237 protein-coding genes, 1 tRNA gene, 5 pseudogenes, 1 riboswitch and 1 other annotated feature (2 of these 245 running past the window's edge) are annotated in these 230,686 nt (G+C 45.4%); of the genes and pseudogenes, 203 read left to right on the forward strand and 40 right to left on the reverse strand.

The window, feature by feature from the left end; all coding sequences use genetic code 11:
- The 8 genes and pseudogenes from M1E06_RS07645 to M1E06_RS07680 form a co-directional block, all read left to right on the forward strand.
- Nucleotides 1-597 (forward strand): annotated as a pseudogene (locus M1E06_RS07645) (Cof-type HAD-IIB family hydrolase) (it extends 218 nt beyond the left edge of the window).
- A 125-nt stretch (nt 598-722) separates the two neighbouring features.
- Nucleotides 723-941 (forward strand): annotated as a pseudogene (locus M1E06_RS07650) (MFS transporter); the annotation flags it as partial.
- Between the two features lie 139 nt (nt 942-1,080).
- Nucleotides 1,081-1,395 (forward strand): PTS sugar transporter subunit IIB, encoded by a 315-nt coding sequence (locus M1E06_RS07655; protein WP_020452295.1) that lies wholly within the window; start codon nt 1,081-1,083, stop codon nt 1,393-1,395.
- Between the two features lies 1 nt (nt 1,396).
- Entirely contained in the window at nt 1,397-2,638 is a 1,242-nt protein-coding gene (locus M1E06_RS07660) for a PTS sugar transporter subunit IIC (RefSeq protein ID WP_020452294.1), read from the forward strand.
- Nucleotides 2,639-2,687: 49 nt separating this feature from the next.
- Nucleotides 2,688-3,041, forward strand: a complete 354-nt coding sequence (locus M1E06_RS07665; protein WP_020452293.1) for a PTS lactose/cellobiose transporter subunit IIA — start codon at nt 2,688-2,690, stop codon at nt 3,039-3,041.
- 114 nt (nt 3,042-3,155) lie between these two features.
- A complete protein-coding gene (locus tag M1E06_RS07670; protein WP_020452292.1) occupies nt 3,156-4,595 on the forward strand; it encodes a glycoside hydrolase family 1 protein in 1,440 nt (479 codons plus the stop codon).
- Between the two features lie 77 nt (nt 4,596-4,672).
- Nucleotides 4,673-4,936 carry a phosphocarrier protein HPr gene (locus M1E06_RS07675; protein ID WP_020452291.1) on the forward strand — a complete coding sequence of 88 codons (264 nt, stop codon included), beginning with the start codon at nt 4,673-4,675 and terminating at the stop codon, nt 4,934-4,936.
- 312 nt (nt 4,937-5,248) lie between these two features.
- Nucleotides 5,249-7,150, forward strand: coding sequence for a BglG family transcription antiterminator (locus M1E06_RS07680; protein ID WP_050820714.1), 1,902 nt, complete (start codon nt 5,249-5,251; stop codon nt 7,148-7,150).
- A 311-nt stretch (nt 7,151-7,461) separates the two neighbouring features.
- Here the strand turns inward: M1E06_RS07680 and M1E06_RS07685 are convergent.
- Nucleotides 7,462-7,823, reverse strand: a pseudogene (locus M1E06_RS07685) (sigma factor-like helix-turn-helix DNA-binding protein); the annotation flags it as partial.
- Between the two features lie 165 nt (nt 7,824-7,988).
- Nucleotides 7,989-8,279 (reverse strand): hypothetical protein, encoded by a 291-nt coding sequence (locus M1E06_RS07690; protein WP_041817262.1) that lies wholly within the window; start codon nt 8,277-8,279, stop codon nt 7,989-7,991.
- A 123-nt stretch (nt 8,280-8,402) separates the two neighbouring features.
- On the opposite strand from M1E06_RS07690, the gene M1E06_RS07695 reads away from it, so the two are divergent.
- Nucleotides 8,403-8,927: a GNAT family N-acetyltransferase gene (locus tag M1E06_RS07695; protein WP_020452288.1), complete on the forward strand. Its 525-nt coding sequence runs from the start codon at nt 8,403-8,405 to the stop codon at nt 8,925-8,927.
- Nucleotides 8,928-9,112: 185 nt separating this feature from the next.
- Here the strand turns inward: M1E06_RS07695 and sigK are convergent, their stop codons facing one another.
- Nucleotides 9,113-9,838 (reverse strand): RNA polymerase sporulation sigma factor SigK, encoded by a 726-nt coding sequence (gene sigK, locus M1E06_RS07700; protein ID WP_003183729.1) that lies wholly within the window; start codon nt 9,836-9,838, stop codon nt 9,113-9,115.
- A gap of 291 nt (nt 9,839-10,129) precedes the next feature.
- Here sigK and M1E06_RS07705 point away from each other — a divergent pair, with 291 nt between their 5' ends.
- Nucleotides 10,130-10,309 carry a hypothetical protein gene (locus tag M1E06_RS07705; protein ID WP_154495329.1) on the forward strand — a complete coding sequence of 60 codons (180 nt, stop codon included), beginning with the start codon at nt 10,130-10,132 and terminating at the stop codon, nt 10,307-10,309.
- A gap of 73 nt (nt 10,310-10,382) precedes the next feature.
- Here the strand turns inward: M1E06_RS07705 and M1E06_RS07710 are convergent, their stop codons facing one another.
- Together M1E06_RS07710 and fdhF are read right to left on the reverse strand one after the other, a co-directional pair.
- A complete protein-coding gene (locus M1E06_RS07710; RefSeq protein WP_020452287.1) occupies nt 10,383-10,862 on the reverse strand; it encodes a DUF1641 domain-containing protein in 480 nt (159 codons plus the stop codon).
- 21 nt (nt 10,863-10,883) lie between these two features.
- Nucleotides 10,884-13,823, reverse strand: a complete 2,940-nt coding sequence (gene fdhF / locus M1E06_RS07715; RefSeq protein WP_020452286.1) for a formate dehydrogenase subunit alpha — start codon at nt 13,821-13,823, stop codon at nt 10,884-10,886.
- A 307-nt stretch (nt 13,824-14,130) separates the two neighbouring features.
- On the opposite strand from fdhF, the gene M1E06_RS07720 reads away from it, so the two are divergent.
- From M1E06_RS07720 to M1E06_RS07735, 4 genes are all read left to right on the forward strand, one after another.
- On the forward strand, nt 14,131-14,502 hold the full coding sequence (locus M1E06_RS07720) for a DUF2294 domain-containing protein (RefSeq protein ID WP_025811122.1): 372 nt from the start codon (nt 14,131-14,133) through the stop codon (nt 14,500-14,502).
- A 28-nt stretch (nt 14,503-14,530) separates the two neighbouring features.
- On the forward strand, nt 14,531-15,295 hold the full coding sequence (locus M1E06_RS07725) for a GNAT family N-acetyltransferase (protein WP_020452284.1): 765 nt from the start codon (nt 14,531-14,533) through the stop codon (nt 15,293-15,295).
- 144 nt (nt 15,296-15,439) lie between these two features.
- Entirely contained in the window at nt 15,440-16,171 is a 732-nt protein-coding gene (locus M1E06_RS07730) for an SGNH/GDSL hydrolase family protein (RefSeq protein WP_048350712.1), read from the forward strand.
- A 77-nt stretch (nt 16,172-16,248) separates the two neighbouring features.
- Nucleotides 16,249-16,404, forward strand: a complete 156-nt coding sequence (locus tag M1E06_RS07735) for a hypothetical protein (RefSeq protein ID WP_023855260.1) — start codon at nt 16,249-16,251, stop codon at nt 16,402-16,404.
- Between the two features lie 114 nt (nt 16,405-16,518).
- Here the strand turns inward: M1E06_RS07735 and sda are convergent, their stop codons facing one another.
- On the reverse strand, nt 16,519-16,659 hold the full coding sequence (gene sda / locus M1E06_RS07740) for a sporulation histidine kinase inhibitor Sda (RefSeq protein ID WP_003183713.1): 141 nt from the start codon (nt 16,657-16,659) through the stop codon (nt 16,519-16,521).
- Between the two features lie 368 nt (nt 16,660-17,027).
- On the opposite strand from sda, the gene M1E06_RS07745 reads away from it, so the two are divergent.
- Genes M1E06_RS07745 through M1E06_RS07780 form a run of 8 tightly spaced genes read left to right on the forward strand, consistent with a single transcriptional unit; the run spans nt 17,028 to nt 22,053 of the window.
- Entirely contained in the window at nt 17,028-17,546 is a 519-nt protein-coding gene (locus tag M1E06_RS07745; RefSeq protein ID WP_020452282.1) for a YqeG family HAD IIIA-type phosphatase, read from the forward strand.
- 3 nt (nt 17,547-17,549) lie between these two features.
- A complete protein-coding gene (gene yqeH / locus M1E06_RS07750) occupies nt 17,550-18,650 on the forward strand; it encodes a ribosome biogenesis GTPase YqeH (RefSeq protein ID WP_048350673.1) in 1,101 nt (366 codons plus the stop codon).
- 19 nt (nt 18,651-18,669) lie between these two features.
- Complete coding sequence (aroE, locus tag M1E06_RS07755; protein ID WP_020452280.1) at nt 18,670-19,506, forward strand: shikimate dehydrogenase; 837 nt, start codon at nt 18,670-18,672, stop codon at nt 19,504-19,506.
- Entirely contained in the window at nt 19,500-19,790 is a 291-nt protein-coding gene (gene yhbY, locus M1E06_RS07760) for a ribosome assembly RNA-binding protein YhbY (protein ID WP_003183704.1), read from the forward strand. Before aroE ends, yhbY begins: the two co-directional genes overlap by 7 nt.
- Nucleotides 19,791-19,808: 18 nt before the next feature.
- Nucleotides 19,809-20,378 (forward strand): nicotinate-nucleotide adenylyltransferase, encoded by a 570-nt coding sequence (locus M1E06_RS07765; RefSeq protein ID WP_020452279.1) that lies wholly within the window; start codon nt 19,809-19,811, stop codon nt 20,376-20,378.
- Entirely contained in the window at nt 20,368-20,931 is a 564-nt protein-coding gene (gene yqeK, locus M1E06_RS07770; RefSeq protein ID WP_020452278.1) for a bis(5'-nucleosyl)-tetraphosphatase (symmetrical) YqeK, read from the forward strand. Before M1E06_RS07765 ends, yqeK begins: the two co-directional genes overlap by 11 nt.
- A 13-nt stretch (nt 20,932-20,944) precedes the next feature.
- Nucleotides 20,945-21,301, forward strand: a complete 357-nt coding sequence (rsfS, locus tag M1E06_RS07775; RefSeq protein ID WP_020452277.1) for a ribosome silencing factor — start codon at nt 20,945-20,947, stop codon at nt 21,299-21,301.
- Complete coding sequence (locus M1E06_RS07780; RefSeq protein WP_020452276.1) at nt 21,298-22,053, forward strand: class I SAM-dependent DNA methyltransferase; 756 nt, start codon at nt 21,298-21,300, stop codon at nt 22,051-22,053. The genes rsfS and M1E06_RS07780 overlap by 4 nt, the downstream gene beginning before the upstream one ends.
- A gap of 69 nt (nt 22,054-22,122) precedes the next feature.
- Here the strand turns inward: M1E06_RS07780 and comER are convergent, their stop codons facing one another.
- Nucleotides 22,123-22,944, reverse strand: coding sequence for a late competence protein ComER (comER, locus tag M1E06_RS07785; RefSeq protein WP_020452275.1), 822 nt, complete (start codon nt 22,942-22,944; stop codon nt 22,123-22,125).
- Between the two features lie 82 nt (nt 22,945-23,026).
- On the opposite strand from comER, the gene M1E06_RS07790 reads away from it, so the two are divergent.
- From M1E06_RS07790 to M1E06_RS07800, 3 genes are all read left to right on the forward strand, one after another.
- Entirely contained in the window at nt 23,027-23,656 is a 630-nt protein-coding gene (locus M1E06_RS07790; RefSeq protein WP_020452274.1) for a helix-hairpin-helix domain-containing protein, read from the forward strand.
- Between the two features lie 68 nt (nt 23,657-23,724).
- Complete coding sequence (locus tag M1E06_RS07795; RefSeq protein WP_020452273.1) at nt 23,725-24,294, forward strand: ComE operon protein 2; 570 nt, start codon at nt 23,725-23,727, stop codon at nt 24,292-24,294.
- A gap of 4 nt (nt 24,295-24,298) precedes the next feature.
- Nucleotides 24,299-26,686: a DNA internalization-related competence protein ComEC/Rec2 gene (locus M1E06_RS07800; RefSeq protein WP_041817260.1), complete on the forward strand. Its 2,388-nt coding sequence runs from the start codon at nt 24,299-24,301 to the stop codon at nt 26,684-26,686.
- A gap of 24 nt (nt 26,687-26,710) precedes the next feature.
- Here the strand turns inward: M1E06_RS07800 and M1E06_RS07805 are convergent, their stop codons facing one another.
- Nucleotides 26,711-26,842 carry a YqzM family protein gene (locus tag M1E06_RS07805; RefSeq protein WP_003183686.1) on the reverse strand — a complete coding sequence of 44 codons (132 nt, stop codon included), beginning with the start codon at nt 26,840-26,842 and terminating at the stop codon, nt 26,711-26,713.
- A gap of 229 nt (nt 26,843-27,071) precedes the next feature.
- On the opposite strand from M1E06_RS07805, the gene holA reads away from it, so the two are divergent.
- Complete coding sequence (gene holA / locus M1E06_RS07810) at nt 27,072-28,097, forward strand: DNA polymerase III subunit delta (RefSeq protein ID WP_020452271.1); 1,026 nt, start codon at nt 27,072-27,074, stop codon at nt 28,095-28,097.
- A gap of 93 nt (nt 28,098-28,190) precedes the next feature.
- Here the strand turns inward: holA and M1E06_RS07815 are convergent, their stop codons facing one another.
- Nucleotides 28,191-28,724: an NAD(P)H-dependent oxidoreductase gene (locus tag M1E06_RS07815; protein ID WP_020452270.1), complete on the reverse strand. Its 534-nt coding sequence runs from the start codon at nt 28,722-28,724 to the stop codon at nt 28,191-28,193.
- A gap of 252 nt (nt 28,725-28,976) precedes the next feature.
- Here M1E06_RS07815 and M1E06_RS07820 point away from each other — a divergent pair, with 252 nt between their 5' ends.
- Together M1E06_RS07820 and M1E06_RS07825 are read left to right on the forward strand one after the other, a co-directional pair.
- A complete protein-coding gene (locus tag M1E06_RS07820; protein ID WP_020452269.1) occupies nt 28,977-29,333 on the forward strand; it encodes a winged helix-turn-helix transcriptional regulator in 357 nt (118 codons plus the stop codon).
- Between the two features lie 379 nt (nt 29,334-29,712).
- Complete coding sequence (locus M1E06_RS07825; RefSeq protein WP_020452268.1) at nt 29,713-29,997, forward strand: RNA polymerase alpha subunit C-terminal domain-containing protein; 285 nt, start codon at nt 29,713-29,715, stop codon at nt 29,995-29,997.
- Nucleotides 29,998-30,448: 451 nt separating this feature from the next.
- Here M1E06_RS07825 and rpsT read toward each other — a convergent pair whose 3' ends face one another.
- Nucleotides 30,449-30,715: a 30S ribosomal protein S20 gene (gene rpsT / locus M1E06_RS07830; RefSeq protein WP_020452267.1), complete on the reverse strand. Its 267-nt coding sequence runs from the start codon at nt 30,713-30,715 to the stop codon at nt 30,449-30,451.
- 204 nt (nt 30,716-30,919) lie between these two features.
- Between rpsT and gpr the strand changes: the two genes are divergently transcribed.
- From gpr to deoC, 13 genes are all read left to right on the forward strand, one after another.
- Nucleotides 30,920-32,026, forward strand: a complete 1,107-nt coding sequence (gpr, locus tag M1E06_RS07835) for a GPR endopeptidase (protein WP_025811132.1) — start codon at nt 30,920-30,922, stop codon at nt 32,024-32,026.
- A 117-nt stretch (nt 32,027-32,143) separates the two neighbouring features.
- Nucleotides 32,144-33,349, forward strand: coding sequence for a stage II sporulation protein P (gene spoIIP / locus M1E06_RS07840; protein WP_025811133.1), 1,206 nt, complete (start codon nt 32,144-32,146; stop codon nt 33,347-33,349).
- 14 nt (nt 33,350-33,363) lie between these two features.
- Complete coding sequence (locus tag M1E06_RS07845) at nt 33,364-33,687, forward strand: YqxA family protein (protein ID WP_023855247.1); 324 nt, start codon at nt 33,364-33,366, stop codon at nt 33,685-33,687.
- Nucleotides 33,688-33,832: 145 nt separating this feature from the next.
- Entirely contained in the window at nt 33,833-35,671 is a 1,839-nt protein-coding gene (lepA, locus tag M1E06_RS07850; protein ID WP_020452263.1) for a translation elongation factor 4, read from the forward strand.
- Between the two features lie 59 nt (nt 35,672-35,730).
- Nucleotides 35,731-36,870: a radical SAM family heme chaperone HemW gene (gene hemW / locus M1E06_RS07855; protein ID WP_025811134.1), complete on the forward strand. Its 1,140-nt coding sequence runs from the start codon at nt 35,731-35,733 to the stop codon at nt 36,868-36,870.
- Between the two features lie 80 nt (nt 36,871-36,950).
- Nucleotides 36,951-37,982, forward strand: a complete 1,032-nt coding sequence (hrcA, locus tag M1E06_RS07860; protein ID WP_020452261.1) for a heat-inducible transcriptional repressor HrcA — start codon at nt 36,951-36,953, stop codon at nt 37,980-37,982.
- Between the two features lie 79 nt (nt 37,983-38,061).
- A complete protein-coding gene (grpE, locus tag M1E06_RS07865) occupies nt 38,062-38,646 on the forward strand; it encodes a nucleotide exchange factor GrpE (RefSeq protein ID WP_020452260.1) in 585 nt (194 codons plus the stop codon).
- Between the two features lie 23 nt (nt 38,647-38,669).
- On the forward strand, nt 38,670-40,508 hold the full coding sequence (gene dnaK / locus M1E06_RS07870) for a molecular chaperone DnaK (RefSeq protein WP_025811135.1): 1,839 nt from the start codon (nt 38,670-38,672) through the stop codon (nt 40,506-40,508).
- Between the two features lie 182 nt (nt 40,509-40,690).
- On the forward strand, nt 40,691-41,818 hold the full coding sequence (gene dnaJ / locus M1E06_RS07875; protein WP_020452258.1) for a molecular chaperone DnaJ: 1,128 nt from the start codon (nt 40,691-40,693) through the stop codon (nt 41,816-41,818).
- Between the two features lie 23 nt (nt 41,819-41,841).
- Nucleotides 41,842-42,777, forward strand: coding sequence for a 50S ribosomal protein L11 methyltransferase (gene prmA / locus M1E06_RS07880; protein ID WP_020452257.1), 936 nt, complete (start codon nt 41,842-41,844; stop codon nt 42,775-42,777).
- Between the two features lie 23 nt (nt 42,778-42,800).
- The gene (locus M1E06_RS07885) at nt 42,801-43,568 is read left to right on the forward strand and encodes a 16S rRNA (uracil(1498)-N(3))-methyltransferase (protein ID WP_025811136.1); all 768 of its coding nucleotides are present in this window, start codon (nt 42,801-42,803) and stop codon (nt 43,566-43,568) included.
- Between the two features lie 2 nt (nt 43,569-43,570).
- A complete protein-coding gene (gene mtaB / locus M1E06_RS07890; protein WP_020452255.1) occupies nt 43,571-44,926 on the forward strand; it encodes a tRNA (N(6)-L-threonylcarbamoyladenosine(37)-C(2))-methylthiotransferase MtaB in 1,356 nt (451 codons plus the stop codon).
- Nucleotides 44,927-45,015: 89 nt separating this feature from the next.
- Complete coding sequence (gene deoC, locus M1E06_RS07895) at nt 45,016-45,687, forward strand: deoxyribose-phosphate aldolase (RefSeq protein WP_025811137.1); 672 nt, start codon at nt 45,016-45,018, stop codon at nt 45,685-45,687.
- Nucleotides 45,688-45,705: 18 nt separating this feature from the next.
- Here the strand turns inward: deoC and M1E06_RS07900 are convergent, their stop codons facing one another.
- Nucleotides 45,706-46,641: a Na/Pi symporter gene (locus M1E06_RS07900; protein ID WP_025811138.1), complete on the reverse strand. Its 936-nt coding sequence runs from the start codon at nt 46,639-46,641 to the stop codon at nt 45,706-45,708.
- Between the two features lie 185 nt (nt 46,642-46,826).
- On the opposite strand from M1E06_RS07900, the gene rpsU reads away from it, so the two are divergent.
- From rpsU to M1E06_RS08060, 32 genes are all read left to right on the forward strand, one after another.
- Entirely contained in the window at nt 46,827-47,000 is a 174-nt protein-coding gene (gene rpsU / locus M1E06_RS07905; protein ID WP_003183654.1) for a 30S ribosomal protein S21, read from the forward strand.
- Nucleotides 47,001-47,014: 14 nt separating this feature from the next.
- Nucleotides 47,015-47,461: a GatB/YqeY domain-containing protein gene (locus M1E06_RS07910; RefSeq protein WP_023855244.1), complete on the forward strand. Its 447-nt coding sequence runs from the start codon at nt 47,015-47,017 to the stop codon at nt 47,459-47,461.
- 143 nt (nt 47,462-47,604) lie between these two features.
- The gene (locus tag M1E06_RS07915) at nt 47,605-48,924 is read left to right on the forward strand and encodes an NfeD family protein (protein WP_020452250.1); all 1,320 of its coding nucleotides are present in this window, start codon (nt 47,605-47,607) and stop codon (nt 48,922-48,924) included.
- A 23-nt stretch (nt 48,925-48,947) separates the two neighbouring features.
- On the forward strand, nt 48,948-49,940 hold the full coding sequence (gene floA / locus M1E06_RS07920; RefSeq protein ID WP_020452249.1) for a flotillin-like protein FloA: 993 nt from the start codon (nt 48,948-48,950) through the stop codon (nt 49,938-49,940).
- A 29-nt stretch (nt 49,941-49,969) separates the two neighbouring features.
- Nucleotides 49,970-50,419 carry a hypothetical protein gene (locus tag M1E06_RS07925; protein WP_025811139.1) on the forward strand — a complete coding sequence of 150 codons (450 nt, stop codon included), beginning with the start codon at nt 49,970-49,972 and terminating at the stop codon, nt 50,417-50,419.
- 55 nt (nt 50,420-50,474) lie between these two features.
- Nucleotides 50,475-50,756 (forward strand): sporulation protein YqfC, encoded by a 282-nt coding sequence (gene yqfC / locus M1E06_RS07930; protein WP_020452247.1) that lies wholly within the window; start codon nt 50,475-50,477, stop codon nt 50,754-50,756.
- A 17-nt stretch (nt 50,757-50,773) separates the two neighbouring features.
- Nucleotides 50,774-51,970 carry a sporulation protein YqfD gene (gene yqfD, locus M1E06_RS07935; protein ID WP_025811140.1) on the forward strand — a complete coding sequence of 399 codons (1,197 nt, stop codon included), beginning with the start codon at nt 50,774-50,776 and terminating at the stop codon, nt 51,968-51,970.
- On the forward strand, nt 51,967-52,926 hold the full coding sequence (locus M1E06_RS07940) for a PhoH family protein (protein ID WP_017474322.1): 960 nt from the start codon (nt 51,967-51,969) through the stop codon (nt 52,924-52,926). Before yqfD ends, M1E06_RS07940 begins: the two co-directional genes overlap by 4 nt.
- A gap of 164 nt (nt 52,927-53,090) precedes the next feature.
- On the forward strand, nt 53,091-55,145 hold the full coding sequence (locus tag M1E06_RS07945; RefSeq protein ID WP_228119640.1) for an HD family phosphohydrolase: 2,055 nt from the start codon (nt 53,091-53,093) through the stop codon (nt 55,143-55,145).
- Nucleotides 55,142-55,618, forward strand: coding sequence for an rRNA maturation RNase YbeY (gene ybeY / locus M1E06_RS07950; protein WP_025811142.1), 477 nt, complete (start codon nt 55,142-55,144; stop codon nt 55,616-55,618). The genes M1E06_RS07945 and ybeY overlap by 4 nt, the downstream gene beginning before the upstream one ends.
- A complete protein-coding gene (locus tag M1E06_RS07955) occupies nt 55,596-55,976 on the forward strand; it encodes a diacylglycerol kinase family protein (RefSeq protein ID WP_020452243.1) in 381 nt (126 codons plus the stop codon). The genes ybeY and M1E06_RS07955 overlap by 23 nt, the downstream gene beginning before the upstream one ends.
- Before the next feature lie 132 nt (nt 55,977-56,108).
- On the forward strand, nt 56,109-56,519 hold the full coding sequence (locus tag M1E06_RS07960; RefSeq protein WP_020452242.1) for a cytidine deaminase: 411 nt from the start codon (nt 56,109-56,111) through the stop codon (nt 56,517-56,519).
- On the forward strand, nt 56,500-57,405 hold the full coding sequence (gene era / locus M1E06_RS07965) for a GTPase Era (protein ID WP_023855242.1): 906 nt from the start codon (nt 56,500-56,502) through the stop codon (nt 57,403-57,405). Before M1E06_RS07960 ends, era begins: the two co-directional genes overlap by 20 nt.
- A 161-nt stretch (nt 57,406-57,566) precedes the next feature.
- Nucleotides 57,567-57,710 (forward strand): YqzL family protein, encoded by a 144-nt coding sequence (locus M1E06_RS07970; protein WP_003183626.1) that lies wholly within the window; start codon nt 57,567-57,569, stop codon nt 57,708-57,710.
- A gap of 37 nt (nt 57,711-57,747) precedes the next feature.
- On the forward strand, nt 57,748-58,518 hold the full coding sequence (gene recO, locus M1E06_RS07975; protein ID WP_020452240.1) for a DNA repair protein RecO: 771 nt from the start codon (nt 57,748-57,750) through the stop codon (nt 58,516-58,518).
- A 331-nt stretch (nt 58,519-58,849) separates the two neighbouring features.
- Nucleotides 58,850-59,737 (forward strand): glycine--tRNA ligase subunit alpha, encoded by an 888-nt coding sequence (gene glyQ, locus M1E06_RS07980; protein ID WP_020452239.1) that lies wholly within the window; start codon nt 58,850-58,852, stop codon nt 59,735-59,737.
- Nucleotides 59,730-61,769 (forward strand): glycine--tRNA ligase subunit beta, encoded by a 2,040-nt coding sequence (glyS, locus tag M1E06_RS07985; RefSeq protein WP_025811143.1) that lies wholly within the window; start codon nt 59,730-59,732, stop codon nt 61,767-61,769. The genes glyQ and glyS overlap by 8 nt, the downstream gene beginning before the upstream one ends.
- A 197-nt stretch (nt 61,770-61,966) precedes the next feature.
- The gene (locus tag M1E06_RS07990; RefSeq protein ID WP_025804968.1) at nt 61,967-62,605 is read left to right on the forward strand and encodes a helix-turn-helix transcriptional regulator; all 639 of its coding nucleotides are present in this window, start codon (nt 61,967-61,969) and stop codon (nt 62,603-62,605) included.
- Nucleotides 62,606-62,630: 25 nt separating this feature from the next.
- A complete protein-coding gene (locus M1E06_RS07995) occupies nt 62,631-63,443 on the forward strand; it encodes a pyruvate, water dikinase regulatory protein (protein ID WP_023855239.1) in 813 nt (270 codons plus the stop codon).
- Between the two features lie 264 nt (nt 63,444-63,707).
- Nucleotides 63,708-64,199 carry a YaiI/YqxD family protein gene (locus tag M1E06_RS08000; protein ID WP_023855238.1) on the forward strand — a complete coding sequence of 164 codons (492 nt, stop codon included), beginning with the start codon at nt 63,708-63,710 and terminating at the stop codon, nt 64,197-64,199.
- 32 nt (nt 64,200-64,231) lie between these two features.
- Nucleotides 64,232-66,055, forward strand: coding sequence for a DNA primase (dnaG, locus tag M1E06_RS08005; RefSeq protein WP_023855237.1), 1,824 nt, complete (start codon nt 64,232-64,234; stop codon nt 66,053-66,055).
- A 206-nt stretch (nt 66,056-66,261) separates the two neighbouring features.
- Complete coding sequence (gene rpoD / locus M1E06_RS08010) at nt 66,262-67,383, forward strand: RNA polymerase sigma factor RpoD (RefSeq protein WP_020452234.1); 1,122 nt, start codon at nt 66,262-66,264, stop codon at nt 67,381-67,383.
- Nucleotides 67,384-67,738: 355 nt separating this feature from the next.
- Nucleotides 67,739-68,098 (forward strand): cytochrome c550, encoded by a 360-nt coding sequence (cccA, locus tag M1E06_RS08015; protein ID WP_020452233.1) that lies wholly within the window; start codon nt 67,739-67,741, stop codon nt 68,096-68,098.
- A gap of 353 nt (nt 68,099-68,451) precedes the next feature.
- On the forward strand, nt 68,452-68,886 hold the full coding sequence (locus M1E06_RS08020; RefSeq protein ID WP_023855236.1) for a YwqH-like family protein: 435 nt from the start codon (nt 68,452-68,454) through the stop codon (nt 68,884-68,886).
- Nucleotides 68,886-69,149: a YwqI/YxiC family protein gene (locus M1E06_RS08025; protein WP_025811144.1), complete on the forward strand. Its 264-nt coding sequence runs from the start codon at nt 68,886-68,888 to the stop codon at nt 69,147-69,149. The genes M1E06_RS08020 and M1E06_RS08025 overlap by 1 nt, the downstream gene beginning before the upstream one ends.
- Nucleotides 69,150-69,173: 24 nt before the next feature.
- Nucleotides 69,174-71,192 carry a ribonuclease YeeF family protein gene (locus M1E06_RS08030; protein ID WP_035338388.1) on the forward strand — a complete coding sequence of 673 codons (2,019 nt, stop codon included), beginning with the start codon at nt 69,174-69,176 and terminating at the stop codon, nt 71,190-71,192.
- Between the two features lie 16 nt (nt 71,193-71,208).
- The gene (locus tag M1E06_RS08035; protein ID WP_020452229.1) at nt 71,209-71,718 is read left to right on the forward strand and encodes an Imm6 family immunity protein; all 510 of its coding nucleotides are present in this window, start codon (nt 71,209-71,211) and stop codon (nt 71,716-71,718) included.
- Nucleotides 71,719-71,975: 257 nt separating this feature from the next.
- The gene (locus tag M1E06_RS08040; RefSeq protein WP_230459150.1) at nt 71,976-72,635 is read left to right on the forward strand and encodes a hypothetical protein; all 660 of its coding nucleotides are present in this window, start codon (nt 71,976-71,978) and stop codon (nt 72,633-72,635) included.
- A gap of 197 nt (nt 72,636-72,832) precedes the next feature.
- Nucleotides 72,833-73,057 (forward strand): hypothetical protein, encoded by a 225-nt coding sequence (locus M1E06_RS08045; protein ID WP_020452227.1) that lies wholly within the window; start codon nt 72,833-72,835, stop codon nt 73,055-73,057.
- A gap of 225 nt (nt 73,058-73,282) precedes the next feature.
- Complete coding sequence (locus tag M1E06_RS08050) at nt 73,283-74,008, forward strand: endonuclease V (protein ID WP_025811146.1); 726 nt, start codon at nt 73,283-73,285, stop codon at nt 74,006-74,008.
- Between the two features lie 155 nt (nt 74,009-74,163).
- Complete coding sequence (locus tag M1E06_RS08055) at nt 74,164-74,811, forward strand: tRNA (adenine(22)-N(1))-methyltransferase (protein WP_026579288.1); 648 nt, start codon at nt 74,164-74,166, stop codon at nt 74,809-74,811.
- Nucleotides 74,808-75,929 (forward strand): Nif3-like dinuclear metal center hexameric protein, encoded by a 1,122-nt coding sequence (locus M1E06_RS08060; RefSeq protein ID WP_048350290.1) that lies wholly within the window; start codon nt 74,808-74,810, stop codon nt 75,927-75,929. Before M1E06_RS08055 ends, M1E06_RS08060 begins: the two co-directional genes overlap by 4 nt.
- Before the next feature lie 26 nt (nt 75,930-75,955).
- On the opposite strand, the gene M1E06_RS08065 is transcribed toward M1E06_RS08060, so the two are convergent.
- Both M1E06_RS08065 and vrrA read right to left on the reverse strand, forming a co-directional pair.
- The gene (locus M1E06_RS08065) at nt 75,956-76,900 is read right to left on the reverse strand and encodes a 4-hydroxy-3-methylbut-2-enyl diphosphate reductase (protein ID WP_023855228.1); all 945 of its coding nucleotides are present in this window, start codon (nt 76,898-76,900) and stop codon (nt 75,956-75,958) included.
- Nucleotides 76,901-77,019: 119 nt separating this feature from the next.
- Nucleotides 77,020-77,670 carry a VrrA/YqfQ family protein gene (vrrA, locus tag M1E06_RS08070; protein ID WP_048350291.1) on the reverse strand — a complete coding sequence of 217 codons (651 nt, stop codon included), beginning with the start codon at nt 77,668-77,670 and terminating at the stop codon, nt 77,020-77,022.
- A 255-nt stretch (nt 77,671-77,925) separates the two neighbouring features.
- Here vrrA and M1E06_RS08075 point away from each other — a divergent pair, with 255 nt between their 5' ends.
- A complete protein-coding gene (locus M1E06_RS08075; protein WP_050820709.1) occupies nt 77,926-79,245 on the forward strand; it encodes a DEAD/DEAH box helicase in 1,320 nt (439 codons plus the stop codon).
- A gap of 11 nt (nt 79,246-79,256) precedes the next feature.
- Nucleotides 79,257-80,150 carry a deoxyribonuclease IV gene (locus M1E06_RS08080; RefSeq protein ID WP_020452220.1) on the forward strand — a complete coding sequence of 298 codons (894 nt, stop codon included), beginning with the start codon at nt 79,257-79,259 and terminating at the stop codon, nt 80,148-80,150.
- A gap of 29 nt (nt 80,151-80,179) precedes the next feature.
- Here the strand turns inward: M1E06_RS08080 and M1E06_RS08085 are convergent, their stop codons facing one another.
- Complete coding sequence (locus M1E06_RS08085; protein ID WP_023855226.1) at nt 80,180-80,434, reverse strand: DUF2624 domain-containing protein; 255 nt, start codon at nt 80,432-80,434, stop codon at nt 80,180-80,182.
- A gap of 126 nt (nt 80,435-80,560) precedes the next feature.
- Between M1E06_RS08085 and M1E06_RS08090 the strand changes: the two genes are divergently transcribed.
- The 4 genes from M1E06_RS08090 to M1E06_RS08105 all read left to right on the forward strand — a co-directional run bounded on the left by M1E06_RS08090 (nt 80,561) and on the right by M1E06_RS08105 (nt 83,634).
- Nucleotides 80,561-81,445, forward strand: coding sequence for a YitT family protein (locus M1E06_RS08090; RefSeq protein WP_026579292.1), 885 nt, complete (start codon nt 80,561-80,563; stop codon nt 81,443-81,445).
- A gap of 143 nt (nt 81,446-81,588) precedes the next feature.
- Nucleotides 81,589-82,365: a metal ABC transporter ATP-binding protein gene (locus tag M1E06_RS08095; RefSeq protein WP_048349955.1), complete on the forward strand. Its 777-nt coding sequence runs from the start codon at nt 81,589-81,591 to the stop codon at nt 82,363-82,365.
- Nucleotides 82,365-83,225 carry a metal ABC transporter permease gene (locus M1E06_RS08100; protein ID WP_023855222.1) on the forward strand — a complete coding sequence of 287 codons (861 nt, stop codon included), beginning with the start codon at nt 82,365-82,367 and terminating at the stop codon, nt 83,223-83,225. The genes M1E06_RS08095 and M1E06_RS08100 overlap by 1 nt, the downstream gene beginning before the upstream one ends.
- A complete protein-coding gene (locus M1E06_RS08105) occupies nt 83,203-83,634 on the forward strand; it encodes a Fur family transcriptional regulator (RefSeq protein WP_023855221.1) in 432 nt (143 codons plus the stop codon). The genes M1E06_RS08100 and M1E06_RS08105 overlap by 23 nt, the downstream gene beginning before the upstream one ends.
- Before the next feature lie 70 nt (nt 83,635-83,704).
- On the opposite strand, the gene M1E06_RS08110 is transcribed toward M1E06_RS08105, so the two are convergent.
- Nucleotides 83,705-84,289, reverse strand: a complete 585-nt coding sequence (locus M1E06_RS08110) for a 5' nucleotidase, NT5C type (RefSeq protein ID WP_026579293.1) — start codon at nt 84,287-84,289, stop codon at nt 83,705-83,707.
- Nucleotides 84,290-84,426: 137 nt separating this feature from the next.
- On the opposite strand from M1E06_RS08110, the gene M1E06_RS08115 reads away from it, so the two are divergent.
- On the forward strand, nt 84,427-84,798 hold the full coding sequence (locus tag M1E06_RS08115) for a hypothetical protein (RefSeq protein WP_023855219.1): 372 nt from the start codon (nt 84,427-84,429) through the stop codon (nt 84,796-84,798).
- Nucleotides 84,799-84,832: 34 nt separating this feature from the next.
- Here the strand turns inward: M1E06_RS08115 and ispG are convergent, their stop codons facing one another.
- The 3 genes from ispG to M1E06_RS08130 all read right to left on the reverse strand — a co-directional run bounded on the left by ispG (nt 84,833) and on the right by M1E06_RS08130 (nt 87,209).
- A complete protein-coding gene (ispG, locus tag M1E06_RS08120) occupies nt 84,833-85,954 on the reverse strand; it encodes a flavodoxin-dependent (E)-4-hydroxy-3-methylbut-2-enyl-diphosphate synthase (protein WP_095323521.1) in 1,122 nt (373 codons plus the stop codon).
- A 106-nt stretch (nt 85,955-86,060) separates the two neighbouring features.
- A complete protein-coding gene (locus M1E06_RS08125) occupies nt 86,061-86,366 on the reverse strand; it encodes a LysM peptidoglycan-binding domain-containing protein (RefSeq protein ID WP_026579294.1) in 306 nt (101 codons plus the stop codon).
- An 84-nt stretch (nt 86,367-86,450) separates the two neighbouring features.
- Nucleotides 86,451-87,209 carry a DUF1189 domain-containing protein gene (locus M1E06_RS08130; protein WP_048349957.1) on the reverse strand — a complete coding sequence of 253 codons (759 nt, stop codon included), beginning with the start codon at nt 87,207-87,209 and terminating at the stop codon, nt 86,451-86,453.
- Between the two features lie 158 nt (nt 87,210-87,367).
- Between M1E06_RS08130 and M1E06_RS08135 the strand changes: the two genes are divergently transcribed.
- The 17 genes and pseudogenes from M1E06_RS08135 to M1E06_RS08215 form a co-directional block, all read left to right on the forward strand.
- Nucleotides 87,368-87,850 carry a DUF456 domain-containing protein gene (locus tag M1E06_RS08135; RefSeq protein ID WP_026579296.1) on the forward strand — a complete coding sequence of 161 codons (483 nt, stop codon included), beginning with the start codon at nt 87,368-87,370 and terminating at the stop codon, nt 87,848-87,850.
- Nucleotides 87,851-88,032: 182 nt separating this feature from the next.
- Nucleotides 88,033-88,641: a superoxide dismutase SodA gene (gene sodA / locus M1E06_RS08140; RefSeq protein ID WP_023855215.1), complete on the forward strand. Its 609-nt coding sequence runs from the start codon at nt 88,033-88,035 to the stop codon at nt 88,639-88,641.
- 382 nt (nt 88,642-89,023) lie between these two features.
- Nucleotides 89,024-90,310, forward strand: coding sequence for an MFS transporter (locus tag M1E06_RS08145; protein ID WP_023855214.1), 1,287 nt, complete (start codon nt 89,024-89,026; stop codon nt 90,308-90,310).
- Nucleotides 90,311-90,411: 101 nt separating this feature from the next.
- Complete coding sequence (locus tag M1E06_RS08150) at nt 90,412-92,535, forward strand: peptidoglycan D,D-transpeptidase FtsI family protein (RefSeq protein ID WP_050820708.1); 2,124 nt, start codon at nt 90,412-90,414, stop codon at nt 92,533-92,535.
- Between the two features lie 219 nt (nt 92,536-92,754).
- Complete coding sequence (locus tag M1E06_RS08155) at nt 92,755-93,645, forward strand: phosphate ABC transporter substrate-binding protein (protein WP_031304750.1); 891 nt, start codon at nt 92,755-92,757, stop codon at nt 93,643-93,645.
- A 75-nt stretch (nt 93,646-93,720) separates the two neighbouring features.
- Nucleotides 93,721-94,650 carry a phosphate ABC transporter permease subunit PstC gene (gene pstC, locus M1E06_RS08160; protein WP_003183532.1) on the forward strand — a complete coding sequence of 310 codons (930 nt, stop codon included), beginning with the start codon at nt 93,721-93,723 and terminating at the stop codon, nt 94,648-94,650.
- Complete coding sequence (gene pstA, locus M1E06_RS08165; RefSeq protein ID WP_025811149.1) at nt 94,650-95,537, forward strand: phosphate ABC transporter permease PstA; 888 nt, start codon at nt 94,650-94,652, stop codon at nt 95,535-95,537. The genes pstC and pstA overlap by 1 nt, the downstream gene beginning before the upstream one ends.
- Nucleotides 95,538-95,571: 34 nt before the next feature.
- Nucleotides 95,572-96,384 carry a phosphate ABC transporter ATP-binding protein PstB gene (pstB, locus tag M1E06_RS08170; protein WP_043054596.1) on the forward strand — a complete coding sequence of 271 codons (813 nt, stop codon included), beginning with the start codon at nt 95,572-95,574 and terminating at the stop codon, nt 96,382-96,384.
- 12 nt (nt 96,385-96,396) lie between these two features.
- The gene (pstB, locus tag M1E06_RS08175) at nt 96,397-97,176 is read left to right on the forward strand and encodes a phosphate ABC transporter ATP-binding protein PstB (RefSeq protein ID WP_023855209.1); all 780 of its coding nucleotides are present in this window, start codon (nt 96,397-96,399) and stop codon (nt 97,174-97,176) included.
- A gap of 170 nt (nt 97,177-97,346) precedes the next feature.
- A pseudogene (locus M1E06_RS08180) lies at nt 97,347-97,618 on the forward strand (IS3 family transposase); the annotation flags it as partial.
- Between the two features lie 157 nt (nt 97,619-97,775).
- Entirely contained in the window at nt 97,776-98,429 is a 654-nt protein-coding gene (locus tag M1E06_RS08185) for a YIP1 family protein (protein WP_020452201.1), read from the forward strand.
- A gap of 24 nt (nt 98,430-98,453) precedes the next feature.
- Nucleotides 98,454-98,798, forward strand: coding sequence for an uberolysin/carnocyclin family circular bacteriocin (locus M1E06_RS08190; RefSeq protein WP_020452200.1), 345 nt, complete (start codon nt 98,454-98,456; stop codon nt 98,796-98,798).
- Nucleotides 98,799-98,870: 72 nt separating this feature from the next.
- Nucleotides 98,871-100,565, forward strand: a complete 1,695-nt coding sequence (locus M1E06_RS08195; protein WP_020452199.1) for a hypothetical protein — start codon at nt 98,871-98,873, stop codon at nt 100,563-100,565.
- A complete protein-coding gene (locus M1E06_RS08200) occupies nt 100,562-101,269 on the forward strand; it encodes an ABC transporter ATP-binding protein (RefSeq protein WP_020452198.1) in 708 nt (235 codons plus the stop codon). Before M1E06_RS08195 ends, M1E06_RS08200 begins: the two co-directional genes overlap by 4 nt.
- Nucleotides 101,266-101,820, forward strand: a complete 555-nt coding sequence (locus tag M1E06_RS08205; RefSeq protein WP_035338381.1) for a stage II sporulation protein M — start codon at nt 101,266-101,268, stop codon at nt 101,818-101,820. Before M1E06_RS08200 ends, M1E06_RS08205 begins: the two co-directional genes overlap by 4 nt.
- Nucleotides 101,810-102,106 (forward strand): hypothetical protein, encoded by a 297-nt coding sequence (locus tag M1E06_RS08210; RefSeq protein WP_020452196.1) that lies wholly within the window; start codon nt 101,810-101,812, stop codon nt 102,104-102,106. Before M1E06_RS08205 ends, M1E06_RS08210 begins: the two co-directional genes overlap by 11 nt.
- A gap of 537 nt (nt 102,107-102,643) precedes the next feature.
- Nucleotides 102,644-102,871: pseudogene (locus M1E06_RS08215) on the forward strand (IS3 family transposase); the annotation flags it as partial.
- A 56-nt stretch (nt 102,872-102,927) separates the two neighbouring features.
- Here M1E06_RS08215 and M1E06_RS08220 read toward each other — a convergent pair.
- The gene (locus M1E06_RS08220; RefSeq protein WP_023855204.1) at nt 102,928-103,407 is read right to left on the reverse strand and encodes an endolytic transglycosylase MltG; all 480 of its coding nucleotides are present in this window, start codon (nt 103,405-103,407) and stop codon (nt 102,928-102,930) included.
- A complete protein-coding gene (locus M1E06_RS08225; protein WP_011198121.1) occupies nt 103,404-103,754 on the reverse strand; it encodes a hypothetical protein in 351 nt (116 codons plus the stop codon). Before M1E06_RS08225 ends, M1E06_RS08220 begins: the two co-directional genes overlap by 4 nt.
- A gap of 175 nt (nt 103,755-103,929) precedes the next feature.
- On the opposite strand from M1E06_RS08225, the gene M1E06_RS08230 reads away from it, so the two are divergent.
- From M1E06_RS08230 to M1E06_RS08295, 14 genes are all read left to right on the forward strand, one after another.
- Nucleotides 103,930-104,424: a hypothetical protein gene (locus tag M1E06_RS08230; RefSeq protein WP_035338380.1), complete on the forward strand. Its 495-nt coding sequence runs from the start codon at nt 103,930-103,932 to the stop codon at nt 104,422-104,424.
- Complete coding sequence (locus tag M1E06_RS08235; RefSeq protein WP_230588657.1) at nt 104,424-105,533, forward strand: glycosyltransferase family 4 protein; 1,110 nt, start codon at nt 104,424-104,426, stop codon at nt 105,531-105,533. Before M1E06_RS08230 ends, M1E06_RS08235 begins: the two co-directional genes overlap by 1 nt.
- A gap of 104 nt (nt 105,534-105,637) precedes the next feature.
- The gene (rpmG, locus tag M1E06_RS08240; RefSeq protein WP_003183500.1) at nt 105,638-105,787 is read left to right on the forward strand and encodes a 50S ribosomal protein L33; all 150 of its coding nucleotides are present in this window, start codon (nt 105,638-105,640) and stop codon (nt 105,785-105,787) included.
- A 49-nt stretch (nt 105,788-105,836) separates the two neighbouring features.
- Nucleotides 105,837-106,409 carry a 5-formyltetrahydrofolate cyclo-ligase gene (locus M1E06_RS08245; RefSeq protein ID WP_020452192.1) on the forward strand — a complete coding sequence of 191 codons (573 nt, stop codon included), beginning with the start codon at nt 105,837-105,839 and terminating at the stop codon, nt 106,407-106,409.
- Nucleotides 106,410-106,451: 42 nt separating this feature from the next.
- On the forward strand, nt 106,452-106,625 hold the full coding sequence (locus M1E06_RS08250) for a hypothetical protein (RefSeq protein ID WP_020452191.1): 174 nt from the start codon (nt 106,452-106,454) through the stop codon (nt 106,623-106,625).
- 96 nt (nt 106,626-106,721) lie between these two features.
- Nucleotides 106,722-108,260 (forward strand): rhomboid family intramembrane serine protease, encoded by a 1,539-nt coding sequence (locus tag M1E06_RS08255; RefSeq protein WP_216904332.1) that lies wholly within the window; start codon nt 106,722-106,724, stop codon nt 108,258-108,260.
- 76 nt (nt 108,261-108,336) lie between these two features.
- Entirely contained in the window at nt 108,337-109,791 is a 1,455-nt protein-coding gene (locus M1E06_RS08260) for a spore germination protein (RefSeq protein ID WP_020452189.1), read from the forward strand.
- A 100-nt stretch (nt 109,792-109,891) separates the two neighbouring features.
- Nucleotides 109,892-110,089 carry a YqgQ family protein gene (locus M1E06_RS08265; RefSeq protein WP_020452188.1) on the forward strand — a complete coding sequence of 66 codons (198 nt, stop codon included), beginning with the start codon at nt 109,892-109,894 and terminating at the stop codon, nt 110,087-110,089.
- Nucleotides 110,090-110,113: 24 nt separating this feature from the next.
- Nucleotides 110,114-111,088, forward strand: coding sequence for an ROK family glucokinase (locus tag M1E06_RS08270; protein ID WP_035338377.1), 975 nt, complete (start codon nt 110,114-110,116; stop codon nt 111,086-111,088).
- A gap of 181 nt (nt 111,089-111,269) precedes the next feature.
- Nucleotides 111,270-113,168 carry an LTA synthase family protein gene (locus tag M1E06_RS08275; RefSeq protein WP_035338376.1) on the forward strand — a complete coding sequence of 633 codons (1,899 nt, stop codon included), beginning with the start codon at nt 111,270-111,272 and terminating at the stop codon, nt 113,166-113,168.
- Between the two features lie 174 nt (nt 113,169-113,342).
- Nucleotides 113,343-114,284, forward strand: a complete 942-nt coding sequence (locus M1E06_RS08280) for an iron-hydroxamate ABC transporter substrate-binding protein (RefSeq protein WP_033155114.1) — start codon at nt 113,343-113,345, stop codon at nt 114,282-114,284.
- Between the two features lie 132 nt (nt 114,285-114,416).
- Nucleotides 114,417-115,541, forward strand: coding sequence for a M14 family metallopeptidase (locus M1E06_RS08285; RefSeq protein WP_035338375.1), 1,125 nt, complete (start codon nt 114,417-114,419; stop codon nt 115,539-115,541).
- 54 nt (nt 115,542-115,595) lie between these two features.
- On the forward strand, nt 115,596-116,705 hold the full coding sequence (locus tag M1E06_RS08290) for a YqgU-like beta propeller domain-containing protein (protein WP_035338374.1): 1,110 nt from the start codon (nt 115,596-115,598) through the stop codon (nt 116,703-116,705).
- Nucleotides 116,706-116,720: 15 nt separating this feature from the next.
- The gene (locus tag M1E06_RS08295) at nt 116,721-117,035 is read left to right on the forward strand and encodes an MTH1187 family thiamine-binding protein (RefSeq protein WP_020452182.1); all 315 of its coding nucleotides are present in this window, start codon (nt 116,721-116,723) and stop codon (nt 117,033-117,035) included.
- Nucleotides 117,036-117,095: 60 nt separating this feature from the next.
- On the opposite strand, the gene M1E06_RS08300 is transcribed toward M1E06_RS08295, so the two are convergent.
- Nucleotides 117,096-117,269, reverse strand: coding sequence for a DUF2759 domain-containing protein (locus M1E06_RS08300; RefSeq protein ID WP_003183486.1), 174 nt, complete (start codon nt 117,267-117,269; stop codon nt 117,096-117,098).
- A 155-nt stretch (nt 117,270-117,424) separates the two neighbouring features.
- Between M1E06_RS08300 and M1E06_RS08305 the strand changes: the two genes are divergently transcribed.
- Nucleotides 117,425-118,063 (forward strand): MBL fold metallo-hydrolase, encoded by a 639-nt coding sequence (locus M1E06_RS08305; RefSeq protein WP_020452181.1) that lies wholly within the window; start codon nt 117,425-117,427, stop codon nt 118,061-118,063.
- A gap of 35 nt (nt 118,064-118,098) precedes the next feature.
- Here M1E06_RS08305 and M1E06_RS08310 read toward each other — a convergent pair whose 3' ends face one another.
- A complete protein-coding gene (locus M1E06_RS08310; protein WP_020452180.1) occupies nt 118,099-118,344 on the reverse strand; it encodes a DUF2626 domain-containing protein in 246 nt (81 codons plus the stop codon).
- A gap of 210 nt (nt 118,345-118,554) precedes the next feature.
- Between M1E06_RS08310 and M1E06_RS08315 the strand changes: the two genes are divergently transcribed.
- Complete coding sequence (locus M1E06_RS08315; protein WP_003183482.1) at nt 118,555-118,932, forward strand: Spx/MgsR family RNA polymerase-binding regulatory protein; 378 nt, start codon at nt 118,555-118,557, stop codon at nt 118,930-118,932.
- A 62-nt stretch (nt 118,933-118,994) separates the two neighbouring features.
- On the opposite strand, the gene M1E06_RS08320 is transcribed toward M1E06_RS08315, so the two are convergent.
- Nucleotides 118,995-119,066: transfer RNA gene (locus M1E06_RS08320), tRNA-Gln, on the reverse strand.
- A 107-nt stretch (nt 119,067-119,173) separates the two neighbouring features.
- On the opposite strand from M1E06_RS08320, the gene M1E06_RS08325 reads away from it, so the two are divergent.
- From M1E06_RS08325 to M1E06_RS08365, 9 genes are all read left to right on the forward strand, one after another.
- Nucleotides 119,174-120,013, forward strand: coding sequence for an STAS domain-containing protein (locus M1E06_RS08325; protein WP_035338373.1), 840 nt, complete (start codon nt 119,174-119,176; stop codon nt 120,011-120,013).
- 157 nt (nt 120,014-120,170) lie between these two features.
- Nucleotides 120,171-121,235, forward strand: a complete 1,065-nt coding sequence (gene comGA, locus M1E06_RS08330; protein ID WP_025811157.1) for a competence type IV pilus ATPase ComGA — start codon at nt 120,171-120,173, stop codon at nt 121,233-121,235.
- Nucleotides 121,225-122,259 carry a competence type IV pilus assembly protein ComGB gene (comGB, locus tag M1E06_RS08335; protein ID WP_035338372.1) on the forward strand — a complete coding sequence of 345 codons (1,035 nt, stop codon included), beginning with the start codon at nt 121,225-121,227 and terminating at the stop codon, nt 122,257-122,259. Before comGA ends, comGB begins: the two co-directional genes overlap by 11 nt.
- Nucleotides 122,260-122,272: 13 nt before the next feature.
- The gene (comGC, locus tag M1E06_RS08340) at nt 122,273-122,566 is read left to right on the forward strand and encodes a competence type IV pilus major pilin ComGC (protein ID WP_020452176.1); all 294 of its coding nucleotides are present in this window, start codon (nt 122,273-122,275) and stop codon (nt 122,564-122,566) included.
- A 5-nt stretch (nt 122,567-122,571) separates the two neighbouring features.
- Nucleotides 122,572-123,009 carry a competence type IV pilus minor pilin ComGD gene (gene comGD / locus M1E06_RS08345; protein WP_020452175.1) on the forward strand — a complete coding sequence of 146 codons (438 nt, stop codon included), beginning with the start codon at nt 122,572-122,574 and terminating at the stop codon, nt 123,007-123,009.
- Nucleotides 122,993-123,340: a competence type IV pilus minor pilin ComGE gene (gene comGE / locus M1E06_RS08350; RefSeq protein WP_025811161.1), complete on the forward strand. Its 348-nt coding sequence runs from the start codon at nt 122,993-122,995 to the stop codon at nt 123,338-123,340. The genes comGD and comGE overlap by 17 nt, the downstream gene beginning before the upstream one ends.
- Complete coding sequence (comGF, locus tag M1E06_RS08355; RefSeq protein WP_240635801.1) at nt 123,249-123,737, forward strand: competence type IV pilus minor pilin ComGF; 489 nt, start codon at nt 123,249-123,251, stop codon at nt 123,735-123,737. The genes comGE and comGF overlap by 92 nt, the downstream gene beginning before the upstream one ends.
- 11 nt (nt 123,738-123,748) lie before the next feature.
- On the forward strand, nt 123,749-124,114 hold the full coding sequence (gene comGG, locus M1E06_RS08360) for a competence type IV pilus minor pilin ComGG (protein ID WP_025811163.1): 366 nt from the start codon (nt 123,749-123,751) through the stop codon (nt 124,112-124,114).
- An 88-nt stretch (nt 124,115-124,202) separates the two neighbouring features.
- Entirely contained in the window at nt 124,203-124,385 is a 183-nt protein-coding gene (locus tag M1E06_RS08365) for a YqzE family protein (RefSeq protein ID WP_020452171.1), read from the forward strand.
- A 29-nt stretch (nt 124,386-124,414) separates the two neighbouring features.
- Here the strand turns inward: M1E06_RS08365 and M1E06_RS08370 are convergent, their stop codons facing one another.
- The gene (locus tag M1E06_RS08370; RefSeq protein WP_023855188.1) at nt 124,415-124,735 is read right to left on the reverse strand and encodes a YqzG/YhdC family protein; all 321 of its coding nucleotides are present in this window, start codon (nt 124,733-124,735) and stop codon (nt 124,415-124,417) included.
- Nucleotides 124,736-125,012: 277 nt separating this feature from the next.
- On the opposite strand from M1E06_RS08370, the gene tapA reads away from it, so the two are divergent.
- The 3 genes from tapA (at nt 125,013) to tasA (ending at nt 127,189) form a co-directional block, all read left to right on the forward strand.
- Nucleotides 125,013-125,741: an amyloid fiber anchoring/assembly protein TapA gene (tapA, locus tag M1E06_RS08375; protein ID WP_020452169.1), complete on the forward strand. Its 729-nt coding sequence runs from the start codon at nt 125,013-125,015 to the stop codon at nt 125,739-125,741.
- Entirely contained in the window at nt 125,738-126,322 is a 585-nt protein-coding gene (sipW, locus tag M1E06_RS08380) for a signal peptidase I SipW (protein WP_035338370.1), read from the forward strand. The genes tapA and sipW overlap by 4 nt, the downstream gene beginning before the upstream one ends.
- Nucleotides 126,323-126,394: 72 nt before the next feature.
- Nucleotides 126,395-127,189, forward strand: a complete 795-nt coding sequence (gene tasA, locus M1E06_RS08385; RefSeq protein ID WP_020452167.1) for a biofilm matrix protein TasA — start codon at nt 126,395-126,397, stop codon at nt 127,187-127,189.
- A 104-nt stretch (nt 127,190-127,293) separates the two neighbouring features.
- Here tasA and sinR read toward each other — a convergent pair whose 3' ends face one another.
- The 4 genes from sinR to M1E06_RS08405 form a co-directional block, all read right to left on the reverse strand.
- Complete coding sequence (gene sinR, locus M1E06_RS08390) at nt 127,294-127,629, reverse strand: transcriptional regulator SinR (RefSeq protein ID WP_023855185.1); 336 nt, start codon at nt 127,627-127,629, stop codon at nt 127,294-127,296.
- A gap of 33 nt (nt 127,630-127,662) precedes the next feature.
- Nucleotides 127,663-127,839 (reverse strand): anti-repressor SinI, encoded by a 177-nt coding sequence (sinI, locus tag M1E06_RS08395; RefSeq protein ID WP_023855184.1) that lies wholly within the window; start codon nt 127,837-127,839, stop codon nt 127,663-127,665.
- A 190-nt stretch (nt 127,840-128,029) separates the two neighbouring features.
- Entirely contained in the window at nt 128,030-128,824 is a 795-nt protein-coding gene (locus M1E06_RS08400) for a YqhG family protein (protein WP_020452164.1), read from the reverse strand.
- Between the two features lie 6 nt (nt 128,825-128,830).
- Nucleotides 128,831-130,510, reverse strand: a complete 1,680-nt coding sequence (locus tag M1E06_RS08405) for a DEAD/DEAH box helicase (protein ID WP_020452163.1) — start codon at nt 130,508-130,510, stop codon at nt 128,831-128,833.
- A 244-nt stretch (nt 130,511-130,754) separates the two neighbouring features.
- Nucleotides 130,755-130,859: riboswitch (glycine riboswitch) on the forward strand.
- A gap of 245 nt (nt 130,860-131,104) precedes the next feature.
- Between M1E06_RS08405 and gcvT the strand changes: the two genes are divergently transcribed.
- From gcvT to M1E06_RS08435, 6 genes are all read left to right on the forward strand, one after another.
- Nucleotides 131,105-132,199, forward strand: a complete 1,095-nt coding sequence (gene gcvT / locus M1E06_RS08410; protein WP_035338369.1) for a glycine cleavage system aminomethyltransferase GcvT — start codon at nt 131,105-131,107, stop codon at nt 132,197-132,199.
- Nucleotides 132,200-132,229: 30 nt separating this feature from the next.
- Nucleotides 132,230-133,576, forward strand: coding sequence for an aminomethyl-transferring glycine dehydrogenase subunit GcvPA (gene gcvPA, locus M1E06_RS08415; protein ID WP_025811166.1), 1,347 nt, complete (start codon nt 132,230-132,232; stop codon nt 133,574-133,576).
- Nucleotides 133,569-135,026: an aminomethyl-transferring glycine dehydrogenase subunit GcvPB gene (gcvPB, locus tag M1E06_RS08420; protein ID WP_035338368.1), complete on the forward strand. Its 1,458-nt coding sequence runs from the start codon at nt 133,569-133,571 to the stop codon at nt 135,024-135,026. The genes gcvPA and gcvPB overlap by 8 nt, the downstream gene beginning before the upstream one ends.
- A gap of 358 nt (nt 135,027-135,384) precedes the next feature.
- Nucleotides 135,385-136,641, forward strand: coding sequence for a glycine/proline betaine ABC transporter ATP-binding protein OpuAA (gene opuAA, locus M1E06_RS08425; protein WP_023855180.1), 1,257 nt, complete (start codon nt 135,385-135,387; stop codon nt 136,639-136,641).
- On the forward strand, nt 136,641-137,495 hold the full coding sequence (gene opuAB / locus M1E06_RS08430; RefSeq protein ID WP_035338367.1) for a glycine/proline betaine ABC transporter permease subunit OpuAB: 855 nt from the start codon (nt 136,641-136,643) through the stop codon (nt 137,493-137,495). The genes opuAA and opuAB overlap by 1 nt, the downstream gene beginning before the upstream one ends.
- Entirely contained in the window at nt 137,495-138,379 is an 885-nt protein-coding gene (locus tag M1E06_RS08435; RefSeq protein WP_023855178.1) for a glycine betaine ABC transporter substrate-binding protein, read from the forward strand. The genes opuAB and M1E06_RS08435 overlap by 1 nt, the downstream gene beginning before the upstream one ends.
- 154 nt (nt 138,380-138,533) lie before the next feature.
- On the opposite strand, the gene M1E06_RS08440 is transcribed toward M1E06_RS08435, so the two are convergent.
- Nucleotides 138,534-138,920: a rhodanese-like domain-containing protein gene (locus tag M1E06_RS08440; RefSeq protein ID WP_020452156.1), complete on the reverse strand. Its 387-nt coding sequence runs from the start codon at nt 138,918-138,920 to the stop codon at nt 138,534-138,536.
- Between the two features lie 181 nt (nt 138,921-139,101).
- On the opposite strand from M1E06_RS08440, the gene M1E06_RS08445 reads away from it, so the two are divergent.
- From M1E06_RS08445 to M1E06_RS08455, 3 genes are all read left to right on the forward strand, one after another.
- On the forward strand, nt 139,102-139,938 hold the full coding sequence (locus M1E06_RS08445; RefSeq protein ID WP_035338366.1) for a lipoate--protein ligase family protein: 837 nt from the start codon (nt 139,102-139,104) through the stop codon (nt 139,936-139,938).
- 91 nt (nt 139,939-140,029) lie between these two features.
- Nucleotides 140,030-140,458, forward strand: coding sequence for a transcriptional regulator MntR (gene mntR, locus M1E06_RS08450; RefSeq protein ID WP_020452154.1), 429 nt, complete (start codon nt 140,030-140,032; stop codon nt 140,456-140,458).
- Between the two features lie 131 nt (nt 140,459-140,589).
- Nucleotides 140,590-141,465, forward strand: coding sequence for a patatin-like phospholipase family protein (locus tag M1E06_RS08455; protein WP_035338365.1), 876 nt, complete (start codon nt 140,590-140,592; stop codon nt 141,463-141,465).
- On the opposite strand, the gene M1E06_RS08460 is transcribed toward M1E06_RS08455, so the two are convergent.
- Both M1E06_RS08460 and M1E06_RS08465 read right to left on the reverse strand, forming a co-directional pair.
- Entirely contained in the window at nt 141,462-141,848 is a 387-nt protein-coding gene (locus M1E06_RS08460; protein WP_025811167.1) for an SA1362 family protein, read from the reverse strand. The two genes, M1E06_RS08455 and M1E06_RS08460, sit on opposite strands and share 4 nt — an antisense overlap.
- A 38-nt stretch (nt 141,849-141,886) precedes the next feature.
- A complete protein-coding gene (locus M1E06_RS08465) occupies nt 141,887-142,840 on the reverse strand; it encodes a DUF1385 domain-containing protein (RefSeq protein WP_020452151.1) in 954 nt (317 codons plus the stop codon).
- A gap of 251 nt (nt 142,841-143,091) precedes the next feature.
- Here M1E06_RS08465 and M1E06_RS08470 point away from each other — a divergent pair, with 251 nt between their 5' ends.
- From M1E06_RS08470 to M1E06_RS08625, 32 genes are all read left to right on the forward strand, one after another.
- Nucleotides 143,092-143,628: a YqhR family membrane protein gene (locus M1E06_RS08470; protein ID WP_020452150.1), complete on the forward strand. Its 537-nt coding sequence runs from the start codon at nt 143,092-143,094 to the stop codon at nt 143,626-143,628.
- A 79-nt stretch (nt 143,629-143,707) separates the two neighbouring features.
- A complete protein-coding gene (aroQ, locus tag M1E06_RS08475; protein WP_020452149.1) occupies nt 143,708-144,145 on the forward strand; it encodes a type II 3-dehydroquinate dehydratase in 438 nt (145 codons plus the stop codon).
- Between the two features lie 15 nt (nt 144,146-144,160).
- The gene (locus M1E06_RS08480; RefSeq protein WP_026579316.1) at nt 144,161-145,222 is read left to right on the forward strand and encodes a M24 family metallopeptidase; all 1,062 of its coding nucleotides are present in this window, start codon (nt 144,161-144,163) and stop codon (nt 145,220-145,222) included.
- A gap of 31 nt (nt 145,223-145,253) precedes the next feature.
- Entirely contained in the window at nt 145,254-145,811 is a 558-nt protein-coding gene (gene efp, locus M1E06_RS08485; protein WP_020452147.1) for an elongation factor P, read from the forward strand.
- Between the two features lie 162 nt (nt 145,812-145,973).
- On the forward strand, nt 145,974-146,255 hold the full coding sequence (locus M1E06_RS08490) for a YqhV family protein (RefSeq protein WP_003183412.1): 282 nt from the start codon (nt 145,974-145,976) through the stop codon (nt 146,253-146,255).
- A 91-nt stretch (nt 146,256-146,346) separates the two neighbouring features.
- Complete coding sequence (gene spoIIIAA / locus M1E06_RS08495; RefSeq protein WP_020452146.1) at nt 146,347-147,270, forward strand: stage III sporulation protein AA; 924 nt, start codon at nt 146,347-146,349, stop codon at nt 147,268-147,270.
- Nucleotides 147,264-147,779 carry a stage III sporulation protein SpoIIIAB gene (gene spoIIIAB, locus M1E06_RS08500; protein ID WP_020452145.1) on the forward strand — a complete coding sequence of 172 codons (516 nt, stop codon included), beginning with the start codon at nt 147,264-147,266 and terminating at the stop codon, nt 147,777-147,779. Before spoIIIAA ends, spoIIIAB begins: the two co-directional genes overlap by 7 nt.
- 22 nt (nt 147,780-147,801) lie before the next feature.
- Entirely contained in the window at nt 147,802-148,008 is a 207-nt protein-coding gene (gene spoIIIAC / locus M1E06_RS08505) for a stage III sporulation protein AC (RefSeq protein WP_003183409.1), read from the forward strand.
- 42 nt (nt 148,009-148,050) lie between these two features.
- Nucleotides 148,051-148,416, forward strand: a complete 366-nt coding sequence (gene spoIIIAD, locus M1E06_RS08510) for a stage III sporulation protein AD (protein ID WP_020452144.1) — start codon at nt 148,051-148,053, stop codon at nt 148,414-148,416.
- A 21-nt stretch (nt 148,417-148,437) separates the two neighbouring features.
- A complete protein-coding gene (gene spoIIIAE, locus M1E06_RS08515; protein ID WP_026579320.1) occupies nt 148,438-149,643 on the forward strand; it encodes a stage III sporulation protein AE in 1,206 nt (401 codons plus the stop codon).
- 11 nt (nt 149,644-149,654) lie between these two features.
- Nucleotides 149,655-150,284 (forward strand): stage III sporulation protein AF, encoded by a 630-nt coding sequence (gene spoIIIAF / locus M1E06_RS08520; protein WP_035338364.1) that lies wholly within the window; start codon nt 149,655-149,657, stop codon nt 150,282-150,284.
- Nucleotides 150,277-150,972, forward strand: a complete 696-nt coding sequence (spoIIIAG, locus tag M1E06_RS08525) for a stage III sporulation protein AG (protein ID WP_020452141.1) — start codon at nt 150,277-150,279, stop codon at nt 150,970-150,972. Before spoIIIAF ends, spoIIIAG begins: the two co-directional genes overlap by 8 nt.
- Nucleotides 150,973-151,611, forward strand: coding sequence for a SpoIIIAH-like family protein (locus M1E06_RS08530; protein WP_035338363.1), 639 nt, complete (start codon nt 150,973-150,975; stop codon nt 151,609-151,611). It abuts the gene before it with no gap.
- Nucleotides 151,612-151,784: 173 nt separating this feature from the next.
- On the forward strand, nt 151,785-152,264 hold the full coding sequence (gene accB, locus M1E06_RS08535; protein ID WP_035338362.1) for an acetyl-CoA carboxylase biotin carboxyl carrier protein: 480 nt from the start codon (nt 151,785-151,787) through the stop codon (nt 152,262-152,264).
- An 11-nt stretch (nt 152,265-152,275) separates the two neighbouring features.
- On the forward strand, nt 152,276-153,628 hold the full coding sequence (accC, locus tag M1E06_RS08540; RefSeq protein WP_020452138.1) for an acetyl-CoA carboxylase biotin carboxylase subunit: 1,353 nt from the start codon (nt 152,276-152,278) through the stop codon (nt 153,626-153,628).
- A gap of 47 nt (nt 153,629-153,675) precedes the next feature.
- Nucleotides 153,676-154,059 (forward strand): Asp23/Gls24 family envelope stress response protein, encoded by a 384-nt coding sequence (locus M1E06_RS08545; RefSeq protein WP_031304734.1) that lies wholly within the window; start codon nt 153,676-153,678, stop codon nt 154,057-154,059.
- 291 nt (nt 154,060-154,350) lie between these two features.
- Nucleotides 154,351-154,740 carry a transcription antitermination factor NusB gene (gene nusB, locus M1E06_RS08550; protein ID WP_020452136.1) on the forward strand — a complete coding sequence of 130 codons (390 nt, stop codon included), beginning with the start codon at nt 154,351-154,353 and terminating at the stop codon, nt 154,738-154,740.
- Nucleotides 154,741-154,756: 16 nt separating this feature from the next.
- Complete coding sequence (folD, locus tag M1E06_RS08555) at nt 154,757-155,605, forward strand: bifunctional methylenetetrahydrofolate dehydrogenase/methenyltetrahydrofolate cyclohydrolase FolD (protein WP_020452135.1); 849 nt, start codon at nt 154,757-154,759, stop codon at nt 155,603-155,605.
- An 82-nt stretch (nt 155,606-155,687) separates the two neighbouring features.
- A complete protein-coding gene (gene xseA, locus M1E06_RS08560; protein WP_020452134.1) occupies nt 155,688-157,037 on the forward strand; it encodes an exodeoxyribonuclease VII large subunit in 1,350 nt (449 codons plus the stop codon).
- A complete protein-coding gene (locus tag M1E06_RS08565) occupies nt 157,030-157,290 on the forward strand; it encodes an exodeoxyribonuclease VII small subunit (RefSeq protein ID WP_023855168.1) in 261 nt (86 codons plus the stop codon). The genes xseA and M1E06_RS08565 overlap by 8 nt, the downstream gene beginning before the upstream one ends.
- A complete protein-coding gene (locus tag M1E06_RS08570) occupies nt 157,280-158,170 on the forward strand; it encodes a polyprenyl synthetase family protein (RefSeq protein ID WP_456270531.1) in 891 nt (296 codons plus the stop codon). The genes M1E06_RS08565 and M1E06_RS08570 overlap by 11 nt, the downstream gene beginning before the upstream one ends.
- A 232-nt stretch (nt 158,171-158,402) precedes the next feature.
- Nucleotides 158,403-160,304 (forward strand): 1-deoxy-D-xylulose-5-phosphate synthase, encoded by a 1,902-nt coding sequence (gene dxs, locus M1E06_RS08575; protein ID WP_023855166.1) that lies wholly within the window; start codon nt 158,403-158,405, stop codon nt 160,302-160,304.
- Nucleotides 160,301-161,146 (forward strand): TlyA family RNA methyltransferase, encoded by an 846-nt coding sequence (locus M1E06_RS08580; protein WP_020452130.1) that lies wholly within the window; start codon nt 160,301-160,303, stop codon nt 161,144-161,146. Before dxs ends, M1E06_RS08580 begins: the two co-directional genes overlap by 4 nt.
- 163 nt (nt 161,147-161,309) lie before the next feature.
- Entirely contained in the window at nt 161,310-161,759 is a 450-nt protein-coding gene (gene ahrC, locus M1E06_RS08585; protein ID WP_020452129.1) for a transcriptional regulator AhrC/ArgR, read from the forward strand.
- 31 nt (nt 161,760-161,790) lie between these two features.
- Complete coding sequence (gene recN / locus M1E06_RS08590; RefSeq protein WP_025811171.1) at nt 161,791-163,521, forward strand: DNA repair protein RecN; 1,731 nt, start codon at nt 161,791-161,793, stop codon at nt 163,519-163,521.
- A 148-nt stretch (nt 163,522-163,669) separates the two neighbouring features.
- Entirely contained in the window at nt 163,670-164,986 is a 1,317-nt protein-coding gene (gene spoIVB / locus M1E06_RS08595; RefSeq protein WP_043054395.1) for a SpoIVB peptidase, read from the forward strand.
- 289 nt (nt 164,987-165,275) lie between these two features.
- Nucleotides 165,276-166,076: a sporulation transcription factor Spo0A gene (gene spo0A, locus M1E06_RS08600; protein WP_003183361.1), complete on the forward strand. Its 801-nt coding sequence runs from the start codon at nt 165,276-165,278 to the stop codon at nt 166,074-166,076.
- A 341-nt stretch (nt 166,077-166,417) separates the two neighbouring features.
- Nucleotides 166,418-166,714: an antimicrobial peptide LCI gene (locus M1E06_RS08605; protein ID WP_020452126.1), complete on the forward strand. Its 297-nt coding sequence runs from the start codon at nt 166,418-166,420 to the stop codon at nt 166,712-166,714.
- 117 nt (nt 166,715-166,831) lie between these two features.
- Entirely contained in the window at nt 166,832-167,401 is a 570-nt protein-coding gene (locus M1E06_RS08610) for a serine O-acetyltransferase (protein ID WP_023855161.1), read from the forward strand.
- Nucleotides 167,402-167,892: 491 nt separating this feature from the next.
- On the forward strand, nt 167,893-168,198 hold the full coding sequence (locus tag M1E06_RS08615; protein ID WP_020452124.1) for a membrane lipoprotein lipid attachment site-containing protein: 306 nt from the start codon (nt 167,893-167,895) through the stop codon (nt 168,196-168,198).
- Nucleotides 168,199-168,233: 35 nt separating this feature from the next.
- Nucleotides 168,234-168,854, forward strand: coding sequence for an N-acetylmuramoyl-L-alanine amidase family protein (locus M1E06_RS08620; protein ID WP_020452123.1), 621 nt, complete (start codon nt 168,234-168,236; stop codon nt 168,852-168,854).
- A 134-nt stretch (nt 168,855-168,988) separates the two neighbouring features.
- The gene (locus M1E06_RS08625; protein WP_035338360.1) at nt 168,989-169,714 is read left to right on the forward strand and encodes a glycerophosphodiester phosphodiesterase; all 726 of its coding nucleotides are present in this window, start codon (nt 168,989-168,991) and stop codon (nt 169,712-169,714) included.
- A 110-nt stretch (nt 169,715-169,824) separates the two neighbouring features.
- Here the strand turns inward: M1E06_RS08625 and M1E06_RS08630 are convergent, their stop codons facing one another.
- Nucleotides 169,825-170,079, reverse strand: a complete 255-nt coding sequence (locus tag M1E06_RS08630; protein WP_020452121.1) for a DUF2627 domain-containing protein — start codon at nt 170,077-170,079, stop codon at nt 169,825-169,827.
- Nucleotides 170,080-170,232: 153 nt separating this feature from the next.
- On the opposite strand from M1E06_RS08630, the gene M1E06_RS08635 reads away from it, so the two are divergent.
- From M1E06_RS08635 to M1E06_RS08670, 8 genes are all read left to right on the forward strand, one after another.
- Complete coding sequence (locus M1E06_RS08635) at nt 170,233-172,299, forward strand: sigma-54 interaction domain-containing protein (RefSeq protein ID WP_023855158.1); 2,067 nt, start codon at nt 170,233-170,235, stop codon at nt 172,297-172,299.
- A gap of 125 nt (nt 172,300-172,424) precedes the next feature.
- On the forward strand, nt 172,425-173,336 hold the full coding sequence (gene yqiS / locus M1E06_RS08640; RefSeq protein ID WP_023855157.1) for a phosphate butyryltransferase: 912 nt from the start codon (nt 172,425-172,427) through the stop codon (nt 173,334-173,336).
- Between the two features lie 3 nt (nt 173,337-173,339).
- A complete protein-coding gene (bcd, locus tag M1E06_RS08645) occupies nt 173,340-174,434 on the forward strand; it encodes a branched-chain amino acid dehydrogenase (protein ID WP_026579327.1) in 1,095 nt (364 codons plus the stop codon).
- Between the two features lie 38 nt (nt 174,435-174,472).
- A complete protein-coding gene (gene buk / locus M1E06_RS08650) occupies nt 174,473-175,579 on the forward strand; it encodes a butyrate kinase (RefSeq protein ID WP_023855156.1) in 1,107 nt (368 codons plus the stop codon).
- Nucleotides 175,569-176,990 (forward strand): dihydrolipoyl dehydrogenase, encoded by a 1,422-nt coding sequence (gene lpdA, locus M1E06_RS08655; protein WP_020452116.1) that lies wholly within the window; start codon nt 175,569-175,571, stop codon nt 176,988-176,990. Before buk ends, lpdA begins: the two co-directional genes overlap by 11 nt.
- A gap of 22 nt (nt 176,991-177,012) precedes the next feature.
- Complete coding sequence (locus M1E06_RS08660; RefSeq protein ID WP_096748217.1) at nt 177,013-178,005, forward strand: thiamine pyrophosphate-dependent dehydrogenase E1 component subunit alpha; 993 nt, start codon at nt 177,013-177,015, stop codon at nt 178,003-178,005.
- Nucleotides 178,006-178,017: 12 nt separating this feature from the next.
- Complete coding sequence (locus M1E06_RS08665; RefSeq protein ID WP_020452114.1) at nt 178,018-179,001, forward strand: alpha-ketoacid dehydrogenase subunit beta; 984 nt, start codon at nt 178,018-178,020, stop codon at nt 178,999-179,001.
- Between the two features lie 23 nt (nt 179,002-179,024).
- Entirely contained in the window at nt 179,025-180,305 is a 1,281-nt protein-coding gene (locus tag M1E06_RS08670; protein ID WP_020452113.1) for a dihydrolipoamide acetyltransferase family protein, read from the forward strand.
- Between the two features lie 25 nt (nt 180,306-180,330).
- Here the strand turns inward: M1E06_RS08670 and M1E06_RS08675 are convergent, their stop codons facing one another.
- On the reverse strand, nt 180,331-181,233 hold the full coding sequence (locus M1E06_RS08675; protein WP_020452112.1) for a YegS/Rv2252/BmrU family lipid kinase: 903 nt from the start codon (nt 181,231-181,233) through the stop codon (nt 180,331-180,333).
- Between the two features lie 184 nt (nt 181,234-181,417).
- Between M1E06_RS08675 and M1E06_RS08680 the strand changes: the two genes are divergently transcribed.
- The 5 genes from M1E06_RS08680 to M1E06_RS08700 all read left to right on the forward strand — a co-directional run bounded on the left by M1E06_RS08680 (nt 181,418) and on the right by M1E06_RS08700 (nt 185,347).
- Nucleotides 181,418-181,855 (forward strand): BrxA/BrxB family bacilliredoxin, encoded by a 438-nt coding sequence (locus M1E06_RS08680; RefSeq protein ID WP_023855153.1) that lies wholly within the window; start codon nt 181,418-181,420, stop codon nt 181,853-181,855.
- Between the two features lie 228 nt (nt 181,856-182,083).
- Nucleotides 182,084-182,851, forward strand: coding sequence for a transporter substrate-binding domain-containing protein (locus M1E06_RS08685; protein WP_023855152.1), 768 nt, complete (start codon nt 182,084-182,086; stop codon nt 182,849-182,851).
- 86 nt (nt 182,852-182,937) lie between these two features.
- Nucleotides 182,938-183,600 (forward strand): amino acid ABC transporter permease, encoded by a 663-nt coding sequence (locus tag M1E06_RS08690; protein ID WP_020452110.1) that lies wholly within the window; start codon nt 182,938-182,940, stop codon nt 183,598-183,600.
- Nucleotides 183,593-184,315, forward strand: a complete 723-nt coding sequence (locus tag M1E06_RS08695; protein ID WP_023855151.1) for an amino acid ABC transporter ATP-binding protein — start codon at nt 183,593-183,595, stop codon at nt 184,313-184,315. Before M1E06_RS08690 ends, M1E06_RS08695 begins: the two co-directional genes overlap by 8 nt.
- Before the next feature lie 72 nt (nt 184,316-184,387).
- Nucleotides 184,388-185,347, forward strand: coding sequence for an aromatic acid exporter family protein (locus M1E06_RS08700; RefSeq protein WP_020452108.1), 960 nt, complete (start codon nt 184,388-184,390; stop codon nt 185,345-185,347).
- 141 nt (nt 185,348-185,488) lie between these two features.
- Here M1E06_RS08700 and prli42 read toward each other — a convergent pair whose 3' ends face one another.
- Entirely contained in the window at nt 185,489-185,581 is a 93-nt protein-coding gene (gene prli42, locus M1E06_RS08705) for a stressosome-associated protein Prli42 (protein ID WP_023855150.1), read from the reverse strand.
- Nucleotides 185,582-185,680: 99 nt separating this feature from the next.
- Here prli42 and M1E06_RS08710 point away from each other — a divergent pair, with 99 nt between their 5' ends.
- Nucleotides 185,681-187,210: an acyl-CoA carboxylase subunit beta gene (locus M1E06_RS08710; RefSeq protein ID WP_035338359.1), complete on the forward strand. Its 1,530-nt coding sequence runs from the start codon at nt 185,681-185,683 to the stop codon at nt 187,208-187,210.
- A gap of 19 nt (nt 187,211-187,229) precedes the next feature.
- Entirely contained in the window at nt 187,230-188,348 is a 1,119-nt protein-coding gene (locus M1E06_RS08715; RefSeq protein ID WP_023855148.1) for a tripeptidase T, read from the forward strand.
- 134 nt (nt 188,349-188,482) lie between these two features.
- On the opposite strand, the gene M1E06_RS08720 is transcribed toward M1E06_RS08715, so the two are convergent.
- Nucleotides 188,483-189,268, reverse strand: a complete 786-nt coding sequence (locus tag M1E06_RS08720; protein WP_229078641.1) for a membrane protein insertase YidC — start codon at nt 189,266-189,268, stop codon at nt 188,483-188,485.
- 90 nt (nt 189,269-189,358) lie between these two features.
- Complete coding sequence (locus M1E06_RS08725) at nt 189,359-189,646, reverse strand: hypothetical protein (protein ID WP_020452104.1); 288 nt, start codon at nt 189,644-189,646, stop codon at nt 189,359-189,361.
- Between the two features lie 125 nt (nt 189,647-189,771).
- On the opposite strand from M1E06_RS08725, the gene M1E06_RS08730 reads away from it, so the two are divergent.
- From M1E06_RS08730 to M1E06_RS08785, 12 genes are all read left to right on the forward strand, one after another.
- Nucleotides 189,772-190,983, forward strand: a complete 1,212-nt coding sequence (locus M1E06_RS08730; RefSeq protein WP_229029996.1) for a DNA polymerase IV — start codon at nt 189,772-189,774, stop codon at nt 190,981-190,983.
- Between the two features lie 86 nt (nt 190,984-191,069).
- Complete coding sequence (gene gndA / locus M1E06_RS08735) at nt 191,070-192,479, forward strand: NADP-dependent phosphogluconate dehydrogenase (RefSeq protein WP_020452102.1); 1,410 nt, start codon at nt 191,070-191,072, stop codon at nt 192,477-192,479.
- A 115-nt stretch (nt 192,480-192,594) separates the two neighbouring features.
- A complete protein-coding gene (locus M1E06_RS08740; protein WP_035338358.1) occupies nt 192,595-193,380 on the forward strand; it encodes an SDR family oxidoreductase in 786 nt (261 codons plus the stop codon).
- 139 nt (nt 193,381-193,519) lie between these two features.
- Entirely contained in the window at nt 193,520-195,181 is a 1,662-nt protein-coding gene (locus M1E06_RS08745; protein WP_020452100.1) for an alkaline phosphatase, read from the forward strand.
- Between the two features lie 147 nt (nt 195,182-195,328).
- Nucleotides 195,329-195,637 carry a PTS sugar transporter subunit IIB gene (locus M1E06_RS08750; RefSeq protein ID WP_020452099.1) on the forward strand — a complete coding sequence of 103 codons (309 nt, stop codon included), beginning with the start codon at nt 195,329-195,331 and terminating at the stop codon, nt 195,635-195,637.
- 5 nt (nt 195,638-195,642) lie between these two features.
- Complete coding sequence (locus M1E06_RS08755; protein WP_025811183.1) at nt 195,643-195,975, forward strand: PTS lactose/cellobiose transporter subunit IIA; 333 nt, start codon at nt 195,643-195,645, stop codon at nt 195,973-195,975.
- 39 nt (nt 195,976-196,014) lie between these two features.
- Nucleotides 196,015-197,331: a PTS cellobiose transporter subunit IIC gene (gene celB / locus M1E06_RS08760; RefSeq protein WP_035338357.1), complete on the forward strand. Its 1,317-nt coding sequence runs from the start codon at nt 196,015-196,017 to the stop codon at nt 197,329-197,331.
- Nucleotides 197,332-197,346: 15 nt separating this feature from the next.
- Nucleotides 197,347-198,762, forward strand: coding sequence for a glycoside hydrolase family 1 protein (locus M1E06_RS08765; protein WP_035338356.1), 1,416 nt, complete (start codon nt 197,347-197,349; stop codon nt 198,760-198,762).
- A gap of 119 nt (nt 198,763-198,881) precedes the next feature.
- Nucleotides 198,882-199,595: a GntR family transcriptional regulator gene (locus M1E06_RS08770; RefSeq protein ID WP_020452095.1), complete on the forward strand. Its 714-nt coding sequence runs from the start codon at nt 198,882-198,884 to the stop codon at nt 199,593-199,595.
- Nucleotides 199,596-199,840: 245 nt separating this feature from the next.
- On the forward strand, nt 199,841-200,830 hold the full coding sequence (locus M1E06_RS08775) for a TAXI family TRAP transporter solute-binding subunit (protein WP_023855143.1): 990 nt from the start codon (nt 199,841-199,843) through the stop codon (nt 200,828-200,830).
- A 101-nt stretch (nt 200,831-200,931) separates the two neighbouring features.
- A complete protein-coding gene (locus M1E06_RS08780) occupies nt 200,932-201,450 on the forward strand; it encodes a DUF1850 domain-containing protein (protein WP_035338355.1) in 519 nt (172 codons plus the stop codon).
- Nucleotides 201,443-203,407: a TRAP transporter permease gene (locus tag M1E06_RS08785; RefSeq protein ID WP_025811188.1), complete on the forward strand. Its 1,965-nt coding sequence runs from the start codon at nt 201,443-201,445 to the stop codon at nt 203,405-203,407. The genes M1E06_RS08780 and M1E06_RS08785 overlap by 8 nt, the downstream gene beginning before the upstream one ends.
- A gap of 37 nt (nt 203,408-203,444) precedes the next feature.
- On the opposite strand, the gene zwf is transcribed toward M1E06_RS08785, so the two are convergent.
- Nucleotides 203,445-204,908 (reverse strand): glucose-6-phosphate dehydrogenase, encoded by a 1,464-nt coding sequence (gene zwf / locus M1E06_RS08790; RefSeq protein WP_031304722.1) that lies wholly within the window; start codon nt 204,906-204,908, stop codon nt 203,445-203,447.
- A 232-nt stretch (nt 204,909-205,140) separates the two neighbouring features.
- On the opposite strand from zwf, the gene rnz reads away from it, so the two are divergent.
- Complete coding sequence (rnz, locus tag M1E06_RS08795) at nt 205,141-206,064, forward strand: ribonuclease Z (protein WP_025811189.1); 924 nt, start codon at nt 205,141-205,143, stop codon at nt 206,062-206,064.
- A 117-nt stretch (nt 206,065-206,181) separates the two neighbouring features.
- Nucleotides 206,182-206,331 carry a 50S ribosomal protein L33 gene (gene rpmG / locus M1E06_RS08800; RefSeq protein ID WP_003183271.1) on the forward strand — a complete coding sequence of 50 codons (150 nt, stop codon included), beginning with the start codon at nt 206,182-206,184 and terminating at the stop codon, nt 206,329-206,331.
- Nucleotides 206,332-206,366: 35 nt separating this feature from the next.
- Here the strand turns inward: rpmG (M1E06_RS08800) and M1E06_RS08805 are convergent, their stop codons facing one another.
- Together M1E06_RS08805 and namA are read right to left on the reverse strand one after the other, a co-directional pair.
- A complete protein-coding gene (locus M1E06_RS08805; protein ID WP_033155092.1) occupies nt 206,367-207,128 on the reverse strand; it encodes an alpha/beta fold hydrolase in 762 nt (253 codons plus the stop codon).
- A gap of 222 nt (nt 207,129-207,350) precedes the next feature.
- Nucleotides 207,351-208,421, reverse strand: coding sequence for an NADPH dehydrogenase NamA (namA, locus tag M1E06_RS08810; protein ID WP_095323518.1), 1,071 nt, complete (start codon nt 208,419-208,421; stop codon nt 207,351-207,353).
- Between the two features lie 136 nt (nt 208,422-208,557).
- Between namA and M1E06_RS08815 the strand changes: the two genes are divergently transcribed.
- Nucleotides 208,558-210,162, forward strand: a complete 1,605-nt coding sequence (locus tag M1E06_RS08815; RefSeq protein ID WP_095323517.1) for a M20/M25/M40 family metallo-hydrolase — start codon at nt 208,558-208,560, stop codon at nt 210,160-210,162.
- Nucleotides 210,163-210,225: 63 nt separating this feature from the next.
- On the opposite strand, the gene proC is transcribed toward M1E06_RS08815, so the two are convergent.
- On the reverse strand, nt 210,226-211,047 hold the full coding sequence (gene proC, locus M1E06_RS08820) for a pyrroline-5-carboxylate reductase (protein ID WP_023855136.1): 822 nt from the start codon (nt 211,045-211,047) through the stop codon (nt 210,226-210,228).
- Nucleotides 211,048-211,091: 44 nt separating this feature from the next.
- Nucleotides 211,092-211,293: a binding site (T-box leader), on the reverse strand.
- 145 nt (nt 211,294-211,438) lie between these two features.
- Between proC and M1E06_RS08825 the strand changes: the two genes are divergently transcribed.
- The 7 genes from M1E06_RS08825 to bacA all read left to right on the forward strand — a co-directional run.
- Entirely contained in the window at nt 211,439-212,392 is a 954-nt protein-coding gene (locus M1E06_RS08825) for an MBL fold metallo-hydrolase (RefSeq protein ID WP_035339347.1), read from the forward strand.
- A 9-nt stretch (nt 212,393-212,401) separates the two neighbouring features.
- The gene (locus tag M1E06_RS08830) at nt 212,402-213,184 is read left to right on the forward strand and encodes an SDR family NAD(P)-dependent oxidoreductase (protein ID WP_023855134.1); all 783 of its coding nucleotides are present in this window, start codon (nt 212,402-212,404) and stop codon (nt 213,182-213,184) included.
- A 427-nt stretch (nt 213,185-213,611) separates the two neighbouring features.
- On the forward strand, nt 213,612-214,334 hold the full coding sequence (locus M1E06_RS08835; protein WP_026579336.1) for a poly-gamma-glutamate hydrolase family protein: 723 nt from the start codon (nt 213,612-213,614) through the stop codon (nt 214,332-214,334).
- Nucleotides 214,335-214,387: 53 nt separating this feature from the next.
- Nucleotides 214,388-214,897 carry a DUF3189 family protein gene (locus M1E06_RS08840; RefSeq protein ID WP_023855132.1) on the forward strand — a complete coding sequence of 170 codons (510 nt, stop codon included), beginning with the start codon at nt 214,388-214,390 and terminating at the stop codon, nt 214,895-214,897.
- Between the two features lie 458 nt (nt 214,898-215,355).
- Nucleotides 215,356-216,621 carry an MFS transporter gene (locus M1E06_RS08845; RefSeq protein ID WP_035338353.1) on the forward strand — a complete coding sequence of 422 codons (1,266 nt, stop codon included), beginning with the start codon at nt 215,356-215,358 and terminating at the stop codon, nt 216,619-216,621.
- Between the two features lie 46 nt (nt 216,622-216,667).
- Nucleotides 216,668-217,372, forward strand: coding sequence for a thioesterase II family protein (locus M1E06_RS08850; RefSeq protein ID WP_075213159.1), 705 nt, complete (start codon nt 216,668-216,670; stop codon nt 217,370-217,372).
- Between the two features lie 335 nt (nt 217,373-217,707).
- Nucleotides 217,708-230,686, forward strand: partial view of a bacitracin non-ribosomal peptide synthetase BacA gene (bacA, locus tag M1E06_RS08855; RefSeq protein ID WP_456270530.1) — the 5' portion only. The gene runs 2,786 nt beyond the window's last position; only the first 12,979 of its 15,765 coding nucleotides appear in the window; its start codon is at nt 217,708-217,710; the stop codon falls past the right edge of the window.

Consider the following 230,686-nt stretch of genomic DNA (forward strand, 5'->3'; position numbering starts at 1 on the left):
AGATTCGGGAAAAGAAATATTCTCAAGCGAAATGTCTAAAGAAACGATAAAAAAGGTTATCGATGTTTTAGAAGGATACGAATACACAAATCTAATTGTTTGCGGAAAAAAAGTGCTTATATACATGAAGATGTCCGCGACGATGCATATCATCATGCTCGTAAATATTATCATAAACTGCAAAAAGTGCCTCGTTTCGAAAATCTGAATGATAAAATATTCAAGTTCTCCACAAGCTTTTCCGCGGAAGATGTTTCAGGACTTTTACGCGACTTGAAAAAGTCAATCGGTTCTCTCGTTACTCCAGTATCAAGCGGACATGGCGACATCGATTTGATTATACCCGGTCTTCATAAAGCAAGCGGGATTAAAATCCTTCAAGAGCGGTGGGGGATTCGTGATGCTGAGTCAGCTGCATTTGGAGACAGCGGAAACGACCTGGAGATGATTTCCACTGTTCAGTATGGAATCGCAATGGAGAATGCCCAGAAAATGATTAAAGATGCTTCCCGATATATGACACAATCCAATAACGAGGAAGGCGTCTTACATGCAATAGACGCCATTCTTAAAAATGAAGAACCATTTATATCATAAAAAAGCTTATGAAATGGCTTATCTGATATGCTCCCCTAAAAGTAGACAGATGAAATAAAAAAATCTGTTTACTTTGGGGGAGTTTTTTTATGGCTGGGAAATGGTATTAATCTTCCGTTGACGACGACGCTTATACGGGACTTGACAGCAAACAACTTCCAGAAGCAGGTGTCGGTATTCATAATATTGAAAACCTTGGTTCAACTGTGATCGCAACCGTTGCCGCAACTGTCATGCAAGGATTGCAACCAACGATTACGAATGGCTTAAAAGGTTATCATGCCGGTTTCTTAGTTTCTACAATAGTCATTGCGATAATCTTCATTCCTATTTCTCACACATAAAAAAGTTCAATAAACAAATGGCTGATAGGGTCTAACGATTGATTTCCTATAGATAGGAACTTTTATTATTGGTATTGAAAATCGGCAAATGACATACTGAACATGTAAGCGAAAACAATATTGTTAGGGGGAAATTGAGATGACACAAGTGTTATTAATCTGTGGTGCAGGTGCTTCCAGCGGTTTTATGGCAAACGCCATTCGTAAAGCAAGTAAGAAAAGAGGATTGGAAATGTCTGTGCAGGCTCGAAGTGAGTCCCAATTATCAGAGTACCTAAATGAAATCGATGTTTTATTAATTGGTCCTCATTTGAAATATATGGAGGATGAAATAAAAGAAAGAGTAAAAGAATATCAAATTAAAGTATCTGTTATCCCGCAAAGCATTTATGGCTTATTAGATGGCAATAAAGCGTGCGATCATATCGTTAACTTACTTAGCTCAGGTGAATAATATGATGGACAAAATCATGACATTTATGACAAACTCGTTCACTCCGCGAGTAAATAAAATCACGAAAAACCCTTGGATATCTTCGATTCAGGATTCTGTTATGACCATTCTGCCGCTCATCCTGGTAGGTTCGTTAATTACGATCGTCAGTTTATTGAATAATGTTGTTTCGTGGTTTCCTGATGTTTCACTTATTAATACTTTTACATTCGGGCTTCTCGGCATATTCGTTGCCTTTTTAATCCCATATTTCATTATGGAAAAAAAGAAACAGGATAATAAAAAATTAGTAGCAGGCGCAACGGGTCTGTCGCTCTACCTATTTTTGCTGTCACCCGTTATTTTAGAGGATGGAAAAATTCAATTTGTCCTTGATCGATTCGGGGCAACCGGTATGTTTCTCTCCCTGATTGTCGGTTTGTTTGTTGGATTTGTCCTCTTTTTATTCTCGAAATTTTCGTTTTTTTCAGAGGATTCTTCGTTACCGGACTTTATCGCTGTTTGGTTTGACACGCTTATACCGATTACGCTGATTATGCTGTCTGGATGGCTGATTGGCGTTCAAGCAAATATTGATTTCTTTGAAGTCATCCTGGCTATTTTTAAACCATTATCAAATATTGTGCAAACCTACCCTGGTTTTGTTTTATCTATTTTCATTCCAGCATTTTTGTATACATTCGGTATCAGTGGCTGGGCAATGATACCAGTCGTTTATCCAGTTTATTTATCAGCTCTGGCAGAAAATGAGCAAGTTGCAGCAGCAGGAGGAGACCCATCCAATATAGGCGTTGTGGAAACTCTCTATGCATTTACAGATATGGGCGGTATCGGAACGACTTTGCCTCTCGTGATTATGATGTTCTTTTTAGCAAAGTCGATGCGCTTGAAGGCGATTGGACGAGCAACAGTTGTCCCATCCATCTTTAATATCAATGAACCTTTAATGTTCGGGGCTCCGGTTGTCTTTAATCCGTTTTTTATGATTCCGATGTGGATTGTATCTATCGTGATTCCAAGTATTACCTACTGGGCTCTTTATTTAGGTTGGGTAAGCATCCCTTCGAAGACATTTTTGCTTTGGTATGTACCGATGCCCATTTCATCATATTTGGCTACTCAAGATTGGAGAGCTATTATTTTAGCCATTATATTATTCGCTGTTGCGTTTATTATCTTCTTCCCATTTTTCAAAGCATACGATATTCAAGAAAAGAAGAAAGAATCTGAACTAAGCGAATGAGAAGAGTGATTCATTATAGTTTATAAAAAACATTGAAGGAGATTGTATCATGGTTGATAGAGAAAAAGAACAAGAAGCACTGAATTTAGTTTCAATGCAAATGATTTTACATGCAGGTGATGCCCGCAATGATGTCATGGAAGCATTAAAATGTTGTGAAGAAGAAAACTATGACCGCGCTGAAGAACTATTAGAAAAAGCCAATAAAGATATCGTTGCATCTCATAAACTGCAAACTGAAACAGTACAAAAAGAGGCACGGGGAGAGGAGCCTATTTTCTCATTGCTGTTTGCTCATGCCCAAGATACGTTAATGACAGTAAAGAGCGAGTATGAAATTGCTAAGCGGTTAGTTCGCGTTTTTAGAAGACTTGATGAAAAAATTGATGGAATGCAGGCATAACCTTGATTCGTATGAAGTCACTTTTCCAAATAAAGCAGTGTGGCTGCGGTTATGCACAAGTTATTAAATACTATGTAATAGGCATTCATAAAGCCGATTAAGGAGGCAATTAAATTGAGAAAAAATCCAAATACATTCCCTGAAAACTTTTTATGGGGGGGCGCCATTGCGGCAAACCAAGCAGAAGGCGCCTATCTGGAAGGCGGAAAAGGACTCTGTGTAGCAGATATCAATAAGTTTAATGATAGCGTGGATATTAAGAAAAAAGGCAATTTTGAACTGACAACTGAAGACATTCAGTTTGCAATAAAAGATAAAGAAGGATATTATCCAAAACGAACCGCGATTGATTTCTATCACCGTTATAAAGAGGACTTAAAAATGCTGGCAGAAACCGGGATGACTTCGTTCCGTACATCGATCAACTGGGCCCGAATATTTCCGAAGGGAGATGAATCAGAGCCGAATGAAGAAGGATTAAAATTCTATGATGAGCTAATTGATGAGATCATTAAAAATGGAATGGAACCGCTCATTACGGTTTCCCATTATGAAATGCCGTTACATTTAGCAACTGAATACAATGGCTGGTATAACCGGAAAACGATTGACTTCTTTGTCCGTTATTGTGAAGTATTATTTAAACGTTATAAAGACAAAGTGAAATATTGGATTCTCGTCAATCAAATTAATTTAATTACGTTTGAGTCATTCAATCACCTCGGTATCCCGGCAGATCGCGTGGAAAACTTACTGGAAGCCAAATATCAGGGTGCACACAATGAGCTTGTTGCTTGTGCGAGAGCAACAAAGATAGCTAAAGAAATTAATCCAGAGATGCAAATCGGAATGATGCTCTTCGATGCAATTTCTCATCCTGCAACATGTAAGCCGGAAGATGTACTGGCAACGGTAAAACGCAACCAAATGGAATACTATTTCTCTGATATTCTCATGCGTGGCAAGTATCCAAATTACGCTTTCCGCTTCTTTGAAGAAAATAATCTTCATATTCAATTCGGAGAAAATGATGAGGAAGATTTCAAAAATACAGCAGATTTCTTTAGCTTCTCTTATTACTACACTCGAATTTCTGATGCAGAAAGCGTAAAGCAGGCTAACTCTGCAAAAATAAATCCGGAGCTTGAAGCGAGCGATTGGGGCTGGTCCATCGATCCAATCGGTTTAAGAACCGCTTTAAATCTGTATTATGATCGTTACCAAAAACCGATCATGATTACTGAAAACGGCATCGGTGCTTATGATAACGTTGATGAAAACGGCGAAATTCATGACCCGTACCGCATCGATTTCCTTAAACGCCACATTGAACAAATTAAAGAAGCAATTAAGGATGGTGTGGAAGTAATCGGCTACTATCCTTGGGGGCCAATTGATATTGTCAGTTGTTCATCATCCGAAATGTCCAAGCGCTATGGATTCATCTACGTTGATAAAGATGATTACGGCAATGGAACGCTTGAACGAAAGAAAAAAGACAGCTTCTATTGGTATCAAAAGGTCGTTGCAACAAATGGAGAGGATTTAGGATAACGAATGACAGTTTTGCAGATTGGATCTAGCGTTGCTTGATGAAAGGTTAGTTAAAAATAGAGGAGTTAAGATATGATATGATAAATCAAACATTTACAATCATTGATCAGGTTGGCATTCATGCACGTCCCTCAACAACATTAGTCCAGACCGCTAGCAAATTTAACGCTGATATTTATTTGGAATACAACGGAAAAATCGTGAATCTAAAATCGATAATGGGAGTTATGTCCCTGGGCATTCCAAAAGATGCTGTTATTAAAATAACTGCTCAAGGTGCTGACGAAGAAGATGCAATCGCCACTTTAGAAAAAGTAATGACACAAGAAGGTTTAGCCTGAAAAAAATAAAATATCAGTCAGTTCGGTGATTTTTCTGCAATGTATTGGCTATAAGGAAAGCAGAGCTGCCATACACGAATAGTGGCAGAAAAGGTGGAGGAGAATCCTCTACCGTCTTTTTTATATGTGCTTATGCCGCTTCTAAGCGGAGGGAGCGTTGAAGGAAAGTTGACGATCCTGCACATAATGGAAAGAAAGACAGGACAACTGATGAAACTGTCACCTGAATGACTGCTGTTGGATAAAACGATAATCCATCTCGATAACGTTTTTCTATAATATTATCAGAATTTTTAAACAAGGAGCCCGATGATGAGAAATGATCGTAGAGAGGCTTTTATTCAATACTTGGCAACTAAAAATGATTGGTGTACTGCCGCAAGTTTGGCAAGTTATTTTAAAGTGTCCACAAGAACCATTAGAAAATATGTCAATGAAATGAACCGGGATCAAATGGTTATTACGTCTTCTGCGCAAGGGTATCAGCTAATAAGCAGAGATAAAGTGAAAACGGACAATCATTACACTTCTCCAATAGACCGTATAAAAGTGATCTTGAAAGAATTAATTCTTCACACAGAAGGGCTAAATATATTTGATTTAGGTGATAAGCTTTTTTTAAGTGTGTCATCAATCGAAAATGATATGGTTCAGGCTAATAAAATGATTAAGCCGTACAGCTTAAAAATCCGTCATAAGAAAGACACGGTTATTTTATTAGGTGAAGAGACGGATAAGCGGCGATTAATGAGCTTTATTATTTCACAAGAAACTTCCGAAGAATTTTTAAGTTTAAAGGCTGTTCAAGATTCTTTTCCGAATTACGATGTTTTTTCACTAAAAAATGAAATCGCTTCCATTCTTGAGAGATTTAATTTGTATGTAAACGATTATATTATGAATAATCTTCTTCTCCACCTTGTGATTACATTGGATCGAATCAAAAATAACAACTCGGTCATTCAGTCATCTGACCTTAATAAATTAAAAAGTAATTTTGAAACCAAAGCAGCTAATAAAATTGCGGATTTATTGGAAGTGAAATATGGTATTGCCTTTAATGAATCGGAGCGATACAATTTTATATTGCTTTTATCAAGTAAAACGACATTGCTGAATTATCAGTCATTAACATCCAGCTCCTTAAATCGCTACGTCGCTGAACATTACGTAAACCTGTCAAAGAAACTGTTAGAGAAAGTACACGAATGCTACTTTATTGAAATTGTTGATGATGAGTTTTTTGTCAAGTTCACGCTCCATATACGCAATCTGCTTTTCCGGGCAAAGCATGGGCAAATGGTTAAGAATCCTTTAACCTATAAATTAAAGGATTCATACCCTCTAATTTATGAACTGGCTGTCTTTATCTCGAATCAAATTCAGTTGATGGAAAACATTCATATTAATGAAGATGAGATTTCTTATATTGCTTTTCATATTGGCTCTTATTTTGAACGAAGAAAAAATTTGGAAAAGAAAATTTTATGTGTGGTGATTTGTCCAAACTATTATGATATGCGACTGCAACTCATTCAAAAGCTCGAAAAGAAATTTCACAATTCTTTAGAGATTATAAAAGTTTTATCTGACTCAAGTGAGATTGTTTTACTTGAGGAAATAGATTTAATCATAAGCACATTACCACTAAAGGATGAACAAACCCCATCTGTATTCGTTCATCCTTACCTGACAGAAGAGGACTATGAATACATCCAAATTCAATTAAACAAATTAAATAAACAAAAAAAGAATCGCAAAGTTAAACAATATCTTGATTTATATTTTGATGAAGATTTGTTTATGAAAAATGTTTATCTCGACAGCAATGAATCTTATATTGAATTCATGTCAAAACTTCTGTATGAAAAAGGCTATGTCTCTATAGATTATGGAAAGTCTGTGCTTGAGAGAGAGCGCATGTCCTCAACTGCTTTTAATAACAATGTAGCTGTCCCTCATTCCATGCATATGGATGCTGCAAAAACAGGTATTTGTATCATCATCTTGGATCGCCCTGTAAATTGGGGAAAAGAGAAAGTTCAAATCATTGTTATGATTTCAATTAATAAACAGCAGCGTGAATTATTCAGCCCTTTCTTCGAAGGGGTGATTAACATTTTATCGGAATGGAGAAATGTTCATGATCTAATAAAAGCCAAAGACTATAATGATTTTATGGATAAGATGATGAGACTTTTAAATGAAAAATAATGCAGCAGAAGCATATGGACGAGCTAGTGATAACCCGCCAAGAATAAATTGGATATATAACCATTTCGTGTTATGCGATTCACTTATAATAATAGAACTTCATTCTGAATAAAAAATCCCAAATTCTCAATAAAGCCACTGAGAAATTGGGATTTTCTTTTTCGAACATTCCTTACAGTTCAAATCCATAGTTAATGAGACTGAGTTAATAAAAAGTCGAAGAGTTCCACCTTCTGTTTGTGAGATAATCAAGTCCAATTTAGGAATAAAAATCGATTCAGCGGTGGCATATGCAGAAAACACCAATATATTTATAGTCTAAATAGTTCCTGTTTGATGACAAAATAAAAAGATGCAAACTGAAGGGAATGAATGATCGTCCGCTTCTCCTTCTCCGCTCGATAAAACTCATGAAACATCTTCATCAGCGCCCGTTTTTCAATCCGGGATACATAGCTCCGCGAAACCCCGAGCTCCTTCGCGATTTCGCGTTGCGTTTTTTCTTTCTTCAAATCAAGACCGAAGCGGCCGACGATGACTTCTTTTTCTCTGCCGTCCAGGATGTCGATGTATTTTTTGACTTTTTCAAGCTCTGTGCCTGAGCTGGATGGTGTCGATGACGTCTTCGTTTTCGGATCCTGAGGACATCGATGAGGCTGATTTCATTGCCATCCATAGGTTACCTGTTTGGAATTCAGGTGAAAAGTTCAGATAAAAAGAGTTTTACAATAGCTTGTTACATACCAAAACCGATTTATTGACTTTAGGGAATTTATATTGACAAAACTATTGCGTGAATAACTCCTTTTTATAAAATAAGAGGTAATGATTTGGATATTCAAGGGGGAGAGTAGCACTTTTTTACAGGTGCTTGTTTTATGACTCCGTCAACAGGCATGACCTTATTAAACGGTGTAATATTAGAATCAAAGAAAGAATTTGAATGAGGCTTGTCAGCATACAAAGAAGTATACAAGGGAACTGTAACAAATAACGTTCCGGCAGGCACTTTGGTTGGAGCGGCAATTTCTTTGACAAGCATATGGACCAGGGTTCCTGCGAGCAGAGTAAAACAAACAGTTTTGACTCTAACTTCATTAGCTGTAGGGTAAGGCGAGGCCTTCTTCAAAACAATACCCCTAGACCTTCGAAGTAATCCAATAAAAGATATATTCAGATTTTAACCATTTAAGAGAAGCCGCCGATATTTGCGATATCCTCTTTAAGAAAAATATTAATTATAGGAGGAAAAATGTTTTTAATAAGAAAAGCCAAAGTGTCAGACGCTAATTCAATTGCCGAAGTTCATGTGGAAAGTTGGAAAACCACATATCAAGGAGTATTGCCTGATGACACGTTATCTAAGCTCTCTGTCGAAAATCAGGCAGAGCTTTGGAAAACTTCATTAAGTGATCCTCAAAATCAAGATATTGTCTATGTTGCAGAAGAAACCGACGGTAAAATTATAGGCTTTGCTTCCGGAGGTCCAAATCGCGATCATCTTAGCAAATATAAGGGTGAAGTTTCCGCGATTTATCTGTTGTTACAGTATCAAAAAAAAGGAATCGGCTCTCGACTAATGAGGGCGGTTGTAGAGGAGCTTGTAAAGAAAAACATAAAATCATTAATGGTATGGGTTTTAGCCGGTAATCCATCGATAAATTTTTATGAAAAATTAGGTGGAAGGCAGAGCACAACAAAACAAATACAATTCGGTGAAGATTATTTCAAAGCCATTGCTATCTGCTGGACGGATATAAATAGTTTTTTGTTATAAAATGATCTCCGCGTTATTATATGCTCCCCTAAAGGTAGGGCAGATGAAATAAAAAAATCTGTTTGGCTGCTTTGGGGGAGTCGGGATGCTCGTTACCAGGCCAATGATCGCACCCGTTATCCAGCCAAATTAGCTCGCATAAAAAGAGGCTGGGTTTTATATCATCCCAAGCCTCTTCATTGATCTCATTTCCCCTTCGCCTTCTTCCGCTTCTCCTTCTCAGCCCGGTAAAATTCATGAAACATCTTCATCAGCGCCCGCTTCTCAATCCGAGACACATAGCTCCGCGAGATCCCAAGCTCCTTCGCGATCTCGCGCTGCGTTTTTTCTTTCTTCAAATCAAGACCGAAGCGGCCGACGATGACTTCTTTTTCTCTGCCGTCAAGGATGTCGATGTATTTTTTGACTTTTTCAAGCTCCATGTTGAGCTGGATGGTGTCGATGACGTCTTCGTTTTCTGATTTGAGGACATCAATCAAACTGATTTCGTTGCCTTCTTTGTCCTGGCCGATCGGGTCGTGGAGTGAGACGTCTTTTTTCGTTTTTTTCAATGCCCGCAAATGCATGAGGATCTCGTTTTCTATACACCGCGCCGCATAAGTGGCGAGCTTTGTTCCTTTTCCGGCTGAATAGCTTTCGATTGCTTTGATCAGCCCGATCGTTCCGATGGAAATCAGGTCTTCTGCATCCTCGCCTGTGTTTTCGAATTTTTTGACGATGTGGGCGACCAGCCGGAGGTTATGCTCGATCAGCATGTTTCTCGCGTGTTCATCCCCCTGGGCCATCAGCTCCAAGTACTTTTTTTCGTCACTGCTTGACAGCGGTTGTGGAAAGGCATTGTTTTTCACATATGATACTAAAAAAACGAGTTCCTTGATGACATAACCGAGCGCTGCAAAAACACCTGTCATTATCGGCACCTCCACATAATGTATGTAGGCAGAAGCCTATATGTAAATGTATGTGGGAGGGGGGATGTCTGTGTCTGTACGCGGCAAAATTGCCGGACTGCCAAATATTCCGGCGTTCTGTTCTGCATGAAGCCGCTTGTTTTCGCCGGTGATGGCGACTGGTGCAACCGCTTCCATTTTTTATCCGTTTACAAAAGTTAACAAGAGCGGGATAATAAAGGCAAGGAGGTGAGGGTGCCGGACGGTTCACCATAGGGTAAACGTTATCAACCAGTCGGTCCGGTGCGGCAGATGAAAAACAAACGTCTGTTCATACTTTCGTTAATTGTACTGAGCGTGGTCATGATCGGAGTTCAGGAAACCTTCCCAAACCCGCTGACGACAGGTTTAATGACTGTCGTTATTGCGGTGGCAGTTTTTAATATTTTAAAAGAATCGCTGAATAAAAAAGATGAAACACACAGCAAATGAGGCGACAGAAAGCGTTTGCTTCTATCGCCAATAGGAAAACCGGCTCAAAGTGGTGAGCCGGTTTTCTTATTTGTTAGTCTTTCAATGCTTTTCCCATGCCTTTTAAAAATTGCAGGCCGAAGCCGACGGCCCGGTTGATGTCCGGGTCGTTCATGGCTTTCAGCAGATCGAGGACTCCGGTTTTTTTATCGCTTTTTAAAAAGTCTTCTCCTTGTTTTGTGCCGGCGACGATGCTTTCTACCAGTTTCCCCATGATTTCCGGTTCGGCTTTGGAGAGCGCGCCGCCTGTCGCAATGGCTGTATTCATCAGGTTTTTGGCCGGCTCTTTAGACAGCTGGCCGAGGACGATTTTGGCGATATCTTCCTTCGCGCCGATCATGCTGTCTGCGGCATCAAGGACCCCGAGGCCGTTCAGTTCGCCGAGAAGCTTCATCGTTTTTGAAACGGCGGCTTCCTGTTCAGCCAAAAGGGTTTTGAGTTCTTCTAATTTTTCAAGCTTCATTTGCTCCTCAGATTTGTCTTCTTTGCGGATGGCGGTGATGGGAGCTGCCATGTGTGATGACCTCCTTTTGATTTAGTCTGTTAAATGAACGTACCCCGGACGCTTCCATTTCCGCTCGACTTCAGCTCCGTTTTGCGGATGGCGTTTCTTATTGCGCGGATTTGTTTTCGGCAGCGGCGGTTCTGCGCATCCGCCGAGCACTTCCATACGCACTTTTGTCTGCTTGTAAGCAGGTGTATTGGTACGCGCATCTACTGCGGGGCCTGTCAAGAAATTGATCGCCGATTCTTTATCTGTCGAGTTCATCGGCAAATACAATTCGTTCGCTCTAACCCGGTCTGTCACAAGCGCGGTTAATTTTACGGAGCCAAACGGCGAGATCAGTCTGACCTGCGATCCGTCGCAGATGCCCCTGTCTTTGGCGAGCTCAGGCGAGACTTCAACAAAGACGTCCGGCACTTTGGCTTGGATGCCTGCTGATTTGTTCGTCATATTTCCTTCGTGAAAATGCTCCAGCATTCGGCCGTTGTTAATGTGAAGGTCGTACTCTTCAGGGAATTCGGCAGGCTCTGTCCAGTCTGCTAGGGCAAAGCGCGCTTTCCGATCAGGGAAGTTAAAGCCGTCTTCATATAAAAGAGGCGTGCTTTCTCCGGTCAGGCTGCCCCACAGGAAGCTGTTCCATCCTTCAATTGCGTCATAATCCGCCTTTGCGAACAGTGGTGACAGGCTTGCCATTTCTGAAAAAATGTCTCCCGGGTGGCTGTAATGCCAGTCAGCTCCAAGCCGGTTTGCGATCTCTTGAATGATGACCCAGTCCGGCTTTGCGTCTCCGAGGGGCGAAAGGGCCTGATACAATCGCTGGACGCGTCTTTCCGTGTTTGTAAAAGTTCCTTCTTTTTCAAGCGAAGCTGACGCAGGCAGAACAACGTCGGCGTATTGGGCTGTTTTTGAAAGAAACATATCCTGAACCACAAGGAAATCAAGGCTTGATAAAATGTCATGGACCCGGTTTGCGTTTGAATCGACTAAAGCCATATCTTCTCCGACGATATACATGGCTTTCATTTTGCCTTCTTCAACGGCGTGAAGCATTTCGATGTTGTCGAGTCCGGGCTTCTCGTCGATTGTTGTGCCGTAAGCTTTTTCGAACTTTTTCCGCGCTTTGTCATCTGTAATATGCTGATATCCCGGAAGCCAGCCGGGAAGCGTCCCCATATCGCAGGCGCCCTGGACATTGTTGTGGCCGCGGAGCGGGTACGCCCCAGCGCCCGGGCGGCGGTAATTGCCGGTAGCTAAAAGAAGGTTTGAAATCGCGGCGGACGTGTCGGAACCGCCTGTGTTTTGGGTGACTCCCATCCCCCAGAGGACGCACGTGCCGTCGGCGTCACGGATCATCTCAGCGATTTGGATCAGCGTCTGTTGATTAATGCCTGTGATTTTTTCTGCATATTCAAGGGTGTATGTCTCAAGCGATTGTTTATATTCTTCAAAGAAATTGACGTTTTCATTGATAAACGCCTGATCGTGCCAGCCTTGGTCGATCATATACTTCGTCACGGCCATCAGCCATACTTGATCAGTTCCTTGCCGCGGTCTGATAAACAGATCCGAGCGTTCGGCCATTTCGTTTTTGCGAAGGTCGGCGACGATCAGCTTTTGTCCGTGAAGCTTATGGGCGCGCTTCACACGGGTTGCCAGTACCGGGTGGCCTTCGGCCGGGTTGGCGCCGACGATGATGACGAGGCCTGCTTTCGCGATGTCTTGAATGGTGCCGGCATCACCGCCCATGCCGACTGTGCGGAATAATCCGTCCGTTGCCGGAGACTGGCAGTACCGCGAGCAGTTGTCGACATTGTTTGTGCCAAATACTTGCCGCGCCAGCTTTTGCATCAAGTAGTTTTCTTCATTCGTAATTTTTGAAGACGAAATAAACCCGACGGCGTCTTTTCCGCTCTGCTCCCGAATCGAGCCTAATCTGCGGGCGACGTAGTCAAGCGCTTCTTCCCAAGTTGATTCTACAAATTCGTCATTTTTGCGGATCAGCGGTTTGGTTAAACGTTCTTCCGCATTTACGAAATCCCATCCGAATTTCCCTTTCACACACGTCGAAATGGCGTTGACGGGAGCTTCTGACACAGGCTGAATTTTTAAGATGTCACGGCCTTTTGTCCATACTTCATATGAACAGCCGACACCGCAAAATGTACAGACGGTCTTTGTCTTTTTGATCCGCTGTGAACGCATCGCCGCCTCGACTTCTGAAACGGCAAAGATGCTGCTGTATCCCGGCTCTACATCTTTGACAAGGTCGATCATTGGCTCCATGACATCCGGTTTGATGCCTGTCATGAACCCGGCTTTTCCAAGCATCGATTTTTCCATTAACGCATTGCACGGACAAACCGTGACACACTGCCCGCAGCTGACGCATGATGACTCGTTGATTGAAACGCCTTCATCCCAGATCACCCGCGGCCGTTCACGCTCCCAATCAATTGAGAGCGTCTCATTGACCTGCAGGTTTTGGCACACTTCAACACATTGTCCGCATGCGATGCACTGATTCGGATCATAGCGGTAAAAGGGGTGCGACATATCGACTGCGCAAGACGGGTCTTCTTTTGGCGTGTAAGGGTATTTCTGCTCTTCGATTCCCATCATTTCTGCCGTATTATGTAGCGTACAGTTGCCGTTGTTGTTGTCGCATACCGTACAATAAAGCAAATGGTTTTCGAGCAGGCGGTCCATTGCTTCTTTTTGTGCTGCTTTGACCCGTTCTCCAGACAGGCTGACCGTCATTCCGTCTTCTGCCCGCAGGGAGCATGCCCGTTTTAATTTTCCGTCTGCTTCCACAATACAGGTATCACACGTTTGAATAGGATCCGTCTCCGGAACATGGCATATTTGCGGGTGTTCAAACCCGTTTTTGTTCAATATGTCTAAAACGGTTGCCCCGGCCGCTGCTTTAATTTCTTTGCCGTCTATCCGGACACTGATTGGCTTTCCGTCCATCTTTATTCCCCTCCATCATCTTTTCAAAATCAAAAAAGCCATGTACATATATACCGAATCCTGGCGCGGAAAGCGGTATAGACATACATGGCGGAATAGTTTACTAGCAAAGCTTACTAACAGACCAATCCTATATTGTCAGAATTCGATAGATTCATAACACGACGGTATTACAAATCCATCAGCCCGGCTTTTATTATAAAGTGATATTGATTATAATTCAATAGAATAGGAAAATTTTAACCAAGTGAAATGTCTAAGGGGACATCGAGACAGATGGAAGGTTTAAACGGAAGGGGTATGCATGATGTCTAAAAAAATCCACGAATTCAACGATATGATCCGCAAGCTTCGAAAAGAGCTGTTTGGCAAGGGGCCTGAACGGATTCACACGGTCTTTGTCGACAATATGGCAGTTTCGACGCTTTACGGCAATTTGACGGCGAGCGAGCAATTTATTGCAAGCACGTCGGAGGGAAGGGAAATGGTCCATGCCGCAAGGACGACCCTGATTCAGAAACACTACTCCAATCACGTGCCTGAGGGAATGGAGCAGCTCATCGGAGCGAAGCTCGAGCACCTTTTTACAGACATCAAAATTCAGGAGGATATTGCGGTGTCTGTTTTTATCTTTGACCGCAATATTGAATACGGCACCGAATCAGCCAGCGGGGCTTGACGATCGGTCTCAAGTTCGAGGGGGAGTCATGATGATTGAACTGAAATCGAGTGAAAAACGAAAAGCAAAGGTTTTGTTAACAGAAGAAAGTCCGACATTCGCGCATGCGATAGCCGAAGGACTTATCGAAGGAAACGTTTATATCGATGATTTCCTCACACCGGCCACTGTTCTTTTTCGAACAGCTACCGGGATTTATTATGTCGCTGGAGATATCCCCGACAGCGGAAGGAGCGAATGGCTTCATTATCTGAATGAACAGAGGAACGGAGCGCGCTTTACCGTGTTTTCGGCTTCTGAAGAGTGGGACGCCTTTTTAATCGGGGGGCTTGGCGAGCCTCTGCAGCAAATGGAGCGCGTGTCATTTTTCCTCGGAAAAGAGGAATATGTTCGCAGCGCCGCATTTGCCGGTGTTGAAAGATTTTCTGAAGATGACCTTCAAAAAAGCGTGAATTTTACGGAAAAATACGCGGTTGAGTATTGGGGAGGGCCAGGCCGTTTTTTGAAGAACGGTTTCGGATTTAAAGTGTCGCATGAAGGTGTGATCGCCAGTGAATGTGTCACCATTTTTTGTTCGGAACGCTTTGCCGAAGTTGATATCGTAACACACCCGGATTACAGGGGACGTGGGTTTGCAGTCCGCTGCGCCGGCGCCTTTATCGCGTATGCAATAGAGAACCGCTTGAAACCGCGCTGGGATTGCGACCGGCAAAACGACGCATCGATTCGCCTCGCTGAAAAATTAGGCTTTCGACCTGTCAAAACATATTCATTGTTTGTCGGAAAACCGTGAACCAATACGAATGTTTTTAAACAGGGGGGACAGGTTAAAGGCATAGTAAGGACTAAACGCTTGCAGGATGGCAGAGATTTCTCCCATTGAAAGTGCAGCTTCTCTCCTATATGATCGTAGTATTGGCTTTTGGAGGTGGAACGAATGAAAAAAAGCTTGGTGATGGTCCTCGTCTTTCTGCTTCTGCTTGCAGGCTGCGGAGAGGACGATCCCAGAAAAGTCGTAGCATTTGGAGACAGCAATACACGCGGCTCAAATTGGCAATTTCGCGATTATCCAAAAGCGGAAAAATGGGTCAATTTACTTCAGACTTCCCTTCAAGGGCAGTACAAAATAAATAATGCGGGAATAGGCGGAGAAACAACGGAAGACGCCAGGCTTCGGTTCAGGAAGGATGTGCTGGATGACGAGCCGGCATATCTTTTTATCATGTTCGGAACAAATGATGCAGCAATTCTTGCGAAAGGGCTGCCGCGCGTATCGAAAAAAAGGTTTAAAGAAAACCTCTATTATTTTGTTAAAGAAAGCCGCCGCCGCGGGATAGAGCCGATATTAATGACGTGCCTGCCGATCGTCGAAGGAAGCGGGGACAACATCTTTTATTATGCAAGATACCGGGCTGCTTCGTTTGAAAAATACGGAGGAGCGCGTAAATGGCACGATTCCTATAATGACGTCACAAGGGAAACGGCGCGTGAGCTTGATGTGCCGCTAATCGACAACTGGAAAAACATCGTGAAAAAAGCAGGCGGAGCTACAGATGAGAAGCTGATCCATTCGGGGTTTATCGACCCATCGGGAAATCACTTAACCCCAAAAGGCGCGCGAATTGTTTTTGAAGGAATTAATGAAAGTAAAGTCATAAAAACTTCTTGATTTAAGTAAAAGGCCTAGCCATTTCTCCTTTTTCTTCATAGGCTGTTACTATAACAGTCTAAAGGAGGAATGATGCGATGGGATATCCTTTTCCCGCTGGTCCGTGTTCGTACCCGGCTTATCCCGGATATGCAGGCGCCGCATACGGATATGCGTTCGTTGTCGTCCTTTTAGTCGTCCTGCTCGTCATCGGCGGGTTCTACTGGCTTAGTCCTCACGGATTCTTCAAATAGCACCTCTTTTAGAGAGGTGTTTTTTCATGAAAAACAGTAGTAAGCGTATTATTCAAGTGATATAATATCAACCTAAGTGAAAAAAAGCGGCAAGAGCGCCCGGGAGTGCTTGAGCTATGAAGAGACGGAAAGCAGATGACCGAGCGACCTTCTTTTGATTTCGGTTTCAATCAGCTCGATGAATTCGCGGTTTAAATTCATCTCATTTGCTTTAATGTATGATTCTATTAAAAGTTCATCAGACAGCTTTTTCATACTCGGTACCCATTTAATGGGAAAGACACCTCCTCATAAAAATTGGAATAACCTGTTTGGAATAAGCATAAAATGTTAAGTTATATGATCTTTGTTTGAAGTACCTATAATCTATCATGAATATTGGGCAAGAACAATCGTTCTGTTATCCACACCAAAAAGTGGATAACTTGTGGGTATCATGTTTATAATTTAATAAAAGGTCGATGAAATATGAGTGGATACTGTGTGTAATTTTATCCACACCTGTTGAAGAATCCTATTATATGTCGAAAACTTTTCGGACAGCCGATTTTTTAAGACACTTTTAGATTTGATTCGACACATTGAAAAAAGAAGCAGTAATTGAAAGGAAAGGGTGCGGCTTTGTGTTAAAAAAGTTCTTTTTGCCGGATGAATTTGTAAAAAATATTTTTCATATTACCCCTGAAAAACTAAAAGAGCGCAATGTAAAAGGGATTATTACGGATTTGGACAACACGCTTGTAGAATGGGACAGGCCTAGTGCGACACCGCGTCTCATCGAGTGGTTTGAAGAGATGAAAGAGCACGGCATTAAAGTGACAATTGTCTCAAATAATAATGAAAAACGCGTCAAAATATTTTCTGAACCGCTTAATATTCCGTTTATTTACAAAGCGAAAAAGCCGATGGGCAGAGCTTTCAGAAAAGCCGTCAAAAATATGGGTCTTAAAAAAGAAGACGTCGTTGTCATAGGAGATCAGCTCATGACAGATGTGCTGGGAGGGAACCGCAATGGGTTTCATACCATTCTTGTCGTGCCTGTGGCTGCTTCCGACGGCTTTTTTACGCGTTTCAACCGCCAGGTGGAACGCAGAATTCTCAGCGCTTTAAAACGGAAAGGCCATATTCAGTGGGAGGATTAAAGAATGGAAAAGGTAGTTTGTATCGGATGCGGAGTCGCCATTCAAACCGAAGATAAAAATAAACTGGGCTACGCGCCTGAAGCATCGCTGTTAAAAGATAATGTCATCTGCCAGCGCTGCTTCAGATTGAAAAATTATAACGAAATTCAGGATGTTTCACTGACGGACGATGACTTTTTGAAAATCCTGCACGGCATCGGGGAAACGGATTCGCTTATCGTGAAAATCATCGACATCTTTGATTTCAACGGAAGCTGGATCAACGGGCTAAACCGCTTTGTCGGAGGCAATCCGATCTTATTAATAGGAAACAAAGCAGACATTCTCCCTAAATCAGTCAAGCGCGAGCGCCTTGTAAACTGGATGAAGCGCGAAGCGAAAGAGCTCGGCTTAAGGCCTGTTGATGTGCTGCTCGTCAGCGCCGGGCGAGGGCAGGGGATGAAAGATGCGATCGACGCGATCGAATATTACAGGCAGGGCAAAGACGTATATGTCGTCGGGTGTACGAACGTAGGAAAATCAACGTTTATCAATCGGATTATTAAAGAGGTTTCCGGAGAGGGCGACATTATTACGACATCTCAATATCCGGGGACAACGCTTGACGCGATTGAAATTCCTCTGGATGACGGATCGGCGATGTATGATACGCCGGGAATCATCAACCATCATCAAATGGCGCACTATGTCGCGAAACGCGATCTGAAAATATTAACGCCGAAGAAGGAGCTAAAGCCCCGCACCTTTCAGCTGAACGAAGAACAGACGCTGTTTTTCGGCGGATTGTCGCGGTTTGATTATGCAAGCGGAGGCAGATCTTCGTTTGTATGCTATATGCCGAATGAACTCAACATCCACAGAACAAAGCTTGAAAACGCGGATCAGCTGTATGAAAAACACGCTGGGGAAATGCTTGCTCCCCCTGCAAAAGAAGATCTTGACTCGTTTCCGGAGCTTGTTAAACATACGTTTACGATTAAAGAGCCGAAAACGGACGTTGTGTTCTCGGGCCTCGGCTGGGTAACTGTCCAAGAGGCGAACCAAAAAATTGTCGCCCACGCGCCTAAAGGCGTTCACGTGTTTTTACGCAGATCTCTAATATAAGTGCTAAGGGGAGAGAGTTATGAAACCGATGTACGGACTGATTGGCAATCCGGTGGCTCATTCCATGTCTCCGGACATCCATAATGCGGCTTTGGAGGATCTTTCTTTAGAAGGACATTATCACGCTTTTCGCGTGGAAAACGAAGATCTTGAAGATGCTGTGAAAGGTATGCGGGCCCTTGGCATTCAAGGGTTTAATGTGACGGTCCCCCATAAAGTATCGATCATGAAGCATCTCGACCGCATTGATGAAAGCGCCGAAGCTCTCGGGGCGGTCAACACTGTCAGAAGAGAAAAAGAAGGGCTGGTCGGATATAATACAGATGGAGCAGGATTTCTTAAATCGCTGAAGCCATCCCTTGATCGTCCGCTTTCTGAGCTCTCGATACTGTTGATTGGGGCAGGCGGTGCGGCGAGGGCGATATTTACCACTCTGGCAGCTGAGATGCCGAAGCAGCTGGACGTGGCGAATCGTACACCTGAAAAGGCACTAGCATTCACTAAGCGTTTTGAAGGAGAGGCACGTGCTTTGTCGTTGCAGGAAGCAGAAGCAGACTTGTCAGCATATGATATCGTGATTCAAACGACGTCGGTCGGGATGCACCCGAACATCGAAGCTGCCCCGCTTTCATTGGCGAATGCGAAAGAAACGTGCCTTGTATGCGATATTATCTACAATCCGCTGAAAACGGCCCTGCTGCAGGAGGCTGAAGCAAAAGGCTTGAAAACATTGGACGGAGTCGGCATGTTCATCGGCCAGGCAGCCCTTGCTTTTGAGCTGTGGACCGGACATGAGCCGAATATGGAAAAAATGAAATCAATTGTGTTGCAGCAACTAGGAGGAAAATCATGCTAACAGGAAAACAAAAACGATATTTGCGCCGGGAAGCGCATCATCTGTCACCGATTTTTCAAGTCGGTAAAGGCGGAGTCAACGAAAACATGGTCAAACAAATCAGTGAAGCGCTTGAAGCCAGGGAATTGATCAAGGTGAGCGTGCTGCAAAACTGCGAGCAGCCTAAAGAGGAAGTAGCCGAAGCGCTGGCGGGCGGAGCACGCGCCGAACTGGTGCAGACGATCGGAAACATTATCGTGCTGTATAAGGAGTCGAAAGAAAATAAAAAAATTGAGCTTCCTTAACGCTTAAAGGTGGTAATCATGAGGAAAATCGGGATTTTTGGAGGGACATTTGATCCTCCGCACAACGGGCATTTATTAATGGCAAATGAAGTCCTGTATAAACTGGATCTTGATGAAATTTGGTTCATGCCCAACCAAATTCCGCCGCATAAACAAAAAAACTCGTTTTCGTTAAGTATGCACAGGGCGGAAATGCTGAAGCTCGCTATATCGGGGAAAGAGAAATTTAAATTGGAGACGATCGAACTTGAAAGGGAAGGCCCTTCTTATACATTTGATACCGTTCGCCTGCTGAAAGACCGATATCCAAACGATGAGTTTTACTTTATTATCGGCGCGGATATGGTAGAATACCTGCCGAAATGGTCAAACATTGACAAGCTTGTCAACATGATTCAATTTGTCGGAGTGAAGCGGCCCGGCTTTCAAATTGAGACGCCGTATCCGCTCGTTTTTGTCGATGTGCCTATTTTTGAAGTGTCATCATCTTTACTTAGGGACCGCATTAAAAATCAGCAGCCGACAGATTATTTAATCCCTGACGAAGTGAAGGTCTATGTGAAGGAGAATCATCTATATGAAACGTGAGGAAGCCTTAGCCTGCGTGCAAGAACAGCTGACAGAACAGCGCTACATCCATACGGTCGGCGTAATGGAGACGGCTGTAAAACTTGCCGAACGGTTTGGCGCAGATGTGAAAAAAGCCGAAATCGCCGCGATATTTCATGACTATGCCAAATTTCGCCCGAAAGAGGAAATGAAACAAATCATCCTCGACGGAGGCGGGCCGCTTGAAGTGCTCGATTTTCATCATGAACTATGGCATGCGCCGGCAGGAGCAACGCTTGTCAAAACAGAGGTTGGAATTACGGATGAAGACATCCTGTCAGCCATTCGATTCCATACATCTGGAAAGCCGAATATGACTCTTCTTGAGAAAGTGATTTATGTAGCGGATTATATCGAGCCGGGCCGCCGTTTTCCAGGGGTTGAAGAGGTTCGGACTCTAGCTGAAGAAGATTTGGATTTGGCCCTTATCCAGGCATTGAAAAATACGATTACCTTTTTAATTTCAAAAAATCAGGCCGTTTATCCGGAAACGGTCGCCACATATAATGCTTTAGTAAACGATAGACATTAGGAGGAATTACTGAATGGATCAAGCTTCAATTTTAAAAATTGCCGCAGAGGCCTGCGATGATAAACGGGCGGAAGATATTATCGCCTTGAATATGCAGGGGATTTCCCTTGTGGCTGATTATTTTCTGATTTGCCACGGGAATTCTGACAAACAGGTTCAGGCCATTGCCCGGGAAATTAAGGATCAAGCTGAAGAAAATGGAATCGACGTGAAGAAAATGGAGGGCTTTGACGAAGCCAGATGGGTTTTGATCGATTTGGGCGATGTCGTTGTCCACGTTTTCCACAAAGAGGAACGAGGCTATTACAACCTTGAAAAGCTGTGGGGAGACGCGCCGACTGAAGACCTTTCGTTCGGAGTTAATGAATGATCTATAAAGGATTTTCTGGTATTTATGACAAGCTGATGTCTCACGCTCCTTACGATGAGTGGGTCAGCTGGATTGAAAAAACGATCGGTGCACAGCAGAAAGAACGTATACGGATACTTGATCTGGCGTGCGGAACGGGTGAAATATCGGTCCGCTTGGCTGAAAAAGGCTACGATGTCACAGGAATCGATATCAGCGAAGATATGCTTGCCCAGGCTCAGTACAAAGCAGCCGTCCGGCAGCTCGATATTCAGTTCTTTCAGCAGGATATGCGCGAACTTGCCGGGCATGGGCAAGAGTTTGACGCGGTTGTGATCTGCTGTGACTCGCTGAATTATCTAAAGAGCGAAAAAGACGTTTTCAATACTTTTAAAAACGTTTTTTCTCTATTAAAAGAAGGCGGGCTTCTTCTGTTTGATGTTCATTCCATTTACAAAATGGATGTCGTTTTTCCGGGAAGTACGTATGCCGATCAGGATGAAGAAGTCAGCGTCATTTGGCAAAGCTATGCGGGGGATGAGCCTCATTCAGCTGTTCACGATTTGACCTTCTTCGTAGAAAGCGGAGGCGTATACGAAAGGTTTGATGAATCGCATGAACAGCGGACTTTCCAGACGGAAAAGTATATCAGCTTATTGCGGCAAGCCGGATTTGAGGTGCAGTGCGTGACTGCCGATTTTTCAAAATTGGAGCCTGGCGCAGAGTCGGAACGTCATTTTTATACAGCGAAAAAAACAAAAACCATCGTTTAATCGTAACGATGGTTTTTCATAATGCATTTTTCCTTTGTTGAGATCTCAGCGCATTCGTGAAACAATGAATCAAACGGAAAATTGCTTCTTGACTAGAGCGATATCTTCTTCATACTTCAAATGGGTGTTTCGGAACATCTGGCGGAACATATCCTGAACGCCGCTTTCCAGCGCCTTAATTCCCTCACCGGTTACACCGCCTTTAACGCACACCTTTTCCTGCAGGGCGGGCAATGTGTAATGCCCTGTTTCGAGCAGCCTTCCCAAACCTACCAGCATTTCTGTCGTCATTAAAATCGCGTCTTCTTTTGATACGGAGGTTTCTTCGACAGCGGCCTGAATAAACTCCTGAACCAAATAACTGACAAAGGCGGGGCCGCAGCTGACAATGTCTGAGGCGACCCTCGTAATCCCGCTTTCGATTTCAAGAGGGATTGAGATCTTGCTCACTAAAGCCGTCAATTTTTCTTTTGCCCCAGCTGTGCAGCTTTCTCCGAAAGTCAATAATGACACGCCAGACAACGCTCTGTTCGTAATGCTCGGGATCACTCTTGCCGCCTGGCAGGAGACGATGGCTTCCAGCTGTTCGACCTGCACCGGACTCGTAATGGTGACCACAATCTGATCGCGGGTGAAGACGGGTGAGAGCCGCTTTAGCAAAGGATAAATATCCAGCGGCTTTACACAGATAAACACGGCATCACTTTCCGTAATCACTTCTTCCGGCCGTTCTGCAACCTGAATGTCTGGGAATCGTTTTTTTATGTTTAACGCTTTGTCGATCGTTCGGTTAGTAATTGTTAAAGATGAGGGAATGACCGCTCTGGATTCAATCAACGCCTCAATTAAAATGGTCCCCATATTTCCTGTCCCGATAAAGCCGATATTCAATCGTTCTCCCCTCCTTTGAACCTGTATCTTTTAAACGATATGAAGGCTTCAGTCAAAATATGTATGAAAGCAGGTGAGCAGTTTGACAGATTGGCTAAAACAATATAAATGGCATGCGGCGGGAGGAGTGGCACTCGTCTTGATCATCAGCGCGGCCTTCATGCTGTTAAGCGGAAAGCGCGAAACTTCATCCGACATTTCCATTCCTGAAGAGGCTTCTGCACAGACTTTTGACAAGAAAGAGGAAGTGAAGCTGAAAAAAAACGCGGGGGAAGAGGAGGTTATCATCGATTTGAAAGGCGCTGTGAAAAATCCGGGCGTCTATCAAATGAAGGAGGGAGACAGGGTGCACGATGCATTGAAAAAAGCAGGCGGCACCGAGAAAAAAGCGGACCAAAAGCAAATTAATCTGGCGGCCGTTTTGCGGGACGGTATGGTTCTTTACATTCCATTTGAAGGGGAAGAGGCCGCTGGCTCTCTTTCGGAAGCGGACTCAAGAGCAGACGGCAGCTCAGGTGATATCGTCAATATCAATACGGCTTCCTCTGAGGAGCTTCAGACGATTCCCGGGATCGGTCCTTCAAAAGCGGAAGCGGTAATCGAATACCGTGAGGAGAACGGAATGTTTCAGACGATTGAAGACATAACAAACGTTTCGGGAATTGGAGAGAAGTCTTTTGAAAGAATAAAATCTTCAATCACGGTAAAGTAAATTGACGTTTGCGGATAAACATATGTAAACTTAGGGAAGTCGACATCGTATTTTTGGAGGGAAAACAAGTGGAACGGATTTCTTGGGATCAATATTTTATGGCGCAAAGCCATTTGCTGGCGCTTCGCAGCACGTGTACAAGGCTTGCTGTAGGGGCGACGATTGTCAGGGATAAACGAATTATCGCAGGGGGCTACAACGGATCGATCGCCGGAGGTGTTCACTGTGCGGATGAAGGCTGCTATATGGTGGACGGGCATTGCATCAGAACGATTCACGCCGAGATGAACGCGATTCTTCAGTGTGCAAAATTCGGCGTTCCGACCGAAGGCGCTGAAATATATGTCACGCATTTTCCGTGCATTCAATGCTGTAAATCGATCATTCAGGCAGGTATTAAAACGATATACTATGCGAAGGATTACAAAAACCATCCTTACGCGGTTGAACTTTTCGATCAGGCTTCTGTTAAAGTGGAACAGGTAGAGCTCGATGAGATGATTATCGACTTAAAAAACCAGGAAAAGTTATCGTTTGTGGCCGATCTGATCAAACAGCTGGCTGATAAAGGCCTTGAGGAAGAGGAAATCAGGAAAATACACGCAGAGGCCAACAAACTGTTTACAAGCTACGTGTAATTCAATGGACAGACATCGCATCTTCCCGTGCGGAGCGATTTCAGCGGCAGCCGGAATCGCCTCCGCTCACTCTTCTCTTTATCTCTTCCTCGCCGTCGGTTTTTTTCTGTTCTTTATCCTCTGTTTCTTCAACAAACAAATGCTCCTTTTCATCATATGTGCAGCGATTTGTATTTTATATTTCACTTCTTTTTACATGATCGACCATTTCAATACAACGATTTATCATGAAGGCAAATTTCACACGCTCGCTTCTGTTCGGGATATCCCCATAATGGACGGAGACCGGCTTTCATTCACAGCCGAAACAGATAAGGGGGAAGCTTTGAAAGCGGGCTATACGATCCGGTCTCCGCAAGAAAAACGGGCGCTCTCCGCTCTTCAGCCGGGAAGCATCTGTGTCATGCAAGGTGAATTAAGAGCGCCGAAAAAAGAGACGGTTTCTGGAACTTTTGATCAAAAAGAATCCTTGTATCAAAAAGGGATTCACTGGATATTTGCGGTTCAGTCCATTGAAAACTGCAAGCCGGGCGGCGGCCTTATGCCATTTCTATTGAACATCCGAAAAGCGGGCCTTGATTTTACAGAAGAAAATATGGCGAACCCGGCTGCCGGTATTGTAAGAGCGCTTACTTTCGGTGACCGGTTTCTCATTGAACAAGATGTACTGGACGGCTATCAGCGCCTTGGGATCATTCACCTTTTAGCGATTTCCGGGCTTCATGTCGGTCTGTTGTCGGCCGCTCTGTTCCACGTATTTATTCGCTTCGGTTTGACAAGAGAATGCGCCAAATGGCTGCTCGTTTTCGGGCTGCCCGTTGCGGCAGTTTTGACCGGAGGCGCCCCGTCGGTAGTGAGGGCGGTTCTCATGTCTGAAATCTATCTGCTGGCATCACTGTCTAAAAAGAACTTCAAAAGCGCCGATGTGATCAGCCTCGCCTGCCTCGGACTGCTGCTGTATCATCCTTATCTGCTATTTCAAGCCGGATTTCAGCTTTCTTTTGCCGTATCCTTCGTTTTCATTCTTTCAAAAGAAATATTGAACAAGCCGAAAAGCCGAATCTCTCAGCTGCTATTGGGGTCATTTTTGGCTCAGCTCGCTTCCCTTCCTATTCTGCTTATTCATTTTCAAGAGTTTTCATTTCTCAGCACAGTAATGAATCTGCTTTTCATACCTCTCTATATTTTTATCATCATGCCGCTGTCTTTCGGAAGCCTGTTGGCTTTCATATGTTTTCGTCCCCTGGGGGAGGCGGCAGCCTGTGTGCTGGACCGTCTGCTTGTGTGGAGCCATCAGGCTGTTAAAGCGGTGTCTGCCGCAGATGTTTTCGTTTTTTCTGCGGTTAAACCGCCGGATATTTTGTTGTTTTTCTACTTCGCAGCTATTTTTCTGTTTTTGCTGTTTCTTGAAAAAGAGATGTCGTTTCGTGCGGTTATGATTTCGTCCGGCTTCCTTGCCGCTGTGTTTGCTATTCACTTATATCTTCCTCAGTTTGCAGGAGAAGGAGAGGTCACAATGCTTGATATCGGCCAAGGTGACAGCATGTATGTCAGCGCTCCCGGTCAGAATGGCACCGTCTTCATTGATACGGGAGGAACCGTATCCTTCCGGAAAGAGCAGTGGAGAAAGCGGAAAAAGGATTTTTCCCTGGGAGAGAGCGTATTAATGCCATTTCTGGCATCCAAAGGAGTCAAGAAGCTCGATGCTTTAATTTTGACTCATGCTGATCAGGATCATATTGGTGAAGCTCAAGTGCTGATCCAAAAACATAAAGTCAAGCAATTGATCGTGCCGAAAGGCTTCGCAGCCGAACCGTCTGATGAAAAGCTGCTTCGCCTTGCCTTGAAAGAAGGCGTCAAGGTGCATGTAGCCAAAAGAGGTGACATCCTTCATATTGGCAATCTTGAATTTTATGTTCTTTCACCGAAAGAGGCGGACAAAAACAGCAAAAACAACGGTTCCCTCGTATTGTGGATGAAAGCGGGCGAATTTTCATGGCTGTTAACGGGCGATTTGGAGAAAGAAGGTGAAAATGAGATCATGAAAGTGTATCCGAATCTTAAAGCGGATATTCTGAAAGTCGGTCACCATGGAAGCAAAGGTTCTACGGGGGAAGATCTGATTAAGCAAATTGAGCCGAAAGCAGCCATCATTTCGGCGGGAGAGCACAACCGCTACGGCCATCCCCACGGGGAAGTGCTGGATATCTTAAACCGCCACCATGTGAAGGTATTCAGAACGGATCGGCACGGTTCGATTCAGTACCTATTTCGAGGCGGAAACGGAACGTTTTTGCTTCATCCCCCATATGATAAAGTACATTCCCCGCAAGAAAAAAAGACTGCTGAAAAACAGCAGCCGTCAAAAAGCCGCTTGCCTGACGGAGAGTAAAGCGGTGTCCATGACTTGGCTTGATTAAGCGGCCAGATGTATAACAGTAGCGATAATAAACATTGTAGCGAAAAAGCCAAAAGACACGATAAAACCGACACCTGAATCTACAAGATCGTTACGTTTGCTTTGCACGTCTTTTTCAAATTCATTCACAATTTACCCCTCCTATTGATATCCAGTATAATTCAATTCTTTGCAAAAATCTAGGAGCTTCATGCAACCGTTTTCTAAAATTTATGAACATCGTCTTCTATAAACTGACCCGGGGGTTTATGGAAGGCGTTTATTATAAATGAGAGAGCGGGTGACTCCGCTTCTCTCTTTACTAATTGCAAAACACGCTTTAGGATAGAAAGGAAGGATGAAAGAGGGGAAAATGCAGATGACGGTATTTGATATTTGGAAAAGCTTAAAAAAAGGCGATATTCATCCTGTTTATTGTTTATACGGGAAAGAGACGTATCTTCTGCAGGAGACGGTTCAAAGGATCAGACAAGCCGTTGTTGATGAAGAGACAAAGGATTTCAACCTTTCCGTATTTGATCTGGAAGAAGAGGCATTGGACCTTGCTGTTGAAGATGCTGAAACTTTTCCGTTTATGGGGGAGAAGCGTCTTGTTGTTGCGAAAAACCCGTCTTTTTTAACAGCTGAAAAAAAGAAAGATAAAACGGAGCATAACCTCGGGAGCCTGGAGGATTATATTGTGCAGCCGGCGCCTTATTCTGTTTTTGTGCTGCTCGCTCCTTATGAAAAGCTTGATGAGAGGAAAAAGCTGACCAAGCTCTTGAAAAAACACGCCCATATGGTTGAAGCAAAAGAACTGAACGGCCGGGAAACGGCTGATTTTATCGCAGGGCTTGCAAAATCAGAGGGGAAGCTCATAGAACGAGAAGCGGCGGAGGAGCTTGTCATCCTGTGTAATGCCAGCCTGTCGGCCATTGCCCAAGAGGTGAAAAAGCTTAGTACATATATTGGTGATCGGGATTCGATCACGCTTGAAGACGTCAAAAAGCTCGTTGCCAGAGGTCTCGAGCAGAACATTTTTGAATTGATCAACAAGGTTGTGAACCGGAAGCGTACAGAAGCGCTGCAGATTTTCTATGATCTGTTAAAGCAAAATGAAGAACCGATCAAAATGATGGCGCTGATCGCAAACCAGTTCAGGCTTTTGATGCAGACGAAATACTTTTCGCAGCAGGGGTACGGGCAAAAGCAAATCGCCTCAAACCTCAAAGTTCACCCGTTCAGGGTGAAGCTCGCGATCGACCAGGCGAGGCTGTTTTCTGAAGAAGAGCTGAAAAGCATCATCGAGCATCTCGCCGTTATGGATTATGAAATGAAGACAGGCAAAAAAGACAAGCAGCTCCTGCTTGAGCTGTTTTTGCTCAAGCTTTTGCAGTCCGATTGAAAAAACGGCTCTCTAATTTTAAGAGAGCCGTTAGGCTGTCGAGAAAATCTCGACAGCCTTTTCAGTTATCCTTATTTCTTTTTCCATTTACCTTCATAATCGGCAAGCTTCACCCTTAGGTGATAAAACATGCTTTGCATATCGCTTCGCTTCGGCTTTGAGGATATTGTCATTAGGATTGTGAGATGCAAAAGCCGGAAGAAACGTGCCATGACATCGGATAATAGTACCCTCAATCGGCCGTAAATACTCTTCTACAGTGAACATATTGCGGCCCCCAACGCGATATTCTTCTTCCGCTCCGCCTGTTGTCGTAGCAATCATGAATTCTTTGCCTTTCAAGTTTTCGCCTCCGGGGCCGTGCGCCCAGCCGTATGTCAGCACATCATCAAACCATTTTTTCAAAAGAGGCGGACAGCTGAACCAATAAAATGGGAACTGAAGAACGATCCGGTCATATTCAAGTAATAATCGCTGTTCTTTTTCAACATCGATACTCCAATTTTGATACTCCTGATACAGATCACGAATAAAGATATCAGGATGATTTTTCAATTCGTTCATTAGTGCCTTGTTCCATTTGGACTCCCTCAGATTTGGGTGTGCTGCAATTACCATTATGTTCATAAACATCTTCCTTTACTGTTTGTTGTTTTCCTTGAACCTTTGTTCGTCCCAATTATTACGAATATTTTTGGCATTGCAAAGTACGCTTTTTTTTCGTACATAGTCCTTTAAATCGTACGATTGCGGTGAAAGAACTTTTTTATGGTAGTACGGTAAACCGTACTATGTATGTAAAATAAGAGTACTACCGCGAATCAGAATGATATGGTAACGTAACTGATATCACGAATACCGAATCGGGAGTTGACAAAGATGAAGTCAAAAGTACAGGAAATGAAGACGACGGAAGGTATAATCATAACTTTGGCGGCCATAGGAGGAAAATGGAAGCCGCTGATCCTGTTCGTATTACTTCATGAAGGCACCAAACGCTTCGGAGAGCTGAGGCGGATGCTCCCTGGGGTTACACAAGGGATGCTGACCAACCAGCTTAGGGAGCTCGAACATGATGGTCTCGTCAAACGGCAAGTTTATCAGGAAATCCCTCCGAAGGTCGAATATAGTTTAACCGGGCACGGAAAAACGTTGGCGCCGGTGTTGACTGATATGTGCAGCTGGGGATATAAGCATCTCGACTTTGTGAAGCAATTGAGTGATGAAGAGGAATGAGTTTGGCCCAAAAGTCTTTACAACAATGGGGACCTTCATGATTTATGTCTATTTCGCTTCAGTCCGGGGCATTGTTTTTGGGGCGCTTCCCTTTCTTTACTCAAAACGTGTTTCACTTTGATGCCCGCTCCAGTTACTCACAGGTTATAAGTAAAACCATCCTTGCTAAACCGTTATGACGATCCGGGAACCAGTTGGAGCTTCGATTTCTGAAACCGACGATTTCGCAGCCTTTCTTTTTCCGGGAGATAGTTTAACGAGTTTCGGTGTATCCTGAATATGAACAGCAGAGGCCAAACATAGCAAAGGGGCACGATTGCAAAAAAAGAAAAGATAAAATCGGAAACATTGAAATGTGCGGAAAAGGAGAAATGTAAAAATGACAAAGAATTTAAGGACTTGCAGCAAAGGACACGAATATTATAAAAGCAGTGATTGTCCTGTTTGCCCGATTTGTGAGCAACAGCGCAAACCTGACAACGGATTTCTTTCATTGCTCTCTGCGCCAGCCAGACGAGCTTTGGAACACAATGGAATAACTTCTTTGCAGGATCTGTCAAAATACAGCGAAAAAGAGATTTTGAAATTTCACGGTATGGGACCGGCATCTTTGCCTAAATTGCGAGTTGCTTTGAAGGAAAAAGGGTTATCATTTAAAAGTTAAACACCATGAATGATTATACTTGTACATAGCAAGGGAACTTCCTTTTTTGGAAGTTCCCTTGCTATGTATAAAAATCAACAATATTTAGCACAAAAAATAGCGCCGTGCGAGTGAACATAGCTGACAGGTGGAAGGAAAGCTCTTCCCCTTGATAAGTCTTATACGCTATTTCATTTCATGTCCAGTTTACTCAATCCGCGAATATTTCGCTTCGGCACGGGTTCAGGCTTGACGCAAAAAAAGGTCGGACCCCAGAGCATTCCCTTTTCCGCAGAGCCTACCCATGGCTGGATTTTTGCAATGCAGCGCATCGCGCACATTGTCATGTTGATTTTCTTCCGCCAGCGGACCGCGCGGTTTTTACGATTTATCGGCGGTCTGACGGCTTCTCATTTAAGAGAGCCGTTTTTTTGACGGCAAGCAAAAAAGCTTGGCATGGCCAAGCTTTCTATTATGCAGAAAGTCCGTTCACTTTTTTCGCTAGGTTTGATTTGTAACGAGCTGCGGTGTTTTTGTGGACAAGACCTTTTTTAGCTGCTTTATCGATTTTCTTTGCTGCTGCAGAAAGAGCTGCTTTCGCTTTGTCTGCTTCGTTGTTGCTTACGAAAGTTTCAACTTGTTTCATAGCAGTGCGCATTGAAGATTTGATTGTTGCGTTGTGCGCGCGGCGCTCGTTGTTTGTTTTTGTGCGTTTGATCGCTGATTTAATGTTTGGCAATGTGTTTCACCTCCTAAGACATAACCTCTGTTCCTTTTCTATAGGTTAGATCTCAACAATAGAACAAATTGTATTCTATCAAACACACCCTTAGATTGCAATATAAATGTAAAGTATTTTTATTTGAAAGCTCCGCTTCGCGGGAATGTTTGCAGACCTTGTGGGCACACTAACACCAGTTATGTTTTTGGAGGGAATGCAAATATGGAGAAAAAGAAGCTTGATTTAAGTCAATATGCAGTCCGGACAGACTTAGCCGTGGAAGCGAGGGATCTGGCAGAGGAAAAGGAAGCTTCTCCAAAGAAAGAGCTGAAAGGGTTTACAGTCAAAGAATACGAAAAAGACGGGATCAAAATTCAGACAATGGACATTGATGAAGAAGGAGCGAAGCTGTCGGGGAAAAAAGCCGGCCGCTATTTAACCTTTGAAACACAAGGGATCAGACAGCAGGATTCCGTATTGCAGGAAAAAGTCGTCAATGTGTTCGCGAAGGAATTTTCCGCATTTCTCGATTATTTGAACATTCCGCGGGATGCCAGCTGCTTAATTGTAGGGCTCGGCAACTGGAATGTCACGCCTGACTCGCTCGGCCCCCTAGTGACGGAGAACCTTCTCGTGACGAGGCACCTTTTTCAGCTGCAGCCCGAAAATGTAGAGGATGGCTACCGTCCGGTGAGCGCGCTTTCCCCGGGAGTCATGGGCTTGACCGGAATTGAAACGAGCGACATTATCCAAGGGGTAATCGATCGCTCAAAGCCCGATTTTGTCATTGCCATTGATGCGCTGGCATCAAGAGGGATCGAGCGTGTGAATTCTACCATTCAAATTTCAGACAGCGGGATACACCCCGGATCTGGGGTAGGGAATAAAAGAAAAGAATTAAGCGAGGAAACGCTTGGCATTCCGGTCATCGCCATCGGTGTTCCGACGGTGGTCGATGCCGTCACGATCACGAGTGATACGATTGATTATATGCTGAAGCATTTTGGAAGAGAGATGAGAGATGACAGTCCGTCCAGGTCGCTCGTTCCCGCGGGGATGAGCTTTGGGAAAAGAAAGGTCCTCACCGAAGAAGACCTTCCCGATGAGGAGCACCGCAAATCGTTTCTCGGTATAGTCGGAGGCCTCGCAGAGGATGAAAAAAGGCAGCTGATCCATGAAGTCCTCGCTCCGCTCGGCCATAACTTAATGGTAACCCCAAAAGAGGTCGATACCTTTATCGATGATATGGCAAATGTGATTGCGAACGGTCTGAACACAGCGCTTCATGAAAATGTCTCGCAAGACAATAAAGGAATGTATAACCACTAAGATTAAGGCGGCTGACCAGGCCGCTTTTTTTCGTGCTTATAGCATTACCGGAACTTGTTCTACTTCCTCTATCTTGTACATAGTCTATTTACTAGACAAGCTCTGGAGGGATTTGCGATGAGAAAAAGAGGCAGGAATCGTCAGTTTGTGCTGGCTGTAAATGGAAGAAGTGCGATTAAGACAGTATTCTTATTTATCGTCAGCCTGCTGCTCGTTTTTATTTTATCAGGCGTGCTGACATCGCTGCGTCCTGAGTTAAGGCCGTCTTCATCGTTGTACCGGGTGACCGATGAATTGGCGGGCGAGACCTTTGGGCTCATTTTGGGAATGGAAAACCACTACTTCGCATCAGAATTGCCGGAACCGAATAAACGCTTTGAACTTTCTCCGATCGTCTTGAAACTGGCGACCAGCATTAATTTAAAAGATCCGCGAAGTTTTCTCGGTCGGGAGCTTCCGGGCTTCTCTCATTTTGACTCGGAAATCCTTATTGCAGGGCAAGGGACGGATTACACGAATATGCCGTCAGAATCTCCGCCGCCGACTGAGGTTTTAAAAGAGGAGAGAGAAGCGAATCTTGCAGAGCTTGAAGGGAAACAGAAAAAGCAAACAGGGGAGGAAAAACCTCCTGAGCAATCGACGGGTGACCGAAAAGTCGTATTTATCTACAATACGCACAATACGGAATCGTATCTCCCCTTTTTAAAAGGTGAGACGGAACCTAATCGGGCGCTTCATTCGAAAGCAAATGTTACGCTTGTCAGCGATATGCTCGGTAAAGCTCTGGATTCTCAAGGCGTAGGCGCGAAGGTGGATAAGACGGATGTCCAGGGGAACCTGAAGAAAAAAGGCTGGGATTATGCGCGATCATATGACGAATCGAGACCAGTCGTCAAAGACGCGATAGCCACAAATAAAGACTTGCAATATTTTATAGACATTCACAGGGATGCAACACGTAAAAAAGCAACTACAACAACGATAAACGGAAAAAGCTATGCGAGGCTCGCGTTTGTGATTGGGAAAAAGAGCTCTAATTTTGAAGCTAATTTTAAACTGGCAAAAGAACTGCATGAGCGGCTGGAAAAAAAATATCCCGGTTTGAGCCGCGGTGTTATATCTAAGGGAGCTGCCGGGGATAATGGCATATATAATCAAGATTTAAACGAAAGATCCGTCTTAATCGAATTTGGCGGCGTAGATAATAACCGTGAAGAGCTGGAGCGGGCTGCAGAAGCGATGGCGGATGTATTCAGCGAGATGTACTGGAATGCTGAAAAAGTTGATGCAGACACCGGTGAAGACGATAAGAAAAAACAATAGGACAGGTGATGGAAGTGGCTTCTTTTATGGGAAAATGCATATTGGCTTGCTGTGTCATGTTTTTCGGCGTCCTTCTCGGCATGCAGCAGGCGAACAACGGAATGATTGAAATGAAAGGGTATCAGGACCCTGATTTAAAAGCGGCGCTCAGCATATCTGAAGGGGATGCGAAAGAGGCGTCAGTCCTCGGCCATCAAATCGATTTGGAGGAAAAACAAAAAGAGCTGGAACAGCTGGAAGCTTTCAACCTCTTTTCCTCGGCCGGCCGCGCCCTGGCCGATTCGGTCACAAACACAGCCCGTTCATTGTATGACTGGATAAAGGAAAAAACGGAATAAGTAAAAGAAAAAACGAGTCGGATGCAGGACTCGTTTTTTCTTTTTCGGGTTTAGAAAGCATATGTGACTTAGCATTGAATCTTCACAACCCTATTGATATAATCTAAGCTAGCGCATATTGCGTTTCATAGTAGGAGTGATTAGTGTGACAGATAAAGAAAAACGATTACAAAGGCAGTCGAGAATCCGAAATTTCTCTATTATCGCCCATATCGATCACGGCAAGTCAACGCTTGCGGATCGAATCCTTGAAAAGACGGCGGCAATCACTCAAAGGGAAATGAAAGAACAGCTCCTCGACTCGATGGATTTAGAACGTGAAAGAGGAATCACCATTAAACTGAACTCCGTACAGCTGAAATATCAGGCAAAGGACGGAGAGGAATATATTTTTCATCTGATCGATACCCCGGGACACGTCGATTTTACGTATGAGGTTTCGAGAAGCCTTGCCGCATGCGAAGGCGCGATTCTCGTCGTCGACGCCGCACAGGGAATCGAGGCGCAAACGCTGGCAAACGTTTACCTTGCGCTTGACAACGACCTTGAAATCCTGCCGGTCATTAATAAAATCGACCTTCCGAGCGCAGAACCCGAACGCGTCCGCCAGGAAGTCGAGGATGTCATCGGTCTTGACGCTTCAGAAGCCGTCCTTGCTTCAGCAAAAGCAGGCATCGGAATTGAAGAAATATTGGAGCAGATCGTTGAAAAGGTTCCCGCACCAAGCGGAGATCCGGAAGCGCCGCTTCAAGCGTTGATCTTTGACTCTCTGTATGATGCATACCGCGGGGTCGTCGCCTATATCAGAGTCGTCCAAGGTACCGTAAAAGCCGGTCAAAAAATCAAGATGATGGCGACCGGAAAAGAATTTGAAGTCACTGAAGTCGGCGTTTTCACACCGAAGGCCGTCCCGGTTGACGAACTGACTGTCGGCGACGTCGGATTCCTGACGGCCGCAATCAAAAACGTCGGAGACACCCGTGTAGGGGATACGATTACAAGTGCGGAAAACCCAGCGCCCGAAGCCCTGCCAGGCTACAGAAAACTGAATCCGATGGTCTATTGCGGTCTGTATCCGATTGATACAGCGAAATACAACGACTTGCGGGAAGCGCTTGAAAAACTTGAGCTAAACGATTCAGCCCTTCAGTATGAGGCGGAAACGTCCCAGGCTCTCGGATTCGGCTTCCGCTGCGGTTTCCTAGGGATGCTCCACATGGAAATTATTCAGGAGCGGATTGAACGTGAATTCAACATCGATTTGATTACGACGGCTCCGAGTGTTATCTATGACGTGTACATGACAGACGGAGAAAAAATCGTTGTCGATAACCCGTCAAATATGCCTGATCCGCAGAAGATCGACCGGGTGGAAGAACCGTTCGTCAAAGCGACGATGATGGTGCCGAACGACTTTGTCGGAGCGGTCATGGAACTGTGCCAGGGCAAGCGCGGCCAGTTTATCGATATGCAGTACCTTGATGCGAACCGCGTCAGCATTGTCTACGAAATTCCGCTTGCGGAAATCGTCTACGAGTTTTTCGATCAGCTTAAATCAAATACGAAAGGCTATGCGTCATTTGATTACGAACTCATCGGATATAAACCGTCCAAGCTCGTGAAAATGGATATTATGCTGAACGGCGAAAAAATCGATGCCCTTTCCTTTATCGTTCACCGCGATTATGCGTATGAACGGGGAAAAGTTATTGTCGAAAAGCTGAAGGAACTCATTCCGCGCCAGCAGTTTGAAGTGCCTGTCCAGGCAGCCATCGGCACAAAAATTGTCGCCCGTTCAACCATCAAAGCCATGCGCAAAAACGTTTTGGCGAAGTGCTACGGCGGGGATATTTCCAGAAAACGCAAACTGCTCGAAAAGCAAAAGGAAGGAAAGCGAAGAATGAAACAGGTCGGCTCTGTCGAAGTTCCGCAGGAAGCCTTTATGGCAGTCCTGAAAATGGACGACAGCAGCCCGAAATCATAATCATGAGCTGCCGCAGCGTAACACACTGCGGCTTCTTCCTGTAAAAGAAGGTGAAAACAATGAAAGCAGCATATATCCATATTCCGTTTTGCGAGCACATTTGCCATTATTGCGACTTCAACAAGTTTTTTATTCAATCTCAGCCTGTTGATGAATATTTGCGTTCTTTAGAGAAGGAAATGGCCAATTCAATGGAAGCGGCCGGACATCCGGAGCTGAAAACGATCTTTATCGGGGGAGGAACGCCGACATCGCTGTCGGAAGCGCAGCTTGAGCGGCTTCTTGATTCCATTCATCGCGTTTTGAAACCGTCCGAAAGCCTTGCCGAATTTGCAGTGGAAGCCAATCCCGACGATTTATCGGCTGAAAAGCTGGAGGTTTTAAAAGCCGCCGGTGTAGACAGGCTGAGCTTTGGCGTACAGACGTTTGAAGACGAGCTGCTAAAAAAAATCGGCAGAGTCCACGAGCAAAAAGACGTACTCGTTTCCTTTGAAAGAGCGCGAAACGCGGGGTTCGATAATATCAGCCTTGACCTGATGTTCGGTCTGCCAGGACAAACCATCGGCCACTTCGCTTCATCGCTCGATACGGCGCTTGCCCTCGGGGCTGAACATTATTCGGTCTATTCGCTGATCGTCGAGCCGAAAACCGTTTTTTATAACTTGATGAAAAAGGGTCGGCTTCACCTGCCTCCGCAGGATCAGGAAGCAGAAATGTACGAACTTGTGATGCGGAAAATGGAAGAAGCGGGCATCGGCCAATACGAAATCAGCAACTACGCCAAAAAAGGATATGAGAGCAAACATAACCTCACATATTGGAACAATGAGGAGTATTTCGGTTTGGGCGCGGGCGCGCACGGCTATATCAATGGTGAAAGAACGGTAAATGCCGGCCCTGTTAAACATTATATCGACCTGATTGAGCAGTCAGGTTTTCCTTATAAAGAAAAACACAGGGTTACAAAAAATGAACAGATTGAAGAAGAAATGTTTCTCGGTCTTCGAAAAACCGCGGGAGTAGACAAAGAACACTTTTTCCAAAAATACGGAAGAACTGTTGACGATCTCTTCCCGAAAGTGCTCCGTTCGCTGGAAGAAACAGGGCTGATTGTGAACACGAGCAACAACGTATTTTTAACACATAATGGAAAACTGTTAGGGAATGAAGTGTTTCAAGCATTCCTGGGTGAGTTATAATTGACATTTTGATTTTGGTTTGGTAATTTTGATATACAATTAGCACTCAGTTGTGTCGAGTGCTAACAGGGGTGATATGGATGTTAACAAATCGTCAGCTGTTAATCTTGCAGGTTATCGTCAACGATTTCATTCGTTCAGCTCAGCCGGTAGGATCAAGAACGCTTTCCAAAAAGGAAGATATCACATTCAGCTCAGCAACGATCAGAAACGAAATGGCTGACTTGGAAGAGCTCGGTTTTATTGAAAAAACCCACTCATCTTCAGGCCGGATTCCTTCTGAAAAAGGCTATCGCTATTATGTCGATCATCTGCTTTCACCCGGAAAGCTGTCAAAAACGGACTTGAACATTATTCATTCGGTTTTCAAAGAAAAAATCTTTGAACTCGAAAAAGCGGTGCAGAAGTCGGCTCAAGTACTGTCTGATCTGACAAATTATACATCGATTGTCCTCGGTCCGAGACTGAGCGAAAATCATCTCAAACAGATCCAGATTGTGCCGATTCAGCCTAAGAAGGCCGTTGCCATTCTAGTAACGAATACCGGCCATGTCGAGAATAAAACGATCAACTTTCCGGCGGAGGTCAATCTTTCCGATCTCGAAAAGCTGGTGAATATATTAAATGAACGCCTTAGAGGCGTGCCGATCTCAGAGCTGAAAGACAGGATTTTCAAAGAGGTCGTCATCTTCTTAAAGTCGCATATCCAAAATTACGATACGATTTTACACGGGCTCGGCGCAACGCTGGATTCATCTGTTCAAACCGACCGGCTGTTTTTCGGCGGCAAGATTAATATGCTGAATCAGCCCGAATTTCACGATATTGACAGAGTGAAATCGCTATTGTCGCTCATTGAGAAAGAACAGGAGCTTCTCCGGCTCTTTCAGTCGACTGAGTCCGGAATTACCATTAAAATCGGCAAGGAAAACGACTATGAAGAAATGGAAAACTGCAGCCTGATTACCGCGACATACACGGTCGGTTCAAAACAGATCGGCTCCATCGCGGTCATCGGGCCGACGCGCATGGACTACTCCCGCGTCGTCGGTTTGCTTCAGCACGTATCATCTGACTTGTCAAAAGCGTTGACAAGTTTGTATGATGGGTAAGGCAGTACCTGAAAACAAAACAGAAGGGAGAAATCCCTTCTTTATCATGAAACTCATCCTTTAAGGGAGGTGAACACAGATGGCAGAAGAAAAACAAACTGAAGAGCTAAACGAACAAGAGGAACTGAACGAGACAGAAGCGGAGACAGCCGAAGCCGAACAAACGGCTGCTGAAGCTGATGCCCCGGCAGAAGACACGCAAACAGAAATGCTTGAAAAACAACTCAAAGAACTTCAAGAACGTCTTGAAGAAAAAGAAAATAAACTTTTACGTGTTCAGGCGGACTTTGAAAACTACAAACGACGCGCACGCCTTGACCTTGAGGCTGCTGAAAAGTACCGTTCCCAGCGCATCATCAGCGATTTGCTGCCGGCGCTTGACAACTTTGAACGCGCGCTACAGATCGATCCTGACAACGAGCAGACGAAAAGCCTGCTTCAAGGGATGGAAATGGTGCACCGTCAAATTTTGGAGGCTCTTAAAAATGAAGGAGTTGAACAGATTCCTTCAGTCGGAGAGCAATTTGACCCGAACATGCACCAGGCTGTTATGCAGGTCGAGGATGAAGCGTACGAATCAAACGCAGTCGTTGAGGAACTGCAAAAAGGCTATAAACTTAAGGACCGGGTGATCCGTCCTTCTATGGTAAAAGTCAACCAATAACTACATAGCAGGAGGTAAAAATCATGAGCAAAGTAATCGGAATCGACTTGGGAACAACGAACTCATGCGTTGCAGTGCTTGAAGGCGGAGAGCCGAAAGTCATCCCAAATCCAGAAGGGGCCCGCACGACTCCTTCGGTTGTTGCATTTAAAAACGGAGAGCGCCAGGTGGGTGAAGTGGCGAAACGCCAGTCCATCACGAATCCGAACACGATCATGTCGGTCAAGCGCCACATGGGCACGGACTATACAGTTGAAATCGAAGGCAAAAAGTACACGCCGCAAGAAGTGTCTGCCATCATCCTTCAGCATTTGAAATCATATGCTGAAAGCTATTTAGGCGAAACTGTATCTAAAGCCGTAATCACAGTTCCTGCATACTTCAATGATGCAGAACGTCAAGCGACAAAGGATGCCGGTAAAATCGCCGGACTTGAAGTTGAGCGGATCATCAACGAGCCGACTGCAGCTGCGCTTGCATACGGTCTGGATAAGACGGAAGAAGATCAGACGATCCTCGTCTACGACCTTGGCGGCGGTACATTCGACGTTTCCATCCTTGAATTGGGAGACGGCGTATTCGAAGTTCGTTCTACAGCGGGTGACAACCGCCTTGGAGGAGACGACTTTGACCAAGTGATCATCGATCATCTCGTCTCAGAATTCAAGAAAGAAAACGGCATTGATCTTTCTAAAGATAAAATGGCGCTTCAGCGCTTAAAAGATGCGGCTGAGAAAGCGAAAAAAGACCTTTCCGGCGTATCTTCTACGCAAATTTCGCTGCCGTTTATCACAGCCGGTGACGCAGGTCCGCTGCACCTTGAATTGACACTGACCCGCGCGAAGTTTGAAGAGCTGTCTTCACACTTGGTAGAGCGCACAATGGGTCCAGTCCGCCAGGCTCTTCAAGATGCGGGGCTTTCTGCAAGCGAAATCGACAAAGTAATTCTTGTCGGCGGATCAACACGTATTCCTGCCGTTCAGGAAGCGATCAAAAAAGAAACTGGAAAAGAAGCGCATAAAGGCGTCAACCCTGACGAAGTCGTAGCCCTTGGTGCAGCCATTCAAGGCGGCGTCATCACAGGCGATGTCAAAGATGTTGTCCTTCTGGACGTAACTCCGCTGTCACTTGGTATCGAAACAATGGGCGGCGTGTTCACGAAGCTGATTGACCGCAACACGACAATCCCGACAAGCAAGTCCCAAGTGTTCTCAACAGCGGCTGACAACCAAACAGCGGTTGACATCCACGTGCTCCAAGGTGAGCGCCCGATGGCTGCCGACAACAAAACGCTCGGACGCTTCCAGCTTACAGATATTCCGCCGGCTCCTCGCGGCGTACCGCAAATCGAAGTGTCATTTGACATCGATAAGAATGGTATCGTCAACGTCAGTGCGAAAGATCTGGGTACCGGCAAAGAGCAAAACATCACGATCAAATCTTCTTCAGGTCTTTCTGACGAGGAAATCGAACGCATGGTGAAAGAAGCTGAAGAAAACGCCGAAGCGGATGAGAAGAAAAAAGAAGAAATCGAGCTTCGCAACGAAGCGGATCAGCTTGTCTTCACAACTGAAAAAACGCTGAAAGATCTTGAAGGCAAAGCCGATGAAGCGCAAGTGAAAAAAGCGAATGATGCAAAAGACGCGTTAAAAGCTGCGATCGAGAAAAATGACCTTGATGAAATCAAGGCGAAAAAAGATGAGCTGCAAGCGATCGTCCAAGAGCTTTCAATGAAGCTTTACGAAGAAGCTGCAAAACAGGCTCAGGCTCAGCAAGACGGCGGCGCCGGCGCTAAAAAAGCCGACGACAATGTCGTTGACGCTGAATATGAAGAAGTAAACGACGACAAAGATCAAAAATAATTGAAATAAAATGTGCTGTGCTTACCCCGGTTTGCACAGCACATGACCTTACAGGCGATGAAAGTCAAAGTCAGGATCTCTTGACTTTGACTTTTTTCTTCCTAAAGGACAAAAGGAATTGAAAAAACATAATTTGAAATGATACAATCTAATTTATGTGAGAAAATCGGGAGTGTGAAGAGATGAGTAAGCGTGATTACTATGAGGTGCTTGGGGTAGGTAAGAGCGCTTCTAAAGATGAGATTAAAAAAGCTTACCGCAAGCTTTCTAAAAAATATCACCCGGACATCAACAAAGAAGCCGGAGCGGATGAAAAATTCAAAGAAGTCAAAGAAGCCTATGAAACACTTTCTGATGACCAAAAACGGGCCCATTACGACCAGTTTGGCCACACCGATCCAAATCAGGGATTTGGCGGCGGAGGTTTCGGCGGCGGCGACTTCGGCGGCTTTGGGTTTGACGATATTTTCTCAAGCATTTTCGGAGGCGGCGCAAGGCGGAGAGACCCGAATGCCCCGAGGCAGGGCGCCGATCTGCAGTATACGATGACACTGTCATTTGAAGAAGCGGCCTTCGGAAAAGAGACGACGATAGAAATTCCGCGTGAAGAAACATGTGAAACATGCAGCGGCTCAGGCGCGAAACCGGGAACAAAGCCGGAAACATGTTCACACTGCGGCGGCTCTGGCCAGCTGAACATGGAGCAGTCGACTCCGTTCGGAAAAGTTGTCAACAGAAGAGTATGTCATTACTGTAATGGAACGGGTAAGCAAATTAAACACAAATGTTCAACTTGCGGCGGTACAGGAAAAGTGAAAAAACGCAAGAAAATCAATGTCACCATCCCGGCGGGTGTGGATGACGGCCAGCAGCTTCGAGTATCCGGACAGGGTGAACCGGGGATCAACGGCGGTCCGTCAGGTGACTTATTCGTCGTTTTCCGCGTCCAAGAACACGAATTTTTCGAGCGCGATGGCGACGATATTTACTGCGAAATGCCGCTGACATTTGCACAGGCTGCGCTCGGGGACGAAATCGAAGTGCCTACTCTTCACGGTAAAGTAAAATTAAAAGTGCCGGCGGGCACGCAGACAGGCACCAAGTTCCGTTTAAAAGGAAAAGGCGTTGCCAACGTACGCGGGTACGGTCAAGGCGATCAGCACATCGTCGTCCGCGTCGTGACACCGACGAATTTAACAGAAAACCAGAAAAATATTCTCCGCGAATTTGCAGAAGTGAGCGGAAATATGCCGGATGAACAGGAAATGAGTTTTTTCGATAAAGTAAAGCGCGCCTTTAAAGGCGATTAATGATTGGATGAGGAGTTGGTAGTATGAAATGGTCCGAAATCTGCATTCACACGACACATGAAGCGGTTGAGCCCATCTCGAATATTTTGCATGAAGCTGGTGCGAGTGGAGTCGTAATTGAAGATCCGCTTGATTTAATTAAAGAGCGTGAGAATGTATACGGAGAAATCTACCAGCTCGACCCCAATGATTACCCTGATGAAGGAGTCATCATTAAAGCGTATCTCCCGATCAACAGCTTTTTGGGAGAGACCGTAGAAGGAATCAAGGAAACCATCAATAATCTGCTGCTGTATGATATTGACCTCGGACGGAACAAAATCACCATCAGCGAGGTTAACGAAGAAGAATGGGCGACAGCATGGAAAAAATATTATCATCCCGTAAAAATTTCCGAGAAGTTTACGATTGTTCCGACATGGGAAGAGTACACACCGGTTCATACGGATGAGCTCATCATCGAGATGGACCCGGGAATGGCGTTCGGAACAGGCACACACCCGACAACCGTACTTTGCATACAGGCGCTCGAAAGGTATGTGAAAGAAGGGGATTCGGTCGTGGATGTCGGAACGGGAACAGGCATTTTGAGCATTGCATCAGCCATGCTTCGCGCCAAACAGGTTGAAGGATATGATCTCGATCCTGTAGCCGTGGAAAGCGCCCGCTTGAACTCCAAGCTCAATAAAGTCAGCGATCATATCGAGATCAAGCAAAATAATCTGCTTGACGGCGTCGAAGGGGAAAAAGACGTCATCGTCGCCAACATCCTGGCCGAGGTCATCTTGCGCTTTACGGATCAGGCATACAGCCTGTTGAAAGACGGCGGTTATTTCATTACTTCGGGAATCATTCAGCAGAAAAAACAGGAAGTCAAAGATGCACTGGTGAAAGAAGGCTTTACGATCGTCGAGGTTCTTTCAATGGAGGACTGGGTCAGCATCATCGCTGAAAAATAATCGTTAGTAGGTGTGACAAGCGTATGCAACGATATTTTATCGAACAATCAAAACAAGAGGTCACGGCCGCACCTGTGTTCTCGATCAAAGGCGAAGACGTTCATCACATTGCGACCGTGATGAGGATGTCTCCCGGAGACGAGGTCATTTGCTGTGCAAAAGACGGCCATGAAGCGAACTGCCGGATCGAGTCCGTCACAAAAGAAGAGGTTTTATTGAGCGTAATCGAATGGACGGGGAAAACACGCGAACTGCCCGTCCAGATCCATATTGCAAACGGCCTTCCAAAAGGAGATAAGCTGGAATGGATCATTCAAAAAGGGACAGAGCTCGGTGCAAGCTCGTTTATTCCTTTTCAGGCATCACGCTCCGTTGTTAAACTTGATGAAAAAAAGGCAAAGAAAAAGCGGGAAAGGTGGGCGAAAATCGCCAAGGAAGCCGCAGAACAGTCCCACAGAAACACGATTCCCGATGTGGCGCCGGTTCACACGTTTCAACGTTTGCTTGAGAGCCTTGAGGACTTCGATAAATGTGTCGTTGCATACGAAGAGTCATCAAAGCAAGGCGAGACGAGCCGGTTTCAATCCGTGCTCAAAAGCCTGCCGGAAGGATCATCCGTGCTCATGGTGTTTGGTCCTGAAGGCGGATTTTCAGAAGATGAAATTGAGGCGCTTAAAGAAAAAGGAGCCCTCGCCTGCGGGCTCGGTCCGCGGATCTTAAGGGCGGAAACAGCTCCGCTGTACGCGTTGGCGGCAGTTTCTTATCATACAGAGTTACTAAGAGGTGAATAACAATGGCAACCGTTGCATTTCATACACTTGGCTGCAAGGTCAACCATTATGAAACAGAAGCAATTTGGCAGCTTTTCAAAGAAGCCGGCTACGAAAGAAAAGAATTCGAAAGTTCGGCGGACGTATACGTCATTAATACATGCACCGTCACAAATACAGGTGATAAAAAAAGCCGCCAGGTGATCAGACGGGCGATCCGCCAAAATCCTGACGCCGTCATTTGTGTGACAGGGTGCTACGCCCAGACTTCCCCGGCGGAAATCATGGCGATCCCGGGCGTTGATATCGTCGTCGGTACGCAGGACCGTGAAAAAATGCTCGGCTATATTAAGCAGTACCAGGAAGAAAGACAGCCGATTAACGGCGTCAGCAATATTATGAAAGCAAGAGTGTTTGAGGAGCTTGATGTTCCTGCATTTACCGACAGAACACGTGCTTCATTGAAAATTCAAGAAGGCTGCAACAATTTCTGCACATTCTGCATCATTCCGTGGGCGCGCGGCCTGCTTCGTTCCCGCGACCCTGAGGAAGTCATCCGCCAGGCGCAGCAGCTCGTTGATGCCGGCTATAAAGAAATCGTTTTAACCGGTATTCACACCGGCGGTTATGGAGAAGATATGAAAGACTACAACTTTGCACAGCTGTTGAAAGAACTGGACAGCCGTGTGAAAGGTCTGAAACGAATCCGTATCTCTTCAATCGAAGCGAGCCAAATTACAGACGAAGTGATTGAAGTGCTTGACCGCTCAGACAAGATCGTCAGACACCTTCACATTCCGCTTCAATCCGGCTCAAACAGCGTTTTAAAACGGATGAGAAGAAAGTATACGATGGAGTTTTTCGCTGACAGGCTGACGAAACTCAAAAAAGCTCTTCCGGGGCTCGCAGTCACTTCTGATGTGATCGTCGGCTTCCCGGGGGAAACGGAAGAAGAATTCATGGAGACGTACAACTTTATTAAAGAACACAAGTTTTCCGAGCTCCACGTCTTCCCGTACAGCAAACGGACCGGAACTCCAGCAGCACGCATGGATGGCCAGGTTGACGAGAACGTGAAAAACGAAAGAGTTCACAAACTGATCGCTCTTTCAGATCAGCTTGCGAAAGAATACGCATCAGATTATGAAGGCGATGTTCTGGAAATCATTCCGGAAGAGCCGTTCACGGAAACGGGCGAAGACAATCTGCTTGTCGGCTACACGGACAACTATATGAAGGTCGTTTTCGAAGGTTCCGAAGACCTGATCGGCCAGCTTGTTAAAGTGAAGATCTTAAAAGCCGGCTATCCGTACAATAAAGGCCAGTTCGTCCGCGTCGCCGAAGACGACGTCCATGAAAACATCCGCTTATCGTCATAAATGATCAATTTAGCCGGTTCACGAAAAAGGTGTTCCGGCTTTTTTTGCGAATATCATAAAAGACAACCACTTGAAAAGGAGTCGTGACGATGACAAAACAAATTGCGCGAATGATCGATCACACGCTATTGAAGCCTGATGCTGTCACATCCGAAATCGAAGCGCTTTGCAAAGAAGCACGTGTATACGATTTTGCTTCCGTTTGCGTCAACCCTTGCTGGGTAAAGCTGTGCGCCGAGCTTCTTAAAGATTCAGAAGTGAAAGTGTGCACGGTTATCGGCTTTCCTTTAGGTGCGGCGTCTCCGGAAACAAAAGCCTTTGAAACCAGGCAGGCGATTGCAGACGGGGCCGGTGAAGTTGATATGGTGATCAACATCGGTGCATTAAAAGACCGCGATACCCGAACCGTGGAGCATGACATCAGAGCGGTGACAGACGCGGCAGACGGCAAAGCTCTCGTAAAAGTCATCATAGAGACCTCACTGTTGACGGATGAAGAAAAAAGGCACGCTTGTGAACTGGCCGTAAAAGCCGGCGCCGACTTTGTCAAAACATCGAGCGGTTTTTCCGGCGGCGGTGCGACAGTTCAGGATATAAAACTGATGCGGGAAGCTGTCGGACCTGTTATCGGCGTTAAAGCATCAGGGGGCGTCCGCGATAAGGAAAGCGCCCTTGCCATGGTTGAAGCCGGAGCGACGAGAATCGGAGCAAGCGCAGGCGTGTCGATTGTCAAAGGCTTAACAGCGGATGAAGACTACTAATCAACAAAAACCAGGCGTTTACCGGGCCTGGTTTTTGTTTGGAATGAGAAACATGATCAGCGAATGAAACAGATTTGAGAGCGGCAGAAACAATAGGGATGTGACGACGTTGAAGAGCAGGCTGAAATGGGCAATCTGCTGAGCGGGGCTTTCAGACAGTCCGGAGATAAAGCCTGTTATTGATGAGAGCAGGGGGTATACAGCTGCTACACCGATGACATTAAACAGCACATGGGCATAAGCCGTTTGCCTGGCCGCAGCTCCGCCTTTGAAGGACGCCATCACGGCTGTGATGCATGTCCCGATATTGGAGCCGAGAACAACGCTCATCGCTTCGGTCAAACCGACGACACCTTGATCCATAAAGCTCATCAGGATGCCGACACACGCCGAACTGGAATGAATCATCGCGGTCAACACCGTGCCGATGATTAAGGCGTAAAGCGGTGAATTTTCAGCAAGCTGCACAATATAAGCGCCCGAGTCTAGCTGTGACAACGGCACGGCAAGCCGGTTAAAGCCGCTGATACAGAAAAAAATAACACCCAAGCCGATCATGCTTACGCCCACTTGCCGAAAAGGGGATTTTCCGGCCATGAAAAGAACCGCACCTGCGGCAAAGAGGGCAAAAATCAAAAATTCCAGCTTCACCGCCAAAAATTCCGTTGTGAAGGTGGACCCGATGTTTGTTCCCAAAATGAGCGGAATCGAACGTTTAAATGAAAGGGCGCCTACCGAGACAAAGCCAATGACGATCACCATAAATGCCGAGCTGCTTTGCAAAACCCCCGTAAATACAATGCTGACCAAAAAGGCTTTCACCGGATGATCCGTGAAAAACAGCAGCCGCTTTTCGATTTTTTCAAATGTCAGTGAAATCAAGCCTTTTCTCAGCATGCTCATGCCTTTGAGAAAAAGAACGATCAATAATATGAATAAGATCAAGATTATCATCAGTTTTTCGAACAGCCTCCTTTATAAATATATACAGACAAGCTGCCGAAATCATGACTGAACAATAAAACGATTCTCCTTGGTTGACCTTACCGGAGGCTTATATTATAATGTCAAAGTACATGTTTATATGTATGTCTTTTTTTAAAGCAGTCGATTGGTGTATTCGGAGGGAGGGAAAGAGAATGTCAAAAACGGTCGTTAGAAAAAACGAATCGCTTGAAGATGCTCTTCGTCGCTTCAAACGCAGTGTATCAAAGACAGGTACTTTGCAGGAAGCAAGAAAGCGTGAATTTTATGAAAAACCTAGCGTAAGACGCAAGAAAAAGTCTGAAGCTGCAAGAAAGCGCAAATACTAAAAGAGGGTGGATTTATGAGTCTTCTTGAGCGGCTGAATCAAGATATGAAGCTCTATATGAAAAACCGTGAGAAAGACAAACTGACTGTCATTCGCATGGTCAAAGCTTCGCTTCAAAACGAAGCAATCAAGCTTAAGAAAGACAGGCTGACCGATGATGAAGAACTGACTGTTCTTTCTCGTGAATTAAAACAGCGTAAAGACTCCCTCCATGAATTTTCAAACGCTAATCGTTCAGATTTAGTAGATAAAGTTCAAAAAGAGTTAGACATTCTGGAAGCTTATATGCCTGAACAGCTGACGGAAGAAGAGCTGCTCGGCATCGTCAATGAGACGATCGCCGAAGTCGGCGCCTCTTCAAAAGCGGATATGGGCAAAGTGATGAGCGCTATCATGCCGAAAGTCAAAGGCAAGGCGGACGGCGGTCTCGTCAATAAGCTTGTCAGCAAACAACTGTCTTAAGAAAAAGACGCCTTTAAGCAATTAAAGGCGTCTTTTTTTGTGCGTGTTCATACAATAGAAAAGTAGTAGAAAGATGAAACCTTTGCTACATTTATAACGTATGTAATGTTAATGATAATAGGGGAAGGAGGTCTCAGACATCGTTGCTGCTGAAAAAATTCAGAATTTTTGTTGCTCTGGCCAGCGGTTTTGTTTTATTCTTATTACTAGGCGTTCATTTGACCGTGAAAGCGGATGGAGATACAGTGTATGTCATTCCGATCGAAGAAACGGTTGAAAAAGGGCTTTCAAAATTTCTTGAGCGTTCTTTTCAAGAAGCGGAAGATATGAATGCCAAACATATCATACTCGATATCAATACCCCCGGCGGAGCGGTCGATGCAGTCCTTGACATGGCTGATACGATACATAACTCCGACATTCCGGTGACCGCTTATGTGAATAGAAGGGCTCTGTCCGCAGGCGCTTACCTCGCCTTGAATGCAGACGATATTTATATGGCGCCCGGCGGGAAAATGGGAGCTGCCGCGATCATTGACACGCAGGGAAATGCCGCTGATAAAAAGTCGGAATCTCTGTGGCTCGCTGAAATGGAAGACGCAGCCAAAAAAAACGGACGTGATCCGAAATACGCTCTCGCGATGGCCGATGCGGATGTCGATGCTAAAGAAGTTGGGGCGCCGAAGGGCGAGCTGCTCACATTAAGCCCTGACAAAGCGCTGGAAGTCGGCTATTCCGAAGGCACAGTTTCGAGCCTTGATGATCTTTTGAAAAAGCTGAACTTGAAGGATGCCAAAATCGAGCGTTCCGAGGTGAGCTTCGCCGAAAAGGTGGCCCGGTTCATCACGCATCCGGTCGTGATTCCGATTCTCCTTTCAATCGGAAGTCTCGGGCTGATTGTCGAGCTTTATTCGCCTGGTTTTGGGATCCCCGGCTTTATGGGACTCTCCGCGCTGCTGCTCTTTTTCTACGGTCATCTCGTCGCCGGGCTTGCCGGAATGGAAACGATCCTTCTGTTTGCAGCAGGCATTATTTTAATCATTTTAGAGATTTTTTTGCCGGGCGGAATAGCAGGGATTGCCGGCCTGATCGCGATTGTTGCGAGCCTCTTTTTAGCATCGGGAAGCTTTAAGGTCATGGCCGTATCCATTTTGATTGCAACTGCTGTTTCTATAGCGGCATCCATTCTATTAACAAGGGTGTTGGGGAAGCGTATGAAATTTTTTAAAAAATTGATCTTAACCGACTCGACAAGCACGGAAAGCGGATATGTGTCAAATGAAAGCCGGCGCGATTTAATTGGTAAAACCGGCGTCACGTTTACACCGCTCAGACCGTCCGGAACGGTCATCATCGGCGATGAACGGCTTGATGTCGTATCTGAAGGCTCGTTCACCGCGAAGGACAAGAAAGTGAAAGTAGTTAAAGTGGAAGGCTCACGCATTGTTGTGAGAGAATTATAAATTATATTATTAGGAGGAATATTATGGATCCGTCAACACTGTTTCTTTTGCTAATTATAGCAGCCGGAATCATCTTACTAGCTGTCTTCTTTACATTCGTCCCGGTCATGCTGTGGATCTCGGCTTTGGCCGCTGGTGTTAAAATCAGCATTTTCACACTGATCGGAATGAGGCTCCGCCGCGTCATTCCAAACCGCGTGGTGAACCCGCTGATCAAAGCGCATAAAGCGGGACTTGATGTTACTATCAATCAGCTTGAAAGCCACTATCTTGCAGGGGGTAATGTTGACCGGGTTGTCAACGCGCTTATCGCTGCCCAGCGTGCAAACATTGAACTCACATTCGCCAGATGTGCGGCCATCGATTTAGCGGGCCGTGACGTGCTTGAAGCCGTTCAAATGAGCGTTAATCCGAAAGTCATCGAAACGCCGTTTATTGCCGGTGTAGCAATGGATGGTATCGAGGTGAAAGCAAAAGCGAGAATCACGGTTCGCGCAAACATCGACCGCCTTGTCGGGGGAGCGGGAGAAGAAACAATCATTGCCCGTGTCGGCGAAGGGATCGTTTCGACAATCGGTTCCTCCGATAATCATAAAAAAGTGCTTGAGAACCCGGATATGATTTCACAAACCGTCTTGAGCAAAGGATTGGATTCAGGCACAGCGTTTGAAATTCTATCGATCGATATCGCTGACGTTGACATCGGCAAAAACATCGGAGCGATTCTGCAGACCGACCAGGCTGAAGCCGATAAAAACATCGCCCAGGCGAAAGCAGAAGAACGCCGCGCCATGGCGGTTGCGCAAGAACAGGAAATGCGCGCCCGCGTCGAAGAAATGCGTGCTAAAGTCGTCGAGGCAGAAGCCGAAGTGCCGCTTGCGATGTCTGAAGCTCTCCGCAGCGGAAAGATCGGAGTCATGGACTACCTCAATATGAAAAACATCGACGCCGACACAGACATGCGCGATTCTTTCGGAAAGATGACGAAAGACCAAAATGAAGAGGATCATAAATAAACAAGCCCCTGTAAAAAGGAGGGAGCTCATTGCTTGATATCCTGTTCGACAATCCGATTATCATGGCGGCCATCATCGCAGCCATCTCCTTCATATTCAACAAGCTCGGAAAAAATGATGAAAATGAAGAAACCAAGCGAAAACCGGCGCCTGAACGGCCGAAAACGCAGACGATGCCGAAGCAGACGGCACAGCGCCAGCCGGCAGAAAACAAACAACAACGGCCTGCAGCAGCGGCTGCTGCAAAAAGCGAAGATATGGCCGCAGAACTCCGCAGAATACAAGCGGATGCCGAGCGGTCCATGCCGGCCGTTGAACGGGCCATTAAAAAGCAGAGCAGCCGGGTGGTCAACCGGAAACAAGAGCTGCTCGATATGAATAAAAACACGATTGTCCAAGGCGTTGTACTCAGCGAAGTATTCGGCCCTCCGCGGTCGAGAAAGCCGCATTACACAATGAGGCGCCGGCCTAAAATTTAAGTATTAGAACCCCCATATCACTCATACATATGAGATGAAAGGGGGTTCTTTTTTTATGGCGCAAAGAAAAAACCGCATCAAAGCGTGGCTGACAAGAACATTGGAAATTCCCCCTGATGTCATGATGGATCTTCCGAGGATCACGATGATAGGAAGACTTCACATATATATTGAAAACCACAGAGGGCTTTTGCTTTTCAGCGATACGGAAGTAAGGCTGATGCTCAAACAGGGGCAGTGCATCATTCAAGGCAAAAACTTTGTCATCAAAACGATTTTGCCTGAGGAAATTCTGCTTGAAGGCACGATTGAGCTCGTACGCTATATCGATTCATAAGTCGGGGGGAAAGAATCGTGAAGAATAAATGGCTTTCTTTTTTTTCAGGAAAGATCCAGCTTGAGATAACGGGAAAGGGGATCGAGCGATTATTAAATGAATGCACCAGGCGCAGCATCCCGATGTTTAATGTTAAGAAAAAGAAAGACGCTGTCTTTCTTTATATTCCGCTTTCTGATGTACATGCCTTCCGGAGGGTCATAAGGGATTTTGACTGCAAGTGCCGCTTCGTCAGACGAAAAGGTTTCCCTTTCCTTGTGCAGAAGTCTAAACGGAATAGCGGCTTCACTATTGGAATTGCTGCTTTTTTTATCATCATGTTTTTATTGTCCAACATGCTCTGGAAAATTGACATAACAGGAGCCAATCCGGAGACAGAACATCAAATCAGACAGCACTTGAATCAAATCGGCGTCAAAAAAGGGCGCCTTCAGTTTACGATGCTGACCCCGGAAAAAATTCAGCAGGCGCTTACAAAGCGCGTCGAAAACATCACCTGGGTGGGCATTGAATTAAACGGCACGGCCCTTCACATGAAAGTGGTTGAAAAAAATGAACCTGACAAAGAAAAATATATTGGTCCGAGGCACATCGTCGCCAAAAAAGGGGCGACCATCTCGAAAATGTTCGTGGAAAAAGGCGAGCCGCTCGTCACCGTGAATCAGCACGTTGAAAAAGGGCAAATGCTTGTTTCCGGACTGATCGGGAGCGAAGAGGAAAAGCAAAAAGTCGGAGCCAAAGGGAAAATCTACGGTGAAACCTGGTACAAGTCAAAGGTAACGGTTCCTCTTGAGACATCATTTGACGTTTTTACGGGTAAAGTAAGGACAAGTCACAAGCTATCCTTCGGTTCTTTTTCTGTGCCTGTCTGGGGCTTTTCTTTTAAAAAAGAAGAGTTCTCGCGTCCGAAGACAGAAACCGAAAAACACTCGCTGCATTTTATGAATTTTACGCTTCCTGTCGCGTATGAAAAGGAACATACGAGAGAGAGCGAACAAATCAAAAGGGTGTACTCGAAAAAAGAAGCGGTCCTTGAAGGGGTCGAAATGGGAAAAAGAGACATCAGGAAAAAAATCGGGAGCGACGGGAACATTATTAGTGAAAAAGTTTTGCACGAAACGAGTGAGAATGGTAAAGTTAAATTGATCATCCTTTACCAGGTTATTGAAGACATTGTTCAAACAACACCAATTGTTCAGGAGACTAAAGAATGACAGAACACTTACTTGCGATTCATCAGCAACTGGAAAGTCCGAACGAGGCTCAAGCGCTGTTTGGGAACCAGGATTCCCATTTGAAGTTAATGGAGGAAGAGCTGAACATTTCGATTGTCACGCGCGGTGAAACCGTCTATGTGACCGGAGACGAAGAAACGTTTGAAATCGTGGACAGCCTGCTTGCATCCCTCTTGAATCTCATCCGCAAAGGAATCGAGATATCAGAACGCGATGTCTTGTATGCGATCAAGATGGCGAAAAAGCAGAAGCTTGAGTTTTTTGAAAGCATGTATGAAGAGGAAATTACGAAAAACGCCAAAGGAAAACCGATCAGAGTCAAAACCATCGGTCAAAGAGAATATATCGCCGCCATGAAAAGGCACGACTTAATCTTCGGCATCGGCCCTGCAGGAACGGGGAAAACCTATTTGGCTGTCGTAAAGGCCGTTCATGAACTGAAAAACGGACGCATCAAAAAAATCATTTTGACAAGACCAGCTGTTGAAGCAGGGGAAAGCCTCGGGTTTTTGCCGGGGGATTTAAAGGAGAAAGTCGACCCTTATTTAAGACCGCTATATGACGCGCTCCATGACGTGCTCGGAACGGACCATACGGCACGGCTGCTTGAAAGAGGAACGATCGAAATCGCGCCGCTTGCTTACATGAGGGGGCGGACGCTCGACGACGCATTTGTGATTTTGGATGAAGCGCAGAATACGACACCGGCACAAATGAAAATGTTTTTGACGAGATTGGGTTTTGGTTCTAAAATGGTCATTACAGGCGACATTACGCAAATCGATTTGCCGAAGGGCGTCACATCGGGGCTTGCCGTTGCAAAAAAGATGCTCCTTGATATCGAAGGCATTTCAATTGTTGAACTGGATCAGACGGACGTGGTCAGACATCCGCTTGTCGCCCGTATTATTGAAGCATACGAAAAGTCAAAATAATTCCGAATGGCCCGATCGCCCGTTATCGGGTCATTTTTTAGTTTCCCGCGGGAAAAGAGGTGCTTTTGTTGAAAAAGAAAAAAAGAGACGGAAAGTTTCGGCCCATCCGCTTGGAAAACGGCCGCTTCCTCCCCGTCATTCTTTATGCGGCTTTATCCGCGCTAATGTTCATCCTGCTGTTTTTCCATGTGAGGCCCGAGTCCCTCGACCTCGATTTATTTTCGATCAGCGAGAATACGATCTATGCGCCGGCAACAGTCGAAGATCAAAAGGCAACGGCTAATAAAAAGCAGGAAGCGAGAGAGGAAGTTCCCGACCAGTACACCTTGAAAAAAGAGTACTCTGACAACAGGGTTGACCTTGTCTCATCAATTTTCGACATCATTAAAGAAGTGAAAAAAGAAAGCGCAGAACAAGAGAAAAAAGACAAGCAGGCCCCATCTGAAAAAGACCAGATCAAATCTGTCGAAGAAAAGCTGACTTCAGATGTGACGGACTCGCTGTCGCAGGATTCAATCAAACACCTGCTGAAGGCCAGCGACGGAGAGCTTTCCATGACACAGGATTCGGTCATCACCGCCGTCAATGACGTGATGAGCAAAGAAATCCGCGCCGGAAAGCTTGATGAAGCGAAAGAGCATGTAACGAAAGAGCTGAAGGGTAATTCGATACCTTCAAAATTAAAAAACGCCGCCGATGAAATCGGACGCTTTGCAATCATTCCCAACTATGTATACGATCCTGACAAGACGGAGCAGAAGCGTCAGGAAGCGGCTGACAGCGTGCAGCAGGTGCAGATCAAGCAGGGGCAGATACTTGTTGAGGAAAATCAGCTGATCGACAGGGAAGTCTATCGAAAGCTTGAACTGACAGGACTTTTAAGCGGAGCCAACATTTTCAAGCCTGTCGGCGGACTGCTGCTTTTAATCGCGCTTTTCATCTCAGCTTTGGTTTACTATTTCGAAAGGCAGTACAGCAGCCGGATTCCGAAAAATAAGTCGCTCATGCTGTTTTCATTGATTACAGCGATCGTTTTAATCGTCATGGAAGTGATCAGCCTGTTTCAGCAGCTTGAAATCGGCCATATCGGCTATCTCGTGCCGATTGCGATGGGCGTGATGCTCATTAAACTGCTGATCAATGAAAGGCTGGCGATCCTGTCGAGCATGATCCTTTCCATTTGCGGAAGCATGATGTTTAACCAGGGTGTGACAGGCACGTTTAACTATGGAATCGGAACGTATTTCTTGATCAGCTCGATGGCGGGTATACTATTTTTAGGGAAGCATAATGCGAGGGCGAAAATCCTCCAGGCCGGCTTGTTTGTCTCCCTGATCAACATCGTCGTCCTGTTTACCCTGCAGCTGATTCAAAACACGGCGCAAACCGGACTTGAGATGGGTACATACCTTGTTATGGGAGCGGTGTCCGGCATCGGATCGTCAGTTCTTGTTCTCGGGCTCATGCCGTTTTTTGAAAGCGGCTTTGGGATTCTGTCCACGATGAAGCTTCTCGAGCTTTCAAACCCGAATCATCCGCTGCTCCGCAAAATTCTGACGGAAACACCCGGCACATACCATCACAGCGTTATGGTCGCGAACTTATCGGAGGCGGCATGTGAAGCTGTCGGAGCAAACGGGCTTTTGGCAAGAGTCGGAGCCTATTACCATGATATCGGCAAGACAAAGCGGCCCCAATACTTTATAGAAAACCAAATGAATATTGATAATCCGCATGACAAGCTTTCTCCGCAGCTGAGCAAAAACATCATCATTGCCCATGCAACAGACGGCGCCGATATGCTGAGGGATCATAAAATGCCGAAGGAGCTTGTCGACATCGCCGAACAGCATCACGGCACATCGCTGCTCAAGTTTTTTTACTATAAGGCGAAAGAAAAAGGCGATCAGACGACTGAAGAAGAGTTCCGCTATCCCGGCCCTAAGCCCCAGACAAAAGAGGCGGCGATCATCTCGGTGGCCGACAGTGTCGAAGCAGCCGTCCGCTCAATGCATAACCCGAATCCCGAAAGGATTGAAAAGCTGGTGCGCGGGATCATATCAGATAAGCTGCAGGACGGGCAGTTTGACGAATGCGATTTAACTTTAAAAGAGCTCAATATTATCGCGAAGACGCTCTGTGAAACGCTGAAAGGCATTTTTCATTCCCGGATCGAATATCCGGAAGCTAATCCTAAACAGAAGGTGAAACACACATGAGTTTAATTCTAGATATCACAGACGAGATCGGACGGGTCCCTGAAGACCAGCTTGCTGAAATTGAGAAAATTCTTCAATTCGCAGCGGCAGAGGAAGGCGTCGCAGACGGCGCCGAAGTTTCGGTTACGATCGTCAACAATGAAGAGATCCAAAAAATCAACAAAGAGTACAGAGGCAAAGATTATCCGACTGATGTCATTTCATTTGCCCTTGAAGAAGACGGGGAAGGAGAGATTGAAATTATCGGCGCTGACATGCCGCCCGTTCTCGGAGATATCATCATCAGCGCTGATAAAGCACGGGAACAGGCCGAAGAATACGGGCATTCACTGATGAGGGAGCTGGGTTTTCTGACGGTTCACGGCTTTTTGCACCTCCTCGGCTATGACCATATGACAGAAGAAGAGGAAAAAGAGATGTTCACTAAGCAAAAGGACATTTTGAATCGATATGGGCTCTCAAGATCCTCATAAACAAAATGAATGGCGCCGTCTGAAATGGAGTTTTTCAAACGCCTTAACAGGAATAGTCAAGACGTTCATGTCGGAGCGCAATTTTAGAATTCATTCCGGGGCCGCCATCCTTGTGATCGTCTGCGGCTTTTTCTTCAGGCTGACTCTGATCGAATGGTCCATCATCTTGATCCTGATCGGCGGAATGCTTGCCTTGGAGCTGATGAATACGGCTGTGGAGCATACGATCGATCTTTTCACAAAAGAGAACCACCCGCTTGCAAAGGCGGCAAAGGACGCGGCGGCCGGGGCGGTTTGCGTGTTTGCGGCCGTTTCGTGTATGATTGGGTTACTCATCTTTTTGTCAAAATTGTTTTGATGCCGTGCCTTTCATTGTGCGCAATTCTTACAAAAATTTTACATTTGTGATTTGGGCGTGAAAAAGAAGCCATTTTTATGTAAAATAAAAGTGTTAGCGGTACCATAACCGCTATAGGAAGGAATACACACATTGACTAAACAAGAATTGATTGCAGAAGCTTTAAAAGCAAGGGAATTTGCATATGTTCCGTATTCGAAATTCAAAGTCGGCGCTGCCCTTTTGACTGAGGACGGCAAGGTGTACAAAGGCTGCAACATTGAAAATGCTGCATACAGCCTGTGCAACTGCGCCGAGCGGACAGCGTTGTTCAAGGCTTACTCGGAAGGGGAAAAATCGTTTAAGATGCTTGCCGTCGCTGCGGATACGCCGGGTCCGGTGTCGCCGTGCGGAGCGTGCAGACAGGTGATTTCTGAACTTTGTTCACCAAACATGCCTGTCATCTTAACCAATCTGAATGGCCAAATCAAAGAAATGACGGTTCAAGAATTACTGCCAGGAGCATTTTCATCGGAGGACTTACATGACACAGGAAAGCTTTAAATCAGGATTTGTCTCCATTATCGGACGACCAAACGTAGGAAAATCTACATTTTTGAATCGCGTGATCGGCCAAAAAATTGCCATCATGAGCGACAAACCGCAAACAACAAGAAACAAAGTGCAAGGTGTGCTGACAACCGATACATCCCAGACGATTTTTATCGATACGCCGGGCATTCATAAACCGAAGCATAAATTGGGCGATTTTATGATGAAGGTGGCGCAGAACACTTTAAAGGAAGTCGACTTGATCTTGTTTATGATCAATGCGGAGGAAGGCTACGGAAAAGGCGACGAATTTATCATCGAGCGCTTAAAAGGAGTCAAGACGCCGGTATTTTTGATCGTCAACAAAATCGACCGGATTCATCCGGATGAGCTTCTTGTGCTGATCGATGAGTACAGAACCAGGTATCCGTTTCAGGAAATCGTTCCGATCTCCGCCCTTGAGGGAAATAATATCGATACGCTTTTAAAGCAAATTGAAGATTATTTGCCGGAAGGTCCGCAGTTTTACCCGAGTGACCAGGTGACCGATCATCCGGAGCGATTTATCATTTCTGAGCTGATTCGGGAAAAAGTGCTGCATCTGACAAGGGAAGAGATCCCTCACAGCATTGCGGTCTCGATCGAGTCCATTCAAGAACGGGAAAACGGTTCTGTGTATGTGAGCGCGACCATCGTCGTCGAACGCGATTCACAAAAAGGGATCGTCATCGGAAAAAGAGGCAGCCTGCTTAAAGAAATCGGCAAGCGGGCAAGAACCGATATCGAGGCGCTGCTCGGATCATCGGTGTTTTTAGAGCTGTGGGTTAAAGTGCAGAAAGACTGGCGCAACAAGATGTCTCAGCTTCGTGATTTTGGATTTAGAGAAGACGAGTATTAACGAACAGAGCTTGACCGCGGTTTAGTCGTGACAAAATCTCTCGAAATCAAAGATATATTAGAAAAAATTGTTTAACATGAAATGGAGGATACAAGGTCAAGATAATCTTAAGAATTTGGATGTTTAAAAAGCTAGTTATAAACAGAAAGGTGGGGCTTTTTATGTTGAATTTTACTTGGAATGTATTTTCACAAACAGGAAGCGTAGACACGTACCTCCTTTTTAAAGAATTGGAAAAGGAGAACCTGGAAAGACCCGAAGTACTTGAAGAAGAGCTAGCGCAAATTGACTTTCCAATTTTGTGATCATGCTTGACCCCTCCAATTTTTGGATGGTGCACATATGCTGACGAAATGTGAAGGTATCGTCCTTCGTACAAACGACTATGGTGAAACAAATAAAATCATTACGCTATTGACGAGAGAACACGGGAAAATCGGTGTGCTGGCAAGGGGCGCCAAAAAGCCGAACAGCCGCTTGTCAGCGATTTCCCAGCCGTTCCTTTATGCTTCTTTTTTATTCCGCAAATCATCCGGTCTCGGCACATTGGAGCAGGGCGAGATGATCGAAAGCATGAGGCATATACGCGAGGATCTGTTTTTAACAGCATACGCGGCCTACATCACTGAATTAATCGACAAGGGAACGGAGGAAAAGAAACCGAATCCGTTTTTATTTGAGCTGCTTCTTCAGTCGATGAGGAGGCTCGATGACGGTACAGATCCCGACATTATCGCCAACCTTATCGAAGTTAAAATGCTCAGCGTGATGGGACTGTATCCGGAGCTGGATGAATGTGTACATTGCAAAAGCAAAGACGGCACATTTCATTTTTCGATCCGCGACAACGGCTTTATCTGCCACCGCTGTTTTGCGAAAGATCCATACAGGATACCGCTGTCTCCCGCATCCGCCAGGCTGTTGAGGCTGTTTTTTTATTTTGACCTGTCAAGGCTCGGAAATGTCTCGGTTAAACAGGAGACGAAGGATGAGCTGAAAAGGGTCATACAGACGTACTATGACGAGTACTCAGGGATCTACCTGAAATCGCGGCGCTTCATGGAACAAATGGACAATATGAAAAAGATGCTGGGCGATGAAAACAAAAGTTGACAACCTCTTCATCTTTTTATAAGATCATGTCATGAAGATTGGATTCAATAATGACGTTGCGTTGACGGAAAGAAGTAATTGCGCACGGCCTCATTGAAGCGACTCCGGGGCGGTGAAAGCCGGGGATGAGAGCGTAATGAAAGGCATTCCCTGAGCAACTTTTAAAAAAGAGGCTGAGACATTTCCTCTCAGCAATTAGGGTGGAACCGCGGGAGAACTCTCGTCCCTATGTTTGTGGGCAAACAAGCATAGGGACGGGAGTTTTTTTCTGCCCAAACCAGCCCTATGCCAAAAATTAAACTTGAAAACACGTTTTATGGAGGTGCTTCATTTGAATATTCAAGAAATGATTCTGACACTGCAAAAGCACTGGTCCAATGAAGGATGCGTACTTTTGCAGTCGTATGATGTAGAGAAGGGTGCAGGAACGATGAGTCCATATACATTTTTGCGGAGCCTTGGACCTGAACCTTGGAAAGTCGCTTATGTGGAGCCGTCAAGACGCCCTGCGGACGGAAGATACGGGGACAACCCGAACAGGCTTTATCAGCACCATCAATTCCAGGTGATCATTAAGCCGTCTCCCGACAATATTCAAGAGCTTTATTTAGATTCATTAAAAGCTCTTGGAATCGACCCTCTGGAGCATGATATCCGTTTTGTCGAGGATAACTGGGAAAATCCGTCGCTCGGCTGCGCCGGGCTTGGCTGGGAAGTGTGGCTTGACGGCATGGAAATCACCCAGTTTACCTATTTTCAGCAGGTCGGCGGGCTTGAGTGCAAACCGGTTTCTGTGGAAATCACATACGGTATTGAACGCCTTGCTTCTTATATTCAAGACAAAGAAAACGTCTTTGACCTCGAATGGACGAAAGGCTATACGATAAAAGACCTGTTCAAGATGGCTGAATACGAGCATTCCGTCTATACGTTCGAGACATCTGACGTCGACATGCTGTTCGAATTGTTTGCCACGTACGAAAAAGAAGCGAACCGTCAGATGGATCAGGGACTTGTCCATCCTGCTTATGATTATGTACTGAAATGCTCGCATACGTTCAACTTGCTTGACGCAAAAGGAGCGATTTCCGTCACGGAGCGCACAGGATATATTGCAAGGGTGAGAAATCTGGCCAGAAAAGTGGCGAAAACGTATTATGATGAACGCGAAAAGTTGGGTTTCCCAATGCTGAAGGAGGAAGAGGCTTCACATGAGTAATCAAGATTTGCTTTTAGAAATCGGATTAGAAGAAATGCCGGCGCGCTTCATGCATGACAGCATGACTCAGCTTGGTGAAAAACTGGAAAGCTGGCTCAAGGAAAAAAATATTGCCTTCGGTTCCGTCAAGCTGTATAACTCCCCTAGAAGACTGGCCGTTCTTGTCGAGAACGTGGCGGAGAAGCAGGACGATGTGACAGAAGAAGCGAAAGGACCGGCAAAGAAAATCGCCCTTGACGAAAACGGCGAATGGACAAAGGCGGCCATCGGCTTTTCACGGGGGCAAGGAGCAAGTCCGGAAGATTTGTATTTTAAAGACATCAAAGGAACGGAATATGTTTTTGTGCAAAAATTCCAAAAAGGTCAGGATACGTTTTCATTACTTCCTGAGCTCGGCGACTTGGTGACAAGCCTCCACTTTCCAAAAAACATGCGCTGGGGCAGCGAAGATTTGAAATACATCAGGCCGATTAAATGGATCGTCGCGCTGTTCGGCAGTGAAGTCGTTCCGTTTTCAGTCGCTCATGTCGAAACCGGCCGCACAACACAGGGACACCGCTTCCTCGGAAAAGCAGCCAGCTTGAGCGCACCTTCTGAATACGAAGCGGCACTGGAAAGCCAGTTTGTGATTGCCGATCCGGACAAACGGAAGCAGCTGATCGTTAAGCAGCTTGACGAACTGGCGGCTGAAAAGTCCTGGGACATTCCGAGAGACGAGGATCTGCTGGATGAGGTTACCCATCTGGTTGAATATCCAACGGTTCTGTCCGGTTCTTACGAAGAGGAATTTCTCGCAATTCCTGAAGAGGTGCTCGTGACAACGATGAAAGAGCATCAGCGCTATTTCCCTGTCAAAGATAAAAACGGCGATTTGCTTCCTTACTTTGTGACCGTCCGCAACGGAGACAGCCGCGCCCTTGAAAACGTGGCGAGAGGGAACGAAAAAGTACTGAGAGCGAGGCTTTCAGACGCCGCCTTCTTCTATAAAGAAGATCAAAAATTAAACATTGACGAGAATGTGAAAAAACTCGAAAAGATCGTTTTCCACGAAGAACTGGGATCGCTTGGAGACAAAGTAAGACGCACTGAGGCGGTTGCTGAACGGATCGCTGAAATCATCGGTGCGGATCAAGAGACGGTGCAGCTGATCAAGCGCGCTTCGCACATTTCAAAATTCGACCTTGTGACACACATGGTTTACGAATTTCCTGAGCTGCAGGGCATCATGGGTGAAAAATATGCGCGGATGCTCGGGGAGAAAGAAGAAGTGGCGCTCGCTGTCAATGAGCATTATATGCCGAGACAAGCCGGAGGGGAAGCACCTTCATCAATCGTCGGCGCCGTCGTCGCATTAGCGGATAAACTTGATACGGTCGCTTCATTCTTTAAAATCGGCGTTATTCCGACAGGATCTCAGGATCCGTATGGACTAAGAAGACAGGCGAGCGGCATCGTCCAAATCCTGCTTGACCGGAACTGGGGCATTTCATTCAAAGAACTGGCTGCGTTTGCCGGACAGGAAGCAAACAGCGAACTGCTCGAATTCTTTAAACAGCGCCTCAAATACGTATTAACAGCGGAAAACATCCGCTACGATGTGGTGGATGCCGTGCTCGAAAGCTCGAACCTTGAGCCGTATTCGGCTGTCAAAAAAGCCGCTGTTCTTGAATCGGCTGCAGCAAAACCGGAATTTAAAGAAACGGCTGAAGCGCTGGCAAGGGTTATTTCGATCAGCAAAAAGAGCGAAACGAACGCCATTGATGCGTCACTGTTTGAAAACCCTCAAGAAGAGGAGCTTTTCAAAGCTTATGAGGCGTGCAGACAGCAATTAGAGACCCTTTACCAAGCAAAAGATTATGAGGGAGCCTTCAGTGAGCTGTCCAAGCTAAAAGAGCCGATCGAAGCTTATTTTGATCACACGATGGTCCATGCCGAAGATGAAAGATTAAAAGCGAACCGCCTGGCGCAAATGGCAAGCCTGGCGGAGCTGATCCGATCTTTTGCAAACATCAATGCCATCATTGTAAAATAAACACCGCAGAAGACGGTTGCTGACAAGCTGGCAATCGTCTTTTTGCTCAAATTGATTTTTCACATCCTTGTCAAATTGTGCCTGTCTTTTTCATAGAATTCAATTGTAATTGCTGTTATTTTAGTCTTCATATGCGTTATAATATGTTATCGACTTTTATACATAACGAACGAATTGTGAGCTTCGGCTTAAAGGTGGTGAGTACGATCGAACTAAATAAACGTCAGGAGCATATTTTGCAGATTGTCAAAGAGAACGGACCGATTACCGGAGAACATATCGCGGAAAAGCTGAATCTGACAAGGGCTACGCTTCGTCCGGACTTGGCGATATTGACGATGTCAGGATTTTTGGAAGCAAGGCCGCGGGTCGGTTATTTCTACACGGGAAAGACGGGCACGCAGCTCTTGGCTGATAAGCTGAAAAAGCTGCAGGTGAAAGACTTCCAGTCCATTCCGGTGGTCATTCATGAAAATGTCTCCGTTTATGATGCGATTTGCACGATGTTTTTAGAGGACGTAGGAACGCTTTTTGTCGTTGATGATAATGCCATCTTAGTCGGTGTACTTTCACGAAAAGACTTGCTCAGAGCCAGCATCGGCAAACAGGAGCTCCCTTCAATACCCGTCCATATCATTATGACGAGAATGCCGAACATTACGCTTTGCAGGCGCGACGATTTCATTTTGGACATTGCCAAGATGCTTATCGAAAAACAAATTGACGCACTGCCTGTTGTAAAAGATACAGAAAAAGGCTATGAAGTTGTGGGAAGAATTACGAAAACGAACATGACAAAAATTTTAGTCGGCTTATCTGAAAATGAAATCATGTAGAGTGAACTTCAAATGGAGGGATATCATGAGTAATCGGACGATTTATGTTGTATCAGACTCTGTCGGCGAGACCGCTGAGCTCGTAGTCAAGGCGGCTATCAGCCAGTTTAACGGTTCATCCGAGCAGACAAACATCAGGCGGATTCCTTATGTCGAAGACCGCGGAACAATAAAAGAAGTGATCTCGCTGGCAGAAGCGGACGGAGGCATCATCTGTTTTACGCTTGTTGTCCCGGAGATTCGTGATTTTTTAATCGCCGAAGCGGAAAAGGCGAATGTCGTGTATTACGATATCATCGGCCCGCTGATTGAGAAAATGGAGACGGTCTACGGCTTCAGCGCGAAATACGAGCCGGGCAGAGTCCGGCAGCTGGACGAAGATTATTTTAAGAAGGTAGAGGCCATCGAATTTGCCGTAAAATATGACGACGGCAGAGACCCAAGGGGCATCTTAAAAGCGGATATCGTGCTGATCGGCGTGTCGAGAACGTCCAAAACTCCGTTATCCCAATACTTGGCGCACAAACGGTTAAAAGTGGCAAACGTTCCGATCGTTCCTGAGGTGGATCCTCCCGAAGAACTCTTTACCGTTGATCCGGCTAAATGCATCGGGTTAAAAATCAGCCCGGATAAGCTGAACCATATTCGCAAGGAGCGCCTGAAATCGCTCGGCCTCAACGACAAAGCGATTTACGCTAATATCAACCGCATCAAAGAAGAGCTGGAGTTCTTTGAAAAGATCGTCGGCCGCATCGGCTGCAATGTCGTAGACGTATCAAATAAAGCGGTAGAGGAAACGGCCAACATTATTCACAACATGATGACAAAAAGGGTCTAAGAATAAAACTCAGGACACCCCATCCTGGGTTTTTGCTTTGATGGTTTTGGGAAAAGTGAAAATGTTAGCATCTTTAACCCATTTGTATTATAATAAAAAATTGTGATAAAATAATTAACTTTTAGGTTTAAGCTTAGTACAGAACGAATAAACTATTATGGGTATCGTGTCAAGAATTTCCCGAAAAAAACTTTCGACAAATTCTTATAGATCGATTATTTTTGAAACCTGTGTGATTTTGCCTGTATTTATAGCAGGAGATTGATGGAGGGATGGAGAATTAGTCTTCTTGAAAAAGAAAGGACGATTTTTGTCGATGCAGACGCATGCCCGGTGAAAGATGAAGTGCTCAAAACAGCGGCGGATTTCGACGTAAAGGTCATATTCGTGGCTTCATTCGAGCATTTTCAAGTCACAAGGAAAGAAGAAGAGAATTGGACATATGTCGATCCGCATAAAGAAGCAGCCGATCTGTACATTGCCAACCATGTTCGACCAGGTGATGTCGTCGTCACACAAGATATCGGGCTGGCATCACTTTTGCTTGGCAAAAAGGTCTATGTGATGTCGGAGAGAGGCTATCTTTTCGAAGAGGACTCCATCGATCATGCTCTTTTCCGCCGTCACGTCGCACAAAAATTGAGAAGAAGCGGACGTTACACGAAAGGCCCGAAAAAACTGGTCAAGGAAGACCGAGAGCGATTTGTCAAAGAGCTGCAAAAAATCTTGTCGAAAATTGAAGGATTTACGTACTAAGCAGCGAATTATGTACGACGGAGTGTTGGAACATGGGCAATCGTATACCAGACGAAATTGTAGAACAGGTGCAAAAATCAGCTGATATCGTAGAAGTTATCGGAGAGTACGTCCAGTTGAGAAAACAGGGGCGTAATTATTTTGGGCTTTGTCCTTTTCATGGTGAGAATACGCCATCTTTTTCCGTTTCCGGAGAAAAACAGATTTTTCATTGTTTTGGCTGCGGAGCGGGAGGGAATGTTTTTTCATTTTTAAGACAAATGGAAGGTTATTCATTTACGGAGGCCGTCTCTCACCTGGCGGACAAATATCAAATAGATCTGCCGGAGCAGGTAGCGGCTGTATCAGCATACAGCACAGGCAGTTCGGATGAACAGAAAATGGCGGAAGCTCATGATCTGTTAAAGAAATTTTATCATCATTTGCTGGTCAATACAAAGGAAGGCCAGGAAGCGCTCGATTATTTGCTCGAAAGAGGCTTTGAGATGGAGCAGATCGAGCAGTTTGAAATCGGATGCGCCCTTGATTCATGGGATTTCATCACAAAGTTTTTGGAACGGAGAGGTTTTGATCTTGCGCTGATGGAAAGAGCTGGACTCATCATCAGACGCGAGAACGGTGACGGCTATTTTGACCGTTTCAGAAACAGGATTATGTTTCCGATTCATGATCATCACGGCGCAACGGTCGCTTTTTCCGGAAGGACGTTCACCGGGGAGCAGCCAAAATATATGAACAGCCCGGAAACGCCGCTTTTTCGAAAAAGCAAGCTTCTCTATCATTTCCATCAGGCCCGCCTTCACATTCGAAAAGAAGAGAGGGCCGTCCTTTTTGAAGGATTTGCCGACGTCATCTCAGCCGTCAGTTCCGGTGTGAAAGAATCGATCGCCACGATGGGCACATCGCTGACAGAAGAGCATGCGAAAATCATCAGGCGAAATGTCGGAGAGGTCATACTGTGCTATGACTCGGATCATGCCGGTTATGAAGCCACGCTGAAAGCGGCGGAGATTCTTCAGAAAAAAGGCTGCGACGTCAAGGTGGCCATGATACCTGACGGGCTGGATCCCGATGACTACATCAAAAAATTCGGAAGCGAGAAATTTAAGAATGATGTAATAGGGGCCAGCGTTACGATGATGACGTTTAAAATGAACTATTTCCGCAAGGGCAGAAACCTGTCTGATGAAGGAGACCGTTTAGCCTATATCAACGATGTACTGAAGGAAGTCAGCCTTCTCAGCGGACCTTTGGAACAGGAAATATACGTCAAACAGCTGGCAAATGAATTTTCAATCTCATTTGAATCCTTGAAGGATCAGCTTTCCGTATTTGAAAAGCAGGCTGTAAGCCGCAGCAGGGAAAGCAGCCGTCAGGACTCAAAAGAGCGGCAGGCGGCCGTTTCGCGCGCCCCGCGGAGAAAGACAGGTCTTCGGCCGGCTCATGAGAACGCGGAGCGGATGCTCCTGGCTCACATGATTCATGACCGGGACGTCATTCGAAAGGTTTTAGACCGGGTGGGCTTTGAATTCAACCTTGATCAGCACCGCGCGATTGCCGCTTATTTGTACGCCATGTATGAAGAAGGAGCGGACATTTCCATCCAGGAGCTCTTTAAGAGAGTTGAGGATCAGGAACTCGGTCAGCTTCTGACAGATATCTTAATGCTTCAGGTGAACGAAGAATTAAGTGAAGCGGAATTATCTGATTATGTAAAAAAAGTGTTGAATTATCGAAATTGGTCAATGATAAAAGAAAAAGAAGCTGCAAGGGCGGAAGCCGAGAGGCAAAAAGACTTCATCAAAGCGGCAACTTTGGCACAGGAAATTGTTAAGCTGAACCGTTCGCTGAAATAAACCGTTATATATAATAGGAAAAGCTTTTGGCAATGAATCCTAACGGAGGAGCAAAAGCTGCTTGTCCTAATCATATATTGTCAATTTATGATTTGCTTTCCCGTGAAGCCCTAGATGAGAGAGAAGGCTTTATTCGTGAAATAGGAACAAAAAAAGCGGGATGCTTTTAGAATTCGTCTGTAAGTTTTGGAAGGAGGGATCCATGAATGGCTGATAAACAAGCACACGAGACCGAAACTGAATTCACATTTGAACAGGTGAGGGATCAATTAACAGAAGCCGGAAAAAAGCGCGGAGTGCTCACATATGAAGAAATTGCAGAGCGCATGTCCAGCTTCGAGATCGAATCAGACCAAATGGATGAGTATTATGAATTTTTAGGAGAACAAGGCGTTGAATTAATTAGCGAGAACGAAGAAAATGAGGATCCTAATATTCAACAGCTGGCCAAGGCCGAAGAAGAATTTGACCTTAACGATTTAAGCGTGCCTCCGGGCGTTAAGATAAACGACCCTGTCCGCATGTATCTGAAAGAAATCGGACGGGTAAACCTTTTGTCTGCAAAAGAAGAAATCGAATACGCGAAAAAAATCGAAGAAGGCGACGAAGAGTCGAAGCGCCGTCTGGCTGAAGCCAACTTGAGACTTGTCGTCAGCATCGCAAAACGGTATGTCGGCCGCGGAATGCTTTTCCTTGACCTTATTCAGGAAGGAAACATGGGCCTGATGAAGGCGGTAGAAAAGTTTGACTACCGCAAAGGATACAAATTCAGCACATACGCGACATGGTGGATCAGACAGGCGATTACAAGAGCGATTGCCGACCAGGCGAGAACGATCAGAATTCCTGTTCATATGGTTGAAACCATCAACAAACTGATTCGTGTTCAAAGGCAGCTCCTTCAGGATCTCGGCCGCGAGCCAACGCCTGAAGAGATTGCGGAAGATATGGATCTGACGCCTGAAAAAGTCCGTGAAATTCTAAAGATCGCCCAGGAACCGGTTTCACTCGAGACTCCGATCGGTGAAGAGGACGATTCACATCTGGGAGACTTCATTGAGGATCAGGAAGCGACTTCTCCGTCAGATCATGCAGCATATGAATTGCTGAAAGAACAGCTTGAAGATGTACTGGATACATTGACAGACCGTGAAGAAAATGTGCTCCGCCTTCGCTTCGGCCTTGATGATGGTCGTACAAGAACATTAGAAGAAGTTGGTAAGGTATTTGGGGTAACAAGAGAACGAATTCGTCAAATAGAAGCTAAAGCACTTCGTAAATTAAGACATCCAAGCAGAAGCAAACGCTTGAAAGATTTTCTCGAATAAACTTGAACGGGTCAGGAGATCCGTTCTTTTTTTCACGACAGAATGAAAGCGCTATTATTGGTAACCCGATTATATTTTACTTAATTTCTTTCGAATTTGCAAATATCCAAAAGTGCATTTTGAGTCATTATAACCTTGAGATCGAAGGAAAAGCCCTTTATAATTATTGTTGTAACCGTATTCAAAAACTGGTCTTTAAATGGAAAATGAACAATTGCTTCATCATCCGTTATTTTGTCTAAAATGTGAACTTCATCAGCTTTTGTTTCATAATTGGTTTACTTTTTGTAAAATTAAAGTAGAATTAGAATTGTTTACATAAGGGGCAGGGGTAAATTAAAAAGGGGGATGTAAAATGAACCGCAATCCATTGATACCATTTTTATTAATCGCCATTATGGGCATAGGACTGGTTTTTATCTTATCCATAAAAGGCCTTTATGATGAAAAAGAAATTGCAGGCGAAGGGAATAAAACAGCTCAAGAAGACAAAGCGGATGCCTCGCCTGAAGAAATTTACAAAGCGAACTGTGTAACCTGCCACGGCGAGAATTATGAAGGTGTATCAGGACCTAAACTGAAGGGCGTCGGAGACCGGATGGATACAGGTGCGATTAAAGAAAAGATTGAAAAAGGCGGTAACGGAATGCCGGGAGGACTGGTTCCGGCGGAAAAGCTTGATGATATGGCAAAATGGGTGTCAGAGATTAAATAGGTTAAAACCGTTTCATCACCAAAAGGATTCGCAATGAAAGCTTAGACAAGAGCTTTTGTGCGAATCCTTTTTTGTTTTCGTTAAACGGGGGCTTTTGCTTAGCGCTGAGTCACGTTGAAGGGTGATTTGGACTATTTAGATTTTCGGTCCCGGCCTTTAAGAGGATGATGCGTCTGCCGGAAATAGGCCTTTGTTACTTTTTTTGGGGCGCACTCCACCTTTGTGGGGGAAAAAATAAGCAATCCACCCTATTTAAGTAAGATTGCATCTATTTTACTATTATATAAATGGAAAGAATGCAGCAGATGCACTGTTTTCATCCGTCTATTTGAGTATTTCTTGAGGTGAATCATATGAGTCATGAGAGCACATTGAATCATATCCACAGCACGATTAACCAAAAGCTGACTGATGTAGAAAGCCGGATTGAACGTGTCAAAACAGCAAAAAAGGAAATTGAGAAAGAACACGAAACCGGGATTGTCGAGATCAGACAAATCTTGCACCCTCATCTGAACAGCCACTGGACGGGGGACTTCGCCAATGATTTTGATGATGAACGGGATGAAGCTCATACATCAATGTACAACATCGTGAACGGAAAGTACGAAGGCTATATTTCACAGCTGGAGAGAAAAATTTTCGCGCTGGAAATTGAAAAACACAGCCTTGAATTGGCGGGAGCGGCAGCTAAAGAGGCGGATCATTTGCTTTCTCTCGGAGAAAAAGCGGTTGATCAGTTGAGCGATAAACTCCGCTCAATCAAAAACAGTTGGAGCTGGTTTTAATGACGACAATCAAGCTGAAACATGAAGCGGTCATCAAAAAGCTGGAGGCCGTAAGAGAGGCGCTCGATGCCCTAGACCTGCCAAATCCTCCGAAAGCTGCGGGGAAAAATAAATTGACATATGTGACAAAGTGCCACGAACGCGAGCAGAACATACATCAGATGGTGGCCGATTACAAAAAAGCCGTACACAAAAACATAAAGGATACGAAGGAAAATGTCGATTTGCTGAAAGAGCAGGACAAAGCAATCGCCAGAAAATAGCCTGAGGTTAGAGAGGACAATTCAATGAAAGTATTTGAAGCGCATTCTTTAATTGAAGCAGCGAATAACCGCAAGAAACAATACGAAACCTTTGAGGATCAACTGCAGACGCTCAAAAAAGCGTTTCTTGGCGTCGCTGATTTAGGTGAAGATTTTCAGGGGAAAGGTGCCGACAACATTAAAGACTTCTACAAAGGACAGGCAGAGATCGTAGACAGCTGGTTAAAGCTTGTTGAAGCGCAGATTGCTTTTTTTAAAGGTATATCGGGTGATATAAAGGACAAAAAGCTGTCCGATTCTTATGTGGAAATCTCTTTTTTGGATCATGAACTGAAAAACGCTGATTTGAAAGCGACAGAAATCGTCTCGGGGCTCAAGTTGGAAATGGATAAAATCATCGCAAGCATCAGCGATATCGTTGACTTGGACAATTGGACGCTCGACGATTATATTGATAAAATGTCTAAAGCGCAAACAACTCGGCAAAACACCATCGACGCCGTTAATCAGCTGGATGAATCGCTCAAGACCGAATACACAAACTTACAAGCACTCGACAGCGCCGTGCTCGGCAAATATTCCGGGCTAATGGAAGCTACAAGCCACGGAAAAACCGCCTCGCCGATGTATTTTAGCTTGAAATCGTTCCACTCAAGCGAGATCTATAAAAATACGATAGACGTCGAAAATCAAGCCGCCAATTATATTGAATTCAAAAATGAACAGGCAGAAGCGCGCAGGCTTCAGGAAAAACAAGAAGAAGAAGCGAACAAGCCTTGGTATTTAAAAGCGCTCGACGCTGCCGGAACATTTGTCGGAGAAGTCAGCGGGTATTATGATTATAAGAGAGCCGCTGACGGCGTCGACCCGGTCACAGGAGAAAAGCTGACAGACGGCCAGCGTGTCGCCGCCGGAGCAATGGCGGCAGCAGGATTTATTCCGATCGTAGGGTGGGCAGGCCGAGCCTTCAAAGGCGGCAAAGCCATTTATAAAACAGGAAAAGGACTCATCGCCGCTGAACACGCGCTTGACGCTTACAAAGCCTCAAAAACGTTGAACGTCTTGAAAATGACGGAAATGGGCGCCTACGGCCTTGTCGCTTCAAATGGGTTCTCAGAAGCCGTCACGGGCAAGGACATGTTTGGAAACAAAGTTTCTGAAGAGAGGCGGAAACAAGGCCTGATCGAAGCAGCCTTGAGTCTCGTCGGCGCAGGTGCTGTAGCAAAAACGGCAAACCACGGCGCTCAAACATTGGCCAAAACACCTGGCAAAAATATTCCGCTCGCAAAATCGCCAAAAGCGGCGCTGGTACAAAAAGGAAACAACATCCTTGAAAAGGTGAAATCCTTCCAAGTTCCGACAAACGTCCGCGTCTACGTCGAACAGCCGGCCTCCACAACAGGCCACCGCATCGGCACCCCAATTGTCCGCGTGAATGTTGAGAAAACGCCGGTGAAAGAGCTTGGAATTGTGAAGATGGTGAGTGGTAAGGGGATGGGTAATGGTAAGATCCAACTGGGTAAAGAAGATCTGGATGTTTTACGGAAAAAGTGGAATGTTCCAGAGACTAATACAATTGCAGTTGGTAAAACCGATGTAAAAGGACTTGAAAAAAGGACTTTTGAAGGTGGATCTCCAGAAGTAAGAAAAGAAGCTGGACTGCCTTCATTGGATACAATCTTACCAAATAGAGAGATCAGGGCCCCATACGATCATATGAAAAATCCTAAATTAGCACAGTTTACAAGACATGCTGAAGAAGGAGTTTTAAACGAGTTTGATTCTGCTGTAAAGAAGGCAGGCATCAAACCGACGGAAGTAACAGGTACATTAAGAGTTCACCAGTCTAATCCAAGAGGCGTATGTAATAAGTGTAGTAAAGGATTACTTAAACCTTATCCTATTGAAAAGAGTGGTATATTTTATCAAGCAAGCAAGAAATATCCCAATCTAACAATAGAAGTAACATCAGAGATTGATGACAGTGTTAAAACTAATGGACTGTTATCTTTCGTTTTAAAAGATGGAAAGATTATCGGATAATTTTAAGGAGGAAATCATGGATAATATTTCAATCGATAATTTACAAAATGAAGTTAAAGTAGGCTTTGTTTTAACAGTTGCCGAAAGAGTATTTTCTGTAATCAGCAAAGACGATGAAAGGTATCCTGAAGGGAGAGAAGCATTGGACAAATGCTGGTTATGGGTTGAATCTCATGCTGTTACTGGTGATGACTTATACGAGCTAATTGATAACGCAGACTTTACAGGAATTTCAGAATTTGCTGAGGAAGAAGAAGACTTAAATATTGCTAGGCTATGGTCACTATTAGTTGATGCTGTCGCTTATACTTCTTGGGAAGCTTATAAAAAGGAAAAAGTGAAATATTTACCACAAGCGTTAGAGAGTATTAATAACGATAGTATTACCATCTTTTTAAACAGTGCAGTGGAAACTGGTTTTATCACATTGAAGGAGATTGAAAAAATAGGAAAAGGCATTGAAAATTATCAGAGCACAAACACTGAGATCCCAACAAAAAGAGAAGAGTTTATAAAGTTATTTTAATTAGGAAAAAACTTATATAACAATCGTAAGTTTAATATATGTTTATTAACTGCTCCTAAAGTTAAGAATAAAGCACTTGGTTGTAAATAAAAGGAAACAAGTGCTTTTTCTAGTTTTAGGATAGAAAATGAGTAGGTACATTATAATTTTACGAAGTGATTCTAATGGCCGTGAAATGTAAAGAGGGATAATTAAAGGGTTGTATTCTCTCGGAAGTCATCGCAACAAATCAACAGTTTATATTATACAAATCAGGAGTGAACGATTTGTCTAATTCCATAAAATCATTAGAACCTATAAATATACCGTGCGGCTGGTTCGTTAAATACCATGATTTAACCGTCACACAAGAAACAGTTGAACCAAATACGAAATTAATAGAATTAGAAAAACAAAGATATCATGCTGCGGTCAAAATCATTAAAGGCCATGATGATTATCTTATACATATTTGTGACAATCATGGAGAAACGATTGACACAATCAATGTTGAAGATCGCCGGCAGTTAGTGGACGAATTGGAACGGATCATTTGGAAAATAGAAGCGGCGGCATTTGGAGGGAACATTTTTATTTTTGAAGGCCCTCCTGACTATTTACGTCTGAGAGTTCCTCAAGGATGGACTGTCTCTTATAATAAACTAATTGATATCGATCCAGATCATTTAGAGGAAGACAGTGATGACTGGTTCAACTTTACGTCATCATTATTGCAGTTGGAGCATAAAGAAAGCCGCTTGACTTTAGATGTCGGCTGGTATATAGATATTGATCCTTCAGGCACCTTTTATATGCTGTTAATAAAAAATCTAGACTGGGATAACCCGTTAGAAGACATGGAAACGAGAAGACCAGAAAAATTAGTGGACCACATCGAAGCCACACTTCAAAAAGCAGCCGAACATAAATATAAATAGCCAGCCGATGATTTGTTAGATTTTGGTCAAAAAAAGTTCTATTCCATATACCCAGAGCCAGCATCTTATGAAGAATATGTACCGAATCATTGGATCGGAATTTATGAGGACTTTACAAATCTAGTTCCTACAAATCAAAAGTATTGGATCAATCATAAAGGGAAAAGTTTATTTTCAAAAAGATAGGAGAGTGTCTTATGAATAGTAATGATACGGTAACCATGTTAAATGAGGAATTTGTGAATGATCAGACAGGTGAAAAGGTCGAAGGCATTACGATTATCATAGATGGACAATTTAAACAAGTTTTAGATATCATTAAAGCCAAAAGCGACAGTTATGAGAATTACACTGAAATCATACGGGACGCTGTTTTTGAGGGTGTAAACAGTATGACGATGAAGCTGAGAAATAAAGAATAATAATGAATGATTAGAAAATACTTCGATTTACAAAAAGACAAACAGAGCTCCCAATTTTTTGCTTGTTGAGGGGTTCTTTTTTATATGCTGCTCATTCTATAAGACATCTTGCTGTCCCGGCTTATCCCGGTATGAATCAATAACTTTGAATGAACTGAACAATTTAGATATGATCTGGATAAAGGCGCTTTGAAAAAAGGGATGATAGAAAGTTGGTTTTTAAAGATGAACATCAACAACATACACGATTTTAATTTAAACCAAGAAAATGACTTTTTAACGATACAAACAAAACTAAAAAAACATATCAATCTAGTAAAATCTATCAGTAAAGACGCTCTGCAAACCTGTGCGGGGGTTGATTTAGCTTATTGGGAGGAAGATGGTGAAGCGTTTGGTGTCTGCAGTATCATCGTGCTGGATTTTCATACGAAGCGTGTCATTGAAAAAGTACATAGTGCAGGAAAAATCGCTGTGCCTTATATCGCGGGGTTTCTTGCTTTTAGGGAGCTGCCGCTTATTATTAAGGCGGCTAAGAAGCTGACGATTGAACCGGATGTTTTTTTATTTGACGGGAATGGCTATCTCCATTTTAACCATATGGGGATTGCGACACATGCGGCGTTTTTTCTCGAAAAGCCAACGATCGGCATTGCGAAAACTTACTTGAAAATAAAACAAACTGATTTTGTGATGCCTGATAATAATTTCGGTGCTTATACTGATATTGTAATTGATGGCGAAGTCTACGGACGTGCGGTGCGGACAAGGCAAGATGTCAAACCGATATTTCTATCATGCGGACATTTGATTGATTTAGACAGCAGTTATGACATCGCGATGAGCTTGGTCAATCGAGAAAGCAGGCTGCCGATTCCGGTTCGGCTCGCGGATCTTGAGACTCATGCTTTACGTGCGTACTACAGAGAAAATCAAAAATTGATCGAGTAAAATGTTGATTTGCTGTTCCAGCTTGGAAACTAAAGCGATTTTTTATATGATAGTAAAGGAAAAATGAATCTAGAAAAGTTGTGATAATTGTGAATGAATTGAAGTTATCGAAAAGGCTGCAGACTGTGGCGAAATACATAACAAAAGGGGCGGTTGTGGCTGATATCGGGTCTGATCATGCGTATTTGCCTTGCTATTGTGTGCTGAATCGACTGGCAAGCGCCGCGATCGCCGGAGAAATCACAGATGGTCCTTTTCTTTCTGCGAAGCAGCAGGTTGAGAAATTGCAATTAAGTCCGCTCATATCCGTAAGGAAAGGCGACGGGCTTGAAGTGATTGAAAAGGGCGAAGCTGATGTGATCACGATTGCCGGAATGGGAGGCTCGCTCATTGCTCACATTCTAAAAGCGGGCAAGGATAAGCTCTCAGGTAAGGAACGTTTGGTTTTACAGCCGAATATCCACGCTCACCATATTAGAGAATGGCTCTATCAGGAAGGCTATGCACTGATCAATGAAGAAATCCTTGAAGAAGACGGCAAGTACTATGAGGTTCTCGTCGCGGAAGCGGGCGATCGGGATGCGGCTTACGATGGGATTTCCTTTGCGGCAGGCATGCTTGTCGGCCCATTTTTGGCCAAACAAAAAAATGCTGTTTTTATCAAAAAATGGTCGCAAGAACTGAAACATACGGAAAACATCTATCAACAAATTGAAGCGGCTCTTCCGAGTGCAGAAAATCAACAAAAATTGCTTGAACTGTCAAAACGGATAGAGGTCTTAAAGGAGGTACTTAGAAGATGACAAAAACGATAAACGGGCATGAAATCATCCAATTGTTTGAACAATTTTCACCAAAGTCATACGCCGTTGAAGGCGATAAAATCGGCCTGCAAATCGGCACGCTGAACAAAACGGTGTCCAATGTCATGGTCACGCTAGATGTTCTCGAAGAAACGGTTGATGAAGCGATTGCAAAGAACGTTGACTTAATCATTGCGCACCATCCGCCTGTTTTCAGGCCGCTGAAACATGTCATCACAGACCAGCCTGGCGGAAGGCTGATCGAAAAGTGCATCAAGCATGATATCGCCGTTTATGCGGCTCATACAAATCTCGATGTTGCTGACGGCGGTGTCAACGACATGCTTGCGGAAGCGCTGGAATTAAAGAACACAAAAGTGCTCGTTCCAACCTACGAAGAGCCGCTGAAAAAACTCGCCGTCTATGTCCCGAAAGATTATGAAGAACAGGTGCGCGCAGCGCTTGGAGACGCCGGAGCCGGTCATATCGGCGCCTACAGCCACTGTGCGTTTTCTTCAGAAGGAGTCGGCAGCTTCAAGCCGCTGTCTGAAGCCGATCCTTTTATCGGCGAGCGGGGCGAGCTTGAACGGGTCGAAGAGGTAAGAATTGAGACCGTTTATCCGTCAGGTATTGAAAAATCCGTGATCAAAGCGATGAATGAGGCTCATCCGTATGAAGAAGTGGCCTTTGATATTTATCCCGTCGAGCAGAGTCCGCTTCGAAAAGGGCTGGGCCGTATCGGTGAATTGAATGAAGAGATGACACTCGAAGCATTTGCCCGTTATGTGAAAGAAAAGCTGGAGGCAAACGGAGCGCGGATGGTGGGCAAGTCTGATGCGAAAGTGAAGAAGGTCGCTGTATTAGGCGGCGACGGCAATAAATACATCCATCATGCAAAACGTATGGGCGCCGATGTATATGTAACAGGAGATCTTTATTTCCATACGGCGCACGATGCCATGATGATCGGGCTGAATGTGGTCGACCCTGGACATTATGCCGAACAAATCATGAAAAACGGAGTTGCGAAAAAGCTGACGGCGATGTGCCGAAAGAAAAAATACAATGTCGCCGTCTTTCCATCAGATACAAATACGAACCCGTTTACATTTTTATAAAAACAAAACCTGAAGCGATGGATGCTTCAGGTTTTTGCTTTTACTTTAGGCAAGATTTTTTGAAGAGGTACTTCGTGACTGATCTTCCATGTGGAAGGATCTTCACGATCGAATTGTTCTAAAAAGCGGATGACTTCTTTTGTAATCGGAGTCGGGGTCGATGCGCCGGCCGTTACAGCGACGGTTTCCACGCCGTCGAGCCATTCCAGCTTTAATTCGCTTAAATCGCCGATCCGGTATGCTTTCGTGCCTGCGATTTCCTCGGAGACCTGGGCGAGGCGATTCGAGTTATTGCTTTTCGGATCGCCGACAACGATTGTCAAGTCGGCTTTTTTCGCCTGTTCGGACACCGCTTCCTGACGCACCTGGGTGGCCAGACAAATCTCCTGGTGGAATTCAACATCCGGATATTTTTCTTTTACTTTTTCCATAATATCATGGACATCCCATTGGGACATCGTCGTTTGGTTCGTGACAATCAGTTTCTCCGCTTCAATGTCCAGCCTTTCCACGTCTTCTTCGGTTTCGACAAGATGAACGATATCCGGGGCGACACCGACCGCTCCTTCAGGCTCCGGGTGTCCTTTTTTTCCAATGTAGATGACGTGATAGCCTTCCGCTTTCATTTTTCGGATTAAATCGTGTGTTTTTGTCACATCAGGGCAGGTGGCGTCAATCGCGACAAGACCTTTATCCTCAGCTATTTTACGGACTTCGGGCGAAACGCCGTGAGCGGTGAAGATCACCGTTCCTTTGTCGACCTGATTCAAAATCTCAAGCCGGTTCGGACCGTCAAGCGTATAAATGCCCTCTTTTTCAAATGCGTCGGTGACATGTTTATTGTGAACGATCATTCCTAAAATATATATAGGTCTCGGCAGACTTTTATCGAGAGCCGCGTTTTTTGCGATGACCATGGCGTCGACGACACCGTAGCAATAGCCGCGCGGCGATATTTTAATTACGTTCATTCTTAGTCCTCCTATAAAGAAGTAAGAGCCGGGCATGATAAAAAGCCGTAAAAAACGGCTTATTTTTGCAGTCTCTATAGACCTATTATATCTGATCCCGCAGGAGATATCAAAGAATGTTATACATACAGTTTAGGTTTTGATCCTCCGGTTTTTCTTTTTGCAGACGGAGTGGCTGAACGGCTCCGTTTTTTTCTGATTTCTTCGGCTTTGGATTTTTCGGGTGTTTTGGAAGACACTTTTATTTCTTCTTTCTTTTCGCCGCTCGTTTCGGTCTTGTTGTCCGGTTCGTCTTTTTGTTGTTCGCTGTCCTCCGCCTCAGTATCATCGGAATTCAGCTGTCTGAACATTTTCACCATGCCGGGGAGATTGCGGACGAGAGGTCCGTATTGCTGAATCATCGGCGTTACTTGCTGGGCTACACCGAGCGCTTTTTGAACATTGCCGAGCATGTTTGAAATGGTAGCCGGATTGGCAAGACCCTGAATGCCTCCAAGGCCGCTTCCGGTTCCGCCGAGGCCTGCTCCTGTTCCCCCGGACGCGGCAGATCCAGGAAGGATTTTCGAGAGCAAACCCTGAATCCCGCCGCCTCCTCGCGCCCCTGCTTGCTCCTGGGCGGCGCCCATCGGCTGAAACATTTGCTGCAGGCCGCGCTGCTGCGCTTGAGGGGGCTGTATTCTCATCCCCGGATGTCTCGGCATCAAGGCTCTGCCGGGCCTTTGCGGCATCTGCGGTCTTGGCTGATTTCTCATCGGCTGTTGCTGAAACATACTTGTACCTCCTTTCAAAATCCTTCTCTTGATAGGGTATGCACCAACGGTGGCAAAGTGCCTTTGCCGCCGGCCCGAATAGGGCGGGGGTGATGGTTTTTTTCCGCAGGATCAGTTATAATTTAATGATGGACATGATATCAGCCTTTTTTTAAGCAGTGCGGCATAAAAAAGGATACATAAGCGCACAATTCAGCCATATAGGATAAAGCTTGGAGCGCCGGAATAAAGGCTTTCCAAGAAGGAGTTGGGAAAATGAAACAAACGAAATTTGAAATGTACGATTTAAAGCCGTTTATTATAGAGGCTGTTCACGACTTGGGATTTTATGAGCCGACTGATATTCAGAAGCGGTTAATTCCTGCGGCGCTGAAAGGGGAGAGCGCGATCGGACAGTCGCAGACAGGTACGGGAAAAACGCATGCCTATCTGCTCCCGCTCTTAAGCAGGATCGATTTTGAAAAAGAGTTCGTTCAAGTCGTGATTACGGCTCCGACAAGGGAGCTCGCCAACCAGATTCATCAGGAAGTCCTGAAAATCACCAAGTTTTTAGGGCCTGATGAAGCGGTTCGTTCGAAATGTTTCATCGGCGGTACCGATAAACAAAAATCGATTGACAAATTAAGAACACAGCCCCATCTGGTGGTTGGTACGCCGGGGCGGATTGCAGATCTGATCAGGGAGCAGGCGCTCGATGTTCATAAAGCCGGTTCGCTCGTTATCGACGAGGCGGACTTAATGCTTGATATGGGATTTTTGGAAGATGTCGATTTTATCGGGTCGCATATGCCTGAAGGCTTGCAGATGCTCGTATTTTCCGCAACGATTCCAGAAAAATTAAAGCCTTTCCTGAAAAAGTATATGGCCAATCCGAGGTATGCGCATGTTGAGCCGAAGCACATCACGGCCGAAAAAATCGAACACGTGCTGATACCTTCCAGACACAGGGATAAAAATGAGCTGCTGCTCGAGGTTATGACCCATTTAAATCCGTATTTGGCGATTGTTTTTGCCAATACAAAAACAACGGCTGACGAAATCGCCGCATACCTGACGGACAAAGGGATGAAAGTCGGACTTCTTCACGGAGGGCTTACGCCGCGGGAACGAAAAAAAGTGATGAAGCAAATCGGCGATCTGGAATTCACCTATATCATAGCCACTGATTTGGCTGCAAGGGGAATCGATATTAAAGGCATCAGCCATGTCATTAACTATGAACTGCCAGACGATCTTGATTTTTACGTTCACCGCGTCGGCCGTACAGCGCGCGCCGGAACATCCGGAACAGCGATGACGTTTTATGATACCTCTGACGAAGATGCACTTGTGAAGCTTGAACAGATGGGAATCGTGTTTGAAAACATGAGGCTTGAAAAAGGCGAGTGGAAAAAGATCGATGACCGCAAGCGCCGTCAGAATCGAAAAAGAACGCCTGATGAAACGGATGAGGTCGCCAAGCGGCTTGTGAAAAAACCGAGAAAAGTCAAGCCAGGATATAAGAAGAAAATGCAGACGGAAATCAATAAAATAAAAAGACAGCAAAAAAGAAAGCAATTTAGAAAAGGAAAGTAGGGGAAACAGTTTTGTTGAAAATCGGTTCACACGTCTCAATGAGCGGAAAACATATGCTGCTTGCGGCCAGTCAGGAGGCAAGCTCCTACGGCGCCAATACATTTATGATCTATACGGGAGCGCCGCAAAACACGCGCAGGAAAAAAATCGAGGATTTAAATATTGAAGCAGGAAGAGCCCATATGGAGGAGAACGGCATCTCTGATATCGTCGTTCATGCCCCGTATATTATCAATATCGGCAATACAACAAATCCGGCCACATTTGAGCTCGGTGTCGAGTTCCTGCGTTCTGAAATTGAAAGGACGTCGGCGATCGGCGCCAGACAAATCGTTCTTCACCCGGGAGCTCATGTAGGTGCAGGCGCAGAAGCGGGCATTCAAAAAATCATCGAAGGATTGAACGAGGTCATCGACCCGAATCAGAATGTGCAGATCGCTTTGGAAACGATGGCCGGCAAAGGTTCAGAATGCGGACGGACGTTTGAGGAGTTGGCACAGATCATCGACGGCGTTACACACAATGAACATTTATCCGTCTGCTTCGATACATGCCATACCCATGACGCGGGTTACGATGTCGTATCCGACTTTGACGGTGTCTTAAACGAATTCGATAAGATCGTCGGAATCGACCGTTTAAAAGTGCTTCATATTAATGACAGCAAGAATGTCAGAGGCGCGAGAAAGGACCGGCACGAAAACATCGGATTCGGAGAAATCGGTTTTGATGCGCTTCAATACATCGTCCACCACGATCAGCTGAAAGATATTCCGAAAATCCTTGAAACGCCTTATGTAGGAGAAGATAAAAAGAACAAAAAGCCGCCATACCGGTTTGAAATTGAAATGCTTAAAAATAAACAGTTTGATGAAGGGCTGCTGGAAAAAATCAAGCAGCAATAAAAAAGGGGGGCGTATCAGCTCCCCTTTTTTTATGATACGTATTGAGAAAATAGCTGGTTCAAGAGCTGCACCGCTTCTTTTGAAGTGACCGCTTCCACCTGCTTGAGCAGTTTATTGCGTTCTTCCTCATTAAAAATATTGATGTTTTTTCCTTTCACAAGCTTTTCCACTTCAAGCGCCTGTTTTCTTGTTACATGAATTCCGTATTGTTTAGCGTACTTCAGCACCTCGTCAGCCGTGACCTGATTTAAACGCTGCAGCACGATTTTTTGAAATAAAATCACGTCCATTCCTCCCCTCTGAACTAATGTATGGCGTAAAATTAAAAATGTGTCATTTTTTTATTTCAGTCTGTTAAATGATATGATGATAAGGGACAGTTTGGCCAGTTTGGAAAAAGGAGAGACAGAATGGCAAATACCATAAAACAGCATAAAAAAGAATCAGCGGTCAAAGTGGCGTTTCGGATCGTCATGATTCTCGTCGGGGCTGCCTGTGCAGCCGCCAGCATCGAATTATTTTTAGTGCCGAACAACATCATTGACGGGGGCATTATCGGCATTTCACTAATATTGGACTACATTTTTAAAGATACTCCGTATATCAACTTCGCACTGCTCGTCGTCGTTCTTAACATTCCGTTTATGTTTTCAGGCTACAAGCACATCGGAAAAACGTTCTTAATTTCAACCCTGATCGGAATCATCAGCTTATCAATTATTGAAACCTTGTTGCATCATGTAGAAGGGGTTACGACTCAGCCCGTTCTGGCAGCCGTATTCGGCGGTCTTCTGCTCGGATTCGGCGTAGGGCTTGTTATTCGTAACGGCGGTTCTATGGATGGAACTGAGATACTCGGCATTTTGCTTACGAAAAAGCTGCCATTTTCAGTCGGCGAATTTGTCATGTTCGTCAATGTCTTTATTTTTACGTGGGCAAGCTTTGTATTCGGCCTTGAGCAGGCTATGTTTTCGGTTATGACGTACTATATTGCGATGAAGACGATCGACGCCGTTATTCAAGGGCTTGATGAGACGAAAGCGGTCATCATCGTTTCAGATCAATACGAGGAGATTTCCGATGCGCTGCTGCATCGCCTCGGCCGGGGAACGACAAAGCTCAAAGGGAAAGGCGGCTATTCCGATGAGGATACAGAGGTGATTTATGCCGTTGTGACCAGGCTTGAAGTGACAAAGCTGAAATCGATTGTTTTCAATATTGATCACAATGCTTTTATAACGATTATGGACACGCACGAAACGCGTGGAGGAAAGTTCAAAAATGCCATCCATTAGGCTTTCATTTACTTTTTTTTAGTTTATATGTATAATTTAAAGATGAACTGGTCAATCGTGAAAATGGCTTGCTGCTTTTCGGCTGCCATTTTCTTTTTGTGCGATAAATCGTAATGATTCTGGAGAAGTTGAAGGTGAACGTATTGAAACAACCTATTATTGAAATGAAGCATGTATCATATTCCTATGATCATCGAAATGTGATAGAAGATATCAATTTAAACATTGAAGAAGGGACTTTTCTCGGCTTGGTCGGTCCAAACGGATCGGGAAAGACGACATTGCTGAAATGCATTCTGGGGCTGATTAAGCCGCAGACAGGCGAACTTAATTTGTTCGGCGTCCCTCTCAGAAAATTTAAGGACTGGAGCAAAATCGGCTTTGTATCCCAAAAAGCAAACAGCTTTAACACCGGTTTTCCCGCTTCCGTATATGAAGTGGTGGCAAGCGGTTTAACAGCGAAGCTCGGCTTATTCAGACGCATGGCCAAAGCCGATAAGCAAAAGGTGGATGAAGCGATCGAAGCCGTCGGCATCACGTCCCTGAAAGACAGGAACATCGGCGAGCTTTCGGGGGGACAGCAGCAAAGAACTTTCATCGCGAGAGCGCTTGTGAGCGAACCGAAGCTGCTCATTCTTGACGAGCCGACGGTTGGAGTCGATCAAAAAACAGTTGAAGGGTTTTACAAGCTGCTGGAGAAGTTGAATCGTGAAAAAGGCATTACACTCATTCTTGTCACCCATGATGTCGGCACGGTTTCCGATAAAGTCACACACGTTGCCTGCATGAATAAACATCTTCATTTTCACGGCAATACAGAAGAGTTTGAGTCCATGACAGATCAAGACTTGTCTCAATTTTACGGGCATGATGTTCAAGCCATCAGCCACAATCACCATCATCATGGAGGACACGAATAATGCTGACACCTTTTTTTCATTATGAGTTTTTGCAAAACGCTTTTATTTCAGGAATATTAATCGGCCTCATCGCGCCCTTGCTCGGTGTATTCATCGTTGTCAGGCGCCTGTCGCTGATCGCAGATGCGCTCAGCCACGTCTCTTTAGCCGGCATAGCAGCGAGCCTGTATGCAGGCAAACAGTTTGCAGTGCTCGCCGGCGTCAGCCCGATCTATTTCGGAATGGCGTTTTCCGTTGCCGGATCTTTGATTATCGAGAGGCTGAGAACGGTTTATAAACATTATCAGGAGCTGGCGATCCCGATTATCATGTCGGGGGGAATCGGGATTTCCGTTATTTTTATTTCGCTTGCGGACGGATTTAATACGGATCTGTTCAGCTATCTATTCGGCAGCGTCAGCGCTGTTTCGCGGGAAGACATGCTGGTGATCGTCGGAATTTCCGCGGCCGTTTTGATTGTGGTGTTTTCCCTTTTTAAAGAGCTGTTTCTTCTGTCGTTTGATGAAGAGCATGCTAAAGCTTCGGGGATTTCCGCAAAGTGGATTCATTTTATATTTATTTTGATCGTTGCGCTTGTTATTGCCGCCTCAATGAGAATCGTCGGTACGCTTCTCGTTTCAGCGCTGATGACGCTCCCTGTCGCTGCGAGCATGCGCATTGCCAAGGGGTTTAAGCAGGCGATCTTCTTATCGATTCTATTCGGTGAACTTTCCGTCATCGTCGGCCTGGTGCTTGCTTATCATCTGGATCTTGCGCCGGGGGGAACGATCGTGATGCTGTCGATCTTTATCCTGATACTGTGCATCAGTTATAATAAAATCAAAAGGAGGATTCGCCGTGAACGTACAGGAAGCGCTTGATTTACTGAAGGAAAAAGGATATAAATATACAAGCAAACGGGAGGATATGCTTCAGCTGTTTAGTGATTCTGATAAATATTTAACGGCGAAAAACGTCCTTTCCGCTTTAAACGATGATTATCCGGGGTTAAGCTTTGATACGATCTACAGGAATTTGTCGCTGTTTGAAGAACTCGGCATTTTGGAAACGACTGAGCTTTCCGGTGAAAAGCTGTTTCGCTTTAAATGTTCTTCTGCTCATCACCACCATCATTTTATTTGCATGATGTGCGGCAAAACGAAGGAAATCGAGCTATGCCCGATGGAAAAGCTGACAGACGATCTTGACGGCTACCAGATCAGCGGCCACAAGTTTGAAATTTACGGAACGTGCCCGCGATGCGAAGAAAAAAGCGCAGAAGCGCAGTAAAGAAAAGCGGCATATGGCGTTAAAAAGCCATATGCCTTTTTAACGCAAAAAGCATGTAAGAGACTTTATCTTACATGCTTTTTGCGCCTTTAATCGTTTTCTCGTTCTTTTTCAGCCATTGGGCGGCTTCAAGCCAGCTGTCGACTCTGACGATGTTTGAATCGATCGGAAGCTGATTATACGGCGTATTAAACAACAGAACCGGAATGCCTGCTTCTTTTGCAATCATGGTTGCATTTCCGTGGTGGTCCTCAAAGAAAACATCGATCTTATGCCTGAAGACGGCTTCCAGTTTATCGTGACCGCCGACAAGTTCTATATGGTCATAATGAATGTCGCGTTTCTCGAACCAATCAAAGGTGATATCCTCCAGATGGTGTCTTCTTGCCGTAATGTATATCAGCTTATGCTGCTTTTTCAGCTCATCCAGCGTCTGTTTGGCATATTGAGCCAGCAATGCTTCCTGATAGATGCGGGGCTCGTTTTCGTTCATCCATTTCCAAAAATCTTCCTGGGATATATTCAGCAGCTTTGTTAAGTCATATTCCTTAATATCTTCCAATGTAATGGAGAGGCTGAACGACTCGTTCAAATAGGGAACAAAAGTATCCTGGGCAGTGATCGTTCCATCAATATCGATTCCTAAATGTAACATGTCCACACTCCTTATCATCCATTCCTCCAGTGTATCATAATCTTTTAACATTTACAGTAAAGTTTAGCAAACATGAATCGGGCTAAAATGCTTAAACTATAAATGCTCCTTTATGGATTAAAGAGGGGGGATATCGAATGGAAAGAGATCAAAATGTTCGCGGTCGTAACCGGGCCGGTTATGATGCTGACCTAGTCGATGCGACTTTAGATAATGATGACTTTTTAGAAGAAACAGCAGCAGAAGTTGCCCCGACTTATCGTACGGATAACAGGGACAACGGTGACGCGCGTAACGATGCCGATGCTGCCGGCGGACGCGTAACCGGGTATATCGCGCTTGCGCTTTCGATTATTTCCTTGTTTATGCTTCCAGTGCTGTTAGGAATTGCAGGGATCATTGTCGGTTATATAGCCAGAAGACAAGGAGCAGCTGGCTTAGGAGCATGGGCAATGGGTATCGGTGCAGTTTCCTTGGTGCTTGGCATATTCATCACCCCGTTTTTCTAACGGAAAAAGCTTGACGGATATCCGTCAAGCTTTTTTATTTTGTGTTTAATTTTTCTTTTTCGGCCGCTTGTTTGGCATAATGCTCTTCGGCGAGCTTGTCGATTTCTTTTTTCAATTCCTCGACCATCGTTTCCTCAGGCACTTTCCGGACGATTTCGCCTTTGCGGAACAGGAGGCCTTCGCCGCGTGCGCCGGCAATCCCGATATCGGCTTCACGCGCTTCTCCGGGACCGTTGACGGCACAGCCGAGAACGGCAACTTTAATCGGCGCCTTGATTTTAGCGATGTAATCTTCGACTTCATTGGCGATGCTGATCAAATCGATTTCGATCCGGCCGCAAGTCGGACAGGAAATCAATGTCGCTGCATTGGAAGCGAGCCCGAAAGATTTCAGGAGCTCCCTGGCGACTTTTACTTCTTCGACCGGGTCCGCGCTTAAAGAAATCCGCAATGTATTGCCGATTCCTTTTGAAAGGATCGCGCCGAGACCGGCGGCGCTTTTCACCGTACCGGCAAACAGCGTACCCGATTCGGTGATGCCTAAATGAAGCGGATAATCGAATGCTTTTGCCGCTTTTTCGTACGCTTCAATCGCCAGATTGACATCAGACGCCTTCATGCTGACGATGATATCGTGGAAATCGAGATCTTCAAGAATTTTAATGTGGTGCAGTGCACTTTCGACCATGCCGTCTGCTGTCGGATAGCCGTATTTCTCAAGGATTCGTTTTTCCAGAGAGCCTGCATTGACGCCGATCCGGATCGGAATGCCCTTTTCCTTCGCTGCATTGACAACCGCTTCAACCTTTTCGCGGCGGCCGATGTTTCCCGGATTGATGCGGATTTTATCGGCTCCGCCTTCGATCGCTTTTAAAGCCAATTTATAGTTGAAATGAATATCCACGACAAGAGGAATGGATATCCGCTTTTTGATCTCAGGAATCGCGTCTGCAGCCCGTTCATCAGGACAGGCGACGCGGACGATTTGACATCCCGCTTCCGCGAGTCTGTTGATTTCGGCGACGGTTGCTTCAACGTCATGTGTTTTCGTTGTTGTCATGCTTTGAATGACGACTTCGTTATTGCCGCCTATTGTTAAAGGTCCCACTTTAACGGGACGCGTTTTTGTACGATGTGTGATTTCACTCACTTGAATTCGCTCCTTAAGTATAATTCGGAGGCGGTTGCTCCTTTTCTTATACCAAATCGTTTACAAGTATTATTGTAACAGCCCGTTCATGAAACTGACAAGAAATTAACGCTTATTCAGGATAAACGGGAAACTTGTAGGTGATGCCTGCTTGAATGCGGCTCGCCTTCACATTCGGATTCAGCGCTTCAAAATCTTCGGCTATTTTGTCGGCCGGAACGGCGCTGTTCCCGATAATTGAAAATACGGTCTGTCCGGGTTTGACGGTAACGGTCTTATATTGCAGGCTTGCAGCCGGAGCTTCTGCTGCCATGGTTGAAGCCGGCAAGGCGTTTTGAGGGATGGTGCCTGATTTCAAGTCATAATAAACAATGAACAGGGCGAGCAAAATCGAAAACAGCACAATCACACGTTTCATCTGATTTGTCCCCATTTCGTGCATTTTTTATTATGTTACGCTTGTCCCTCTTTCAACATGACAATAAATTTGCTCCTGCCCGTTTTACCTTGCTGCTTTAGAAGACGGCGTCTCTTTAATGGCGAGAAACAGGATGATAAAGTTCACAAACCAGTTCAGGAGGAACTGACTTGGAACCACCGCCTCCAGCGCGTCCATAATTGCAAAAAACACGGTCGCGAGCGTGATCGAATAAGCAGACATCACCCAAAGGTGCTTATAGGAGAGCATTTTCTTCTGTCCATTGCGAATGACCAGCCCGATGACGGCAAGAACCGAGACATCAATGAATTTTCCGGCTGCCGTCGCCAAAAACAGCAGAACGCATAAGACGGGAACAATCACCGATTTATTTTGATCAACTAAAGAAAGGATATCGTCCTTGGACATGTCTTCGGGAAGCATGGTGTACGGCATTTCCTGAACTTGGCCGTCAATGGCGATGACGAACTTATCTTTCAGAATGCCGACGGAATTCCGTTTGTCTTCGATCTGTTTTGTTTTATAAGAGCCGCTCGGATCAAAAACGATGACAAATCCGAATGACTGTGATTCAATCGCTTTCTTTGCATCTGTTTGCAGTGAGCCGTCTTTTATGGAGAAAGCGGGGAATTCTTTTACAGCTGACTGAAAGCTGTTCATTGTATTCACCACTCCGCTGCTGATATGGTAAAGGTTCGGGAGAGCGGCAATGATGCTGAGCAAAAATACGTATAAAATCGTTTTCCCTATGCCTTGGAAACGCATTTTGCCAATCGCGTGAGGGGAATATGTACTTTTAAAAAATCGCTGAAATAAATTCATTCGTTTTTCACTTCCTATTTCTATAATGTATCTGCATTATTGTATCGTCACAAAAGGACGAATACAAGAAAACTTATCGATCAACAGGGACTCTGGAAGTTTCCTTTTGGAAAAATGGGTATAATATGAAGCATCACAATCGATTGGAGGAGATTCGGATGGATGTTTTATATTGGATCATCATTGCGGCGATGTTCGTCATTGCGTTCATCGGCCTTGTTTATCCCATCATTCCGAGCGTCGTTTTCATCGTAGCCGGCTTTGTGCTATACGGTTTTTTATTTACATTCGGGCATTACTCCTACCTGTTTTGGATCATTGAAGGCATTTTTACAGCCGTATTGTTTGCTGCTGACTATATTGCAAATCTCCTCGGTATTAAGCGCTTCGGCGGCAGCAGGGCGGCGATATGGGGCAGCACAATCGGCCTTTTGATCGGACCTTTTGTGATACCTGTGGCGGGCATTATTTTGGGGCCGTTTGTCGGGGCCTTGGCGGGTGAGATGATTGTCCATCAGAAGGATTTGAAAACAGCGGCCAGAATCGGGATCGGTTCATTGATCGGATTTATTTCAGGCGTTTTTGCGAAAAGTGTGATTCAGCTGATAATGATCGGCTACTTTTTATATACTGTGCTCTAAAATTTTCCCGTCCATGTTTAAAAAGAAGGGGAAAAGGAAAAAGTTTAGTGAGCGCTTGAAATGCAACTGTGATCATTTTGTGAGCATTTCCATTGAAACAAGCCTTTTCTTTTGATACATTGAAAGAGGAAAGGCTTGCTAAAGGCGGCATTTCAATACATACAAATTAAGGAGGAATTGATATGGCTTACAAACTTCCAGAATTACCTTATGCTTACGATGCGTTAGAACCTCACATCGACAAAGAGACGATGAATATTCACCATACGAAGCACCATAACACATATGTTACAAAATTGAACGAAGCGGTGGCAGGCAAACAGGATCTTGAAAGCAAATCTGTTGAAGAGCTTGTTGCAAACCTTGATGCTGTACCGGAAAACATCCGCACAGCTGTCCGCAACAATGGCGGTGGACATGCCAACCACTCATTGTTCTGGAAACTTCTTTCTCCAAACGGAGGAGGCGCTCCGACTGGTGAATTGGCAGAAGCGATCAACAGCAAATTCGGCAGCTTCGATCAATTCAAAGAAGACTTTGCCGCTGCAGCAGCTGGCCGTTTCGGCTCCGGCTGGGCATGGCTTGTTGTCAATAACGGAGAGCTTGAAATCACAAGCACGCCAAACCAAGATTCTCCTCTTTCAGAAGGCAAGACCCCTGTCTTAGGTCTTGACGTATGGGAGCACGCATACTACCTGAATTACCAAAACCGCCGTCCAGATTACATTAAAGCATTCTGGAACGTCGTGAACTGGGATGAAGTTGCCCGCCTTTATAGCGAAGCAAAATAATCCAGTTTGAGAAAAGAGGCCCGCGAAAAGCGGGCCTTTCAGATTGTTGATAAAATCCCAGAACGACTTTTTGTTTTGGGATTTTATCATCCCTTTTCAGCGTGATTGAAAACCCTTGCAGTCTAGGAAGGCCGAGCATCGGAGCGGAGCGAATGTTGGATTCGTGAGTACCGACGCGCAGGCCTGACAACGAATGCGAGGGTTTGTCGACACGCTGAGAGGCCCGCGGAAAGCGGGCCTTTTTATGTTGTTCGCGAAGCGGAGCGGCTGTTGAAGGACCGGCAAAAAGCCGGTCTGTTTGTTTTTCGTTTCTTTTGCTCTGAAGTACATAACTGACTTTTGATGAGACAGACTAATGATGATCAGTAAAGGGGAGTCAGTTATGAGCAGAATCAAAAACATAATAGGCGATGTTGAAGTAAACAGGGACCTCCTGCTGCTGCTTGCAGTCGGCGGCCTTTATTCTCTTAGCATTGCCCTTTCCAATACGTTTGTGAATGTATATCTGTGGAAGCAGTCCGGACAGTTTGTCGATTTGGCCATTTACAATTTGTCGATCGTCGTGATGCAGCCTATCATCTTTATGTTTGCAGGCCGCCTTGCTAAAAAAATCGACAGGGTGTTTATACTCAGGTTTGGCGTTTCGTTTTTGGCTGTATTTTATTTAACTGTGCTGTTGGCGGGGGAGAATGCGGGATCACGGCTTGTGCTGCTCGGCAGTGTGCTCGGAATTGGCTACGGATTTTATTGGCTTGCGTTTAATGTCCTGACATTTGAAATCACTGAGCCAGACACGAGAGATTTTTTTAACGGGTTTCTCGGCATTTTAAATTCCGGCGCGGGAATGATCGGTCCGATTGTCGCCGGCTATGTTATTTCACGGCTTGCTGACAACACGGGGTACACGGTGATTTTCAGCCTGTCTTTGGCTTTATTTTCAGTGGCTGTCATCACGAGCTTTTTTTTAAAGAGGCGTGAATCGCGCGGCCGCTACATTTTGAAGAAAATCTGGGCGGAACGAAATTCAGACCCGAATTGGCGCAGCATTACAAATGCTCATTTTTTTCAGGGGCTGAGAGAAGGGATTTTCGTTTTTTTAATCAATGTCTTTGTCTTTATTACGACAAAGAGCGAGTTGGCATTGGGGAAGTTCGGCTTGATTAATTCAGCTGTTTCTTTTTTTGCATACTATTTCGCAACGCGGCTTATTAAAAAAGGAGCGCGCAAAAAGGCGATTTTAATGGGCGGTCTCATCCTGTTCGGCGCTCTATTTCTGATTTTGTTTCATATGACGTATGTGACGCTGCTGCTGTATGCTGTAGCGATTGCGATCGGCTATCCGATTTTGCTCGTACCGTATTCATCGCTCACATATGATGTGATCGGTAAAGCAAGGTATGCCCGGAAAGCGCGGATCGAATATATTGTCGTCAGAGAGGTTTTTTTAAACATCGGACGGATTGTCTCGATCTTGGTCTTTTTGCTGCTCGTGTCGCTGCTGAAAGAAGACCTGGGCATTCCGGTTTCCCTCGTTTTGCTGGGGGCAGGCCACACGCTGATCTACTATTTCGTCAAAGATATCCGTCTGACAGAGCCCGCCCGCGAAACGGTCGGAAAAGATGCGCATAAACAAACAGCTGAACCCAATTATTTAGAAGGAAAAAGGTAAGCCGCAAGGGAAAATAGTAGAAAAATGCCGAAAAAAACTTTACAATAGATTTGGCACCTTTTCATAAGGTGTCTTTTCTTTATTTCAAAAAGGTGATGCTAATGATGAACAAAAAAATGAAAACTGAAAAACGCAAATCGCTCCCCATTAGATTGAACATATTGTTCCTGCTCGCTTTTATTATTTTCACCATCGTCGTCGTGCGCCTCGGCATGGTGCAGATCGTCTTTGGCGAAGACTATACGAACGAAGTGCAGAAGCAGGAAGAAGTCGATGTCTCGACAAGCGTTCCGCGGGGGAAAATATATGATCGGAACTTAAACACGATCGTGAAAAATAAACCGATGAATGCCATTACATACACAAGGACATCATCGACCTCTCAAAAGGACAGGCTTAAAATAGCAAAAAAACTTGCAGAAATGATCAAAATCGATACAGATAAAATAACGGAGCGCGATAAAAAGGACTACTGGATTTTAACGAGGCCGAAAAAAGCCGAGAAGCTCATCACCGATCAGGATCGGAAAAAAGTTAAGGACGGCAAGCTGAAAGAAGACGATTTATACCAGCTGCAGCTTGACAGGATCACGGAAGATAAACTGAAAGAACTGACAGATCAAGATTTGAAAGTCTTGGCAATCAAGCGTCAGATGGATTCTGGATACGCGTTGACTCCGCAGTATATTAAAAACAAGGACGTAACCGCAAAAGAAATGGCGGTTGTCAGCGAACACCTGGACGAGCTCCCTGGAGTCGATGTGACGTCAGATTGGAAGCGGGATTATCCTTATAACGGTCTGCTCAGAACGATGATCGGCAGCATATCTGATTCAAATGAAGGGCTTCCGAAAAGTCTGCTTGATCATTATTTGTCGCTCGGCTACAACCGGAATGACCGGGTTGGAAAAAGCTACCTTGAAGCCGAATATGAAAATGTGCTTCAGGGACAGAAAGAGAAAGTGAAAAATATTACCGACAAATCAGGGGACATCGTCGATACGGAAGTCATTTCAGAGGGGAAAAGCGGAAAAGATTTAGTCTTGACGATCGATGTTGATATGCAAAAAGAGATTGAAAAAATTATCGAGGATGAACTGAAGTCCGCCAAAGCCCAGCATAGCGCTCCGCTTCTCGACCGCGCATTCGTCGTCATGATGGACCCGCGAAACGGGGAAGTGTTATCGATTGCCGGCAAGCAGCTTAAAAACGAAAGCGGCAAATTAAAGGTTGACGACTATGCCCTCGGCGCGATGACGTCTTCTTACGCGATGGGCTCGGCTGTCAAAGGGGCCACTGTTTTAACAGGTTTGCAGACGGGAGCCATTAATTTAAATACGACTTTTCTTGATGAACCGCTTTGGATCGGTGACTCGCCGAATCCGAAAAAGTCATGGAGAGTGGGCTTGGGAACACTGGGTATCCAGGGAGCGCTTGAACAATCTTCAAACGTGTTCATGTTTAAAACAGCGATCGCCCTTGGTAAAGGTCAATATAAGGCGCACCAGCCTCTCGATCTTCAAACAAAAGCATTTGATACATTCAGGTATTATTTCAGCCAGTTCGGCCTCGGCGTCAAAACCGGAATCGATCTGCCAAATGAAGCAACAGGCTACAAAGGATCTCAAAGACTGCCTGGTTTCTTGCTTGACTATTCCATCGGACAGTATGACACATACACACCGCTGCAGCTGGCTCAGTATGTATCAACGATTGCCAATGGCGGGTACCGCATGAAGCCGCAGCTCGTGAAAGAGATCAGGGAGCCTGATTCGAAAAAAGGAATCGGGGCCGTTACACAGTCCGTGCAGCCTGAAGTATTGAACAAATTAGACATGAGCGATCAATATATTAAAGAAGTCCAAAACGGATTCAGGCGCGTAATGACAAAAGGTACGGCAGCGGGTCAGTTTGCTTCTGCTTCATATAAACCAGCAGGAAAAACAGGAACGGCCCAGTCTTTCTATGACGGACCGGACAAATCGAAAACGGGAACACCGACATACAATACAACGCTTGTTGCCTACGCTCCTTACGATAATCCTGAAGTCGCAATTTCCGTCGTCGTTCCTTGGGTTTATAATGACTATGGCCAAAGATATTCAATTACAAACGAACTCGGCCGGAAAGTGCTTGATAAGTATTTTGAACTGAAATCAAAACAATCGAAAGAAAATACCGCCGAAAAAAATAAAGACAAAATCGAAAAAGAAGCTACAGAATAGGACTTTTTCATTAAAACACCTGCATTGAACCATGCAGGTGTTTTTTTGTGCGCCCGTTCCTTTCACCCGCATTCTATACAAAGTTCAAGCTTATTTTACAAAACCTTAATAATTCATTTAAACAAGATTAACACTGAAAAGTTACGCTATACCCGTAGGACAAATTACACATTTACGCGGGAGGATTAAGAAGTGAAACCATTTAAAAAAATCACACTGATGTTCATCATGTCCGTTTTAGTTGTCTTCGCAGCAGCTTGCGGAAGCAGCAGTACAAACAACAATGCAGACGAAGGCAAACAAAGCGATAAAGCAGAGAATAAGGCTTCAGGTTCTTTGACGATTTCGGGTTCTTCGGCGATGCAGCCTCTTGTTTTAGCAGCGGCTGAAAAATTCATGGATGAAAATCCTGATGCCGATATTCAAGTTCAGGCTGGAGGTTCTGGCACAGGTCTTTCCCAGGTGGCTGAAGGCACAGTCCAAATCGGCAACTCCGATGTCTTTGCCGAAGAAAAAGAAGGCATTCCTGCCAAAGAACTTACCGATCATCAAGTTGCGGTTGTCGGAATGGCAGCTGCGGTCAATCCTGAAGTAGGCATCGATGACATTTCGTTAGAGGATCTCAAAAAGGTATTCACAGGTAAAATCAAGAACTGGAAGGAACTAGGCGGGAAAGATCAAAAGATTACGCTTGTCAACCGTCCTGATTCTTCAGGAACCCGCGCGACTTTTGTTAAATATGCACTTGACGGAGAAACTCCGGCTGAAGGAATCACGGAAGATTCTTCAAACACAGTGAAAAAGTTAATCGCTGAAACGCCTGGAGCAATCGGATATCTTGCGTTTTCTTATATCAAGGATGACACTGTCACTCCGCTTTCAATCGACGGCGTTAAGCCGACAGCCGAAAATGTACAAAAAGGCAAATTCCCGATCTGGGCATACCAGCATTCTTATACGAAAGGCGAGCCTGAAGGCTTGGCGAAAGAATTCCTCGACTATTTGATGAACGATGACATTCAAAAATCCATCGTGACGGAGCAGGGCTACATTCCAGTAACAGACATGGAAGTCAAGCGCGATGCGAATGGAAAGCAAACTGATAAATAATTGACAATAGAAGGCGGGAAAGTGTGCTCCTGACACTTTCCCTCTTATGACTTGTTCTTATAGGAGTGTAAAAAAATGGTTCAAAAAATAGAGAAACTGTCCGCAAAAGAGCGGCTGATCAGCTCCAAGCATAATCGCAAAATGGATGAAATCCGCGGGAGGATTTTGGTTGCGTCGTGCGCGTTTATCATGATGGCGGCGGCGATTTCGATCACAATTTTTCTCGGAAATAAGGGGTTGCAATCTTTTCTGGCCAATGGTGTAAGTCCAATTGAGTTCTTAACCAGTCTAGATTGGAATCCAACGAACGAAAACCCTGAATACGGAGCCCTTCCGTTTATACTCGGATCTTTTGCAGTGACCCTTCTTGCATCTTTGATTGCTGCACCGCTTGGAATAGGAGGTGCGATTTTCATGACGGAAATCGCGCCATCATGGGGCAGAAAAGTACTGCAGCCGGTTGTCGAATTGCTTGTTGGTATTCCTTCCGTCGTTTATGGATTCATAGGCCTTACAGTGTTAGTGCCGTTCATTTCACAGTTTAAGTCAAGCGGATCGGGCCACAGCCTTCTGGCGGGAACGATTGTCCTGGCTGTCATGATTTTGCCGACGGTCACTTCTATTTCAACGGATGCGCTCATGTCTCTGCCGAAAAATCTGCGCGAAGGATCATACGCATTGGGCGCAACCCGCTGGCAGACAATCCGAAAAGTGCTGATACCGGCAGCGCTGCCTTCGCTTCTGACAGCCGTCGTCTTAGGAATGGCGAGGGCGTTCGGCGAAGCGCTGGCCGTGCAGATGGTCATCGGAAATTCCCGAAACCTGTTTGAGAGCCTTTTAGACCCTGCGGGGACATTAACAACGATTATAACGTTGAATATGGGCCATACAACATACGGAAGCGTGGAAAACAATACGCTCTGGTCAATGGGCCTTGTCCTTCTGATCATGTCGTTCTTGTTCATCCTGCTCATCCGCTATCTGTCATCCAGGAGGAAACTGTAATGAACAGCAAAGTAACAGATCGTTTAGCAACCGGTGTTTTTGGATTGATTGCTGCGGTAATCGCCGCCATTCTTGTCGGTTTGTTCACTTATATCATCATCAATGGTGTTTCACATATCAGCCTCAGCTTTTTAACTTCGCGTTCCAGTGCGCTTTCAAGCGGCGGCGGAATCCGCGATCAGCTGTTCAACTCGTTTTATATTCTCGCACTGACGATGCTGATCACAGTTCCCCTTGGAGTCGGCGGAGGAATTTATATGGCTGAATATGCGCCCGCCAACAAATTGACCGATTTTATCCGTGTCTGTATTGAAGTTTTGTCATCCCTTCCTTCGATCGTCATGGGGATGTTCGGCATGCTGCTGTTTGTTAATTTGACCGGATGGGGGTACAGCATTATCGGCGGAGCGCTTGCTTTGACGATTTTCAACCTTCCCGTCATGGTCAGGGTGACAGAGGATGCGATCCGCTCTGTACCTAAGGAACAAAAAGAAGCTTCCCTTGCTTTAGGTGTGTCCAAGTGGCATACGATTAAAACGGTCTTGATCCCTGGTGCGGTGCCGTCCATCATCACAGGGGCGATTCTTGCGTCGGGCCGCGTATTTGGCGAAGCTGCCGCTTTGCTGTTTACAGCCGGACTAACCACGCCGAGACTGAATTTCGCCGATTGGAATCCGTTTTCTGAGACCTCGCCGCTCAATATTTTCAGACCGGCTGAAACGCTGGCCGTTCACATTTGGAATGTAAACACACAGGGGATCATCCCTGATGCTGAAGCGATCGCAAACGGGGCATCCGCCGTTCTTGTACTGTCCGTCTTGATCTTTAATTTGGCAGCCCGATGGCTCGGCTCTTTTATTCATAAAAAGTTAACGGCAAACAAATAAGAAGGAAGGATGAAATCATATGGTTCAGGTTCAGATGCCGGTTTTGGAAACCGTGCGCGACACTATCGGAATCGCTCCGTTTCCTGAAGCGAAAGAACATATTTTAGAAGTGAAAAATTTAAATATTTACTATGGAGAAAAGCGGGCCGTCAACGACATTTCCATGCATGTTGACAAACATGCCGTTACGGCTTTGATCGGCCCGTCAGGCTGCGGAAAATCAACTTTTTTAAGAAGCATCAACCGGATGAACGATCTGATTCCATCAGCCAGAACATCCGGAGAAATACGATATGAAGGACTTAACATCCTTGATTCCAATATCAATGTCGTCAATCTGAGAAGGGAAATCGGAATGGTATTTCAGAAGCCGAATCCCTTTCCAAAATCGATTTACAGCAACATTACCCATGCTTTAAAGTATGCGGGTGAACGGCGTAAATCTGTGCTTGATGAGATCGTGGAAGAAAGCTTGAGGAAAGCCGCGCTGTGGGATGAAGTGAAAGACAGGCTGCATGAGTCGGCTTTTTCGCTGTCAGGCGGGCAGCAGCAGCGCCTCTGCATCGCCCGGACGCTCGCGATGAAGCCTGAAGTCCTGCTTTTGGATGAGCCTGCTTCAGCGCTCGATCCGATTTCAAATGCGAAAATAGAGGAATTAATCGTCGGTTTAAAAGAGGAATACTCGATCATCATTGTCACGCATAACATGCAGCAAGCTTCAAGAATTTCCGATCAAACGGCATTTTTCCTTAACGGAGATTTGATCGAATACGATCGTACGGAAAAGATCTTTATGAATCCTTCAGAAAAAAAGACAGAGGATTACATCAACGGCAGGTTTGGATAAGGAGGGGCCGGTATGAGCGCTGTAACAGCCGTAAAGCCAAAAGATGTGTACCAGATCAATGATTTGAATTTATGGTACGGCGAACATCACGCATTAAAGAACATTAACTTGACAATACCCGAGTACGAAATTACCGCCATCATCGGTCCGTCAGGCTGCGGAAAGTCGACCTTCATTAAAACGCTGAATCTCATGATCAATATGGTTCCGAATGTCAAAATGACCGGAGAGATCAGCTACAACGGAACGAACGTACTCAACAGCAAAGTCGATCTTGTTGAGCTGCGGAAGAAAGTCGGTATGGTGTTTCAAAAAGGAAATCCGTTTCCCCAGTCGATTTTTGATAATGTCGCATACGGACCAAGGATCCATGGACTGAAAAACAAAAAGGAATTGAATGAGAGGGTGGAAAAAGCGCTTGTGGATGTGGCGCTGTGGGATGAAGTGAAAGACCGCCTTCATTCCCAGGCGCTCGGACTTTCCGGGGGGCAGCAGCAGCGCCTCTGCATCGCAAGGGCGCTGGCCACCAATCCGGACGTTCTCTTGATGGATGAACCGACATCAGCTCTTGATCCAGTTTCGACTTTGAAAATTGAAGAGCTGATGCTCAAGCTGAAAGAGAAATACACGATTGCAATCGTCACGCACAATATGCAGCAGGCATCGAGAATTTCCGATCAAACGGCATTTTTCCTCATGGGCGAGCTGATTGAGTGCAACGATACGGTCAAAATGTTTTCAAGTCCTGACGACTATCGGACAAAAGATTATATTACAGGCCGGTTCGGATGAGAAAAAGGCTGCCGCTTTAAAGCGGCAGCCTTTTTTGCACCGGAGCGGAGGCAATAAAAAAGCAGGCTGGTACGAAGGGGACCGGTCCCATAAGATGAGACAAATAAAAAACACCTTCAAAGTTGAACGGATAGTTGTTATCCGAAATAAGACGTGGAGGTGTTTTTTCTATGGGGACAAGAGTGAATTATCCGGTTGAAGTCAAACGGAAGGCTTTAGAAATGAGATTGGTAGGCGTACCTAAGAAAGAGATCATGCAGAAATCGAATATCAAGAATAAGGCGCGGGTTCAGGCATGGGGCAGGTGGTATAAGGCTGCGGATAAACACTGATTCGAACAGCCTGTTGGAAAACAATATACTTATCGAAAGGATCCCGAGTATTCTTCTGAATGCAGGCAGAAAGTCGTTAGCTGAAACAACAAAATGAAGTTTTAAAAAAGGGGGTAGTCCCAGAGGCATTCTTTTCGATTTTCACGAAACAATTCAACCTTAAATTTACCTTAATAAATAAAATCCCATATTGACCAAACATTGTAAAAGGTGATATGTTTTTAATAGAATTAACAAAAAATACTTTTGTTTATATAAGGAGCATTTATGGATAATAAACAAAACTTTATTACTCTCGTACATCATTTCATATTTTCTCCAAAGGACTTTCTTTCTATCAAGTATTCTAGCGATAAGAATTATCGTCATTCTTGGTTTGTCTTCCTAGCTGTATTGTTTCTGTTCTTAGGCTTTTATTTAGCTATCTTCCCAACACTCTCTACCTTGATTAATAATTCATTTCAAGACAATGGAATTGATTATACAACTGATATGAATACACTCATTATGATCATTACATTAGTATTAGGTATTATTCAATTTACCTCGATGGTTCTTGTAAGCTTTTTTATTATACATATTATTGGGATATTAATTGGCGGGACCGCTACAGCCAAAGAATTTTTCCCTAGTTTTATTTATTCAATCATACCTATAGGCATCAAATTTACAATACTCATTATTTTTTCTTTCTTTTTAGGTAGTGATTTCGCCTTTTCAGTTATTTACCCAAATTCTCAACAGCCGCTAGATATTATCTTGAATATTATTATCGACCCTTTCTTTTGGTGGTCTACTATTCTAGGGTGTATTGCCTTAAAAGTAATACATCAAATTTCTTATAAAAAAACCATCATAATCATTAGCATTACAATGTCTTTAGGTATTATTTCTCTTTTTTCAACAAGTTTATTTTTATAAACTGAAAGGAGGTGAGATTTCAAGATGAAAAATAGCAATCTTTTTAAAATTGCAAGTATTACAGGTGTAGTTTCTCTCTTTGCCATTGCTACTTTCCTTATGGGCTCTTCAGAAGGTATTGCAGGTTTAGCTTCTATTGACTTTAGTTCAGGTCATCAGTTCGCTTTAGACCTTGCAACAAACCTAGGAATTAGTAAAAAAACAGCCTATGTAGCAATCGGTGTTATTATGACAACAGGCGATGTATTAACAATTCTCAGCCTATTGGCTGTTGTTTTGGGCGGAACTGGTCTAATTACAGCTGCAATGGTAGCTACAGCGAAAAAGCTAGCTAAAAAATACGGCAAGAAATATGCTGCTGAATGGTAAGATGCTCAAAAGGAAGAGATTGAGGAGTATAATTATACTCCTCCTTATTTTCGTTCTAGGAGGAATATACACATGCTCAACAAAAGGGTTCTCATTGCAAACTTTAAACTAACCTATAGACGAACTTTAAATCGCTTGATTTATTTTTTCCCATCAAGCGAAAATTTACTTAAATCAAATAAAATTCTATTTGTCTTTGCGCCCTTTTTCTTGGTGTATATATTTATTCTATATAAAGCCTCACAGACTCTTTTAACTGGAGTTCCAGAGCATATTCTAACTCTAGGTACTAACTTTATCATTCTCTTTTTTGTTTTGAATATATTAAAATCATCGACTGATATCATACATCGATATGTATATCCTGAAGATTTTCTTCTTCTTCATACTTTAAAAACGGATCCCAAAAAAATTTTATTATCAAGATTCTTCACAACAATTTTTCTAAACATCCTGTTTAAATTAACAGTAGTGTTATTCCCTATACTCTTTTTTATAAATTTTTCTACACATGACCGTATATATCTTTTGTTATCATTTCCATCACTGCTAATATTTATTGTTGGACTGACAAGTCTTTATTCATCGCTTACATACATCGTTTATTCTAAATTTCTACATAACATTTTAAATTCACGATTAAAAAGCTTGTTATCCCTTATAGGAATTGCCTGTATATCTGCCATTTCAACTACTTTTCTTGGTTGGATTGGACTTAATTATTTTTATCAAAATGATCTCCTCGAAGCTATTGGCAATTTCATATATCTATTCAAATTAGATACGATATTAACCACCAATTGGCTGCCTACAAATTGGTTTTTACTTTCAACAAGTGATATACATTTATTTTTTTTATGTTCTATAGGTTATATTGCTTTAGGTTGCCTTTTCGCCTTTATTACCTTTCATTTAATTTTGAAAGTATTGATTATAAAAGAAGCAGTACCTAATAATCTTTTGCCAAAATTAAAACCAATCAAGTTGCCTTTTTTAAGTTTCTTACAAAAGACCTTACCACGGCAAAATATTGCTATTCTAAAGAAAGACCTTACTGCATTATTAAGAGCTAATTTTACAATAAAAAAACGACTGGTACTTTCCATTAATATGATTGCAGTAGAACTAGGTGTATTGATAGGTCTTAGTTTAAATCAAAAGTGGTTTGATTTCTCAGACATTTTTGTTATCTACCCAATTTTATTTGCTGTGACTTATAATACATCTTTATTAGGAGAGGGATTACTTGGCGTAACTTCAGCAGATGCAGAGCGTGAGAACCTTTACGTTTATAAGAGCTCGGGTGCTTCTATTTTTAAATTGATCGCAGGAAAATCTTTATTGCACTTATCTGTGATTCTTATTTTAATGAATACGTTATTTTTATTCATCTTATTGTTATTCAACTTAGATATTATGACGCAGCTTATATTGTTCATCATGATTAACTCCATCAGTCTTATCATAGGGGCTGGACAAATTATTGGAACATTTCTCTATCCTCGTTTAGATTGGGAGAACTTTGAAGACATTGGTTCATCTGTTAAAGCATCATTTTTTGAACATACTATTCTCGGAGTGTTACTGGCATTTTACCTTCAGTTGTATGGTATCACAGGCGTTCTCGTTACTTTTAATATTATTAATAGGGGAGTATTCTTTTTAATCATTGTGACAGGTACCATTTTATTTGTTATAGGTATTGGAGTCTTTTATTATTTTTGGATTAAAAGAATAGGAACGAAAAATTGGGAGATGAAAACATGAACATTGAAAATGTGTCTTTCAAATATAAAGATAAACTGATCCTTGAATCTATTAATTTAAAGATAGAGAAAGGCAAAGTTTACGGCTTACTTGGACCAAATGGAGCTGGTAAATCAACTCTTTTAAAATGTATCCTTGGTATAGTGAAACCTTACGAAGGTAAAATCACTGTCAAAGGAGAAACCTTGGAATCTGAAAGATCCTCTTACCTTAAATATATAGGATACGTTCCAGACGCACCTTTTATCTATCATTATTTAACACCTAGAGAGTACCTTGAGTTTGTTGCTGATTTACAAGAAGTCCCTTATGAGATTAAAAATGATAGAATAGATCTTTTGTTAAGTCAATTTAAATTGAAAGATAATGAAAACGACATGATATCTACATTTTCTTTTGGTATGAAACATAAGTTATCTGTTGCAGGGGCCATAGTTCATGAACCAGAAATATTAATATTAGATGAACCATTAGGGGCATTTGATCCCCCCACTACAAAGATGATGAAAAGTTTTCTCAAACGTTATGCTGAACAGGGGAATACTGTCATCATGTCTACACACCTTGTAAACATAGCACAACAACTATGCGATAAGGTTGGTATACTGATTAATGGTACTTTAGTTAAAGAATATAATCACCTGACAGACATAAAGGATTTTGAAGATTTGATTATAAGGGATATGGATACGATACTAAAATGAAGGAATTAATAAAAAGAAATAAGCGTATACTCTATATAGCAAGCACCTTTTACATAGTGGGTTTAGTTCTTGGTGTGATTTTTAACAATATTCTACCTAGCCTTAGTCAAGATAATGTTCAAAATATCACAGTATCAGGTTACTTTACACATAATTTTGCAGCAAATTTATTTCTCATTTTTTCAATGTTTACATTTGGAATTTTGACATCTATCTTATTACTATTGAATGGCTTCTTAGTCGGTCTATCTTCTTTACATAGTATCACTGACCATGGAAACGATGTCTTATTTATATTAACTGCTTTGGTTCCTCACGGTATTTTTGAGATTCCGGCAATGATTTTGTCGGGAGCACTTGGTTTCAAATTGTTAGATTACGTGTATATGAAGATAAGGGGTATTTATTTTTCAAAAAAACAGTTTTTACAAGATTTTTTGTACTTTGTTATTATACTTTTTTTATTGACATTACTTGCTGCTGTTACAGAAGCATTAATAACACCTTATTTACTTAACAAATTAACATTAGGAGGCTCTTATGTTCTTTAATAAAAAGCAGATAGATAAATTACTGGATGATCATACAGAAGAAGAACAAAAAGAAACGAAAAGTAAAGTTAATACTTCATTTATAATAGTATTTTATTTTTCAATACTACTATCAATCTGCACTGTCTTTTTTGATTATAGGTACTTTTTGATTGCTTTGTTTGGCCCGACCATTTTAGTAACTTTTATATCCCCACCTTTCCAAACCAAAAAAGGTATTTATAGAATTTTTTCGGCCATATATTTAATACTTTTAATTACAGTTACTTTCTTTTGGTTAAATTGATTGCTTAATTCTCAATCAAAAAACGTCCTTAATGGATGTTTTTTTATATCGTTTAAATTAATAATTTGATTTGCTTTTTGACAAGTTCAACTTCGTACTACGAATGGGTTCTCCATCTTTTTTTATTGTATAGGTATGTAAACGGTTTCTGTAGGGGGAGGGCTTATGTTAACGTTTACTGGTTTGGGGAAAGCAAGTCCGACCATGGTGCCTTTGGTAGGGGTGCTTATTTCTGGATTTGGCATCAATGATATTTAAAGAAGGGATTATCAAAGTACTGCCAGTGGCGACCATGTTTATCTTCGTCACTTTAATTTTTGCATTCTACAAGACACAGGATTCTTTGAACCTCTAATCAAAGCATTAAACAGCTGACAAAGGGGAATGTTGTCACTGTTTCCATGGGTACAGCTGCAAGTGGGATGATCTCACACTTAGATGGTGCAGGAGCCACAACCTTTTTATGAACTGTACCCGCACTGCTTCAGCTTGTAAAAATTACATATGGGTCCTTGCTTACTGTGCGATCAAGGTTAAGTGTATACATCTTATGAGTATCAGAAAGCTATTAATATAATGCCTCCATCCGATCGTTTCATTCCTCACTAAAGTCTGAAACGTTTGATCTTAACAGCATTGATCGAACTACGACTGCCATCGTAGAACACACTGTTAAAGAAATACATTCATTATTTTAACAATATTCGTATTAAAACAAAACTAAACAACCAATCACCGGTAAACTATCGGGAATTGGTTGTTTAAAGGTGTTTTTAAATCCTGACTCAAAACGGGGGTCAGTCCCGTTCCAGCCTGCTTTTTTATTTGGACAGTGTTTTGACGATGTTTTTCAAGCTGTCACCGCGCTTCAGTTCGTACTTACCTGCGCGGATTTTAGATTCGTTTCCGGTCTTTTTTACATAATCTTTGAAGTCATCGGCAGATGAAATGACTTTTCCTTTTGCAAGGAGGTCTGCTATCTCAGCCGTGCTCATGCCGCTTTTGATTTCAAGCTTATACTTGGAATCTTTTTTTTCTGCTTCTTTCTCTTTTTTGTTTTGAGACGAAGCATCCTGCTTCAGAGCGGTCTCTTTATAATGGAGCAGCTGCTGGTATTCTTCGCGTTTCAGCGAAACCTGCTGGTTGTCCTTTAAATAGGTTTTGACATCGGTTTCGCTGATGTTTTGAGCGTCTTTAGAAGCTTCAGCTTTTCCGTTATCTGTCAAATAAAATGCGCCTGCAAGAACGGCGGTAGCCAAAATCATTCCTCCGGCAAATGCTTGTACACTTTGTCTGGTCATACAAGCACCCTCTCATTGTCTTTAATGATCGCTTTCACATCTTCGACAGATACGTGCTCAGCTTTAGCGATGGCGTCTACAGACATGCCGTTTTGGTATTTTGAAAGAATCTGCTTCGCAATATGCTGGCTGATGCCGGCATTTGGTCTGCGGACGACCACATTTGAATCGAGGAGCTCTTCCTCAAGCACGGTCATCTTCTTTTTCAATTTATAGATTTCCTGCATGGCGGACAGCTGAAGGGTTTCCAACTCCTGTTCAACTTCCTTGATCGGTTCTCTTTGAAAATATGAGAATGCAATCAGCGCAATGCTGACAACGAGCAGCGCAATGATAGCAATTTCCACGTTCATCACCTTCAATTCTAATTTTCTCCTTCTTTTTTATACCATAAAAACGCTTGCTTCAAAAGGAGTTAATGCAAAAAATAAAAATTTTGTCGAAGAATTTTATTTTCGTTGCGCCTGCGGGGCCATTTCCAATAGGATAAATACATAACAGGGCTTAACGGGAGGGCGCACGGTGAAAAGGATAATCATCTCGAAAAAACCTTTTCAACATAGTATTCGAAGCGAATCTTTGTTTTGTAACGATATTTTAAAAATATCTTCGCCGGATCATGAAACCGTTCGGCTGAGCTGGGAAATCTCAGATGCTGCGCTTTTGGCAGCTGAAGCGGTGCTGTTTGAAAATATTAAAGACGTCGAAAAGCAAGTTCTTCTCTTTTGCGTAAAAAACGGAGAGCGCAGCGTACGGACGATCCATACCGGTGCATTTAAAGGGGAAGCCTCTGTTTTTCCCGCTGCAGGCAATGCGTTCTACAAAGCGGAATACCGAATATACAATTCGCTCAACATGTCACTGGCCGTTCTCAAATCCGACTGCTTCTACCTTGGGGAAAACGGAATCCATTCAAACAGCTGTTTTCTCTGTCACGACAATCAGCAGGATTGGACGACTCAATTTTCCGCGTACACGAGTTATTCTTTAATAGAAGCAAAGGAGCGTCCCCGTTGATGAACGTTTTGCTGCTGTCGCTGGAAAATCCCCTTTCATTGAAAAGCGGGGCGGGGCGCTATGTGAAAAGTCACCTTGAACTATTGCGGAACGAAGTCAGCTTTACCGTCTGTACGACGGCTGCCGAGCCCAACAGCCATGCATGGGAAACGCTGGAGATTCCGCTTAATTTAAAAGCGTTCGCTTCTTTTGAAGAGGCGGTGGCCGCCATAAATTTTCAGATGATCAAAACCGTGCTGGCGTATAAAGGACAATTTAATTTTATCCATGCAAATGATGATATCACCGCGCCTGCCGCCGTTTATCTCAGCGAGGTGCTGGCTCTTCCGCTGATTTCCACGGTACACGGCCTTGAAAGCGGCCGGAAAACGGCAGCAGGCGAGAATGTCCACCCATACAGAGCAAGCCTCGAACGGCTTCTGGCTGAAAAAAGCGATCAAATTCTCGTGCTGAGCAGCATGATGAAGACAGACATGCAAAAGGCGTTTTCGCTTCCTTTCGAGCAAGTCCGCGTCATTCCCCATCCGTGCATAAAAAGCCGCACGGTGAAAAAACGAATGAAAAGTGCGCCGTACTTTTTTTCCTGCGGAAGGTTTGTTCCGGAAAAAGGGTTTATCGAATGGCTGCACGCCTTTCAGCAGCTTCGCAAACGGCAGCCTGATCTTGAACTTGTCATTGCCGGGGAAGGACCGCTTCAAAGCGGGATCGAGACCAAGGCAAGAGAATTGGGCATTAAGGAAAGTGTGACAATTCTTCCTTTCCTTTGTGAAGAAGAAAGAGAGAGCTGGCTGGCATTTTGTGAAATGGCTGTTTTCCCAAGTTGTTATGAGCCGTTCGGCATCGCTGCTCAAGATAGCATGGCAGCCGGCGTTGCCGTCGCCGTCGGAACCAACGGGGGATGGAACGATTTCGTCATCGATCGGGTGACCGGCTTTCAGATTGATTTTAATCATCCGGATAAAGCTGCATATGCGCTTGCAGAAATTATCCGCGATAAGGAGCAGCTGCTCAAGGTCGGGCAAACGGCAGAGGCTTATATATTAGATTTGCATGATCCTGGATATATCAAAAATGTGTTTTTGCAACATGTGTATCACACGTCTTTTTAACAAACCGTGACAAACTAAAAAAAAACGCCTGGCATTCCGGCATCATAAGTGGTATTATAGATAAGTCTGAACAGAAATGATATATAGTTTGGAGGGAAAAATAAATGCGCGTTAATATTACTTTAGCTTGCACTGAATGCGGCGAGCGTAACTATATTTCTACAAAGAACAAGCGTAACAATCCAGATCGCGTTGAATTCAAAAAGTATTGCCCACGTGACAAAAAATCAACATTACACCGCGAAACAAAGTAAGCAGCAGGGATTTTCCTGCTGTTTTTCTGTTTTTAAGGGGGAAAGAGATGTGAAGCGTTCTTTACGAAATGAGGTCAGAAAGAGGCTTGCAAACATGCCGGAACAGGAGTTTCTTCTAAAGGCGGAAGCGATTCACCGGAAGCTTTTTCAATCCAAACAGTGGAAAAAAGCGTCTGGCATTGCCCTTACGATATCCAGAAATCGCGAAGTTCCGACAGAACCGATTATCGAACAGGCACGGCTTGAAGGAAAAACGGTGTGCATTCCGAAATGTATGCCTGATACAAAAGAGATGCACTTTCGCAGCTTTCAGGATGAAAGCGATCTTGAAGTTGTGTATTTTGGCCTGCAGGAACCGATCGTGCACAAAACCGGGCGGATGGAGCCTGAAGACATCGATTTCATCCTTGTGCCGGGAATTTGCTATGACCGGACAGGATACAGAATCGGCTATGGAGGCGGCTATTATGACAGATACCTGGCCGGTTTCACAAAAGATACCGCATCGCTGGCTTTCGAGTGCCAAGTGATCGATCATGTCCCAAAGGAGCCGCACGACATTCCGGTTGAGCAAATTTTTACCGAAGACGCCGTTTACACCTGCAGCGGGTCAGCTGAATAATTATTAAAAAATGAGACACGATACGGTTATAGGAGGGATCATATGAGAAAAGTTACATTCATTGCAGTAGGCGTCATTGCCGCCCTTGTGTTTTTTCAAAACCGTTATCGTGTCATCAATTTCATTCTTGGTCAAAACCAGATCCGCCACTATTTTATCCATTTGATGATGAGAATTCCGTTTTTTCGCAATAAGTTTATACAGCAGGCTTTCTGAATCCCGTTTAAAAACGGGATTTTTTTAAAGCGCTTAAAAGGCGCAGAATGACGCGTTTCCTGTTATAATGGACAAAAACAATTGTGGAGCGTCGGTATGTATTCAATCGATTATTTGTATTGGAATTTCATCGGGAACCTCTTAGACAGGGATTTTGAGCTTGTGCAGGCACCAGCTTCATTCGGAGAAGCCTGGCTTGAAGCAAGGGGGAGCGCGCCGTATGATTTGGTTCGCGTTTTTCGGAAGGATATCGATTTCAGACAGGATCTCGTCGGTGACTTGGAATCTCTTTATGAAAGAGCGGAGCGCCTGAGAGCAGCATCAAGGCAGCGAAAGCTCTCGATATTAAACGTCTATTTGTCACAGGAAGCACCTGTAGATGAGTGGGAAGATGTTGTCAGTCATCCGGTCGCAGATAAACGGATCAGCATCGTGCCGGTTTTTATTGAGCACGCTTCGGCTGAAGAAGGCTTCCGCAAACTCGCCGTTGCTTTAAACATGGGGCCGGATGAGCTGACAGGCCACATGCACGATGCCGGATACGAGAATGTGGAAGAGAAGAGAGCCGAAGTATTAGCAGCGGCTAAAGCAAGAGAAGAAGAAAGGCGGCGGGAAGCGGCTTTATTTGAGAAAGGCAAACCGATGTTTACCTGGATTTTTGCAGTGCTTCAAGTCTTCATGTTTCTGCTTCTGGAAATGTCGGGCGGCAGTCAGAATACCGACACGCTCATCCGGTTCGGTGCGAAGGAAAACAGCCTCCTGTTAGCCGGGGAATGGTGGCGGCTTGTCACGCCGATCGTTCTTCATATCGGATTGGTCCACCTCATGTTCAATACATTTGCATTGCTGTCTGTCGGAGCCGCGGCAGAAAGGGTGTTTGGATCATTCCGCTTTCTTGTGATATACATATCAGCCGGAATTTTTGGATCGATCGGCAGCTTTCTGTTCAGCCCGTATCCGTCCGCAGGGGCTTCGGGAGCCATCTTCGGTTGTTTGGGAGCACTTTTGTATCTGGCTTTTTCAAACCGGAAAGCTTTCTTAAAAACGATTGGAACAAATATCATTGTGATTATCATCCTCAACCTCGGCCTCGGTTTCACGATTTCAAATGTTGACAATGCCGGCCATATCGGCGGATTGATCGGCGGGCTCCTGACGGCCTTGGCAGTCGGAATCCCCGGGAAAAAAAGACCGCTCCAGCGGCTGACAGACTGGGTCCTCATCTTTGTCATCGGAGGAGGCGCCCTGTACTTTGGGACACATTCAGCTTCGATGCAGGAAAATGCCATGCTGCATCAGGCGGCGAAATGGTATGAAGAGGGAGACTATAAAAAGGTAAAAGATGCCTTGCAGGAATTCGGCTCAAAGCAGGATGCTTCCAGCGACACTTTAAGACTGCTCGCTTATTCCGAATTTCAGCTCGGCGAGTTTGAAAACGCTGAGAAAAGGTTCGAGGCCGTCGTTGAAAAAGATCCATCAGATCACGCCTCACTCTATAATCTTGCCAGGCTCTATGCTCAAAAAGGCGAGTTCGCCAAAGCCGAACAGTCTGTTGAAAGAGCGTTGGCAGAAAAGCCTGATGAAGAGTTGTATAAAGCGTTTCGGGACGAACTTAAGAAAGAAACCGCCCGGTAACCAAGTATGAAAAGCTTCCGTTATGTTAAAAATGGTCTTTAGTATAGACTCATTTGACGGGAGCTTTTAATATACAATGGAAAAAAAGCATGCGGTCCAAAAAAATTTAGCGAAAAATGTTGAATATTTAAATGAAAAGCTGGGGGTCGACAAAAGCTTCGACATGATCCGGCTTGATGTTGTTTATGCTGATAGAGACATGTCGCTTTATCTTGTCGACGGCTTTGTAAAAGATGATATTATGCACCACTTGCTTAAGAATCTCTCAAGGCTCACCCCTGAAAGTCTGGAAGACGATCCGCTTGAGAAGCTGATCAAAACGTACATCCCATACATCGAAATTGATACGGAAGACGACCTCGACAAAGCAGCCGCCCAGGTGTTGTCCGGGCCGGCCGTTCTCCTTGTCGACGGGGTGGACCATGCCATTATTATCGATGCGCGGACATATCCGGCAAGAAACCCGGAGGAACCCGACAATGAACGTGTCGTCAGAGGTTCAAGAGACGGCTTCGTCGAAACGATCGTGTTCAACACCGCACTGACGAGAAGAAGAATCCGCGACCGTTCCCTCAGAATGGAGTTCCTTCAGGTCGGCAGAAGAAGCAAAACAGATGTCGTCATCTGCTATTTGGAAGATATCGCTGATTTGGAAAGTGTAAAAAAGCTGAAGCAATCGCTTGAAGCGATCGATACGGACGCTTTGACAATGGCGGAAAAGACACTGGAAGAATATATCGGCGGCCGTCATTGGAATCCTTATCCGACGGTCCGCTATACAGAAAGGCCTGATACTGCGGCCGTTCATTTGTACGAAGGCCACATTCTCGTCTTTGTGGACGGTTCGCCAAGCGCGCTGATTACCCCTGTTACTTTTTGGCACCATCTGCAGCATGCCGAAGAGTACAGAAACAAACCGCTTGCAGGCGCCTATTTGCGAGTGGTCCGTTTTATATCTGTGTTGGCATCGATCTTTTTGCTGCCGCTGTGGTTTTTGCTCTCCGTTCATCCCGATCTTTTGCCGGACGCCCTTCAATATATAGGGCCTGAAAAAAAAGGGGCCCTTCCGCTGCTTGCGCAATTCATCATAATTGAAATAGGCGTCGACATGATGCGGATGGCTGCAATCCACACCCCGTCGTCTCTGGCTACGGCTCTCGGACTTGTAGCTGCTTTAATGATCGGAGAAGTGGCGGTGCAGGTCGGACTTTTCTCGCATGAAGTCGTCTTGTATCTCGCTGTTGCGGCTATCGGCACGTTTGCTACGCCGAGCTATGAGCTGAGCATAGCGAACAGGCTGGCAAGAATCGTTCTCCTGATCGCGGCCGGCGCATTCGGACCGATCGGCTTTGTCATCGCGATCTTCTGCTGGGTGATTTATCTGGTCAGAATGAAGTCGTTTCATGTGCCGTATTTATGGCCGTTTATCCCCTTTGACTACAGAGCCTTTCGAGATATCGCGATTCGAACGCCAATGCCGCTGAAAAATAGAAGGCCCGTATTTTTGGATCCCCAGGATCCAGACCGCTGAATGTCTGTTTTCCTTCAGGAAAACAGGCTTTTTTTTTGCTTGACGCCGGACAGCTTTATGAATACTCTAATGTTAGACCTTTAAAGAATGGTGAAATAAAATGAAAACAGCCTATGATGTACAGCTGTTGCTGAAACAGTTTGGATGTTATGTTTATTTTGGAGATCGCGAACTTGAACTTGAATATATGATGGACGAACTGAAAGAAATGTTTCTTTCGAATCTGATAGAAAAAGAACAGTGGCTTAAAGGCGTTTCAATTTTGCAGAATGAACTCACAAAAGTAAAGAGAAAATAAAACAGGGATTAGAGGGGGAGCAAAATGAATGACAGCTGGCTGGTCGGAGTCGACCTTGGAGGAACAACGGTAAAGCTCGCTTTTGTAAGCGCTTATGGTGAAATCCTGCACAAGTGGGAAATTCCGACCGATAAATCGGGGGAAACGGTTACGGTAAGCATCGCAAAAGCCATCGACGGAAAATTGAAAGAGCTCGGCAAACCGAAGCACATCTTAAAATGGATCGGCATGGGCGCTCCGGGCCCCGTCAATACGGAGACCGGCATCGTTTATAAAACGACGAACATGGGCTGGGAGAACTATCCGTTAAAAGACCACCTTGAAGCAGAGACAGGATTAGCGGCGGTCATTGAAAATGACGCGAACATCGCGGCTCTCGGCGAAATGTGGAAAGGAGCGGGAGACGGCGCAAAGGATTTGATTCTTGTCACATTGGGAACGGGTGTCGGAGGCGGCATTATTGTAAACGGAGAAATCGTTCGCGGGCAAAACGGTGCAGGCGGAGAAATCGGCCACATCTGTTCAGTTCCTGAAGGAGGAGCGCCGTGCAACTGCGGGAAAAGCGGCTGTATCGAAACGATTGCTTCGGCTACGGGCATCGTCAGGATTGCCAAAGAAAAAATAGAATCCGGTCATCGAGATACAGACTTGCGTGCATGTCCGGATATCACGGCGCGCGATATTTTTGAAGCGGCCAGGGAAAATGATCCGGTTGCTTGCGAAGTCGTCGATTATGTGGCGGGTCATTTAGGAATGGTCCTCGGCAACTTGGCGAGCTCACTCAATCCTTCGAAAATCGTAATTGGCGGAGGCGTCTCAAAAGCAGGAGAAATCCTGCGCTCCAAAGTTGAACAATCTTTCAACCGCTTCGTATTCCCGCGGGCCGGCGAGGCGGCTGAGATCGTAATCGCTTCACTTGGAAACGACGCAGGCGTGATCGGCGGCGCATGGATCGCCAAAAACCAATGGCTGAAAAGCCAGGCGGAGCCTGTTTTATAAGCATTTTCGGAACGCTTTGCAGCATTGTTAACACTTTTAAGCCAATGTGAAAAATGATTGATTTTTTTGTACAGACAGGTTAAGATATGATTTAGTAATTTTAGCGATTTTTCTAAAATAAAACAATATGTGGAAATTCAATTTGCGGAAACATGCGTCTTGCTGCATAGGGAGGTTTCGAATGCGAAAGTCATTTTTTTCAAAAATTTCGTTTTTGTTAATTGCGACATTGCTGATGTGGCTGAAAACGTATGTCGTCTACAAAACAAGCTTCAACATTAAAATTGAAAACTTCATGCAAGAGTTTATATTGTTCATCAATCCTTTAAGCTTTTTGCTGTTTATATTCGGAATCGGCCTGTTTTTCAAAGAAAAAAACAGGAACCGGTTTATTATCGGGGCAAGCATCGTCCTGACGTTTGTCTTGCTTGCGAACATGATCTTCTACCGTTTTTACAACGACTTTTTAACGATTCCTGTATTGTTCCAGACGAATAATATGGGTGATTTGGGAAGCAGTATCAACTCTTTGTTTATGCCGACCGATTTGCTCCTCGTCGTCGACATTGCCATTTTAATTTGGCTGTACAAGCGCCAGCCTGCCAAAACAGGCGGAAAGGCGACAAGAAAGGAACGCGCGGCTTACTATCTATTTGTCGCTGCCGTTTTCTTTTTCAATTTAGGGATTTCTGAAACAGAAAGACCGCAGCTTTTGACAAGATCGTTTGACAGGGAAGTTCTTGTGAAGAATATCAGTCTTTACAACTTCCATATCTATGACGGGCTGATCCAGTCAAAGCAATCTGCACAGCGTGCGCTGGCCGACAGCAACAGCCTCACGGAGATTGAAAACTATGTCAACGCAAACCGCACGGACACCAATCAGAACCTGGCCGGGATCGCCAAGGGTCGGAATGTGATCCTCGTTTCCCTGGAATCCACCCAAAGCTTTGTCGTGAACCAAAAGTTAAACGGCAAAGAGATTACGCCTTATTTAAACGACCTGATAAAGAAAAGCTACAGCTTCGAGAATTTCTATCATCAGACAGGCCAAGGCAAAACGGCAGATTCCGAATTCATCGTCGACAACTCTCTCTATCCTCTTGGAAGAGGAGCGGTCTTCTTTACGAATGCAGGAAACGAATATACGGCAATGCCTGAAATATTGAAAAACCACGGCTATTATTCCTCGATTTTCCATGCGAACAACAAAAGCTTCTGGAATCGGGATATTATGTACGATACGTTTAAATACGATAAGTTTTACGATATCAATTCCTATGATGTAAACGAAGAAAACTCAGTGGGCTGGGGACTGAAAGATAAGGAATTCTTCGAACAAACATCAGAGCTGATGAAAGAAATGCCTCAGCCGTTTTATACCCGCCTGATCACGCTGACAAACCATTTTCCGTTTGAGCTGGATGAGGAAGATAAACTGATCGATGAATTTGATTCAAAAAGCCGTACGTTAAACAGATATTTCCCGACCGTCCGCTACCAGGATGAAGCGCTTAAACGTTTTATTGAAAAGCTGAAAGAAGACGGCCTCTACGATAATTCTGTTATCGTGTTATACGGTGACCATTACGGGATTTCCGAAAACCATAACGAAGCGATGAGCCAATTCCTCGGCAGAGAAGTAACCCCGTTTGAGGAAGTGCAGCTTCAAAGAGTCCCGCTTGTGATCCACATTCCGGGAGTGACGGATAAAGAGCCGAAAGCCATTGACACCGTCGGCGGCCAAATCGATATTCGGCCGACTGTACTGAACCTTCTCGGAATCGATTCGAGCGATCAGATCCAGTTTGGAAACGACCTGTTTGCCAAAGACAAAACGGAGTTTACAGTGCTTCGCGACGGCAGCTTTATTACGAAAGACAAAGTATACACAGACGGCATATGCTATGATAAATCAACAGGAGAGCCGTCTAAAGATAAAAAAGGCTGTGAGCCGTACATTGAAAAAGCGAAACAGGAGCTTTCATATTCAGATCAAATCATTTATGGCGACTTGCTGAGGTTTTATGACAGCGAGCGCTTAAAAAAGCAATCTGACGCCAAGCCGAAAGACGAGTAAGCTTTTCTTTTGGCGGAGAAAGCTGATGCAGCAGGCCGGATATCGTTCCGGCCTGTTTTTAATGACAAGAGTCCGTCATCAAAATCATGATCCAAGCCGATGCCGGTTATGATATAATTGATAATGATTCTCTTTATCGATATTCAAACCAGAAAGAAGGTATGAAAGGTGAATATGAAAGGAAAGACGCTCGCTGGAGCATGCTTTGTACTATTATTGATCGCAGCATTGACAGCATGCGGCAATCAAACGGAGAGCAAAGATTCGTCTTCTCAATCAAAAAGCGAAGAAACGATTACATACAAGGCTGAAAACGGAACGGTTAAAGTTCCGAAGCATCCGAAACGGGTGGTTGTCATGGCTGACGATTATTTCGGCTATTTCAAGACACTCGGTCTCAATGTAGTGGGTGCCCCTGACAGGGTATTCAAAAATCCTTATTTCAAGGGGAAAACCGAGGGTGTGACAAACATTGGTGAAGGAAATTCCGCTGAAAAGGTTATTCAATTAAAACCGGACCTGATTGTCGTATGGACGACCCAAGGCGCTGATATCGAAAAGCTGGAAAAAATCGCTCCGACGGTCGCTTTGAAATATGACAGCTTGAATAACACTGAACGGCTGAAGGATTTCGCAAAAATGACAGGTACTGAAGATCGAGCGGAGAAATGGCTGGCTGAATGGGACAAAAAAGTTGCCGCGGCAAAATCAAAAATTCAAAAAGCGGTCGGGGACAAAACGGTTTCCATTATGCAAACGAATGGCAAAGAAATCTTTGTATTCGGCGATCAATTCGGAAGGGGAGGAAGCATTGTTTATCAAGATCTCGGCTTAAAGGCGACAAAGCTGACGAAGGAAAAAGCAATCGACGAAGGGCCGGGCTACACGAGCATTTCATTAGAAAAGCTGCCTGAATTCGCCGGAGATTATATATTTATAGGGCCCTGGGAATCAAGCGGAGACGACAGCGCCGTGCTTAATACCTCCATTTGGAAGAACCTTGGCGCGGTCAAAAATCAACATGTCTATAAAATCGACCCTGTCGGCTTCTACTTTTCCGATCCGATTTCATTAGAGGGCCAGCTTGACTTTATTACAGAAAGCTTAGCGAAATAATAGATGAACTTCCGCCTATTTGGGCGGAAGTTTTTTTGCGGGCTGAAACCTTATTGAAAAAGCGTTTTTTAAGCGAACCGGGAGAGTTTTTAAACGAGCCTTCATCATATGCTATTGTGGGAGGGATCATTGATGGCATTCATCAACATCAAACCGGAGTTAAAGCAGAATATGGATAGATTGTCTAATATCCTGAACATACCCGAACCGCTTTTAATCAGCGCAAACGCGAATGCAGCCGCGGACGAATTTTATTTTCCGGGAGCGTCTTTTCAAGCAGGAAAAAACGTTCCAGCAGCCGAAACATATGAACAGCTGCAATTATTGGTGAATCAATACACACTTGAAGATGAACAGTGGCTGACAAAAACAGTCGTTTACGATTCAGCAGTACTGAAAAAGGAAATTGACAGATTGACGGAGTGCTTTCCGTTTGTTACTTCCCGCATCATCGGTCGCTCAAGCATGGGCCAGCCTATATACGAACTGCTCCTCGGAGCTGAAAATGCCGAAAAAAAAACGCATATGAATGCTTCTTTTCATGCCAATGAATGGATCACCACTTCTGTTTTGATGAAATGGCTCAAAGAATATTGTTATCATTTATGTACAGGCCGGTCCGCTTTAGGTTTTTCACCGCTTGACATTTTTTCATCAACAAAGCTTTCCGTCGTGCCGATCGTTAATCCCGACGGGGTTGATCTTGTGCTTAACGGTCCCGGTCATCTTGGGATAGCGCGGGAAGCACTGGATGAGATGAATGAGCATCAACCGGATTTCCGGGAATGGAAAGCCAATATAAACGGAGTGGATTTAAATAATCAGTTTCCGTCTTTTTGGGAGATCGAAAAACAGAGAAAACCGCCCAAATCCCCTTCCTACAGGGACTACCCCGGAGATGAACCGCTGACAGAACCGGAAGCGGCAGCGATGAGGGATTTAATCGCAAACGAGCCGCCTGATCGGCTTGTGGCGCTTCACACACAGGGAGAGGAAATTTATTGGGGGTACAAGGGGCTGGAGCCTCCTGAATCAGCCGATGTGATCCAAACATTTGAGCGCCTGAGCGGTTATAAGGGCGTCAGATATATAGACAGCTATGCAGGATTTAGAGATTGGTTTATTCATTTTTTCGGAAGAGAAGGATATACTGTTGAACTCGGCAAAGGAAAAAATCCTTTACCACTGAAACAATTTGACGATATATATTGTAAAAGCAGAGGCATACTTTGGGCATCCTGCTTTTTTGAAAGCTGAAACTTTTCACGGTGAAAATCGTAAATTAGACAGCCAATCATTTATGGAGGGAGAATGGCCGGTTTGAGAGTTTCGTTATGGCTTATTGCCGCTGTGATGACCGTGGCTGCGGCTGGTTGCACACCGCAGCATCAGGAAGGAACGAAAAGCGTTCATCATGAGGAGCCGGAAGGGAAAAAGAAAAGCAGTGCAGCAGTAAAAGATAAAAAAGTGATAGCGCTGAAGGACCGGCACTTTGATGAGGCGGCAGGATGGCTTGATAATGAAACCGTTATATACACCGCAACCGATCCGGTCGCAGGAAGTGAAGTCAAATCATATGATATATTTAAAGGGACGGGCGAAACGATCTACAAGACGGATGACAGGCTGATAGCGGCGGAAGTAAACAGGGAAAAAGGCATGATTCTCATCCAAACCGCCGGAAACGGCTCTGAAATGAAGTTAACTTTGCTTAATTTACAGGGAAAACAGCTGTACACAAAAAAATTTCGCACGCATGAACTGCAAGTGGACTGGAATCGGTTTGACCCTTATCTTTTATACGTCACAACTTTTACGAAAGATTGGAATTATGAATCGCGCCTGATTGATGCGAAAGAACAGCAAACCGAAAAAGACATCGCACAGGCCGCCTTTGTTCATTGGACTTCCGCCGACACTTTTGAATATATCAAATGGAATGAACGGAACCGGGAAAAACCGGCTCCTGTTTATTCCTTCAACACAGCGGACGGACGGGAAAAGAAGCTCGCCGGTGATGCCGTACTGCTCGATGTTCTGGGGGATATGCGGCTGATTGTAGCGCCTTCATCCAGTCATCGCCAGGGCACCTACATATTTTCAGACGTTTCTTCTTCGGAAAAGAAAATTTCTTTCAAATTGCCGCTGTTCTCGGAATATGGCAGCCTGTCACCGATGGAATACAGCTACGACCCTCGGCATGAGCTGTTTTATACGTATCAGCCGAATGAGTCGGGCTCCTTGTATGATCTGATTTCCGTCAGTCTCAAAACCGGCAAACGGGAAGTCATTCGTGAAAAAGTGGAAATGCTTCCGATTACCGTATCTCCTGACGGGGATTATGCATTGTACGGTTATACCCAGGATCAAATCATTTCATTCAACTCAAAAACTGCAGCACCCCTTGTGACAAAAGAATAGAAAGGAGAATGGACAGTGGCCATAGCAGACGTTACCATCATACCGATCGGTACCGAAACTCCAAGCGTAAGCGCGTATGTAGCGGAGATTCAAACCATTTTAGAAGGATTTAAAAAAGAAGGCAAAATCCAATATCAGCTGACACCGATGAATACTTTGATTGAAGGGGAATTAAGCGATTTATTTGAGGTGATTCAGACGATTCACGAAGCGCCTTTCCAAAAAGGCATCCACAGAGTGGCGACGAATATCAGGATTGACGACCGCCGCGACAAGAAAACGACGATGGAAGGCAAGCTTGCAAGCGTCCAGCGTCATTTCAGCCAATAAGAAAAACAGCCTTATTCCGGAATAACGGAATAAGGCTGTTTTTGTCTAAAGGCACCGGGTTTAGTGGACTGTCGGATACCCGCTGTTAATGATTGTCATGACGGTAAACCATCCAAACACTAAAAAAGCCGCCCCGCCAAATAAGATGCCAAGAACGTTGATTTGTTTAAGAGAACGAAGAACTCCAAGAGCAGATAATATCGTGACTAGACCGAAAATGATCACGAGCAACATCAATATAAACCCCCTTCGTTTGGATCCCCTGCAGTATATTTCCAATTTTATTTTAACCGTTTTCATCAAATTTGTCGAGGACAACATGATTCATTGAAAGTTTCCCGCAAAACCTTCATAATGGAACAAAGAAAGATGAATCTGAGGTGAAGAAAATGAAATGGAGAAGAATGCCTTTAGGGCCAATCCAGACGAACGCTTATATTTTATCCCATGATGACGGTACCTGTTTAATAATTGATCCCGGCAGCGAATCAGGGAAACTGAATGCATACATAAAAGAAAACGGTTTGAAGCCTCTTGCAGTATTGCTCACTCACGCTCATTTTGATCATATCGGAGCCGTGGACAATGTCAGAAAAGAATGGAACATTCCTGTATACGTACATAAAAATGAAGCTGAATGGCTGACTGATCCTTCATTAAATGGTTCAGCGCTGCTTACGGGACAGACGATCACAGCAGAAAAAGCAGATCATCTGATCGAAGAAGAGGGGGATCTTAAAATCGGCTCTTTTACGCTCCGCATGCTCTTTACGCCTGGACATTCTCCGGGCAGCGTCTCGTATTATGCGGAAGAAGAAAACCTGATCGTTTCCGGGGATGTTTTATTTAAAGGGGGAGTCGGGCGTACAGACCTGCCGGGAGGAAATCAAAAGGTGCTGATGGACAGTATTCATCAAAAACTGCTGACACTTCCGGAAGAGACGCTTGTGTTAAGCGGTCACGGCCCCGAGACGGACATTGCAACAGAACAGGAACAAAACCCGTTCATCAACGGATTTACTTTGTAAAACATAAAAAAGACGATCCTGATGGATCGTCTTTTTTAATGGCCTCCCTGCCCGGGAACCATAATAAACACAGAATAATATGTAAATGCGGCAAAAAAGACTGTCAAGTAAGCACCGAAAATATAAATGTACATCCGCTCGGTCAAGTTGAGATACGATAAGAACACAAAGAATACAGTTTGACCGAAGAACAGCAGTGATGCATCTTTCATATTTCCTAAATAAAACATGACCGCAAAGATACCTGTCCAGAATCCTAACACACGGAACATGCGATTCATTTATATCCCTCCCAAAAAGCCCCTTTGATTTTATTATAAGCCAATTTATCTTGAAATGTAAACATTTTCATTTTGGGAAAATCAATTCATTTTTTACAATTTTGTGATAAGCATTTTTAAAAAATCACCTGTCACGTGTTTAAACGGAAAATATCACGGGTACTAAAACATACAAAGACAAAGTCAGTACATTTTAAGGAGGAATCATTCATGGAAGAGCTGACCTTTTATTCATACCCGAGCTGCACATCATGCCGGAAAACGAAACATTGGCTGAAAGCGAACCAGGTTGATTTTACAGAGCGGCATCTTTTCAGGGAAACGCCGAATCAGGACGAGCTGAAACATATTTTGTCTCTCACGACCGAAGGAATTGATGAGATATTGGCGACAAGAAGCCAGGCATTTAAAGAGTTAAATCTTGATATCGAAGAATTAACGGTCAGCGAAGTGCTGGAATTGTTAATTCAAAAACCAAAGCTGCTGAGACGCCCGATTATCGTAAACGGCGATAAGCTGGTTGTCGGATATAATCCCGGCGAACTCTTAAAATTAAAAAAACACACCTTACACCGTTCTGTTTCCTGAAAAAAACGAAGATTGCTGACACATTGCATGTTCAGCATATCTTCGTTTTTTCGCCTGTGTAACTGGGCTAGCTGGATTCGAACCAGCGCGTCACGGAGTCAAAGTCCGTTGCCTTACCGCTTGGCTATAGCCCAATGCGCTTACGTATAGTGTAGACAATCGATTTCGTTTTATACATAGTGATCAAAATGTTGGTCATATAGCCGATTGATTTTAAAGGAAAACAATGAGGAGGATTGACATGGAAAACAAGCATGCAGCCCTTTATGAGTATTTGGTCAAACAGGCGGACAGAATCACCGATGAATGGCTGTCCCGAACAGCGTCTGAAAAAGAAAAAACGGCACAGCAATATAAGGACTTTATACTGGCTGTTTCAAGGGTATTTGCCAAGGATGAACAGGCGCTATGCTGGGATAAAGCTTCCGGATGCGCCAAGGAAATTGCCTACGACAGGGCTGTTAGCCAAATTCCGGTGACTGAAAGCATAAAGGGGTTTAAAGTGTGCCGTGAACTTTTAATAGATGAAATCGAGCATTTTTCGGATAAACATGCACCGGACTGTTCGAAAAAAGACTTTTTTATCTGGAATAAACAGCTTCACTCAATGATGGATGAGGTTATTGAACAGTTTATTCTTGAATATGAGCATACGACAAAGAGGCAATTGAAGGCGCAGACCGAGATGATACGCGAACTGAGCGCACCTGTTATACCGGTATCAGAACACATCGGTGTGCTGCCGCTCATTGGCGAAATTGATACTCACAGGGCAACGGTGATCATTGAATCTGCGCTTAAGCAGTGTGCTGAGCTTCATCTCTCGCATCTGTTTATTGATATTTCCGGTGTTCCTGTCGTCGATACGATGGTTGCCTACCAGTTGTTCAAAGTCGTAGACAGCACAAAACTACTTGGCGTTGAGACGGTTCTTTCGGGCTTGAGACCGGAGATTGCCCAAACAGTTGTGAAGCTTGGGATGGATTTTTCGCATATTAACACAGAACAGAGCCTTGCTAAGGCGCTTTGCAATAAAGGCTTTTGCATCCGTGAAAACGGCAAGGCTGAAGAGAAGGTTTAAATTTCTCATTTCAGCAGTTGGAAGCTGAATAAAATAGTCAAATCGGTATTCGGAAATTCCGTTTTTGCTTCGTATTCAGCTTGATTTGCGATTTTTAAGGATTTGATGCTTCCGATGTTTTTCGTATAAACTGCGCTTAGAAAGGAGGCGCAATGGTTTGTACACGATTGAATCATTAAGCGGAAGATTAATTGACGAGGCATATAGAATGAAGGCGTCAGACATTCATATTGTTCCCGGTGAAAAAGAGGCGGTGGTTCGCTTCAGGATTGATGATGAACTTTTTCAAAAAGACAGATTAACGAGAAATGAGTGCTCAAGGCTCATTTCTCACTTTAAATTCCTTTCTTCGATGGATATTGGGGAAAGACGGCTGCCGCAAAGCGGAGCTTTGACTCTTTATATCAACCGTCAGCCCGTTCATTTAAGAATGTCCACTCTGCCCACCATCCATGATGAAAGCTTGGTCATCAGGCTTCTTCCCAAGATGAGCAGCAAGCCGCTCACAAAGCTCTCATTGTTTCCGAGTGCAACATTCAAGCTGCTGTCTTTTCTGAAGCATTCCCACGGATTAATTCTGTTCACCGGTCCGACAGGCTCGGGGAAAACGACAACACTCTATTCTTTAATCGAATACGCTAAGCGGCATTTTAAGCGAAACATCATTACCTTGGAAGACCCTGTTGAATCAAGAAGCGAAAACATTTTGCAAGTGCAAGTAAACGAAAAAGCTGGCATGACTTATTCTGCGGGGTTGAAGGCGGTGCTTCGCCACGATCCGGACATGATCATCCTCGGGGAAATTCGCGATGCCGAAACAGCCCAAATCGCAGTCAGGGCAGCTTTGACAGGACACCTTGTTTTATCGAGCATGCATGCGAAAAATGCCAAAGGCGCAATATACAGGCTGCTCGAGTTCGGCGTTGATATGACAGAAATTGAACAAACACTGGTCGCAATCAGCGCCCAGCGCCTCGTCGGTCTCGTCTGCCCGTTTTGCGGCGACAGCTGCTCTTTATATTGCAGATTGTCGAGGCCTGTGAGAAGAGCAAGCGTCTTCGAGCTTTTGTACGGAAAAAGCCTCAATCTCTGCATCGAAGAAGCAAAAGGCAGGTGCGGTGACATAAAAACAGAAACTTTGAAAACGCTGATCCAGAAGGGAATAGCACTCGGATATCTGCCGTCGAATACTTATGAACGCTGGATAGGCCATGAAGATTAAAATGAAGTGGCCCGTCCGGGAACAGGCGGACATTCTGAAAAAACTCGGAGACATGATGAAGAGCGGATATACGATTTTGGATGCTTTAAGTATGCTGAAACTGCAATTGAATGAAAGGCGAAGAGCAGATCTGACATTTGCGATGGAGAAGCTGACAGAAGGGCGACCTGTGTTTCAAGTGCTTGAAATGATTTCATTTCATAAGGATGCTGTTACCATTGTTTACTTTGCCGAACAGCACGGGAATTTGCCGTATGCCTTTCGGCAGAGCGGAGAGCTGCTTCACCGCAAGATCGCTCAAACCGAAAAACTAAAGAAAGCCGCCAGATATCCCTTGTTTTTAGTTTTAACGGTCTGCGTCATTATCTCTATTATGAAATCGGCAATCATCCCGCAATTTTCCGCGATCTATGAATCAATGAACGTTGAAACGTCTTTTGCAACGACCCTCATCTTTTCGGTTTTTGATCATTTTTATCTTTTTATCGCAGGAATGATGTTGATTGCCGCCGCTTTATCCCTCTATTATCTGTGTTCATTTCGCCATAAACCTCCAGAAGACAAAATGACCTTTCTCATTAGAATCCCCTTGCTGGGCCAAACCTTCAAACTATTCAACAGTTATTTTTTATCGCTCCAATTGAGCAATCTTTTGCAAGCTGGTCTGTCTGTATATGACAGTTTAAAAGCATTTGAAAGCCAGCCGTTTTTATCATTTCATAAAAATGAAGCGAAGCGCCTGATCGAGCGGCTGAAACAAGGGGAGAGTCTGGAGCAGATGCTGGCCGGGCATCCGTTTTATGAAAATGATCTGGCGAAGGCTGTTGCTCACGGCCAATTAAACGGACACTTATACAGAGAGCTGTATTCATACAGTCAATTTTTGATTGAACGGCTTGAACGGAAAGCAGAAAAATGGACAGGTTTGATCCAGCCATTGATTTACGGGCTAACAGCGGCGATGATATTAATTCTTTATTTGTCTATGCTTTTGCCAATGTATCAAATGATGAACCAGTTATAAGGAGGACGGAACTGTGAATGAAAAGGGATTTACACTGATAGAAATGTTAGTCGTCATGCTCGTCATCTCCATCCTGCTGTTGATCACCATACCGAATGTGACCAAGCATAATCAAAGTATTCAAAAGAAAGGATGCGAAGGGTTAATTAATATGGTTCAAGCGCAAATCACGGCTTATCAAATGGATCATGACGGGAAAACGCCGAGTAGGGCGGACCTTGAATCTGAAGGTTACGTGAAGAAGAACTTAAAGTGCCCGAATGGGAAAGCAATTAAAATTTCAAACGGCAAAGCACAGGCTGATTGACGGTTATGAATCAAAAAGGATTTACGCTTTTGGAAAGCCTAACTGTATTGATGATCGGTTCCATTATGCTCTCTCTTCTCTTTGCCGCACTGCCTCCCGTTTATGAAAAAAGAGTTGTTCAGCACTTTGTCTCACAGCTTGAAGAGGATCTGCTTTACGCACAGCAGACAGCTCTCGTCCGCCATGCGACGGTTAAGGTGCAGTTTGACTTTGCCGGCTGCCGCTATATTATTAAGCACGCGGACGAAGGCTCATCGCCTAAGCTGGTCAGGACATACAGTTGCCATATTGCGTTCAAAAAAGCGACGCTCAAACGAACTCTTACTTTTAACCCAAGCGGAGTTCCGAATCAAGGGGGGAAAATCGTGATCGATACACAGCACGCCTCTTTTGCACTGACGATCTATTTAGGAAGCGGAAAGATTAATGTGCAAAAAAAATAGAGGCTTTACAACAGTTGAAGCTGTTTCCGCATTCGGCATTTGGGTCATGATCACCATGTTATTGATTCCTATGGTTCATCAGCTGTCTTTGCAGCGCGGGGCATCTGAAAAAGAAGAAGAGGCATATCGCATATTGGATGAAAAGATCAGCCGCTACACACTGACCGGACGGTTTCAGCCTAAAGAAACTGTGCTTTACCGAAACACATCTTACTTTATTGAATGGAAGGAGCAGGGAGATGATTATGAAGTATGCATCTCCATTAAAAAAAGAGACAGTCAAAGGCGTTGCTTCACCATTTTGCGGTCAAAAGGGATTTACCCTTCTTAATGTACTGGTTTCCTTAATGGTGTATATGTTCATTGCAGGAACGATGGCCTCGATACTTCATCTGTTTTTATCCCCGGAAAGAAACGGTGCGGATATTCACCCGCGCGAATGGACGATTACTGCCGAGCAAATATTGAAGGAGTGCAGGAACTCGGTTGATCTAAGAGCGGGCGACGATCATCAGTCATTGGAAATGACAAATCGCCAAGGTGCCGCTGTTCGCTATGAGAAATATCAGACAGTTATTCGAAAAAGAGTCAATGGAAAAGGTCATGTGCCGCTTTTGCAACATGTCAAACATATGAGGTTTGTGATTGAAGATCATCTGCTGATCCTTGAAGCGACAAGTTTAAGCGGCAAGTCATACCGTAAGTCCATTCCGCTCTATCATATGTAAAAGGTGATCACGTGAAAAATTCAAAAGGATTCATTTATCCGGCTGCTGTTTTCACAGCTGTGATTTGCATGCTCTGCGCGGGTCATTCAGCCGTTTTATTAACGAATCAACGAATGTTTGCACAGCAAACAAAAGAATTTCATATTCAGCAAAACCTACTCCAAAATGGAATGCTCCATGCCTTGTCTCATATTCACGAAGAGACAAAAGAGAAAATTCAAAAACAGCATGGCTTGATATCCTATACTGTCAATCCGGCTCATCAGCGGCTCAAGCGAGTGAAGATAGAGGTAACGACAGCTTCCGGCACAGGAACGAGCGCTGAATTCCAATATGATTTGAGCACTAAGAAAATCACACAGTGGAAAGAATATTAAAAATTGTGTGTCGGAATCATGAAGAATGTATAAAAAAAGATTCGTATGACAACACTTCAACTGACAGAACTCCCCAAGAGGTGATGTGATGAAAACGAACGATTATGTTAAATATATGACGGAACAGCTCGTAAAATATATGGACACGCCTAAGCAGGAAAGAAAAGAAATGAAAGAAAAACGTAAAGAATCAAAGCCGCCGTCCAGGATATATCAATGGTTCGGCATTCTTCCTCTTGGGTGTATCATGTTTTTTAAAAGGCATAAATAAAGACAAGCCGCTTTCTACTGCAAAGCGGCTTATTTATATTCTTCCACAACGACGACTTTGTTGATTTTGTGTGTCGCAGGTTCAAATGAAATTGTAACAAACACTCCGAAATTTTTATTTCCTTCACTCAATGTGACATGGTATTGTTTGACCGCTTCATCCGCCCGCTTTCGATCCCATACTTTTTTCGTGAGACGCACTTCTGCTTCCGGATACCTCTTTTTTGCTTCCTCAACCGCTTTTTCTTCCCACTTAGACATGCGGGCTGTTTCGTAAGCTGCCGCATGGGCATTGAGCGGCCCGATGCTTGCAAGCAGTAAAAAAGAGCATAACATAGCATTTTTCAGCACGGGGCATCATCCTTTCTATCCTATTTTTTCCTTGTCAACAGTGTTTATACAAAAATGAAGAAGAAATTATGTACTTTATAAAGAACTTCAAACTTTTCGAAAAGATGAGAATTTGAGAGATTTTTTGAGGAATTAAACGAAAACGTTCTGTAAAACGAACTTAATCGACTATTTTGATAGTTTTCAAATGGCACATTTGTTCTTTATACTCTAACTATCAAGTTCTTTAAAACGAACGAGCGAAAAAAGCCATTACATACTCGCTAGGAGGGTAGTCATGATCCGATTATCTCGAACTAGGAGATCCCGAAAAAGAGCCGGAAAAAACATCATCGTTTTTCAAACGCTGCTGATCATTTATCTTTTAATTGGATTGGGGAGTCAGCTGTCACAGCATACAAACGCATCATTTCACGATGTGGAAACATACAGCATGACAATGAAAGCGGCCTCTTCATTTCCTCAAGATGGGAAACAGTGGGACGGGAGCAATTTGAAGCTTCAAAAACAGACAAAGACGAAAGGAACGGTCTGTGCACCGCTGACATTGTTTGCAGAATATAAAAACCGCGGCAGCCAAATCGCCGACTCTGAATGGAAGTGGGAGCTGCATAAACTCGGTAATGCCAAAAAACCGTTAGAGGACGGGACTGTGATCGATAAAGGCGCGTTCAAAAAAGAAGCCGAAAAGAACATCTACCGGATAGAGTCAAAGCGGGCGGCAAAAGGAGGGCTCTACGCATTTAAATTGATTAAGCCTGAAGGCCATCCCGATGTGAAAAAGGGCAAACCTTTTATTTGGTCAAATGTGATGAAGCTTCAAGACTGTAAAGAAGAAACACCGAAGCCGCCTAAAAAAGCATCAGAAAAGCCGAAGCAAACAGAACAGACAGAAACACGGGAAAAGTCTGAACAGGACATAGAGAAAACACCAAAGAGCAGTGAATCCGTAGATAAAGAAAATAGAAAAGAAGAAAATTCATTAGAAAGCGGGGAAGCGTCATGAAACATGTGATCAAATGGGTCAGCAATATCTTATATGTGATTATTTTCACAATCATCATCGCCGCGGTCATCGTCGTAATTTCGACAAAGTCGTCCGGCGGAGAGCCGCAGCTCTTCGGCTATCAATTGAAAACGGTTTTATCCGGTTCGATGGAGCCGGAGTTTAAAACAGGTTCTGTGATAGCCGTTCAAAAGATTGAAAATCCCGGGTCTTTGAAAAAGGGAGATATTATTACATTCATGCAAGACGAAAACACCATGGTTACCCACCGAATTATCGGTATAACAAAAAATAAATCAAACCTCATGTTTAAAACAAAGGGTGACAATAACCAAAACCCTGATTCCGATCCGGTGCTGGCGGAAAATGTTGTCGCTAAGTATTCGGGCATTACGGTTCCGTATGCCGGGTATTTGCTGGATTTTGCAAGTAAACCGATCGGCACAGCTATATTGCTGATCGTGCCGGGACTCTTGTTGATTCTTTATGCAGTGATTACTGTATCCGCGGCTTTAAGAGAGATTGACCAAAAAACTAAAGCAATTGAAGCCGCCGGGAAAGATCAATCAGTTTCCATGTAATCTTCGTTGGTCACCTGAACATTCAGGTCTCCATATATACAGATTTTCTTATTATAAAAGGAGGAGTTATCAATGGGTACAAAGAAAAAACTCGGATTAGGCGTTGCGTCTGCTGCGCTTGGACTGGCATTAGTAGGAGGAGGAACTTGGGCTGCGTTTAACGACATCGAAACAACTCAAGCAACTTATGCAGCAGGTACGCTTGACCTGAATGCGAAAGATACATCTGCAAGAGTGAACTTGTCCAACTTAAAACCTGGCGACAAATTCACTAAAGATTTCGAATTCAAAAATGACGGATCACTTGCGATTAAAGAAGTGCTGATGCAGGTTGGCTACAGCAATTTCGTTGACGGAAACGCGAAAAACGGCGGAAAAAGCACAGCGGAAGACTTCCTGAAACAATTTAAAGTCAGCGTTCTGACTGTCGGAGTTGAAGGCGGAAACGGCTATCCTAAAAACATCATTTTAGATGAAGCCAACCTTTATGATCTGTACAATATGTCCGCGAAAAAAGATAAGGCCGCGTACGAAAAAGTGAAGAAAGCAATCGAGCCAGAGTTCCTGCATGACAATGGCAAAATCAATGTAGCGACAATCAACGGAAAAACGGCGCCTGAATACGACGGCATTCCGAAAGATCCATATGACTTTGACAAAGTTCAATTGGTGATTGAGTTCGTCAATGACAAAACAACAGACGCCAGCGGCAGAATGGTACAGAACAAATATCAAGGAGATTCTGTGCAGCTTGACTTCTCATTCGAAGGTACTCAATGGAACGGCTTGACAATCGACGGCAAAAAACATGCCGATGAAAAAGGTTATGTAAAAGAGAACGAAAGAGCGCACAGTGAAGATAAATAATGGTGCAATTTAAAAAACGGATCTGTATGATCCGTTTTTTTATGTTCATGAGGAATCGGCTTATTCAGCGTAAAAAATGCCAAAGGGAGTAAGATATGTTTCCCTTACTCCTTTTCCTGTCTTTTCTTCCACTTTTGATAATCTAAAAATTCTCGAAATTGTTTTTTAGAAACCCCTGATGCCATAGCGTCACGAACTAGATTTTCCCATTCACTATCTAATTGACCATCGTATTCGGTTTCATCTTTCTCATTGAGCAGGGTATGAACCGAGACGTCCAGAACAGCGGAGACTTTTTCTAGAAATTGAATGGAGGGGTTTGTTTGCAAGTTTCTTTCTATTGAACTTAAATAAGACTTCGCTACCCCAGCCTTTTCAGCTAGTTCAGATAGTGAGTAGCCTTTTTCTTTTCGATATTGTTTAATACGCTGGCCAATCAATGTCATCACCTTCCTTTCGATATTATAGCACATTCAGAAAGGATTTATTGAATGACTTCTTTCAATTGATGCGGAAGGTTTTGAAGACTTCTCACCCAAATTGAGAAAAATACGTATATCCTCTGGACTAATGCCTTGTTCAAGAGCGTGTTTAATCAGTTCTGTCCACTCCTCATCCAATTCTTCTTTCTCATTTTTATCTTTATTCATACATTTCCCCCCCAAAATACTTCATTATGTATTTCAGACAACCGTGTTGTGATAAACAAAGATAAACCCCGAGACTCAACACTTTACCAAGCTTGTCCAAATGGTGTTACGAAAGTTCCTCCTATCTCTTTAGTTCTATTATAAGTCCAGCTCACTGAATAAAAACAAGAATGTTGTCGAATCGGAAAAATTATCCTGAATTTTTTTTGTGCAAATAAAATAATCCCCCGTTTTGAACTTTAATATCGATTTTAGGCTCGTAAAGCGTTTGGAGAGCCTTTTTCTCAATTTCGTATTCCTCCGGTTTTTCTTCAGTATCCTCGTAAAATTGGTTTAAAAGTGACAGGTCGTTATTCCAGCGTTTCAGGGAAGCTTCAGCCCAATCAAGCGGCTCGCTTCTGGCCGCCTGTTCGATATAGCGCTCAAGCCGTTTAATGCCGCTTTCCGGCTTAATCAACGGCGACATCGTGTAGCAGTAATCAGAGATCTGTGAAGAGAGATCTCGGGCCTCCATTTGTTCTTGAAACGATTCGACCAGCTGACCGCTGATTAAATGAAGGCCGAGAGACAGAAGCTTATCTTTTTTCATGTCGGATTGGTACGAGATCGTCACATTCATGCCGAGCCACGGTTCCAGGGAAATATGGGCTCCATCGGAACGGATTTTCTCATAAAGGCGAATAAATTTGCCGTTTTTTTGCACGGCCTGGAAAATTTGAAAAAGTCTTGGTGATCCAAAATGAATAAACTCACCTTCGATATCGGAAGGGGCCTCGTCTTCATTCGTGATCAGCGTGATTTTCATCGGATTAGGTTCTCCGCCCGTCTTTTCGAGCCAGTGCCAGTAAAACGGCCTGTTCATAATCTGTTTATCGACTTCAACCGTCAGCTGCACAGTCATGTGGCCTGAACTTTTGTCGGTGATCGTGCAGCCGTTTGCGATGAAAAAGCGTTCTAAAAACAGGTATATTTCTTCCTGACGCATTTGATTTTAGCCTCCGATCTGTTCTTGGTTTGAAACGGCTTCATTTCCGTATGAAATGAAAGAGGTTAAGTTTTCCATTTTAATCTTCATTTCCTCGTCTGTCGCGGAGTAAAAGAGAATGTCATGAAGGTGGTCTTCAAAATTGCCGACCTCGATTTTTGTTAAAATATCATCCAAGTCTCCGACGACTTTTTCGAACAAATGGATCTTTTCATAGAGAAGTTTTAAAATATGCTCTTCTACGGTATGCTTTGTTGCCATGTTGTAAATGTAAACATCGCGTTCCTGGCCGAGCCGGTGAATCCGGCCGATCCTTTGTTCGAGACGCATCGGGTTCCACGGAAGGTCATAGTTGATGATTTTATTGCAAAATTGAAGGTTGATCCCTTCACCGCCTGCTTCAGTCGCGATCAGAACTTGAACTTTGCCCCTGAACAAATCTTTCATCCAGTCTTTCTTTCCTCTTTTAAATCCGCCTCTGAACGGTACAGAACTGATGCCGTTCTGCTGGAGGAACCATTGCAGATAAATCTGCGTCGCCCTGTATTCAGTAAAGATGATGACTTTGTCATCGAGTTCTTGAATGAGCTCAACAACTTTCAGCGCTTTTGAATTTTGCGCGACCTCGTTGACCTTTTCGATCAAATGGTGGATGACAGGTTCGGAGATCACCGGCGCTTCGCGATCCTTTCGGTCAAGCATGTTTTTCAGCGTCATATAGACAGCTTCTCTGCTTGAACAGCATTCGCGCTCCAATGTCATGATTGAGAACATGCTTGATGAATGCTGATGACTTGTCTTCAGCTTTTTAATCTCGTCATACAAAGCCTGTTCTGTAGGAGAAAAGGAAATGGGCACGGTTTCGACATGGCGCTTCGTCCAGGTGATGCCGGTATCATGCCGTCTGTTTCTGATCATGACTTTATTGATAAGGGACTTTAAGCGTTCATGCGCTTCAGCTGAATTGATCTGTTTTGTATAATCTTTGTTGAAGTTGCTTTCATTTCCCAAGTGTCCGGGTTTTAGCAGGGAAACGAGATTAAATATTTCGTCGATCTTGTTTTGGATGGGCGTCGCCGTCAGCATCAGGCAATATTTTTTCTTTAAGCTGCGGACAAACTCGTAATTTTTTGTTTTATTGTTTTTCAGTTTGTGAGCTTCATCAATAATCACCACATCATACTGGATCGACAAAACCGTCTCCCTGTGCGGCGACCGCTTTGCCGTGTCAAGGGAGGAGACGACAACATCGCACTGCTCCCAGACATAGCTTTTTTTCTGTTCCACGGCCGGAATTAAAAACTTTTCCCGCAGTTCCTTCACCCATTGCGAGACGAGCGAGGCGGGGACGAGGATTAAGATTTTCTTGGCCAGCCCGCGAATCATGTATTCTTTTAATATCAGCCCAGCCTCGACCGTTTTGCCGAGGCCCACTTCATCCGCCAAGATGGCTTTTCCGTTCATCTGCTCGACTACCTTCCGGGCGACTTCGAGCTGATGGGGAAGCGGGGTGAAGCCTGGGAGGTGATAAGGGGCCTGCAAGCCTTCAAACGTCGGAATCGCAAGCCTTTTCTGCACTTCACAGGAAAGCTTGTAAAGCTCCCAATTCGCCCATGGTCCGTCTTCATCAAGGTGCTTTTTGAACTGTTCCGGCCACTCGTTGTCGAAATGAATGTCTGGTCTCATCACTAATGCCGCCTTTCTCTTCTGAGATTCAAATGTTCTTTTTTAAAAGAAAATATTGCGTGAAAAAAACGGATTTTACTAACAAATAAACAAAACACGAACATTCTTATTTTAAAATAATAAATTGTTAATGATTTTTCCTGTTGCCCAATTGTTGTGATGATGGTAGGATATTTGTAGATCATCAGTAAAAAAATCATAAGCTTTATATAGTATGTCCATGAAAAGAAATGAATATGAGCGAATGACAGCAAGGGGAGAGACCGATAGCGGGAAACCTTAAAGCGGCGCCGAAGGAGCAAGCTGGGGAAACAGTGAATCTCTCAGGCAAAAGAACTCTTGCTTGACGCAACTCTGGAGAGAGTTTGTATCATATGATGTTTTAACAAACCACCAAAGGGGACATCTTTGCTTTTGATGCAAAGTAAACTTTCAGGTGCCAGGACAGAGAGCCTCAGAACTGACAAAGGGGCTTCTCTGTCCTTTTTTGTGCCGTCCAAAGCGGCGGAACCATCCAGGTGATGTTGGAATCTTTCTTGTTTTCTGATGATTGGCAAACTTGTTTTTAGTTTGAAAAGCGAAGGGGGAAGCAGAATGCTTAAACGAACGCCTTTATTTGACCTTTATAAGGAATATGGCGGAAAAACGATTGATTTTGGCGGCTGGGAACTGCCTGTTCAATTTTCTTCAATTAAAGAGGAGCATGAAGCCGTCAGGACGAAAGCGGGGCTTTTTGACGTCTCACACATGGGGGAGGTCGAAATCACAGGAACAGACAGCCTTCCGTTTTTGCAAAAACTGTTGACAAACGATGTTTCGACACTGAAAGAAGGCGGTGCCCAGTATACGGCCATGTGCTATGAAGACGGCGGAACGATCGACGATCTCCTCGTCTATAAAAAAGCGGCCAATGTCTACATGCTCGTCATTAACGCAGCCAATATCGACAAGGACGTCGATTGGATGAACAAGCACCAAGAAGGAGACGTTTCGGTTCGAAACGTGTCTGGCGAGGTTGCGCTGCTTGCCCTTCAAGGACCGAAGGCCGAATCGATTTTAAAACAGGTCGCAGATAGCGATCTTGCCGGGTTAAAGCTGTTTACGTTCAGGGATGATGCGGCGATTGGCAGCGTGCAGGCGCTTGTGTCCAGAACGGGATACACGGGAGAGGACGGCTTTGAGATTTACTGCCGGAGTGAAGATGCAGCCTACATTTGGAAGCTGCTTATTGAAACGGGCAAGGATTCGGGATTAGTGCCGTGCGGCCTCGGGGCCAGAGATACGCTGAGGTTTGAAGCGAAGCTGCCGCTGTACGGACAAGAGCTCTCAAAAGATATTACACCGATCGAAGCCGGCATCGGATTCGCCGTCAAAACAAACAAAGCCTCGGACTTCTTCGGAAAAGCCGTCCTGGCAAGCCAAAAGGAACATGGAGCGGACAGAAAGCTCGTCGGCCTTGAAATGATCGATAAAGGCATTCCAAGGCACGGCTACGCCGTCTATTATCAAGGCGAACAAGCAGGCGAGGTGACAACCGGCACACAGTCGCCGACCTTAAAGAAAAACGTCGGCCTCGCATTGCTGAAAAAAGAAGCCTGTGCCCTCGACACCGTCGTTGAAGTGGAAATCAGAAATAAGCGCTTGAAAGCCAAAATCGTGAAAACCCCATTTTACAAACGGCAGCCGTAAGTTTGCCAAGGCCGTGAAAGGAGACTGAAGATGAAGCACCGTTACCTGCCAGCTACAGATCAGGATAAAAAAGAAATGCTTGAGGCAATTGGAGTCGAGAAGATCGACGAGCTATTCTCCGATATACCCGAAAGCGTTAAATTTAAAGGGGAATACCAAATTAAAAAGGCAAAGTCCGAGACTGAGCTCACAAAAGAGCTGACGAAACTCGCGGCTAAAAATAAAGATACAGTGATGCACGCCTCTTTTTTGGGAGCGGGCGTATACGATCATTACCAGCCCGTCATCGTGGACCACGTGATTTCGCGGTCGGAATTTTACACGGCTTATACACCGTATCAGCCTGAAATTTCTCAAGGGGAGCTCCAGGCGATCTTTGAATTTCAAACGATGATTTGCGAGCTGACGGGCATGGATATCAGCAACTCGTCGATGTATGACGGGGGAACGGCATTAGCCGAAGCGGCAATGCTTGCTTCAGGACATACAAAAAAGAAAAAAATCGTCGTTTCGGAAACCGTCCATCCCGAATCGCGCGAGGTTTTAGTAACGTATGCGAAAGGACAGTACATCGACGTGGTAGAAGTCCCTGCCAAAAACGGAACAACAGATCTTGCGGCTCTTGATGAAGCCGTCTGCGAAGATACAGCAGCAGTGATCGTCCAATACCCTAACTTTTTCGGGCGAATTGAGCCGCTGAAAGACATTGAACCGATCGCCCATAAAGGGAAAAGCATGTTCATCGTGTCCGCCAATCCGCTGGCTCTCGGGCTTTTAACACCGCCCGGGGCACTGGGAGCTGACATCGTTGTCGGGGATGCCCAGCCGTTCGGAATACCGGCCGCTTTCGGCGGGCCGCACTGTGGATTCTTTGCCGTCACGAAAAAATTGATGAGAAAAGTGCCTGGCCGTCTCGTCGGTCAGACGGAAGATGAAAACGGGAAAAGGGGATTCGTTCTCACCTTGCAGGCGCGCGAGCAGCATATCAGACGGGATAAAGCAACATCAAATATATGCTCCAACCAGGCGCTCAATGCGCTTGCCGCATCAGTCGCCATGACGGCGCTCGGCAAAAAAGGCGTCAAGGAAATCGCATGGCAGAACCTGCAAAAAGCGGCTTACGCAAAAGAAGCAGCTAAACGGGCCGGTCTTGAAGTCGTGTTTGACGGGCCGATGTTCAATGAGTTTGTCGTCAGGCTCAATGAACCTGTCGAAAAAGCGAATGAACGCCTGCTTGAGAAAAATATTATCGGAGGCTACGATCTCGGCGCTTCATATCGGGATTTAAAACAGCACATGCTGATCGCCGTGACAGAGCTCAGAACAAGAGAGGAAATCGATACACTCATGAATGAATTGGGGGATCGCCATGAATAATCAAGATCAATCGCTTATTTTTGAAGTATCAAAAGAAGGGCGGATCGGCTACAGCCTTCCTGAGCTTGACGTCCCTGAAACAGATGTGACAGACGTCCTTGACGAAGCGTATCTCAGAGATGAACCGGCAGATCTCCCCGAAGTGTCTGAGCTTGATATTATGCGCCATTATACGGCTTTATCAAGGCGCAACCACGGAGTGGATTCGGGCTTTTATCCGCTCGGTTCATGCACGATGAAGTACAACCCGAAGATTAACGAAAAAATCGCGAGAATCCCAGGACTTTCTGCGATCCATCCGCTCCAGGATGAACGGACCGTGCAGGGTGCGCTGGAGCTCTTGTACGACTTGAGCGAGCATTTGGAAGAGATCACGGGGATGGATGAGGTCACCCTTCAGCCGGCTGCGGGTGCGCACGGCGAGTGGACCGGGCTGATGATGATCCGCGCGTTCCATGAGGCAAACGGCGATCATAAAAGGACGAAGGTCATTGTACCTGATTCGGCCCACGGTACAAACCCGGCGTCTGCGACTGTTGCCGGATTTGAAACGGTCACCGTCAAATCGAATGACGACGGTCTTGTTGATCTCGAAGATTTAAAGCGTGTCGTAGATGAAGAAACAGCCGCGTTAATGCTGACTAATCCAAATACGCTCGGCCTTTTTGAAGAAAATATTTTAGAAATGGCTGAAATCGTCCATAAAGCCGGAGGAAAGCTGTACTATGACGGAGCGAACCTGAACGCCGTTCTCAGCAAAGCAAGGCCGGGTGACATGGGATTTGACGTCGTCCATTTGAACCTTCACAAAACCTTTACAGGACCGCATGGAGGAGGAGGACCTGGATCAGGCCCTGTCGGCGTCAAGAAGGAATTGATTCCGTATTTGCCGAAGCCGGTGCTGGTGAAAAAAGACGGCCGTTATACCTTTGACCATGACCGTCCGCATTCGATCGGCAGGGTGAAACCTTACTACGGAAACTTCGGCATCAATGTGAGAGCTTATACGTACATTCGTTCAATGGGGCCGGACGGGCTCAAAGAAGTAACGGAAAACGCCGTTTTAAATGCGAATTATATGATGAGAAAGCTTGCTCCATACTACGATCTGCCGTTTGACCGGCACTGTAAGCACGAATTTGTGCTGTCGGGAAGGCGCCAGAAAAAGCTGGGAGTCAGGACGCTTGACATCGCAAAGCGGCTTTTGGACTTCGGCTTCCATCCGCCGACTATCTATTTCCCGCTGAATGTCGAGGAATGCATCATGATTGAACCGACAGAAACAGAGTCTAAAGAAACGCTCGATGCGTTTATCGATACGATGATCCAGATTGCAAAAGAAGCGGAGGAAACGCCTGAAGTCGTTCAGGAAGCACCGCATTCAACCGTTGTGAAACGCATGGATGAAACAAAAGCTGCGCGGAAGCCCGTGCTGCGTTATGAAAAATGATAAGAAGCCGGCGGATCGATTTCGCCGGTTTTTTTGTAAAAAAAACATCTTTATGTAAACGGTTTATGTACTGAATGATAAGGATTTCTCTCGTATTAAATAGTAAATTCATCAAATTTAAAATTAAAAATAAAAATTACATTGTAAAACGTGATAGTTTCAATGTTTTTATCAAATATAATGGTTTAATTTGCCTTAAAAGAAGAGGATTATGGAGTATTTAAAAGGATTCACAAGGGTAGAGAGTGACAACGATGAATATGAAGGTTTGATACAAAATGACAGTGAATATGCCGTTTGTCTCATATGTTACATAAATGTTACGGTATATTAGATTGCTTCATACGGGAGGAGAAATATGAATTCAGACGAAAAGCCAATCAAGATAAAAGTAGAAAAAGTGTCTAAAGTTTTTGGGAAAAATACAAAGAAAGCAACGCAGCTGCTTGCCGATGGCAAAACCAAAAAAGAAATTCTGAAAGAAACCGGGGCGACCGTCGGGGTGAACCAAGCGGATTTTAGCGTGTATGAAGGTGAGATATTTGTCATCATGGGTCTATCAGGGAGCGGTAAATCAACCTTGGTGCGGCTTTTAAACCGGCTGATTGAACCGACTGCAGGACATGTGTACATAGATGGTGACATGATAACAAATATGTCCAAAGACCAGCTTCGGGAAATCCGCCGGAAAAAAATCAGCATGGTCTTTCAAAAGTTCGCTCTGTTTCCGCACAAAACGATTCTTGAAAACACAGAGTACGGATTGGAACTGCAAAAAGTCGATAAAAGTAAACGCCGGATAAGAGCTATGGAATCATTAAAGCTTGTCGGTCTTGAAGGATATGAACAGCAATATCCGGATCAGCTGAGCGGCGGGATGCAGCAGCGCGTCGGGCTTGCCCGCGCATTGACGAATGATCCGGACATTCTGCTGATGGACGAAGCGTTCAGCGCGCTTGACCCGCTGATTCGCAAAGATATGCAGGACGAACTCCTCGATTTGCATGAATCAGTAGGCAAAACGATTATTTTCATTACCCATGATCTTGATGAAGCGCTGAGAATCGGCGATCGAATCGCATTGATGAAAGACGGAAACATCGTTCAAATCGGTACGCCGGAAGAGATCTTAATGAACCCGTCAAATGAATATGTTGAAAAATTCGTTGAAGATGTCGACTTGTCTAAAGTGCTGACAGCCGGTCATATTATGAAACGCGCTGAAACCGTACGCGCAGACAAAGGGCCGCGCGTCGCTCTGACGCTGATGAAAAACCTCGGGATTTCCTCGATTTATGCCGTTGACAAACACAATAGGCTTCTTGGCTCTGTTGATGCTGAAACAGCTAAAAAAGCAGCCGAAAAAAGCCAGACGCTGGAGAGCGTCATCTCGAGAGACATTACAACCGTGGAAGAGAATGCGGTCCTGACGGATATTTTTGAATTGGTCTCTGATGCCAGCATCCCGATTGCTGTCGTCGATGAAAAACAGCGGATGAAAGGGATCATCGTCAAAGGCGCGTTAATCGGAGCGCTTGCCGGAAATGACCGGTATATTAATGCACATTCAGATCATGAACCAGCTCATGAAACTGTTGTTCAGGAGGTGAGATAATGTTTACTTTATCATCGCTTCCCCGCATTCCTTTAGCCGATTGGATCGATCAGTTTGTTGACTGGCTGACGGTGTCGTTCGGCGGGGTATTTAACGGAATTGCCAGCGGAGTGGAATCGTTTGTTGATGTGATTGTCCAAGGCCTGGGTTTTGTTCCGCCGGTTATTTTGACCGTTATCTTTGCCGCGCTCGTCTGGCTGATCAGCAAAAGAGGCATTGCGCTGTTTACTTTAATCGGATTTTTTATCATTGATTATTTAGGATATTGGGACGCCATGCTCCAGACATTGGCGCTTGTCGTCACATCCGTTCTGATTTCTGTCATTATCGGCATTCCGGTCGGAATCTGGGGCTCCCAAAAGAAAACGGTTCGGAGAATCGTTACGCCCATTCTTGACTTAATGCAGACGATGCCGGCATTCGTTTATTTGCTTCCGGCCATCTTCTTTTTCAATATCGGGGTTGTGCCGGGTGTTGTCGCTTCCGTTATCTTTGCGATGCCTCCGACAATCCGGATGACAATCTTAGGAATTCAGCAGGTGCCGGAAGATCTGATTGAAGCTACAGAAGCATTTGGTTCAACGACAAGCCAGCGGCTCTTTAAAGTGCAGCTGCCGCTTGCGACGAAAACCATTCTGGCCGGTATCAATCAAAGCATCATGCTTGCGTTGTCAATGGTCGTTATTGCATCCATGGTAGGTGCGCCTGGACTTGGAGAAGAAGTTTACCGGGCTGTTACCCAGCTGCAAACGGGTACTGGTGTAGAAACCGGGCTTGCGATTGTTATTATTGCGATCGTACTTGACCGGGTTACACAAAATATAAAATTGAAAAAAAGCAGGGGGAATGCATAATGTGGAAAAAGATAGCGGGAATCGGCACTGCAGCAGTACTGACATTGGGTCTGGCTGCCTGCGGAAGCAGCAATAATAATGAAAACGCGTCTGTAGGCGATCAAGTCAGTTATAAAATTACCGGCATTGATCCTGGAGCGGGCATTATGAATGCAACGGACAAGGCGCTCAAGGATTACGATCTCAGCAAGTGGGCTGTAACATCAGGCTCAAGCTCAGCGATGACAGCCGCATTGAAAAAAGCTTACGATAAAAAAGATCCGATCATTATTACGGGTTGGACACCGCATTGGATGTTTGCAAAATACGATCTCAAATATTTGAAAGATCCAAAAGGTTCTTACGGCGATGCCGAAGAAATCCATACTGTTACGCGCAAAGGATTCAAGGACGATCATCCGGGCGCACACAAGCTGCTCAGCCAATTCAGCTGGACAGAGGATGATATGGGAGAAGTCATGCTTGCCGTTCAGGAAGGCAAAAAAGCGGAAGAAGCTGCAGCAGATTTCGTTAAAAAACATCAAGACCTTGTTAAGAAATGGACAAAAGGCGTCGATAAAGCGGACGGCGAAAAAATTAAGCTCGGCTATGTGGCATGGGACAGTGAAATTGCGAGCACAAATGTCATCGCAAAAGTTCTTGAAGACTTAGGCTACAACGTGACGCTCAGCCAAGTAGAAGCAGGCCCGATGTGGACTGGAATTGCAAATGGAAGCGTCGATGCTTCACTTGCTGCATGGCTGCCGCAAACGCATAAAACATATGCTGAAAAATACAAAGGCAAATACGAAGATATCGGTACAAGCATGACAGGCGTAAAAATTGGCCTTGTCGTTCCGACCTACATGAAAGATGTCAATTCAATCGAAGACTTGAAAAAATAACGAACAAAGCCGGCGAACCCATTTCGCCGGCTTATTTTTATTTGAAGGATCATCTGCTCCGCCTGTTTTGATTGTCTGCAGGATATGCTAAAAAAAATCCTAAAACGCAAAGACGCTTTAGGATGTTGGCCGCAACTGGAGACAGCTGCGGTTATTAATTTTTCGTTTTAATTTTTCCGCCCCATTTTTTGAACCCGCCTTTCAGGTTGTAAATCTCCTTACAGCCGTGTTTGCGGAGCGTTTGGGCGGCTCTTCCGCTTCTGACGTTGTTTTGGCAGTACAGGTAAACCGGTTTGTCAGGACGGATTTCGCTTTTTCTTTGCTTAAGCTGTGAAAGCGGAATGTTTCTCGCACCCAAAATGTGGCCGCCTTCATACTCGTTCGGCTCGCGCACATCGATGAGTTGCGCTTTGCGATAGCCGGCCCGGAATTCTTCTTCTGTCAAGGTTTTCATAATGCGCTGCTGATAGATGTATGAAACGACCGCGTAGATGATGAGCGCGGCGCAAATCAAGAGAATGATAATGCTGCTGGTAGACAATCTGATCCGACTCCTTTTTGAATTCATCCCGTCTGATAATCGGGAGATTTTTAACGATATGTTAAGACAAATACTATTATAGTAAAGCCTCAGAAATCTGTCATCTGATTCGCCGAATTTATTTTCAATTTTAAGAGGGAATGGTAGACTTATTTTATACCAAAGAAAAAGAGGGTAGGTTATGGAAAAAGAAATATGGCGTTTTATCGATTCGGGACGACAGGATCCCGCTTTTAATATGGCGCTCGACGAGGCGCTCCTTTATTGGCACAGCGAAAATAAGATTCCGCCGACCATCCGCTTTTACGGCTGGAATCCGCCAACGCTTTCAGTCGGCTATTTCCAAAATATCGAAAAGGAAATCAATCTGGATGCCGTCAAAAAACACGGTTTAGGCTTTGTGAGAAGGCCGACCGGCGGAAGAGGCGTGCTCCATGATCAAGAGCTGACCTACAGTGTTATTGTGTCTGAAGAACACCCGGAAATGCCCAAGACGGTGACGGAAGCGTACCGCATCATCTCAGAAGGTATTCTTGAAGGCTTCAGAGAGCTGGGACTTGATGCGTATTTCGCCATACCAAGAACGGAAAAAGAGAAACAGAGCCTGAAAAACCCGAGATCTTCCGTCTGTTTTGACGCGCCGTCGTGGTATGAGCTCGTTGTCGAAGGCAGAAAGGTCGCAGGAAGCGCCCAGACGAGGCAGAAAGGAGTCATTCTCCAGCACGGTTCGATCCTTCTTGATCTGGATGAGGACAAGCTCTTTGATTTGTTTATTTACAAAAATGATCGCCTCAGAGAGCGCATGCAGAGAAACTTCAAACAAAAAGCGGTCGCCATCAATGAGCTCGCAAAAGAAAAAATCACGATTGAAGAAGCGAGCAATGCTTTTAAAAAAGGGTTCGAAAAGGGGCTTAACATTCATTTGGAGCCTTATGAACTGACAGAAGAGGAAACGGAATTTGTCGCCGATCTCGCCAGAACGAAGTATGCGGCAGATGAATGGAATTATAGAAGGTAATCGGGTGAAAACGTTATCCCGTTGCTTGTTTTTTACATGCACATAGTGTAAACTTGTTATGATTTGAATAGGTGTGATTTGGAGGGATTTGATGACAACACCGAGTATGGAAGATTACATAGAACAAATTTATATGCTGATTGAAGAAAAAGGATATGCAAGGGTCTCAGATATAGCCGAAGCTCTGGCCGTCCATCCCTCCTCGGTTACAAAAATGGTTCAAAAACTCGATAAAGACGAATATTTGATTTATGAAAAGTATCGCGGCCTCGTGCTGACGCCTAAAGGGAAGAAAATAGGCAAACGTTTAGTATACAGACATGAATTATTGGAGCAGTTTTTACGAATCATTGGTGTTGACGAAGAGAAAATTTATGATGATGTCGAAGGAATCGAGCATCATTTAAGCTGGAACAGCATTGACCGTGTCGGAGATCTTGTGCAGTATTTTGAAGACGACAGCAAAAGAATCGACGATTTGAGAAGCGTCCAAAAAAGAAACGAACAGGAAAATCAATAAAAGCCGCCGGGTAACGGCGGCTTTTCTCTTTCCGTATCAGTTTTTCCAGCTGCCGCTTTGTCTCATGGTCTTTTTTTTCTGTCCGTTTCTTAAAATGGTGTAAAGCCATCTTTTAAGGGAGGGAGATCGCGATGTACATCGACGGGGTTTTTTCAGGCGGCGGTATGAAAGGGATTGCACTTGTGGGGGCATACGAGGCGCTTGAGAAACGGGGCTTCCGATTTAAAAGGCTGGCCGGAACGAGCGCCGGTTCGATTATTGCCTCGTTTATCGCGGCAGGTTATACAAGCGCGGAGATCCGTCAAATGATGGAAGAATTAAATGAAAGCGAGCTCCTTGACCCGAGATTTTCACTCTTGCCTTTGAAAATGCTGCAATGGGCATCGATTTATTGGCGGCTCGGTTTATATAAAGGAGATAGACTGGAAAACTGGATTTCCGAAAAGCTGAAAGCGAAAGGCATTTCAGTTTTCGGGGATCTTGAACAGGGAAAACTGAAGTTGATCGCCTCCGACTTATCGAATGGCAAGATGCTTGTGCTGCCTGACGATTTAAACAGATACGGCTTAAACCCAAGGCGTTTTTCCGTCGCCAGGGCGGTCCGGATGAGCTGCAGCATTCCTTATTTTTTTGAGCCGGTGAAGCTCAAGTCCTCCAGCGGCATCAGCGTTGTCGTAGACGGCGGAGTTCTGAGCAATTTTCCGATGTGGCTGTTTACAACAGAAAAAAAACGGCCGGTATTGGGGATCACGCTGATGCCCAATGAAAAAGAGAGGCCGAAGAAAACGATTAAAAATGCGTTCGAACTTTTCGGGGCGCTGTTTGAGACGATGAAAGAGGCGCATGACGCCAGGCACATTGCCACAAAACATGAGCGCAACATCATTTTTTTACCTGTTGAGGAAGTCCTGTCGACTGAATTCGCGATGTCGGCAGAAAAAAAACTAGCTCTAATCGAGCTAGGAAAAAAACGAACAGAATTATTTTTGAAACAGTGGACGTTTTAAAAGAAAGCCCTGTTTTTCTTTTTGCTTTTTTTGCCTTCAATCACTGTCAGCTGAGTCTGGCTTTTTTTCTTCACCAATACCGGCTTCGATTTATTAATAGACGGTACGCTTCTCAGATGATTAACCTTGCCTTTTATAGAGCGTTTTTTGTGATCTTGAAAACGCTTGTTGGATTGCTTGGCTGCTTTCTTAAAAGCGGCTCCTTCACTGCCCATATCGCGATTGGAAATGCGCCTGATCACGAAATAAATGATGGCGCCGACCGCTGCAAAAACAACCAAGTATTGGAGCAGGCGGCCCGGACTTGTGATGGCGAAATAGACAAACCCAAAAATTCCAAACGCAATAATTAAAGCTGAGACAGGATGTACGCGTTGCTTCATAACTGTCCACCTCCCAAAAAATTAACCAATTCGTTGCATTACATTACGATATTAGAAGGTTCCTTCTGTTCGTCCTCTGCTTTGGTCTCCATATGAAGAAGCTCATTGAAGCTTGCGATGGCGACTTCCACCTGATCGTCAGACGGCTCTTTCGTTGTTAAAAGCTGCAGCCACAAACCCGGATAGCCGAGCACCTTCAATACGGGGATGTCTCTCAGTTTGTTTGTCAGCTGCAGAACTTCAAATGAAATGCCGAGAACGACGGGTATCAGTGCGAGTCTATTCAAAATACGGACCCAGAGAGGGTCAGTAGGAACGAGCAAGTAAACAAACATGCCCACGATGACGGTGAATAAAATAAAGCTGCTTCCGCATCGGTAGTGCAGTCTTGACTGCCGCTGAACGTTTTCAACCGTTACCGGCAGATTTTGCTCGTAACAGTTTATGACCTTGTGTTCTGCTCCGTGATATTGAAAAACTCTTTTAATAAAAGGAGTGCATGATATGGCGTAAATATAGCTTAAGAGAAGGAGCAGCTTAAAAAAGCTTTCGATCATAATCTGCGCGACGTCCGACTGAAAGACCGGACGGGTGAGCTCCGCTAAAAAAACGGGCACGAGCGTAAAAATAAACTTGCTGAACAAAAAAGACAGGACGCCGACTGCGGCGAGGCCAAAAATCATCGTCAGCTTGGACGGCTTCTCTTCTTTCAATTGATCGTCTAAAGAAGGATCGAGGTCATAGCGTTCGCTCGAAAAATTCAAGTGCTTGGTGCCGTTCGCGCTTGCTTCAATAATCGCGATAATCCCTCTGAGAAAAGGAATTTTTTTAAATTTTTCAAGCGCCGGATTGGTTTTCCGAGGCAGCTTAAAAAATTCAAGGCTTCCGTCTTTTCTGCGGATCGCGGTTACATAATGGCGCCTGCCGCCGAACATAACGCCTTCGACGACAGCCTGCCCTCCGTATGCGGGCTGTTTTGTTTGATTTGACATTTGCATCAACCTATCTGTATCAATCTATGAGTACATTAACCATTTCCTTACACCTATTGTACAGGAAAAACGCTGAAACCTCTAGATTGACGGGCTCAAAAATTTAAGAAATTCGAACCTATTACAAAGCCAAATCTAATTAAAGTATACCCTTTTTCATGCTTTTTACACTCGGATCTTAAAAATCCGGGAAAGCTGATGTTGGAGAGGCTGTTTTTGGACATACTGGAAATGGAGGTGATCTGGACTGTATGGGTAATGAAGACAATCAAAAACAGCCGGAAGAGCTTGAGCAAAATAAGCGTGAAACTCCGATGACTTTCATCGGAAGGGTGATCACGACTGGCTTTGTCGGCGGAGTGCTTTGGAGTGCACTCGGTGAGCTTGCGTACCTTTTTAAGTTCTCCGAAGTCAATGCAAACATGATTCTCCAGCCTTTTGTCATCGGCGATTGGAAAAACGGATTTCTCGGGACGTTTATCAGCATCCTGCTGATCGGTGTTATTTCCATCGGAGCTGCCCTGCTTTACTACGGCACTTTGAAGCAGGTCAAAGGCATGTGGGCAGGCATTGTATATGGAGCCGTTTTGTGGGCTGTCGTGTTTTACCTGTTCAATCCGATGTTCCCAGATGTTCAGACTGTGGCTGAATTAAAGAGGGAAACGGTTGTGACGACGCTTTGCATTTACCTGCTTTACGGTTTATTCGTCGGCTATTCCATTTCGTTTGAATACAATGAGCTCAATTCTGAAAAGTTGACGCGGGCCCTTGGAGAAACAAGAGAATAGTGCCTGATCAGGAAGCAATATGATAAAATGTTCACTGTAAGTGGACATTTTTTTGCGTGATGAGAAGGGGGAGGCAGAGTTGCCGCATATTTTAATATTGAACGGACCGAATTTAAACCGGCTTGGAAAACGCGAACCCGATGTATACGGTACAGACACATTAACTGATTTGGAACAAAAACTTTTTCAATTTGCCGAAGGCATTCAGATTGAATTGACTTTTTTTCAATCAAACCACGAAGGGGACCTGATTGATGCTCTTCATGAGGCAGAGGAACAATACGATGGAATCGTCCTGAATCCGGGGGCTTTCTCCCATTACAGCTATGCCATCCGCGATGCGGTGGCAGCAATCAGCATACCGGTGATTGAGGTCCATCTTTCAAACCCTCATGCGAGGGAAGAGTTCCGGCACCGCTCGGTCATCGCTCCGGTTGCAAGAGGCCAGATCACGGGACTCGGCTTTGAAGGTTATAAGCTGGCCATCTGTTATTTTATGAACGCAAATAACAAATAGGGGGACTAGTGGACAATGAAACTAAACAAATTGAGAGAGCTTTTCGGCGGTTTGGGTATTGACGGGATTTTGGTGACGAGCAGCGTTAATCTGCGGTACATCACCGGATTTACCGGATCTTCAGGACTGGCGGTCATCTCCGGCGACCAAGCGGTCTTTATTACAGATTTCCGCTATACAGAACAGGCGAAAGATCAAGTCAAAGGCTTTGACATTGTTCAGCATGCCGGCGGAATCGTTCAAAAGGCCGCCGAAGTGATCAAAGAGATGGGGATAAACAAAATCGGTTTTGAACAGGATAAAATGACATACGGAACGTATGCCGCCTACAAAGAGCAGCTTGGCGCAGCTGAACTCGTTCCTGTTTCTCAATCTGTGGAAAAGTTGCGCTTGATTAAGTCTAGTGAAGAGATTAAGATATTAAAGGAAGCTGCAAAGATTGCAGATGATGCATTCAGCCATATTCTGACGGTCATAAAGCCCGGCATCACCGAAATTGAAGTCGCCAATGAGCTCGAGTTTTACATGCGGAGCCAGGGAGCGGATCATTCGTCCTTCGATATGATCGTGGCATCAGGCGTACGCTCAAGTCTGCCGCACGGAGTGGCAAGCGGCAAAGCGATTGAGAAAGGCGACCTTGTGACATTGGACTTCGGGGCTTACTATAAAGGTTACTGCTCGGACATAACGCGTACGGTCGCGGTAGGAGAGCCGGATGATGAGCTGAAACGCATTTATCAAACCGTGTTTGAGGCGCAGGCTATCGGCATGCGGAGCATCAAGCCGGGAATCACCGGGAAACAGGCTGACGCTTATACAAGGGACTACATATCTTCACAAGGCTACGGCGGGTATTTCGGCCATTCAACAGGCCACGGCCTCGGCATGGAAGTTCATGAAAGTCCGGCGCTTTCAGCACGTTCGGACCAGATGCTTGAAAAAGGCATGGTTGTAACGGTTGAACCGGGAATTTACATACCGGGAAAAGGCGGGGTCAGGATAGAAGATGATATTGTCCTGACAGAGGAAGGAAACGAATCCCTTACCCATTCCGCGAAAGAATTAATTATTTTATAATCCGTTTGATTGGAGCAATAGGAGGATAATCATGATTTCAGTAAACGATTTTCGTACAGGATTAACGATTGAAGTAGATGGAGGCATCTGGCGTGTTGTTGACTTCCAGCACGTTAAGCCGGGAAAAGGTGCGGCATTTGTCCGCTCCAAACTGAGAAATCTTCGCACAGGCGCGATTCAGGAAAAAACATTCCGCGCAGGTGAAAAAGTGGCACGCGCCCAAATTGAAACAAAAACGATGCAGTACTTGTATGCCAACGGCGACCAGCACGTTTTTATGGATACGACATCTTACGAGCAGCTTGAGCTGAACGAGAAGCAAATCGAACACGAGCTCAAATTCCTGCTTGAAAATATGTCTGTCCACATCATGATGTATCAGACAGAGACGATCGGAATCGAACTTCCGAATACAGTTGAACTGAAAGTTGTGGAAACAGAACCGGGCATTAAAGGCGACACAGCCTCAGGCGGAACAAAACCGGCAAAAACAGAAACAGGCCTTGTTGTCAACGTGCCGTTCTTCGTAAACGAAGGAGATACGCTTGTTGTCAATACTTCTGACGGATCTTACGTATCAAGAGCATAAGAGTAACAGCGGGAAAGAGTCGGCTTCATTGAAGCCGGCTCTTTTTTTGCTGTCTGAAATCTTTTACCTCTCACAGGCCAAATAGAAAAATCGGAAGACTACTTTTTCAATGAGGAGCATAGATTGTAAAAAAAGAGGATGTGTTACTGGAGGTTTAAGATCATGAAGCTTTTCTTTGGACAAGTCAATCCGACGGTTTTGACAATGGCTGCGTTAAGAGTGGTATCATCTTTGATCGAACTGACGGCGGCTGTCGTAATGCTTTTGACAAACGACGTCAGAAAAGCCGTGGCGGTCAACAGTGTGCTTGCGATGGTCGGACCGCTCATCTTTATTATTACAATGACAATCGGCATCTATCAGATTGCAGGGCAGCTTTCTTACGCAAAGCTGATTTTGATCTTTATGGGAGTGGTGTTGATCATCGCGGGGATCTATAAATAGTGACACATGATAAGAGAGACCGACTTGTCATAATGTCTTCCGTTGATCATACATTTTTATAGAAGACAAGCAAAAAGAGGAGGGAGTGTTTTTGCATCACATCACAGAGATTCTCCCCGATACGATCAAACGCGCGCTCAACGGTCTTGGCGACCATGAAATCAATCAGATAGAAGAAATTCGGATTCGGACAAGTCGTCCGCTCGAACTGGTGAACAAAGGAAAGCCACGCTTTCTCCCTTATGCGGCGACGCCTGAAGACTCGGCGCTTCTTTTAAACAGGCTGGGAAATTACAGCATGTATACACTGGAAGAGGAATTGAAAAAAGGATATGTCACGATCAGAGGCGGACACCGCGTGGGGCTTGCCGGCCGGGTTGTCGTCGAAAACGGAGCAGTCAAAGGAATCAGAGAAATATCATCATTTAATATCCGCATTGCCAAAGAAAAAATCGGCATTTCCGAACCGTATGTCCCTCATTTATTTCAAAACTCGTGGCTGAACACGCTGATCATCGGTCCGCCGCAAACCGGAAAAACAACACTGCTCAGAGATCTCGCCAGGCTGATCAGCTCAGGGAGCGGCAACGTGTCTGCCAAAAAGGTGGGAATCGTCGACGAAAGGTCTGAAATCGCAGGTTGTGTAAACGGCATCCCGCAATATCGGCTCGGCGACCGGGCAGACATCCTTGACGCCTGTCCAAAAGCGGAAGGCCTGATGATGATGATCAGATCGATGAGTCCGGAGGTTATGATCGCCGATGAGATCGGAAGAATGGAAGACGCAGAAGCGCTCTTGGAAGCGGTCCATGCGGGGGTGTCTGTCATCGTTTCGGCTCACGGCTCCTCATATGCCGATATCGCCAGGCGTCCATCATTGAAAATGCTTCAGGAGCACCGGGTTTTTGAGAGAATCGTGGAACTATCCAGAAAGAACGGTCCCGGCAGCCTGAGCCGCATCTTGAACGGGAATGGAGAGCCGCTCGGTGCGGCGAAGAGGATGTTATCATGCTGAAGCTTTTAGGTGCCGTGCTTATTTTGGCAGCAGCCACATGGACAGGATTTGAAATGGCGAAGCCTTTCAGGGATAGACCGAAGCAAATCCGCCAGCTGTTGGCCGCTTTGCAGTCTTTAGAGGCTGAAATCATGTACGGGCACACACCGCTCCTTCAGGCGTCAAAGCAGATCGCACACCAGCTTTCCGGGCCGATAGCTTCTTTGTTTCAGACATTTGCAGAACAGCTGGAAAAAGGCAGCGCTTCAGCGGGGACGGCATGGGAAGACAGCTTGGAGAAAGTATGGCCCGAAACGGCTCTCAAAAAGAAAGAATACGAGATTTTACGGCAATTCGGCGAAACGCTTGGCCGTCATGATCTGATTTCTCAGCAAAAACATATCAAACTGGCGTTAACCCATTTAGAGACAGAGGAAGCTGAAGCAAATCTCGCCCAGGCGAAAAATGAAAAAATGGTGAAGAGCCTTGGGTTCTTGTCGGGACTGCTGCTGATTCTTCTATTGATGTAATGAAGAGGGGAGCATACACGAAATGGGAGTAGACGTAAATATTATTTTTCAAATTGCCGGCGTCGGGATCGTCGTCGCTTTTCTTCACACCATACTGGATCAAATGGGGAAGAAGGAATATGCCCAATGGGTCACGCTTTTAGGATTCATTTATATATTGTTCATGGTGGCTACTGTTGTCGATGATCTATTCCAAAAGATAAAAGCTGTCTTTCTATTTCAAGGATAGGGGGGCTCACTCATTGAAATCGTACAAATCGTAGGATTGGGAATGATCGCCACCTTCCTCAGCTTGATTGTGAAAGAGCAAAAACCGACGTTTGCTTTTATGATTGTCGTTTTTGCCGGATGCACGATTTTTTTATTCTTAGTCGATCAAGTCTACGAAATCATTCGGATGATTGAAAAAATAGCTGCCAATGCCAACATCAACATGATGTATGTCGAAACGATTTTGAAAATTATCGGGATTGCTTATATAGCGGAGTTTGGCGCCCAGCTGACGAAAGATGCCGGACAGGGTGCGATTGCTTCAAAAATCGAATTGGCAGGCAAAATCCTCATCTTAGTCATGGCCGTGCCTATTTTAACCGTCATTATCGAAACGATCATCGGACTCATCCCTTCCATGTCTTAGTCAGAAAGGAGGATTTCCTGAGTGAAGCGTTTTCTGTTCTGGCTCTTGGTCATAGGAATCGTATGCTTTGGAGCGCATGATGTACAAGCTTCGCCAAAAGAAGCGGAGCCGGCTGGGGAACCCGCCGCGGAAGAATCGGCTGAAGCGATGGCCAGAGAGCAGGCTGAAGGTTTGGAGCTTGACCGGGTCGGGGAGTTCTGGAACAACATTTTGACTGAGTATGGAGGACACCTTCCCGAAAGTCAAAAAGGAAGCCTGCTTGAATTTGTCAAAGGTGAAAAGCACTTTTCGCCTGAGGAATGGAGCAAAGCGCTGTTTTCTTACTTGTTTCATGAAGTGCTGGCTAACGGGAAACTGCTCGGGACGCTGATCCTGTTGACCATCTTCTGCGTGCTGCTTCAGCTTTTGCAAAACGCGTTTCAGCAAAGCACCGTCAGCAAAGTGGCGTATGCAATTGTCTACATGGTGCTGATCATTCTTGCGCTCAACAGCTTTCGGGTTGCCGTCACATATGCGAATGAAGCGATCCAGACGATGACAAGCTTTATTCTGTCGCTCGTACCTTTGCTTCTAGCGCTGATGGCGACTTCGGGAGGAGCCGCCTCAGCCGCATTTTTTCATCCGGTCATTCTCTTTCTCATGAACACGAGCGGCTTGTTTATCCAATATATCGTGCTGCCGCTTTTGTTTTTATCAGCGATTTTAAGCATTGTCAGCACGATGACGGACCAGTATAAAGTCACACAGCTGGCTCAGCTCCTCAGAAACGCGGCGATCGGCACGCTGGCTGCATTTTTAACCGTGTTCCTCGGTGTCATCTCGGTTCAGGGCGCCTCAGCCGCAGTGACGGACGGCATTACTTTGCGGACGGCCAAATTCATCACCGGAAACTTCATTCCCGTATTGGGCCGCATGTTTACCGAAGCGACGGACACGGTGATCAGCGCGTCTCTCCTGTTGAAAAACACCGTCGGGATACTCGGGGTGGCGATCTTGATTTGCATCGCAGCCTTTCCCGCAATCAAAATCCTCTCTCTCGCGCTCATATACAAAATTGCCGCAGCCGTTCTCCAGCCTCTCGGAGGCGGTCCGGTGATCAGCTGCCTGGATGTTATCAGCAAAAGCGTCATCTACATTTTCGCGGCCATGGCCATCGTTTCGCTGATGTTTTTTTTAAGCTTAACCGTGATCATTACAGCGGGGAATTTGACGATGATGATGAAGTAGGGAGGGATGAGATGGAATTTCTGACAGAGTGGCTCACGAACATTATTCTATTTATTCTGATGGCGATCGTCATCGATATGCTTCTGCCGAATTCGAGCATGCAAAAATACGCGAAAATGGTGATCAGCCTGCTCTTGATCGTTGTGATACTGAATCCGATCTTCTCTTTATTCAGGACCGATCCGGATGTAATCTTTGAGAGGCTTACAAAAAACGGACAAGTTCAGTCAAACGAAATAAAAAATCAGTTGAATTCAGAAAAAAAAGAAATACAAGCCTCACAACAAGCATATATCTTAGAACAGATGGCTGTTCAATTGAAAAAGAGCGCAGAGGGAAGGTTTACCAGCGACAAATACAAGATTGACCGAGTCGCGGTCTCTTCTGACAGCCAGCTGAAAACAGAGAAAGATCTCAGTAAGCATGCGGAAGTCTCGGTATTCATGGAACCGGCATCCGAAAAAACGGTCCAAGCCGTCGCTCCTGTCGAAATCAATACGGATCGAGGCTACCAGCCAATGCGAGAAAGAGAAAAGAAAGAGACGGGGGAAGTCAGAGAACAGCTTGCAGGCATATGGGAAATAAGCCCCGACAAGATTACAGTTCATATTGAAGGGGGAGAACGAAGCGGCAATGAATAAAAGAACCTGGATCGAAAAGCTGATCGGCCACCTGCTACCCAAAGACGAGAAAAACGGAAAAAAGCTGACGAAATATCACTATTTTCTGCTGCTTTTTGTTCTCGGCGTTTCCTTCATGCTCGTCAGTCAAATCTTCTCTTCCGAACCTTCTCAAGATCGAGCGGCAGATCAGCCGTCGGCTTCACAAAAAGCTTCGTCTGAAAGCGCCGGACAGAGCGGTGAAGGTGAAAAAGAAGTGTTCAAACCCGCCTCAGATGACAAACCGAAGGACTCGATCCAAGATTACGAACAGGAATATGAGAATCAGCTCAAAGACATATTGGAAACGATTATCGGCGTGGAAGACGTATCAATCGTCGTCAATGTTGATGCAACCTCATTGAAAATATTCGAGAAAAATAGAAAAACCCAGGAGACTTCAACGAATGAGACAGATAAACAGGGAGGCAAGCGAACGGTGTCTGAAATGTCTTCTGACGAAGAAATTGTCATCATCAAAAACGGAGATAAAGAGACGCCTGTCGTCGTTCAGACGAAAAAGCCCGATATCAGGGGTGTTCTCGTTGTCGCTCAAGGAGTCGACAACGTTCAAATAAAAAAGACCATCATTGAAGCAGTGACAAGGGTTCTTGATGTTCCGAGCCACCGCGTCGCTGTTGCCCCTAAAAAAATGAAGGAGGATTCATAAATGATGCTGAAAAAACAAACGGTTTGGCTTTTAACCATGTTAAGTCTCGTCGTTGTGCTGAGTGTCTACTACATTATGTCGCCTGAAGGAGAAAATGTCGTCACGGTGGATGACAAAGAACAAGTCGCTGCTGAAAAAGAAAAACCGATGAAAGAAGAGCCTGCCAAAGATGGCAAAGAAGACACCGCGCCTGCTAAAGACAAAACTGAAGGGAAAGACACAAAAGATAAAGAAACGTCTGCGAGTGAGCAGAACGGAGAAGTTGTAACAAAAGAATCATCCGGTGATGAAGATTTATTCACAACATACCGCATGGAAATGGACGATCAGCGCAGCAGGGAGAGGGAGGAATTAACCGAAATCGTCAGAAGCGATAAAGCGACGGCAAAAGAAAAAAGCGAAGCTTACGACAAGATGACAGAGCTCAGTGAAGCTGAAGGAACGGAAAAGACGCTTGAAACGCTGATCAAAACAAAAGGCTATAAAGACGCCTTGGTCAATGCCGACGGCGATAAAGTCAATATTACGGTGAAGGCGAAGGAGCACTCGAAGGCCGCTGCCACCGATATCATCGACATCGTCGCAAAAGAAGTGAAAAACTTAAACGATGTGGCTGTGACGTTCGAGCCAGCAGAGTAAACATGTCCCGCTTGCAAAAAGCGGGATTTTTTTATGCTTGAGGCCCCTGTTGATGCAGGGCGCTCATGATTGTAGTTGAATTCGGCATTCCTCTCCTGTAAGATGAATATAGTATGTACTTTTAGTACTAACTGATAAATGCGTAAAATCTTTTTCATTAGGAGTGCGATAGCATGTTAAACATTGATGAAATCAGACAGTTGATAAAATTAATTGATGAATCTTCGATAAATGAATTTACATACGAAAACGAAGGATCGAAGGTTGAACTGAAAAAACAAAGCGGAACCGTGCAAACCATCCAGCAAGTGGCTGCGGCGCCTGTTCAAACACCGGCTCCGGAAGCTCCCGCGATGCAAGCGCAAGTTCAGGATGCGCCTGCAGCAGAAGAAGCCGCAAAAGACGGCGGAAACCTCCACAAAATCACCTCTCCGATGGTCGGAACGTTTTATGCGTCTTCTTCGCCTGAAGCCGACCCTTACGTAACAGTCGGTTCGAAGGTAACAGAATCCTCTGTCGTCTGCATTGTGGAAGCAATGAAGCTCTTTAATGAGATCGAAGCCGAAGTGAAAGGCGAGATCGTTGAAGTATTGGTTGAAAACGGCCAGCTGGTTGAATACGGACAACCTTTATTTTTAGTAAAAGCAGAGTAAGGAGCAATAAGATGATCAAAAAGCTATTAATTGCGAACAGGGGAGAAATTGCTGTCAGAATTATCAGAGCTTGTAAAGAACTGGGGATCGATACAGTAGCCGTCTTTTCCGAGGCCGACAGAGAGGCGCTCCATGTTCAGATGGCTGATGAAGCATTTTGCATCGGACCTAAGCTATCAAAAGACAGCTACTTGAATATAACGAACATCGTCAGCGTCGCCAAAATGACCGGCGCTGATGCGATTCACCCGGGCTACGGTTTCCTGGCGGAAAACGCCGATTTTGCCGAGCTTTGCGAAGAGGTAAACGTAACCTTCGTCGGTCCGACAGCAGACGCGATCTCTAAGATGGGGACAAAGGATGTTGCCAGGGAAACGATGCAGCAGGCTGGCGTTCCGATCGTACCGGGTTCCAAAGGAATTATTGAAGATATTGAAGATGCGGTTTCATTAGCGCGCGATATAGGGTATCCTGTCATTATAAAGGCAACTGCCGGGGGCGGCGGAAAAGGAATCAGGGTCGCCCGTACGGAAGAAGAACTGATCAACGGCATTAAAATCACTCAGCAGGAAGCGGCCACCGCTTTCGGCAACCCGGGTGTGTACATTGAAAAGTACATTGAAGACTTCAGACACGTCGAGATCCAAGTGCTTGCGGACACACACGGAAATACGATTCACTTGGGTGAACGCGACTGTTCAATCCAAAGAAGGCTCCAAAAGCTGCTTGAAGAAACCCCTTCACCTGCGCTTGATGAAGGAATCAGGGAGCAAATGGGGCAGGCGGCTGTCAAAGCGGCTGAAGCCGTTAAGTACACGGGCGCGGGAACAGTTGAATTTATCTACGATTACCGCGAGCAGAAGTTCTACTTTATGGAAATGAACACGCGCATTCAGGTTGAGCATCCGGTAACAGAGATGGTGACGGGCGTTGATTTGATTAAAGAGCAGATCAGAGTGGCGTCAGGTGAAAAATTAGCCCTCACCCAAGATGAAGTCACTTTTAACGGCTGGGCCATCGAATGCCGGATTAATGCGGAAAACCCTGAGAAAAACTTCATGCCTTCTCCGGGAAAAATCGAGATGTATCTGCCTCCGGGCGGGCTCGGCGTCAGAGTGGATTCTGCGGCTTATCCGGGATACTCGATTCCTCCTTATTACGACAGCATGATTGCAAAAGTCATCACATACGGGAAGACGAGGGAAGAAGCTGTATCAAGAATGAAAAGAGCGTTGAGCGAATTCGTCATCGAAGGCGTTCATACGACGATACCGTTCCATCTGAAACTGCTCGAGCACGAAACATTCGTAAGCGGAGAATTCAATACGAAGTTTTTAGAAATATATGATGTAATGGGGTCGTAATTTTAACGGAGGTGAACATATTGAAAGACGACAACAGCTTATTGGAAATGAGCCATGAAGACAATCATTTAGGAAAAGTGGAAATCGCTCCGGAAGTCATCGAAGTCATTGCCGGAATCGCAGCTTCCGAAGTTGAAGGCGTAGCTGAAATGCGCGGCAATTTTGCGACAGGTGTCGTGGAACGGTTTGGAAAAAAGAATCACGGCAAAGGCGTCAAAGTTGATTTATCAGATGACGGAATTATCATTGATGTTTATTGCGTGATGATGTTTGGCGTTTCGATTCCTAAAGTTGCAAATGCCGTTCAGGATAATATCCGCCAGACGCTTCTCAATATGACAGCTCTTTCGATTAATGAAATCAATATTCACATCGTTGGCATTCAATTCGATTCAAAAACGCACGAGGTGGAAGTCGATCAAGAGATGTAGTGCGGTGAAGTGGAAGAACCAAGGGGAATGACGGCCCTTTGGTTTTTTCATGTTCCGTTTTAAAAAATGACGTTTAAAAGCATCTTTCCGCTGTTATCGACCAAAAATAAAGGAACCGGAAAGTTTGCAAAGAAGTTCGAAAAACGAATGATAACAAATGTTTGTTTCTTATTATTCGGTTATTGACGATAAAACCGCGATTTTTGCATGCGGAAAGACTAAAAATATGATATGATCTCTTTGTGGCTTAAACGGCAAGCGGCAAAGAGGGTTAAAGGAGAAAAAGAAAGAATGAAAAGAAGAACAGCAAGAGAAAAGGCTTTGCAGTCACTATTCCAGATTGATGTCAGTGATACAGAACCGAATGAAGCGATGCAGCACGCCTTGGACGGGCAGGAAAGCGACGCTTTTTTCGAGCAGCTTGTTTACGGGGTCTTAGAGAACAAAGAGAAAATCGATGAGATGATCAAACGGCATCTCGTCAATTGGAAGCTTGACAGGCTAGCGAATGTCGACCGCGCGATTTTGCGTTTGTCCGCCTACGAAATGATTTTTTTAGAAGACATACCTGTCAACGTCTCTATGAATGAAGCGATTGAACTGGCCAAGCAATTTGGAGATGACAAGTCGGCGAAGTTTGTAAACGGTGTTCTTTCTAACATTAAATCCGATCTTGAATAATCTAGGAGGAGAGCAAATGACAGCAACCATCATCGACGGGAAAGAAACAGCAAAGGAAAAGCGCGGGCAGCTGGCCAAGGAAGTTGAAGAGCTGAAAAAACAAGGAGTGACCCCGGGACTGGCCGTTATTTTAATTGGTGATGATCCGGCGTCTCTTTCATATGTACGGGGAAAGAAAAAAGCAGCTGAAGCCATGGGGATTCGTTTTCAGCTGGATCATTTCGATGCAAGTTTCTCTGAACAGGAACTTCTTGAAGTAATTGACCAGTACAACCAAAATAACGACTTTCACGGAATTCTTGTCCAGCTGCCTCTTCCGGATCATATTTCCGAACAAGCGGTGATTGAAAGAATATCCCCTGACAAAGATGTTGACGGTTTTCATCCATTAAACGTAGGAAAGATGCTGCTTGGCGAAGATACATTTCTGCCTTGCACGCCTGCGGGCATCGTGGAGCTTTTAAAGAAAACCGAGATTGATCTGTCGGGAAAAGAGGTTGTTGTCGTCGGGCGAAGCAATATCGTCGGAAAGCCGGTAGGGCAGCTGCTCTTGAACGAAAACGCAACCGTTACGTACTGCCATTCAAGAACGGCCGACATTACGGCTCACACAAAAAAAGCCGACATTCTGATTGTCGCTGTCGGAAAGGCGAATTTCATCAAAGCGGATCAAATGAAAGAGGGAGCCGTTGTCATTGATGTTGGCGTTAACCGCCTTGACAACGGAAAGCTCGTCGGTGATGTCGATTTTGAAGAAGCGAAGGAAAAGGCTTCCTATATTACACCCGTACCGGGCGGTGTCGGTCCGATGACGATTACAATGCTGGCCCATAACACGGTTAAATCAGCGAAGCGTACAATTTAACTTTAATGTACAGCCGTTCATCCGCCTGGTCTCGCGCCGGCGGATGAACGTGCTTGTGCCTTCTTAGAAAGGAGACTGTGCCATGAGTGAAATTTCATTTGTCACGGTCACGGCTTTGACAAAATATATTAAGCGCAAATTTGACGTGGACCCCCATCTTGAAGATATTTGGATCAAGGGCGAGCTGTCAAATGTTAAAATACATAGCAGAGGCCATATTTATTTTACACTGAAAGATGATAACGCCCGCATTCAATCCGTCATGTTCGCCAGACAAAACAGAAATCTCGCCTTTACCCCTGAAAACGGGATGAAGGTATTGGTGAGAGGCGGCATTTCGGTATATGAACCGAGCGGCAATTATCAGCTCTATGCGAAAGAAATACAGCCTGACGGCATAGGTGCGCTTCATCTCGCGTATGAAGAACTTAAGAAAAAGCTGTCGCAAGAAGGCTTGTTTGATGAAAAACATAAGAAACCCATCCCCGCGTTCCCATCCGTCGTCGGTGTTGTCACATCTCCAACCGGAGCGGCTGTACGCGATGTGATCACCACCATTAAAAGAAGATACCCCCTTGTAAAAGTGATCGTCTTTCCAACGCTCGTTCAAGGAGTAAACGCGGGCGAGTCCATCGTCAGCAGCATCAAAGAGGCTAACCGCAGAGAGTTATGCGATGTATTAATCGTCGGACGCGGAGGGGGATCGATCGAAGAGCTGTGGGCATTTAATGAAGAGGCTGTCGCCAGGGCCATTTTTTCTTCCGACATTCCGATCATTTCCGCCGTCGGGCATGAAACGGATTTTACAATCAGCGATTTTGTTGCGGATTTGCGCGCGGCGACCCCGACGGGAGCGGCCGAACAGGCCGTACCTAATATGCTTGATTTGCTGGAGCGTCTGAAAACGCTCGAAGCGAGAATTGCAAAATCGATGAAGCAGGATTTAAGAAAGCGGCAGGAGCGCGTGAAAACCCTCCAGTCCTCTTATGCCTTCCGCTACCCGAAACGGCTGTATGCCCAAAAGGAACAGGAATTCGACCTGATATTCGACCGTTTCCAAAAACAGCTGGCGATGACCGTTGAACGCAAAAAACAAAAACTGAACGAACAGACATACAAGCTGGAGATGCTTCATCCCGAGGAGCAGCTTAAACAAGCGAGAAAGAGGCATGAAGAGCAGACAGTCCGGCTGAAGCGTAATATGGATGTGCAGCTTAAGCAGATTCACTCGCAGTTTCAAACGGTTCTTGGTAAACTGAATGCATTAAGCCCTCTCCAAGTGATGGAAAGAGGGTACAGTTTGACATATAAAGAAAACGAATTGATTAAAAGTATTGAACAGGTTCATGAAAAAGACGAGATCCGCGTCACATTAAACGATGGGACGCTGACCTGTGAGGTACTGCAAAAGAGAGGCGAAACAAATGGCTGAAGAAAACAAAACAAAACGGGAAGACCTGACATTTGAAGAGGCGATGAAAGGTCTGGAACAGATTGTATCAAAGCTTGAAGAAGGGGATGTGCCTTTGGAAAAGGCGATCGACTACTTCCAGGAAGGGATGGCTCTTTCGAAAATGTGCCACGAAAAACTGCAAAATGTCGAAAAGCAGATGGACTACATTTTGCGGGAAAATGGGGAATTAGCTCCTTTCAGTGTTCGGGAGGAGGAAAAAGGTGACCGGTAAACTTGACGGATTTTTAAAATCGAGAAAAACAGTAATTGAAGAACGCCTTCCGATGTATATTAAAGACCTGCGAGCGCCGTCCATCCTTAAGGAATCCATGCTGTACTCATTGGAAGCCGGAGGGAAACGGCTGAGACCGATTTTGGTACTTGCGCTTCTTCATGCGTACGGAAAAGACGAAGAAGCCGGAATTCCGGTAGGGTGCGCGGTTGAAATGATCCATACGTATTCATTAATCCATGACGATCTCCCTTGTATGGATGACGATGACCTCAGAAGGGGAAAGCCGACAAACCATAAAATATACGGGGAAGCGACGGCCATTCTCGCCGGAGACGCCTTATTAACCGAAAGCTTCAAAATGATCACTTCCAATATGCCTTCTGATGTATCTGCTGAAAAACGCATCAGACTGGTGAATGAGCTGATATCGGCAGCGGGGGCTGAAGGCATGGTCGGCGGTCAGATTTTAGATATGGAAGCGGAATCAAAGTCTGTCTCTCTTGATGAACTGCAGCGGATTCACGAAGGAAAAACGGCTAAACTCCTCAGCTTCAGCGTCATCGCGGGGGCGATTCTAGCAGATGCTTCTGAAAAAGAGATCGAAAAGCTCCGCGAATTCAGCCATCATATCGGCATCGGCTTCCAGATCAGAGATGACATTCTCGACCTTGAAGGATCAGAGGATAAAATCGGCAAACGGATCGGATCTGACGAGACAAACGGAAAATCGACCTATCCGTCGCTCCTTTCGCTTGAGGGCGCCAGCCAAAAGCTTGATGAACATATTGAAAAAGCAAAACGGCTGATTTCAGAGCTTCCGTTTGAAAAAGAGCTTATGTACGAGTTTTGCGATATGATTGCCGCAAGGGATCATTGATACAGGGCTTCCATTTGAGCATCAAAGGCTTATTATGCTAAAATATAAAGAGTTGAACTCTAAAACGCCGCGCCGTTATCACGTTGTGTTAGCGGCTGTTTTTTCAAACGAAGCGTCCGCATATGCAAGTTTGCGCATGGGGATGAATTCGTCATATAATAATTCAAGCTGAAACTTAAAATGAAGCAAGGCGCATACTTGCAGAAATCATGCTGAAAGTGAGTTGATCCGATTGGATCTGTTATCGATAAAGGACCCTGCATTTTTGAAGAACCTTTCAAATCAAGAACTGGAAAGCTTGAGCGCTGAAATTCGCCGTTTTTTAATTGAAACGCTTTCTGAATCCGGAGGGCACATTGGTCCGAATCTCGGCGTTGTCGAGCTTACCATTGCATTGCATAAAGAATTTAACAGCCCGAAAGATAAGTTTTTGTGGGATGTGGGGCATCAATCGTATGTCCATAAACTGCTGACCGGCCGCGGAAAGGACTTCGCCACCCTGCGTCAGCATAAAGGACTGTGCGGTTTTCCAAAGCGGAATGAAAGCGAACATGATGTCTGGGAAACGGGCCACAGTTCGACTTCTCTCTCCGGTGCGATGGGGATGGCAGCTGCGAGAGACTTGAAAGGGACAAACGAATATATCATCCCGATCATCGGAGACGGTGCACTGACCGGCGGCATGGCTCTTGAAGCGCTTAACCATATCGGCCATGAGCAAAAAGACATGATTGTCATTTTGAATGACAACGAAATGAGCATCGCTCCAAACGTCGGAGCGATTCATTCCATGCTCGGAAGGCTGCGCACAGCCGGAAAATATCAATGGGTCAAAGATGAGCTTGAGTATTTGTTCAAGCGGATTCCTGCTGTTGGCGGGAAGCTTGCCGCTACAGCCGAGCGGATCAAAGACAGCCTGAAATACCTGCTGGTATCCGGGATGTTCTTTGAAGAGCTCGGATTTACGTATTTAGGGCCTGTAGACGGTCATTCCTATGATGAACTGTTTGAAAACATGCAGTATGCGAAAAAGACGAAAGGCCCGGTACTCCTCCACGTTATTACGAAAAAAGGAAAAGGCTATAAGCCTGCGGAAACCGATAAAACCGGCACATGGCACGGAACCGGCCCATATAAAATCGATACCGGTGATTTTGTTAAGCCGAAAGCCGCTGCGCCGTCATGGAGCGCGCTCGTAAGCGAAACGGTCAGGAAGCTTGCCCGCGAGGATGAAAGGATTGTAGCCATTACTCCGGCCATGCCTGTCGGTTCAAAACTTGAAGGGTTTGCGAGCGAGTTTCCGGAGCGCATGTTTGATGTCGGCATTGCGGAACAGCATGCGGCAACGATGGCGGCTGGTCTCGCGACTCAGAATATGAAGCCGTTTCTGGCGATCTATTCGACATTTCTTCAGCGCGCTTATGACCAGGTTGTCCATGATATTTGCCGGCAAAACCTAAATGTATTTATCGGCATTGACAGAGCGGGCCTAGTCGGCGCTGATGGGGAAACACACCAGGGCGTGTTTGACATTGCTTTTTTACGGCATATTCCGAATTTGGTTCTCATGATGCCGAAAGACGAAAACGAAGGCCAGCACATGGTCAACACGGCTGTCAAATACGATGACGGCCCGATTGCCATGCGCTTTCCGCGCGGAAACGGACTCGGCGTCAAAATGGATAAAGAATTGAAAACGATCCCGATCGGAACGTGGGAAGTGCTGAGACCCGGGACAGACGCGGTCATTTTAACATTCGGCACCACCATTCCGATGGCGCTTGCTGCCGCGGAGGAGCTGCAGAAAGAAGGACGTTCGGTCAGAGTGGTTAACGCCCGTTTTATCAAGCCGCTTGACGAAAACATGCTGATGGAAATCCTGAACGAAGGGCTTCCGATTTTAACGATCGAAGAGGCTGTGCTCCAAGGCGGATTCGGCAGCTCGATCCTTGAGTATGCCCATGAACATCAGTCATACAGCCCGATCATTGATAGAATGGGGATACCTGATCAATTTATTGAACACGGCAGCGTCGCCAAGCTTCTGGAAGAGATCGGAATGACAAAAGAAGACGTCATCAGACGAATAAGACTATTGACGCCCGTAAAGACTCATAAAGGAATTGGATCATGACAGGAAAAAAAGAACGGCTCGACGTTTTATTAGTAGAAAGAGGGTTAATGGAAACGCGGGAAAAAGCGAAAAGAGCCATCATGGCCGGCATCGTCTATACGAATGAAAACAGACTGGACAAGCCGGGCGAAAAGGTCGACCGCACGATTCCGCTGACCGTTAAAGGAAACCCGTTAAAATACGTCTCAAGAGGCGGATTAAAACTTGAAAAAGCATTAAAAGAGTTTCAGCTTTCCGTTCAAGGCAAGCTGATGATTGACATCGGCTCTTCCACCGGCGGCTTCACAGACTGCGCGCTGCAAAACGGCGCTCTCCGCTCATATGCCGTTGATGTCGGGTATAATCAGCTCGCCTGGAAGCTGAGACAGGATGAGCGGGTTGTAGTGATGGAACGCACGAATTTCCGGTATTGCACACCTGCCGATTTTACGGAAGGACTGCCGGAGTTCGCGACGATCGATGTCTCTTTTATCTCACTGAAAATCATCCTGCCTGTGCTTAAGAGCATTTTAGTTCCGGGAAGCGACTGCATCGCTCTCGTCAAACCGCAGTTTGAAGCAGGGCGGGAATCCGTTGGGAAAAAAGGGATCGTCCGCGATCCCCTCGTCCATCAAGCTGTGCTTGATGACATCAGCCGGTTTGCGGCTCGGGAAGGATATGACTGCAGAAACGTCTCGTTTTCGCCGATTACCGGCGGCGACGGCAACATCGAATTCCTTCTCCATTTGCATTGGGACGGAGAAGAGCAACCTGGCACGCCGATAGCAGAAGAAACGATCAATCAAATTGTCGAAGAAGCTCACAAGACATTAAAAGCGAAAAAAACGGATCCGCGTGATTAAAAACCCTTGAGAGCCGTACGGCGAATGCGAGGGTGGCCGGCACGCAAAAAGGAATAATAGTGGGCTATTATTCCTTTTTTACTGCAAACATGTACTTTTCCGACAAAATCATTTAACATAAATGTATAAACATACACAATTTGTGTATAAAACGAGGTGTGAAATGAACAAAGGTCAAAGGCATATTAAAATCAGGGAGATTATCACCGCTAATGAAATTGAAACGCAGGATGAGCTTGTCGATATTTTAAAGAAAGACGGCTATAATGTGACGCAGGCCACCGTCTCGCGAGACATTAAAGAGCTTCATTTGGTCAAGGTGCCGACAAACAACGGTTCCTACAAATACAGCCTGCCTGCTGATCAGCGCTTTAATCCCCTTTCCAAATTAAAAAGATCATTGATGGACGCATTTGTCAAAATCGACTCAGCCAGCCATCTGATCGTTTTAAAAACAATGCCGGGCAACGCGCAGGCGATCGGGGCGCTGATGGACAATTTGGATTGGGAAGAAATCATGGGAACGATCTGCGGAGATGATACCATTTTGATCATCTGCCGGACGCATGATGATACCAAAATCGTACAGAAGAAAATATTGGAGCTTTTATAAACGAAGGCCTGAAAAGAGGTGTCATGAAAGCTTGTTAGCTGAATTATCGATCAAAAACTTTGCCATTATCGAAGAATTAACCGTTTCTTTTGAAAAAGGGCTGACGGTTCTGACCGGTGAAACCGGGGCCGGAAAATCGATCATCATCGACGCCGTCTCTTTGCTTGTCGGAGGCCGCGGCTCGTCCGAATATGTCAGGTATGGCGAAAAAAGAGCCGAATTGGAAGGGCTTTTCCTCCTTGACAGCGGCCATCCGGTTTTTGATTTGTGCACAGAACTCGGGATTGAAGCCTCGGATGACATGATCGTTATGAGGAGAGATATTAACGCAAACGGCAAGAGCATCTGCCGCGTCAATGGAAAACTTGTCACCATTGCCGCTTTGCGGGAAGTCGGCAGACTGCTGCTTGACATACACGGGCAGCACGACAATCAGCTGCTGATGGAGGATGAGCACCATCTTCAGCTTCTGGACAGGTTTGCAGGAGAAGAAATCGAGCATGCTCTAAAAGCGTATCAGGAAGTTTACAGCCGCTACATGGACGTCATGAAAAAGGTGAAAGAGCTTTCTGAAAGCGAGCAGGAAATGGCTCACAGACTCGATTTAATACAGTTCCAGCTTGATGAAATCGAATCTGCAAACCTTGAGCCGAAAGAGGACGAACTTCTTCAGGAAGAGCGCCGTCAAATCGCTAATTTCGAAAAAATATACGAAGCTCTGCAAAATGCCTATAATGCGCTACGCAACGAGCAGGCTGGGCTTGACTGGGTCGGCATGGCTTCAAGCGAGCTTGAAAACGTCTCAGGCATCAATGAAGGGCTCAATAAAGTATCTGAATCTGTAGCCAACGCATACTACATTCTCGAAGATTCAACTTTTCAGATCAGAAATATGCTGGATGAACTCGAATACGACCCCGAGCGCCTCGATTATATCGAATCGCGATTAAACGAAATCAAACAGCTGAAACGCAAATACGGCGCTACTGTCGAAGATATCCAAGCTTATTCGGCTAAGATAGAGGAAGAGATCGACCGGATCGAAAACCGGGACAGCCACTTGCAGGCTTTAAAATCCCGCCTCGAATCAATCGGCAAGGATGTGGCGATTGAAGCCGCCAATGTGTCCGAAATCAGAAAAAAATGGGCGAAAAAACTGGCCAAACAGATTCAGCAGGAACTGAAAGATCTGTATATGGAAAAATCGACATTCGATACGGAATTCCAGGTGAAAAAAGCGGAACGGGATGATGATGCACCCGTCGTCAACGGTATGCCGGTTCAGCTCACAAAGCACGGCATTGATACCGTCCATTTCCTAATCTCAACAAACACGGGAGAACCGCTCAAATCTTTGTCAAAGGTTGCATCTGGAGGAGAGCTGTCAAGAATCATGCTGGCCATGAAAAGCATTTTCTCTGCTCAGCAGGATGTTACATCGATCATTTTCGATGAAGTGGATACGGGTGTAAGCGGCAGAGTCGCGCAGGCGATCGCCGAAAAAATACACCGCGTCTCGATCGGCTCTCAAGTTTTATGCATTACCCACTTGCCGCAGGTGGCCGCGATGGCTGACACCCATCTTTTGATTACGAAACAGTCGAAAGACGGGAGAACGACGACAAGCGTCACACCGTTGACAAAACAGGAAAAAATAGCGGAAATCGGCCGGATGATCGCCGGAGTCGAAGTAACGGATCTGACGAAGCGCCATGCGAAAGAACTTTTGAACCAAGCTAAGCTTGTTAAAACTACCGGATAAGCTGTTCATCCTGAACAGCTTATTTTTTTGTCGGCATTTTCTTATACAAACTCATTCTTATCATTTTATCCAATGATTTTCTTCCGTCCGCAGTTATAAATCGCTGTCCGAAAGGCAAAAGTAATGAATGTAGCGAAAGAAATTTTATATGGTGTGGGTTAGGTGCGAGGAGAGTGAAAAGGTGGATGTTGAAAAAATCAGAAAAGTTGTGGGTATGATTCTCCTTGTTTCTTTAATAAGTGTAGGGTTTTACAAACCGGTGAAAGAATACATTGTAATCCCAAAAAACTTGAACATTTTTGAGACGGGTACCCGTGCGGTTGAAACGAGCTTATCCGTCAGTGCTTCGAAAGATGGATCATCGGAAGCATTCACACTGAAAGAAAATCAAAGTGAAGTGGAAATAAAAGGTGAAAAGAATGGAAAGGCAGAACTCGTCTATGATTTTGCCGGATTCCCAGTTAAAAAAACGAAAGTAAATGTCCTGCCTGATTTGAAAGTGGTCCCCGGCGGGCAGTCTATTGGTGTAAAGCTTCACTCCGTTGGCGTATTGGTCGTAGGTTTTCATCAAATCAATACCTCTGAAGGCAAAAAATCGCCCGGTGAAGCAGCCGGAATCGCGGTAGGCGACATTATCACCGAAATCAACGGCACGAAAATCGAAAAAATGAATGACATTACCCCTTTTATTCAAAAGGCCGGGAAAACAGGAGAAACCTTACATCTGTCGATTAAAAGAGATAAACAAGAAATCAAAACGAAGCTCATTCCGAAAAAAGACCAGGCTGAAGATAAATACAGAATCGGCTTATATATCAGGGACTCTGCCGCAGGAATCGGCACAATGACTTTTTTCGAGCCGAAATCGAAAAAATACGGAGCGCTTGGTCACGTCATTTCAGACATGGATACGAAAAAACCGATCGTTGTTGAAAAAGGGCAAATCGTGAAATCGACCGTCACTTCGATTGAAAAAGGAACAGGCGGAAATCCCGGAGAGAAACTGGCCCGTTTCGCATCAGAACGAAAAGTGATTGGTGATATCAACAGAAACAGTCCATTCGGGATCTTCGGGACGCTTCACGAGTCAATCAAAAACCGCATCGCTGACAAAGCCATTCCGATTGCATTTTCAGATGAAGTAAAAGAAGGCCCGGCCCAAATTTTAACGGTTATCGAAAACGACAAAGTCGAGAAATTCGATATTCAGGTCGTCAGTACGACACCTCAGAAGTTTCCGGCTACAAAAGGGATGGTGCTGAAAATTACCGACCCGAGGCTGTTGAGCAAAACAGGAGGCATCGTTCAAGGGATGAGCGGAAGCCCGATCATCCAAAACGGAAAGATCATTGGCGCCGTAACTCACGTTTTCGTCAATGATCCGACGAGCGGATACGGCGTGCATATTGAATGGATGCTGTCTGAAGCAGGGATCGATATTTATAAAAAAGAAAAAGCAAGCTGACTGCCGGATGCCTCCGGCAGTTTTTGATTTCGTCTTTTTTTCTTGAGCGTTGTGCGTTAAAATGAAAGAAGAAAAGATTTTTCGACAAATTCACGTTCCCCGGTTTGTCAAGTCGCATTTCGAGTCGAAAAATCGAGAAAATCAGAAAAAAACAGAGAAAAAGCGAGAGATACCACTATTATTGGAAAAATCCTTTTTAAAAAAAGGGAATAAAGTGGTGCTGTCGAATTAAACATATTAGAAAAAGAATGATGAAATTTATCAACATACACATTGGGGAGGAAGAAACGTGGAGAAAATTAAAGTATGTGTTGCTGATGATAACAGGGAGCTTGTCGGCCTATTAAGCGAATATATCGAGGGACAAAGCGACATGGAAGTACTTGGTGTCGCGTACAACGGACAGGAATGCCTTTCGTTGTTTAAAGACAAGGAGCCCGATGTGCTTGTGCTGGATATTATCATGCCTCACCTCGATGGATTGGCCGTTCTTGAAAGGCTGAGGGAATCGCAGCTTAAAAAGCAGCCGAATGTCATCATGCTGACGGCGTTCGGTCAGGAAGACGTGACGAAAAAAGCTGTAGATTTGGGCGCGTCGTATTTTATTTTGAAGCCTTTTGACATGGAGAACTTAGTCGGCCATATCCGCCAGGTCAGCGGAAACGGATCTCAATTGACACACCGTGCCCCGTCTTCTCAAAGCAGTGTGCTTCGGCCGCAGCCGGAATCGCCGAAGAAAAACCTGGACGCCAGCATCACGACCATCATCCACGAAATCGGCGTGCCCGCTCATATAAAAGGCTATTTATACTTAAGGGAAGCCATCTCCATGGTGTATAACGACATCGAACTGCTCGGAAGCATTACAAAAGTGCTTTATCCGGATATCGCCAAAAAATTCAACACGACTGCAAGCCGAGTCGAACGGGCGATTCGCCACGCCATCGAAGTCGCATGGAGCAGAGGCAACATCGACTCGATTTCGTCACTTTTCGGCTACACAGTCAGCATGTCAAAAGCCAAGCCGACGAATTCAGAATTCATCGCGATGGTCGCAGACAAGCTGAGACTGGAGCATAAGGCTTCTTAAACGTTGACATGGCGCGGTTTTGACGAAGATTTACCGTTGAATTGCCGACCTTTTTATAACGAATAGTTTATCGTAATTCCGATGAATTTTTCGCCCTTATTGCGATGAATTGCGATCCGAAGGGTTTCATACAGTATTTGAAGGTCTCGTTTTTATAAACGAGGCTGTTTTTTTGCTCTTAAATGTACTGTTTGTGTTTCAGCACGGTGTGTATTGTGTAAAGTCAGCCTAACAGCTTATCAAAAAATACCAAAATATTGTAATTTGTGCACTTTTTAGACATGCCTGTTTGTTATATGATGAAATCGAAATGAAATAAATGGAAAAGGAGTTGTTTTAAAATGAAAGTCAATAAATTATTAACTGGTACGACTCTGGCTGTTGGTTTACTTATTTCTACAGCGCCGGTATTTGCTGCACCGCATTCATCTGAGGTGATTGCACATCCGACTGCTCAATACATCAATTGTCCAAGTGACTTGCCAAGCTCATTCAAAAGCAGCAAATCATCAAAATGTGTAAAATCTTCTTCAGGAGTTTTCAGTAACAAATTTTCTGATAGCGATGGAACATGGTATTTCAAAGGGAAATTTTACAGTAATGTTTTTAACACTTGGGTTGGTTTTTACGAAGGATGAACAAAAAAGGGGGGGCTCCCCCTTTTTTTGTTTTCACGGAAATAGATGGCGGAGAATGTAAAACCTTTCGAAAAAAGCCAATCTCGAGTTAAAAGTATGAAATAAGCGGGTGGTATGATGATCTTTACGAAAACAGATCTTCGCTATTATCTCGAACAAGACAAGAAAGCGTTAGGAATCTCAAGTCGAAAAAGGCCTAAATGGTTTGGCGATGATATTTGGAAGTATCAGATAGCCTTGCGCAAACATGAATATTACTCAAATGCCAACTCCAAGGTGTTCAAGCATGTTTACCGGTATCTGCATAAAAAGAGAGGATTGAATCTCGGATTTGACATCCCGGTGAATGTTTTCGGTCCGGGGTTGAGGATCAACCATTACGGATTGCTCATCGTAAACAGCAATGCAAAAATAGGTGCAAACTGTGACATTCATCAAGGAGTTAACATCGGGCAAAATCACGCTCACCACGATGTTCCAACAATCGGAGACAATGTCTGGATCGGGCCTGGAGCAAAGCTCTTTGGCAGCATTCACATTGCCGACGGCATTTCGATTGGCGCAAACGCCGTAGTCAACAAATCTTTCACTGAGGAAAACATTACAATAGCCGGTGTGCCTGCCAAAAAGATTAAAGAGGCGCCGTCAACAATGGACCGGAAGCAGGCTCTGCAGCAGCAAATATAAGCATGAGAACTGCGGAAGGAGCAGCGCTGCTAAGCTATGAAGGACTAAATGTTGTCATCAAGCAGCCGGGCTTTAAAAATGCATTCCTGCAAGTTCTGATAAAAGCTACATAGCACGCAGCCAGCTTTCGGTGTATCCGTCTATTTTTCAAAGTTTGTCTCACGCCCGGTGCATTGGCGTCATAGACTGAATCATATAAAGCGAAAGCCGCATGAAACGTCTTTTTTCTTATGAAAAAAGACGTTTTTTTATACAAAAAAATAAAAATGATGAAATAGATCTGATTTCTTCCAGATGACAACCATTTTTCGCCTTGGGTAGACCGTTTTTCACAGACGTTTTTGAGCGGATGGCTTCTAACAATTCGGAAATCCCTGGGGCGTTGGACGGGTAAATCGGGCGAATATCTGCTGGAGTGGCCTGCTTTACAGCCGCCGGGTATTAAAGATAAGGTACGGGGTGTAAAAAATTCAGCAGGCGAGGTGGTCGACATGAAAAAAGGAGTCATCCTTGTTTTGTTCGCTATGCTGCTATTGGCAGGCTGCGGGACAACGCAACATAATGAGAGCCGAAAAGGAACAGGCGGGGAAACGTTTGTGAAAGAAGGCACCTTTGTCGGTTTGGCGGATCAGCATACCGTCGCCGTCAATATTGACGGTAAAGAAACGACGTTTCAGGTCCCTCCCGAAAAACGGGATAAATATAAGGGGATCAAGGATGATACAAAGGTGGAAGTGAAGTACACGAAAACAGAGGACGGAACATTACAGCTTGAAGATATGAAAGAGAAAGAATGATCGTTTGCAAAAAGGGATTGTAGGAGGAACTAATCGTGAAACTGTTAATGAGGAGTTTAGTTTTGCTGCTGTTTTCGTTTATTGCGGTTTTTCCAGCTGCTTTTGCAGCTGAGCCGCTTTCCGGTAAGACGGTATATGTTGACGCAGGTCACGGGGGCGAAGACAGCGGCGCGGTCGGAAACGGGCTGCTTGAGAAAGATGTCAATCTTGAAGTGGCAAAGCTGGTTGATGAAAAACTGAAAGAAGAGGGAGCTGCCACAGTCGCCTCAAGAACGGATGATACGTTTTTGACGCTGGAAGACCGGGTGGCCAAAGCGAGCAAGCACGCTTCGGACTTGCTGATCAGCATTCATGCAAACTCGGCCGTCCCTGAAGCGTCAGGTACAGAAACATACTTCGATTCTGCCTATCAAGCCGCTGACAGCGAACGCCTGGCGTCTAACATTCAAGAACGCCTTCCGGATGCGCTTGGCACTCGGGACAGAGGTGTAAAAGAATCAGGGTTTTATGTCATCAAAAATTCTCAAATGCCGAGTGTTTTAGTCGAACTCGGCTTTATCACGAACAAAACTGATGCAGCTAAACTCGAAAGTCCGGAATATCAGGAAAAAGCGGCAGACGCGATTGCTGACGCTGTCACAGCTTATTACGAATAACAATAGGGGCCCCGGTATAAGACCGGGGTTCTTGTGTTATGTTTATGTTAAAAAAGGCCTTATGTGTGGAAAGAAAACAGTAAGACCTTCATAATGGGATATAAACTTGCAATTCTTGTAGAGGTGAACCAGAAATGACGAAAATATTTGCACACCGAGGAGCTTCAGGCACTTTTCCCGAAAATACAATGGAGGCGTTTAAGCAGGCGGCGGCCATCGGTGCAGACGGCATCGAATTGGATGTACAAATGGCAAAAGACGGACGTCTTGTTATAATACATGATGAAAAGCTTGACAGGACGACTTCGCTGAAAGGATATGTAAAGGATCTTACATATGCGGAGATCAAGCGCGGAGACGCAAGCCACCGTTTTTCCGAAAAAACCGGCTCTGTCCCGGTACCGACCCTTGAAGAAGTGTTTGAGTGGGCGGCAGATGCTGAATTTCTTCTCAATGTGGAATTGAAAAACAGCATTATCCGTTATGAAGGAATGGAAGAAAAGGTGATGTCGATGATTGAAGCGTACGGCCTTCAAGACCGGATCATTCTTTCATCATTTAATCATGAAAGCCTTGCGTTATGCAGCAGATTGAATCCAAGTATCGAGTTGGCCGCGCTTTACATGGATGTCATCTTCAAGCCTGAGGAGTACATTGAAATGATTCCGGCTGCAGGATTTCATCCGTATCGCCGTTCAATGTCGGTTGACATGATCAAAAACGCCCATTTGAAACAAAAAGCGGTCCGGCCGTTCACCATCAACCGTGAAGAGGAGATGAAAAAGCTGATTGCTGAAGGAATTGACGGTTTCTTCACCGATTTTCCCGAAAAAGCGTTAAAAATAAAAGCCGAGATGTGACACGCTGAAAGGATTACAAAATCCCAAAACTAAAAGTCGTTTTGGGATTTTGTCAACAATCTGAAAGCCGCAGACAATATCTGCGGCTTTTTGCTTTCCGTTCGCAGAGATCACACCTCGCGGCCGCTCTGCTTTTTTCTAAAGCGGGGGCTTACTTGGTTGCGTTTTCTGTCTCTGTATAGAATAAATCCGCCTAATAAATAAAGGCCGCCTGCGAAGCATATGAACCCCGCCAGCCCCTGAAGCCAAAGGATCTGAAACGGGCTGATCAAAACGCCGAAAACAGTGTCGCGCATCAATTTAATTCCGAGAGCAGCCAGGCCTCCCGGTATCAGCAAAACGAGCAGTGCGATCATTCTCCCCATACACGAATCCCCTTACCAAAGATTTACCTTTATTGTCTATTTGAAAAAAAAGTTTGTCAAGAAAGGAAAACATGATAACATAGATGTTGTGCAAATTGTTGCAAGTGAACGTGATAGTGTGCAAAATTTTTCATGCAAAGGGGTAAAGGGATGATGCAAAAAGTACTGATCGTTGGTGCTGGAAAAGGGGGGACTGCTCTCTTGGATGTGCTGCTGAAAACAAAGACGATGCATATCGAGGCGGTCATCGATAAAAATCCGGAAGCTCCCGGGCTTTTCATCGCGCAAAAAAACGATATCGAAACGGCGCTCGATTGGGCGCCGTACATCACAGAACAGATCGATATCATCATTGAAACGACCGGAGACGCCGGTGTATTAAAGCAACTGATGCGAAAAAAGCACGACAGTACGATCGTGGTGCCGGGATCGCTCGCTTATATCATCTCTCAGCTGATGAACGAAAAGCAGCAGCTCATCCAAATGTTAAAAGAGCAGACGTATAAACACGACCGTATTTTCAACTCTATGAATGACGGCATGATTTTTATCGACATTAACGAAGAGATCATTTTGTTTAACAAAATGGCGGAAGTGATGACCGGGACAAAGCGCACTGAAGCGATCGGCCAGCATATTCAAAGCGTGATCCCGACGACGAAGCTGCCGCGCATTCTCAATACGAGAGAGCCTGAGTATCATCAAAAACAATTTCTCCATCCGAACAGGCAGATCGTCACGACCAGAATTCCGATTATCGATGACGGAGGGACGCTGCTCGGGGCGCTTAGCATATTTAAGGACATTACCGATGCGGTCGAGCTGGCTGAAGAGGTGACCAACCTGAAGGAAGTCAGAACGATGCTTGAAGCGATCATTCAATCTTCGGATGAAGCGATATCGGTCGTTGATGAAAACGGAAACGGGATGATGATCAACAGGGCGTATACAAAGATGACGGGCCTGACAAAAGACCAGGTGATCGGGAAGCCGGCCAATACCGACATATCCGAAGGTGAAAGCATGCATTTGAAAGTGCTTGAAACGAGGCGCCCTGTCAGAGGGGTCAGAATGAAAGTCGGCCCCAATAAAAAAGAAGTGATCGTCAATGTCGCGCCGATTATCGTTGACGGTATTTTAAAAGGGAGCGTCGGTGTTATTCACGATGTATCTGAAATTCAATCGCTCACAAACGAGCTGAACAGAGCGCGCCAGATTATCCGTACACTCGAGGCGAAATATACATTTGCCGACATCATCGGTTCAAGCGAGCAGATGCTCGTCGCGCTGGAACAGGCGAAATTGGGGGCGAAGACGCCTGCGACGATTTTGCTGAGAGGCGAATCGGGAACGGGGAAAGAGCTTTTTGCCCATGCCATACATAACGAAAGTGACCGAAAGTATAATAAGTTTGTTCGCGTCAATTGTGCGGCCATTTCGGAATCACTGCTTGAATCAGAGCTGTTCGGCTATGAAGAAGGCGCTTTTTCAGGCGCGCGCCGCGGCGGCAAAAAAGGATTTTTTGAAGAGGCGAACAACGGCAGCATTTTCTTGGATGAAATCGGAGAGCTCACGCAAAACACACAAGCGAAGCTCCTCCGCGTTCTTCAGGAAAAAGAAATTGTCAGAGTCGGCGGGACCAAACCGATTTCTGTGAACGTCCGGGTCATCGCAGCGACAAACGTCAATATTGAAAAAGCGCTCGCTGAGGGCAGGTTTCGCGAAGACTTGTACTACCGGATCAATCGCTATCCGATATCAATTCCGCCGCTCAGGCAGCGGAAAGAGGATATCGAAGCCTTGAGCAGGCATTTGATTGGGAAGATCAATCAAGAATACGGACGCAATGTAAAGGGGCTCACGAAAAACGCACTCAAATCGTTAAAAGCACGGAAGTGGCCGGGGAATGTCAGAGAGCTTGAAAATGTCCTTGAGCGGGCGATGATCTTTTTAAAACCGCAAATGGAATGGATTGATCTCGAACACCTGCCTGAAGCAGACCGTCCGAAAAAAAAGGTGGAAGCCGGAGCAGCTTTCCCTGAGATTGAAGAGGAAAAGCTGTCTGATGCGGTTGAACGGTTTGAAGCTCATGTCATAAAAGAAACGCTTGAAAAGCATCAATACAACAGAACGAAAACGGCGAAAGCGCTTGGAATCAGTATCCGCAATCTCTATTACAAAATGGATAAATACAATCTTGCAAAAGATAGCATGCAATAAATTGCAAAACGAGTGCAAAATCATGCAAACTGTAAAACAGGATCACAGTACCGAACCGCTTTTTTATACTGGCACGAAACTTGCATGATATAGTGGGCGGATGTTTGCTAAGAAAGGTGGGTACTATGAAGCTGAAACAATTATTGCAAAAAGCGGCGGAGCTAGACAATAAAACGGTCGCCGTCGCACATGCAGAAGATGACGAAGTGCTGCAAGCAGTCAAACTTGCGGTCGACAAACAATTTGCCCGGTTCTTGTTGATTGGGCACAGAGAAAAGATCAGGCATATGATGACAGAACAGAACATTTCAAAACGGCACGTGGATATCATTCATTCGGAATCGCCGGCGGATTCGGCGAGAATTGCCGTTCAAGCTGTCAAAAGCGGAAATGCTGATGTTCTCATGAAGGGGAATGTCCCGACAGCCGTGCTATTAAAAGCCGTTTTGAATAAAGAGTACGGGCTCCGTTCCTCGCATGTACTGTCACATGTAGCAGCTTTTGAAGTCAGCGGGTTTGAGAGGCTGATTTATGTAACAGATGCGGCAATGAATATCAGCCCCAAGCTTGATGAGCTGAAACAAATTTTAGAAAACGCAGTCGGCGTGGCGAGAGCGGTCGGCGTGCAAATGCCGAAAGCCGCTTGCCTCGCCGCGGTGGAAACGGTGAATCCCGCAATGGAAGCGACATTAAATGCAGCTGCCTTGACGCAGATGAATCATCGGGGCCAAATCAAAAATTGCATCGTTGACGGGCCTCTTGCGTTGGATAACGCGATCTCACCGCTTGCCGCCCGGCATAAAAACATTTCTGGAATCGTTGCGGGCGAGGCTGACATCCTGCTTGTTCCTTCAATTGAAACAGGCAATGTCCTTTACAAATCATTGATTCATTTTGCGGGTGCGAAAGTGGGAGCCATTTTGGCAGGGGCAAAAGCGCCCATCGCCTTGACAAGCAGGGCCGATTCCGCAGAAAACAAGCTGTATTCGATTGCTTTGGCGCTGTGTACGTCTGAAGCACGACAAGAGGAGGAATAAAAAATGGAACTATTTCGATATATGGAACAGTATGACTATGAGCAATTGGTATTTTGCCAAGATAAACAGTCCGGATTAAAAGCGATCATCGCGATTCATGATACGACGCTCGGGCCGGCTCTCGGCGGCACGAGAATGTGGACATATGAAAGTGAAGAAGCCGCAATTGAAGATGCGCTGCGCCTTGCGCGGGGAATGACCTATAAAAACGCGGCGGCCGGACTGAACCTCGGAGGAGGCAAAACCGTTATTATCGGCGATCCGCGCAAAGATAAAAACGAAGAAATGTTCCGCGCTTTCGGCCGTTACATTCAAGGGCTGAACGGCAGATACATCACCGCGGAAGACGTCGGTACAACCGTTGAAGATATGGACATCATTCATGACGAAACTGATTTTGTTACAGGCATTTCGCCTGCTTTCGGTTCATCTGGCAATCCTTCCCCGGTAACGGCTTACGGGGTATATAAAGGGATGAAGGCTGCGGCAAAAGAGGCCTTCGGGACAGATTCGCTTGAAGGAAAAACCGTTGCTGTCCAAGGGGTCGGAAACGTGGCATACAATCTGTGCCGTCATCTCCACGAAGAAGGCGCGAAACTGATCGTGACCGATATCAATAAAGAAGCGGTCGAACGCGCAGTCGCCGAATTCGGCGCCCGTGCCGTCGATCCGGATGATATTTATTCACAGGAGTGCGATATATATGCACCGTGTGCTCTGGGAGCGACAATCAACGATGATACGATTCCGCAGCTGAAAGCCAAAGTGATTGCCGGGGCAGCCAACAATCAGCTGAAAGAAACGCGCCACGGGGATCAAATCCACGACATGGATATCGTTTATGCCCCTGACTATGTCATCAATGCCGGCGGCGTCATCAATGTCGCTGACGAGCTTTACGGCTATAATTCAGAGCGCGCGCTGAAAAAAGTCGAAGGCATCTACGGAAATATTGAACGCGTCCTTGAAATTTCAAAACGCGACCGCATTCCGACATACTTGGCCGCAGACCGCCTGGCGGAAGAGCGTATTGAGCGCATGCGCCAATCGAGAAGTCAATTTTTGCAAAACGGCCATCACATTTTAAGCAGGCGTTAAGATCATAACCCCTATTCGCTATTGGAGGTTTTATATCAATGCAGGTACAGGAAAAACGTATTCTCGTCATCAATCCGGGATCAACATCTACAAAGATCGGCGTTTTTCATGATGACCGTTCGATTTTCGAAAAATCAATCCGTCATGACGAGGCTGAGTTACAGCAATACCAAACCATTATTGATCAATATTCGTTCAGAAAACAGGCGATACTCGAAACCCTGCATGAACAGGGAATCAATATTTCTAAATTGGATGCCGTTTGCGCCCGGGGAGGGCTGCTCAGACCGATTGAAGGCGGCACTTACGAAGTCAACGATGCGATGATCACCGATTTGAAGAACGGATATGCGGGGCAGCATGCATCAAATCTCGGGGGTATCATCGCCAGGGAGATTGCCGACGGATTAAATATTCCCGCTTTTATCGTCGACCCCGTTGTTGTGGATGAAATGGCCCCTATCGCAAAAATTTCCGGCACGCCGGCCATTGAAAGGCGCAGTATTTTTCACGCGCTCAACCAAAAAGCTGTCGCGAGGAAAGCGGCCTGGCAGTTTGGAAAGCGGTATGAAGATATGAAAATGATCATCACCCACATGGGAGGCGGCATTACGACCGGCGTTCATTGCCACGGTCGGGTGATCGATGTCAACAACGGCCTCCACGGAGAAGGTCCGCTCAGTCCGGAGCGGGCCGGAACCATTCCTGCGGGTGATCTGATCGAAATGGCCTTCTCCGGCAAGTATACGAAAGGCGAGCTGATGAAAATGCTAGTCGGCGGCGGAGGCCTCGCCGGCTATCTCGGCACGACGGATGCGGTTAAAGTTGAGAAAATGATCAAGGAAGGCGATCAAAAGGCTGCGCTCATCTATGAAGCGATGGCTTATCAAATCGCCAAAGAAATCGGGGCGGCCAGCGCCGTCTTAAAAGGCGAAGTCGATGTCATTATTTTGACAGGCGGACTGGCGTACGGAAAATCGTTTGTTACCTCGATCAGACAATACATAGACTGGATTTCGGATGTCGTCGTCTTTCCGGGAGAAAATGAGCTTCAAGCATTGGCTGAGGGTGCATTTCGCGTATTAAACGGCGAAGAAGAGGCGAAACAGTATCCGAACCAGAGGAGGGAAAGTCATGGCAACTGAATACGATCTCGTGATTCTTGGAGGGGGCACAGGCGGCTATGTGGCTGCCATCAGAGCTTCGCAGCTGGGGCTGAAAACAGCCGTCGTTGAAAAGCGGAAACTCGGCGGCACGTGCCTTCATAAAGGCTGCATCCCGTCGAAAGCGCTCCTAAGAAGCGCGGAAGTTTACAGGACAGCAAAAAAGGCGGACGAATTCGGAGTGGTCATTTCTGAAGTCGGCCTGCGGTTTTCTCAAGTTCAAAGCAGAAAACAAAAAATAATTGACCAGCTGCACAACGGTGTCAAACACTTGATGAAAAAAGGAAAGATTGATGTTTACGAAGGAATCGGACGAATTCTCGGGCCGTCGATTTTTTCCCCGATGCCGGGGACGGTTTCCGTTGAGATGGCAAACGGGGATGAGAATGAGATGCTCATACCGAAAAACGTCATCATCGCCACAGGCTCAAGGCCCAGGTCGCTGCCAGGGCTTGAGCTTGACGGGGAAAACGTGCTGTCATCCGACGAAGCGCTTGAACTTGAGCAGCTTCCGGCTTCCATGCTGATTGTCGGAGGAGGTGTCATCGGAATCGAGTGGGCTTCCATGCTGTGCGATTTCGGTGTTGACGTGACCGTCATTGAGTATGCAGACCGGATTTTGCCGACTGAAGATGCCGATATTTCTAAAGAAATGCAGACGCAGCTGGCGAAAAAAGGCATCACCATCATCACGGGAGCGAAAGTGCTGCCCGACACATTGGCGAAAGGCGATACGGTCAGCATTCAAGCGGAAAAAGACGGAGAAAAACAGACCTATTCCGCTGAGAAAATGCTCGTATCTGTCGGAAGGCAGGCAAATGTTGAAGGGATCGGTCTGGAAAACACAGATATCCAAGTGGAAAACGGCTTTATCGCGACAAACAGCATGTACCAGACAAAAGAATCCCACATCTATGCGATCGGAGATGTGATCGGCGGCCTTCAGCTTGCACATGCTGCTTCCCACGAAGGGATTACGGCTGTTGAGCATATTGCTGGCGAGAATCCGCACGACATCGACTATTCGCTTGTCTCAAAATGCATCTATTCAAGTCCTGAAGCCGCATCGGTCGGCTTGACAGAGGATGAGGCGAAGGCACAGGGCAAAAGCGTTAAAGTAGGCAAATTTCCGTTTCAGGCGATTGGCAAAGCGCTCGTGTACGGTGAGACGGACGGCTTTGTCAAAATCGTCGCCGATCGCGAATCAGATGATATTTTGGGCGTTCACATGATCGGCCCGCATGTGACAGACATGATATCTGAAGCCGGTCTGGCAAAGGTGCTTGACGCCACCCCGTGGGAAGTCGGACAAACGATCCATCCGCATCCGACGCTGTCGGAGGCGATCGGAGAAGCCGCCCTTGCCGTAGATGGAAAGGCGATTCATTTTTAGAAAGCATGAAGGAGTGAAAAAAATGGGCAATAACCGTCATGAAGCAGTTGGATTAACAGATGAACAAGCAATCGACATGTACAAAACCATGCTTTTAGCCAGAAAACTTGATGAGCGGATGTGGCTCTTAAACCGTTCAGGCAAAATTCCTTTTGTCATCTCTTGTCAAGGACAGGAAGCCGCCCAGGTCGGAGCGGCATTTGCATTAGACCGTGAGAACGATTATGTGCTTCCATATTACAGAGATATGGGCGTTGTCCTTGCTTTTGGCATGACGGCAAAAGATTTAATGCTGTCGGCGTTTGCAAAAGCCGAGGATCCGAATTCGGGAGGAAAGCAGATGCCGAGCCACTTCGGTCAAAAGAAAAACCGGATCGTCACAGGCTCTTCGCCAGTGACAACGCAAGTTCCGCACGCGGTGGGTGTAGCGCTTGCCGGAAGGCTTGAAAAGAAAGACATCGCGACTTTTGTGACGTTCGGCGAAGGCTCTTCAAACCAGGGGGACTTCCATGAAGGGGCGAACTTTGCCGCCGTTCATAAGCTTCCCGTCATTTTCATGTGTGAAAACAATAAATACGCCATTTCGGTTCCTTACGAAAAGCAGGTGGCTTGTGAAAACATTTCCGACCGCGCCGTCGGTTACGGCATGCCCGGCGTGACTGTTGACGGAAATGATCCGCTTGAAGTCTACAAAGCGGTTAAAGAAGCAAGGGAACGTGCCGAAAGAGGCGAAGGTCCGACATTAATCGAAACGATATCATACCGGCTGACCCCGCACTCCAGCGATGATGATGATCGAAGCTACAGAGAGCGCGAAGAGGTGGCGGAGGCGAAGAAAAATGATCCGCTTAACAAATTCGCGCATTACTTAAAAGAAACAGGCCTTCTGGACGACCAGTCTGAGAAGCAAATGTCGGATGAGATCACAACCATCGTCAATGAAGCAACAGATTATGCTGAACATGCACCTTATGCAGATCCGGAAGATGCGCTGCGGCATGTTTATGCGGAGTAAGGGGGAAGAACAATGCCAGTTATGTCATATATAGATGCTGTCACTTTGGCTTTGAAAGAAGAAATGGAAAAGGATTCCCGCGTCTTTGTTTTAGGGGAGGATGTCGGCAAAAAAGGCGGTGTGTTCAAGGCAACAGCAGGTCTTTACGACCAGTTCGGCGAAGAGCGGGTGATGGACACGCCTTTGGCGGAATCCGCAATTGCCGGCGTCGGAATCGGGGCTGCCATGTACGGGATGAGACCGGTCGCCGAAATGCAGTTTGCAGATTTTATCATGCCGGCTGTCAACCAGATTATTTCAGAAGCGGCAAAAATCCGCTACCGCTCCAACAATGACTGGAATTGTCCGATCGTCATCCGCGCACCTTACGGCGGAGGCGTGCACGGCGCGCTGTACCATTCTCAGTCAGTTGAATCCGTATTTGCCAACCAGCCCGGGCTGAAAATCGTCATGCCTTCGACACCTTATGATGTCAAAGGGCTTTTGAAAGCGGCCATCCGCGATGACGACCCTGTCCTGTTCTTCGAGCATAAACGTGCGTACCGGCTGATCAAGGGCGAAGTGCCGAGTGACGACTATGTGCTGCCGATCGGAAAGGCGGATGTGAAGCGGGAAGGCGAAGACATTACCGTCATCACATACGGATTGTGCGTCCATTTCGCCCTTCAGGCTGCCGAGCGGCTTGCCAAAGACGGGATTTCCGCACATATCCTTGATTTAAGAACAGTATATCCGCTCGATCAGGAAGCGATTATTGAAGCGGCTTCCAAAACGGGCAAAGTGCTTCTGATGACCGAGGATACGAAGGAAGGCAGCATTATGAGTGAAGTAGCCGCGATCATTTCAGAGCATTGCCTGTTCGATTTGGATGCGCCGATTAAGCGGTTGGCGGGCCCTGACGTCCCGGCAATGCCGTATGCTCCTACAATGGAAAAATTCTTTATGGTCAATCCGGATAAAGCAGAAGCAGCAATGAGAGAATTGGCCGAGTTTTAATATAGCGAAGGAGGACATATCGTATGGCAGTGGAACAAATGACAATGCCGCAGCTCGGGGAGAGCGTGACGGAGGGAACCATCAGCAAATGGCTTGTCAGCGTCGGAGATCACGTCAACAAATACGATCCGATTGCTGAAGTGATGACGGATAAGGTCAATGCTGAAGTCCCTTCATCGTTCACGGGAACGATTACCGAGCTTGTCGGGAAAGAAGGCGAAACTCTGCAAGTCGGAGACGTCATCTGCAAAGTCGAAACAAACGAAGAAGCGAAACCGGAGGCTGAGGCTGCTTCCAATCTGGATCAAGCGGAAGCGGAGCCGGCCAAACCGGAGGAAAAAGATACATCTCAGAAAAAACGTTATTCCCCGGCGGTGCTGAGACTTGCCGGTGAGCACAACATTGATTTGGAGCAGGTGGAAGGTACCGGTGCCGGCGGACGGATCACCAGAAAAGACATCCAGCGCATCATTGCTTCCGGAGCTGCTCCTCAAGCTGATGCGGCGCCGGAAAAACAGCCGGATACAAATGCCGCGGGAGCGAGTGAGCCCGTCCAAAAGCCGGCGCAAGCCGCCCCTCAAGCTGCACCGCCTCAGAGTGCGGCTGGAGACGTCGAGATTCCTGTGACCGGAATCCGTCATGCGATTGCGACCAATATGGTCAGAAGCAAGCATGAAATCCCTCATGCCTGGACGATGATGGAAGTGGATGTCACAAGTCTTGTGAGCTACCGCAACAAAATAAAGGACGAATTTAAGAAGAAAGAGGGCTTCAGCCTGACCTTTTTCGCGTTCTTTGTCAAAGCGGTCGCACAGGCGCTGAAGGAATTCCCGCAAATGAACAGCATGTGGGCCGGAGATAAAATCATTCAGAAAAAAGACATCAACATCTCAATTGCAGTAGCGACTGACGATGCGCTGTACGTTCCTGTCATCAAGCATGCCGATGAAAAAACAATTAAAGGCATCGCGAGAGAAATCTCCGAACTGGCTCATAAGGTCAGAAGCGGCAAGCTGACGAGCGGGGATATGAGCGGAGGTACGTTCACGGTCAACAATACCGGTTCGTTCGGGTCGGTTCAGTCAATGGGGATCATCAACCATCCACAGGCGGCCATCCTGCAGGTTGAATCGATCGTCAAGCGTCCCGTCGTCATGGAGCATGGCATGATCGCGGTCAGAGATATGGTGAACCTGTGCTTATCCCTCGACCACAGAGTGCTTGACGGCCTCGTTTGCGGCAGATTCCTTGCCCGTGTGAAAGAGATTTTGGAACAAATCGATGATCATACTTCCATTTATTAAAAAAGAAGAGCTGGCCCGTTAAGGGTCAGCTCTTTTCTTTTTCTAAGGGGGCGAGCATGCGGAGATGTCCGTTTAGCACCTCGATTGAAGCCGGCGTTTTTGTGCAGATTTCGCCGTCTGTATCGGCTTCCATTGGGAGGGCGGTTTCAACTTCAACGGTTTGCCCCTGATAATAGGAGAGCTCGCCTGCAAAGGAATCCCATTCGGGATCATCCATTGCAAAAAGTTCTTTCAATGCAGCCAGATTCGTATTCCGGCAGACGAGGATGTCCGCTTTTCCGTCGTTAATGCTCAGCTGCGGAAGGGGGATCTTGTTTGTTCCGATAAATGGTCCGTTCAGCACGACCACCATGACCGCTTCGTCAGTAAACTCTTCTCCGTCGATCGACAGGCGGAAAGAGAAAGGCTCAAGATTGGAGATGGTCCGCAGTGCGCTTGTAAAATAACTGATTCTCCCGAGCAGCGCTTTTTCCGTTTGATTGATATGGGTGGAAGCTTCCGTAATCAATCCGATGCCCCAGAAGTTGAGACAATAATGATCATTTGCTTTTAACACATCGACCGGGACAGGTTTTCCATTGACGAGCGCTTCCGCCGCTTTTTCAATGTTCTGGGGAATGCGGAGCGCCCTCGAAAAGTCGTTGCATGTGCCGCCCGGGAGAATGCCGATATCTGGCTTCGTTTGAAGCTGGCTGATGCCGTTAATGCATTCGTGCACCGTTCCGTCACCGCCTAATATAAACAATTGCCCGATATCCTCCCCGATCTTTCGGCAAAATTCGAATGCATCACGTTTTTTTCTCGTCGGTTTTACGATGAGTTCGTCTATAGCCTGTGAAAGAACAGGTACGGCAGCACCCAGTGTTTTTTCAACATTTTTTTGTCCTGCATTTCCGTTGTAAATCAGCATTGCTTTCTTTCGGTTCATAAAGGTGCTCCTTTATTTGATAGAGTCTTTACTTATTTTTCCCCGGGCTGCCCGTGCCATAAACCTGAAGGAACACGAATCGCCTGATTTGCGGTTCGGACGGTTTCAAAGTATCATTAGAACAGATGAGCAAACAGCGCCTTTAGCATCATGCTAAAGGCGGCTAAAAAGGAGAGATCTTAAAGTGAACATGGATTTTAATCTGTTTATGAATGATGTCGTGCGCCAAGCCAGACAGGAAATAACGGCTGCCGGCTACACCGAATTGAAAACGCCTGAAGAGGTCGATGAAGCGCTCACGAAAAAAGGGACTACGCTTGTGATGGTCAACTCCGTCTGCGGCTGTGCAGGGGGAATTGCAAGGCCAGCCGCACATCATGCGGTTCATTACGATAAGCGCCCGGATCATCTCGTCACCGTTTTTGCCGGACAAGACAAAGAAGCGACGGCTCGAGCAAGGGGATATTTTGAAGGATATCCGCCCTCTTCTCCGTCATTCGCTCTTTTAAAAGACGGCAAGATTTTAAAAATGGTCGAACGCCATGAAATTGAAGGCTATGAGCCGATGGCTGTCATCACTAAGCTTCAAGGATTGTTTGAAGAATACTGTGAAGAAGTATAAGGTAAAGGAAATACCGCCTGCCAAAACAGTGGCAGGCTTTTTTTATGTATAAAAATTCTTTTTATATGCAATCAGAAAGATAAAAACACAGGCTTTCAATTGGTATTTAAATGCTTGTTTGAAGGTTTTTCAGTTATTTTTCAAAATGGTATTGCATCTGGCCTAGAAAATGTTTAAAATACATATCAACGAATAAATATTCAAAAAAGGTTCAGGGGGATACACAACATGAAAAAATGGATGTTACTGGTAGTGGCAGCATGTGTCACATTTGCATTGACTGCATGCGGGACGAGCAGCAGTTCTGCTGATAAAAAAACATTGGTGATGGGAACTTCAGCCGATTACCCGCCTTTTGAATCGAAAGACGGAGATAAGATTGTCGGTTTTGATGTTGATCTGGCCAATGCACTGGCTAAAAAAACGGGCCATGAAATCGAAGTGAAAGACATGGACTTCAACGGCCTGGTGACCGCTCTTAAAACAAACAAAGTCGACATCGTGCTTTCAGGAATGACGCCGACGCCTAAACGCAAAAAGCAGGTCGATTTTTCAAACGTCTATTATACGGCTCACAACATGATCGTTACAAAAAAATCAAGCGGCATCAAATCGCTTGACGATTTGAAAGGAAAAACGGTCGGCGTGCAGCTTGGCTCCATTCAGGAAGAAAAAGCGAAGGAGCTTACGCCGGATTATAATTTAAAAGTTGAAAACCGCAACCGCATTTCGGATTTAACCGAAGAAATCAAAGCGGGCCGCTTTGACGCAGCAATCATAGAGGATATCGTTGCCGAAAAATATATTAATAAAAATGAAGAACTGGTTGGCTACAATCTGCCGAAAGAACCGGATGAAAAAGCCGGCTCCGCGATCGCCTTCAAAAAGGGAAGCGATTTGACCGAGAAGTTCAACAAAGCGCTTGAAGAAATGGAGAAAAGCGGAGAACTTGAAAAGCTGAAAGAAAAATGGTTCGGCGGAGAAACGAAAAAGTAAGCGTGAAAAGTTCAACTTTTTGTTGAACTTTTTTTTCTAAAGCGATGTGCGCCTCTTTGATGATGAGGCGGGAGAGGGAGAGTCACATGAATTTTCTTGATTTTTCTAGTACAATACCCGAGATGCCTTTCATTTTGGAAGGCTTGGGCGTCACCTTAAAAGTGGTCGCGGCTGCGGCCGTGCTTGGATTTTTGCTGGGGGTTTTGATTACGCTTTTAAAAATCAGTTCGATCAAGCCCCTCGCATGGATTGCCGATTTTTACACTTCCATATTCCGGGGGACACCGCTTGTTCTGCAGCTGATGATCGTCTATTACGGGCTGCCTCAGGTGCTGGGCTTCGATATTGATGCTTACTGGGCGGCCGTCATCGCATTCGGCTTAAATTCCGCCGCTTATGTGTCAGAAATCATCAGAGCCGGAATCAATGCGATCGACAAAGGGCAAAAAGAAGCGGCGATGGCGCTGGGCGTCCCGTATGCAAAGATGATGAAGGATCTCTTGCTGCCGCAGGCCTTTAAAAATATCATGCCAGCGCTGATCAACGAATCGATTACACTGACAAAGGAATCGGCTGTTGTCACCGTCATCGGACTCGGCGATATTATGAGACGAAGCTATCAGGCGGGAGCGGCGATCTACAGCCCGCTTGAGCCGATGCTGTTTGCGGGTCTCATCTACTATGTGCTCGTTTTGATCCTGACGTTTGTCGGCAAAGCGATTGAAAGGAAGCTGAATGTCAATGATTAATGTTCGCAATCTCTCAAAATCTTTCGGAAAGCACGAGGTGCTTAAACATATTTCCGTTTCCTTTGAAAAAGGCGAAGTAGCCGCTGTCATCGGTCCGTCAGGCTCAGGCAAGTCCACGTTTCTGCGTTGCTTAAACATGCTCGAAAAGCCGACGGAGGGCAGCATTTTCATTCAGGATCAAGAGATTACAAGACCGAAAACAAATGTGCTGAAAATCAGAGAGAACATCGGCATGGTCTTTCAGCATTTTCATTTGTTTCCGCATAAAACGGTTCTTGAAAATATTACGTATGCACCTGTCCATGTCAAAAAAGAAAGCAAACAGGCAGCAACGAAAAAAGCGGAAGAACTGCTTGAGAAAGTGGGGCTTATCGATAAAAAAGATGATTATCCGAACCGTTTATCAGGGGGGCAAAAGCAGCGCGTTGCGATTGCGAGGGCGCTGGCGATGAATCCGGACATCATGCTGTTTGACGAGCCGACATCGGCCCTTGATCCTGAGATGGTCAAAGAAGTGCTTCAGGTGATGCAGGATTTGGCGAAAACCGGGATGACGATGGTGATCGTGACGCACGAAATGGGCTTTGCCAAAGAAGTCGCCGACAGGGTGCTTTTCATGGATGAAGGAACCATTGTCGAAGACGATGATCCTAAAGCGTTTTTTTCTTCTCCAAAATCGAAAAGAGCTCAAGACTTTTTAGAGAAAATACTATAAAATAAGCTGAAGAAGATGCTGATCTTCTTCTTTTTTATTCACTAAGACTAGCAGAAAAGATTGGGGTTAACGATGTTTAAAATAGGTTATCGCACATTAAAAACAGCGCTTGGCACAGCATTGGCCATCTATATCGCACAGCTGCTCGGCCTTCATAATTTTGTGTCGACAGGGATCATCACGATCCTCTGTATTCAAGTGACGAAAAAGCGGTCCCTTCAGGCATCATGGGCCCGGTTTGCGGCATGCATTCTTGCGATCGTTTTTTCATACGCGTTTTTTGAACTGATCGGCTATCATCCGGCTGTCATCGGTCTGATGCTGCTGTTCTTTATTCCGACAACCGTTCTTCTGAAAATAAAAGAAGGAATCGTCACAAGTTCGGTCATCATTCTTCATCTTTATATGTCAGAAGGGATCACCCTTTCTCTCATTTGGAATGAATGCCTCATCATCATTACGGGAATCGGCGTTGCCCTGCTGATGAATTTGTACATGCCGAGCCTCGATAAAGAGCTCAAACAGTATCAGCAGAAAATCGAAGATAACTTTGCCAAGATTTTTGAAGAAATCGAACGCTATTTGCTGACCGGGGAACAGGACTGGACGGGAAAAGAGATTCCTGAGACGCACCGTTTGATCAATGAAGCGAAGACCCTGGCATACCGCGATGTGGAAAATCACTTTCTCAGGCACGAAAATCTCTATTATCACTACTTTAAAATGAGAGAAAAGCAGTTTGAAATTATCGAAAGGGTCCTGCCGAAAATCACGTCGATTTCGATGACGGTTGAACAGGGGCATATGATCGCAGCGTTTCTTCATGATTTAAGAGGAGCCATCCATCCCGGCAATACGGCTCATAAGTTTTTGAAGCGGCTCGTGAAAATGAGAGAGGAAATTGATGAGATGGAGCTGCCGACGACACGCGAAGAATTTGAAGCGCGCGCTGCTCTTTTCAATTTTCTCGGCGAAATGGAACAGTATCTTGTGATTAAGAGCTACTTTAAAGGAATTAAATCTCCTGCATAACCGCATGAGTTTCTCCTTCATTGGTCAATCTAATGAAACAGGGGGAAACCCGTGCGGTTTTTTCTATTCCTGCGGAAGTCCGGGCTTGAAAAAAAGCAGGCGTTTCTCCGCAAAAAGAGCCGCCTGCTTTCATGATTTGTATTAAAAAATCATGCTGAGTCCGGTAAGCAGAGTCGTCAGCACCATGACGCCGATCATTAAAATAACCATGAATTTGATGAATTTTCGAGACAAGCTTTTCACCTCTGTTTTTTAATCTCCCATTATTTTATACTGCTTTTTTTCATCGGACAAGTTTCGTGTAAGAATCAAATAGAGAAGGGGCAGAACACGATGAATATGTTTGAAAGAGTCGACGATTTAAACAACAGCCGTCAACAAGCTTTGCTTGGGGGCGGGCAGGAACGGATCGACAGGCAGAAGCAAAAAGGCAAGCTCACCGCCAGAGAGAGAATCGATCTTCTGCTTGATGAGGGAACGTTCACTGAGCTGAATGCTTTTGCCAGAAGCCGGCAGTCCGGCGGCCCGTTAGGCGACGGGGTTGTCACGGGATTCGGAAAAATCGACGGGCGACCCGTTTATCTGTTTTCCCAGGATTTTACCGTCACCGGCGGAGCGCTCGGAGAAATGCACGCCAAAAAAATAGCTGCCGTCATGGATCTTGCCCTCAAAAATAAGGCCCCTTTCATCGGTCTGAACGACTCAGGTGGTGCGAGAATTCAAGAGGGTGTGCTATCATTAGATGGATACGGTCATATTTTTTACCGAAATGTCCTTTGCTCAGGCATCATTCCGCAAATCTCTGTCATTCTCGGCCCTTGTGCGGGCGGCGCGGTTTATTCTCCAGCTTTGACCGACTTCGTTTTTATGAACGAAAAAACCGGACAGATGTTCATTACCGGTCCGAAAGTCATCAAAACGGCGACAGGCGAAGCTGTCAGCTCCGGAGAATTGGGGGGCGCCTATATACATAATTCAATCAGCGGGAATGCCCATTTTTCCGGGGATTCCGATGAGGCCGTCCTCAGTGAGGTGCGCAAGCTCTTGTCCTACATCCCCCAGAATCACGAAGAAAAGCCCCCGGCTAAGGCGAGAAAGGCGAAAGATGATGAGATAAGGCCTGATTTAATGACGATTCTGCCTGAAGACGGTCAGCGGCCGTATGACATCAAACAGATCATCGCGGAAATCGCAGACAGCGGAACATTTTTTGAAGTGCAGCGCCACTTTGCCAAAAACGCGGTGATCGGTTTTGCAAGGATAGCGGGGGAAAAGGCGGCGATCGTGGCCAACCAGCCGAAGTATTTAGCCGGAAGCCTCAGCATGGATGCGGCTGACAAAATCGCCCGGTTTATCCGTTTTTGCGATTCCTTTCAGATCCCGATTTTGACTTTGGTGGATTGCCCCGGCTTTCTTCCGGGAATACGCGAAGAGCACGGCGGGGTGATCAGACACGGCGCTAAAATCCTATACGCGTATGCGGAAGCCGCCGTCTGCAAGGTGACGGTCATTTTAAGAAAAGCATACGGCGGAGCATATGTCGCTTTAAACAGCAAGGCGCTTGGAGCGGATGCCGTATTTGCTTGGCCGAATGCAGAAATTGCAGTGATGGGCGCCTCGGAAGCTGCAGATGTGCTGTTCGCGAAGGAAATCGAACGGTCGGAAGACCCGCGGGCCGCCCGCGAGGAAAAAATCCGGAAATGCATGCACGCTTCAAGCCCTTTTGCCGCTGCAAGATACGGCATGGTAGACGATATCATCGATCCGAAAGAGACGCGGAAGAAGCTGATCCAAACGTTTGACATGCTGAAGAGCAAAAGAGAAATCCGGCCGGACAAAAAGCATGGAAATATACCGCTTTAAAAATGGAGGGGAAACTAGCATGAATGAAAAACGCCTGTTAGAAGAGTTTTTAGAACTTGTGCAAATTGATTCCGAGACAAAACACGAAGCTGATATTTGCAAGGTGCTGAAAGAAAAATTTGCTGCTCTTGGAATGGATGTCGTGGAGGATGACACCGCGCCAAAAACGGGGCACGGAGCGGGAAACCTCGTGTGCACGCTTCCTGGAACGAAAGAGGCGGACACGATTTACTTTACATCCCACATGGATACCGTCGTGCCCGGAAAAGGCGTGAAGCCGGTCATTGAAGACGGATATGTCAAAACAGACGGCACAACGATTTTGGGAGCTGACGACAAAACAGGCCTTGCAGCGATGCTCGAAGCCGTAAAAGTGCTGAAAGAAAAAAACATTCCGCACGGAACGATCCAGTTTATCATTACGGTCGGCGAAGAATCGGGGCTTGTCGGAGCGAAAGCTTTAGACCGATCTCTGATCAAAGCCGATTACGGATATGCGCTTGATTCCGACGGGAAGGTCGGCAATATTATCGTAGCAGCGCCGACACAGGCGAAAATTAGAGCAACTGTCTACGGAAAAACGGCTCATGCCGGAGTAGAGCCGGAAAAAGGAGTCTCCGCGATCACGATCGCTTCAAAAGCGATTGCCAAAATGCCGCTTGGCCGCATCGACGAGGAGACGACGGCTAATATCGGCCGCTTTGAGGGCGGAACGCAAACCAATATCGTCTGCGATCAGGTCGACATTCTCGCTGAAGCCCGTTCGCTTGTTCCGGAAAAAATGGAAAAGCAGACCGAAAAAATGAAGCAGGCGTTTGAAGCAGCCGCCGCTGAAATGGGTGGCAGAGCCGAGGTGGAAATCGAAGTCATGTACCCGGGCTTTAAATACAAAGACGGGGATCTCGTCGTTGAAATCGCCAAAAAAGCCGCCGGGAAAATCGGCCGTCCGTACGAGCTATTAACGAGCGGCGGAGGAAGCGATGCGAACGTCATCGCAGGACACGGCATTCCGACTGTCAACCTTGCAGTCGGATATGAACAAATCCATACGAAAAACGAAAAAATGCCGATTGAGGAACTTGTCAAAACTGCAGAAATGGTTGTTGCCATTATTGAGGAAGTAGCAAACCCGTCATAAAGGCGGGTTTTTACAGGGACCGTTTCAGCTCGAGCCGATGGTTTCAGCGGAAACGGTCACACTACCTGAAGTCACGATCGAGAAGATGGAAGGGAAACGCAAAAAAGCTTGCGCCTTTAAAGGCGCAAGCTTTTTTATTTTGTAGCCGATTCAGCAGGCTGAATGGCTTTTTTGTTTTTTTGGTAAACTTGATGAAGAACGACGGATTGAATCGTCAGAAGCAGTCCGCTTGTCAGCCAGTACAGCGGCAGGGCTGCAGGGACGTTGATCGAAAAGATCGTCATCATCACAGGGAAAAAGAAGCCCATGATTTTGGCGGACTGCTGAGCCGCCGGATTTGTTTGGGCGTTCTGTGCGTTCAGCTTTTGAGACACATAGAACTGGATAAAATACATGAACCCGGCGCATAAAGATACGATAATATCCGAATGCCCGAGGTTAAACCAGAGAAAAGAGTGTGAAGCAATTTCGGGCGTCGAGCGGATCGCATAATAAAAACCGATCAGGATCGGAAACTGAATTAGCATCGGCAGGCAGCCCATCGCCAGCGGATTGATGTTATGCTTTTGGTAAAGCTGCATCATCTCCTGCTGAATTTCCCTCTGCTTCACAGGATCTTTCGTCTTTTTTAGCTTGCTTTGAATCGCATCCAGCTCAGGTTTGACAAGCGCCATTTTTTCCTGCATGGCCCGCTGTTTTTTATACTGGTTGGCAAACAGCGGAAAGACGAGAACCCGGACGATGATGGTCACAAAAATAATCGACAGTCCGTAGTTTCCGTGGAAAAATCCAGCGATTCCTTTAATCAGCTCTGAAAAAGGCCCCACGACATAGTGTTGGAAGAAGTTGTCGCTTCCTCCGGTACTGCCGGTGGCTGCCGAAGCTTGTTCACCTATAAACATGGTCATGATCAAAAACATTGCAGTCGCAAACAATTGTTTTAATTTCGTGTTCAACACGTTCTCCTCCTTCTGAATAAAAGGGCCCGTCTGCCGGACACCTTTTCCCGTTTAAATTGAAAGAAGAAGGGAACGGTGGTCTTCATCGTCGTTCGATGAAGCTTTCATGCGAATGACTTTACTTATCCATACCGTAATGCGATGATATAGGATGATAAGAAAATCGATTGCAGAAACAAACTGTATTGCATGATATTCTTCAAACCGTTTCGTTTTCCAGCTGTCGCCCGTACTGCAGTCCTTTAGGATGAGGGCGATACCGATCGCCGTCAGTGCGGGAAGGACGATTGTGAAAAACTCAAACAGTAAAAAAGCATCGTTGAAAGATTCAAGAATCATCTATTATCACTTCCGTTTCATTTAACATCTTACTATATGAATGCCGGGATGTCTAATCTGAGTACCAGGAGGGAGCCGTTTTGTCTGCTGATAAACAAAAGGGAAGAGTCATCTTTCATATCGATATGAACAGCTTTTACGCGTCTGTTGAAATGGCGTATGACCCTTCGCTGAAAGGCAGGCCGCTCGCCATCGCGGGAAATGCAAAGGAGCGGAAAGGCATCGTCGTCACGTGCAGCTACGAGGCGAGAGCACGCGGCGTAAAACCGCCTATGCCGCTTTGGGAAGCGAAGCGGCTCTGCCCCGAGCTGATCGTCAAGCCGCCGAATTTCGACCGCTACAGAAGCTCTTCAAGAGAAATGTTTCAAGTGCTCAGGGAGTATACGGACCTTGTCGAGCCCGTTTCCATTGATGAAGGGTACATGGATTTAACGGACACGCCATACAGAAATCGGGCATATGAAACGGCGAAGGAAATTCAAGAGCGCCTTCAAGAAGAACTGCTTCTTCCGTCAAGCATCGGGATCGCTCCGAATAAATTCCTGGCCAAAATGGCTTCGGATATGAAAAAACCGCTCGGCATTACGATATTGAGAAAGCGCGAAGTGCCCCGGATTCTTTGGCCCATGGACATCAGCGAGATGTACGGAGTCGGCCGGAAAACCGCTGAAAAGCTCAAGACGCTTGATATCGGCAAGATCGGCGATTTGGCTGCCGCAGATGAGTATGCTTTAAAGCGCCTCCTAGGTATCAACGGCCCCCGTTTAAAAAGGAGGGCAAACGGCATCGACACCGGAGAGGTGAATCCCGACAGGATATACGAATTCAAAAGCGTCGGCAATTCCTCGACTCTCCCGTATGACAGCACAGATGAGAAGGAATTGTGCGGCCTGATTGACAAGCTTTCCGTCTCAGTAAGCGACAGGCTGAAGCGAAAAGAGGTCATGGCAGCAAAAGTTTTCATCATGATCCGCTTTGCGGATTGGACAAACATAACCAGAAGCAAGACCCTTCTGAATCCGACCGATTCAAGAGAAGATATTGCGAAGGAAGCGAAAGCCCTTTTCAGGCAGCATTGGCACGGAAGCCCTGTCAGACTTTTAGGCGTGACGGGAACAGACCTCGTCAATCGGAAGGAAGCCGTCAAACAGCTTGATTTATTTTCGTTTCATGAGGATGCCAAAGATGAGCCGATCCAAAAAGTGATGGCCGAATTGAATGAAAAATATGGAACAGACCTCATCAAAAAAGGGATCAGGATCGTGAAAAAAGAAAGCAAGACGAGCGGAACAAGCTTTAACAAAGATTTTTTCCAGGACGAGAGACAAGATCAATAGCTTGAAAATGTAGGTCAAAGTGTGGTAATTTCAATTTAAATAAAAATTAAACTAAAATGCTAAACGCTTTAGAAGGGACGTTTGACATGGCAAAACAACAAATAGGTGTAGTTGGTTTAGCAGTAATGGGAAAAAACTTGGCTTTAAACATTGAAAGCCGCGGGTTTACGGTTTCTGTTTACAACAGATCAAGCGAGAAAACGGAAGAGTTTCTGAAAGAAGCCGAAGGCAAAAACGTTGTCGGTACATACAGCATTGAAGAGTTCGTTCAATCTCTTGAAAAACCGCGCAAAATTCTGTTGATGGTCAAAGCTGGAACACCGACAGACGCAACGATTCAATCGCTCCTGCCTCATCTTGAAAAAGGCGACATTTTGATTGACGGCGGAAATACATATTATAAAGATACGCAGAGAAGAAACAGAGAGCTGGCCGAAAGCGGCATTCACTTCATCGGCACCGGTGTTTCCGGCGGTGAGGAAGGCGCTTTGAAAGGTCCTTCTATCATGCCAGGCGGACAAAAAGAAGCCCATGAGCTTGTCAAGCCGATTCTTGAAGCGATTTCTGCAAAAGTAGACGGCGAACCGTGTACGACATACATCGGTCCAGACGGCGCCGGCCATTATGTAAAAATGGTTCATAACGGCATCGAATACGGAGACATGCAGCTGATCTCAGAATCATACTTTATTTTGAAACACATTGTCGGTCTGTCTTCAGATGAGCTTCACGAAGTCTTCTCCGAGTGGAATAAAGGAGAGCTTGACAGCTATCTGATCGAAATCACGGCTGATATTTTCACGAAAAAAGACGAGGAAACTGGCAAGCCGCTCGTTGACGTCATCCTCGATAAAGCAGGTCAAAAAGGCACAGGAAAATGGACGAGCCAAAGCGCTCTTGACCTGGGCGTGCCGCTTCCGATCATTACGGAATCCGTTTTCGCCCGCTTCATTTCTTCCATGAAAGAAGAGCGCGTCAAAGCAAGCAAGCTTCTGACAGGTCCTGAAGCGAAACCGGCCGCCGAGAACAAAGAAGAGCTGATCGAAGCGGTCAGAAAAGCACTCTTCATGAGCAAAATCTGTTCTTACGCACAGGGCTTCGCTCAAATGAAAGCCGCATCAGAAGAATACGGCTGGGATTTGAAATACGGCGATATCGCGATGATCTTCCGTGGAGGATGCATCATCCGCGCGGCGTTCCTGCAAAAAATCAAAGAAGCGTATGACCGCGATCCGGGGCTTGACAACCTGCTTCTTGATCCTTACTTCAAAAATATCGTTGAAGGCTATCAGGGCGCTCTCCGCAAAACGATTTCTCTTGCGGTTGAACAAGGAATTCCTGTACCTTGCTTCTCAAGCGCTCTCGCTTATTTTGACAGCTATCGCACTGCGACATTGCCGGCCAACCTGATTCAGGCGCAGCGCGACTACTTTGGCGCACATACGTATGAGCGTACAGATAAAGAAGGCATTTTCCACACTGAGTGGATGAAATAAGATGTAAAACCGCAAGCTGAAAAGCTTGCGGTTTTTTGATTTCGGAAGGATGCATGTTTAAGCGCTTCTGTGGAAACCTACTCAAAAGAGAGTTTCAATAAGGAGGAATCAACCCATGTATCCGAGTTTAGAGGGAAAAACGGTGGTTATTACAGGGGCGGGTACAGGTCTTGGAAAAGCGATGGCATTTCGCTTCGGTTCTGAAAAAGCCAATGTAGTGATCAATTACTTCAAGGAAGAAGAAAATCCTGAAGAGACGGTGAAGAAAATAGAAAACAGCGGAGCGCGTGCGATTGCCGTTCAAGGGGATGTCTCAAAAGAAGACGATGTAAAAGCGCTGATTAGACAGGCTGTTGATTCATTCGGTTCCGTTGATGTGATGGTGAACAACGCCGGGGTGGAAAATGAAGTACCTTCTGAGGATTTGTCTCTGGAAGACTGGAACCGGGTCATATCAACTAATTTGACAGGGATGTTTTTAGGATGCCGGGAAGCGATCGGCTATATGCTCGATCATAATATTAGAGGCTCGGTCATCAATATGTCGAGCGTCCATCAGCAAATCCCGTGGCCGCATTTTGTCCATTATGCAGCAAGCAAGGGCGGGGCAAAACTGCTGACGGAAACCCTTGCCCTTGAATATGCCCCGAAAGGAATTCGGGTAAACGCGATCGGACCGGGTGCGATCGATACGCCGATTAACGCCGAAAAATTCGCTGATCCCGAATTGAAAAAAGGCGTTGTTGAATTGATTCCGATCGGGTATATCGGAAAGCCGGAGGAAGTCGCGGCTTGCGCGGCCTGGCTCGCATCCGAAGAAGCGAGCTATGTGACGGGCCTGACGCTGTATGCGGACGGCGGAATGACGAAATACCCGGGATTCCAAGCTGGAAAAGGATGAAAAGAAGGCGGGGTGCCTTCTTTTCATCATAAGCCCAAAAAAATTTACATAAGATTAATAGAAAGCAAAAGTGCTGTTTACATAGCAATGATAGTGTAGGTTTGTCAACAAAAAGCGGTTATGGAGGGAGTACATAAGAATGGGTTTCTTACGCAACAGAATCGTCGGCATTACACTGGCAGGCGCAGTCGCTTTAGGATCAGCGGGAACAGGCAGTGCAGCAATGGAAACAGCGAAAAAGAAGGAACAACCAAAGGTGAAAAACGTGATCATGATGGTCATGGATGGAACAAGCTCTTCTGCAACAACATTGGCACGCTGGTATAAAGGCGAACCGCTCGCGATGGACCAGATTGTCAGCGGCGGTGTCCGGACGCATTCGGCAGAATCGGCGATCACTGATTCTGCACCTGCAGCAACTGCGATGGCAACGGGACGAAAATCAAATTCTTCCTATATTGGAGTGCTGCCTTCAAAGGTGAATACACCAGGTGTCGAGAAGGTCGGTAAAAAAGATCAATACCGGCCTGTGGCAAACGTGCTGGAAGGCGCCAAACAGAAGGGAAAAGCAACTGGCATTATTGCAACCTCTGAAATTCAGCATGCCACACCTGCCGGCTATTCCGGCCATCATAAGGACCGCAATAACTTTGAAGTGCTCGGTGAACAGCAGGTTTATCAAAACATGGACGTTGTCCTTGGCGGAGGAAAAGAATCGCTTCAGCCGGGGACAAAGGATAAAAGCCGCAAAGACGGTGAAGACCTTGTCAAAGTGCTCAAAGATAAAAAGTACGATTTTGTTGAAACGAAAGATCAGCTCCTCAAGTCAAAATCGAAAAAAATTTGGGGCGCATTCTCACAGCGCGATCTCGCGTATGACATGGACCGCCGTGCAACGCATCCAGAGCAGCCGACGATTGCGGAGATGACGAAAAAATCGATTCAGACGCTTTCTAAAGACAAGGACGGTTTCTTTTTATTCGTGGAAGGAAGCAAGCCTGACTGGGCAGCGCATCAAAACGATCCGATCGGCATGATCAGCGATGTATTGGCATTTGATAACGCGGTGAAAGAAGCGCTTGAATTCGCTAAAAAAGACAAACATACAATGGTTATTGCCGTCTCAGACCACGGCAACAGCGGCATCTCCATCGGCAACAGCAACACGACGAAAGGCTATGACACAACGCCGGTATCAGCCTATATCGATCCGCTGAAAAAGGCTAAAATGACGGTGGAAGGCGCAACCGGCAAATTAAAAGACGATTTATCGAATATCGAAGAAGCGGCAAAGCTTTACGGACTTGATGATTTAACGCCGGCAGAGAAGGAACAGCTGAAAAGCGTGAAAAACAAAAAAGAAGCGGCTTCATTATTCACCAAGCTGCTCAGCAACCGAGCCAACATCGGATTCACAACAGGCGGTCATACAGGTGAAGATGTCTTCCTGTATTCGTACGGTCCCGAAAAGCCGCAGGGCCTCGTCGATAACACCGGCATCGCTAAAACGATGGCAAAAGCAATGGGCTTCAACTTAGACAAATTAACAAACGAATTATTTATCGAAGCAAAACAGGCATTTAAAAAAGCCGGAGCCAGCGTAACGATCGATCAGAAAGATCCGGCTAATCCAGTTCTTGTCGCATCGCGCAAAAAAGGGAAAGCCGAAATGCCGGTGAACAAAAACCTCATCAGAATCAACGGAAAGGAATATGAATTAGACAGCGTGATTGTTGAAAGCAATGGATCCTTCTACGTGCCGAAGGAAGCAGTTCAGCTGTTCAAAAAATATGCCCGATAATTTGTTTGGCCCCCCTCTTGAAAGAAGAGGGGGTTTTTATTATTCAAAATAAATACATACATTTATTTTTAAATGTCTAGACATATAAAAATAAAAAGATATAATAATAGTTGTGTGAAAGCGCTTTTAATAAAGGAGGATATGACGATGAAAAAGATTTTACTTGCATGCAGTTCGGGTATGTCGACAAGTCTCCTTGTCACCAAGATGGAGGAATACGCGCATTCAATCGGTGACGAGGCAAAAATTTGGGCGGTCGGACAGGACCAGGCAAAAAAAGAGATGGCAGAGGCAAACGTCGTTCTCATCGGCCCGCAAATGAGCTTTTTAAAAGGCGAGCTGCAGAAAGAAGCAGAACAGTACGGTACTAAGGTTGATGTGATTGATATGATGGCTTACGGAATGGCAGACGGAAAGAAAGCTTATGAACAGGCGCTCAGCTTGATCGGAGATTGATGATGATGGGAAAATTAAAACTCGATGAATTAACAGGCGAACAAATTTGCTTTCAGCTCATTCTTCATAGCGGAAACGCCCGCAGCAAAGTCATTCAGTCCATCAGGGCATACCGCGCCGGCAGCGTTCAGAAAGCAGAGGAGCTGCTGCACCAGGCTGAAGCCGATTTGCAGCAGGCCCATGATATTCACTTTCAAATGATTCAAAAAGAAGCGGGCGGGGAAAAAAGTGAGTTCTCTTTGCTGCTCTTGCACGCGGAGGACCATTTGATGTCGACGCTCACGATGAAGGAACTTGTGTCCGAATTATTGGAATTATTCAAAGAGAAAAATCTATGATTCGCACTGTATGGCAAAATCGAAGGGGGATAAGAGACCATGTTTGAAAAATTGAGCAACCTCTTGGTGCCGATTGCCGGGAAGCTGAATAACAACCGGTATTTAGGCGTGCTGAGGGATGCGTTTATGCTGGCTTTTCCGCTCACCATTTTCGGATCGATCATTGTCGTTTTAACCAATTTGCCGTTTCTCAATAAAATGATGAGCAAATCGGCGCTTGAAACGTTCCAGTCGGCTTTAAGCATAGCGCCGAGTGCAACGATCAGCATTATGTCCGTTTTCGTCGTGTTCGGGATCGGGTATTATTTATCCAAAACTTATGAAGTCGAAGCGGTTTTTGGAGGAGTCGTCGCTTTGGCATCGTTCCTTCTGCTGACTCCGTTTGTATTAAACGGCGAAGGAGGGGAAGTGATTCCGAACGTCATCCCGATTGACAGGCTCGGTGCGAAAGGGATGTTCCTCGGAATGATTACCGCCTTTACATCCGCGGAGATTTTCAGATTTTTTGTCCAGAAAAACTATACAATCAAAATGCCCGCCGGCGTTCCACCTGCTGTAGCTAAATCTTTTGCCGCGCTGATTCCGGCGGTGATGACCTTGTCCGTCTACTTGGTCATCAATATCCTTGTGACCCAAGCGTTCAATACGAATATGCACGATTTAATTTACAATCTGGTACAGGCTCCGCTTGTCGGCCTTGGAAGCGGTATCATTCCGACCTTGATTGCTATATTTTTTACTCAGCTTCTCTGGTTTTTCGGACTCCATGGGCAAATTATCATCAACTCTGTTATGGATCCGATCTGGAATACGCTTTCGATCGAAAATTTGAATAGCTATACCGCAACAGGGGAAGTTCCGCATATTATCAATAAGCAGTTTATGGAAGTGTACACCGTCGGAATGGGCGGAACCGGGATGACACTGGCCGTGATTATTGCCATCCTGCTGTTTATGAAGAGCAAGCAAATGAAGCAGGTCGCAAAACTCGGAGCAGCGCCGGGGATTTTCAACGTAAATGAACCGATCATTTTCGGCCTGCCGATCGTCATGAACCCGCTCATTTTTATTCCGTGGGTGATCTCGCCGATGATCGTCACTTTAATTACGTATTTCGCAATGGCGTCCGGGCTTGTGCCGCCGCCGACCGGGGTCACGATTCCTTGGACTGTGCCGATTTTTATCAGCGGAATGATGGCGACCAATTCGCTTGCCGGTGGCATTCTACAGATTGTCAATTTAGCCGTTGTCTTTATGATCTGGTTCCCGTTTTTGAAATTCATCGACCGGATGAATATGAAAAAAGAGCAGGAAATCAATGCAGCGGAACAAGATCAGACAACGCTAGGACTTTAAAAGGAGATTGATGACATGTCAAAAACAGAACTGCAGCTAGAACAAATTCAATACCGTTTTCCAAAAGGCTTCTGGTGGGGGTCGGCGGCATCCGCGACTCAGACTGAAGGAGCGGCGGCTGAAGGAGGCAAAGGAAAGAACATTTGGGATCACTGGTACGAAAAAGAGCCGAACCGATTTTTTGACGGAGTAGGCCCTGAGAAGACTTCGCGTTTTTACGAGACTTACAGAGAAGATATTCAGCTGATGAAGGAGCTCGGCCACAACTCTTTTCGTTTCTCCATTTCGTGGGCCCGTCTGTTTCCTGAAGGAAAAGGGCGGTTGAACGAGGAAGGAGCTGCCTTTTATAACCAAGTCATCGATGAGCTGCTGGCAGCTGGGATCGAGCCTTTTGTCAACCTTTATCATTTTGATATGCCGCTTGCGCTCCAGCATATCGGCGGATGGGAAAACAGGCAAGTCGTCGATCACTTTGTTTCATACGCGGAAACGTGCTTCCGGCTGTACGGGGATCGTGTGAAAAAATGGTTTACCCACAATGAACCGATCGTTCCTGCTGAAGGCGGCTATTTATACGATTTTCATTATCCGAACATCATCGACTTTCAAAAGGCCGTCCAGGTCGCATACCATGAAATTCTTTCAAACGCCAAAGCGGTCGAAGCCTACCGCAGACTCGGAGGCGACGGCAAAATCGGCATCATTTTAAATTTAACGCCATCCTATCCGCGAAGCCAGCACCCGGCAGATGTGAGAGCTTCTGAAATAGCTGACGCTTTCTTTAACCGGTCGTTTCTTGATCCTGCCGTTAAGGGTGAGTTTCCGCAGCTTTTAACAGATATTTTAAAAGAAAAAGGCTATTTGCCTGTCATGGAAGAAGGAGACTTGGAGCTGATCAAAAATCACACTGGCGATCTGCTCGGCATCAATTATTATCAGCCGAGACGGGTGAAAGCGAAGGAGCACATGCCTCATCCGGACGCGCCTTTTATGCCGGAGCGTTTTTTTGACCATTATGAAATGCCCGGACGAAAAATGAACCGCCACCGCGGCTGGGAAATATACGAAAAAGGAATCTATGATATTTTAATGAATGTCAAAGAAAACTATGGAAATATTGAATGCTTTATTTCTGAGAACGGAATGGGTGTTGAAGGAGAAGAGCGTTTCCGTGGCGAAGACGGCATAATCCGCGATGACTACCGAATTGCGTTTATCGAAGAACACTTAAAATGGGTGCACAGAGCGATTCAGGAAGGAGCGAATGTCAAAGGTTATCACCTTTGGACATTCATGGACAACTGGTCATGGACGAACGCCTATAAAAACCGCTACGGATTTGTATCTGTCAACCTTGACAAAAACGGCGAACGAACGATTAAAAAAAGCGGATACTGGTTTAAGAAACTTGCCGAGAACAACGGTTTTTAAAAAGGACTCGGGCTAAAAGATGGTCTGTTGGGCCATCTTTTTATTTCTGCTTCAAAACCGATATAATGATAAGGAAGGTGTTACAAGCATACAGAATCCTTAGTAATGGTGGTTAAAACATGAGAAAATACGAATATATTTCAAACGAAATGAGGAGGCGGATTCAGGAAGAATACTATCCGATTGATCAGCCCATACCTGATGAGCTTTCTCTCGCCAAAGAATTTTCCTGCAGCAGAATGACGATGAAAAGAGCCCTCGATATTCTCGTGTCAGAAGGCATGCTGTACCGCAAGCGCGGACACGGCACCTTCATAGTAAAATCATCGATTCAGCAGCTTCCCGTCAGTGTGACAGACCGCGAAAACCTCGGGCTGACCAAGCTTCTCGCCAATAAACAAATCGAAAGCCGCATCATTCAATTTGATGTCGAATTCCCTTCAGATGAAGTGGCTAAGCAATTGTCAATCGAAAAGACCGTTCCGGTGTATCATATCATCAGGCTCAGAAAGGTTGAAGGCGAACCGTATGTCATTGAAGAAACGTATATGCCTTCGAATGTCATCTCTGAATTAAATGAAGACGTTCTTCACGGCTCCGTTTACCGGCACATCACCGAGACGCTGAAACTGACAATCGCCGGCTCGCACCGGAAGATCAGGGCGGATAAGTCGAATGCGCTCGACCGAGAGTACTTGGAATGCGCCCCTGACGATCCGGTTCTTGAAGTTGAACAGGTCGCTTTTTTAAATACGGGAGAACCGTTTGAATATTCTTTTGCAAGGCATCGCTACGACAAGTTTGTGTTTTCCAGCGTCCATGTTCGGAAATGAAAAACCTGCATAACCGCGGGTTTTTTGTTTTGTCATGCAATCTTCCAGCACGCTTGTCCTCCGAGGGGATCGTGGGCTACCATCGCTTTAGCGGACGGGAATTTCCGAGGCCGTGCGCATATTCAGAACCAGCTGCTCATAAAATTAACTAAATAATTAGAAATAAAACAATATATTGACAACTAATACATTTTTCGTGGTACGATAGTATTGTTATTTGTCCAACAAGCAAAGGGGGAGAATGAATGAAAAAGTGGAAAAGCTTATCATGGATTGTATTGCTACTGACGCTTGTCATGGGATTGGCAGCGTGCGGAAGCGGCAATGCATCAGGAAATAAGGACGGCGGATCTGCGTCAAAAGGATCAGAAAGCTACAGTCTGCTGACAGGGGGAACCGGAGGTACATATTATCCGCTCGGCGGTCAATTTGCAAACCTTTGGGAGGATGCAACAGGAGACAAATTTACGACGCAGACTACAGGTGCTTCTGCTGAAAACATGGCAACTCTGCAAAAAGGGGAAGCTGAGGTCGCTTTTTCTCAGACGGACATTGCCACTTATGCCATAGAAGGCAAAGAAATGTTTAAAGAAAAAATTGAAGGAATCAAGGCGATTGCCGCCCTGTATCCTGAAACTGTACAGATTGTAACAACGGAAAAAAGCGGAATCAATTCGATTGAAGATTTAAAAGGCAAAACGGTTTCCGTGGGTGCTGCGGGTGCAGGGGTCAACATTAATGCCAAGCAGATTTTGGAGGTTCACGGGATGTCTTTTGACGACATCAAACCGCAAAACCTGTCTTTTGAAGAGTCGACAGACGGCATTCAGTCAGGCGCGATCGATGCCGCCTTCATCACGGCTGGAACGCCTACCGGGGCTGTCGAAGGGCTTTCTGCGCAAAATAAAATAAAAATTTTAAATATTGAAAAAGATAAGCAGGAAAAGCTGATGGAAAAGTATCCGTTCTATGCTGAGGATACGATCAAAAAAGGCACCTACGGCATCGGGAGCGATATGAACACGGTCGCTGTCAAAGCGATGCTCGTCGCATCCGACAAGATGGATGAGGACACCGTCTATAAAATGACGAAAGCGCTGTTTGAAGCCGATAAAATCAATCATGCCAAAGGCGAATTTATCAAGCCTGAAACCGCGCTTGAAGGATTGGGCGATATTGAAATTCATCCTGGAGCGGCTAAATATTTCAAAGAAAAAGGGATAGAAAAATCGTAAAGCCGCAGGCAGATAAGCGATGAACAAGCCCGGACAATCGATAGACCGTTGCAATGAAACATCGGTCTATCGTTTTTCTATTCGGCAGGGGATTTGGAAAAATGGGGAAATTTAAAATTGTAAAACGGCTTGTGCCGGCGCTGATTATTGCCGCTTTTGCAGCGGCATGCCTGATTCCTTATCAGACCGCTGTCGTGTTCGAGAAAGAGGACAGCGGCGAGATCATCGCTTTTCTTCCCCTCCAAAAGGAGAAAAGCTTTGATGTGATCTATACGCATTCCATCCATCGGACAGAAGTGATCGAATCGTATGTGTGGGAAAAAAGAATGATTCGGCAGACCGCTCTGACCTATCATGATCCGGCCGTCGGGATGCCCGCAAACGCGGAGCAAGGTGAAAGGCTCGTCATCAATAACGGTGTCTATACCATTTCGGATATGAAGAGGACCTTTCCGTTCATTGATATGCGGATCGGAAGGGTGAGGGCGAATCACAGGATCAAGTATTCAGGCGCTGAACATGAGTTAAAGCGGTACATCCGCCCCGGCACATGGACAAGGATGAATGTCCGAAAACTAAATGTCTTGCAACAACTGAGGGGAGTGAAGATCAATGACTGAGCAGCTTTCGGAAAAAGATCAGCAGGAACTGCTGGAGAAATACGATCCTGAAGCGGGGACGAGAAAGCTCAAAGGGTTGACGGGGGTCATTGCATTTGTCGGCCTGCTCGCTTTTTCTTTGTTTCAATTATACACAGCCATTTTTGGCGTTTTTCCGGCTCAAATTCAAAGGTCGGTTCATTTAGGATTTGCGCTCGGTCTGATTTTTTTATTGTTTCCGGCGACAAAAGGTTTACGGAAGACCGGCAAATTCAAAGTCGCCTGGTATGACGCAATCTTAGCCGTATTAGGAGCGGGCGTCGGCGCTTATTGGGTTGCCAATTATGAAACGATTGTAGGCGGGATCGGATTGATCACGGAAACGGACTTTTATGTCGGACTGTTGGCCGTCCTGCTCGTATTGGAAGCGACAAGACGTGCTGTCGGGCTGCCGATTACGATCATCGCCGGCCTGTTTCTTTTGTACGGCCTTTACGGCTCGTATCTGCCGGGCTTTTTGTCTCACAACGGCCTGACGCTGGAAAGGCTCGTTCAGACGATGTATTTTACGACGGAAGGAATTTTGGGCACGCCGCTCGCTGTGTCTTCGACATTCATCTTCCTGTTCATCCTGTTCGGTTCATTTCTTGTCAGAACCGGTGTGGGGCAGTATTTTAATGACCTTGCTGTGGCGATCGCCGGACGAAGCACTGGCGGACCGGCAAAAGTCGCGATTTTTTCAAGCGCGCTTCAGGGAACGATCAGCGGAAGCTCTGTCGCCAATGTCGTCACTTCCGGATCGTTTACGATTCCGATGATGAAAAAACTGGGCTATAAAAAAGAATTTGCCGGTGCAGTCGAAGCTTCCGCATCTACCGGCGGACAGCTGATGCCTCCGATCATGGGAGCCGCCGCCTTTTTAATGGTTGAGTTCATCGGCGGAGGTATTACGTACTGGGATATCGCGAAAGCCGCGATGATTCCGGCTGTTTTGTACTTTACGGGCATCTGGATTATGACTCACTTTGAAGCGAAGCGCCTCGGCTTGCGCGGTTTAACGAAAGAAGAAATGCCGAACCGCAAGGAAGTATTCAAAAAGATTTATTTGCTGCTTCCGATCGTTTCGGTCGTCTTTTTGTTAATGTCGGGCATCACGGTCATGCATGCCGCTTTGTATTCGATCGTTCTGGCGATCCTGGTTGGTTTGTTCAACAGGGAGACGCGAATGGGTCTTAAAGGGATTGTGCTGGCTCTCGCGGAAGGAGCGAGAATGGCGCTTTCCGTTGCGGCGGCAACGGCAGCTGCCGGCATCATCGTCGGAGTCGTCACAAAGACGGGTCTCGGCCTCAAACTTGCAAACGGCCTGCTCGATTTGGCAGGAGGCGCATTGCTGCCTTCGCTCTTTTTGACAATGATCGCCGCTCTTGTTCTCGGAATGGGATCGCCGACGACGGCAAACTATGTAATTACGTCAACGATTGCCGCACCAGCCTTGATTTTGCTGAATGTTCCTGATCTGTCGGCCCACTTGTTCGTGTTTTATTTCGGCATCGTAGCTGACATTACACCGCCCGTTGCTTTGGCCGCATTTGCCGCCGCCGGTGTTGCGGGAGGAGAGCCGATCAGAACGGGGATCAATTCAGCAAAGCTTGCGATTGCCGCTTTTATCATCCCGTATGTATTCGTCCTGTCTCCGGAGCTTCTCATGATTGACGCACATTGGTATGAAATTCTCTGGGTGATCTTTACCGCATTGTCCGGAATGATTGCCATCGGTGCGGGCATGATTGGATTCTGGATGAGAAAAGTGTTCTGGTTTGAAAGAATAATGGCGGCTGCCAGCGGTCTTCTGCTGATTTATCCGGAGGGCTATTCCGACATAATCGGTCTCGGCATATTCCTTCTGTTGTTCGTTCTTCAGCTGATGTGGAAGCGGGACAAAAGCCATCCAGAAGAAATGCAGGCCTTAAAAGCATAAATAAAAAAACAGCCTTCAATGTGAAGGCTGTTTTTTATTAAAGCGGCCACCAATGAAAGCCGTCTTTTGCGAGCAGGTCATCAGAAGCTTTCGGTCCCATAGAGCCCGCCTCATAGTTAGGGGAAAGGGTTTTGTTTTCCTCCCAGTTTTGAGAAATCGCATCAACAAAACTCCAGGAAAGCGCAACTTCATCCCAGTGGGCAAAGTTTGTCGCGTCTCCGTGCAAACAGTCCAAAATCAGCTTTTCATAAGCTTCAGGCGTGTTGATGCCGTCCCCGCAGTTATGGCAGTAGTCGAGCTTGATCGGCTGGGCAAAAGTGCCGCCTCCAAGCTTCCTTGCGTTTAAATGAAGGGTGATGCCTTCATCCGGTTGAATATGGATCACCAGCAGGTTAGGATGCATCGTGTTGCCGTTTCCGTAATAAAGATTCATCGGAATGTCTTTAAATTGGACGACAATCTGGGTTGATTTTTTCTGCATCCGTTTCCCTGTCCGGATGTAGAACGGCACACCGGCCCATCTGAAGTTGTCGATCAGCAGTTTGCCGGCAACGAACGTTTCCGTATTCGACTCTTTTGCTACATTTTGCTCATCGCGATAAGCCGGAACCTGTTTTTCGTCAACGACACCCGCGTCATACTGGCCGCGCACAAAAAACTGATCGACTTCGTCTTTTCGAATCGGACGAAGGGCTCTGAGCACCTTCACTTTTTCGCTGCGGATCTCTTCCGTGTTCAGCTTGATCGGCGGTTCCATCGCAAGCAGCGCCACCATTTGAAGAATGTGGTTTTGAACCATGTCTCGAAGCGCACCGGATTTTTCATAATATCTCGCTCTGTCTTCCACACCCAAATCTTCACTTGACGTGATTTGAATATTCGAGATGTATCTGTTTGTCCAAAGCGGCTCAAAAATCGCGTTGGCAAAGCGGATGACTTCGATGTTCTGCACCATTTGCTTTCCTAGATAATGGTCAATCCGATAGATTTGATCTTCTGTAAAGGCTTCACGAATTTCCTGATTCAAGGATTTTGCGCTCGGCAGATCATGTCCGAAAGGCTTCTCGATCACGAGCCTTGACCAGCCTGTTGTTGAAGTGACACCCTCTGATTTTAGGAACTTTGCAATCGTTCCGAAAAATTCAGGAGCCATCGCTAAGTAAAACATCCGGTTATTCGGAATATCATATGTACTTTCCAGCTTCTCTAAAAGTTCGTTCAATTCCCGGTATGAGCCGGAATTTGTAACATCAAAAGGATGATAGTAGAAGTGAGATGTAAACTCGTCTACATCCTTTTCGTTTAACGGAAACTTCGAAACCGATTGCTGTACGGTACTGCGAAAGTCTTCATTTGTCCAAGGGCGTCTGCCGACTCCGACAACCGCGAATTCATTCCCGATTTGTCCGTTTTCGTAGAGCCTGTGGATAGAAGGATATAGTTTTCGTTTTGCCAAATCCCCTGTTGCGCCAAATATTACGATAACTGCTTTTGGTTCCATTTGATCTTTTTTCAATTAAACGTACCTCACTTTATTCGAAGCTAAGTTTATTTTCTTCATTTTAAAGCTAATAATCCCTTAAAGCAAACATTTGAGATCGAATCGTATGAAAAGTTTACTGAAAACGGGCAGGGTATTTAGTTGCATAGCATGGCGTGAAGCCGGCGTTTCTTTTTTCTCAGACTTCCTGTATGCTTGTGATAGATGAAGTTTTTAGCAGGAGGAAAGGATATTGGAGTTATTATTTTTAGGAACGGGAGCAGGCATCCCCGCAAAAACGAGGAATGTCACATCCGTTGCATTGAAGCTTTTAGAAGAAAGGCGGTCTGTTTGGCTGTTTGACTGCGGGGAGGCCACACAGCATCAAATTTTACATACATCGATCAAGCCCAGAAAAATTGAAAAGATTTTTATTACCCATCTTCACGGCGATCATGTATACGGGCTTCCGGGTCTTGTCAGCAGCCGCTCTTTCCAGGGAGGAGAAGGTCCGCTGACCGTGTACGGACCGCAAGGAATCAAAACGTTTCTTGAAACGGCGCTTGACGTATCGGGGACGCATGTCACATATCCGCTTGTGATTAAGGAGATTGAAGAAGGGACAGTCTTTGAAGATGACCAGTTTATCGTGACGGCGAGAAGCGTATCTCACGGCATCCCCGCTTTTGGATACCGCGTGCAGGAAAAAGATGTTCCAGGCGCACTTGACGCCGAAGCGCTGAAACAGACCGGAGTCTCGCCTGGCCCTGTTTATCAAAAGCTGAAAAACGGGGAGACGGTCACATTGGAAGATGGCCGGAAGATTCGCGGTGCAGACTTTATCGGACCGCCGAAAAAAGGGCGGATTGTCGCTTTTTCCGGAGATACGAGGCCATGCGAGAATGTGAAGAAGCTTGCCGAAAAAGCCGATGTCCTCATCCATGAAGCAACATTTGCGAAAGGCGACAGGGAGCTTGCCGGAGACTATTATCACAGCACTTCAGAACAAGCGGCGGAAACAGCGCGGGAGGCCTGCGCAAAAGAACTGATTTTAACCCATATCAGTGCAAGATACCAGGGGGAAAACGTGCTTGAACTGGTAAATGAAGCGAAAGCGATCTTTCCTGATACCGTGGCAGCTTTTGACTTTTATGAGCATGAGATCAAAAGAACTTAATTGGCATTCGAAGCTTCTTTGTTCCGGCAATGCGGGACGGGAAGCTTTTTTTGTTGACACGGTTTTAAAATGGTGTATAATAAAGCGTAATCATTACGTTTTGATAAGGAGGACAACATGAGAGTCAAAATTACATTGGCGTGTACTGAAACAGGGGACCGCAATTATATTACGACAAAAAACAAACGTACAAATCCGGATCGCCTGGAATTGAAAAAATATTCTCCGCGTCTGAAAAGGCACACGATACACCGAGAAACAAAATAACAAAAAACCAGCAGAATGTCTGCTGGTTTTTTTGTTTAATTGGCGGCTTGATAAGCGTATGTTTGCTGCTGTGCGGCATACCACACATCATAGATCGCAAGCTGGACGATGTGGGGCTCATCATGATGGATCAAATGCGAGCTGTTTTTCGCTTGAATCCAGCCGCTTTGATGCGAAAGAGACAGCAGTCTGCTGTGAAGCTTCAGCCACTCGTGATGAGCCTGTTTCGCCGCCTCCGTTCTTTTTCCCGCCGAAAGGACGAGCAAAGGAACCGAACCGAGGTGTTTCTTTTCCTGCTTCAGAATGTCCAGGCTTTGTTGAAAGTCCTCATGGGACCCTTCGATCGAAAACTGTTTGCTGTAGTCTTCTTTTAATGTTTCCGGAAGAAGAGGCAGCACTGTTTCCTCCTGATCTTCACAAGCGGGATCAAGCAGCACCATGCCGATGACTTCATCGCTGTACCGGCTTGCAAACAACCTTGCAATGACGGCGCCGAACGAATGGGCAACAAACAGGTATGGCGGTTTGACGCCTGCTGCTGCAAGCAGCGCTTTTAGTTCCTTCACCATCTGATCCGCTGTTCTTTTGCTGCTGCTCGGCCCGCTGTTGCCAAGGCCTGCACGGTCGTATGCAAACAAGCCGAGATCTTCGTCTATATCGGGTAAAATGGGCTGCCAAGTCTTTGAAGAAGAACCGTAGTCCGCTTCAAAAATAATGGTTGCGTTCTTTTTTCCTTTTCTCTGCTTTGTGTAAAACATGCATCCTTCAACTGTATATATTCTTTCCGTTATGGTCATAGAGGTCATCCTCTCTCTGTATATGGTGTTCTATTAGGAAAGACGCACGAACAAGGATGTTCGTTTCTCACGAGTTTGAAAAAAAGAAATATCCCGCCTTGAGGCGGGATATCAGCTCTCTGTATATGGTGTTCTATTAGGAAAGACGCACGAACAAGGATGTTCGTTTCTCACGAGTTTGAAAAAAAGAAATATCCCGCCTTGAGGCGGGATATCAGCAACTTACCAGGCTCTGTCGTACTGAACAGGTCCTTCAATTTTTGTGTTCAGCTGTTTGGCAGCGGTTTTCGGCCAGTATGGATCTCTCAGCAGCTCTCGCGCAACGAAAATGAGATCTGCGCGTCCATTTTGGAGGATTTCCTCAGCTTGAAGGCCGCTTGTGATCAACCCGACTGCACCTGTCTGGATTTCGGCTTGGGCGCGAATTGTATCGGCGAAGCCGACTTGATAGCCCGGGAAGACGTTGATGTCGGCAGGCACGACTGCACCGGAGCTGACATCGATCAAATCAACGCCCTGTTCTTTCATCCATTTGGCGAAACCGACATAATCGGCGACATCAAGGCCTTTTGTTTTGTAGTCTGAAGCTGAAACGCGTACGAACAATGGCCCGTCCCAGACTTCTTTTACAGCGTCGATGACTTCGCGAAGCAGCCTGTAGCGGTTTTCCGGTGATCCTCCATATTCATCCTCGCGTTTGTTGGAAAGCGGTGATAAAAATTCGTTGATCAAATATCCGTGGGCCCCATGAATCTCAATGATGTCAAAGCCGGCGGCTTTCGCGCGTTCAGCTCCTTTTTTGAAAGCCTGAACGGTTTCTTTTATGTCTTCTTTTGTCATTTCAACAGGTGTTCGCGAATTTTCGTCGAAAGGAAGAGCTGAAGGCCCGTAGATTGTACCTTCGACCTCGGCTTTTCTTCCGGCGTGTGCCAGCTGAATCGCCGTTTTGCTGCCGTACGGCTTGATTTGTGACGTTAATGCGGCAAGTCCGTCAATATGCGCGTCATCCCATATACCAAGATCCTGATCGGAGATTCTGCCCTCTGGGGTGACGGCGGTAGCTTCTACCATGATCAGTCCGACTTGTCCGACGGCGCGGGAGATGTAGTGGGTCATGTGGAACGGCTGCACTTTTCCATCCTTTTCATGGGAGGAATACATGCACATCGGCGACATGACAATCCGGTTTTTTAGTGTAACTCCTTTTAAACTCCATGGTGTGAACAGTTTTCGATTACTCAAATTTTTTCGCCTCCCGTAAGTTTTCGCCTCGATTATACCAATTCTGCCCATTCACGTCATATAAACTGCTCAAGTCATTTCCATATGTAAGAATGTTCAGTACAATAAAGTTGTTCACATTCTATTTTTTACTAAATACGATATTTGCATACACCTGCGGAAAACAGCGAAAGAGGGGGTTTGCTTTGTGAAGTGGCAGACAGTGGAAGAACTGAAACAGCTGCTCATTACTCTAGTTCAATACGAAAGCATCTCAGACACGGCCGGAGAAGTGGCGCTTGCGAAGTATATGCATGATTTATTAAAAGACCGTTCGTACTTTCAAAAGAATCCTGAATATTTAAAGCTTCACCCGATGGAAGACGGGCGTTATTTTCTAACCGCCCTCGTCAAAAAGGAAGAGAAATCAAATACGGTGCTCCTCTTGAGCCATTTTGACGTGGTCGATACGGCAGACTACGGCGAATTCAAACATATGGCATGCAAAGTCCCGGAACTCATGGATGTATTAAATGATAAAAAAGAACTTTTGCCTGAACGGGTCAGAAGTGACTTGGAAAGCGGCGAGTGGCTGTTTGGAAGGGGAAGCATGGACATGAAAGCGGGTCTTGCTGTTCAATTTTCGATGCTGGAACGGGCGATGAACGGAGAATTTGACGGAAACCTTCTATTAATTACGGTTCCGGACGAAGAAGTCAACTCACAGGGGATGCTTGAAGCTGTACCCGCACTGAAAGCTTTAGAAGAGGAATTTGGCCTTCATTATACATCATGCTTAAATTGTGAGCCGATGTTTGAAAAGCATCCGGGAGATCAGAAGCAATACGTCTATTCAGGCAGCATCGGCAAAGCGCTTGCCGGATTTTTCTGCAAAGGGATTGAGATGCATGTCGGCGAGCCGTTTGCAGGGGTGAATGCGAATTTAATGGTGTCCGAAATCAACAGGCTGCTCGAATTAAACGTTGACTATTGCGAAGAAGCGGATGGAGAAGTGACGCCTCCCCCGGCCAATCTGATGCAAAAAGATTTGAAGGAAGCGTACTCGGTTCAGACTCCTCACGCAGCGGTGTCGCTCTTTAATGTGCTGATGATGGAGCGTTCCGCCGCCGAGCTCCATCACATGCTGCTTGACACAGCCAAGGAAGCGGCCGCCAATATTCAAACAAATATTGAGCGTAAAACGGCCGAATATCAGCGATTTGAAGCATTCACGCCAATGAATCCGACCGTTTCCGTGCTGACGTTTGAGGAGCTGTGGAACAAAGCAAAGGAAAAGGCCGGGAAGTCCGAGGCGGAGCGCATACTCAACTTTGCATTTGCCAACAGGGGGAAGCTTGGAGACCGCGATTTTTCAACGAAAATCGTGTCTGAATTGGCTTCGCTCTGCAAAGAAGATGCTCCGATGATCGTTCTGTTTTACAGTCCGCCGTTTTATCCGGCTGTTTCTTCAAAGGACGATCCTTTGATCCGAAAGGTGATGAAAGATGTGAAACAGTATGCGGCCGACAGGTACGGTATTGAATTTACAGAAGTCCAATATTTTCCCGGCCTGTCCGATTTAAGCTACCTTCAGCTGCAAAAGCAGTCTGTCGATGCGTTCACATCCAATATGCCGCTGTTTCAACACGGCTATTCATTGCCTAAAGGACGAGAAAACGCACTGTTTGTGCCGGTCATCAATATCGGGCCGGCCGGCAAAGACCCTCATAAATGGACGGAACGCCTCCATGTGCCGTTTTCATTCGGAAAGCTGCCCGATATCCTTCGGCTGGCGATACACAAGCTTCTCTAAGTATACGGACGGGGCCGCTTGGGGAAAAATCGGGAACAAGCGAAACGCTGTCTCCCGATTTTTTTAAATTTTGGCCGCAAACATATCCCTGATTTCCGCAGAACGATTCGCCGCTTCTTTGACGCAGGATATGACGATCTGTTCAAATTGTTGGTCGTCAAGCACCCGAAGGCCTGCTTCTGTTGTCCCTCCGGCGCTTGTAATCTCTTTTCTCATGACAGAAGGGTTCCTGCCGGTTTCAAGCATTTGAGCCGCACCTGACATCATATCGATAATCAGCTGTTTCGCCGTTTCTTCAGGAAGTCCCAATTCCGCAGCTGACGCCAGCAGGGCTTCGACAAATCGATAAACAAAAGCGGGGCCGCTTCCGGCTACTGCTGTCACCGCATCAAGGGCAGATTCCTCAACGATTGCAACGCTTCCGATTGTCGCAAAGAGGTCAGCTGCTTCCCGCATCTGCTCTTTCGTCACGAGCGGGCTTGCCGCAAAGGCTGTGGCTGATTTTTGAATGGAGGCCGATGTATTCGGCATGGCCCTTACAACTGGCAGATCAAGCCCGGCGTAGTGCTGGATCGTGCGAATCGGAATGCCTGCAAGGACTGAAATCAGCAGCTGATCTTTTCGCAAATAGGGGCGGAGTGCGGCCATTCCGGCCGCCGCGTCCTTCGGCTTCATCGCCAAAACGAGTGTATCCGAACGGGCGGCGACTTTTGCCGTATCGGCTTCTCCGCACACCCCGTATGTCTCGCTTAACTCACGAAGTCTGGCCGTATTCGACTGATTCGTAACGAATATCGCTTCCGGCTCCATCGCACCGCTTTTGACAAGCCCCTTAATCATCGCTTCAGCCATCGAACCGGCTCCGATAAATCCCATTCGTTTCATTATGAATTCCTCCTTCTAAAAAACAAAAAAACCTTTCCGTCTTCACAAAGGACGAAAAGGTTTCGCGGTACCACCTTCATTAGCATATACATGCTCAGCTCTTGCCCCGTAACGCGGGATACGTTTAGGTTTGCCTAAGCGCTCTGAGGGCAGGTTCAACATGCAAGCGGGCTGTGAAATCTTTCAGCCGTGGATTTCACTCTCTTTCACCATTGCTTGTTTACTATTCCTCTTCATTGCGTCTTCAATCATTTACCTGCATATATTTGTTGTTCATTATGCTATGAGGAATGATGAAATGTCAACAGGCATTTGAAGCAAAAATGACATGCGCGGGAGAAAAAGGTAAAATATGATCAACATCAATTCGCAGGATGAGGAGAATCAAACGATGAAAGACGCAAGAATCATTCCTATTTCACTGCCGACTCCGTTTGCAGTCGGAGACGTCAACATTTATTTGGTCAGAGGCGAGGCGCTGACTCTGGTCGATGCCGGGCCCAACACAAAGGAGGCGGCCGCCGTTTTGAAGAAAGAGCTGGCCGGCCAGGGACTGTCATTAAACGATATTGACCAGGTCGTTCTGACCCATCATCACGCTGATCACGCCGGACTGCTGGACGAATTCCCCGCAGGGGTCAACATCATCGGCCATCCGTTCAATGAACCGTATATCAGCCAAAATCCCGATTTTATTGAAAAACAAAAGGCCTTTTTTACATACCTGTATCAGCGATTCGGCGTTCCCGGCGATATGAAGCCGCCGGGGCTTACGGTAAAAGCGTCGTACCGGTTTTCCTGTAATCGGACTTTGACAGAGACCGTTTCAGAATGCGCGCAAATTGACGGGCTTGAAGGGTGGAGGGTTCTTGAGACGCCCGGACACGCCGCTTCACATATTGTCCTTTATCATGAGGAGCTTGGAAGCATGCTCGGAGGAGACTTGCTGTTAAAGCCGTCTTCTTCAAATCCGCTTCTTGAAGTGCCGCAAAAAGGAGAAAGGCGCCCGACTCCGCTGCTGGACTATTTGAAATCGCTCGGCAGGCTGCGGGAGCTTCCGCTCAACATTATTTATCCCGGCCACGGGGAGGACATCACAAAAGTGAATGAGCTTGTCGCCAAAAGGCTGGAAAAGCAGCGAAACAGAGCCGAAGAGGTGTACCGCATCCTTACTGAAAAACCGCATTCACCTTATCAGATATGTCAAAAACTGTTCCCTGCAGTCTATGAAAAAGAGCTGTTCTTAACGATGTCAGAAACGATTGGGCAGCTTGACGATTTGGAATCCCAAGGGAGGATCGGAGCAGAAACGGCCGATGGAATCGAGTACTATTACGCAAAGTAGGTGACGAACATGCAGCAAAAGTTGAAAGAGCAAAACGTGATGATTACAGGGGCTTCAGGAGGACTTGGGGAACGGATCGCATACCATGCCGCCAAGGAAGGAGCCGAGGTCATTCTGGCTGCGCGCAGAAAAGACCGCCTCATGGCTTTGAAGCAAAACATCGCCGATGAAACCGGTGCAAAATGCCGCATAATCGCATTGGACGTCAGCCGGACGGATGACATAAAAGCGGCGTTCCAAGAGGCCGGTCCGGTTGATATTCTTGTGAACAACGCGGGATTCGGTATTTTCGAAAACGCGCTTGACGCTTCCCTTGAAGATATGAAAGCGATGTTTGAAGTCAACGTATTCGGTCTGATCGCCTGCACGAAAATGGCACTCCCGCATATGATCAGGCAAGACAAAGGCCATATTATCAACATCGCCTCGCAAGCGGGCAAATTAGCGACGCCCAAGTCAAGCCTTTATGCGGCAACAAAGCATGCTGTGCTCGGGTATTCAAACAGCTTGAGAATGGAGCTTGCCGAAACGGGGGTCAACGTGACAACGGTCAATCCTGGACCGATTCAAACCGACTTTTTTAAGACGGCCGATAAAAGAGGGGATTATGTCAAAAGCGTCGAGAGATGGATGCTTGATCCGGATCAGGTTGCTAAGAAAGTCGTCTCGGCAATGATGACGAACAAGCGAGAAATTAATCTTCCAGGCTGGATGAACGGCGTCAGCAAACTCTATCAGCTCTTCCCAGCCCTGGTTGAACGAGCAGGCCGGAGCGCTTTCTATAAAAAATGATCGTCTCTGAAAGGAACGGAATCGTCCGTTTCTTTTTTATTTGCATTTTTTTAGATGATCTCCTGTCAGAGAGGCTCAAAATATCATATAAAGACAGGGAGACTTTGTCCCTCTTCAAACCGCTGCACCGAACCTGTGCTTCCTTCTATAGGCTTTGCTTGATCTGAAGGCACCTGTCCCGTCTGAGGCAATCGATATAAAAATACTGTATGCCGAAAGATTCCGTGCTTCCGGGAACACGTGCCGGCCGCTGATGAAAAATAAGGTAAAGGTCGCTTTCGTTATGCTGTTCTTCTTATATAAAATGGCAACTGGGTGACGAAAAGGAGTAATATTTTACCATTTATTGAAATTCTCTCATCCCGGCCGAAACATGATATCACGTGATACTCGCAACAAAATACACGATAAAAGGAGTTTCTTAACGGTGCAGGAAGAATGGAACCCATTGATGAAAAATCGTTGCATCATCTGGTTAGTCACGGGGATTTGCTTAACGGTCATCTTTCAATTTCCGCTGCAGAGCGTCGCTTCATCTGCAGACAAATACGCCAATTTTGCCGAGCTTGCCGAACATGAAACAGAAGGAGAAGATTATCAAATCGAATATACAGACATGGGCACCGAACTGCTGATTCTTTCGCCGCACGGCGGAGGAATCGAAGGAGGTGTCAGTGAACTTGTCCGCGCCTTCAGCGCCGATTATTCCACTTACTTATTCGAAGGAATCAAACCCTCGCAAAACTGGGATCTTCACATCACAAGCAATCATTTTGATGAACCGCAGGCCGTCAAAGCGGTCAAAGAGCACAACTATACGCTGGCTTTTCATGGATATCATGACATCGTTGAACATACGCTTGTAGGAGGAACGGATACCGGAGGGGCGAAAGCGATTGTCAGAGCGCTGCACAACCAAGGTTTTTCAGCGGAGCTGGTCAGCCCAAGCCACCGGCTTGCAGGGGGAAATCCCGAAAATATCAATAATCAATGCAAAACAGGTCAAAGCATTCAATTGGAAATCAGCACGCCTCAACGAGAGGCTTTTTTTTCGGAGTTCGGCCTGTGGACGCGGGCAAGTTCTAAAAATGAGACGTTCCAAACGTATGTCTCAGCTGTTAAAGAAGTTTTGGAAACGCGGTATAAATAAGATTGTATATTTGGGTCACATTAAAACTAAAGACATTTAAGAGGGTGAGTATGTTGATCTATATATACAACTGTTACGGCGGCACTCATTCTTCTGCACTTGCCGCCGCTTATCATCTGAAAAAGCTCCCATTCAGCAGAAAACCGTCGAAAAACGAAATTTTAAGCACCGACTGTTTTAATCAATTAAGTCCGAAGGAAATGGGAAAATTAATCTTTCACGGTCTTGATGAAGAAGGCCACCAGGTGTACACGATCGGCAGAGGATCATCAAAAGCGGTCATTCCAGCCATGCTGGGCGTTTTTGAGCTGTTTGAAAAAAACGGAAAACTGCAGGAAAAAGTCGTTTTTTCAAACACGTCTCCGACTGTGCCCATTGCGATGACATTCGGCGGTTTATTTTCAAGAAGGCTGAAAATCGATCCGATCGGGGTTCCTTTGCTGGTGCTCGGAGCGCAGCAGGCATACAAAGACATCATCAAACTGGTGCAGCAAACAAAAGACCGTTCAAAAACGACTTCTTCGGTGATCGAAGTGCTGGATAACAATTTCATAAAAAAATGAACATCTAAACAGCTTCCAGTATGATGAGTCTTTCGGCTTCCATATTGGAAGCGTTTTTTATTTTTTAAATATAGTAATTGTTTTTTAAAAAGGACATTTTCTAAAAAATTGAATATAAGATAGAGGATATTGTTGAAATAGGACGAATCTATAACCTTAGAATTACTTTTCATAAATTTACTTCTTTGTAAATTTGAAGGGTAGAGATCAAGGATTTCCCTTCCACTTTGCTAGAGAATACTATCTGAAAGAAGAAACGGGGGGTTAAAAAGACGGCTGCAATCGTTATGAGAAGCAGCGATTTTATATTGGGAAATTCAATCTGTGACACTTTAAATGATAGAAGTGTAGTTTTGAAAATGAAAATCAGCGTGATAAGAGACGGAAAATTAGAATGATGTTATTTTTTCAGAATAACAAATGGAGCCGTCTGTCTCAATACAAATTAGGAGGCGCCTATGAAAAAAATGTTTTCTATTTTTCAAAATAAAAATTATGCGCTGCTGTTCTTCGCATCCTTTACCTCACAAATGGGAGGGATCATCGGACTCACTGCCCTCTTGTTTTACCTGCTAGACCGTTTTTCCAATCAGCCTGCATATGCCACAATGACCGAGCTGATGCTGTCATTGCCTACATTGGCTGTATTTTTCCTCGTCGGTGTTTTCGCGGATAAGTTTGACCGGCAGAAAATCGCCAAAAACTGCGATTGGATCTGTATGGGACTATCGATTGTATTACTGCTGTCTCTCTATCTTGAATGGATGCCGTTTACATTTGCCGTTCTTTTTTTAAGAAATGCCGTTAAAAGTTTTTTCACCCCTGCCCAAACTTCTCTTATTCAAGGAATATTATCTGAAAACGAATATTCGCTGGCCGTCGGATTGAATCAAATGGTAGCCAGTTTATTTATGCTGTTCGGAAACGGGCTTGGCGTATTTTGTTATTGGACGCTTGGAGTTGAAGGAGCCGTTATGGTTGATGCAGCCAGCTTCGCACTGAGCGGGCTTTTAATTCAAGCCTGCCGGATTTCCGATGCCGTCCGCATGCCAAATGGAAAACATTCCATTAGACAGCTGAATATCGCTGGTATATGGAAAGATTTCACACTTGGTTTTACTTATATTCTCAACCATAAATTGCTGCTTGCCCTCGTGTCCGGATTCGTCCTTTTCGGAGTTGTCAATGGGGGGCTCTCGGTCATGCAGGTGTTTATATTAAAATACAAGCTTGCACCTGGAAACTATGAAGAGATGTCGATTCTACTCGGCATTGTTTTCGGTGCGGGGTTTTTGGCGGGGAGCATCGCCGCATCCTTGCTTTCTCAAAAATTGAAGCTTTATCAACTTTTGATCCTAGCGCTGATTGTTTGCGGATGTGCCACGATTTCCGGCTCCCTGGTTAAAAGTTTGTGGCTGTATATGGTCTGCTCCTGCTTTATCGCGGTTTCGCTTCCAAGCATCAACGTTGCCATCGGAGGGTGGATACCAAACATCGTCAATCCGAAAATGATGGGTAGGGTGCAGGGGTGGATTCATCCGCTTATGATGCTCTCACAGTCGCTGACCCTTCTGTTTATTGCGTGGCTTTACCCGGCATGGATCGCGCTTGAAAGCCTGTATTGGCTAGTCGGGGGAAGCCTGATTGCTGTTGGCGTTTTCTACATGATTATCCTTCCGAAGTTTTTAGCGCTGAATCGGACGGCTGACGTATCTGTCGATTAACGGTTTATTCACCAAAAAATATCTACAACGAAAGGGAATGATAGAAATGAAATTATTTTGCCTGCCTTACGCCGGCGGATCCGAATCTGCATTTTATTCCTGGAAAGGCCATATGCAGCCCGACATTGAGATTTGTCCGATTCAGCTGAAGGGAAGGGGCCGGCGTTTCAACGAGCCTTGTTACGAAAGCCTTGAAGAAGCAGTTCAAGACATTTTTGAGCAGGTTCAAGCTGAACGAAAAGGTGACGACTACGCTCTTTTTGGGCACAGCATGGGAAGCCTTTTGGCATATGAACTTTACTATCAAATGAGCGGGGCGGGAGCTGAAAAACCGGTTCACATTTTTTTCTCGGGCTATAAAGCGCCAAACAGGATCAGAAAGAAAGAAAAACTGCATACCTTGCCCAATCCTATTTTTAAGAAAAAAATTGTCGAGCTCGGGGGAACACCTGAGGAGCTCATCAATCATAAAGAGCTATTTGAATTGTTTATCCCCATTCTCAAAAGCGACTTTAAAATGGTAGAAAACTATATCTATCAAGAAAGAAACAGCAAAATAGATTGCGACATTACCGTTCTCAACGGAAAAGAAGACGCTATGAGCAAGGAAGATGTATCCGATTGGAAACATCATACTTCAGGACACTTTACAGCCTACTACTTTGAGGGGAATCATTTCTTTTTGCACCATCACGTTGAAAAGATCACCGGCATCATCAATCATTCATTGACAGCCAGCCGGACGTTTTAACCTACGATTTCGGCGAGATTCAAGCCCGGGTCTAATCTATTTTTCCTTCCTCCGCCGCTTCGAAAATTACTTTTATTATAATCGGAACAGTGTTTTTTAGGTCTTTTGATCTGGTTGCTATTTATCTTGTCTCATAAATACGTGTTTCGACAATGTAAAATATAAAATATCCAATTCATAAAAAATTAACCATTATTAAACAATATTCCCATGGAAAATAATGATTATTTTTGATAATCTGTTTTCACAAGACGGAGGTTCAATAAAAAATCGGTAAAAGAGCAACTACAGACCAATATTATGGTGAATATTTTATCAAAAAGGAGAATTTTTATATGGTTGCTAAACATTCATTAGAAAATGGGGTATTTCACAAAATGACAGAGAATGAAAAAGAACTGATCCTACATTTTAACAACACAAAAACCGATTATCCAAAAAACAAGACGCTTCATGAGCTTTTTGAAGAACAGGCCATGAAGACGCCTGACCATACGGCTCTTGTGTTCGGTGCTCAGCGCATGACCTACAGAGAGCTGAATGAGAAGGCAAACCAAACCGCGAGACTCCTCAGAGAAAAAGGGATCGGCAGAGGCTCGATTGCCGCGATCATCGCGGACCGCTCCTTTGAAATGATCATCGGCATCATCGGTATTTTAAAAGCGGGAGGTGCGTATCTGCCGATCGACCCTGAAACGCCGAAAGACAGAATTGCCTTCATGCTCAGCGACACGAAAGCCGCGGTGCTGCTTACGCAAGGAAAAGCGGCGGACGGAATCGATTGTGAGGCTGACATCGTTCAGTTGGACAGAGAGGCTTCAGACGGATTCAGTAAAGAACCGCTCAGTTCTGTCAATGATTCCGGCGATACCGCCTATATTATCTACACATCAGGTTCCACGGGAACGCCAAAAGGCGTCATCACCCCGCACTACAGTGTCATAAGGGTCGTTCAAAATACCAATTATATCGATATCACAGAAGACGATGTCATTCTCCAACTGTCCAATTATTCGTTTGACGGATCGGTGTTCGACATCTTCGGCGCTTTATTAAACGGAGCGTCGCTGGTCATGATTGAGAAGGAAGCGCTATTGAACATCAATAGACTTGGAAGCGCTATCAACGAGGAGAAGGTCAGCGTGATGTTCATTACGACGGCACTGTTCAACATGATTGCCGACATTCATGTCGACTGTCTGTCGAATTTACGAAAAATCCTCTTCGGCGGGGAAAGAGCGTCGATACCGCATGTAAGAAAAGTGCTGAATCATGTCGGCCGGGATAAATTGATTCATGTTTACGGCCCGACAGAAAGCACGGTATATGCGACATATTATTTCATCAACGAGATAGACGATGAGGCGGAAACGATTCCGATCGGCAGCCCGCTGGCGAATACGTCGGTCTTGATCATGGATGAAGCCGGCAAGCTCGTGCCGATCGGGGTTCCCGGCGAGCTGTGCATCGCGGGCGACGGTTTAAGCAAAGGATATTTAAACCGCGAGGAACTGACGGCGGAAAAATTCATCCCGCATCCGTTCATTCCGGGAGAAAGGCTGTACAAGACGGGCGATTTAGCGAAATGGCTGCCAGACGGCAACATCGAATTCATCGGCCGAATCGACCACCAGGTGAAAATCCGCGGCTTCAGGATCGAACTTGGCGAAATCGAAAGCCGGCTGGAGATGCATGAAGACATCAATGAGACGATCGTCACCGTCAGGGAAGACGAAGAAAGCCGCCCGTACATTTGCGCCTATATCACGGCGAATCGCGAGATTTCCCTTGATGAGCTGAAAGGATTTTTAGGTGAAAAGCTTCCGGAATACATGATTCCCGCATATTTTGTCAAATTGGACAAGCTGCCGCTCACCAAAAACGGGAAAGTCGACAGAAAAGCTCTGCCTGAGCCGGACAGAACGGCGGGGGCGGAAAACGAATATGAAGCGCCGCGAAATGAAACGGAAGAAAAGCTGGCAGCTGTTTGGCAGGATGTTTTGCACGTTGAAAAAGCGGGCATTCATGATCATTTTGCACAAATGGGCGGACATTCATTGCATGCGATGGAGCTCATCGCCAAAATAAAGGAAAAAATGAATGTTGAAATTCCGCTGCATCAGCTATTTAAGCTTGCGACCATAAAGGAATTGAGCGCTTTTATCGAAGCTAATCACCAAGAAGACAAGGGCGACACTCTCGTGACAAGGGCTGCCGATCCGGAAAATATCCATGAAATATTCCCGCTCACAGGCATTCAGCTGGCTTATTTGGTTGGCAGGGATGAGACGTTCGAAATCGGCGGAGTCGCTACGAATTTAACTGTCGAATTTGAAGCTGATGTCGATTTGAATCGATTTCAGCTGACACTGCAAAAACTGATTGACAGGCATCCGATTCTCCGCACGATCGTATTTGAAAACGGAACGCAAAAAATTCTCGAAGCAACACAACGTTATACGATCGAAACTCAGGATTTAAGAGGTTTCACAGAAGAAGAAATCAACGTCAGAATTTTAGAACAGCGGGAGAAGATGACATCAAAAATCATTGATCCAAGTGTATGGCCTTTGTTTGAACTCAAAACGTTTATGCTGCCTGGAGAGAAAAAATATTTTTTCCTCAATGTGGACCCGCTCATTTGCGATGACAGCAGTATGAAACGATTAATCAGAGAGTTTAAACAACTATATGAAAACCCCGGCCTCCAACTGCCTTCACTAGAATACAGCTTCAGAGATTATGTTTTGGCCTCAATCAATTTTAAGCAAACAAGCAGATATCAAAAAGATCAACAATATTGGCTGGATAAACTGGATCATTTTCCAAGTGCGCCTGAGCTGCCTCTTAAATCTGATCCAGCCCATGTAGCGAAACCTTCGTTCAAGAAGTTTTCAACGTTTTTGGATGGACATACATGGAATGAATTAAAAAAGAAAGCCCGGCATCATCATCTCACGCCGACTTCCGTCCTTTGTGCTGCATATGCCTATATATTAGCTTATTGGAGCCGGCAAAATCATTTTGCTATCAATTTAACCGTATTTAACAGAATCCCGTTTCATCCGGATGTCAAGAACATGATCGGAGATTTTACCTCTTTAATGCTGCTGGACATCCATGCGGAAGAAAACATGAGCTCTTTCTGGAGATTTGCTTTAAATGTACAGGACACGCTTTTGGAAGCACTGGAACACAGACATTATGACGGGGTTGATGTGATCAGAAACATCGCCAAAAAGAATGGCATGAATAAAAAAGCGGTCATGCCGATCGTATTCACAAGCGTGCTGAGTGAAAATCCCGACGACTCATTTGACAGTCTTGTCGATTTTGACAACATTCATTTCTTTAGCACGAGAACGTCGCAAGTATACATTGACAACCAAGTTTATGAAATAAACGGCGGCCTTTATATTACATGGGACTATGTGGAGCAAATTTTTGAACATGAAGTAATTGAATCGATGTTTGACCAGTATATCGCTGTCATCCAGAAAGCCGTATCCGGCGAGGACGTTTCAACCATCCAAATGAATGAAAAAAGCCGCCAAATGATCAGCGCCTATAATGACACAGACCAATCTTTCGATGCCAAGCCCTTGCACGAATTGTTTACCGGCCAGGTTAAACATGGACCTGACAGAATGGCACTCAAGCATCATGATGAGGTGATGACCTATCAGGAGCTTGACGAAAAATCCAACCAGGTCGCAAGATTTCTCATCGGAAAAGGGGTTGAAAAGGGCGACTATATCGGTGTCATCGGCAAAAGAAGCCTGGGGACGATTGTCAATTTATTGGCTGTATTGAAGACTGGAGCGGCTTATATACCTCTCGATCCGGATTATCCGGAAGAAAGAAAGGCGTATATCCAATCAAAAAGCAACTGCAAATTCTTCATCAGCCATGACGTGTATGACAAAGAACATATCGAGCGCTTCTCGAAAGCGCCGGTTGACCGAAAAGTCGATTTGGATGACATGGCATATGTCATCTTTACGTCAGGAAGCACAGGCAAGCCAAAAGGCGTTCAGATTACGCATGGTGCCGCAGCGAATACCATTCTCGATATCAATGAAAAATTCAACGTCACAGAACAAGATAACATAATGGGCATTTCCTCCTTGTGCTTTGATTTATCTGTTTATGACGTGTTTGGCGCTTTAAGCAGCGGGGCCTCACTTGTCATCATTGATGACCAAAGGGATGTATTCAGTCTGAAAGAGACAGCCGAAAAAGAACGGATTACAATTTGGAATTCTGTTCCGGCGATTATGGGAATGACGGCTGATGTATACCCGGACAACGAACTCAATCATCATCTCAGACTCATCCTGCTAAGCGGAGACTGGATACCGCTTCAGTTGCCTGCAACCATAAAGAAGACGTTTAAAAACGCAGAAGTGATTAGTTTGGGAGGCGCAACAGAAGGATCCATCTGGTCGATCTACTATCCGATTCAAAAAGTAGAGGAAGACTGGAAAAGCATTCCTTATGGAAAACCGCTGGCCAATCAAAAAATATACGTATTGAACCAGAATAAACAATTATGTCCCGTCGGTGTCGAAGGAGAGCTGTATATAGGCGGAGCGGGGGTAGCAAGCGGGTATATTCATGATCAAGAAAAAACGGAGCATTCATTTATCCAGCATCAGGAATTAGGTTACATCTATAAAACGGGTGACTACGGCGTCTTGAAAGAGGACGGTTATGTAGAGTTTCTCGGAAGAAAAGACAGCCAGGTGAAGATCAGAGGCTACAGAGTGGAAATGGGGGAAATTGAAAATACTCTCGTAAGCCATCAGGAGATTACGAAGGCATCGGTTATTGATTATACAAGTCCGGACGGAATCAAAAACTTATACGCTTTTGTTGTAGCCGAGAACGCGATCAGCCAATTAGATGTAAAGGAATTTTTGCAAAAAACGCTGCCTGACTATATGATTCCTGCGAAATTCGTGCAAATTGAGGAAATCCCGTTAACTGTAAACGGAAAAGTCGATAAGCGCACGCTCCATGACTTGGCTGAACAACATACCGCAGATGAAGGTCAACGAGGCGGACGGATGCTGCCGGAGAATGAAACACAAGCCATGCTTCTGGAGATTTGGAAAGATATATTTGGCCTGGACAGCATCAATCTCGATGTCAGCTATTATGAAATCGGCGGAGATTCACTCAAAGCGATATCCATCATCACGGAAATCAACAAACGAATGAATGTTGAGATGCCGATCAGCGAAATCTTTAAAAATGATACAATCATCGCTTTGGACCACTATTTGAAAAACAGAGAAGAAAGCGATATGGAACATCCGATTCAAAAGGCTCGCGAAAAAGAGTATTATCCGACATCCCCTGCCCAACAAAGAATGTATATGCTGTCGATGCTGGAAAATGAAAGGGGAGCTTACCATATTCCGATGGCCCTTCTTGTCGAAGGCCGGATAAACGCTATGCAGCTCGAAAACGCATTGAAGACATTTTTGCAAAGACATGAAATATTGCGAACCGGGTTTGAAATCCAAAACAATGAACTCATCCAAAAAATTTATGAGAATGTCGACTTCCGCCTGGAATACGAGTGCTTAGACGCTTCGATTACAGATCAGCATGCTTTAATGGAGATCACAAGCAGGTACTGTAAAGAATCCATTAAGCCTTTTGATTTAAGCCGGCCGCCTCTTATGAGGGCCAAGCTGATCAAAATCGACGATATTAGGCATATACTGGTCATAAATTTCCACCACATCATCAGTGACGGGGTTTCTCAAGGCATCCTGATGAATGAAATATTGGAACTTTACAGCAATGTGCCATTGCCGGAAGTAAATGTGCAATATAAAGATTATGTGGAATGGAATCATACATTTAATCAATCAGCCGCGATGAAAAAGCAGGAAGCCTATTGGCTTGACGTTTATCGCGATATACCGTCAAAGCTGGACTTTCCTTATGACTATAAACGTCATCATATCGACACGTTTGAAGGAAGCAGCGTGTTTTTGGAAATGGAGCGGGAACTGTCAGATCATATAAGGAAGCTGGCGAAACATAATGGAACAACTCTTTATACGGTGATGCTGAGCGCATATTATGTGCTTTTAAATAAATATACAAATCAAACAGATATCGTTGTCGGAACCGCTGCTGCGGGAAGGCTGCATCCTGATCTGCAAGATGTATTCGGCGTTTTTGTTAATACACTTGCTTTGCGGAACGAGGTTGATACTTCCTACAGTTTTAAAGAATTTTTGCAACAGACGAAAGAGCGTACGATTGCGGCCTTTGACAATTCCGAGTATCCGTTTGATGATTTGATCCGCAAACTCAATGGTGTACGGGAGTCTAACCGCAATCCTTTGTTCGACACGATGTTTGTTCTGGAAGATGCCAGGATGTTTACCAAACAGAAAGGCGATGTCAAGCTGAGTCCGATCATCTTTGAACTGGACAATGCAAAATTTGACATGATCTTTAATGTGTTGGATTTTGAACAAAAGATCGTATTGAACATTGAATATTCGACAAGTCTTTTCAAGGACGAGACGATTCAAAAGATAGCGGAAGATTATTTCAGGATTTTAGAGGAAGTTTCAGAAAACCTTGATGTTGCTTTACATCAAATCGACATGATATCCCGTCAAGAAAAACGGACACTTTTAGAGTCCTTTAACCATACAAAGACGGCATATCCAAAAGGAAAAGCAATCCACCAGCTGTTTGAGGAGCAGGCAAAACGAATACCAGATCACACTGCAGTTGTTTTTGAAGATCAAAAACTGACGTACCGACAGTTGAATGAAAAAGCAAATCAAGTGGCAAGGCTTTTGAGAGAAAAAGGTGTCAAGCCGGATACGCTCGTCGGGATCATGATGGAGCGTTCGTCAGATATGATCGCAGCGATTCTCGGTGTGCTGAAAGCAGGCGGCGCCTATTTGCCGATTGATCCTGAGTATCCTCTGGAGCGGATGAGATACATGGCTTTTGACAGTGAAGTCAAAGTCATCATCTCTGACGTTCCGCTTGCCGAGGAGCTTACGGCGGAATCGATCGAGTTGATACATATGGATGATGAGAGGATTGCCGGGCAGGATCGGTCAGACATTGACAATGTCAATCAAAGCGGCGACCTTGCATATGTCATCTATACGTCGGGGTCAACGGGAAAGCCAAAAGGCGTGATGATCGAACATCAATCATTGATCAACTTGTGCAGCTGGCATCAATCCTGTTTTGAAGTCGGACAAAACGACAACAGCTCCATTTATGCGAGCATCAGCTTCGACGCTTTTGTCTGGGAGCTGTTCCCTTATATAACAGCGGGAGCCACCGTTCATGTCCTCAATCAGGAGACAAGGCTGGATGTTGAAAAGCTGAACCGGTATTTTCATGACCATCATATTACGATCAGCTTTTTGCCGACACCAGTCTGCGAACAATTTACAGCGCTTGACAATCATTCGTTAAGAACGCTGTTAACGGGTGGAGATAAATTAAACGTCTTTAAAGAAAAAAGCTATCAAATCGTAAACAATTACGGACCGACGGAGAATACAGTTGTTGCTACAAGTTTTCCAATAGACAAATCGCATCAAAATATTCCAATCGGAAAACCGATCGATAACGTCAAAGTGTATATATTGAACAAAGACCTTCAGCTTTGTCCGCTCGGAGCCAGCGGTGAGCTCTGCATCGCCGGGGAAGGGCTGGCCCGCGGGTATGTAAACAGACCGGAATTGACTCGGGAAAAATTCATCGAAAATCCGTTTGTACCCGGGGAAAGAATGTACCGCACAGGTGATCTTGCCAAAATGCTGCCGGATGGAAACATTCAGTTTTTGGGACGGGTTGACCAGCAGGTTAAGATTCGCGGCTATCGGATCGAACCCGGCGAGATCGAGAACCGGCTGCTTAAATATGAAAAGATTGAAGAAGCGGCGGTCATCGCAAGAGAAGACGGAGATCATGACCCGTATCTTTGCGCATATGTAACGGTTAAAAAGGAAGTCGAACCGGAGAAGATCAGAGCGTTTTTAAAGAAAAGCCTTCCGGATTATATGATTCCTCAGTACTTTGTCCAGCTTGACGGGCTGCCGCTTACCGTGAATGGAAAAGTGGATAAGAAAAGCCTTCCGGTTCCGGAACGGAGCGTCACAATGGATCGCCGCTACGAAGCGCCGCGGGATCAGATGGAAGAAAAACTTGTTTCCATATGGGAAGAGGCTTTAGGAATCAATAAAATCGGGATCAACAGCCATTTCTTTGAAGCCGGCGGGCATTCGCTTAAAGCCGCCGCTTTGGTATCAACCATTCATAAAGAACTGAATGTCAAGCTGCCTTTAAGACAAATATTCGAAACCCCGACGATTAAAGGGCTGAGGGAATATATCGGTGCGGCGAAGGAAAGTGCTTTTACATCGATAGGAAAAACCGAAGAAAAACCATATTACCGATTGTCTTCAGCGCAAAAAAGGCTCTATATCCTTTCTCAAACAGGCAGTCATGTTGCATATAACATGCCTTTTGCCATGACGCTCGAAGGCGATTTTGATATCCGCCGATTTGAGAATACATTAAAAAACATGGTCAAAAGACATGAATCATTTCGAACTTCATTTGTCATGATCGACGGTGAGGTGATGCAGCAGATTGAAAAAGAGATCGATTTTCAAGTCGCATACAGTGACATCGGCAAAGAAAGCGCCGAAGAAAAAATCAAAAGCTTCATCAGGCCGTTTCATTTGGAAAAAGCACCGCTTTTAAGGGCGGAGGTCGTCAAATTGAATGAACGTGAGCACTTGCTGATGTTCGATATGCACCATATCATTTCCGATGGCGTGTCCACCGACATCTTCATTCAAGAGCTGGGAGCGCTTTATGAAGGGAAATCACTGAAGCCGTTCCATATTCAATATAAAGATTACGCAGAATGGGAAAATAGCCATGCCCGCAGCGAGGAGCTGAAAAGACAGGAAGAATACTGGCTGAAGACGTATAAAGGCGATATCCCGGTCCTTGATCTCCCGACAGATCATAAAAGGCCGCTGACGAAAAGCTCTGAAGGTGACACCGTCACTGCAGCAATCGAAAGTGAAACATTCCGCAAGCTTCAGCATATGGCGAAAGAAAACGGCGTTACGATGTACATGCTTCTGTTGGCCGGTTATACAGCACTGCTTTCCAAATATACAGGTCAGGAAGATATCATCGTCGGGACCCCGGCTGCAGGGAGAAATCATGAGGATATTCAACATCTCATCGGCATGTTTGTCAATACCTTGGCGATCAGAAACCATCCGGAAGGGAAAAAGACTTTCAGACATTATTTGCAAGAGGTAAAAGAAAACACGCTTCAGGCTTATGAAAACCAGGATTATCCGTTTGAAGAGCTTGTAGAAAAAGTAAACATCAAACGGGACATGGCCCGAAACCCGCTCTTTGATACGATGCTCGTGTACCATAACACAGACGTAAAGCCGTTTGAAGCAGAGGGGCTGAGAAGCAGGCTGGTAGAGATCAAGCGCGGCATTTCCAAGTTTGACATCACAGTGACTGCGAGTGAAGCGGCAGACGGATTAAGATTGGAAGTTGAGTATTCAACGACGCTATTCAACAAGGAAAGAATGGAAAGACTATCTGAACACCTGATCAGCTTGTTGGAACAAGCGGCGGATCATCCGGACATTGCCATCAATCAGATAGATGTCCTGACAAAGGGTGAAAGACATCGGGTTCTGTATGATTTTAACCGAACAGACGGTGTGTTCTGCAAAGAGATGACGATACCGGAGCTGTTTGAAAAGCAGGCGGAAAAAACGCCTGATCATCCGGCGGTTGCCTTCGGGGATGAAACGATTTCTTACAGGGAGCTGAATGAAAGGGCGAACAGCCTGGCTTTCACCTTGCGTCAAAAAGGAGTAGGCCCTGATGTGATAGCAGGGATTCTCACAGAACGGTCAATCGAAATGATCGTCGGTATTATGGGTATTTTGAAAGCTGGCGGAGCCTATCTGCCAATCGATCCGGCGTATCCGCAGGAAAGAATAAGCTACATGTTAAAAGACAGCGATGTCAGCGTATTATGCGCGGCAGGCGATGTGGATCTGGGTGAAGCTTATGCCGGAGACATCATCCGGATTGATCAAACCGGACAAAATGACCACGTGGAAAACCTTAAGCATGACATCAAGCCGGAGCATTTGGCATATGTCATCTATACATCGGGATCCACTGGAAAACCGAAAGGCGTCATGATCGAGCATCATAGTGTGAACAATCTTGTTCATGGATTAAATGAAAGAATTTACCATCATCTCGATGCTCATTTAAATGTAGCACTGGTTGCGCCTTATATATTTGATGCCTCTGTCAAACAAATATTCGCAGCGCTTCTCTTCGGGCATACCCTTTGCATCGTCCCGCGCGAGACAGCTTGGGATGCGATGAGTTTAATTGAGTATTATTCGAAAAACAACATCAATGTATCGGACATGACGCCTGCTCATTTAAACATGCTGGCGTATGTAGACAAAACGGAACTCGAATTCGATCTGAAGGAATTGATTGTCGGCGGAGATGCTTTAACACCTGATGTCATAGGCGGCCTATTTCATAAATTCCCGAATCTGTCATGCAATATCACGAATGTATACGGCCCGACAGAGTGCTGTGTTGATGCTGCTTCACATCAAATCGAATCGGGAAAAGTGCCGCAAACACCGTCCATTCCGATCGGCAGACCGCTTCTCAATACAAGCATCTATATTGTGGACAAAGACCTCCGCCCTCTGCCGGTTGGGATTGCCGGAGAACTATGCATAGCAGGCGAAGGGGTTGCCAGAGGGTATGTAAACAGACCTGAGCTTACGGCGGAAAAGTTTGTCGACCATCCATTTGAGCCGGGCAAAAAAATGTACAAAACCGGAGATTTGGCGAGGTGGCTTCCGGATGGACAGATTGAGTTTTTGGGACGCGCCGATCATCAAGTGAAAATCCGCGGCTATCGAATAGAGCTTGGCGAAGTGGAACAGCAGCTCTTGTCACATGAGAAGATTAAAGAAGCGGCGGTGATCTCAGGAAAGGATCAAAACGGCAACAGCTATTTATGCGCCTATTTCGCGTCTGATCAGGAATTGCCTGCAGCTGATGTACGACAATTTCTTGAAAGGGAAATGCCTGATTATATGATTCCGTCCTATTTTGTTAAGCTTGACAGGCTCCCGCGCACCCTAAGCGGTAAAGTGGACAGAAGCGCACTGCCTGAGGCGGACGGAAATTTAATAGAAGGAACTCGGTACGATCCGCCCCGAAATGAAATCGAACGAAAACTCGTGCAAGTCTGGAGAGAGATTCTCGGTGCCGAGGACATCGGGATCAGCCACCATTTCTTTGCGGCAGGGGGAGACTCGATCAAGGCGCTCCAGATCGTTTCCAGGCTGGCAAAGATGAACCTGAAACTTGAGATGAAGGCGCTGTTCGCCAATCCGAAAATAAAGGATCTCAGCCGATTGATCAGAGAAGAAACGAGACATCGCAAACATAACAAACCCGTTACAGGTGAGACGGAACTGCTTCCTATCCAAAAGAGATATTTTGCGAACAACAAAGAGGAGCTTGACCACTTCAACCAGTCATTTATGCTCTTTAGAAAAGACGGCTATGACGAAAACATCGTCAGAACAGCCTTCAATAAAATACTGGAGCAGCATGACGCGTTAAGGATGATCTATGAAGAAAAAGACGGAGACATCATTCAATACAACAGAGGCTATCGTGAAAACTTGTTCGACCTGGATGTTTATGATGTAAGAGGCCTTGACAATCAAGCGGAAAAGGTGTTTGAGCTGGCGACAGGCATTCAAAAAAAATCATCGATTAGAAAAGGAAAACTCGTTCATCTTGGCATCTTCCGGGCTGATGAGGGCGATCACCTGCTCATTGCGATCCATCATCTTGTCGTTGACGGCGTATCGTGGAGAATTTTGTTCGAGGATTTTGAAACATTGTACCTTCAGGCATTGAAAGGCGAACCTCTCGACATCGGATATAAAACGGATTCATACCAAGAGTTCGCCCGTCAATTGAAGAAGTATGCCCAAAGCCGCAGGCTGTTAAAGGAAAGGGAGTATTGGCAAAAGGCCCTGGAAGCGGATGCTCCATTTATTCCTGCTGAAAAGCTTGAACGAGACACGTTTGAACACAGCGCGACTTTGTGCATCAGAATCAGCCCAGACGTGACAGCAAAACTTTTGCGAAACGCAAACAAAGCCTACAACACGGAAATCAACGATATTTTGCTGACGGCATTAATCGCCGCAGTCAGGGATATCACCGGAGAAAACAAATTGAAGGTCATGATGGAAGGGCACGGCAGGGAGGACATCTTAGACGGTGTTGACATCACGAGAACGATCGGCTGGTTTACGACGGTTTATCCGGTCTTTATCGATTTGGGAGAAGAAAAAGAAATATCGCAAAATATCAAAATGGTCAAAGAAACGTTGAGAAAAATACCGAATAAAGGAATCGGCTACGGCGTTTTAAAATACATGACAGAAGAGCTTCAGAAAATACAAACTCAGGCTCCGCTTTCTTTTAACTATTTTGGAGAAATGAACAATGATATGAATAGAAAAGTATTTTCCCAGTCGCCATTTTCACCGGGCGAAAGCATCGGCGGAAAAATCGCTAGGCACTGCGCCGTCGAAATGAATGCGATCTCTTTAAACGGCGAATTGACAATCTATACGACGTTCAACCAGGACCAATACCAAACAAGCGCAATCGAACAACTCAATCAATCATTCAAAGAAAACCTGGAAAAGATCGTCGATCATTGCGTTAATAAAGAAGGATCGGACATGACGCCTTCCGATTATGGCGATGTCTCACTTGGTCTTGAAGAGCTGGAGCGTATTAAAGATAAGTACAGCGCTTTTCAAATCGAAAAGATCTATCCGCTGGCCAACATGCAAAAAGGAATGCTATTTCATAACGCTATGGATCAGACATCAGGGGCATACCTCCAGCAAATTGTCATCGAATTAAAAGGACGTGTCGATCCGGACATTTTAGAAGAAAGCTTTCACGAGATCGTGAAGAGGCATGAAATCTTAAGGGCGTCTTTTGAATATGAAATCACATCCGAACCGAGACAGATTATAGCTAGAGAACGGAAAACGCCTTTCGCATCAATAGATCTGACAGGCGAAAATCGGACTCGCCAGCATAGGTTCATAGAAACATATTTAAAAGAAGATCAGGAAAAAGGCTTTGATCTGAGCAGTGAAGCCCTCATGAGGGTTTGTT

This window comes from Bacillus sp. AK124 (assembly GCF_053903085.1).

Excerpts from the sequence above, each read along its gene's own strand:
- M1E06_RS07655 (WP_020452295.1), top strand. The coding sequence starts at position 1,081 with ATGACACAAGTGTTATTAATCTGTGGTGCAGGTGCTTCCAGCGGTTTT.
- M1E06_RS07660 (WP_020452294.1), top strand. The coding sequence starts at position 1,397 with ATGATGGACAAAATCATGACATTTATGACAAACTCGTTCACTCCGCGA.
- M1E06_RS07665 (WP_020452293.1), top strand. The coding sequence starts at position 2,688 with ATGGTTGATAGAGAAAAAGAACAAGAAGCACTGAATTTAGTTTCAATG.
- M1E06_RS07675 (WP_020452291.1), top strand. The coding sequence starts at position 4,673 with ATGATAAATCAAACATTTACAATCATTGATCAGGTTGGCATTCATGCA.
- M1E06_RS07680 (WP_050820714.1), top strand. The coding sequence starts at position 5,249 with ATGAGAAATGATCGTAGAGAGGCTTTTATTCAATACTTGGCAACTAAA.
- M1E06_RS07695 (WP_020452288.1), top strand. The coding sequence starts at position 8,403 with ATGTTTTTAATAAGAAAAGCCAAAGTGTCAGACGCTAATTCAATTGCC.
- sigK (WP_003183729.1), bottom strand. The coding sequence starts at position 9,838 with ATGACAGGTGTTTTTGCAGCGCTCGGTTATGTCATCAAGGAACTCGTT.
- M1E06_RS07705 (WP_154495329.1), top strand. The coding sequence starts at position 10,130 with ATGAAAAACAAACGTCTGTTCATACTTTCGTTAATTGTACTGAGCGTG.
- M1E06_RS07710 (WP_020452287.1), bottom strand. The coding sequence starts at position 10,862 with ATGGCAGCTCCCATCACCGCCATCCGCAAAGAAGACAAATCTGAGGAG.
- fdhF (WP_020452286.1), bottom strand. The coding sequence starts at position 13,823 with ATGGACGGAAAGCCAATCAGTGTCCGGATAGACGGCAAAGAAATTAAA.
- M1E06_RS07720 (WP_025811122.1), top strand. The coding sequence starts at position 14,131 with ATGTCTAAAAAAATCCACGAATTCAACGATATGATCCGCAAGCTTCGA.
- M1E06_RS07725 (WP_020452284.1), top strand. The coding sequence starts at position 14,531 with ATGATGATTGAACTGAAATCGAGTGAAAAACGAAAAGCAAAGGTTTTG.
- M1E06_RS07730 (WP_048350712.1), top strand. The coding sequence starts at position 15,440 with ATGAAAAAAAGCTTGGTGATGGTCCTCGTCTTTCTGCTTCTGCTTGCA.
- M1E06_RS07735 (WP_023855260.1), top strand. The coding sequence starts at position 16,249 with ATGGGATATCCTTTTCCCGCTGGTCCGTGTTCGTACCCGGCTTATCCC.
- sda (WP_003183713.1), bottom strand. The coding sequence starts at position 16,659 with ATGAAAAAGCTGTCTGATGAACTTTTAATAGAATCATACATTAAAGCA.
- yqeH (WP_048350673.1), top strand. The coding sequence starts at position 17,550 with ATGGAAAAGGTAGTTTGTATCGGATGCGGAGTCGCCATTCAAACCGAA.
- aroE (WP_020452280.1), top strand. The coding sequence starts at position 18,670 with ATGAAACCGATGTACGGACTGATTGGCAATCCGGTGGCTCATTCCATG.
- yhbY (WP_003183704.1), top strand. The coding sequence starts at position 19,500 with ATGCTAACAGGAAAACAAAAACGATATTTGCGCCGGGAAGCGCATCAT.
- M1E06_RS07765 (WP_020452279.1), top strand. The coding sequence starts at position 19,809 with ATGAGGAAAATCGGGATTTTTGGAGGGACATTTGATCCTCCGCACAAC.
- yqeK (WP_020452278.1), top strand. The coding sequence starts at position 20,368 with ATGAAACGTGAGGAAGCCTTAGCCTGCGTGCAAGAACAGCTGACAGAA.
- rsfS (WP_020452277.1), top strand. The coding sequence starts at position 20,945 with ATGGATCAAGCTTCAATTTTAAAAATTGCCGCAGAGGCCTGCGATGAT.
- M1E06_RS07780 (WP_020452276.1), top strand. The coding sequence starts at position 21,298 with ATGATCTATAAAGGATTTTCTGGTATTTATGACAAGCTGATGTCTCAC.
- M1E06_RS07800 (WP_041817260.1), top strand. The coding sequence starts at position 24,299 with ATGGACAGACATCGCATCTTCCCGTGCGGAGCGATTTCAGCGGCAGCC.
- holA (WP_020452271.1), top strand. The coding sequence starts at position 27,072 with ATGACGGTATTTGATATTTGGAAAAGCTTAAAAAAAGGCGATATTCAT.
- M1E06_RS07815 (WP_020452270.1), bottom strand. The coding sequence starts at position 28,724 with ATGAACATAATGGTAATTGCAGCACACCCAAATCTGAGGGAGTCCAAA.
- M1E06_RS07820 (WP_020452269.1), top strand. The coding sequence starts at position 28,977 with ATGAAGTCAAAAGTACAGGAAATGAAGACGACGGAAGGTATAATCATA.
- M1E06_RS07825 (WP_020452268.1), top strand. The coding sequence starts at position 29,713 with ATGACAAAGAATTTAAGGACTTGCAGCAAAGGACACGAATATTATAAA.
- gpr (WP_025811132.1), top strand. The coding sequence starts at position 30,920 with ATGGAGAAAAAGAAGCTTGATTTAAGTCAATATGCAGTCCGGACAGAC.
- spoIIP (WP_025811133.1), top strand. The coding sequence starts at position 32,144 with ATGAGAAAAAGAGGCAGGAATCGTCAGTTTGTGCTGGCTGTAAATGGA.
- hemW (WP_025811134.1), top strand. The coding sequence starts at position 35,731 with ATGAAAGCAGCATATATCCATATTCCGTTTTGCGAGCACATTTGCCAT.
- hrcA (WP_020452261.1), top strand. The coding sequence starts at position 36,951 with ATGTTAACAAATCGTCAGCTGTTAATCTTGCAGGTTATCGTCAACGAT.
- grpE (WP_020452260.1), top strand. The coding sequence starts at position 38,062 with ATGGCAGAAGAAAAACAAACTGAAGAGCTAAACGAACAAGAGGAACTG.
- dnaK (WP_025811135.1), top strand. The coding sequence starts at position 38,670 with ATGAGCAAAGTAATCGGAATCGACTTGGGAACAACGAACTCATGCGTT.
- dnaJ (WP_020452258.1), top strand. The coding sequence starts at position 40,691 with ATGAGTAAGCGTGATTACTATGAGGTGCTTGGGGTAGGTAAGAGCGCT.
- prmA (WP_020452257.1), top strand. The coding sequence starts at position 41,842 with ATGAAATGGTCCGAAATCTGCATTCACACGACACATGAAGCGGTTGAG.
- M1E06_RS07885 (WP_025811136.1), top strand. The coding sequence starts at position 42,801 with ATGCAACGATATTTTATCGAACAATCAAAACAAGAGGTCACGGCCGCA.
- mtaB (WP_020452255.1), top strand. The coding sequence starts at position 43,571 with ATGGCAACCGTTGCATTTCATACACTTGGCTGCAAGGTCAACCATTAT.
- deoC (WP_025811137.1), top strand. The coding sequence starts at position 45,016 with ATGACAAAACAAATTGCGCGAATGATCGATCACACGCTATTGAAGCCT.
- M1E06_RS07900 (WP_025811138.1), bottom strand. The coding sequence starts at position 46,641 with ATGATAATCTTGATCTTATTCATATTATTGATCGTTCTTTTTCTCAAA.
- rpsU (WP_003183654.1), top strand. The coding sequence starts at position 46,827 with ATGTCAAAAACGGTCGTTAGAAAAAACGAATCGCTTGAAGATGCTCTT.
- M1E06_RS07910 (WP_023855244.1), top strand. The coding sequence starts at position 47,015 with ATGAGTCTTCTTGAGCGGCTGAATCAAGATATGAAGCTCTATATGAAA.
- floA (WP_020452249.1), top strand. The coding sequence starts at position 48,948 with ATGGATCCGTCAACACTGTTTCTTTTGCTAATTATAGCAGCCGGAATC.
- yqfC (WP_020452247.1), top strand. The coding sequence starts at position 50,475 with ATGGCGCAAAGAAAAAACCGCATCAAAGCGTGGCTGACAAGAACATTG.
- M1E06_RS07940 (WP_017474322.1), top strand. The coding sequence starts at position 51,967 with ATGACAGAACACTTACTTGCGATTCATCAGCAACTGGAAAGTCCGAAC.
- M1E06_RS07945 (WP_228119640.1), top strand. The coding sequence starts at position 53,091 with ATGTTCATCCTGCTGTTTTTCCATGTGAGGCCCGAGTCCCTCGACCTC.
- ybeY (WP_025811142.1), top strand. The coding sequence starts at position 55,142 with ATGAGTTTAATTCTAGATATCACAGACGAGATCGGACGGGTCCCTGAA.
- M1E06_RS07955 (WP_020452243.1), top strand. The coding sequence starts at position 55,596 with ATGGGCTCTCAAGATCCTCATAAACAAAATGAATGGCGCCGTCTGAAA.
- era (WP_023855242.1), top strand. The coding sequence starts at position 56,500 with ATGACACAGGAAAGCTTTAAATCAGGATTTGTCTCCATTATCGGACGA.
- M1E06_RS07970 (WP_003183626.1), top strand. The coding sequence starts at position 57,567 with ATGTTGAATTTTACTTGGAATGTATTTTCACAAACAGGAAGCGTAGAC.
- recO (WP_020452240.1), top strand. The coding sequence starts at position 57,748 with ATGCTGACGAAATGTGAAGGTATCGTCCTTCGTACAAACGACTATGGT.
- glyS (WP_025811143.1), top strand. The coding sequence starts at position 59,730 with ATGAGTAATCAAGATTTGCTTTTAGAAATCGGATTAGAAGAAATGCCG.
- M1E06_RS07995 (WP_023855239.1), top strand. The coding sequence starts at position 62,631 with ATGAGTAATCGGACGATTTATGTTGTATCAGACTCTGTCGGCGAGACC.
- M1E06_RS08000 (WP_023855238.1), top strand. The coding sequence starts at position 63,708 with ATGGAGGGATGGAGAATTAGTCTTCTTGAAAAAGAAAGGACGATTTTT.
- dnaG (WP_023855237.1), top strand. The coding sequence starts at position 64,232 with ATGGGCAATCGTATACCAGACGAAATTGTAGAACAGGTGCAAAAATCA.
- rpoD (WP_020452234.1), top strand. The coding sequence starts at position 66,262 with ATGGCTGATAAACAAGCACACGAGACCGAAACTGAATTCACATTTGAA.
- cccA (WP_020452233.1), top strand. The coding sequence starts at position 67,739 with ATGAACCGCAATCCATTGATACCATTTTTATTAATCGCCATTATGGGC.
- M1E06_RS08020 (WP_023855236.1), top strand. The coding sequence starts at position 68,452 with ATGAGTCATGAGAGCACATTGAATCATATCCACAGCACGATTAACCAA.
- M1E06_RS08025 (WP_025811144.1), top strand. The coding sequence starts at position 68,886 with ATGACGACAATCAAGCTGAAACATGAAGCGGTCATCAAAAAGCTGGAG.
- M1E06_RS08030 (WP_035338388.1), top strand. The coding sequence starts at position 69,174 with ATGAAAGTATTTGAAGCGCATTCTTTAATTGAAGCAGCGAATAACCGC.
- M1E06_RS08035 (WP_020452229.1), top strand. The coding sequence starts at position 71,209 with ATGGATAATATTTCAATCGATAATTTACAAAATGAAGTTAAAGTAGGC.
- M1E06_RS08045 (WP_020452227.1), top strand. The coding sequence starts at position 72,833 with ATGAATAGTAATGATACGGTAACCATGTTAAATGAGGAATTTGTGAAT.
- M1E06_RS08050 (WP_025811146.1), top strand. The coding sequence starts at position 73,283 with ATGAACATCAACAACATACACGATTTTAATTTAAACCAAGAAAATGAC.
- M1E06_RS08060 (WP_048350290.1), top strand. The coding sequence starts at position 74,808 with ATGACAAAAACGATAAACGGGCATGAAATCATCCAATTGTTTGAACAA.
- M1E06_RS08065 (WP_023855228.1), bottom strand. The coding sequence starts at position 76,900 with ATGAACGTAATTAAAATATCGCCGCGCGGCTATTGCTACGGTGTCGTC.
- vrrA (WP_048350291.1), bottom strand. The coding sequence starts at position 77,670 with ATGTTTCAGCAACAGCCGATGAGAAATCAGCCAAGACCGCAGATGCCG.
- M1E06_RS08075 (WP_050820709.1), top strand. The coding sequence starts at position 77,926 with ATGAAACAAACGAAATTTGAAATGTACGATTTAAAGCCGTTTATTATA.
- M1E06_RS08090 (WP_026579292.1), top strand. The coding sequence starts at position 80,561 with ATGGCAAATACCATAAAACAGCATAAAAAAGAATCAGCGGTCAAAGTG.
- M1E06_RS08100 (WP_023855222.1), top strand. The coding sequence starts at position 82,365 with ATGCTGACACCTTTTTTTCATTATGAGTTTTTGCAAAACGCTTTTATT.
- M1E06_RS08110 (WP_026579293.1), bottom strand. The coding sequence starts at position 84,289 with ATGTTACATTTAGGAATCGATATTGATGGAACGATCACTGCCCAGGAT.
- M1E06_RS08115 (WP_023855219.1), top strand. The coding sequence starts at position 84,427 with ATGGAAAGAGATCAAAATGTTCGCGGTCGTAACCGGGCCGGTTATGAT.
- M1E06_RS08125 (WP_026579294.1), bottom strand. The coding sequence starts at position 86,366 with ATGAAACGTGTGATTGTGCTGTTTTCGATTTTGCTCGCCCTGTTCATT.
- M1E06_RS08130 (WP_048349957.1), bottom strand. The coding sequence starts at position 87,209 with ATGAATTTATTTCAGCGATTTTTTAAAAGTACATATTCCCCTCACGCG.
- M1E06_RS08135 (WP_026579296.1), top strand. The coding sequence starts at position 87,368 with ATGGATGTTTTATATTGGATCATCATTGCGGCGATGTTCGTCATTGCG.
- sodA (WP_023855215.1), top strand. The coding sequence starts at position 88,033 with ATGGCTTACAAACTTCCAGAATTACCTTATGCTTACGATGCGTTAGAA.
- M1E06_RS08145 (WP_023855214.1), top strand. The coding sequence starts at position 89,024 with ATGAGCAGAATCAAAAACATAATAGGCGATGTTGAAGTAAACAGGGAC.
- M1E06_RS08150 (WP_050820708.1), top strand. The coding sequence starts at position 90,412 with ATGATGAACAAAAAAATGAAAACTGAAAAACGCAAATCGCTCCCCATT.
- M1E06_RS08155 (WP_031304750.1), top strand. The coding sequence starts at position 92,755 with ATGTTCATCATGTCCGTTTTAGTTGTCTTCGCAGCAGCTTGCGGAAGC.
- pstC (WP_003183532.1), top strand. The coding sequence starts at position 93,721 with ATGGTTCAAAAAATAGAGAAACTGTCCGCAAAAGAGCGGCTGATCAGC.
- pstA (WP_025811149.1), top strand. The coding sequence starts at position 94,650 with ATGAACAGCAAAGTAACAGATCGTTTAGCAACCGGTGTTTTTGGATTG.
- pstB (WP_043054596.1), top strand. The coding sequence starts at position 95,572 with ATGCCGGTTTTGGAAACCGTGCGCGACACTATCGGAATCGCTCCGTTT.
- pstB (WP_023855209.1), top strand. The coding sequence starts at position 96,397 with ATGAGCGCTGTAACAGCCGTAAAGCCAAAAGATGTGTACCAGATCAAT.
- M1E06_RS08185 (WP_020452201.1), top strand. The coding sequence starts at position 97,776 with ATGGATAATAAACAAAACTTTATTACTCTCGTACATCATTTCATATTT.
- M1E06_RS08190 (WP_020452200.1), top strand. The coding sequence starts at position 98,454 with ATGAAAAATAGCAATCTTTTTAAAATTGCAAGTATTACAGGTGTAGTT.
- M1E06_RS08195 (WP_020452199.1), top strand. The coding sequence starts at position 98,871 with ATGCTCAACAAAAGGGTTCTCATTGCAAACTTTAAACTAACCTATAGA.
- M1E06_RS08200 (WP_020452198.1), top strand. The coding sequence starts at position 100,562 with ATGAACATTGAAAATGTGTCTTTCAAATATAAAGATAAACTGATCCTT.
- M1E06_RS08205 (WP_035338381.1), top strand. The coding sequence starts at position 101,266 with ATGAAGGAATTAATAAAAAGAAATAAGCGTATACTCTATATAGCAAGC.
- M1E06_RS08210 (WP_020452196.1), top strand. The coding sequence starts at position 101,810 with ATGTTCTTTAATAAAAAGCAGATAGATAAATTACTGGATGATCATACA.
- M1E06_RS08220 (WP_023855204.1), bottom strand. The coding sequence starts at position 103,407 with ATGACCAGACAAAGTGTACAAGCATTTGCCGGAGGAATGATTTTGGCT.
- M1E06_RS08235 (WP_230588657.1), top strand. The coding sequence starts at position 104,424 with ATGAACGTTTTGCTGCTGTCGCTGGAAAATCCCCTTTCATTGAAAAGC.
- rpmG (WP_003183500.1), top strand. The coding sequence starts at position 105,638 with ATGCGCGTTAATATTACTTTAGCTTGCACTGAATGCGGCGAGCGTAAC.
- M1E06_RS08250 (WP_020452191.1), top strand. The coding sequence starts at position 106,452 with ATGAGAAAAGTTACATTCATTGCAGTAGGCGTCATTGCCGCCCTTGTG.
- M1E06_RS08255 (WP_216904332.1), top strand. The coding sequence starts at position 106,722 with ATGTATTCAATCGATTATTTGTATTGGAATTTCATCGGGAACCTCTTA.
- M1E06_RS08260 (WP_020452189.1), top strand. The coding sequence starts at position 108,337 with ATGGAAAAAAAGCATGCGGTCCAAAAAAATTTAGCGAAAAATGTTGAA.
- M1E06_RS08265 (WP_020452188.1), top strand. The coding sequence starts at position 109,892 with ATGAAAACAGCCTATGATGTACAGCTGTTGCTGAAACAGTTTGGATGT.
- M1E06_RS08270 (WP_035338377.1), top strand. The coding sequence starts at position 110,114 with ATGAATGACAGCTGGCTGGTCGGAGTCGACCTTGGAGGAACAACGGTA.
- M1E06_RS08275 (WP_035338376.1), top strand. The coding sequence starts at position 111,270 with ATGCGAAAGTCATTTTTTTCAAAAATTTCGTTTTTGTTAATTGCGACA.
- M1E06_RS08280 (WP_033155114.1), top strand. The coding sequence starts at position 113,343 with ATGAAAGGAAAGACGCTCGCTGGAGCATGCTTTGTACTATTATTGATC.
- M1E06_RS08285 (WP_035338375.1), top strand. The coding sequence starts at position 114,417 with ATGGCATTCATCAACATCAAACCGGAGTTAAAGCAGAATATGGATAGA.
- M1E06_RS08290 (WP_035338374.1), top strand. The coding sequence starts at position 115,596 with ATGGCCGGTTTGAGAGTTTCGTTATGGCTTATTGCCGCTGTGATGACC.
- M1E06_RS08300 (WP_003183486.1), bottom strand. The coding sequence starts at position 117,269 with ATGTTGCTCGTGATCATTTTCGGTCTAGTCACGATATTATCTGCTCTT.
- M1E06_RS08305 (WP_020452181.1), top strand. The coding sequence starts at position 117,425 with ATGAAATGGAGAAGAATGCCTTTAGGGCCAATCCAGACGAACGCTTAT.
- M1E06_RS08310 (WP_020452180.1), bottom strand. The coding sequence starts at position 118,344 with ATGAATCGCATGTTCCGTGTGTTAGGATTCTGGACAGGTATCTTTGCG.
- M1E06_RS08315 (WP_003183482.1), top strand. The coding sequence starts at position 118,555 with ATGGAAGAGCTGACCTTTTATTCATACCCGAGCTGCACATCATGCCGG.
- M1E06_RS08325 (WP_035338373.1), top strand. The coding sequence starts at position 119,174 with ATGGAAAACAAGCATGCAGCCCTTTATGAGTATTTGGTCAAACAGGCG.
- comGB (WP_035338372.1), top strand. The coding sequence starts at position 121,225 with ATGAAGATTAAAATGAAGTGGCCCGTCCGGGAACAGGCGGACATTCTG.
- comGD (WP_020452175.1), top strand. The coding sequence starts at position 122,572 with ATGAATCAAAAAGGATTTACGCTTTTGGAAAGCCTAACTGTATTGATG.
- comGE (WP_025811161.1), top strand. The coding sequence starts at position 122,993 with ATGTGCAAAAAAAATAGAGGCTTTACAACAGTTGAAGCTGTTTCCGCA.
- comGF (WP_240635801.1), top strand. The coding sequence starts at position 123,249 with ATGATTATGAAGTATGCATCTCCATTAAAAAAAGAGACAGTCAAAGGC.
- M1E06_RS08365 (WP_020452171.1), top strand. The coding sequence starts at position 124,203 with ATGAAAACGAACGATTATGTTAAATATATGACGGAACAGCTCGTAAAA.
- tapA (WP_020452169.1), top strand. The coding sequence starts at position 125,013 with ATGATCCGATTATCTCGAACTAGGAGATCCCGAAAAAGAGCCGGAAAA.
- sipW (WP_035338370.1), top strand. The coding sequence starts at position 125,738 with ATGAAACATGTGATCAAATGGGTCAGCAATATCTTATATGTGATTATT.
- tasA (WP_020452167.1), top strand. The coding sequence starts at position 126,395 with ATGGGTACAAAGAAAAAACTCGGATTAGGCGTTGCGTCTGCTGCGCTT.
- sinI (WP_023855184.1), bottom strand. The coding sequence starts at position 127,839 with ATGAATAAAGATAAAAATGAGAAAGAAGAATTGGATGAGGAGTGGACA.
- M1E06_RS08400 (WP_020452164.1), bottom strand. The coding sequence starts at position 128,824 with ATGCGTCAGGAAGAAATATACCTGTTTTTAGAACGCTTTTTCATCGCA.
- M1E06_RS08405 (WP_020452163.1), bottom strand. The coding sequence starts at position 130,510 with ATGAGACCAGACATTCATTTCGACAACGAGTGGCCGGAACAGTTCAAA.
- gcvT (WP_035338369.1), top strand. The coding sequence starts at position 131,105 with ATGCTTAAACGAACGCCTTTATTTGACCTTTATAAGGAATATGGCGGA.
- gcvPA (WP_025811166.1), top strand. The coding sequence starts at position 132,230 with ATGAAGCACCGTTACCTGCCAGCTACAGATCAGGATAAAAAAGAAATG.
- gcvPB (WP_035338368.1), top strand. The coding sequence starts at position 133,569 with ATGAATAATCAAGATCAATCGCTTATTTTTGAAGTATCAAAAGAAGGG.
- opuAA (WP_023855180.1), top strand. The coding sequence starts at position 135,385 with ATGAATTCAGACGAAAAGCCAATCAAGATAAAAGTAGAAAAAGTGTCT.
- opuAB (WP_035338367.1), top strand. The coding sequence starts at position 136,641 with ATGTTTACTTTATCATCGCTTCCCCGCATTCCTTTAGCCGATTGGATC.
- M1E06_RS08435 (WP_023855178.1), top strand. The coding sequence starts at position 137,495 with ATGTGGAAAAAGATAGCGGGAATCGGCACTGCAGCAGTACTGACATTG.
- M1E06_RS08445 (WP_035338366.1), top strand. The coding sequence starts at position 139,102 with ATGGAAAAAGAAATATGGCGTTTTATCGATTCGGGACGACAGGATCCC.
- mntR (WP_020452154.1), top strand. The coding sequence starts at position 140,030 with ATGACAACACCGAGTATGGAAGATTACATAGAACAAATTTATATGCTG.
- M1E06_RS08455 (WP_035338365.1), top strand. The coding sequence starts at position 140,590 with ATGTACATCGACGGGGTTTTTTCAGGCGGCGGTATGAAAGGGATTGCA.
- M1E06_RS08460 (WP_025811167.1), bottom strand. The coding sequence starts at position 141,848 with ATGAAGCAACGCGTACATCCTGTCTCAGCTTTAATTATTGCGTTTGGA.
- M1E06_RS08465 (WP_020452151.1), bottom strand. The coding sequence starts at position 142,840 with ATGTCAAATCAAACAAAACAGCCCGCATACGGAGGGCAGGCTGTCGTC.
- M1E06_RS08470 (WP_020452150.1), top strand. The coding sequence starts at position 143,092 with ATGGGTAATGAAGACAATCAAAAACAGCCGGAAGAGCTTGAGCAAAAT.
- M1E06_RS08480 (WP_026579316.1), top strand. The coding sequence starts at position 144,161 with ATGAAACTAAACAAATTGAGAGAGCTTTTCGGCGGTTTGGGTATTGAC.
- efp (WP_020452147.1), top strand. The coding sequence starts at position 145,254 with ATGATTTCAGTAAACGATTTTCGTACAGGATTAACGATTGAAGTAGAT.
- M1E06_RS08490 (WP_003183412.1), top strand. The coding sequence starts at position 145,974 with ATGAAGCTTTTCTTTGGACAAGTCAATCCGACGGTTTTGACAATGGCT.
- spoIIIAB (WP_020452145.1), top strand. The coding sequence starts at position 147,264 with ATGCTGAAGCTTTTAGGTGCCGTGCTTATTTTGGCAGCAGCCACATGG.
- spoIIIAC (WP_003183409.1), top strand. The coding sequence starts at position 147,802 with ATGGGAGTAGACGTAAATATTATTTTTCAAATTGCCGGCGTCGGGATC.
- spoIIIAD (WP_020452144.1), top strand. The coding sequence starts at position 148,051 with ATGATCGCCACCTTCCTCAGCTTGATTGTGAAAGAGCAAAAACCGACG.
- spoIIIAF (WP_035338364.1), top strand. The coding sequence starts at position 149,655 with ATGGAATTTCTGACAGAGTGGCTCACGAACATTATTCTATTTATTCTG.
- spoIIIAG (WP_020452141.1), top strand. The coding sequence starts at position 150,277 with ATGAATAAAAGAACCTGGATCGAAAAGCTGATCGGCCACCTGCTACCC.
- M1E06_RS08530 (WP_035338363.1), top strand. The coding sequence starts at position 150,973 with ATGATGCTGAAAAAACAAACGGTTTGGCTTTTAACCATGTTAAGTCTC.
- accB (WP_035338362.1), top strand. The coding sequence starts at position 151,785 with ATGTTAAACATTGATGAAATCAGACAGTTGATAAAATTAATTGATGAA.
- accC (WP_020452138.1), top strand. The coding sequence starts at position 152,276 with ATGATCAAAAAGCTATTAATTGCGAACAGGGGAGAAATTGCTGTCAGA.
- M1E06_RS08545 (WP_031304734.1), top strand. The coding sequence starts at position 153,676 with ATGAGCCATGAAGACAATCATTTAGGAAAAGTGGAAATCGCTCCGGAA.
- nusB (WP_020452136.1), top strand. The coding sequence starts at position 154,351 with ATGAAAAGAAGAACAGCAAGAGAAAAGGCTTTGCAGTCACTATTCCAG.
- folD (WP_020452135.1), top strand. The coding sequence starts at position 154,757 with ATGACAGCAACCATCATCGACGGGAAAGAAACAGCAAAGGAAAAGCGC.
- xseA (WP_020452134.1), top strand. The coding sequence starts at position 155,688 with ATGAGTGAAATTTCATTTGTCACGGTCACGGCTTTGACAAAATATATT.
- M1E06_RS08565 (WP_023855168.1), top strand. The coding sequence starts at position 157,030 with ATGGCTGAAGAAAACAAAACAAAACGGGAAGACCTGACATTTGAAGAG.
- M1E06_RS08580 (WP_020452130.1), top strand. The coding sequence starts at position 160,301 with ATGACAGGAAAAAAAGAACGGCTCGACGTTTTATTAGTAGAAAGAGGG.
- ahrC (WP_020452129.1), top strand. The coding sequence starts at position 161,310 with ATGAACAAAGGTCAAAGGCATATTAAAATCAGGGAGATTATCACCGCT.
- spoIVB (WP_043054395.1), top strand. The coding sequence starts at position 163,670 with ATGGTGTGGGTTAGGTGCGAGGAGAGTGAAAAGGTGGATGTTGAAAAA.
- M1E06_RS08605 (WP_020452126.1), top strand. The coding sequence starts at position 166,418 with ATGAAAGTCAATAAATTATTAACTGGTACGACTCTGGCTGTTGGTTTA.
- M1E06_RS08610 (WP_023855161.1), top strand. The coding sequence starts at position 166,832 with ATGATCTTTACGAAAACAGATCTTCGCTATTATCTCGAACAAGACAAG.
- M1E06_RS08615 (WP_020452124.1), top strand. The coding sequence starts at position 167,893 with ATGAAAAAAGGAGTCATCCTTGTTTTGTTCGCTATGCTGCTATTGGCA.
- M1E06_RS08625 (WP_035338360.1), top strand. The coding sequence starts at position 168,989 with ATGACGAAAATATTTGCACACCGAGGAGCTTCAGGCACTTTTCCCGAA.
- M1E06_RS08630 (WP_020452121.1), bottom strand. The coding sequence starts at position 170,079 with ATGGGGAGAATGATCGCACTGCTCGTTTTGCTGATACCGGGAGGCCTG.
- M1E06_RS08635 (WP_023855158.1), top strand. The coding sequence starts at position 170,233 with ATGCAAAAAGTACTGATCGTTGGTGCTGGAAAAGGGGGGACTGCTCTC.
- yqiS (WP_023855157.1), top strand. The coding sequence starts at position 172,425 with ATGAAGCTGAAACAATTATTGCAAAAAGCGGCGGAGCTAGACAATAAA.
- bcd (WP_026579327.1), top strand. The coding sequence starts at position 173,340 with ATGGAACTATTTCGATATATGGAACAGTATGACTATGAGCAATTGGTA.
- buk (WP_023855156.1), top strand. The coding sequence starts at position 174,473 with ATGCAGGTACAGGAAAAACGTATTCTCGTCATCAATCCGGGATCAACA.
- lpdA (WP_020452116.1), top strand. The coding sequence starts at position 175,569 with ATGGCAACTGAATACGATCTCGTGATTCTTGGAGGGGGCACAGGCGGC.
- M1E06_RS08660 (WP_096748217.1), top strand. The coding sequence starts at position 177,013 with ATGGGCAATAACCGTCATGAAGCAGTTGGATTAACAGATGAACAAGCA.
- M1E06_RS08665 (WP_020452114.1), top strand. The coding sequence starts at position 178,018 with ATGCCAGTTATGTCATATATAGATGCTGTCACTTTGGCTTTGAAAGAA.
- M1E06_RS08670 (WP_020452113.1), top strand. The coding sequence starts at position 179,025 with ATGGCAGTGGAACAAATGACAATGCCGCAGCTCGGGGAGAGCGTGACG.
- M1E06_RS08675 (WP_020452112.1), bottom strand. The coding sequence starts at position 181,233 with ATGAACCGAAAGAAAGCAATGCTGATTTACAACGGAAATGCAGGACAA.
- M1E06_RS08685 (WP_023855152.1), top strand. The coding sequence starts at position 182,084 with ATGAAAAAATGGATGTTACTGGTAGTGGCAGCATGTGTCACATTTGCA.
- M1E06_RS08690 (WP_020452110.1), top strand. The coding sequence starts at position 182,938 with ATGAATTTTCTTGATTTTTCTAGTACAATACCCGAGATGCCTTTCATT.
- M1E06_RS08695 (WP_023855151.1), top strand. The coding sequence starts at position 183,593 with ATGATTAATGTTCGCAATCTCTCAAAATCTTTCGGAAAGCACGAGGTG.
- M1E06_RS08700 (WP_020452108.1), top strand. The coding sequence starts at position 184,388 with ATGTTTAAAATAGGTTATCGCACATTAAAAACAGCGCTTGGCACAGCA.
- M1E06_RS08710 (WP_035338359.1), top strand. The coding sequence starts at position 185,681 with ATGAATATGTTTGAAAGAGTCGACGATTTAAACAACAGCCGTCAACAA.
- M1E06_RS08715 (WP_023855148.1), top strand. The coding sequence starts at position 187,230 with ATGAATGAAAAACGCCTGTTAGAAGAGTTTTTAGAACTTGTGCAAATT.
- M1E06_RS08720 (WP_229078641.1), bottom strand. The coding sequence starts at position 189,268 with ATGTTTTTGATCATGACCATGTTTATAGGTGAACAAGCTTCGGCAGCC.
- M1E06_RS08725 (WP_020452104.1), bottom strand. The coding sequence starts at position 189,646 with ATGATTCTTGAATCTTTCAACGATGCTTTTTTACTGTTTGAGTTTTTC.
- M1E06_RS08730 (WP_229029996.1), top strand. The coding sequence starts at position 189,772 with ATGAACAGCTTTTACGCGTCTGTTGAAATGGCGTATGACCCTTCGCTG.
- gndA (WP_020452102.1), top strand. The coding sequence starts at position 191,070 with ATGGCAAAACAACAAATAGGTGTAGTTGGTTTAGCAGTAATGGGAAAA.
- M1E06_RS08740 (WP_035338358.1), top strand. The coding sequence starts at position 192,595 with ATGTATCCGAGTTTAGAGGGAAAAACGGTGGTTATTACAGGGGCGGGT.
- M1E06_RS08745 (WP_020452100.1), top strand. The coding sequence starts at position 193,520 with ATGGGTTTCTTACGCAACAGAATCGTCGGCATTACACTGGCAGGCGCA.
- M1E06_RS08750 (WP_020452099.1), top strand. The coding sequence starts at position 195,329 with ATGAAAAAGATTTTACTTGCATGCAGTTCGGGTATGTCGACAAGTCTC.
- M1E06_RS08755 (WP_025811183.1), top strand. The coding sequence starts at position 195,643 with ATGGGAAAATTAAAACTCGATGAATTAACAGGCGAACAAATTTGCTTT.
- celB (WP_035338357.1), top strand. The coding sequence starts at position 196,015 with ATGTTTGAAAAATTGAGCAACCTCTTGGTGCCGATTGCCGGGAAGCTG.
- M1E06_RS08765 (WP_035338356.1), top strand. The coding sequence starts at position 197,347 with ATGTCAAAAACAGAACTGCAGCTAGAACAAATTCAATACCGTTTTCCA.
- M1E06_RS08770 (WP_020452095.1), top strand. The coding sequence starts at position 198,882 with ATGAGAAAATACGAATATATTTCAAACGAAATGAGGAGGCGGATTCAG.
- M1E06_RS08775 (WP_023855143.1), top strand. The coding sequence starts at position 199,841 with ATGAAAAAGTGGAAAAGCTTATCATGGATTGTATTGCTACTGACGCTT.
- M1E06_RS08780 (WP_035338355.1), top strand. The coding sequence starts at position 200,932 with ATGGGGAAATTTAAAATTGTAAAACGGCTTGTGCCGGCGCTGATTATT.
- M1E06_RS08785 (WP_025811188.1), top strand. The coding sequence starts at position 201,443 with ATGACTGAGCAGCTTTCGGAAAAAGATCAGCAGGAACTGCTGGAGAAA.
- zwf (WP_031304722.1), bottom strand. The coding sequence starts at position 204,908 with ATGGAACCAAAAGCAGTTATCGTAATATTTGGCGCAACAGGGGATTTG.
- rpmG (WP_003183271.1), top strand. The coding sequence starts at position 206,182 with ATGAGAGTCAAAATTACATTGGCGTGTACTGAAACAGGGGACCGCAAT.
- M1E06_RS08805 (WP_033155092.1), bottom strand. The coding sequence starts at position 207,128 with ATGACCATAACGGAAAGAATATATACAGTTGAAGGATGCATGTTTTAC.
- namA (WP_095323518.1), bottom strand. The coding sequence starts at position 208,421 with ATGGGCAGAATTGGTATAATCGAGGCGAAAACTTACGGGAGGCGAAAA.
- proC (WP_023855136.1), bottom strand. The coding sequence starts at position 211,047 with ATGAAACGAATGGGATTTATCGGAGCCGGTTCGATGGCTGAAGCGATG.
- M1E06_RS08825 (WP_035339347.1), top strand. The coding sequence starts at position 211,439 with ATGAAAGACGCAAGAATCATTCCTATTTCACTGCCGACTCCGTTTGCA.
- M1E06_RS08830 (WP_023855134.1), top strand. The coding sequence starts at position 212,402 with ATGCAGCAAAAGTTGAAAGAGCAAAACGTGATGATTACAGGGGCTTCA.
- M1E06_RS08845 (WP_035338353.1), top strand. The coding sequence starts at position 215,356 with ATGAAAAAAATGTTTTCTATTTTTCAAAATAAAAATTATGCGCTGCTG.
- M1E06_RS08850 (WP_075213159.1), top strand. The coding sequence starts at position 216,668 with ATGAAATTATTTTGCCTGCCTTACGCCGGCGGATCCGAATCTGCATTT.